At 41.6% G+C, this 201,739-nt stretch carries 186 protein-coding genes, 1 tRNA gene and 1 pseudogene (1 of these 188 running past the window's edge); 135 read left to right on the forward strand and 53 right to left on the reverse strand.

What is annotated here, in order from left to right:
- Positions 1-1,115, forward strand: the final stretch of a protein-coding gene (locus tag R2Q85_RS12185; RefSeq protein ID WP_316812064.1) for a DNA gyrase/topoisomerase IV subunit A. The gene continues 1,891 nt to the left of window position 1, outside the view; the window shows 1,115 of its 3,006 coding nt (coding positions 1,892-3,006); the start codon falls outside the window, past its left edge; its stop codon occupies positions 1,113-1,115.
- Positions 1,116-1,117: 2 nt separating this feature from the next.
- Here the strand turns inward: R2Q85_RS12185 and R2Q85_RS12190 are convergent, their stop codons facing one another.
- Positions 1,118-3,454 carry a M1 family metallopeptidase gene (locus R2Q85_RS12190; RefSeq protein WP_316812065.1) on the reverse strand — a complete coding sequence of 779 codons (2,337 nt, stop codon included), beginning with the start codon at positions 3,452-3,454 and terminating at the stop codon, positions 1,118-1,120.
- A gap of 23 nt (positions 3,455-3,477) precedes the next feature.
- Positions 3,478-4,065, reverse strand: a complete 588-nt coding sequence (locus R2Q85_RS12195) for a HupE/UreJ family protein (RefSeq protein WP_316812066.1) — start codon at positions 4,063-4,065, stop codon at positions 3,478-3,480.
- Positions 4,066-4,127: 62 nt separating this feature from the next.
- Here R2Q85_RS12195 and R2Q85_RS12200 point away from each other — a divergent pair, with 62 nt between their 5' ends.
- From R2Q85_RS12200 to R2Q85_RS12240, 9 genes are all read left to right on the forward strand, one after another.
- Entirely contained in the window at positions 4,128-4,604 is a 477-nt protein-coding gene (locus R2Q85_RS12200) for a DUF6702 family protein (RefSeq protein ID WP_316812067.1), read from the forward strand.
- Positions 4,605-4,878: 274 nt separating this feature from the next.
- Positions 4,879-5,211, forward strand: a complete 333-nt coding sequence (locus R2Q85_RS12205; protein WP_316812068.1) for a phage holin family protein — start codon at positions 4,879-4,881, stop codon at positions 5,209-5,211.
- A 42-nt stretch (positions 5,212-5,253) separates the two neighbouring features.
- A complete protein-coding gene (locus R2Q85_RS12210) occupies positions 5,254-6,027 on the forward strand; it encodes a zinc-dependent peptidase (protein WP_316812069.1) in 774 nt (257 codons plus the stop codon).
- 364 nt (positions 6,028-6,391) lie between these two features.
- A complete protein-coding gene (locus tag R2Q85_RS12215; protein WP_316812070.1) occupies positions 6,392-6,985 on the forward strand; it encodes an RNA polymerase sigma-70 factor in 594 nt (197 codons plus the stop codon).
- A 118-nt stretch (positions 6,986-7,103) separates the two neighbouring features.
- Positions 7,104-8,252: a FecR family protein gene (locus tag R2Q85_RS12220; protein WP_316812071.1), complete on the forward strand. Its 1,149-nt coding sequence runs from the start codon at positions 7,104-7,106 to the stop codon at positions 8,250-8,252.
- Positions 8,253-8,524: 272 nt separating this feature from the next.
- Positions 8,525-11,998: a TonB-dependent receptor gene (locus R2Q85_RS12225; RefSeq protein ID WP_316812072.1), complete on the forward strand. Its 3,474-nt coding sequence runs from the start codon at positions 8,525-8,527 to the stop codon at positions 11,996-11,998.
- 19 nt (positions 11,999-12,017) lie between these two features.
- Positions 12,018-13,892, forward strand: a complete 1,875-nt coding sequence (locus R2Q85_RS12230) for a RagB/SusD family nutrient uptake outer membrane protein (RefSeq protein WP_316812073.1) — start codon at positions 12,018-12,020, stop codon at positions 13,890-13,892.
- A 22-nt stretch (positions 13,893-13,914) separates the two neighbouring features.
- Entirely contained in the window at positions 13,915-14,313 is a 399-nt protein-coding gene (locus R2Q85_RS12235; RefSeq protein ID WP_316812074.1) for a DUF5017 domain-containing protein, read from the forward strand.
- A gap of 29 nt (positions 14,314-14,342) precedes the next feature.
- Positions 14,343-15,476 carry a hypothetical protein gene (locus tag R2Q85_RS12240; RefSeq protein ID WP_316812075.1) on the forward strand — a complete coding sequence of 378 codons (1,134 nt, stop codon included), beginning with the start codon at positions 14,343-14,345 and terminating at the stop codon, positions 15,474-15,476.
- Between the two features lie 60 nt (positions 15,477-15,536).
- Here R2Q85_RS12240 and R2Q85_RS12245 read toward each other — a convergent pair whose 3' ends face one another.
- The 4 genes from R2Q85_RS12245 to R2Q85_RS12260 all read right to left on the reverse strand — a co-directional run bounded on the left by R2Q85_RS12245 (position 15,537) and on the right by R2Q85_RS12260 (position 19,408).
- On the reverse strand, positions 15,537-16,586 hold the full coding sequence (locus R2Q85_RS12245; protein WP_316812076.1) for a hypothetical protein: 1,050 nt from the start codon (positions 16,584-16,586) through the stop codon (positions 15,537-15,539).
- 442 nt (positions 16,587-17,028) lie between these two features.
- The gene (locus R2Q85_RS12250) at positions 17,029-17,910 is read right to left on the reverse strand and encodes a class I SAM-dependent methyltransferase (protein WP_316812077.1); all 882 of its coding nucleotides are present in this window, start codon (positions 17,908-17,910) and stop codon (positions 17,029-17,031) included.
- A gap of 14 nt (positions 17,911-17,924) precedes the next feature.
- Complete coding sequence (locus R2Q85_RS12255; RefSeq protein WP_316812078.1) at positions 17,925-18,677, reverse strand: ABC transporter ATP-binding protein; 753 nt, start codon at positions 18,675-18,677, stop codon at positions 17,925-17,927.
- Positions 18,674-19,408, reverse strand: coding sequence for an ABC transporter permease (locus tag R2Q85_RS12260; RefSeq protein ID WP_316812079.1), 735 nt, complete (start codon positions 19,406-19,408; stop codon positions 18,674-18,676). The genes R2Q85_RS12255 and R2Q85_RS12260 overlap by 4 nt, the downstream gene beginning before the upstream one ends.
- A 162-nt stretch (positions 19,409-19,570) precedes the next feature.
- On the opposite strand from R2Q85_RS12260, the gene R2Q85_RS12265 reads away from it, so the two are divergent.
- Genes R2Q85_RS12265 through ispG form a run of 5 tightly spaced genes read left to right on the forward strand, consistent with a single transcriptional unit; the run spans position 19,571 to position 24,519 of the window.
- The gene (locus R2Q85_RS12265) at positions 19,571-20,260 is read left to right on the forward strand and encodes an SDR family oxidoreductase (RefSeq protein ID WP_316812080.1); all 690 of its coding nucleotides are present in this window, start codon (positions 19,571-19,573) and stop codon (positions 20,258-20,260) included.
- Positions 20,261-20,282: 22 nt separating this feature from the next.
- Positions 20,283-20,993, forward strand: coding sequence for a PspC domain-containing protein (locus R2Q85_RS12270; protein ID WP_316812081.1), 711 nt, complete (start codon positions 20,283-20,285; stop codon positions 20,991-20,993).
- A gap of 2 nt (positions 20,994-20,995) precedes the next feature.
- Complete coding sequence (locus R2Q85_RS12275) at positions 20,996-21,934, forward strand: LiaF transmembrane domain-containing protein (RefSeq protein WP_316812082.1); 939 nt, start codon at positions 20,996-20,998, stop codon at positions 21,932-21,934.
- The gene (locus tag R2Q85_RS12280; RefSeq protein ID WP_316812083.1) at positions 21,935-22,552 is read left to right on the forward strand and encodes an RDD family protein; all 618 of its coding nucleotides are present in this window, start codon (positions 21,935-21,937) and stop codon (positions 22,550-22,552) included. It begins immediately after the preceding gene.
- A gap of 35 nt (positions 22,553-22,587) precedes the next feature.
- Positions 22,588-24,519, forward strand: a complete 1,932-nt coding sequence (gene ispG / locus R2Q85_RS12285) for a (E)-4-hydroxy-3-methylbut-2-enyl-diphosphate synthase (protein ID WP_316812084.1) — start codon at positions 22,588-22,590, stop codon at positions 24,517-24,519.
- Between the two features lie 109 nt (positions 24,520-24,628).
- On the opposite strand, the gene R2Q85_RS12290 is transcribed toward ispG, so the two are convergent.
- Positions 24,629-25,045, reverse strand: a complete 417-nt coding sequence (locus R2Q85_RS12290; protein ID WP_316812085.1) for a VOC family protein — start codon at positions 25,043-25,045, stop codon at positions 24,629-24,631.
- Between the two features lie 76 nt (positions 25,046-25,121).
- Positions 25,122-25,691: a Crp/Fnr family transcriptional regulator gene (locus R2Q85_RS12295; RefSeq protein WP_316812086.1), complete on the reverse strand. Its 570-nt coding sequence runs from the start codon at positions 25,689-25,691 to the stop codon at positions 25,122-25,124.
- 131 nt (positions 25,692-25,822) lie between these two features.
- On the opposite strand from R2Q85_RS12295, the gene R2Q85_RS12300 reads away from it, so the two are divergent.
- From R2Q85_RS12300 to R2Q85_RS12310, 3 genes are read left to right on the forward strand one after another with little or no spacing between them, the layout of a single operon-like run.
- Positions 25,823-26,413: a TetR/AcrR family transcriptional regulator gene (locus tag R2Q85_RS12300; RefSeq protein ID WP_316812087.1), complete on the forward strand. Its 591-nt coding sequence runs from the start codon at positions 25,823-25,825 to the stop codon at positions 26,411-26,413.
- Positions 26,414-26,448: 35 nt separating this feature from the next.
- Positions 26,449-26,673: a hypothetical protein gene (locus tag R2Q85_RS12305; protein ID WP_316812088.1), complete on the forward strand. Its 225-nt coding sequence runs from the start codon at positions 26,449-26,451 to the stop codon at positions 26,671-26,673.
- Positions 26,674-26,720: 47 nt separating this feature from the next.
- Complete coding sequence (locus tag R2Q85_RS12310) at positions 26,721-27,971, forward strand: MFS transporter (RefSeq protein ID WP_316812089.1); 1,251 nt, start codon at positions 26,721-26,723, stop codon at positions 27,969-27,971.
- On the opposite strand, the gene R2Q85_RS12315 is transcribed toward R2Q85_RS12310, so the two are convergent.
- Positions 27,957-28,781, reverse strand: a complete 825-nt coding sequence (locus R2Q85_RS12315; protein WP_316812090.1) for an alpha/beta hydrolase — start codon at positions 28,779-28,781, stop codon at positions 27,957-27,959. The two genes, R2Q85_RS12310 and R2Q85_RS12315, sit on opposite strands and share 15 nt — an antisense overlap.
- A 172-nt stretch (positions 28,782-28,953) precedes the next feature.
- Between R2Q85_RS12315 and hemA the strand changes: the two genes are divergently transcribed.
- From hemA to R2Q85_RS12400, 17 genes are all read left to right on the forward strand, one after another.
- Complete coding sequence (gene hemA, locus R2Q85_RS12320; RefSeq protein ID WP_316812091.1) at positions 28,954-30,183, forward strand: glutamyl-tRNA reductase; 1,230 nt, start codon at positions 28,954-28,956, stop codon at positions 30,181-30,183.
- A gap of 24 nt (positions 30,184-30,207) precedes the next feature.
- The gene (hemC, locus tag R2Q85_RS12325; protein WP_316812092.1) at positions 30,208-31,788 is read left to right on the forward strand and encodes a hydroxymethylbilane synthase; all 1,581 of its coding nucleotides are present in this window, start codon (positions 30,208-30,210) and stop codon (positions 31,786-31,788) included.
- 7 nt (positions 31,789-31,795) lie between these two features.
- Positions 31,796-32,764: a porphobilinogen synthase gene (gene hemB, locus R2Q85_RS12330; protein WP_316812244.1), complete on the forward strand. Its 969-nt coding sequence runs from the start codon at positions 31,796-31,798 to the stop codon at positions 32,762-32,764.
- Positions 32,765-32,773: 9 nt separating this feature from the next.
- Positions 32,774-34,147, forward strand: a complete 1,374-nt coding sequence (hemL, locus tag R2Q85_RS12335) for a glutamate-1-semialdehyde 2,1-aminomutase (protein ID WP_316812093.1) — start codon at positions 32,774-32,776, stop codon at positions 34,145-34,147.
- Between the two features lie 36 nt (positions 34,148-34,183).
- The gene (locus R2Q85_RS12340) at positions 34,184-35,050 is read left to right on the forward strand and encodes a HAMP domain-containing sensor histidine kinase (protein ID WP_316812094.1); all 867 of its coding nucleotides are present in this window, start codon (positions 34,184-34,186) and stop codon (positions 35,048-35,050) included.
- 2 nt (positions 35,051-35,052) lie between these two features.
- A complete protein-coding gene (locus R2Q85_RS12345) occupies positions 35,053-35,757 on the forward strand; it encodes a response regulator transcription factor (RefSeq protein WP_015809248.1) in 705 nt (234 codons plus the stop codon).
- Entirely contained in the window at positions 35,757-36,272 is a 516-nt protein-coding gene (locus R2Q85_RS12350; RefSeq protein ID WP_316812095.1) for a hypothetical protein, read from the forward strand. The genes R2Q85_RS12345 and R2Q85_RS12350 overlap by 1 nt, the downstream gene beginning before the upstream one ends.
- A 24-nt stretch (positions 36,273-36,296) precedes the next feature.
- Positions 36,297-37,319: a uroporphyrinogen decarboxylase gene (hemE, locus tag R2Q85_RS12355; RefSeq protein ID WP_316812096.1), complete on the forward strand. Its 1,023-nt coding sequence runs from the start codon at positions 36,297-36,299 to the stop codon at positions 37,317-37,319.
- 4 nt (positions 37,320-37,323) lie between these two features.
- Complete coding sequence (hemJ, locus tag R2Q85_RS12360) at positions 37,324-37,872, forward strand: protoporphyrinogen oxidase HemJ (protein ID WP_316812097.1); 549 nt, start codon at positions 37,324-37,326, stop codon at positions 37,870-37,872.
- 76 nt (positions 37,873-37,948) lie between these two features.
- Complete coding sequence (locus R2Q85_RS12365; protein WP_410478887.1) at positions 37,949-38,518, forward strand: RNA polymerase sigma factor; 570 nt, start codon at positions 37,949-37,951, stop codon at positions 38,516-38,518.
- Positions 38,499-39,221 (forward strand): hypothetical protein, encoded by a 723-nt coding sequence (locus R2Q85_RS12370; protein WP_316812099.1) that lies wholly within the window; start codon positions 38,499-38,501, stop codon positions 39,219-39,221. Before R2Q85_RS12365 ends, R2Q85_RS12370 begins: the two co-directional genes overlap by 20 nt.
- Before the next feature lie 26 nt (positions 39,222-39,247).
- Positions 39,248-40,057, forward strand: a complete 810-nt coding sequence (locus R2Q85_RS12375) for an outer membrane beta-barrel protein (RefSeq protein ID WP_316812100.1) — start codon at positions 39,248-39,250, stop codon at positions 40,055-40,057.
- 20 nt (positions 40,058-40,077) lie between these two features.
- On the forward strand, positions 40,078-41,070 hold the full coding sequence (locus R2Q85_RS12380) for an ABC transporter ATP-binding protein (protein WP_316812101.1): 993 nt from the start codon (positions 40,078-40,080) through the stop codon (positions 41,068-41,070).
- A 159-nt stretch (positions 41,071-41,229) separates the two neighbouring features.
- On the forward strand, positions 41,230-43,791 hold the full coding sequence (locus R2Q85_RS12385) for a DUF5686 and carboxypeptidase-like regulatory domain-containing protein (protein WP_316812102.1): 2,562 nt from the start codon (positions 41,230-41,232) through the stop codon (positions 43,789-43,791).
- A gap of 94 nt (positions 43,792-43,885) precedes the next feature.
- Positions 43,886-44,194, forward strand: coding sequence for a GNAT family N-acetyltransferase (locus tag R2Q85_RS12390; protein WP_316812103.1), 309 nt, complete (start codon positions 43,886-43,888; stop codon positions 44,192-44,194).
- Positions 44,195-44,226: 32 nt separating this feature from the next.
- On the forward strand, positions 44,227-45,210 hold the full coding sequence (gene yiaK / locus R2Q85_RS12395; RefSeq protein WP_316812104.1) for a 3-dehydro-L-gulonate 2-dehydrogenase: 984 nt from the start codon (positions 44,227-44,229) through the stop codon (positions 45,208-45,210).
- A gap of 376 nt (positions 45,211-45,586) precedes the next feature.
- Positions 45,587-45,660 (forward strand) — tRNA-Arg (locus tag R2Q85_RS12400).
- A gap of 41 nt (positions 45,661-45,701) precedes the next feature.
- Here the strand turns inward: R2Q85_RS12400 and R2Q85_RS12405 are convergent.
- The gene (locus tag R2Q85_RS12405; protein ID WP_316812105.1) at positions 45,702-46,610 is read right to left on the reverse strand and encodes an SDR family oxidoreductase; all 909 of its coding nucleotides are present in this window, start codon (positions 46,608-46,610) and stop codon (positions 45,702-45,704) included.
- Positions 46,611-46,828: 218 nt separating this feature from the next.
- On the opposite strand from R2Q85_RS12405, the gene atpD reads away from it, so the two are divergent.
- The 17 genes from atpD to R2Q85_RS12490 all read left to right on the forward strand — a co-directional run bounded on the left by atpD (position 46,829) and on the right by R2Q85_RS12490 (position 65,631).
- Positions 46,829-48,331, forward strand: a complete 1,503-nt coding sequence (gene atpD / locus R2Q85_RS12410; protein ID WP_316812106.1) for a F0F1 ATP synthase subunit beta — start codon at positions 46,829-46,831, stop codon at positions 48,329-48,331.
- Positions 48,332-48,341: 10 nt separating this feature from the next.
- On the forward strand, positions 48,342-48,584 hold the full coding sequence (gene atpC / locus R2Q85_RS12415) for an ATP synthase F1 subunit epsilon (RefSeq protein WP_316812107.1): 243 nt from the start codon (positions 48,342-48,344) through the stop codon (positions 48,582-48,584).
- Positions 48,585-49,106: 522 nt separating this feature from the next.
- The gene (locus R2Q85_RS12420; protein WP_316812108.1) at positions 49,107-49,997 is read left to right on the forward strand and encodes a branched-chain amino acid transaminase; all 891 of its coding nucleotides are present in this window, start codon (positions 49,107-49,109) and stop codon (positions 49,995-49,997) included.
- 17 nt (positions 49,998-50,014) lie between these two features.
- Positions 50,015-51,712: a dihydroxy-acid dehydratase gene (gene ilvD / locus R2Q85_RS12425; protein WP_316812109.1), complete on the forward strand. Its 1,698-nt coding sequence runs from the start codon at positions 50,015-50,017 to the stop codon at positions 51,710-51,712.
- Between the two features lie 32 nt (positions 51,713-51,744).
- A complete protein-coding gene (ilvB, locus tag R2Q85_RS12430; RefSeq protein ID WP_316812110.1) occupies positions 51,745-53,484 on the forward strand; it encodes a biosynthetic-type acetolactate synthase large subunit in 1,740 nt (579 codons plus the stop codon).
- 7 nt (positions 53,485-53,491) lie between these two features.
- Positions 53,492-54,109 carry an acetolactate synthase small subunit gene (ilvN, locus tag R2Q85_RS12435; protein ID WP_316812111.1) on the forward strand — a complete coding sequence of 206 codons (618 nt, stop codon included), beginning with the start codon at positions 53,492-53,494 and terminating at the stop codon, positions 54,107-54,109.
- A 12-nt stretch (positions 54,110-54,121) separates the two neighbouring features.
- Positions 54,122-54,589, forward strand: coding sequence for a DinB family protein (locus R2Q85_RS12440; protein WP_316812112.1), 468 nt, complete (start codon positions 54,122-54,124; stop codon positions 54,587-54,589).
- A 37-nt stretch (positions 54,590-54,626) separates the two neighbouring features.
- A complete protein-coding gene (gene ilvC / locus R2Q85_RS12445) occupies positions 54,627-56,108 on the forward strand; it encodes a ketol-acid reductoisomerase (protein ID WP_316812113.1) in 1,482 nt (493 codons plus the stop codon).
- 4 nt (positions 56,109-56,112) lie between these two features.
- On the forward strand, positions 56,113-57,606 hold the full coding sequence (locus tag R2Q85_RS12450; RefSeq protein ID WP_316812114.1) for an ATP-binding cassette domain-containing protein: 1,494 nt from the start codon (positions 56,113-56,115) through the stop codon (positions 57,604-57,606).
- Positions 57,587-58,750, forward strand: a complete 1,164-nt coding sequence (locus tag R2Q85_RS12455) for a 2-isopropylmalate synthase (protein ID WP_316812115.1) — start codon at positions 57,587-57,589, stop codon at positions 58,748-58,750. The genes R2Q85_RS12450 and R2Q85_RS12455 overlap by 20 nt, the downstream gene beginning before the upstream one ends.
- A 37-nt stretch (positions 58,751-58,787) precedes the next feature.
- Complete coding sequence (gene leuC / locus R2Q85_RS12460) at positions 58,788-60,203, forward strand: 3-isopropylmalate dehydratase large subunit (protein ID WP_316812116.1); 1,416 nt, start codon at positions 58,788-58,790, stop codon at positions 60,201-60,203.
- A 17-nt stretch (positions 60,204-60,220) separates the two neighbouring features.
- Positions 60,221-60,817 carry a 3-isopropylmalate dehydratase small subunit gene (gene leuD, locus R2Q85_RS12465; protein ID WP_316812117.1) on the forward strand — a complete coding sequence of 199 codons (597 nt, stop codon included), beginning with the start codon at positions 60,221-60,223 and terminating at the stop codon, positions 60,815-60,817.
- Between the two features lie 17 nt (positions 60,818-60,834).
- Positions 60,835-62,352: an alpha-isopropylmalate synthase regulatory domain-containing protein gene (locus R2Q85_RS12470; RefSeq protein ID WP_316812118.1), complete on the forward strand. Its 1,518-nt coding sequence runs from the start codon at positions 60,835-60,837 to the stop codon at positions 62,350-62,352.
- A gap of 54 nt (positions 62,353-62,406) precedes the next feature.
- Positions 62,407-63,465: a 3-isopropylmalate dehydrogenase gene (leuB, locus tag R2Q85_RS12475; protein WP_316812119.1), complete on the forward strand. Its 1,059-nt coding sequence runs from the start codon at positions 62,407-62,409 to the stop codon at positions 63,463-63,465.
- Positions 63,466-63,540: 75 nt separating this feature from the next.
- A complete protein-coding gene (gene ilvA, locus R2Q85_RS12480; RefSeq protein ID WP_316812120.1) occupies positions 63,541-64,788 on the forward strand; it encodes a threonine ammonia-lyase IlvA in 1,248 nt (415 codons plus the stop codon).
- A gap of 112 nt (positions 64,789-64,900) precedes the next feature.
- Entirely contained in the window at positions 64,901-65,308 is a 408-nt protein-coding gene (locus R2Q85_RS12485; RefSeq protein WP_316812121.1) for a hypothetical protein, read from the forward strand.
- Between the two features lie 140 nt (positions 65,309-65,448).
- Positions 65,449-65,631 carry a hypothetical protein gene (locus tag R2Q85_RS12490; RefSeq protein WP_316812122.1) on the forward strand — a complete coding sequence of 61 codons (183 nt, stop codon included), beginning with the start codon at positions 65,449-65,451 and terminating at the stop codon, positions 65,629-65,631.
- 76 nt (positions 65,632-65,707) lie between these two features.
- On the opposite strand, the gene R2Q85_RS12495 is transcribed toward R2Q85_RS12490, so the two are convergent.
- The 4 genes from R2Q85_RS12495 to R2Q85_RS12510 all read right to left on the reverse strand — a co-directional run bounded on the left by R2Q85_RS12495 (position 65,708) and on the right by R2Q85_RS12510 (position 67,933).
- Entirely contained in the window at positions 65,708-66,115 is a 408-nt protein-coding gene (locus R2Q85_RS12495) for a RidA family protein (RefSeq protein ID WP_316812123.1), read from the reverse strand.
- A gap of 69 nt (positions 66,116-66,184) precedes the next feature.
- On the reverse strand, positions 66,185-66,769 hold the full coding sequence (locus R2Q85_RS12500; protein WP_316812124.1) for a Crp/Fnr family transcriptional regulator: 585 nt from the start codon (positions 66,767-66,769) through the stop codon (positions 66,185-66,187).
- 131 nt (positions 66,770-66,900) lie between these two features.
- Positions 66,901-67,053 carry a lmo0937 family membrane protein gene (locus R2Q85_RS12505; protein WP_152541993.1) on the reverse strand — a complete coding sequence of 51 codons (153 nt, stop codon included), beginning with the start codon at positions 67,051-67,053 and terminating at the stop codon, positions 66,901-66,903.
- A gap of 139 nt (positions 67,054-67,192) precedes the next feature.
- Positions 67,193-67,933, reverse strand: coding sequence for a DNA-formamidopyrimidine glycosylase family protein (locus R2Q85_RS12510; protein ID WP_316812125.1), 741 nt, complete (start codon positions 67,931-67,933; stop codon positions 67,193-67,195).
- A gap of 138 nt (positions 67,934-68,071) precedes the next feature.
- Between R2Q85_RS12510 and R2Q85_RS12515 the strand changes: the two genes are divergently transcribed.
- On the forward strand, positions 68,072-68,365 hold the full coding sequence (locus tag R2Q85_RS12515; RefSeq protein WP_316812126.1) for a hypothetical protein: 294 nt from the start codon (positions 68,072-68,074) through the stop codon (positions 68,363-68,365).
- Between the two features lie 21 nt (positions 68,366-68,386).
- On the opposite strand, the gene R2Q85_RS12520 is transcribed toward R2Q85_RS12515, so the two are convergent.
- Positions 68,387-69,226: a hypothetical protein gene (locus tag R2Q85_RS12520; protein WP_316812127.1), complete on the reverse strand. Its 840-nt coding sequence runs from the start codon at positions 69,224-69,226 to the stop codon at positions 68,387-68,389.
- A gap of 208 nt (positions 69,227-69,434) precedes the next feature.
- On the opposite strand from R2Q85_RS12520, the gene R2Q85_RS12525 reads away from it, so the two are divergent.
- On the forward strand, positions 69,435-70,415 hold the full coding sequence (locus R2Q85_RS12525) for an endonuclease/exonuclease/phosphatase family protein (protein WP_316812128.1): 981 nt from the start codon (positions 69,435-69,437) through the stop codon (positions 70,413-70,415).
- A gap of 432 nt (positions 70,416-70,847) precedes the next feature.
- A complete protein-coding gene (locus R2Q85_RS12530; protein WP_316812129.1) occupies positions 70,848-71,300 on the forward strand; it encodes a hypothetical protein in 453 nt (150 codons plus the stop codon).
- 70 nt (positions 71,301-71,370) lie between these two features.
- Here the strand turns inward: R2Q85_RS12530 and R2Q85_RS12535 are convergent, their stop codons facing one another.
- Complete coding sequence (locus R2Q85_RS12535) at positions 71,371-72,159, reverse strand: AraC family transcriptional regulator (RefSeq protein ID WP_316812130.1); 789 nt, start codon at positions 72,157-72,159, stop codon at positions 71,371-71,373.
- A 95-nt stretch (positions 72,160-72,254) separates the two neighbouring features.
- On the opposite strand from R2Q85_RS12535, the gene R2Q85_RS12540 reads away from it, so the two are divergent.
- Together R2Q85_RS12540 and R2Q85_RS12545 are read left to right on the forward strand one after the other, a co-directional pair.
- Positions 72,255-73,310: an SDR family oxidoreductase gene (locus R2Q85_RS12540; RefSeq protein ID WP_316812131.1), complete on the forward strand. Its 1,056-nt coding sequence runs from the start codon at positions 72,255-72,257 to the stop codon at positions 73,308-73,310.
- A gap of 76 nt (positions 73,311-73,386) precedes the next feature.
- On the forward strand, positions 73,387-73,941 hold the full coding sequence (locus R2Q85_RS12545; protein WP_316812132.1) for a hypothetical protein: 555 nt from the start codon (positions 73,387-73,389) through the stop codon (positions 73,939-73,941).
- On the opposite strand, the gene R2Q85_RS12550 is transcribed toward R2Q85_RS12545, so the two are convergent.
- Positions 73,938-74,294, reverse strand: coding sequence for a hypothetical protein (locus R2Q85_RS12550; RefSeq protein WP_316812133.1), 357 nt, complete (start codon positions 74,292-74,294; stop codon positions 73,938-73,940). The two genes, R2Q85_RS12545 and R2Q85_RS12550, sit on opposite strands and share 4 nt — an antisense overlap.
- 136 nt (positions 74,295-74,430) lie before the next feature.
- On the opposite strand from R2Q85_RS12550, the gene R2Q85_RS12555 reads away from it, so the two are divergent.
- Complete coding sequence (locus tag R2Q85_RS12555; RefSeq protein WP_316812134.1) at positions 74,431-74,898, forward strand: DUF4112 domain-containing protein; 468 nt, start codon at positions 74,431-74,433, stop codon at positions 74,896-74,898.
- Between the two features lie 97 nt (positions 74,899-74,995).
- Here R2Q85_RS12555 and R2Q85_RS12560 read toward each other — a convergent pair whose 3' ends face one another.
- The 5 genes from R2Q85_RS12560 to rhuM form a co-directional block, all read right to left on the reverse strand.
- Positions 74,996-75,655: an alpha/beta hydrolase gene (locus tag R2Q85_RS12560; protein WP_316812135.1), complete on the reverse strand. Its 660-nt coding sequence runs from the start codon at positions 75,653-75,655 to the stop codon at positions 74,996-74,998.
- A 21-nt stretch (positions 75,656-75,676) separates the two neighbouring features.
- On the reverse strand, positions 75,677-76,204 hold the full coding sequence (locus R2Q85_RS12565; RefSeq protein WP_316812136.1) for a protease: 528 nt from the start codon (positions 76,202-76,204) through the stop codon (positions 75,677-75,679).
- A gap of 101 nt (positions 76,205-76,305) precedes the next feature.
- On the reverse strand, positions 76,306-76,590 hold the full coding sequence (locus R2Q85_RS12570; protein WP_316812137.1) for a hypothetical protein: 285 nt from the start codon (positions 76,588-76,590) through the stop codon (positions 76,306-76,308).
- Positions 76,591-76,626: 36 nt separating this feature from the next.
- Entirely contained in the window at positions 76,627-77,061 is a 435-nt protein-coding gene (locus R2Q85_RS12575) for an SRPBCC domain-containing protein (protein ID WP_316812138.1), read from the reverse strand.
- Between the two features lie 186 nt (positions 77,062-77,247).
- Positions 77,248-77,616 (reverse strand): RhuM family protein, encoded by a 369-nt coding sequence (rhuM, locus tag R2Q85_RS12580; RefSeq protein WP_316812139.1) that lies wholly within the window; start codon positions 77,614-77,616, stop codon positions 77,248-77,250.
- 347 nt (positions 77,617-77,963) lie between these two features.
- On the opposite strand from rhuM, the gene R2Q85_RS12585 reads away from it, so the two are divergent.
- Together R2Q85_RS12585 and R2Q85_RS12590 are read left to right on the forward strand one after the other, a co-directional pair.
- Positions 77,964-80,669: a sensor histidine kinase gene (locus R2Q85_RS12585; protein WP_316812140.1), complete on the forward strand. Its 2,706-nt coding sequence runs from the start codon at positions 77,964-77,966 to the stop codon at positions 80,667-80,669.
- Entirely contained in the window at positions 80,669-81,430 is a 762-nt protein-coding gene (locus R2Q85_RS12590) for a LytTR family DNA-binding domain-containing protein (RefSeq protein WP_316812141.1), read from the forward strand. The genes R2Q85_RS12585 and R2Q85_RS12590 overlap by 1 nt, the downstream gene beginning before the upstream one ends.
- 30 nt (positions 81,431-81,460) lie before the next feature.
- On the opposite strand, the gene R2Q85_RS12595 is transcribed toward R2Q85_RS12590, so the two are convergent.
- The 4 genes from R2Q85_RS12595 to R2Q85_RS12610 all read right to left on the reverse strand — a co-directional run bounded on the left by R2Q85_RS12595 (position 81,461) and on the right by R2Q85_RS12610 (position 84,743).
- Positions 81,461-82,210, reverse strand: coding sequence for a TlpA disulfide reductase family protein (locus R2Q85_RS12595; RefSeq protein WP_316812142.1), 750 nt, complete (start codon positions 82,208-82,210; stop codon positions 81,461-81,463).
- 177 nt (positions 82,211-82,387) lie between these two features.
- Positions 82,388-82,636, reverse strand: coding sequence for a hypothetical protein (locus R2Q85_RS12600; protein ID WP_316812143.1), 249 nt, complete (start codon positions 82,634-82,636; stop codon positions 82,388-82,390).
- 253 nt (positions 82,637-82,889) lie between these two features.
- Complete coding sequence (locus R2Q85_RS12605; protein WP_316812144.1) at positions 82,890-83,273, reverse strand: DUF6717 family protein; 384 nt, start codon at positions 83,271-83,273, stop codon at positions 82,890-82,892.
- A gap of 492 nt (positions 83,274-83,765) precedes the next feature.
- Positions 83,766-84,743: a hypothetical protein gene (locus R2Q85_RS12610; RefSeq protein ID WP_316812145.1), complete on the reverse strand. Its 978-nt coding sequence runs from the start codon at positions 84,741-84,743 to the stop codon at positions 83,766-83,768.
- Positions 84,744-85,145: 402 nt separating this feature from the next.
- On the opposite strand from R2Q85_RS12610, the gene R2Q85_RS12615 reads away from it, so the two are divergent.
- From R2Q85_RS12615 to R2Q85_RS12630, 4 genes are all read left to right on the forward strand, one after another.
- Positions 85,146-85,346 (forward strand): hypothetical protein, encoded by a 201-nt coding sequence (locus tag R2Q85_RS12615; RefSeq protein ID WP_316812146.1) that lies wholly within the window; start codon positions 85,146-85,148, stop codon positions 85,344-85,346.
- Positions 85,346-85,759, forward strand: coding sequence for a hypothetical protein (locus R2Q85_RS12620; protein WP_316812147.1), 414 nt, complete (start codon positions 85,346-85,348; stop codon positions 85,757-85,759). The genes R2Q85_RS12615 and R2Q85_RS12620 overlap by 1 nt, the downstream gene beginning before the upstream one ends.
- Positions 85,760-85,891: 132 nt before the next feature.
- Positions 85,892-86,107 (forward strand): hypothetical protein, encoded by a 216-nt coding sequence (locus R2Q85_RS12625; RefSeq protein ID WP_316812148.1) that lies wholly within the window; start codon positions 85,892-85,894, stop codon positions 86,105-86,107.
- Positions 86,108-86,116: 9 nt separating this feature from the next.
- Positions 86,117-86,482 carry a hypothetical protein gene (locus tag R2Q85_RS12630; RefSeq protein ID WP_316812149.1) on the forward strand — a complete coding sequence of 122 codons (366 nt, stop codon included), beginning with the start codon at positions 86,117-86,119 and terminating at the stop codon, positions 86,480-86,482.
- A 24-nt stretch (positions 86,483-86,506) separates the two neighbouring features.
- Here the strand turns inward: R2Q85_RS12630 and R2Q85_RS12635 are convergent, their stop codons facing one another.
- Complete coding sequence (locus R2Q85_RS12635) at positions 86,507-86,842, reverse strand: cupin domain-containing protein (RefSeq protein ID WP_316812150.1); 336 nt, start codon at positions 86,840-86,842, stop codon at positions 86,507-86,509.
- Positions 86,843-87,077: 235 nt separating this feature from the next.
- Between R2Q85_RS12635 and R2Q85_RS12640 the strand changes: the two genes are divergently transcribed.
- Positions 87,078-87,761 carry a hypothetical protein gene (locus R2Q85_RS12640; protein WP_316812151.1) on the forward strand — a complete coding sequence of 228 codons (684 nt, stop codon included), beginning with the start codon at positions 87,078-87,080 and terminating at the stop codon, positions 87,759-87,761.
- A gap of 17 nt (positions 87,762-87,778) precedes the next feature.
- Here R2Q85_RS12640 and R2Q85_RS12645 read toward each other — a convergent pair whose 3' ends face one another.
- Positions 87,779-88,213, reverse strand: a complete 435-nt coding sequence (locus R2Q85_RS12645; protein ID WP_316812152.1) for a DUF6194 family protein — start codon at positions 88,211-88,213, stop codon at positions 87,779-87,781.
- 153 nt (positions 88,214-88,366) lie between these two features.
- On the opposite strand from R2Q85_RS12645, the gene R2Q85_RS12650 reads away from it, so the two are divergent.
- Positions 88,367-88,765: a heme-binding protein gene (locus R2Q85_RS12650; RefSeq protein ID WP_316812153.1), complete on the forward strand. Its 399-nt coding sequence runs from the start codon at positions 88,367-88,369 to the stop codon at positions 88,763-88,765.
- A 270-nt stretch (positions 88,766-89,035) separates the two neighbouring features.
- Here R2Q85_RS12650 and R2Q85_RS12655 read toward each other — a convergent pair whose 3' ends face one another.
- Positions 89,036-89,422 carry an XRE family transcriptional regulator gene (locus R2Q85_RS12655; RefSeq protein ID WP_316812154.1) on the reverse strand — a complete coding sequence of 129 codons (387 nt, stop codon included), beginning with the start codon at positions 89,420-89,422 and terminating at the stop codon, positions 89,036-89,038.
- Positions 89,423-89,596: 174 nt separating this feature from the next.
- The gene (locus R2Q85_RS12660) at positions 89,597-89,791 is read right to left on the reverse strand and encodes a PD-(D/E)XK nuclease family transposase (protein WP_316812155.1); all 195 of its coding nucleotides are present in this window, start codon (positions 89,789-89,791) and stop codon (positions 89,597-89,599) included.
- 420 nt (positions 89,792-90,211) lie between these two features.
- Between R2Q85_RS12660 and R2Q85_RS12665 the strand changes: the two genes are divergently transcribed.
- Both R2Q85_RS12665 and R2Q85_RS24585 read left to right on the forward strand, forming a co-directional pair.
- Positions 90,212-90,604, forward strand: a complete 393-nt coding sequence (locus R2Q85_RS12665) for a DUF805 domain-containing protein (RefSeq protein ID WP_316812156.1) — start codon at positions 90,212-90,214, stop codon at positions 90,602-90,604.
- A 43-nt stretch (positions 90,605-90,647) separates the two neighbouring features.
- Entirely contained in the window at positions 90,648-90,788 is a 141-nt protein-coding gene (locus R2Q85_RS24585; protein WP_410478888.1) for a PLDc N-terminal domain-containing protein, read from the forward strand.
- A gap of 272 nt (positions 90,789-91,060) precedes the next feature.
- Here the strand turns inward: R2Q85_RS24585 and R2Q85_RS12670 are convergent, their stop codons facing one another.
- Positions 91,061-91,432 carry an Rpn family recombination-promoting nuclease/putative transposase gene (locus R2Q85_RS12670; RefSeq protein ID WP_316812157.1) on the reverse strand — a complete coding sequence of 124 codons (372 nt, stop codon included), beginning with the start codon at positions 91,430-91,432 and terminating at the stop codon, positions 91,061-91,063.
- A 242-nt stretch (positions 91,433-91,674) separates the two neighbouring features.
- On the opposite strand from R2Q85_RS12670, the gene R2Q85_RS12675 reads away from it, so the two are divergent.
- The gene (locus tag R2Q85_RS12675) at positions 91,675-92,730 is read left to right on the forward strand and encodes an IS110 family transposase (RefSeq protein ID WP_316812158.1); all 1,056 of its coding nucleotides are present in this window, start codon (positions 91,675-91,677) and stop codon (positions 92,728-92,730) included.
- Here R2Q85_RS12675 and R2Q85_RS12680 read toward each other — a convergent pair.
- From R2Q85_RS12680 to R2Q85_RS12695, 4 genes are all read right to left on the reverse strand, one after another.
- Positions 92,678-93,031: a PD-(D/E)XK nuclease family transposase gene (locus tag R2Q85_RS12680; RefSeq protein ID WP_316812159.1), complete on the reverse strand. Its 354-nt coding sequence runs from the start codon at positions 93,029-93,031 to the stop codon at positions 92,678-92,680. The genes R2Q85_RS12675 and R2Q85_RS12680 overlap by 53 nt on opposite strands.
- Before the next feature lie 9 nt (positions 93,032-93,040).
- Entirely contained in the window at positions 93,041-93,322 is a 282-nt protein-coding gene (locus R2Q85_RS12685) for a PD-(D/E)XK nuclease family transposase (protein ID WP_316812160.1), read from the reverse strand.
- A 247-nt stretch (positions 93,323-93,569) separates the two neighbouring features.
- Complete coding sequence (locus R2Q85_RS12690) at positions 93,570-94,292, reverse strand: LytTR family DNA-binding domain-containing protein (protein WP_316812161.1); 723 nt, start codon at positions 94,290-94,292, stop codon at positions 93,570-93,572.
- A gap of 1 nt (position 94,293) precedes the next feature.
- Positions 94,294-95,316: a sensor histidine kinase gene (locus tag R2Q85_RS12695; protein WP_316812162.1), complete on the reverse strand. Its 1,023-nt coding sequence runs from the start codon at positions 95,314-95,316 to the stop codon at positions 94,294-94,296.
- A 243-nt stretch (positions 95,317-95,559) separates the two neighbouring features.
- On the opposite strand from R2Q85_RS12695, the gene R2Q85_RS12700 reads away from it, so the two are divergent.
- From R2Q85_RS12700 to R2Q85_RS12710, 3 genes are all read left to right on the forward strand, one after another.
- Positions 95,560-97,776 carry an outer membrane beta-barrel family protein gene (locus R2Q85_RS12700; protein ID WP_316812163.1) on the forward strand — a complete coding sequence of 739 codons (2,217 nt, stop codon included), beginning with the start codon at positions 95,560-95,562 and terminating at the stop codon, positions 97,774-97,776.
- Positions 97,777-97,902: 126 nt separating this feature from the next.
- On the forward strand, positions 97,903-98,421 hold the full coding sequence (locus R2Q85_RS12705; RefSeq protein ID WP_316812164.1) for an NADPH-dependent FMN reductase: 519 nt from the start codon (positions 97,903-97,905) through the stop codon (positions 98,419-98,421).
- A 164-nt stretch (positions 98,422-98,585) separates the two neighbouring features.
- Positions 98,586-99,452: a hypothetical protein gene (locus tag R2Q85_RS12710; RefSeq protein ID WP_316812165.1), complete on the forward strand. Its 867-nt coding sequence runs from the start codon at positions 98,586-98,588 to the stop codon at positions 99,450-99,452.
- Positions 99,453-99,783: 331 nt separating this feature from the next.
- On the opposite strand, the gene R2Q85_RS12715 is transcribed toward R2Q85_RS12710, so the two are convergent.
- Positions 99,784-100,578, reverse strand: coding sequence for a response regulator (locus R2Q85_RS12715; RefSeq protein WP_316812166.1), 795 nt, complete (start codon positions 100,576-100,578; stop codon positions 99,784-99,786).
- Between the two features lie 49 nt (positions 100,579-100,627).
- Positions 100,628-103,768 (reverse strand): two-component regulator propeller domain-containing protein, encoded by a 3,141-nt coding sequence (locus R2Q85_RS12720; protein WP_316812167.1) that lies wholly within the window; start codon positions 103,766-103,768, stop codon positions 100,628-100,630.
- Positions 103,769-104,022: 254 nt separating this feature from the next.
- On the opposite strand from R2Q85_RS12720, the gene R2Q85_RS12725 reads away from it, so the two are divergent.
- From R2Q85_RS12725 to R2Q85_RS12770, 10 genes are all read left to right on the forward strand, one after another.
- On the forward strand, positions 104,023-106,821 hold the full coding sequence (locus R2Q85_RS12725; RefSeq protein WP_316812168.1) for a SusC/RagA family TonB-linked outer membrane protein: 2,799 nt from the start codon (positions 104,023-104,025) through the stop codon (positions 106,819-106,821).
- A 4-nt stretch (positions 106,822-106,825) separates the two neighbouring features.
- On the forward strand, positions 106,826-108,541 hold the full coding sequence (locus tag R2Q85_RS12730; protein ID WP_316812169.1) for a RagB/SusD family nutrient uptake outer membrane protein: 1,716 nt from the start codon (positions 106,826-106,828) through the stop codon (positions 108,539-108,541).
- Positions 108,542-108,562: 21 nt separating this feature from the next.
- Positions 108,563-111,709 (forward strand): TonB-dependent receptor, encoded by a 3,147-nt coding sequence (locus R2Q85_RS12735; protein ID WP_316812170.1) that lies wholly within the window; start codon positions 108,563-108,565, stop codon positions 111,707-111,709.
- Positions 111,710-111,719: 10 nt separating this feature from the next.
- Positions 111,720-113,468 carry a RagB/SusD family nutrient uptake outer membrane protein gene (locus R2Q85_RS12740; protein WP_316812171.1) on the forward strand — a complete coding sequence of 583 codons (1,749 nt, stop codon included), beginning with the start codon at positions 111,720-111,722 and terminating at the stop codon, positions 113,466-113,468.
- A 31-nt stretch (positions 113,469-113,499) separates the two neighbouring features.
- A complete protein-coding gene (locus tag R2Q85_RS12745; protein ID WP_316812172.1) occupies positions 113,500-115,008 on the forward strand; it encodes a sulfatase in 1,509 nt (502 codons plus the stop codon).
- Between the two features lie 37 nt (positions 115,009-115,045).
- Positions 115,046-116,281, forward strand: coding sequence for a DUF2264 domain-containing protein (locus R2Q85_RS12750; RefSeq protein WP_316812173.1), 1,236 nt, complete (start codon positions 115,046-115,048; stop codon positions 116,279-116,281).
- A 63-nt stretch (positions 116,282-116,344) separates the two neighbouring features.
- On the forward strand, positions 116,345-117,550 hold the full coding sequence (locus R2Q85_RS12755; RefSeq protein ID WP_316812174.1) for a glycoside hydrolase family 88 protein: 1,206 nt from the start codon (positions 116,345-116,347) through the stop codon (positions 117,548-117,550).
- 1 nt (position 117,551) lies between these two features.
- Positions 117,552-118,634 carry a glycoside hydrolase family 43 protein gene (locus R2Q85_RS12760; RefSeq protein WP_316812175.1) on the forward strand — a complete coding sequence of 361 codons (1,083 nt, stop codon included), beginning with the start codon at positions 117,552-117,554 and terminating at the stop codon, positions 118,632-118,634.
- A 46-nt stretch (positions 118,635-118,680) separates the two neighbouring features.
- Entirely contained in the window at positions 118,681-119,772 is a 1,092-nt protein-coding gene (locus R2Q85_RS12765; protein WP_316812176.1) for a cellulase family glycosylhydrolase, read from the forward strand.
- A 62-nt stretch (positions 119,773-119,834) separates the two neighbouring features.
- Positions 119,835-120,629, forward strand: a complete 795-nt coding sequence (locus tag R2Q85_RS12770) for an SDR family oxidoreductase (protein ID WP_316812177.1) — start codon at positions 119,835-119,837, stop codon at positions 120,627-120,629.
- On the opposite strand, the gene R2Q85_RS12775 is transcribed toward R2Q85_RS12770, so the two are convergent.
- A complete protein-coding gene (locus R2Q85_RS12775; protein ID WP_316812178.1) occupies positions 120,622-121,860 on the reverse strand; it encodes a TCR/Tet family MFS transporter in 1,239 nt (412 codons plus the stop codon). The genes R2Q85_RS12770 and R2Q85_RS12775 overlap by 8 nt on opposite strands.
- Before the next feature lie 127 nt (positions 121,861-121,987).
- Between R2Q85_RS12775 and R2Q85_RS12780 the strand changes: the two genes are divergently transcribed.
- From R2Q85_RS12780 to R2Q85_RS12790, 3 genes are all read left to right on the forward strand, one after another.
- Positions 121,988-122,827: a helix-turn-helix domain-containing protein gene (locus R2Q85_RS12780; RefSeq protein WP_316812179.1), complete on the forward strand. Its 840-nt coding sequence runs from the start codon at positions 121,988-121,990 to the stop codon at positions 122,825-122,827.
- A gap of 85 nt (positions 122,828-122,912) precedes the next feature.
- The gene (locus R2Q85_RS12785; RefSeq protein WP_316812180.1) at positions 122,913-123,260 is read left to right on the forward strand and encodes a hypothetical protein; all 348 of its coding nucleotides are present in this window, start codon (positions 122,913-122,915) and stop codon (positions 123,258-123,260) included.
- A gap of 47 nt (positions 123,261-123,307) precedes the next feature.
- Entirely contained in the window at positions 123,308-123,904 is a 597-nt protein-coding gene (locus R2Q85_RS12790) for a YceI family protein (RefSeq protein ID WP_316812181.1), read from the forward strand.
- 17 nt (positions 123,905-123,921) lie between these two features.
- Here R2Q85_RS12790 and R2Q85_RS12795 read toward each other — a convergent pair whose 3' ends face one another.
- Both R2Q85_RS12795 and R2Q85_RS12800 read right to left on the reverse strand, forming a co-directional pair.
- Positions 123,922-125,175, reverse strand: a complete 1,254-nt coding sequence (locus R2Q85_RS12795; protein WP_316812182.1) for a FecR family protein — start codon at positions 125,173-125,175, stop codon at positions 123,922-123,924.
- Between the two features lie 150 nt (positions 125,176-125,325).
- Positions 125,326-125,742 carry a hypothetical protein gene (locus R2Q85_RS12800; protein ID WP_316812183.1) on the reverse strand — a complete coding sequence of 139 codons (417 nt, stop codon included), beginning with the start codon at positions 125,740-125,742 and terminating at the stop codon, positions 125,326-125,328.
- 126 nt (positions 125,743-125,868) lie between these two features.
- On the opposite strand from R2Q85_RS12800, the gene R2Q85_RS12805 reads away from it, so the two are divergent.
- The 16 genes from R2Q85_RS12805 (at position 125,869) to R2Q85_RS12880 (ending at position 151,127) form a co-directional block, all read left to right on the forward strand.
- Positions 125,869-126,951: an ionic transporter y4hA gene (locus R2Q85_RS12805; RefSeq protein WP_316812184.1), complete on the forward strand. Its 1,083-nt coding sequence runs from the start codon at positions 125,869-125,871 to the stop codon at positions 126,949-126,951.
- Positions 126,952-127,113: 162 nt separating this feature from the next.
- A complete protein-coding gene (locus tag R2Q85_RS12810) occupies positions 127,114-127,683 on the forward strand; it encodes an adenylate kinase (RefSeq protein ID WP_316812185.1) in 570 nt (189 codons plus the stop codon).
- An 8-nt stretch (positions 127,684-127,691) separates the two neighbouring features.
- Positions 127,692-128,699 carry a GTPase ObgE gene (gene obgE / locus R2Q85_RS12815; RefSeq protein WP_316812186.1) on the forward strand — a complete coding sequence of 336 codons (1,008 nt, stop codon included), beginning with the start codon at positions 127,692-127,694 and terminating at the stop codon, positions 128,697-128,699.
- A gap of 122 nt (positions 128,700-128,821) precedes the next feature.
- Positions 128,822-129,436: a competence protein gene (locus R2Q85_RS12820; protein WP_316812187.1), complete on the forward strand. Its 615-nt coding sequence runs from the start codon at positions 128,822-128,824 to the stop codon at positions 129,434-129,436.
- Positions 129,437-129,538: 102 nt separating this feature from the next.
- Entirely contained in the window at positions 129,539-130,099 is a 561-nt protein-coding gene (locus tag R2Q85_RS12825) for an RNA polymerase sigma-70 factor (RefSeq protein WP_316812188.1), read from the forward strand.
- 68 nt (positions 130,100-130,167) lie between these two features.
- Positions 130,168-131,292: a FecR family protein gene (locus tag R2Q85_RS12830; RefSeq protein ID WP_316812189.1), complete on the forward strand. Its 1,125-nt coding sequence runs from the start codon at positions 130,168-130,170 to the stop codon at positions 131,290-131,292.
- Positions 131,293-131,587: 295 nt separating this feature from the next.
- Positions 131,588-134,923 carry a TonB-dependent receptor gene (locus R2Q85_RS12835; protein ID WP_316812190.1) on the forward strand — a complete coding sequence of 1,112 codons (3,336 nt, stop codon included), beginning with the start codon at positions 131,588-131,590 and terminating at the stop codon, positions 134,921-134,923.
- A gap of 17 nt (positions 134,924-134,940) precedes the next feature.
- Positions 134,941-136,593, forward strand: a complete 1,653-nt coding sequence (locus R2Q85_RS12840; RefSeq protein ID WP_316812191.1) for a RagB/SusD family nutrient uptake outer membrane protein — start codon at positions 134,941-134,943, stop codon at positions 136,591-136,593.
- A gap of 103 nt (positions 136,594-136,696) precedes the next feature.
- Positions 136,697-137,770, forward strand: a complete 1,074-nt coding sequence (locus tag R2Q85_RS12845; RefSeq protein WP_316812192.1) for a DUF6528 family protein — start codon at positions 136,697-136,699, stop codon at positions 137,768-137,770.
- Positions 137,771-137,807: 37 nt separating this feature from the next.
- Positions 137,808-138,896 carry a DUF6528 family protein gene (locus R2Q85_RS12850; protein WP_316812193.1) on the forward strand — a complete coding sequence of 363 codons (1,089 nt, stop codon included), beginning with the start codon at positions 137,808-137,810 and terminating at the stop codon, positions 138,894-138,896.
- 14 nt (positions 138,897-138,910) lie between these two features.
- A complete protein-coding gene (locus tag R2Q85_RS12855) occupies positions 138,911-141,244 on the forward strand; it encodes a family 20 glycosylhydrolase (RefSeq protein ID WP_316812194.1) in 2,334 nt (777 codons plus the stop codon).
- 24 nt (positions 141,245-141,268) lie between these two features.
- Complete coding sequence (locus R2Q85_RS12860; RefSeq protein WP_316812195.1) at positions 141,269-144,403, forward strand: glycoside hydrolase family 2 TIM barrel-domain containing protein; 3,135 nt, start codon at positions 141,269-141,271, stop codon at positions 144,401-144,403.
- Positions 144,404-144,499: 96 nt separating this feature from the next.
- The gene (locus R2Q85_RS12865; RefSeq protein WP_316812196.1) at positions 144,500-147,235 is read left to right on the forward strand and encodes a DUF1553 domain-containing protein; all 2,736 of its coding nucleotides are present in this window, start codon (positions 144,500-144,502) and stop codon (positions 147,233-147,235) included.
- Between the two features lie 4 nt (positions 147,236-147,239).
- Positions 147,240-148,751: a DUF1501 domain-containing protein gene (locus R2Q85_RS12870; protein WP_316812197.1), complete on the forward strand. Its 1,512-nt coding sequence runs from the start codon at positions 147,240-147,242 to the stop codon at positions 148,749-148,751.
- A 10-nt stretch (positions 148,752-148,761) separates the two neighbouring features.
- Positions 148,762-149,703: a sugar phosphate isomerase/epimerase gene (locus tag R2Q85_RS12875; RefSeq protein ID WP_316812198.1), complete on the forward strand. Its 942-nt coding sequence runs from the start codon at positions 148,762-148,764 to the stop codon at positions 149,701-149,703.
- A 14-nt stretch (positions 149,704-149,717) separates the two neighbouring features.
- Entirely contained in the window at positions 149,718-151,127 is a 1,410-nt protein-coding gene (locus R2Q85_RS12880) for a c-type cytochrome domain-containing protein (protein ID WP_316812199.1), read from the forward strand.
- Between the two features lie 34 nt (positions 151,128-151,161).
- On the opposite strand, the gene R2Q85_RS12885 is transcribed toward R2Q85_RS12880, so the two are convergent.
- Complete coding sequence (locus tag R2Q85_RS12885) at positions 151,162-152,547, reverse strand: AcvB/VirJ family lysyl-phosphatidylglycerol hydrolase (protein ID WP_316812200.1); 1,386 nt, start codon at positions 152,545-152,547, stop codon at positions 151,162-151,164.
- A gap of 18 nt (positions 152,548-152,565) precedes the next feature.
- Positions 152,566-155,148, reverse strand: a complete 2,583-nt coding sequence (locus R2Q85_RS12890) for a phosphatidylglycerol lysyltransferase domain-containing protein (RefSeq protein ID WP_316812201.1) — start codon at positions 155,146-155,148, stop codon at positions 152,566-152,568.
- Between the two features lie 365 nt (positions 155,149-155,513).
- Between R2Q85_RS12890 and R2Q85_RS12895 the strand changes: the two genes are divergently transcribed.
- The 8 genes from R2Q85_RS12895 (at position 155,514) to R2Q85_RS12930 (ending at position 164,376) form a co-directional block, all read left to right on the forward strand.
- Positions 155,514-155,591, forward strand: a complete 78-nt coding sequence (locus R2Q85_RS12895) for a potassium-transporting ATPase subunit F (protein WP_316812245.1) — start codon at positions 155,514-155,516, stop codon at positions 155,589-155,591.
- A gap of 9 nt (positions 155,592-155,600) precedes the next feature.
- Positions 155,601-157,319 (forward strand): potassium-transporting ATPase subunit KdpA, encoded by a 1,719-nt coding sequence (gene kdpA / locus R2Q85_RS12900; RefSeq protein WP_316812202.1) that lies wholly within the window; start codon positions 155,601-155,603, stop codon positions 157,317-157,319.
- A gap of 7 nt (positions 157,320-157,326) precedes the next feature.
- Positions 157,327-159,357, forward strand: a complete 2,031-nt coding sequence (gene kdpB / locus R2Q85_RS12905; RefSeq protein ID WP_316812203.1) for a potassium-transporting ATPase subunit KdpB — start codon at positions 157,327-157,329, stop codon at positions 159,355-159,357.
- A gap of 20 nt (positions 159,358-159,377) precedes the next feature.
- Positions 159,378-159,944 carry a K(+)-transporting ATPase subunit C gene (locus R2Q85_RS12910; RefSeq protein ID WP_316812204.1) on the forward strand — a complete coding sequence of 189 codons (567 nt, stop codon included), beginning with the start codon at positions 159,378-159,380 and terminating at the stop codon, positions 159,942-159,944.
- A gap of 5 nt (positions 159,945-159,949) precedes the next feature.
- Entirely contained in the window at positions 159,950-161,020 is a 1,071-nt protein-coding gene (locus R2Q85_RS12915) for a porin (RefSeq protein ID WP_316812205.1), read from the forward strand.
- Positions 161,021-161,164: 144 nt separating this feature from the next.
- The gene (locus R2Q85_RS12920) at positions 161,165-162,295 is read left to right on the forward strand and encodes a sensor protein KdpD (RefSeq protein WP_316812206.1); all 1,131 of its coding nucleotides are present in this window, start codon (positions 161,165-161,167) and stop codon (positions 162,293-162,295) included.
- A gap of 25 nt (positions 162,296-162,320) precedes the next feature.
- The gene (locus R2Q85_RS12925; RefSeq protein WP_316812207.1) at positions 162,321-164,075 is read left to right on the forward strand and encodes an ATP-binding protein; all 1,755 of its coding nucleotides are present in this window, start codon (positions 162,321-162,323) and stop codon (positions 164,073-164,075) included.
- Positions 164,076-164,250: 175 nt separating this feature from the next.
- Positions 164,251-164,376: a DUF6496 domain-containing protein gene (locus R2Q85_RS12930; protein WP_316812208.1), complete on the forward strand. Its 126-nt coding sequence runs from the start codon at positions 164,251-164,253 to the stop codon at positions 164,374-164,376.
- A gap of 1 nt (position 164,377) precedes the next feature.
- Here the strand turns inward: R2Q85_RS12930 and R2Q85_RS12935 are convergent, their stop codons facing one another.
- Together R2Q85_RS12935 and R2Q85_RS12940 are read right to left on the reverse strand one after the other, a co-directional pair.
- The gene (locus tag R2Q85_RS12935; protein WP_316812209.1) at positions 164,378-165,637 is read right to left on the reverse strand and encodes a HAMP domain-containing sensor histidine kinase; all 1,260 of its coding nucleotides are present in this window, start codon (positions 165,635-165,637) and stop codon (positions 164,378-164,380) included.
- On the reverse strand, positions 165,637-166,311 hold the full coding sequence (locus R2Q85_RS12940) for a response regulator transcription factor (protein WP_316812210.1): 675 nt from the start codon (positions 166,309-166,311) through the stop codon (positions 165,637-165,639). Before R2Q85_RS12940 ends, R2Q85_RS12935 begins: the two co-directional genes overlap by 1 nt.
- 171 nt (positions 166,312-166,482) lie before the next feature.
- Here R2Q85_RS12940 and R2Q85_RS12945 point away from each other — a divergent pair, with 171 nt between their 5' ends.
- The 9 genes from R2Q85_RS12945 to R2Q85_RS12985 all read left to right on the forward strand — a co-directional run bounded on the left by R2Q85_RS12945 (position 166,483) and on the right by R2Q85_RS12985 (position 177,676).
- Positions 166,483-167,574 (forward strand): DUF4856 domain-containing protein, encoded by a 1,092-nt coding sequence (locus tag R2Q85_RS12945; RefSeq protein WP_316812211.1) that lies wholly within the window; start codon positions 166,483-166,485, stop codon positions 167,572-167,574.
- A 73-nt stretch (positions 167,575-167,647) separates the two neighbouring features.
- A complete protein-coding gene (locus R2Q85_RS12950; protein WP_316812212.1) occupies positions 167,648-168,766 on the forward strand; it encodes an imelysin family protein in 1,119 nt (372 codons plus the stop codon).
- A complete protein-coding gene (locus R2Q85_RS12955) occupies positions 168,753-170,111 on the forward strand; it encodes an HTTM domain-containing protein (RefSeq protein WP_316812213.1) in 1,359 nt (452 codons plus the stop codon). Before R2Q85_RS12950 ends, R2Q85_RS12955 begins: the two co-directional genes overlap by 14 nt.
- The gene (locus R2Q85_RS12960) at positions 170,108-172,504 is read left to right on the forward strand and encodes a TonB-dependent receptor (protein ID WP_316812214.1); all 2,397 of its coding nucleotides are present in this window, start codon (positions 170,108-170,110) and stop codon (positions 172,502-172,504) included. Before R2Q85_RS12955 ends, R2Q85_RS12960 begins: the two co-directional genes overlap by 4 nt.
- A gap of 30 nt (positions 172,505-172,534) precedes the next feature.
- Positions 172,535-172,861 (forward strand): hypothetical protein, encoded by a 327-nt coding sequence (locus R2Q85_RS12965; protein ID WP_316812215.1) that lies wholly within the window; start codon positions 172,535-172,537, stop codon positions 172,859-172,861.
- Positions 172,861-173,361, forward strand: coding sequence for a DUF2231 domain-containing protein (locus R2Q85_RS12970; RefSeq protein ID WP_316812216.1), 501 nt, complete (start codon positions 172,861-172,863; stop codon positions 173,359-173,361). The genes R2Q85_RS12965 and R2Q85_RS12970 overlap by 1 nt, the downstream gene beginning before the upstream one ends.
- A gap of 109 nt (positions 173,362-173,470) precedes the next feature.
- Positions 173,471-175,876 carry a TonB-dependent receptor domain-containing protein gene (locus R2Q85_RS12975; RefSeq protein ID WP_316812217.1) on the forward strand — a complete coding sequence of 802 codons (2,406 nt, stop codon included), beginning with the start codon at positions 173,471-173,473 and terminating at the stop codon, positions 175,874-175,876.
- 85 nt (positions 175,877-175,961) lie between these two features.
- Positions 175,962-176,636, forward strand: coding sequence for a response regulator transcription factor (locus tag R2Q85_RS12980; RefSeq protein WP_316812218.1), 675 nt, complete (start codon positions 175,962-175,964; stop codon positions 176,634-176,636).
- Positions 176,624-177,676, forward strand: coding sequence for a HAMP domain-containing sensor histidine kinase (locus R2Q85_RS12985; RefSeq protein WP_316812219.1), 1,053 nt, complete (start codon positions 176,624-176,626; stop codon positions 177,674-177,676). The genes R2Q85_RS12980 and R2Q85_RS12985 overlap by 13 nt, the downstream gene beginning before the upstream one ends.
- A gap of 85 nt (positions 177,677-177,761) precedes the next feature.
- Here R2Q85_RS12985 and R2Q85_RS12990 read toward each other — a convergent pair whose 3' ends face one another.
- Entirely contained in the window at positions 177,762-178,178 is a 417-nt protein-coding gene (locus R2Q85_RS12990) for an EamA family transporter (RefSeq protein ID WP_316812220.1), read from the reverse strand.
- A 161-nt stretch (positions 178,179-178,339) separates the two neighbouring features.
- Between R2Q85_RS12990 and R2Q85_RS12995 the strand changes: the two genes are divergently transcribed.
- Together R2Q85_RS12995 and R2Q85_RS13000 are read left to right on the forward strand one after the other, a co-directional pair.
- A complete protein-coding gene (locus tag R2Q85_RS12995) occupies positions 178,340-179,650 on the forward strand; it encodes a tetratricopeptide repeat-containing sensor histidine kinase (RefSeq protein WP_316812221.1) in 1,311 nt (436 codons plus the stop codon).
- Positions 179,651-179,734: 84 nt separating this feature from the next.
- Positions 179,735-180,985: a hypothetical protein gene (locus tag R2Q85_RS13000; protein WP_316812222.1), complete on the forward strand. Its 1,251-nt coding sequence runs from the start codon at positions 179,735-179,737 to the stop codon at positions 180,983-180,985.
- 242 nt (positions 180,986-181,227) lie between these two features.
- On the opposite strand, the gene R2Q85_RS13005 is transcribed toward R2Q85_RS13000, so the two are convergent.
- Positions 181,228-182,175, reverse strand: a complete 948-nt coding sequence (locus R2Q85_RS13005; RefSeq protein WP_316812223.1) for an Rpn family recombination-promoting nuclease/putative transposase — start codon at positions 182,173-182,175, stop codon at positions 181,228-181,230.
- A gap of 317 nt (positions 182,176-182,492) precedes the next feature.
- Between R2Q85_RS13005 and R2Q85_RS13010 the strand changes: the two genes are divergently transcribed.
- Positions 182,493-182,816 carry a hypothetical protein gene (locus R2Q85_RS13010; protein WP_316812224.1) on the forward strand — a complete coding sequence of 108 codons (324 nt, stop codon included), beginning with the start codon at positions 182,493-182,495 and terminating at the stop codon, positions 182,814-182,816.
- Positions 182,817-182,874: 58 nt separating this feature from the next.
- Here R2Q85_RS13010 and R2Q85_RS13015 read toward each other — a convergent pair whose 3' ends face one another.
- Entirely contained in the window at positions 182,875-183,123 is a 249-nt protein-coding gene (locus tag R2Q85_RS13015; protein WP_316812246.1) for a helix-turn-helix domain-containing protein, read from the reverse strand.
- A 4-nt stretch (positions 183,124-183,127) separates the two neighbouring features.
- Between R2Q85_RS13015 and R2Q85_RS13020 the strand changes: the two genes are divergently transcribed.
- Positions 183,128-183,295 carry a hypothetical protein gene (locus R2Q85_RS13020; protein WP_316812225.1) on the forward strand — a complete coding sequence of 56 codons (168 nt, stop codon included), beginning with the start codon at positions 183,128-183,130 and terminating at the stop codon, positions 183,293-183,295.
- Between the two features lie 153 nt (positions 183,296-183,448).
- A pseudogene (locus R2Q85_RS13025) lies at positions 183,449-183,649 on the forward strand (ABC transporter permease); the annotation flags it as partial.
- Positions 183,650-183,869: 220 nt separating this feature from the next.
- On the opposite strand, the gene R2Q85_RS13030 reads toward R2Q85_RS13025, so the two are convergent.
- The 3 genes from R2Q85_RS13030 to R2Q85_RS13040 all read right to left on the reverse strand — a co-directional run bounded on the left by R2Q85_RS13030 (position 183,870) and on the right by R2Q85_RS13040 (position 185,693).
- Entirely contained in the window at positions 183,870-184,499 is a 630-nt protein-coding gene (locus R2Q85_RS13030) for a DUF6266 family protein (RefSeq protein ID WP_316812226.1), read from the reverse strand.
- A 281-nt stretch (positions 184,500-184,780) separates the two neighbouring features.
- Positions 184,781-185,257 carry a PD-(D/E)XK nuclease family transposase gene (locus R2Q85_RS13035; protein ID WP_316812227.1) on the reverse strand — a complete coding sequence of 159 codons (477 nt, stop codon included), beginning with the start codon at positions 185,255-185,257 and terminating at the stop codon, positions 184,781-184,783.
- The gene (locus R2Q85_RS13040) at positions 185,163-185,693 is read right to left on the reverse strand and encodes a PD-(D/E)XK nuclease family transposase (RefSeq protein WP_316812228.1); all 531 of its coding nucleotides are present in this window, start codon (positions 185,691-185,693) and stop codon (positions 185,163-185,165) included. The genes R2Q85_RS13035 and R2Q85_RS13040 overlap by 95 nt, the downstream gene beginning before the upstream one ends.
- Positions 185,694-185,911: 218 nt before the next feature.
- On the opposite strand from R2Q85_RS13040, the gene R2Q85_RS13045 reads away from it, so the two are divergent.
- Both R2Q85_RS13045 and R2Q85_RS13050 read left to right on the forward strand, forming a co-directional pair.
- Positions 185,912-186,259, forward strand: coding sequence for an iron chaperone (locus R2Q85_RS13045; protein ID WP_316812229.1), 348 nt, complete (start codon positions 185,912-185,914; stop codon positions 186,257-186,259).
- A 244-nt stretch (positions 186,260-186,503) separates the two neighbouring features.
- Entirely contained in the window at positions 186,504-187,784 is a 1,281-nt protein-coding gene (locus R2Q85_RS13050; RefSeq protein WP_316812230.1) for a DUF6624 domain-containing protein, read from the forward strand.
- A 78-nt stretch (positions 187,785-187,862) separates the two neighbouring features.
- On the opposite strand, the gene R2Q85_RS13055 is transcribed toward R2Q85_RS13050, so the two are convergent.
- Entirely contained in the window at positions 187,863-188,489 is a 627-nt protein-coding gene (locus tag R2Q85_RS13055) for a hypothetical protein (RefSeq protein ID WP_316812231.1), read from the reverse strand.
- 235 nt (positions 188,490-188,724) lie between these two features.
- Entirely contained in the window at positions 188,725-189,075 is a 351-nt protein-coding gene (locus R2Q85_RS13060) for a hypothetical protein (RefSeq protein WP_316812232.1), read from the reverse strand.
- Positions 189,076-189,601: 526 nt separating this feature from the next.
- Here R2Q85_RS13060 and R2Q85_RS13065 point away from each other — a divergent pair.
- The 8 genes from R2Q85_RS13065 to R2Q85_RS13100 all read left to right on the forward strand — a co-directional run bounded on the left by R2Q85_RS13065 (position 189,602) and on the right by R2Q85_RS13100 (position 199,045).
- Positions 189,602-190,228, forward strand: coding sequence for an intradiol ring-cleavage dioxygenase (locus R2Q85_RS13065; protein ID WP_316812233.1), 627 nt, complete (start codon positions 189,602-189,604; stop codon positions 190,226-190,228).
- A gap of 679 nt (positions 190,229-190,907) precedes the next feature.
- On the forward strand, positions 190,908-192,059 hold the full coding sequence (locus R2Q85_RS13070; protein ID WP_316812234.1) for a helix-turn-helix domain-containing protein: 1,152 nt from the start codon (positions 190,908-190,910) through the stop codon (positions 192,057-192,059).
- 131 nt (positions 192,060-192,190) lie between these two features.
- Positions 192,191-192,823 (forward strand): porin family protein, encoded by a 633-nt coding sequence (locus R2Q85_RS13075; protein WP_316812235.1) that lies wholly within the window; start codon positions 192,191-192,193, stop codon positions 192,821-192,823.
- 32 nt (positions 192,824-192,855) lie between these two features.
- Positions 192,856-194,235 (forward strand): hypothetical protein, encoded by a 1,380-nt coding sequence (locus tag R2Q85_RS13080; RefSeq protein WP_316812236.1) that lies wholly within the window; start codon positions 192,856-192,858, stop codon positions 194,233-194,235.
- A gap of 1 nt (position 194,236) precedes the next feature.
- On the forward strand, positions 194,237-194,707 hold the full coding sequence (locus R2Q85_RS13085) for a hypothetical protein (RefSeq protein WP_316812237.1): 471 nt from the start codon (positions 194,237-194,239) through the stop codon (positions 194,705-194,707).
- A 19-nt stretch (positions 194,708-194,726) separates the two neighbouring features.
- Positions 194,727-196,457 (forward strand): SEL1-like repeat protein, encoded by a 1,731-nt coding sequence (locus R2Q85_RS13090; RefSeq protein ID WP_316812238.1) that lies wholly within the window; start codon positions 194,727-194,729, stop codon positions 196,455-196,457.
- Between the two features lie 11 nt (positions 196,458-196,468).
- Complete coding sequence (locus tag R2Q85_RS13095; protein ID WP_316812239.1) at positions 196,469-197,014, forward strand: STM3941 family protein; 546 nt, start codon at positions 196,469-196,471, stop codon at positions 197,012-197,014.
- A 57-nt stretch (positions 197,015-197,071) separates the two neighbouring features.
- The gene (locus R2Q85_RS13100; RefSeq protein ID WP_316812240.1) at positions 197,072-199,045 is read left to right on the forward strand and encodes an ATP-binding protein; all 1,974 of its coding nucleotides are present in this window, start codon (positions 197,072-197,074) and stop codon (positions 199,043-199,045) included.
- Positions 199,046-199,132: 87 nt separating this feature from the next.
- On the opposite strand, the gene R2Q85_RS13105 is transcribed toward R2Q85_RS13100, so the two are convergent.
- Positions 199,133-199,306: a hypothetical protein gene (locus R2Q85_RS13105; protein WP_316812241.1), complete on the reverse strand. Its 174-nt coding sequence runs from the start codon at positions 199,304-199,306 to the stop codon at positions 199,133-199,135.
- A gap of 437 nt (positions 199,307-199,743) precedes the next feature.
- Between R2Q85_RS13105 and R2Q85_RS13110 the strand changes: the two genes are divergently transcribed.
- Positions 199,744-200,340 carry an RNA polymerase sigma factor gene (locus tag R2Q85_RS13110; RefSeq protein WP_316812242.1) on the forward strand — a complete coding sequence of 199 codons (597 nt, stop codon included), beginning with the start codon at positions 199,744-199,746 and terminating at the stop codon, positions 200,338-200,340.
- Positions 200,341-200,439: 99 nt separating this feature from the next.
- Complete coding sequence (locus R2Q85_RS13115) at positions 200,440-201,717, forward strand: FecR family protein (protein WP_316812243.1); 1,278 nt, start codon at positions 200,440-200,442, stop codon at positions 201,715-201,717.
- The last annotated feature ends 22 nt before the right edge of the window (positions 201,718-201,739 follow it).

Raw genomic sequence — 201,739 nt, forward strand, 5'->3', positions numbered from 1 at the left:
ATTTCGCTGAAATCGCCATTAAAGGCCGGGGTTCACAAGGAAATATTGTATCTAAATATCCGGTTAAAAAAGTCCTGCTGAAAAGTAAAGGTGTGTCTACGCTTTCCGGATTAAAGATCTGGTACGACGAGCTGTTGAGGAGGCTCAACGTAGACGGAAGGGGCAAATACCTGGGTGAATTTGACGGTGAAGATAAAATCCTGCAGGTGCATAAGGATGGCTGGTACGAGCTGAGTACTTTTGAGCTGAGTAACCATTTTGATGCAGATTTGATCGTGATCCAGAAGTTTGATCCTGAAAAGCCTTTCGCAGTGGTACAGTATGAGGGTAAGGCGAAGAATTATTTTATCAAAAGGTTCTTCTTTGAACCAGTTGCAGTTGGTAAAAAAGTGAGTTTGATCAGCGAGGAAAGCGGGTCGAAGTTCCTTTACCTGACCAGTAACCCCGCAGCAGTGCTCACCGTCGACGTACTTAAAGGCAAGACCCAGGTTCCGGAAACACTGGAGATCGTGCTGGCCGAATTTATCGATGTGAAAGGAATTAAGGCTAACGGAAACCGGCTTACCGCCCATGATGTTAAAAATATAACTCTTTCTCATAGTGAAGAGATTGAACCTGCGGAAGAAGTTAAAGCTGTCCCTGTTAAAGCCGATGCTGATTCGGGAGATGAACCTGCACAGGATGAAGCAACAATTCAGGAGGTAGAAACCGGGGAGGATCTTGTTGATCCGGCATTGAGCAAAGATGCTGATGAAGAAGAGGTCCCTTTACCTGATGCAGATAGGCTGAACGAAAACCAGGAAACAGAAGTGCACGTACCTGATGCAGATGTACAGAAAATTAAGGCAGCCAAGCCTAAAAAGACTTTTGAAAACAAGCCTGAAGTGAAACCTGCTGCTTTGGAAAAAGCGGCCACTGAACCTGATGATACAGCCGCGGGCCCGGCTCCCGAAAAACCTGCTGCCGCTGAAAAGCCTAAAAAGGCATGGGGTAATACCGGGGCTGCTAAACCTGAACCAAAGCAGGAAGAAAAACCTGCTAAAAAAGTAGATTTTGAGATCACCAATCCTGATGACATCAAGATTGATGATAAAGGTCAGTTAGGCTTCTTTTAAGCCTACTGCCTTTGCCTGGATTGCTGCATTGGATTTGTCTGTTCAGTGGATGATCCGCGTGGCGCCTGTTGTTGTTTAAACAGTTCAAACCTGGAAGGCAGATTTTTCCTTGGCCATGAATTGTTGTTTTCATCAATATCTGCAGTTTCCCGGTAGGGATCTATTTGTACAGAGGTCACCTCTTTATCCTTTGCAAAAACTTTGGTTACCTTATTTTCATTTTTCCGCCAGATGTAAGCCGGAATGCGGTCTACTTCTTTGCTGCCATCTTTAAACGTCCATTCAATGATGATCGGCATCACCAGACCGCCTGCATTAGAAAAATCCAGTTCATAGAAGTTCTTTTTGCTTTCGTACAGCTTTCTTTCTGCTGCAGAAAGGTTGTTAAAGTACTGCTGAAATTCCTGATCAGCACTGTTGCTGACCTCAAAGCGGTTAAATTTATTGTAGAAATCCTGTAAACTGCTGTCTTGTTCTATGGCAAACTTCATACCTTCCTTGCGGTTGCGCTCCCTGCTGATGTTGTACAGTTCCCTGTCATATGATTTTTTAAGTTCCGTATTTTCAATCGCTGCGTTCATGCTGTTCATGCGGTAATAGCGGACATCATCCAGTGCAATGTCTACAGGGTCTGTACTAAAGAACCAGCCTCTCCAGAACCAGTCCAGGTCTACCGCCGATGCATCTTCCATCGTTCTGAAAAAATCTGCCGGAGTTGGGTGCTTAAATGCCCATCGCTTTGCATATGCTTTGAACGCATAATCAAAGAGTTCGCGCCCCATCACGGTCTCCCTTAAGATGTTCAGGGCTGTAGCCGGTTTGGCGTAAGCATTGGGGCCAAAGTTGATGATGTTTTCCGAATTGGTCATGATGGGTTCCAGCTGGTCTTTCGGCAACTTCATGTAATCTATGATCTTATGTGCAGGACCTCGCTGAGAAGGGTAATTGATGTCCCAGGCCTGTTGGGCCAGGTATTGGGTAAAGGTATTCAGGCCTTCGTCCATCCAGGTCCATTGCCGTTCATCAGAGTTCACGATCATCGGGAAAAAGTTATGCCCTACTTCATGGATAATCACGCCGATCATGCCGTATTTTATGGCTTCTGTATAGGTGCCGTCTTTTTCTGTACGTCCAAAATTGAAACAGATCATCGGATATTCCATTCCATTGGATGCCTCTACAGAAATGGCTACGGGATAAGGATAAGGAATGGTATGTTTGGAATAGATCTTTAAGGTATGCGCCACTACTTTGGTCGAATACCTGCTGTATAACGCGTAAGCTTCAGGGCAGTAATAAGACATGGCCATTACTTTTTTACCTTCAATATAGGTAGCCATAGCATCCCAAACCAATCGCCTTGAAGATACAAGCGCAAAATCCCTTACGTTTTCAGCAACATAGGTCCAGGTTTTTTTAGCAGCCGATTTTTTGCTGATGGCCGACTTCGCTTCAGCCAGGTTTACAATTTCAACCGGTGCCTTTGCTGTTTGTGCAGCATTCCACCTTTTCAGGCTGCTGGCATTCAATACCTGTGCATAATTCTGGCATTCGCCGGTAGCACCTACTACGTGATCTGCCGGTACCGTCATGTTTACCCTATAATTGCCAAAAACGAGTGCAAATTCGCCCCGGCCTTCAAACTGCTTGTTTTGCCAACCCTGGAAATCAGAGTAAACTGCCATGCGCGGAAACCACTGTGCAATGGTAAACAGGTAGTTGTCATCATCTGCAAAATATTCGTAACCACCTCTTCCGCCATCAACAACACGGTTAATGATTTTGTAATTCCAGGTTATTTTAAGCTTATATTTTTGTTTGGGCTGCAATACAGAGGGCAGGTCTATGCGCATCATGGTATTGTTGATCACATAGGGCAAAGCTGCCCCTTTTTCATCTGTAACAGTTAATATTTTAACACCCAGGTCATTTTCAGGATTGATGATATCTGATAAAGCTTTATAACCCATTTGATCGGTCATCTTGCTCTGTTCGGTTAATTTATTGTCACTGCTGGCTTTATGCTCGTTTTCATCCAGCTGCACCCATAAATAGCTTAGCGGATCAGGAGAGTTATTGTAGTAGGTAATGGTTTCGGCCCCGCTTAAACGCAGGTTCTTTTCATCGAGTTCCGCGTTAATTTCATAATCTGCCCGCTGTTGCCAATAGGCATGACCTGGTGCTCCCGAGGCGGTGCGGTAAGCGTTAGGGTCTGAAAGAATGGTACCCAGCTGTTCAAACTTGTTCCCATGATTAGCGCCAGGGTTATTGAGGATATGCTGACTGAACGCATTGGTGCTACATATAAGCCCTATAAAAAACAGCAGGTTCTTATTCATTATGGCGATAGTGTTTAAAGTTTTTACCCTAATAATGCCGGAAACCGTTCTGCAGCCATTACCAGGGATATTCCAAATATAGCAGATGAGAGAAAGAAATTCCAATCCCATCGCTTTATTTTTACCATCCAGATCAGGATAAAGGATAAGATGAGTGTTGCTGCAACAATTAAAAGCTGGCCAAATTCCAGTCCGATATTGAAGGCAAAGAGTTCAGCTGTAATGCTGCTGCTTTTGCCAAGCAGGCTTTTCAGGTAATTGGAGAAACCTAAGCCATGGATCAACCCAAAGAAAAGAGCCATGGTATACTTAAATTTCTGGCCTTTGGGTTTTTGCCTTTTACTCCAGATATTGCTTAGTGCTGTAATAAATATGGTTACAGGGATTAAAAATTCGATCAGCGGTGTGTTTACGGTAATCACTTCGAATACACTTAAAGCCAGGGTAACGCTATGTCCAAGGGTAAATGCGGTTACCAGGATCAGTACTTTTTTCCAGTCTGTAAGGGTATAGGTTCCACAAAGGACCATTATAAATAGAATGTGATCATATCCCTGCCAGTCTAAAATGTGTTGCCAGCCTAATTGAAAATAAAGGGGGAAGTCCTGCATGGAATAAATTTGTAACTTAGCTAATATATAGCAATATCCTCATTTGAATTAAGAAAAACAAAATGTTGCAGTGTGTATTATTTTTTTGGTTAAATATATTTCATCCTTTTTATGTAAGTGTAACGGAAATTGTGCACAATAAAAGCACAGGAACTGTACAGGTTAGTGTACGTATTTTTTTTGATGATTTTGAAAAGGCCCTGGAAAAAAAGCATAAAACAAAGGTGAATATTTTGAAACCGGCTGACCGTAAAGCGTTGGATGGGCTGATTGCTGCATACATCACGGAACATTTAAAAATTCTTGGGAATGGCAAGCCTTTGGGTTTAAAGTACCAGGGCTATGAAATTGAAGAGGATGCGGCCTGGTGCTATTTTGAAACGGAAAAAGTTGCGCCAATTAAACAGTTGAACATTAAGAATGACATACTTTTTGAGTGGCATGATTCACAAAGCAATATGATCCATGCCATAGAGAACGATGTGCGTAAAAGTACCAAGCTGGATAATCCAAAAAGTGAGGTTGTGTTTGTGTTTTAGGGATGAAAAGAAGGTAATTTTTCTCTGATAAATCAGAATGCTTAAAAGTCTGTTGCTTACACTCATGAGCTTAGCAAAAAAAGTGGTTTATATGGGCAATTTAATCAGTTATTATATGCACTCGGTATCTATGCATAATACCATTCATTGGGATACGAAAAACCATAATTTGAAATAGGATTAAGATTATAAAGTTATGATTTTTACTCAATCACACTTTATAAAGACGAAGAGCAATGATGGGACTATGAGTTAAATAACCTAAATTGCCATTATGAACTTAATACTATCCATACTCCTTAATGCAGCGATACTATTGGGAATGACCTATATTTTACCGACAGTAACCATTAAAAACTTTACTACGGCAGTTTTGGTAGCTCTTGTCATTGGCTTGCTGAATGCTACACTCGGCTGGCTGCTAAGGTTTCCGCTCAATGTAGTAACTTTCGGATTGTTATCTTTCATCGTGCATATGGTAGTTACCGCGGTCATGATAAAAGTAGCTGACAAGTTATTCTCCGATTTCTACATCAAAGGTTTTACACCTGCGCTGATTATTGCACTGGTTATGGCAATCGCAGGAACTGTAATCAGCTTTGTCTAACGTCCCGTTTAATGGCCACCTCTATTACTTCAATCTATATATATGTCCATTTTCATCAGTATCTTACTGCTTGCGGCAATTACTTATTTTATCCTCCGCAATAAGGGTACTAAAACAGTTTTGCCTGAAACGCTTCAGGGCAACTATATCAGTATCCTAACTACGAAAATAGCTTTCTATCAAAAGTTGGGCAAGGAAAAGCAAACCTTATTTGAGCAGCTCGTCCTTGAATTTCTGGGATATGTTAAGATTGAGGGCGTAGGTATCGAGATTTCCGATGTCGACCGGGTGCTGGTGGCTTCGAGTGCCATCATTCCAATCTTTGGCTTTCCAGACTGGAAGTATAAGAACCTGACCAACGTGATTCTCTATCCCGACACCTTTGATCAGAATTATCAGTTTGAAGGCGAAAACAGGAATATCATGGGCATGGTGGGTTCAGGCTATATGAATGGTCAAATGCTGTTGTCCCAGGCTGCGCTGCTGAAGGGATTCTCCAAAGCGTCGGGCAGGGAAAATACTGCCATCCACGAGTTTGTACATTTGCTGGACAAATCTGATGGGGCCACAGATGGTGTTCCGGAAAACTTGCTGGCACATGAATATACCCTTCCCTGGTTCAAAATGATGCACGAGGAAATGCGCCGTATCGAACAGGGAAACTCTGATATCAATCCCTATGCGCTAACCAATGAGGCTGAATTTCTGGCTGTTGCTTCTGAATATTTTTTTGAGAAACCAGAGAAGATGCAGGAAAGGCATCCGAAATTGTATGAGATGCTGACCAAAATATTTGGACAGGATCCGGGAGTCTGAGATTTTACATTACCAGTGCCCACTGCTTTATCATTTGCCCTGGCTGGCCCCCGTATCTGCTATGCCTGGTCTATGCTTCTGCTGTTAAGGCGTAGCTGGGCCAGGCTTGCGCTATACTTGACACACCTCCAATCGAAGCGAAGGTGAGCCAACTATGAGGTAACCATGTCTGAAGATTACCTCAACAGGCCAGGCATAGCAGAGGCAAGGGAGAAGGATAGGGGAGGAATATTTTGTTGTCGCATTGTTCATTTTCGCTTTTACACTTAATAAATTAATAATATAACCAGCAACTTGAATTAATGAATATTATACATATTTGCTGGGTAATTATTTGTAGCTTTAAGTAAGGGAACCAATATAAATGGCTGTTTATAACACTTATACAGATCAGGAACTAACTTCCTTGTTGAAAGCAGGAGATCATGGGGCATTTTCGGAAATTTACAACCGCTATGCTGTAATTATGTTTTATAAGGTGAATCAAATGCTTCGGGATGAAGAGACAGCAAAAGACATGATACAGGATTTGTTCATTCAGCTTTGGGCTAAGTCAGACCTGATCAAAAGCGACAATAACATCGCTGGTTACCTGTATGTTTCAGCCAGGCATAAGGTATTAAAGCATTTGAAAAAAAGTAAACTAAAAAACGAATATCTGTCTTCTCTTGCACTTTATGTGACAGAAGTCAATTTTGATATGCTACAAGATATTGACGAACGGGAATTAGCCCGTGTGTTGCAGCAAGAAATTGACCTGTTGCCATATAAAATGAAAGTTATTTTCGAATTGAGCAGAAGAGACGATCTTTCCCATGCCGAAATTGCTGCAAAACTAGGGATCTCAAACCAAACGGTTAAAAAGCAGATTTATAATGCGTTGAAAATACTACGCACTAAATTAACGGTTTATGCGCCTGTAGCACTTATTGTTTTGGAATTGACAAAAAAAGGTTAAATTTATTTTGTTGATATTCAGAGTGTTATTTATTTTTCTATTTTTTTTGTCCGAACATCTACCACTTTGACACATAGCAGGCCTATTACTTATTAATCAACAATACTGATTGACAAGTATGAATAAGGAACAGGCAACAATACTACTTGAAAAATATAATCAGGGAACCGCTACGCAGGAAGAAATCCGGCTCGTAGAAAACTGGTACATTAAGGAATCTGGATTTCAGCAAAGTGATGCTTTTGATGTTGATTACCTTGATATCAAACAGGAAATGTGGCTTACTGTTGAATGTGAAACCAAAACACCAAAAAGATTTAAATTTTGGCGCTACATTACTGTGGCAGCTTCCATTCTGTTAATTGTTGGAACGGGGTTTTTGTTTTACTTTGAGCACTTTCGTTTGGGTCCGGATGTACAGGGCAGAAGGGGTGAAAAAGCAACAACATATGAGAATGACATAGCTCCGGGAAAAAATACAGCTACGCTTACGCTTGCAGATGGCAGTATGATTACGCTTAGCGATTTGAAGAGTGGGGTAGTAATTGGTACAGCTAAGTTGACATACAACGACAGTACACAGATTACTTCAGAACACGTGCAACTGCATAATAACCGGATTGGTGCTGATATGGTAGTACGTACTCCAAACGGAGGTACCTATCAGGTCATATTGCCAGATGGTTCCAGAGTCTGGCTAAATGCAGCAAGTCACCTGAAATTTCCTTCTACATTTTCAGGGGCCGCAAGCAGGAAAGTCGAGCTGAGTGGCGAGGCTTATTTTGAAATAGCAAAAGATAAAAATCATCCATTTATAGTACAAACAGACAAACAGAAAATAGAAGTGTTAGGAACGCACTTTAACGTCAATGCTTATACCGATGAACCATCTTCCAAAACAACACTTATTGAAGGACGGGTTAAAGTGGTTAATAATGATTCGGGACGGGAAGATTTTTTAAAGCCTGGCGAGCAGTCCGTTGTACAGTCAAATTCCACAATGATAAACAAAGCTGATGAAGAGGAAGCCCTGGCATGGGTGAATGATAAGATCATTTTTAACGATGAGCCATTGGCAGATATCATGCGTAAGGTAGCCAGATGGTATAATGTAGAAGTGACCTTTCGTGACGGAACAGAAAAGATCACTTTTATGGGTGCCGTTTCGAGGAACAAAAAGATCTCCTCCGTACTCAATTATTTCAAAAGCACAGAAACCGTTGATTTTATATTAAAGGATAACCGAATTGTAGTGATAAAAAAGTAACAATCATAGTATTAACCAATAACAAAACAAGCTGTATGAAGGAAAATATACGAGAAAAAGATTAACCTGAAGATGGTCTTAAATAAGCGCACTCCAGCTTGAGCCCTGGAGTACGCATCAATTTGAGTCTACCACACCGAAATTCGGAAACTTACTACCAAAACATCAATGTAATTAACCTGTTCAAAAGTATGAAACCAATCTGAGATTACCATACACTGGAAATCTATATCTCCTACTGGTACATCGCTAATGAATACCATTTCTAAAGAATGAAGAAAAATGCTTTTACACCTGGCATGCCATGGCAATGGCGGCCGCAGAAATTTTTACGCATTATGAAAACTTATGCTTTTCTGTTTTTTATTTCTATACTGTCTGTGAGTGCTGCAACATTCGGGCAAAAAATTGTTTTAGCTGAAACAAATGTCCCGCTGGATGTAGTTCTTAAAAAAATCAGGATGCAGAGCGGCTATGATTTTGTCGGCAATACTGCACAGATTAAAAAAGCCAATAATGTATCGATACATGTCAACGGGGCAAGTTTGCAGGAGGCTTTGAGCATTTGCTTTAAGAACCAGCCGCTCAGTTATTCTATTCATGATCAAACCATAACCATTTCCCAGAGGCGCGATGTTGCACAGGCAATCTCTGGTGTGCCATTGCAGCAGCGGATCAATGGCACCGTGAAGACGGCAGGAGGGCAGCCTTTAGCGGGAGTGTCCATTAGGCTGAAGGGCAAATCTACCGCCACTACGACGGATGCCAATGGCAGTTTCAGCATCAATGCTGCTGAATCAGACGTCCTGGTATTTACTTTTATCGGATATGTGAATGAGGTGATTAAGGCAGGCAGCCGTCAGCAGATTAACCTGGTCATGAAAGAGATGTCGACTGATCTGGACGATGTGGTGGTGATTGGCTACGGTGAGGTTAAAAGAAGTGACCTTACCGGCGCTGTTGGAGAAGTAAATGTAGCCGATATGGCTAAAGCCCCTGTTCCCTCTTTTGCGGCGGCATTGGCCGGTCGTGTAGCGGGAGTGGTGGTTGCATCCAATGACGGGCAGCCGGGGGAAGAAGGATTTGATATCAGGATAAGAGGTACAGGCTCTATTACCCAGAGCTCGGCGCCTTTGTATGTGGTGGATGGATTTCCAATTGAAGACTTCAACATCCGCGCTCTGGATATGGGTGATATAGAAAGCATCAATGTGCTCAAAGACGCATCATCTACTGCCATTTATGGCTCAAGAGGTGCGAATGGCGTGATCATCATTGAAACCAGGAAAGGGAAGACCGGCCCGTCCGTCGTGACTTATAATGGTTCATTGGGATTCCAGGATATCAGAAAGCGTATGGAGATGATGGACCCTTATTCTTTTGTGAAGTATATTACCACGAGGGATAAGAATGATACCACTTATATCAACAATTCAACCGGAATAACTCTGGACGATTACAAGAATATGGAAGGTGTAGACATGCAGGATCTGCTATTCCGTACAGGTGTTACCAATATCCATAGTCTTTCCGTAAGAGGAGGCACAGCACAAACCAAATACGCTGTTTCGGGTTCCTACTATGGTGGTAATGGCGTAGTCATTAATACAGGGTACACCCGTTACCAGGGCCGGATTTCTTTGAACCAGACCATTTCCCCCAAAATAAAGCTGGATTTCAATGCGAACTACAGCCGTGAAACCTCCGATGGACAGAAGGTTGCTACATCTACGGGTTCAAGTGCCGCCCAGAGTGCCTATCTGCTCTATATGGCACTCGCATACAGGCCTGTAACCGGGAAGATTGATTTTAACCCTGACGATTTTGCAGATGATTTTACAGATGAGGGTATTATTAGCACGTCCGACTATAGGGTAAACCCTTTTATATCCGCCAAAAATATCTACAGGAAACGTTTTGCAAATAACCTGATCAGCAACGTTAGCCTGTCCTACAAAATACTAGATGGACTGACACTAAAGGTCTCCGGAGGGATGAATAGTTTGGACGACAACGGTGAATATTTTTATAATTCCATGACTGCCCAGGGAAATCCAAACAGCCCGGCCAATGGCAATGGGCAGTGGGGTGGTAAAACAACGTCCAATAACCTGGCTTTTTCTAGTGAGCATACGCTTATGTATACCAAAAAGCTCAGTTCCAAAAACAAGTTTGATGTATTGGTTGGTAACAGTATCCAGAAAAGAAATTCCAAGAATGATGGCTTTGTCTCCACTTTCGTGCCCAATGAGTCGCTTGGTATAGATGGTTTAGGGCAGGGAACACCTTACAGCACTACATCCGCAAGTTCCGTGTTTACCTTGCAGTCCTATCTAGGCAGAGTGAATTATGATTTTGATTCCAGAATATTAATTACGGCTTCTTTCCGTGCAGACGGTTCCTCCAAATTTGCCAAAGGCCATAAATGGGGCTATTTCCCTTCTGGTGCTGTAGCCTGGAGAATGATCAATGAACAGTTTATGAAAAGCATCAACTTTATATCTGATGCAAAGCTGAGGGTGAGTTATGGCTCTACGGGCAATAACCGTGTATCGGATTTTGCGTATCTCCCCGCGCTCAATCCTACCAATTCAGCCGGGTATGTCTTTGGCGACAATACGCCCATCCAGGGCGTATCCATTTCTAGTCTTGGAAATAGCGACCTGAAATGGGAAACCACAAGACAACTGAATATCGGCTATGATCTCGGCCTCTTTAAAGACAGGGTAAACCTGACTGTCGATGTATATGATAAAACAACCAGAGATCTTTTATTAAATGCGGCCCTTCCGGCTTCTACAGGGTTTAACACAGTATATAAAAACATAGGCGTTATCCAAAACAGGGGACTGGAGTTTATGATCAATACCATTAATATTAAGCGCAAGAATTTTTTATGGGAAAGTAACTTTAATATCAGCTTCAATGAAAATAAAGTGTTGGGGCTGACAGAGGGGCAGGATAATATTCAAAATGTGGTTAGCTGGTCACAGGATTTTAGTAACGTACCCGCCTTTATTACAAAAGTAGGGCAACCCATAGGGCAGATGCTGGGTTATATTTGGGAAGGAAACTACCAGTACAGCGATTTTGATGAGCCTACCCCTGGAAATTATGTTTTGAAACCGGGTTTACCGGTCAATAACCCAACCATTAGTTCTAAGATGCAACCGGGAAATATTAAGTACAAAGACTTGAACGGTGACGGTGTCATCACCGCAGATGACTTAACTGTAATCGGTAATGGCCTGCCTATTCATACCGGCGGTCTGACCAACAATTTTACTTATAAAGGATTCACGCTGGGCGTTTTCCTGCAATGGTCTTATGGCAATGATAAGCTGAATATCAATAAATTTATGTTTGAGGGAGGCCGTTCTACCGGTGGCCATATCAACCAGTTCGCCACTTATAACAATTATTGGACCCCGGATAATCAGAACAATATCTATCCAAGGGCAGGAGGAAGCACTTTAGATTATTCGTCCAGAATAGTGGAAGACGGCTCTTACCTGCGTTTGAAAACCCTGTCCTTTGCCTATAGCCTTCCGGCAAAGCTGCTGAAAACGGCCAGGATCAAAGACATCAGCATTACCGCTGCTGCACAGAATCTGGCCACATGGACAAAATATTCCGGCTTCGATCCGGAAGTGTCCACTAAAAATGCCGCGCTAACGCCGGGTGTAGATTATTCGGCTTATCCGCAGGCGGAAACATTTGTTTTTGGCATTAAAGCAACCTTTTAAAAATTTAAATGATAAAATCATGAAACGCAAATATTATCTATTAATTATCAGTACGCTGTTAATTTTGAGTTCCTGTACAAAATTTTTAGACACCACACCAACGTCTTTCCTGTCGCCGACAAACTATTATACTACGGAGACGCAGCTTAAAAGCGCACTGGCTGGTGTATATAATCTATTGGCAAAGATATGGCAAACCAATGCGCTCAATTGCGGCTGGGATGCAGATCATGCTTTTTCTTATCTGACAAGCGTTGGCAGTGACAACCCTTCCGGCTGGAACGTTTCAGCGAGCGATCCCTATGTTTCGGATATATGGGGATGGTTGTACAGTGGCATCAACCGGGCTAATTTTCTATTGGAAAGTATAGATAAGCCTGTAATGGATGAGAACGAGCGGAATGTCATTAAAGGAGAGGCTTTGTTTTTAAGGGCGTTTTACCATTTTTTGCTGGTGGAGAATTGGGGCGATGTACCATTAATGACCAAACATATAACTTCTCCTACTGAAACGAATGCGCCCCGCATACCAGCTAAGGAAGTGTATACGCAAATCATCAGAGATATGACCGAAGCAGAAGGTCTGGTAAAAACAGCAAGCCAGGTAGCCGGAAATCCCGAACGTGTAAGCAAATCGGTAGTAAGAGGCATACTGGCAAGAGTTTGTTTGCAAATGGCAGGCAATCCGGTCAAAGATGTAAGCAAATATGCAGAAGCAAGAAAATGGGCAAAAAAAGTGATCGACCCAGATGTAGACGGATTTCAACATGCGCTGAACCCTTCTTTTCAGGATGTGTTTATCAAAATGTGCAAAGATGAATATGATATAAAAGAATCTATCTGGGAAATCGGATTCCAGGATCCTATAGGCCCTTATTCCTTAGGAAGCAGGAATGGTTCCTATAATTCCTATCAGTATCGTAATGACGATCTTGCTAATGGGTATGCTTATAGCTATGGTTTTCATCGCGTACCGGCAAGGTATTTTTTTACATTCCCCAATCCCACTTCAGCCACTTCACCAGATGAACGCAGGGATTGGACGATCTGCCCTTACACCGTGGCAGGTATTCCCGCCGTGGAAACACCATTCGCAACGAATGCTTATTATACCCGCACAAGTGGAAAATGGAAAAGGGAATATTGGACCAAAACGCAGGACAAGAACTGGACAGGCATCAATTTCCCCCTGCTGCGGTTCTCTGATGTATTGCTGATGTTTGCGGAAGCGGACAACCAGGTAAACGGCAGTCCCAGCCAGGAAGCAGTAGATGCAGTGAATAAAGTTAGAAGAAGAGCTTTTGGGAAAGACTTGCCTTATGAAAGCGTAAAATGGATCAATATAACCAATGCAGGTAGCGGTTATACTTCTAAGCCTACGGTTACCGTTACAGGTGGCGGCGGTAACGGAGTAGAGGTTAAGGTTTTTGTGGCTACCACAGGGAGGCTTTCCAGAATCAAAGTTTGGAATGAAGGTGGCAGTTATACCTCCGCACCCATCGTTACCATTACAGGCGGGGGTGGAACCGGTGCTACAGCTGCTGCCGTCTTAAGTCAGAGGCAGGTCAGCAATGCAAACCTCACTGGGGCCCAAACGGCAAGTAAAGAGGCTTTTCAGACAATGATTGTAGAGGAAAGGGGAAGAGAATTAGGTTTTGAAGGCTTGAGAAAGGCAGACCTGGTGCGCTGGGGTTTACTGGTAACTTATATGCATCGTGTAGGTAATGATATTCCTAATGGCGATGCTATTACGGGTATTCCTAAAGCGGCATCCGGCCAGCAATATGCACTGAAATATTTCAACAATGTGTCTGACAGGGATGTATTGTGGCCGTTTTCTCCGGCAGAGATGGCTTTAAACAGTGCGCTAAGACCACAAAATCCAGGATGGTAAGTTTTAAATTAAATAAACGAAAATGAAATTAAAATATATCAGGCTTATTTTGCTGCTAAGTGTATCATTTGGTTGCAAAAAAGTAAACAATACCGAGGTTAATGACTTTGAAGTGAGCACAGCCGCATCAACGTTTAATGCAGGAGAAGAGGTTGTTTTTAAATTGTCGGGCAAACCCTTTCAGATCAGTTTTTATTCCGGAGAAACAGGAAAGGAATATTTGTACAAAGATACACCTAAGCCACCCGCCACAAAAGTAGATGTTGGCAGGCCAATTAAAGCATATGCCGATGCGGCAATAGCTGAATTTAAATACGTTTATGCTGTTCCCGGAACTTACAGGGTTACTTTTATCGCCAGGAGCGCCACAGTTTATACCGATAAGGAATCTGTAAAAAATGTTGATATTACCATTAAATGATTTTTTTAACCGAATAACGGATTCATCATATGAAAGAATTATTTAAAAAGAGTATACTCTTATGTGTGGCCATTGTCTTCAGTACACAGGCATGGGCTGGACTAATCTGCATTAGATTGATAAAGGAGCGCCCCTCCAAATGCACGGAGAAACCTACGCTTCAATTTTTGACTTCAACTACTGCATTTACCCCGGTAAATAAGACCTGGTATAATGGAGAAAGTGATTTGGAGATATTTTTTGAAGTGGAAACCAAGGTGGAGCCTTTTGTACAGGCTAAAATTGAAATTTACGCTCCGGGTGTCAAAATTGTTCGGGCAATCATCGGCCGTACAGATGTGGAATTTAAGAAGAACGGGGACAAGTACGGTTTCCAGATGGTCAACGATACCTCAGATGGAAGACATGTAACCAGTACCTACCAAAACCCTAAAGGCGGAGCGAAGATTTCATTTTATCACAATTGGCGATACCGCGTGGGCGGAAAGTATTTAGATATTCCTTATCCCGAAAAGGCACTCGCCGCATCGGCCAACTATGCAATGGCCTGCCAGGAAATGTTACGGATCATGGGCAGCATGAACGGTGAAAACCAGAAGTTTGTTGGAGAGTTTTTCCTGATCAACTGTGAATCGTCTGCTCCAAGGGCCCATCATGATTTTCCGCCCCATTGGCATCTGCAGCACTGGGAGCACGATTATGACCAAAACAATCAAAAAATTCACCGTAAAAAACAATACATCATCCCACATTATTATTTAGATTCCGCAGGGCAGATAGGGAGTAATAAACAGGGTATAACTCAAAACTATGTAAAACAAAAATTAGAGAAAAGCGTATTCAATCCAGGCGATACCTGCACCTGGAAAGACACCGGAGGTAACCTCATTTTTCATCAAGTGATTAAAGATGGTGGCCTCGAACTCATTAAACCGGATGGAGAAAAATGGAGCTTAAGGCCAGACAAAGAAAAGGGCGGCAACGAAGCGGTATGGATTTATAAATATGAAGAACCAATCGCCTGCGTTAGGGTTAAAGATGATGGAGCTAAGGGAATTACCACTATAGGGGTTGTTTACACTGGTAAAGATGTTTTGGCCAGCAGCTGGTCTGATACGTTTAAATATGATCCGTTTACAGGTGCCTATGACAGGTGGAAATAAAAAAAGCCTTTGCTGATTTTCAGCAAAGGCTTTTTATGAAAGCAAAATATACCTGTTTTGCTATTGATACTGTATATAAATCGGCACAGGCTTTAATTTCATCAATTCCTCAGGAGTCATTAACCGGTTTGGTGCTTTCTTCAAATCGTTCTTATAAAACAATTTAAACCCGGTGAACTGTACCGGCTCTGAATAGATAAAGTGACGGTAAGTACCTTTCTTCAGCTCCGGCTCTCCCCATCCATCCATGTGCATTACCACCTGAACTTCCGGACGTAATTTGATGTTCTGAGAATTGGTAACCATCTTTTTCGTAAAACGATGTACAACAAATACCTTTGGAGGAAGATTATATTTTTTGACGAGGTCTGCCAGGTATTGTGAAACATAATTGATATCTGCAGCATCATATGTACCTATTTTCCTGCCTGGAAGGGAACCATCCTTCATAGAAAATTCCGGATCAATACCCAGGTGTACCTGAGGCATCTGTAGATATTTTTCAATATGCGGCAATTCTGCTTTAATGTTACTCAGGGCAACCTGTAAATCTAAAAATACAATGGTGTTTGGTCGCATTTTAGCAATGGCCAATACAGAATCAATCTGAGAATTGGCCATACGGTTAATGTATTTTCCATCTCTGCCTGGAGTGCCACTGGCCACAGCCGCAATATAATGCAGACCTGCCTGTACCGGAGTAGAAGGATCTACCTTTTCCCAGTGTTTAATCTCCACGTTTAGTTTCCGCCACATTTCTTTAGGTGCATATTCACCCAGGGCACCCATTTTTTTTGAATGCAAGTTTCCATAATACACCACGATGCGTTTAAATGGAAGTATGGCACCTGCAAGAGGATACACCTCTTTTTTTACCGGCCATTTGCCTGTAGTATCCCCGTTCGCAAGTTTTGCCATCAGGGCTTTGTACTTAGCCGTATCTACGGGTACACGGGTCGTGTCTTCTTCATCTTCAACAGCTACAGTATCACCTGATGCGGTGATCTTGGTTTTTCCGCTCGCTTTTTTTGCGTCAGAGGCGCAACTGGTAAATAATCCCATTGTTGCTGTACTGATTAAAATAATCCCTGCCAGATGAGGTATTTTCATAGATATGGTATTTGTATATTAAAATTATACAAGTATAGTGTTCTTCGCAGGAATAAAAAAACAGCTTTAATGGTATTCTATAAAAATATTTTAATATTGTTTGGAATTATTCTAAATAAGTTACTATACTTGCAGTGTTATTTAAAATGATTCTAAACAATAAAAAGAAAAATTAAAAATAATAAGTTGAAAGGTAAAATAATGATCAGGGCTTACCTGATAAAAAAAATATAAAGATACTATTTGGTTTAGTTTAGTTGATGAGGATAAGCTTCCGGAGCCCTCCGGAAGCTCCTCTTTTTAAGTAACAAAAATCAGTAAAGAAGCTTGGTCAGTAAGGTGTTACTGGGTTCGAGTGTGTTTAAAGGAAAAGCGCCGGTTTGAGTATCCGGCGCTTTATTATTTAAATGGATTACAGGTAGTTTTACCGAACTGGACAGGGTTAAAAACTGTTGAATTTTCCAAAAACACCCAGTGGCAATTTAATCCCTGAAGTAGCCTGTAAATACAGTTCTCCGGTTTCCAGGTTTTTAACCTGCGGAAAAGAGGTTTTGATCAGGTTCTCTACAATCACGGAGGAGAAGCCCAATGAATAGGTGTTCAGGATTAAAAAGTGTTCCTGTTCATCCAATAGCTGCACTACTTCCATCATCATTTCCTGAATATGGTCTTCCAGTTTCCATTTTTCGCCATTAGGGCCATGGCCAAATGCCGGAGGGTCTAAAATAATCCCATTGTATTTTTTACCACGTTTGAGTTCTCTTTTTACAAATTTAAGGGCATCTTCAACCACCCATCTTACATCTCTAAGCTTGGATAGTTCCTGGTTTTCGTTGGCCCAGTTTACCACTTGTTTGATCGAATCTACGTGCGTAGTATCTGCCCCTGCAGCTTTAGCGATTAAAGAGGCTGCGCCCGTATAGGCAAATAAATTCAAAACCTTCGGGCTCGTTGTTTTAAACTTTTTAATTGAGGAAGAGATATAATCCCAGTTTACAGCCTGTTCAGGAAATACGCCCACATGTTTAAAAGAGGTTAGCCCTAAACGCAGGTTAATGGTGACGTCATTGTTGGTATATTCCACATTCCATCTGTCCGGGAGTTTTGCAGAATTTTTGATCCATTCACCGGAAGTTGCAGAGCGACCTTTAAAACGGATATGGGTCTGTTTTTTCCATTCCTGGTCAGATAAGGTCTTTTTCCAAACGGCCTGCGGCTCTGGTCTGGATAAAATCAAATTGCCAAAACGTTCTAATTTTTCAAAATCACCACAATCAATTAACTCATAATCTTTCCAGTGTGTGGGGGTTAGCAGGCTTATCATAAAATGGATATATATTAAAATTTTCCTTTGGCGGCCTTCATAAAGCGGCTGGCAAAAACAAAGTCGTTTAGTTCCTGAACATCGGTATGGGCGATTTCCTTATTGGAACCTTCCCAGAATTTCTTTCCTTCGTGAAGGAACAGGATGTAATCACCGATCCCCATTACCGAATTCATATCGTGGGTAACCACAATGGTGGTGGTGTTGTATTCTTCGGTCAACTCCTTGATCAGTTCATCAATTACGATGGATGTTTTAGGATCAAGACCTGAATTGGGTTCATCTACAAATAAATATTTCGGGTTCATGGCGATGGCGCGGGCAATACCCACACGCTTTTTCATCCCTCCGGAGAGCTCAGCAGGGAAAAGTTTATTCTTGCCCTCCAGGTTTACCCTTTCCAGGCAAAAGTTTACCCTTTCCAGTTTTTCTTTGCGGCTTTGTTCGGTGAACATATTTAAAGGGAACATGATGTTCTCCTCTACAGTCATGGAATCAAAAAGTGCAGAGCCCTGGAAAAGCATGCCGATCTCTTTCCTGATCTCGATCTTTTCTTCGAAGGTCATTGTCGTAAATTCCCTTTCGTCATATTCTACACTCCCTTTTTCAGGATGATGTAAGCCGATCATACATTTTAAGAGGGTTGTCTTACCCGAGCCAGAACCTCCAATGATCAGATTAGTTACCCCGGCTTCAAACTTACCCGATATGCCTTTGAGTACTTCGTTATCGCCGAATGATTTGTAGATGTCTTTAATTTCGATCATAGTAATAACTGGGTTACGATGTAGTCACAGGCAAGGATGGAGATACAGCTGACTACTACGGCTCTAGTACTGGCCTGTGCCACTTCTAAAGCACCTCCTTTTACATAAAAACCCTCATAAGCTGGTACGGAGGTAATGATGAAACCAAACACAAAGGCCTTAACTAACGCAACTACGATAGTATAAGGATTAAAGTCTGTAGTGATGCCCTGGATATATTCAGCCGGCGAAACAGCACCGGATAAAGTACCACCAATATAACCACCGGTAATGCTCAGAAACATAGACATGATCACCAGTAAAGGTACCATGGTAATGCCTGCGATGATTTTAGGCAGAATAAGATAACCAGGAGAGTTGATGCCCATGATCTCTAAAGCATCTATCTGCTCACTTACGCGCATTGTCCCGATCTCGGAAGAAATGGCCGAGCCGATTTTACCTGCAAGCACAATTGCACTGATGGTAGGGCTCAATTCCAGTATACTGGAGTCCCGGTTTACGGAACCAATTATGGTTTTAGGAATGAAATCACTTACCAGCTGGAAAGCGATTTGTAAGGTCATTACAGCGCCAATAAAGGTTGATATGATGGCGATCAGACCCAAAGAGCCAACGCCGATAAAGTCCATTTGTTTAAAAATAGCCTTCAGGTATATTTTAAATTTCTCAGGTCTTCTAAATACAGCCTTAAGTAAAAGGAGGTATCTGCCAAAATTGGTAAAATTCATTCAAGGAAATATTAACTATAGTATTTACGCAATGTTCATACAAAGAAACAATAAAAAGTTGAAACCTTTACAAGCCATCATTTTTCTAACAAATCTTTTGCGGCTAAGTTTTGGGGTATGTCATTTTTTGGTAATATTGCGGCTGATCAAACAGATACAACAATGAATGCAATCATAACCGGAGCCACCAGGGGTATTGGCAAAGCCATTGCGCTTAAGCTGGCAGAACATGGGTATAACCTTGCTATAGGAGCCAGAAACAGCCAGGAACTGGAAAGCTTTGCTGAAGAATTGAAATATACGGGTGCCCGTGTATTGGCACTTAAAGCTGATTTTAGTGTTAAAGAAGAAGCTTATGCCTTTTGTGAGGCGGTGCAGGAACAATTTGGTAATGCAGATGTTTTAGTAAACAATGCCGGGACGTATTTGCCAGGGCTTTTGCTGGATGAAACAGATGATAAGCTGGAACTGCAGTTGGATTTAAACCTTAAAGCAGCTTATTATTTAGCTAAGTACTTCGGCAAGATCATGCGTGAGCAGCAGTCAGGGCATATTTTTAACATCTGCTCTATTGCTTCAAAGGAGGTTGTAGAAAATGGGGGAAGCTATTCTGTAACTAAATCGGCCTTGCTCAGTCTTAATGATGTATTGAGACAGGAGTTATCAAAATACAACGTTAAAGTGACGGCCATATTACCGGGTTCAACATTAACTTCATCCTGGGAGGGAACAACCATTCCGGCTGAACGTTTTGTACAACCAGAAGATATTGCCAGTACTTTGTACACCATTTTAAATTTGAGTAAAGGTGTAAATGTTGATGAGATAATTTTAAAACCATTACAGTTTTAAAAATAACAGGAGGGAAATTATCATGGAAAAGAGATTATTTAGAAATGAGCATGACAAGGTAATTGCAGGTGTGTCATCTGGCGTTGCCGAGTATATGGAGGTGGATGTAACCATCATCAGATTGCTGTTTGTGCTTTCGACTATCTTTTTAGTGGGTACAGGGATTTTGGTTTATCTGATTATGTGGATTGTGGTACCGGTAAATAATGACCCGGCAGCCAGGTTCTCGAAATTTAATGATTTTTTTAATACACAGCAGAAGCCTTTTGAAGCATCAAATCCTTTTGAACCGAAAACGACAGAAAGTAAAGGTCCTTATCAGAACTGGACTTCTTCAACAGTAAACGATGCAGGTTTGGGTAACGAAAGTTTTGAGTCCTGGAAAAAAGCAGGTGATTTTAAACCTTATAAAAAAAGTAGCAATGAAACAGGACGCACCGTTGCAGGCTTGTTTCTGCTGGTGATTGGTATGTATTTCCTGATGGATGAATTTAACCTGATCCCTTTTGGATTTCAACTGACCAAATTATGGCCCCTGGTTTTTGTAGCAATAGGCGCCAGCTTTATCATCAAATCGAAAAATAAAAGTGCCTGGGAGCAGTGGAAGCAGCAAAATATGCAGGAGCCTGTAGAACCGGAAAATGCTCCGGCTGAACCAATTGTTCCGGAAAGTCCTGATGCGCCGGCTGGCCAGACAGGAAGTGGTATTGATTTCACAAAAAAGGAGATATAGTTATGAAGCTGGATAGAATAATGTGGGGTATCATTCTGCTTTTTATTGGCGGGGTACTTCTTTTGGAAAATTTTGGGGTGATTAACTTTTACTGGTGGAGTGTATGGCGTTTCTGGCCAATATTCCTGATCATCGCGGGTGTGAACATTCTGTTTAACAGGAATAAGTCCCAGGTTGGGAGCATTGTGTCCATTGCAATTCTGCTGGTTACCTTAGGACTGCTCTTTTTTAAAGGCCAGGAAGTACCCGCGCATAAAAAAAGCGCATCGGTAGAACAGCGCATAGATGGTGGTTATGATGGTGATGCAGAGAGGTTTGAGGAACAAACTTTCTCGCAGCCTTATGTTGATTCATTGCCTGTGCGGACCATCCTTAATATATCGGGTGGGGGAACATCTTTTGATCTTAAAGGGCATACAGATAGCCTGATCAGTGCAAGCGTCAGAAAAAGAGGTGGGACATTTTCTTTGAAAAATGAGACCATGGACAGCATCAGGACATTGAATTTTAAGATGAATGGAAAGGGCAGCTGGAATGTTGGTGACGGCGGAAACAGTGTAGATTTAATGTTAAATACTGCTCCGGTTTGGGAGATTCATGTGAATATGGGTGCTGGAGAAGTTGATTTTGACCTTTCGGCTTATAAAGTTCGGGAATTTAGTTTTGATGGTGGTGCTGCCGCACTGGATGTGAAATTAGGCAGTACACTACCCATTACTGATGTGAAGGTGAAAACAGGGATAGCCGATGTGAAAATAAATATCCCTGCAGGATCAGGATGTCGGATCCGCGCTAAAACAGGTCTTTCTTCTAAAGAATTTACAGGCTTTACCAAAAAAGCCGACGGAACTTTTGAAACGGCTAATTATGGTACTTCAACTCATAAGATATTTATAAATCTTGACGGCGGATTGAGTAGCTTTGAGGTGAAAAGATATTAAGTGGAGCAAAATCATACGGAATATACAGTTGTCATCAACGGAAAGCCTGAAGGGCCATATTTGTTAGAACAGTTAGAAAAGCTGCAGATCACATCCGGAACCTTTATCAGAAAACCGGGGATGGACGATTATAAAGAAGCGCACGAGTTCCCGGAACTGCGTGCGCTTCTGGGTTTTACATACCAGCAGACTGCCCCGCAATATTTTGCTGCTTTCGACCAGCGTTTACTGGCATGGGCTATAGATTATTTTTTTATTGTATTGGGTTTTGCTGTCTTTCTTTTTGTAGCTTTTTTATTTATGAATGACAAAGAAGGCATGATCTTTTTGGGAATGGTATCGGCTTTCTTTATTCCTGCTGTCAAATTGTTATATGGGAGTTTTGCAGAATCTTCTATTAACCAGGGAACAATCGGAAAGCGGTTGCTGAATATTAAAGTCACAGACCTGATGGGGAACAGGCTTTCATTTCCGGTTGCGCTACTTCGCAACATTTCTAAAGTGATTTCTACAGCCCCCTTCTTTTTCGGGTATTTGTACAGTTTCCTGAACAAGAAGCAACAATGTTTTCATGATGTCCTATCCAATACGCTGGTGATTAAGGACCGCTTGATATAATTTAATCTTTATCTTTGCTGCAGAATTTGTTAGTCATGGAAGATACATCATTATATTCAAGGTTTTTGACAAGGGAAGTTTCGATAGGAGATGTCCCAATGGGTGGTTTAAATCCCATCCGGATCCAATCCATGACCACTACAGATACGATGGATACCCTGGCTACGGTAGAACAAACCATCAGAATGGTGAATTCCGGATGCGAATATGTACGCATTACTGCCCCGAGTATGAAAGAGGCAGAAAACCTGGCGAATATTAAGAAGGAACTGAGGTTGAGAGGGTATGATGTACCTCTGGTTGCTGATATTCACTTTACGCCAAATGCAGCAGAAGCTGCGGCGCGGATCGTTGAGAAGGTAAGGGTAAACCCTGGCAACTATGCCGATAAAAAACGTTTTGAAAATATCGAGTATACCCAGCAGGCTTATCAGGCCGAACTGGAACGCATCTATAAGAAATTTGCGCCATTGGTTAAGATCTGTAAAGAATACGGAACGGCAATGCGCATCGGCACCAATCACGGTTCACTTTCAGACCGGATCATGAGCCACTACGGCGATACGCCAAGGGGAATGGTGGAATCGGCCATGGAATTTATCCGCATGTGCGAAGACCTGAACTATTATAACCTGGTGATCTCTATGAAAGCCAGCAATACCCAGGTGATGGTGCAGGCCTACCGTTTGCTGGTCGAAACAATGGTGAAGGAAGGCATGAACTATCCTTTGCACCTGGGGGTAACTGAGGCTGGTGATGGGGAAGATGGACGGATTAAATCGGCAGTAGGTATCGGTACCTTACTGGAAGATGGACTTGGTGATACCATAAGAGTCTCATTGACAGAAGATCCGGAATTTGAAGCCCCTGTCGCGAAGGCGCTGGCAGCGAGATACGAAAGGCGTGCCATTGATTTGCATGGGAAAACTTTGTTTACCGCATCAAAGACGATCGACGCAGAAAAACTTTCTTACAATCCTTTCGAATATCAGCGAAGAGCTACCATGCCGGTGCAACATATTGGCGGGCACCATCATCCAATAGTAATGCTGGATGTAAGTGCGGAAAACCTGAAAGATCCTTACTTTTTAAGTGCAGCCGGCTACAATTACAGTGCAGGATTAGACAAATACAATATGGCCGACCAGGCTTGCGATATGGTTTACCTGGCTGATCAGTTGCCCTCATTTTCATTTCCGGGAAATTTAAAGCAGGTTTATAATTACAAGACCTGGCTTTCGCTAAAAGACAAGAATAACTGCCATCCGCTACTTTCATTTGAGGAATACCAGGCTTCGGAGCCGAAGGATGAAACTTTAAATCTGGTTAAGATTAACGCGGAAGCGCTGGAAGGAAAAGACCTTTCTATACTGAAGAACGATGCTGTTTTGATACTGGAAACATCAGCCCTTCAGGGGGTAGCCCTGCAAAGAGCTTTCTTTGTTTCCTTAATGAAGCAAAACCTGCAATTGCCGGTAATCATAAGCAGAAGCTACCCGCAGTTAAATTCCGATGAGCTGATGTTATATGCGGCAACGGACCTGGGGGCATTACTAACGGACGGATTGGGTGATGGCGTCTGGATAAAAGCGGATGATTCGATTGGCCTTTCTTTAATCAATTCAACCAGTTTTGGCATTTTGCAGGCTACACGTGCCAGGATCTCCAAAACAGAATACATCTCTTGCCCAAGTTGCGGAAGAACCTTATTTGATTTGCAGGAAACCACACAGTTGATCCGTTCACGTACCGATCATTTGAAAGGGATTAAGATTGGCATTATGGGCTGTATTGTGAATGGCCCTGGTGAAATGGCAGATGCCGATTATGGTTATGTGGGTACCGGACCGGATAAAATAACATTGTACAGGGGCAAGGAAGTGGTGAAGAAGAATGTAAATGCTGCCCGGGCGCTGGATGATTTAATTGAGTTGATTAAAGAAGACGGGAATTGGGTGCAAAAATAACCGTTCTCTTCTGAGGCTGCACAATTGCGCTGAAAAAGCGCAAAGGCGCTATGCCTCTTCAGAGAAGGTAATTTTTGTGTAAAGCATGGCGCTTAATGCAAAAACGAAATTATTCTTCAGCGTGAAGCCCGATCCGGTTGCCTTCGCTGTCAGTAATTATTGCAATAAACCCTGCATTCATTGCCGTTTTGGGAACCAGAATTTTACCCCCGGCCTTTTCTACTTTATCAATAACGGTTTGGATGGTGGGGCTCGCATTGATGTATATCAGGGTACCCTTATCGGAAGGGCTGTTGGTATTTGACTTAGTCAGTACGCCAGTTATTCTTCCCGAGGTGGCCTGTATGATATTGGGGTTATAGGGGAAAAAGGTGAGCTCTTCTTTGGTTTCAGGGAATTCCCTGGTACTCATTTTAAGGTCCAAAATGGTTTCATAGAATTTTTTAGCTCTTTTTGTATCTGATACGGGAATTTCAAACCAGGTTAAAACATTGGATTCTGCATTAATTTTTTTCAGCTTTGTCATTTTTAAACTTTAATTGATGTATTACAAAGGTCATAAGAACTGACGGCTGATGACTGTGACCTTCGTCACAAAATGATTAAAGCAATCTTCGCTTTCTGATTCTGCTTAAGGTTTCTCTGGCTACACCCATAAATGAGGCCAACTGAACCAGTGGAACTCTTTGCAATAGCCGGGGATGCTTAGTTTCCAGGTATGCCAAGCGTTCCCCCGCAGTGTACAACTTAAATAACGTTGAAAATTCTTCTTGTTTTGAAGCAAATAACCGGATACAGTTACGGCCTAAAGTTTCTATTTCAGGAGCTTGTTCAGCAGCTTCAAATAATTTTTCTTTATCAAATACAACTACATCAAGGGCTTCACATGCTACGATATTGAATTCGGATTTTTGACCGCTGCCAAAACTGCTGATGTTTGTCGCGATATCATTTTCAAAAAAGAAGCCGGTATTCTTTACCACACCGTCAATCTCATAATAACTTTTGCAATAACCATCGTTGATGTAAAACAAGGAATTGCAAACCTTTCCTTCCTTTAATAAGAAATCATTTTTTTTAAACTTTTTTTCTGACAATGCAGGTTGCAGTAATTCCCAGCTTTGATCAGAAAATCCGGTAATTGAATGGATATATGTTAAGAGATTCTCCATCAGTATATTTTCTTTTTAATGGTTATGAAGTGCAAATAAACAACTACAAAAAGTCAAATCTGCAAATAGGTGAAAATATATTTTATAAATGAATGAATATTCATTTATATTTGTATCGCAATTATAACACTATGCGTGCAAGGGATATAAATAAAGTAGAACTGGTTAAACAAAAAGCGATAGAGCTATTGGTTGAGGTTGGTTTTGAGGGTTTTACGATGAGTAAGCTTGCTAAGGCCTGCAAAATATCAGTAGCAACCTTATACATTTATTATCAGGACAAGGACGACCTGATCTTAAAGGTTGGTATAGAGGAAGTAGAACGTATGAGTGCGATTATGCTGGAAAACTTTGACCCCGAGAGTTCATTTGAAGAAGGATTAAAACAGCAGTGGAAAAACAGGGCGAAATGTTTGTTTGAAAATCCATGGTCCGCACAGATGATAGAACAGCTGCGTACTTCTACCTACCAGTTAAAGGTTTTGGAAGTTTTTGGAAAGAACTTTAAAGAACCTCTTGGTAAGTTTATGCACAATTCCATTGAAAGGGGAGAAATTGACCAAATGCCTTTTGAAACTTATTGGAGTATAGCTTTTGCACCTTTGTATAACCTGATCAGGTTCCATAATGAGGGGCAGAGTTTAGGCGGCAAACCATTTGTGTTGACAGATGAAATCCTTTGGAAAACATTTGAGCTGGTAATTAAAGCATTAAAAAAATAAATGGCTGCAAAGGCCGGAAAACTAAAACTACAATTATGGACATCAATATTGAACATATCTTGCTTTTTAAAACGGATATACGTACGGAAGGAGATAAACGCTATATCGGTAAGGTCATGGAAGAATACCAGATTGATCAATGGACGGTCGATTTACAGGATATTGACTGCGTACTGCGCATCGTATCACCTACCCTTAAGCGCGAAGAAGTGATTAAACTGGTTGCACAAAATGGCTACCATTGTGAAGAACTTATTTAACGCTTTCTCTTCATTTTAAACAAAAACCGATTTAACCCTGATCAGCAATGCAACAACCTCAAAAAAATATAACCGAACCTTTTAGTCCTTACCAGCTGCTGGTTATTGCCTTGCTGGCTTTACTGCAGTTTACAATTGTACTGGACTTTATGGTACTTGCGCCACTTGGCGACTTTTTAATGAAATCGCTATCCATGAGCCCGAAAGGGTTCGGCCTAGTGGTTTCTTCCTATGCATTCAGTGCTGGTGCTTCGGGCATTCTGGCAGCTGGCTTTGCTGATAAATTTGACCGTAAAAAACTACTCCTATTTTTTTACAGCGGCTTTATTGTCGGTACACTGTGCTGTGCTTTAGCTACCAATTACGAAATGTTATTGGGCGCGAGGATTGTAACGGGTTTATTTGGCGGGGTGATCGGAGCCATTTCTATGACCATTGTTACCGATCTTTTTGAAGTTCATCAGCGGGGCAGGGTAATGGGGATTGTACAGATGGGCTTTGCCGCCAGCCAGGTGCTTGGTATTCCGATTGGCCTTTATTTTGCCAATATCTGGGGCTGGCACTCGTCTTTTTTAATGATTGTGATCCTTGCCGTTCTGATAGGAATTGCCATCCTGATCAAGGTAAAGCCTATCGATAAGCACCTGGCCATACAATCAGATAAAAGTCCTTTTTTGCATTTGTGGCATTCGATCACCAACCGCTCTTATCAGACAGGTTTTTTTGCTACGGCTTTTATGAGTGTAGGGGGCTTTATGTTAATGCCCTTCGGGAGCGCATTCCTGATTAATAATATTAATATCTCTGAAGCGCAGCTGCCATTGGTATTTATGTTTACCGGTCTCGCTTCCATAGTCATTATGCCCATGATTGGAAAACTGAGCGATAAGGTAGACAAATTTATGGTATTTACCGGTGGTTCTTTGCTGGCTGTTGTGCTGATACTGGTGTACACTAACCTAAGCCCGGTGCCCCTGTGGCAGGTAATTGTGATCAATATGATCCTGTTTATGGGAGTAATGAGCCGGATGATACCTGCAACTGCGCTTACCATGAGTGTGCCTGATTTAAAAGACAGAGGTGCCTTTATGAGTGTAAATGCCTCGGTACAACAGATGGCGGGCGGTATTGCTGCCTTAAGTGCAGGTTTAATCGTAACACAGAAAACCAAAAGTAGTCCGCTGGAGCATTATGATACCCTGGGGATTGTGGTCTCTGCATTAATTCTTTTATGTATATTTTTGGTTTACCGCGTAAGCGTAATGGTAAAAAAGAAAGAAGCCTCAATGCTGAAGTAAAAATACCAGTGTTTTTTCTACAACTTCCTGTAAATGTTCAGGAAGTTGTTTGCTAATGTAAGGATGGGAAGCCCCATAAACATGATTCGCCCCTGCTATCTTCTGTATTTTTGCCTTTAGCTGTTTTTGTGCCAGCTGCTGCGCCACACTAAATGGGACGTTGACATCATCGTCGCCATGAAGAATGAGCCAGGGAATGTGGATCTTTTTTGCTGCGCTTATAATATCTAATTTTTCTTTGTTTTGATTAAAATCATCCAGCAAAGTGCTGTTTAACGGCATTTTCTCCTTAGTACGGGCATTTTCTACAAATATTTTTCCTGTTGCTGTCCATTCTTTTTCCTGTTCTTTTTTCCACAGGCTCGAGAAATCGGAAATGGCAGACCAGGTGATGAGCTTATGAATGCGCTTATCTTTTGCAGCCTGTATAATGGCCAGTCCGCCACCCCTGCTATGCCCTATAAGGCTAATAGAAGCAGTTGGCCAGCGTGCTGTCACATCATCAATTACCGCATCAACATCGGTCAGTTCTTTACTGATCGTATTGGCTGCAAAAGTTTCCATGTCGGTTACATCATTGGTGTTTTTGACGGTAACCCCACTGTGCGACAGATTAAATTTGATATATCTGTAGCCGTTTGAGGCAAAAAAAGAGGCAACTAGGTTGTGCGCTCCCCAGTCTTTAAAGCCTTTAAAGCCGTGAATGAAAATTATGGTGTCTTGATTTGTGTTTTTATCGTCATAAGTACAATCTGCGGATATGGTTTTTCCGGAAGCTCCACTCCATAAAAAATGTGCTGTTGTGATCATATATGTCTACATGTATGGTGTTTAGCCAATATAACAAAATTAAAATGCGGATGTTTAGTGGTAGTTGTTTATTTAAAATCTTTCTAAATAGCTCTTAATTACAGCATAATGACAGTGGAACAACCTTGTCTTATTACTTTTGTTTCGCTAAAAACAAACAGGGTAATAAATTTTGGAATATTTAAAGATCATTGCTTTTACGCATAAACAGATTGACTTAAAATCCTTAGGTAAATTAGTGATATGTGAGCAGACGCTAGACGACAGGTTGAGGAACATTCAATCGGAGTTAGGTGTTAAAGAAATATTCTATGTAGGAACGTGTAATCGTGTCGAATTTGTATTCACTTCTTCAAGTATTTTAGATAAAGATTTTATCCTGCGGTTTTTAACCGTGCTGGACATGGGGCTGCCCGCACAATATATGGAGCAGTTTTTAGAAAATGTATCGGCATATGAACAGGTAGATGCATTTAACCACCTGCTGCGTACATCTTGTTCACTGGAAAGCCTGGTTGTAGGCGAGAAGGAGATCCTGGCGCAGATTCGTAAAGCTTATGAATCCTGTCGTGTGGCTGGTTTTACCGGTGATTACATGCGGATGATCATGAACAGGGTGGTAAAAACGGCCAAAGAGGTGTATACGCATACCAATATCTCTAAAAATCCCGTCTCCATTGTCTCGCTTGCTTACCGCAAACTGCGTGACCTTAAAATGTGTTCAAGTGAGGCTAGACTACTCATTATTGGTGCAGGAGAAACCAACAAATTGCTGGCACAATACCTTAAAAAACATAAATACTCCAATTTCTCTGTTTTTAACAGAACTTTAAAAAACGCCGAAGCACTGGCTAAAGAACTGAACGGCACAGCCTATCCACTTATAGCACTTGAAAATTATACACAGGGATTTGATGTGATCATTACCTGTACAGGAGCTACTGAACCGATCATCACAGAAGAAATTTATAAAAAACTGCTGAACGGCGATACCGGTAAAAAGGTAATTCTGGATCTGGCCATTCCCAATGATACCGCTGCTGAAGTGGTTAAAAACTTCCCCCTGCACTACATAGAGGTTGAATCTTTAAAAGAGATTGCCCGTAAAAATATTCAGGAACGCTATGATGAACTGGTGAATGCCGAACACATCATCGAAGAAAATATCAAAGATTTTGAGCTGGTATTGCGCCAGCGTAAAATTGAAATTGCCATGAGCTGTGTTCCGCAGAAAATTAAGGAAATTAAGCATACTGCTATCAATGGTATCTTTGCTGACGAGATTGATAAACTTGATGAAAACTCGAGATTATTATTGGAAAAGGTGATGAATTACATGGAAAAAAAATACATCAGCGTGCCAATGGTCATGGCAAAGGAGATATTGGTAAAGAATAGCTAAATTTGCGCAAAAATTAGCATCAACGTGAAAAGACTTATTATAGGTACAAGAGGTAGCGACCTGGCTTTATGGCAAGCCAATTTCATTAAGGATAAATTAGCAGCTATCGGTGTTGAAGCTGAACTGAAGATCATCAAAACCCAGGGCGACAAGATTTTAAACCTCAGGCTGGACAAGCTGGAGGGTAAAGGGTTTTTCACAAAAGAACTCGAAGAAGAACTTTTGGGTGGTACTATTGATATCGCTGTACACTCTCATAAAGATTTGCCAACTGTTCATCCGACAGGCTTAACCATTGCTGCGGTTACCGAGCGTGAAGATCCATCTGAATTGTTATTGATCCTTAAAGACTGTGTAAACATCAGTCATAAGCTTTCCCTGAAAACAGGGGCGATGGTTGGCACCTCATCCAACAGGCGTAAAGCCCAGTTACTGGCGCTTCGTCCTGATTTAAATATTGAAGATTTACGGGGTAATGTACCCACCCGCATCCAGAAATTAAGGGATGAAGATTATGACGCTATTCTGCTGGCAAAAGCAGGGGTAAACCGTTTGAATATTGACCTTTCTGAATTCCATGTAGAGGTTGTAGATACTACTGAACTAGTTCCGGCTCCTGCACAGGGGGCACTTGCCATTCAGATCAGGGAAAATGATCAGGAGTTATTTGATGTACTGCAGCAAATAAACCATCCCGAAACTGCCGAAGAAATAGCCATTGAGCGCAAGGTGCTGAACCTGTTTGAAGGCGGTTGTCATATGCCCTTGGGTTGTTATTGTAAAAAAGAGGAAGGATTATATGAAGTATGGACCTCCAAGGCAGAAACGGATGAAGATTTTCCTGATCGTTTGTTCTACAGGGTAGATAAACTGGATGGACTGGCAGAAAAGATTGTCGCTAAATTTAGTCCGGACAGGAAGTTTCCGGCCAAAGTATTTATCTCCCGTGAAGTGGGGGAACACAATTATTTTAGAAAAGCTCTTCAAAAGCACCATATAGAAATAGATGACAGATCGTTGATCCGTACTTTCCCTATTGTAACAGTATTGGATCCTTTTTATTTAAAACACATAGACTGGATATTTTTCAGCAGCAGGAACAGTGTTGACTATTTCTTTAACCTGAAGCCTATGTTGCCCAAACATGTGAAATTTGGTGTAGCGGGTAAAGGGTCTGAGGATTCTTTAAGGAGAGCCGGGCATCTGGCCGATTATGTTGGCGAGGGTGGGGATATAGATGAGGTGGCAGAGTTGTTTGCAGAAGAAGTATCCGGAAAAACTGTATTGTTCCCGAGGGCCCAGGATTCTTTATTGAGTATCCAGAAAGCTTTAAAGCCGGACACCAAAGTAGTGGACCTGCCCATTTACGAGACCGTTATCGAAGAAGATATAGACCAGACCTATGCTGAGGTGCTGATATTTACCAGCCCGTCTAATGTAGATGCTTATTTTGTTGACAATTTACTCGAGCCCGGACAGCGGGTGATCGCTATCGGTAATTCTACAGCCAAAAAGTTTGAAGAGATGGGGGTAGCTTGTATTTTACCTTATGCCCCGGATGAGATCGGTTTAGCTGAAGCCGTTTTCGGGATAGATATTAAATAATATAATGATGGTACAACGTCCGCGTAGATTAAGAAAGAATCCAGTTGTGAGAGAGATGATAGCCGAAACCCGGTTGTCTAAAGACATGTTCATTTACCCCTATTTTGTTGTGCCAGGTAAAGGTATTGTACATCCACTGGATGCGATGCCAGGTATCAGTCATTTTTCTGAGGATACCTTGATCGCTGATGTAGAGAAAGGCTTAAAGCTGGGCGTAAACAAGATCATGCTTTTTGGTGTTGGGGAGGAGAAAAGTGAAAATGCGGCAGCGGCTTATCACGACCACTCTTTAGTGCCTTCTGCTGTGCGCTTATTGAAAAAGAACTTTGGTGATGACCTGTATATCGTAACTGATGTTTGCGTATGTTCTTATACAACACATGGCCATTGCGGTATTTTAAAGGATGATTATGTGCAGAATGATGAAACCGTTGAAGTCATTGCCAAAATGGGACTTACCCATGCCCAGGCTGGCGCTGATATGCTGGCCCCATCGGATATGATGGATGGCCGTGTTGCTGCAATGAGAACAGTGCTGGACGGAGCGGGTTATGTAAATACTGCCATTATGTCGCATGCTACTAAATTTGCCTCGGCTTATTATGGGCCTTTCAGAGAAGCGGCAGATTGCGCGCCCGGCAAGGGAGACAGGAAAGCTTACCAGATGGATTTTAGAAATGGCAATGAAGCCCTTCGGGAAGCCTTACTGGACGAAAGCGAAGGTGCAGATGTATTGATGGTAAAGCCTGCCCTGGCTTATATGGATGTGATACATAACCTGAAACAACATACGGATTTACCAATTGCCTGCTACAATGTATCAGGAGAATATTCGATGGTTAAGGCCGCTGCACAAAAGGGCTGGATAGATGAGCAAAAGGTAGTTATGGAAACCATGCATGCTTTTGCACGTGCAGGGGCGAGTATCATTACCACCTATCACATCAGGGATATGGTTGAAAAGAACTGGATATAGATTATAGAAATGTTAGAATCTTTAAAAAAAATGTTTTCAGGAAATGAAGGCGAGGTACCTGTAAACACAGGCAGTAAACCGGATATTTCCAGGGAGAAATCGGCAGAATTGTATGAAAAAGCAAAAAACTATTTTCCGGGTGGGGTAAACTCTCCGGTAAGGGCTTTTAAGTCGGTTCATGGCACGCCTCTTTTTATTCAAAAAGGAGATGGCTGTTTTGTATGGGATGCAGATGGGAATCAGTTTATAGATTTTTGTGGCAGCTGGGGGCCATTGATATTAGGTCATAATCACCCAAAAGTCAGAGAAAAAGTTACTGAGGTGATGCAAAATGGCATGAGCTTCGGTGCGCCGACTGCATTGGAAAATGAGCTGGCCGAGCTGATCATCAAAAACAATAAATTTGTTGAAAAGATCCGTTTCACCAGTTCGGGCACTGAAGCTGTGATGTCGGCCATCAGGCTGGCACGTGGGTTCACCGGCAGGGATAAGATCATTAAGTTTGACGGTTGTTACCATGGCCACAGCGATTCCTTACTGGTAAAGGCGGGTTCTGGTTTGGTCACCTTTGGAGAAACCTCTTCCGCAGGTGTGCCTAAGGCATTTGCACAGGAAACCATTGTATTGCCTTTAAATGATACGGAGGCTTTGACCCAGGCTTTTGCCCAGTTTAAAGAGGAGATAGCAGCAGTAATTATTGAGGGTATACCTGCAAACAACGGTTTGCTGATGCAGGATACGGCATACCTCGAATTTCTGCAAAACATATGTAAAGAAAATAAATCCTTATTGATATTTGATGAGGTGATCACTGGTTTCAGATTGGGCTTTGAAGGCGCTGCAGCGTATTATGGGCTTAAACCTGATATTGTTACCTATGGTAAGATCATTGGCGGTGGATTGCCAGTTGGCATGTACGGTGCATCAGCCGAAATTATGGGCCATATCTCACCAGATGGAGGTGTTTACCAGGCGGGTACACTTTCCGGAAATCCGATAGCTATGGCCGCAGGAATCGCCCAGCTCAGCGAACTGTTAAGGTCTGGTTTTTATAAAGAGCTAAACAATAAGGCCACTGAATTTGCCGAGAGCCTGCAACGTTTTGCCACCGCAAGGAATTATAAAGTAAAGGTGTTTCATGTAGGTTCTATTTTCTGGATCGCCTTTACAGACAAAGATAAGATCCGGCGTGCGGATGACATTGAGCATAGCAGCATGGAGAAATTTAAAATAATGCACAGGGAACTCTTAAACAGGGGGATTTATTTAGGTCCTTCAGGCTACGAAGTAGGTTTTGTTTCTGCTGCGCACACAAAAATAGAGCTGGAGAAGGCAAAAAGGGCAATATTCGAAAGCCTTGATGTTGTTTTTAGGAACAAGTAAATAATGGTATCTTTATAAGCTAAAATACTGGTAATCTTGAAGAAATCGATCATAATATTTTATTTCATGCTGTTGTACGCTTTAGTACAATTGATTTCCTGGGGAACCCTGGTTGTAAGGCTGGAACCTGCCAGAATGGCAATGGTAATGGGAGAGGGATCAGTGTTTTTATTTCTGTTGTGTATCGGGGCCTATTTTTTACACCAGTCTATCAAAAAAGAAGAGCGCCTGCGCGAGCAGCAGCAAAATTTTTTACTGTCTGTAACCCATGAATTGAAATCGCCTCTGGCGGCCATTAAACTCTCCATCCAGACCATTATCAAACGTGACCTGGACAAGGCCAGACAGACCTCTTTACTGGGAAATTCCTTAAAAGATATTGAACGTTTAGACGACCTGGTAGAGAACATGTTGCTGGCTACCAAGATAGAAAATCGCTCTTATTCCTTCCCTAAGGAGGAATTTGACCTGTCTGAACTGGTTACAAAGATCACTGACAGGTTGCAGGTACATTCCTGCGGATGTGAGCAGCTGATCAGTCCGGTGATCAAACCAGGGATCAAAGTAATGGGCGACCAGTTTGCACTTTCTTCAGTAGTTACCAATCTGGTAGAAAATGCAGTAAAATATTCCGGGCCATGTGCTGATGTGGCGGTTGAACTGACAGAAAAAGACGGGCATCCTTTTTTAAGGGTGTCTGACAAAGGGCCAGGTATCCCAGACAGTGAAAAGATGCTGATTTTTGATAAATTTTACCGGGTTGGTGATGAGAATGTCAGAAAATCAAAAGGAACGGGTTTAGGCCTGTTTATTGTTAAGGAAGTATTACAAAGCCACGACGCTGATATCAGCGTTAGAGATAACGTACCGCAAGGTGCTATTTTTGAAATAACATTTAGTTGATTATGCAACAGAAATTAAGAATACTGCTGGTTGAAGATGAAGACCATTTATTGGATGCCATAAAATTGAACCTTGAGCTTGAAGGTTATAAAGTACATGCCGTAAAAGACGGGAAAACTGCATTAAAAGTTTTTAAAGAAGAACGCTTTAACCTGATTATCCTGGATGTAATGCTGCCCGAAATGGACGGGTTCCAGGTATGTGAAACCATCAGACTGGAAAATACAGAAGTACCTATCCTCTTCTTAACGGCTAAAAATACCAGTGAAGACAGGGTGATGGGACTGAAAAAAGGTGCCGATGATTACCTGGTAAAACCTTTTAACCTGGAAGAACTGATCCTTAGGGTGGGTATCCTGGTAAAACGCAGCATGAAAGCGGATGACTTAAAAGAAATCAACTCGTATAAAATCGGTGACAAAACCATTTATTTCAATTCATTTGAACTGAAACAGGATGATGGTGTGATCGTACCTTTAACCAAAAAGGAGACCATGCTGTTAAAATTGCTGATCGAGCGTAAAAATGAAGCCGTTTCGCGTGAGCAGATCTTAGAAACGGTATGGAATTACGATGTTTACCCGTCTACAAGAACCATTGACAACTTTATTTTAACGTTCCGTAAGTATTTCGAACCGGATCAGAAGAACCCGGTTTATTTTCATTCCATCAGAGGTGTAGGATATAAGTTCACAGATATTCACTAATGTATAATTCAAAAGGCAGGTATGCCCTGATGGCGCTTTTTGCCATCTCCGCTGTGGTATGCCTTTTTTATGTTCAATATCAGCTGGCAACACTTGCCGGCTTTTTGTTTGCCTTTGTGATATGGAGCCATTTTAAGCACAGCTCCATTTTACTGGCCTCAAAGCATTTTAAAAACGGGGATTATGAACGCACCGAAAAGGTGCTGGCTGAGGTGCATAACCCAGACAGGCTGGCCAGGAACAGACGCGGCTATTATGAATTTATGCGGGCCAACATCGCCTTAAAAAAGGAAGCATACGATATTGCAGAACATCACTTTCAGATTGCCAGCCGCTTTCCGCTGGGCGGCAAGAATGATAAGGCCTTTGTGCTGATCCATCTGGCTAATCTGGCCTTAAGGAAAAAAGATAAAGAACGTTGTACCGCCTATTTAAATAAAGCTAAAGAGTTGGCTGTAACTGCCAAAACACAGGATATCATCAGTAAAATAGAAAAAGAAGCGAACAGCTTATAACATATAGAAGACAAATCAGAAGACATGAATACGTTATTTTTAGATGCAGCATTTTCAAAACAAACAGCACGCCCACCAGTATGGATGATGCGCCAGGCAGGTAGGTTTATGCCAGAGTATTGGGAGATTAAAAACAAATACTCGTTTTTAGAAATGTGCAAAACACCTGAAATTGCTGCTGATGTAACCATGTTGCCGGTAAACCTGTTGGGGATTGATGCCGCTATTCTGTTTTCAGATATTCTGGTAACCGGCGAAGCGATGGGCGGGGAGTTGAGCTTTACGCAGGGCGTAGGCCCTAAATTTGCCAACCCGGTGCGTACACTTAAAGACGTAGATGCTTTGGAAGTGGATGTGCTGGACAGGCTGCAATACGTAGCAGATGCCATCAAAGTGATCCAGCAACGTTTAAATGGCAGTATTCCCTTAATCGGCTTTGCCGGTGCGCCATTTACGGTAATGAGTTACCTGGTTGAAGGTGGTTCTTCTAAAGATTTTAAACTGACCAAACTGCTGATGCACAACCAGCCTGAAGTAGCACACAAACTGCTGGCTAAAATTGCAAAGGTAACGGCAGCTTACCTGAACCTGCAGATCGCAGCAGGGGTAAATGCCATCCAGATTTTTGACAGCTGGGCATTGGCCTTGTCCTGGAACGATTACCAGGAGTTTTCGCACCGTTATATCCAGGAAATTATTGCCAACCTGAACAGAAAAGACATTCCTGTAATTTCTTTTTGTAAAGGAAGCTCGGTGTTTGCACCGGTTATGGCTGAGGCAAAACCTGATGTGATTTCGGTAGACTGGAATGCAGATCTTTTAAACATTAAAAACAGTTTACCTGCCGGCATTGCCGTGCAAGGTAACCTCGATCCGCATATTTTGTATGCTGACAAACCTGTAATTAAAAGAGAGATCCTCAGGCTGTTTGAACGCATGCGCGGACAAAACGGATTTATCTTTAACTTAGGTCATGGCATTATGCCGGATATTCCATTTGATCACGTAAAATACGCAATAGAGGTCATCAAGGAATTTAAGTACTGATCTTATGGATAAATACTATTATTACATCCTCTCTGTTCACATCGTCTTTATGGTAAGCTGGATGGCGGGGTTGTTTTATAGTGTACGTTTATTCATTTATCATACCGAGGCAAAAGACCGCCCCGAGCTGGAAAAAAATATTCTCCAAAAAGAATATGAAAAGATTGAGCGCAAGCTCTGGCACATCATCACCACACCGGCAATGGTACTGACCGTATTGGCGGGCATTACCATGCTGTGCATCAGGCCGGCATTGTTGCAAATGCCCTGGATGCATGTAAAACTGGGCTTTGTCGTTTTGCTGCTCATTTATCATTTCATCTGTCAGCGCATCATGAAACAGCTGAAGCTGGGTACCTGTAAAATGAGTTCCTTTAAGCTTCGTTTGTGGAATGAAGTAGCTACCATTTTACTGGTAGCCATTGTATTTACCGTGATTTTAAAAAGTGCCATAGATTGGGTTTACGGTTTAACCGGCCTGATCATTTTTGCCCTGGTCATTATGATGGCTGTAAAATGGTATAAATCCTACCGGAAAAAACACGATTCCTGAGATTAAATCTTAAAAACATTTTTTAATACCGTTGCAACCTTTACTTTAGTTGTAGCATCTTCTATATACCAAACACATAAATGATTTGACGCAATATAGAATTGAAGAATTATTGGAAGGATGCCGGGCAGGCAACCGGAAAATGCAGGAAGCCCTGTACAGGCAAACCTCAGCAGTGATGCTGGCAGTTTGCATGCGCTACGTAAAAGACAGGGCAACGGCAGAAGACGTATTGCAAACAGGGTATATTAAAGTTTTTCAGAAATTACAGGAATATCGCGGAGATGGGTCTTTAGAAGGGTGGATAAGGAGAATAATGGTGAATACAGCAATTGAAAATTACCGGAAAAACCTTCGCAGCATAAATATGGTACCTATTGATGATGCTTTTGATCAGCCTGCTACCGGATTTGATTTTAGCCGGCTAGGGATGCAGGATTTGCTGACAATCATACAAAAACTGGCCGATGGCTACAGATTGGTGTTTAATATGTATGCAATTGAAGGGTATTCCCATAAAGAGATTGGCGCAGCACTTGGCATTTCGGAAGGTGCAAGTAAATCGCAACTGTCTAGGGCGAGGGCAATATTAAGAGAAGAAATTATAAAAATGGAGGGCATGGATTATGCAAAACATACAGGATAAGGCATTTGACCAGTTATTTAAAGATCAGTTCGAAAAGGCAGAAATACAACCATCTACAGATTTATGGAACAACATCGCGGCCGAATTGAAGCCTGCCACTAAACTTAGGTTCCCGGTATATTGGGTGGCGGCGGCTTTAGTTCTGGCAGTTTTTGGACTTGGATTGCTTATGCCCGCGACAGAAAAGGTCAGGTTACAAGCTCCGGTAAAATTGGTAGCACTTATAGATACCGCCACGCTTTCCAGTCCATTTAATATTAGTCAGGTTGATGATACGGCACAGGTGACTACATATAAGAGCATCCCGTTGGTGATAGCCCCACGTTTAGATCCAGATCTTGAAAATAGTATAGCTTTAAAAACAATGCAACCAAAACAGTCCAGTGATCGTCTTATTCATAAGCAGGACAAACTTATAAAGGAAGCAGATGAACTGCATAAAGCCTCAACCGCTATTGCTGATGAGCCGATGATAGCCGATGCACATGTACAGGAAAATGACATAGTGGATATATTGGGATCTAAAACGGAGGAAATACCTCATAAAGGAATAAGAAATGTAGGTGATCTGATTAATTTTGTAGTAAATAAGGTAGATAAACGTGAAAAGAAAGTCATACAATTTGATACTGATGAAGACAATTCATCTATTGTTGCCCTCAATATTGGATTTATAAAATTTAACAGGAAATCAGATAAATAATATTTAAACACACAAACCAGTACATCATGAAATATCTATTTTTAACGGCACTTTTGGTCAGCGGATTTGCAGGTGCTATGGCTCAAAATACAACTACACGGCAGGATACAACAGTAACCAAATCGGGTAAAACGAAGAAGTTTGATATGAGCCATGGTGTAGGCGTCATGATTGGCAAAAAGGATTCAACAGGAACAACCAATGCCTCAAAAGGACGTTTTATAGGCGGAATTACACTAACCAGGCTGGATATTGGTTTTGCTAAGCTGATAGATAACGGAAGTTTTTCTTTAGCTCCGGAAAACGAATTTCTGGATTATAAAGCAGGTAAAACCAGTACTGTTTCTTTAGACGTGGTCCAGATGGGCTACCGCTTCAATTCGAACTTTAAGATCTATGTAGCTGGTGGCTTCGATTGGACACACATTCGTTTAAAAAAGAACATTACCATGAAAAAGAATAGTCCTGTGCTGGATTACGATACAGAAAGCATCACATTTTCTAAAAATAGGTTTTCAAGCTTTTATGTACATATTCCTTTGAACTTTGAATTGCGTACCAAGGAGAATGATAATGGAAAACGTTTTTACTTTGTGTTTGGCCCGGAGATAGCTTTCCTGACCAATGCTAAAGTGAAACAGGTAAGTAAAGAAAAAGGTAAGGAGAAGTTTAATGACGACTATAATTTTCAGCCTTTTCGTTATGGAGGTACACTGAGACTCGGTTATGGGGGGCTAGGAATCTTTACCAAATATTATTTTAATGACATGTTCGACAGCACCCCGCATAAAGGGTTAAAGAATATGTCCTTCGGCTTAACACTGGGCTTAAATTAATTTTTCAATATCTTTACCCTGTGGAAGAACAGATCATCAGTGTTAAGAACCTTACCAAACAGTACCAGACCGAACAATCCGCAGGGATAACTAATATCAGTTTCGACATTAAAAAAGGAAATGTGGTAGCCATTCTGGGCGAAAGCGGCAGTGGCAAATCCACTTTACTGAAGTGTATCTACGGTTTATTGAAAGTAGATGAAGGCGAAGTTTCTTTTAAAGGAAAGCGTATTCTCGGACCTGATGAGCAGCTGATTCCGGGGCATAAGGAAATGAAAATGGTCACCCAGGATTTTTCCCTGAACATTTATGCCAAGGTTTACGACAATATCGCCTCCATGCTTTCCAATACCGATGTGCAGGCCAAACAGGCAAAAACTACAGAAATGATGCAGCACCTGCACATTGAACACCTGAAAGATAAGAAAATCACCCAGTTGAGCGGCGGAGAGCAGCAAAGGGTAGCCATAGCCAGGGCCATGGTAAGCGATACTTCTGTATTGTTGCTGGATGAACCTTTTAGCCAGGTGGATGCTTTACTGAAAAATCAATTGCGTGCAGATATCAAAAGAATAGCTGCAGAAACGGGTGTTACCGTAATTCTGGTATCACACGACCCTGCCGACGGCTTATTTCTTGCGGATGAACTGCTCATTTTAAAAGACGGCACTTTGCTGCAGTCGGGCAGCCCGGCCCAGGTATATAACCACCCGGACCACATTTATACAGCCCGTCTTTTAGGGAATGCCGTTGTGCTCGATGCTGCCGATGCCAATATATTGGGCATAGATATTTCTGCGGGACATGCCGTTTTTTATCCCGAATGGGTAGAATTAAAAAGTTCCTGGAGCAGCAGAAGATTTGAAGTGAAAGATGTTTATTACAAAGGCTTTTATGAAGAATTGCTGCTGGAAAGAAATAAGGTAAAGATCAGGGCCATTCAATTGAACAGGGGCGAACACAAAAAGAACGATCATGTGCAGGCCAATATCAGTCACTTTTTAGCCCTGTAAATCCGTAAAAATCAATCTGCTAAATCTAGTTTTTTCATTTTCGTGTCATAACATCTGTTTCCTAACTTTATCCTGACTTTTTTACAAGAATATTCAAAAGTTGAGTATTAACTTTGCTGTGCTTAATGGTTTTTAAGCCAGACAATATAATTTGTAAACATGTTTCGTTATTCAATTACCGTAAGATCTTTCCTTTTGTTAGCCATGGTTCTGCTTGGCTTTACATCTTATGCACAGCAAACTGCTGTTAGCGGAACTGTCACCGATGTTGCAACCAAAGAAACGATACCTTATGCTTCTTTTATCATTACCGGAAGCGGAAAAGGAGGACGGACAGATGCAGATGGTAAGTACAATATCAGTATTTCAGGCAATTATACCCAGTTAAAATTCAGCTATATAGGTTATAAAACACAGGTTAAAACCATTAAGCCCGGCCTGGCCCAGACCATTAATGTACAACTGCAAAGTGAGGCCATGCAGATGAATGAAGTAGTAATAAAAGGAGGGAAGAAGCCCCCTTATCGCAATAAAGAGAATCCTGCAGTAGAACTGATCCGCAAGGTTATTGCCAATAAACCAAAAAACCGGATGGAAAGCTATGATTATGTGGCCTACCAGAAGTACGAAAGGATGCTGTTCTCTATGAGCAATCTCTCCGAAAAATTTAAGAACAAAAAGATATTCCGCAATTACCAGTTTCTTTTCCAGGAACAGGATTCTACAAAAATTGGCGGTAAAAACATGCTTCCGGTTTTTCAGCAGGAAAAGCTTTCTGATAATTATTTCCGTAAAAATCCGGAGAAGCTGAAAACAGTAGTAATAGCCGACAAACAGGTTAACTTTGATGAGCGCTTTGTGGATAACCAGGGATTAAGTTCTTATTTCGACAGGATGTACCAGGATATTGATATTTACGATAACAACATCTCGGTAGTGAGTAACCTGCTGTTGAGCCCCATTGCAGACGGAGCACCAGGTTTCTACAAATTCTTTATTACAGATACCATAAGAACACAACAGCCCCAACTGATAGAGCTTTCCTTTACACCAAGAAACAAGATGGACCTTTTGTTTGAAGGCAGGCTTTATGTAACCATGGATGGAAACTATGCGGTTCAAAATGCATTTCTATCAGTAAATAAAAACATCAACCTGAATTTTGTTCGGGCGCTTGAAGCCAGGCTGGAATTTGAACAAAATACCGATAGCCGCTATCACCTCAGTAAAAGTAACCTGGTCGTAGATTTTGGGATCACTAAAAAAAGCGGTGCAGGGTTTACTGGTGAAAGAACGGTAACGTATAAGGATTATAAAATAAATGAACCGATTGCCGATAGCGTTTACAAAGGTGCCGCTGCCCTGGTCATTGTACCGGATGCCAAAAAGAAATCGGAGCAGTTCTGGGTAAGCAACCGCCCTGAAGCCCTGAGCGCAGCCAATGCAAACGTATACCGTAACCTGGATACCCTGCAAAGTATTCCTTCTTTCAAGAGGACGATGGATATTGTAACCCTGTTTTTTGCGGGCTATAAAGACTTCGGACCTTTTGAGATGGGGCCGGTAAATACATTTTATAGTTTTAACAGTGTTGAGGGATTTCGACTGCGTTTGGGTGGCCGCACCACAACTGCATTAAGCAAACGCTACTATTTTGAAACCTATGCTGCTTATGGCTTTGAAGACATGAAGTGGAAGTATTTCCTGAGCGGAACATATTCCTTAAACAATAAATCAATTTATGCCTTTCCGCAAAATTACCTGCGTGCAAGTTTTCAGCGCGATACTAAAATCCCAGGGCAGGAACTTCAGTTTGTACAGGAAGATAACTTTTTACTCTCTTTTAAAAGGGGGGAGAACAACATGATGCTGTACAATGATTTTTATAGACTGGACTACGTTCATGAATTTGAAAATCATTTCTCCTACAGTTTGGGCCTGCGCAAATGGAGCCAGACACCAGGTGGTTCTTTGTATTTTAACAATTCCGCACAATCGCTTTTTTCCAGGACCAACCAGATCAATACCTCAGAAATCAGTGTAAATTTAAGGTATGCCCCGCATGAGAAATTTTACCAGGGCAAAGTATACCGCACTCCATTGGTTGATAAATACCCGGTATTTAACCTGCGCTATACCGCTGGGATCAAGGGTGTTTTGGGCGGAGACTACAGCTATCATAACTTTTTGGGCAGTATAGACAAACGCTTTTATTTATCCCAGCTGGGTTATGCCGACGTCACACTAGAGGGCGGCTACAATGCAGGCAAACTTCCTTTTCCATTGTTGTCTATTCACAGGGCCAATCAAACCTATGCTTATCAGCTGCAATCCTATAACCTGATGAATTTTTTAGAGTTTGTGAGTGATCACTACGCAAGTATCAATATAGACCAGAATTTTAACGGTTTTTTCTTTAACAAGATCCCATTGCTGCAAAAATTAAAACTTAGGGAAGTAATGTCTTTTAAAGCTTTATATGGCGGCCTGCGTGACGAGAATAATCCCGCAAAAAATACAGATGCCATGCAGTTTGTGCGCAATACTGATGGCATGCAGATTACCCAGGCCCTCGATAACGGGCCCTATATGGAAGGAAGTGTAGGTGTAGGGAACATCTTTAAAGTATTGAGGGTAGATGCAGTAAAACGTTTCAGTTACCTGGACCATCCAAACGTGTCCTCCTGGGGAATACGTGCGCGGGTTAAATTTGATTTTTAGCAGATTTGCGTAAATAAAAACATTACATTATTGTAATTCTGTGTAAATATTCAGGTAAATTAGGATGCAATATCACCATCTTAAATAATTTGCCATGAATGAAGAATATATCAACCTCCCCCTGGTAAAAAATGCAGTAGAAAAACGCTTTGAACTAAAAGTTGGAGACTATACTACATTTATAGATTATAAGGAACATGGTCAAAAAATCTGGCTGATCCATACCGAATCTCCACCCGAATTGCAGGGTAAGGGCGCAGCTACTGCAGTGATAGAAAAAACGCTGTTGTACATTGAGGCAAACCATTACAAATTGATCCCACTTTGCCCTCTTGTGGCAGCTTATCTGAAAAGACATCCGGAATGGGAGCGGATCCTGGATGACAGTGCCAGACCTTTCTAAAACCAGCATTTCCATTTACTATAAAATTACTGATGCGTATTTCATTTCAAGAGCTTAAACAAGAATTCAAAAGGATACTGTTAAAATTGTCATTTCCGGAAGAAACGGCGGATAGCTGTGCTACCATATTTGCAGAAAACAGCCGGGACGGGGTTTATTCACATGGATTAAACAGGTTCCCTGTTTTTGTAAAATATGCAAAAAAAGGATTTATAAAGCCTGATGCGTTACCCAGCTTACTGGAAGCCTATGGTGTAATGGAACGCTGGGACGGAAACTTTGCGCCTGGCATGTCCAACGCTGCTCATTGCATGAAACGTGCAGTTGAACTGGCAAAGGTAAATGGCATGGGCTGCGTGGCCCTTAAAAATACCAACCATTGGATGCGGGGTGGAACATATGGCTGGCAGGCTGCAGAGGCCGGGTGTATAGGCATTTGTTTTACCAATGCAACCGTTAGTATGCCCGCCTGGGGAGGCAAAGATCCGGTTTTAGGCAATAACCCGCTGGTGATCGCGATTCCGCGTAAGGAAGGGCATGTGGTGCTGGATATGGCCATGTCGCAATTTTCTTACGGAAAAATGCAGGAGTATGAATTAAAGAATGAAGTGCTGCCTTTTCCGGGCGGCTATAATGAAGCAGGGGAGATGATCAATGATCCTGTAGAGATCCGGAAAACAAGACGTGCCTTACCAATTGGTTTGTGGAAGGGATCCGGACTTGCGCTGGTACTGGATTTATTGGTGGTTGCGTTGAGTGGCGGAAACTCAACAGGTAAAATCAGTGAGCATGCTGATGAAACCGGTGTGTCTCAATGTTTCATTGCCATACACCGACCTGATATGCATGATGCGCTGATCGAAGAGGTAATTGCTTATACCAAAAATGGCGGAACGGTTAAACCTGGTGAACAGGTGAGTTATCCAGGTGAACGCACTTTGCAAACCAGACGTGAAAATGAAGAAAAAGGCATACCGGTAAATGAAGAGATGTGGATGAAGGTGAAAGGTATGTAGGTAGTACCGCTACCGCTTTCCTGCTCCTTTACTATCAGTAGTCTCCAACCATGGGTTACAGTCATGTCAACTACGGCATACGCTCGCCTACAGCCGAACCAACACCGGCCCTGAACCGAACTTGAACCGAGCATGAACTGAACTTGCAGGTCGATAGCAGGAATACAACAGCAACGTAGCAGGCTTACAGCTTATACATATCTGGTTTTTATATCGGGTGCAGGAATTGTTGATATATGCCTGATTGTGACAGGTTTAAAAACTGGCTATAGCATAATCATCTTTCAGGGGATGTCCTTTGAGGAATAATTTGATAAAAAAATTGCTAAATTCAATTCCAAGCATTACTTTTGCAGTCCGTTAACGAAACGGAAATGCATTTGTAGCTCAATTGGATAGAGCATCTCACTACGGATGAGAAGGTTTGGGGTTCGAATCCCTACAAGTGCACAGAGAAAAGCCTTAGAGAAATCCAAGGCTTTTTGCATGAATTAACCTTTTTCTTTTAACTGTCGGTCTACTATTACCAATCCTTCTTCAAAGCTACGTGGCTTATAGCCCAGCTCTGCAATGGTCTTATCTAAGATAAAGCCTGTTTTAACGGGCCTTCTCGCTATCTGGTTCAAACTTTCCGAGCTAACTTCGTTGATGAAGCTTTTATCCAAAACCCAATAGTCAGCTACCTTGCCCACCAGTTCTGAAATACTCATCATATCTTTACCCGAAGCATTATAAACGCCGCGGGCATCCTTTTCTACAGCAAGCAGGCAGCAATCTGCCAGGTCTTCAACCAGTGTAGGCGTCCGCCATTGGTCATTTACCACATTAATGGGCATCTTTTTTTCTAATGCGCCTTTTGCCCAAAGCACGATATTGGTCCTGCTCATATCACTTACAATACCATATACCAGGATGGTACGAAGAATGGCCCAGCGACAGGTAGAATTCTTGATTACTTCTTCAGCTTCCAGTTTGGTGATGCCGTAATAACTTAGAGGATTAGGTGCTGCCAGTTCATCATAAGGGCCATGGGCACCATCAAATATAAAATCAGTAGACAGATGGACCAATTGTATGTTGTGCTGTTCGCACAGGGAAACCAATGTTTTAACGGCAGCTACATTGAGCTGATAGGCAAAATCTTTTTGCGCCTCGCAGGTATCCACATTTGTCATTGCAGCAGTATGGACGATGGAATCCGGCTGATACTTTTCCACAACGGCTTTTACATTTTCAGGATCAAGAATGTCCATTTCTGCATAGGTATACCCTTCGGTAACAGGAAAACGATTGGCCCCTTTAGCTGTTGCAATTAATCCAAATTGCTGAGTAGCCAGCAGGCGTTCTGTAATTTTCTGGCCTAAAAGCCCGTTGCTTCCCGTAACTAAAACTGTTCTCATGTTGATCTAATTTCTTAATTTACAGACATTCCAGCCTTTAAAAACGAAGATTTTATGCTGCTTTTACACTTGCTAAAATACCATTTTAAAAACTGTTGAAAAACTTTTTATTTATATATGCAATTCTTGTATAAAAATTTTAACTTTGCAAACCAAATTGTAGGCTTATAAAAGGGCCTTTAACAAATTGATATTTATAATTTTACCCAAAACAATATATGCCTAACATTGGAAAAATAGCGCAGATTATAGGACCGGTAGTTGACGTGAGTTTTGCTGACGATGCTCATTTACCTCAAATTTTCTCTGCATTAGAGATTGAAAAAGAAAACGGACAGAAAGTCGTTTTAGAAGTTCAACAACATCTTGGTGAAGACCGCGTACGTGCAATCGCAATGGACTCGACCGATGGTTTAGTTCGTGGAATGAAAGCACTGGATACTGGTTCTCCTATCAAAATGCCGGTTGGCGATCAGATTAAAGGTCGTTTATTCAATGTTGTCGGTGAAGCCATCGACGGTATCAGTGCAGTTGATAAAACTGGTGGTCGTCCGATCCACAATGCTCCTCCAAGATTTGAAGATCTGTCTACTGAAACTGAAGTACTGTTTACAGGTATTAAAGTAATCGATTTACTGGAGCCTTATGCTAAAGGTGGTAAAATCGGTTTGTTTGGTGGTGCAGGTGTAGGTAAAACAGTATTGATCATGGAGCTGGTAAACAACATTGCGAAAGCTTATGCTGGTTTATCGGTATTTGCCGGTGTAGGTGAGCGTACACGTGAAGGTAATGACCTTTTGCGTGAGTTTATCGAATCAGGTGTAATCAACTATGGCGACGAGTTCCTTCATTCTATGGAAAAAGGCGGATGGGACCTGAAAACAGTGGATACTGAAAAATTAAAAGAATCTAAAGCAACATTGGTATTTGGTCAGATGAACGAGCCTCCTGGTGCACGTGCACGTGTGGCTTTGTCCGGACTAACAGTTGCTGAATATTTCCGTGATGGTGATGGTGAAGGCGCAGGAAAAGATATCCTTTTCTTTGTTGACAACATCTTCCGTTTCACCCAGGCAGGTTCTGAGGTATCGGCACTATTGGGTCGTATGCCTTCTGCGGTAGGTTATCAGCCAACGCTGGCAACAGAGATGGGTTTAATGCAGGAGCGTATTACTTCAACCAAACGTGGTTCAATTACATCTGTACAGGCGGTTTATGTACCTGCGGATGATTTAACTGACCCGGCTCCGGCTACTACTTTTGCCCACCTGGATGCAACTACTGTATTGTCCCGTAAAATTGCCGAGCTAGGTATTTACCCTGCGGTGGATCCATTGGATTCTACTTCAAGGATCCTTTCTCCTACGATCTTAGGTGATGAGCATTACAATACTGCCCAACGCGTAAAAGAAACTTTACAACGTTATAAAGAATTGCAGGATATCATTGCCATCCTTGGTATGGATGAATTATCTGAAGAAGATAAACTGGTTGTATCCCGTGCACGTCGTGTTCAGCGTTTCTTGTCTCAGCCATTCCATGTTGCTGAGCAGTTCACCGGATTAAAAGGTGTACTGGTTGACATCAAAGATACCATCAAAGGATTTAACATGATCATGGATGGTGAAGTTGATGAGTATCCTGAGGCAGCGTTTAACCTTGTAGGTAGCATTGAAGAAGCTATTGAAAAAGGTAAAAAATTATTAGCTGAAGCGAACTAGTATTAGCACTATGACATTAGAAATATTAACACCAGACAAAAAAGTTTTTGAAGGCGAAGTAACTGCAGTTACTGTACCTGGAACAATGGGCTCTTTCCAGATTTTGAGAGACCATGCTCCTATTATTTCAACTTTAGAAGATGGACCGGTAATTATTAAAAGCAAAACCGGCGAAGAGACCTTTATTATTAAAGGTGGTGTCGTTGAGGTTTTAAAAAACAAAATTATTGTTTTGGCCGAAGGGGTTGCTTAATATTTAACCATATCATAATTGAAAGCCCTTTGTTAATTCAAAGGGCTTTTTTTATGCTGCAGTAACCAGTGATTTTGATCAGTTTTTTCGGGAGTCAGGCAGTTTTAGGAAGAAAATGAGGAAAATTATAATGCTGGCATAACATGCATACCGAATACCGAAATCATAATTGGTATACTATCATCCAATTAAGATATCAAAAACAATGAAATAAACAAACATAATACTGATTAATTTTAAAATTAAAGAATTATATTTTTTTTCATTTATTTTCATTCAGCTATTGATAGTTTAAACAGCAACGCCTAAATTGGATTTATAAAGTAACGAGAGAAAAATAAGAAAATGAACCGTTCAATTACAACCTTATTTAGTGTCATTATTAATGGTATTCTCCTGCTGATTATTCAGAAGGATAAGGCGCTGTAAATGAATTTTTAATAAAAAATATACGCAAGCGCCCCCCAAAAGTGGCGCTTTTTTAATGAACCATTTAATAGCATAAACATACCTATAACCAGAATGCAATATTTCAATTCAAATACAGTGCTTTATTTAAACGGAAAGTTTGAGAAAGCAGCTGATACGACTGCCGATATATACGGTCAGTCATTACATTATGGCTATGCTGTATTTGAGGGAATCAGAGCATACAGCACTCATAATGGCACCCGGATATTTAAAGTGAGGGAACATTTTGAACGCCTGAAACGTTCGGCCGAACTGGTGCATATGCCTTTTCACTGGAACATTAATGACCTGATCAAACAGACTTACAAATTGCTCGAAATGAACAATTTAAAGGATGCCTACATCAGACCTTTGATATACTGCGCCCCAAATATGTCGCTGGTAGCCGGTACAAAAACATCGATTATGATCTGTGCCTGGGAATGGGGTGCTTACCTGGGGCATGAACAACTGAAAGTTTGCATTTCCAGCTATGAAAGGCCTAATCCTAAATCTACGCCTATAGAAGCTAAAGTAAGTGGAAATTATGTAAACTCCATATTGGCTACTACTGAAGCAAAGAACAAAGGTTTTGATGAAGCCTTATTGCTGGACATGAACCAGCACATTGCCGAAGGCCCCGGAGCAAACATATTTATTGAAAAGAACGGCAGGTTGTATACCCCGCCACTAGGCCATATTTTGCCAGGCATTACCCGTGCCACCATTATTGAGCTATGCCATATCCTTGATATAGAACTCATTGAAAAGCATTTAACAGTAAAGGATATCAAACATGCCGACAGTGCATTTTTCTGCGGTACGGCATCGGAAATTGCCGGAATAGGGTCTGTGGACGAGTACGTCTTTCCCGTCAAATGGGTGGATAGCCTTGGCGCTACCCTGCAGCGCACTTACAAGTGCCTTGTATTAGAGAAACAAAACTATGAAGTAATTATATAAATAGAGCAAATCAACATATGTCACAAACACCTGAAATTAACAGATACAGCAAAACATTTACACAAGATCCTACTCAGCCGGCTGCACAAGCCATGTTGTATGGGATTGGACTGACCAAAGAAGATATGGACAAGGCCCAGGTGGGTATTGCCAGCATGGGCTATGATGGAAACACCTGCAACATGCACCTGAATGATCTGGCCAAAATTGTGAAAGAGGGTGTCTGGAAAAATGATATGGTGGGGTTAACCTTCAGCACCATCGGTGTAAGCGACGGAATGTCTAACGGAACGGATGGGATGCGTTATTCCTTAGTTTCGAGGGATGTCATTGCAGATTCGATAGAGACTATTTGTGGCGGCCAGTATTATGATGGTCTGATCACCATTCCTGGCTGCGATAAAAACATGCCCGGTTCGATCATGGCTATGGGCCGTTTAAACCGTCCGTCTATTATGGTATATGGCGGCAGTATCCATTCCGGAAAGTGGAATGGGCAATCGTTAAATATTGTATCTGCTTTCGAAGCGCTTGGTCAAAAATTGGCAGGCAATTTAGAAGAAGAAGATTTCCAGGGTGTGATCAGGAATGCCTGTCCTGGTGCAGGTGCCTGCGGGGGTATGTATACTGCAAATACCATGGCTTCGGCCATCGAGGCTTTGGGCATGAGTTTGCCTTACAGCTCCTCCTATCCTGCGATAAGTGAAGAAAAAAAGAACGAATGTATAGCAGCCGGAAAATATATCCGTATCCTGCTGGAAAGAAATATCCTGCCTTCGGATATCATGACCGAGAAAGCATTCCGCAATGCGATTGTAATTGTAATGGTACTGGGCGGATCTACAAATGCCGTATTGCACCTGATTGCCATTGCCAAATCTGTAGGGATCAACCTGAATCTGGATGATTTCCAGAACATCAGCGACAGTACTCCGGTACTGGGCGATTTAAAACCTAGCGGAACTTACCTGATGGAAGATCTGCATGAAATAGGTGGCGTGCCTGCGGTAATGAAATATTTGCTAAAAGTGGGTTTAATTGATGGCCGCTGTATCACGGTAACCGGAAAAACCATTGCGGAAAATGTTGCAGATGCGGCAGATCTCAATTTTGAAACCCAAAAGATCATTTTCCCGATAGAAAACCCGATTAAAGAAACCGGCCACTTACAGATGCTGTATGGCAACCTGGCTACTAAAGGAGCTGTTGCAAAGATCAGTGGCAAGGAAGGGGAGAAATTTACCGGTCCGGCCCGTGTATTTGACGGAGAGAAATCTCTGATGGCCGGTATCCAGAGTGGACGCCTGAAAAGTGGAGATGTGGTAGTGATCAGGCAGGTAGGCCCTAAAGGTGCCCCCGGTATGCCGGAAATGCTGAAACCTACTTCATTGATTATTGGCGCAGGTTTGGGTAAATCGGTTGCCTTGATTACTGATGGCCGTTTTTCTGGTGGTACACATGGTTTTGTGGTAGGCCACATCACTCCTGAAGCCTGGGATGGCGGAAACATTGCCCTGGTACACGACGATGACATCATTACAATAGACGCAGTAAACAATTCTATAGATGTACACCTGACTGATGAACAGCTGGCTACCCGCCGTGCGGTATGGAAACAACTTCCACCACCCGTCACCAAAGGTGTGCTTTACAAATATTTGAAACAAGTAAGCAATGCCAGTGAGGGCTGCGTTACTGATGCCTATACAGATTAAGAAATTAAAACCCATTACCTAAAAATAAAACAATGGATACAGCACAAGAGGTAACAACCACCTTAACTGAACCCAAAAAGACAACTAACGTTTCTGGTTCGGTAGCTTTATTGGAAGGATTAATAGCCGAAGGTACGGATACCATTTTTGGCTACCCTGGTGGTGCAATCATGCCGATTTATGACGCCTTATACGATTATAACGAAAAATTAAAACATATACTGGTACGCCATGAGCAGGGGGCAACCCATGCCGCTCAGGGTTATGCCAGAACATCGGGTAAAGTTGGCGTTGCATTTGCAACCAGCGGCCCGGGAGCAACCAACCTGGTTACAGGTTTGGCCGATGCGCAGATTGACAGCACGCCTATGGTATGTATCACCGGACAGGTATTTGCGCATTTGCTGGGTACAGATGCATTCCAGGAAACAGATGTGATCAACATTACCACACCGGTTACCAAATGGAACTACCAGGTAACTGATGCCTCGGAAATACCTGCTGTGCTGGCAAAAGCATTTTACATTGCCCGCAGTGGCAGGCCAGGTCCGGTACTGATCGACATCACTAAAAATGCGCAGCTGCAAATGTTTGATTACGAAGGTTATACTCCTTGCGAACACATCCGCAGTTACCGTCCTAAACCGGTAGTGAGAAAAGAATACATCGAACAGGCTGCAGCAATGATCAACAGTGCAAAAAAACCTTTTGTCTTGTTTGGCCAGGGTGTTTTACTGGGTAGTGCAGAACAGGAATTTAAAGCTTTTGTAGAAAAAAGTGGTATTCCATCGGCGTGGACCATTATGGGTGCCGGAGCAATTTCTACCGATCATCCTTTAAATGTAGGGATGCTGGGCATGCACGGGAACTATGGCCCCAACGTACAAACCAATGCCTGCGATGTTTTGATTGCCATTGGAATGCGTTTTGATGACCGGGTTACCGGCCGTTTAGACAAGTATGCGAAACAGGCAAAAGTAATCCACCTGGATATCGATCCGGCCGAAATTGACAAGAACGTTAAAGCTGATGTGCCGGTTTGGGGTGATTGTAAAGAGACTTTACCCTTGCTTACTGCATTGGTTGAAGAAAAACAGCATACCGAATGGCTGGCTGAATTCAGGGCATATGATAAAATTGAACAGGATACCTTAATCGAAAAGGAACTGAACCCTGCGGAAGGTGAAATGACCATGGGCGAGGTGATCCATCAATTGAACGTGCTGACTAAAGGAGAAGCTGTAATTGTAACGGATGTAGGCCAGCACCAGATGGTGGCTTGCCGTTACGCCAAGTTTAACAACACCAGGAGCAACATTACCAGTGGCGGCCTGGGTACGATGGGTTTTGGCTTACCGGCAGCAATAGGCGCCAAATTTGGCACACCAGACAAAACTGTAGTTGCCGTAATTGGCGATGGTGGTTTCCAGATGACTTTACAGGAATTGGGTACCATTATGCAGAGCGAGGTGAATGTAAAGATCCTGATCCTAAACAACAGGTTCCTGGGCATGGTTCGCCAATGGCAGCAATTGTTCCACGAAAAGCGGTATTCCTTTGTGAACATTACCAGTCCGGATTTTGTAAAGCTTGCGGATTCTTACTATATCGCCGGCAAAAGAATTGATGAGCGTGCGCAATTGACCGGCGCACTGGAGGAAATGCTGAACCATCCGGGATCCTTCCTTTTGGAAGTAATGGTAGCACAGGAACATAATGTGTTCCCAATGGTACCGCAAGGGATGAGTGTAGCCGAAATCAGACTTAAATAATTAGATCATGAGCAATTCCAACGAAATAGAATTAAACGGAAAACAGGAGTTTACGATCACTGCATATACTGAAAACAGAATCGGTATACTGAACCGTATCGCCATCATCTTTTCCAGAAGAAAGATAAACATTGAGAGTTTAAATACCTCACCTTCGGAGATTGAACACATTCACCGCTTCAATATCCTGATCCACGAAACAGAAGAGGTGGTGCGCAAGCTTTGCCGTCAGATTGAAAAACAGGTAGAAGTATTGAAAGTATATTACAATACGAACGAGGACATTATCTGGCAGGAACTGGCCTTGTATAAGGTACCTACAGATACCATTGCAGAAAAAGTATCGGTTGAGCGCCTGCTGCGCGAATTCGGTGCCCGTGCCGTAGTGATCCGCAAAGATTATACGGTATTTGAAACTACCGGCCACCGGGAAGAAACCGATAAACTGATTGAAGTGCTGCAGCCTTACGGCCTGATTGAATTTGTCAGGAGCGCAAGGGTAGCCATCATTAAAGACAGTGAAGGTTTTAACCGCAAACTGAGAGAATTTGAGCGCAGGGAACCAGGAGAAGAAGTGATCGAGAACGAGTTCCTGGATCAGCCAAAAAATGTATTTAGCATGTAATTTATCCGCAAAATGGAATACCTTTTAACTGTAATCAGGCAAACGCGCGAAAATTTCATCAGGTTGATCGAAAGCTCAACTCTGGAGGAATTGAATGCGATACCTGCAGGCTTTAACAACAACATCATCTGGAATTTCGGGCACATCATTGCCAGCGAGCAGGTACTGTGTTACCTGAGTGCCAATGTGGATCCGATAATGGATATGGAGTTTATCAATGCTTACAGAAAGGGTACAAAACCTTCGGGGTTTATTGGGCAGGCGCAGATTGACACCATGAAAGAACTGATGCGAAGCAGTATAATAAAGCTGGAAGAAGACCTGAAACAGCATCTATTTACCAGCTATAATGCTTTTAAAACACATTACGGTGTGGAGTTGAAAACTACAGCCGATGCGGTACAGTTCTTTTCCTCACACGATGCTTTCCATTACGGCTACGCCTCGGCAATTAAAAGAATCATAAATAACAACAAATAAAAATTAAAAGAACCTTAATTCTAAAACAATAAAAAAGATGTCAAATTATTTTAACACATTACCTCTTAGAGAACAATTAAACCAGCTGGGCGTTTGCGATTTTATGGACAGTGCCGAGTTTCTGGACGGTGTAAATGTACTTAAAGGAAAAAAACTGGTAATTGTAGGCTGTGGTGCCCAAGGTTTAAACCAGGGTTTAAACTTAAGAGATAGTGGTTTAGATGTTTCTTACGCATTGCGTAAGGAGGCTATTGAAGGCAAGAGAGATTCCTGGAAAAATGCTACAGAGAACAACTTTACTGTAGGTACTTATGAAGAATTGATCCCAACTGCTGATGTAGTGATTAACCTTACTCCGGATAAACAGCACACTTCGGTAGTGAATGCAGTAATGCCTTTGATGAAACAAGGTGCTACTTTGTTGTACTCGCACGGCTTTAATATTGTAGAAGAAGGCATGCAGATCCGTAAAGACATTACGGTGATCATGGTGGCGCCTAAATGTCCTGGAAGTGAAGTAAGAGCAGAATATGTAAGAGGTTTTGGTGTACCTACCTTAATTGCAGTGCACCCTGAAAATGATCCGGAAGGAAAAGGTCTGGCGCAGGCAAAAGCTTATTGCGTTGGAACTGGTGGTCACAGGGCTGGTGTATTGAGGTCTTCTTTTGTTGCAGAAGTAAAATCTGACTTAATGGGCGAGCAAACCATTCTTTGCGGTTTATTGCAAACTGGTTCTATCCTTTCTTTTGATAAAATGATTGAAAAAGGAATTGATGCAGGTTATGCTTCCAAACTGGTTCAATATGGGGTGGAGGTAATTACTGAAGCCTTGAAACATGGTGGTGTAAGCGGCATGCTGGACAGGTTAAGCAACCCGGCTAAAATTAAAGCTTTTGAGATTTCTGAAGAATTGAAAAACATCATGCGTCCTTTGTTCCAGAAACATCAGGATGACATCATGAGTGGTGAATTTAGCCGCATCATGATGGAAGACTGGGCCAATGGTGATAAAAACTTATTGGCATGGCGTGCAGAAACCGGCGAAACTGCTTTTGAAAAAACACCTGCCGGTGATGTGAAAATTGCAGAGCAGGAGTATTTTGACAACTATACTTTAATGGTTGCTTTTGTAAGGGCTGGTGTGGAGCTTGCTTTTGAAACGATGGTTCAGGCTGGTATCAAACCAGAGTCTGCTTATTATGAGTCGTTACATGAAACGCCATTGATCGCCAATACCATTGCCCGTAAAAAATTATTTGAAATGAACCGCGTGATCTCTGATACTGCAGAGTATGGCTGTTATTTGTTTGATCAGGCTTGTAAACCATTATTGGCTGATTTCATGAAGAAAGTAGATACTGACCTTGTGGGCAAAAACTTTAATGAAGGTAAAGATGCTGGTGTAGACAACAGGGCATTGATCGCTGTAAATGAGGCTTTACGCACGCATGAAGTTGAAATCATAGGTGCAGAGTTGAGAAAAGCAATGACTGCCATGAAAACTATAAAAACCGCTTAATACAATGTCACAGCCCGTCGTCGTCCATATCAGCAAACTCAATTTAAAATACCGGCACCAGGCGGTATTAAAGGATTTGTGCTGGACCATCAGACGCCATGAAAATTGGTTGCTTTGCGGAGCGAGCGGGACTGGAAAAACATCATTAGCAAAAGCCATTGCCGGCTTAACGCATAGCTACGGGAATATTGAAATCCTTTTTAATCCTGAAAGCAGTTTACCGGCAATGGTTTATTATGTGGCCAACTGGTACCAGTTTAAAGACCTGGAAGGCCAGTCTAACTTTTACTACCAGCAGCGTTACAACAAACAGTCGGTAGAAACTACCGCTACAGTGAAGGCTGAACTGGAAAGTTTCGGGAAACAGCATGGGCTAAAACTGGCTGATGCTGATCCCATTTTAAACGCCCTGGGTTTTGCGGCACTGAAACCTGCCACGCTGATCCAGCTATCCAGCGGCGAGCATAAAAAATTGCAACTGGTCAAAGCCTTGTGGTTAAGGCCACAGTTGCTGATCCTTGACCTCCCCTACAATGGCCTGGATGCGGCTTCACGCCAAAACCTGAACAGCTTACTGGAAGAAATTACGGAAACCGGAACACAGCTGATCCTGATCAGCAATGAAACGGAATTGCCGGCTTGTATAGATCGTCTTGCGGAGATCAGAAATGGACAGCTGACCGAAATTTCGGCTGCCGAACGCAGCTGGAATACGTTCGAAACAGAAGAACTGCCGGTTCCTGAATTTTTGCACCAGTATGTGGATGCGGCCCCTGCTTCGGAGATCATCAAAATGCTTGGTGTAAATATCAGCTACGGTGATAAGCAGGTATTAAAAAACATCAACTGGACGGTTAAGTCCGGAGAAAAGTGGTTGTTACAAGGACCTAATGGTTCTGGTAAGTCGACCTTGCTGAGTCTGATCTGCGGAGATCATCCCCAGGCCTATGCCAATAATTTTCATTTGTTTGGGAACAAAAGAGGAACCGGGGAAAGTATCTGGGAGATCAAGGAGCGCATTGGCCTGATATCCCCTGAACTGCACTGGTATTTCGATCCATCGGCCACGGTATGGCAAAGTATTGTTTCCGGATTTTATGACAGTTCGGGTTTGTTTTGTGATCCCGGCTATAGTAAAAAAGCCCAGGCAGATGAACTGATCCGTTATTTTGGCCTGGAGGAATATAAAAATACCCTGATGAATGAACTGCCCCTGGGTAAACAAAGGCTTGCACTGCTGGGCAGAACCATCATCAAAAACCCGGAACTGCTGATATTGGATGAGCCCTGCCAGGGCTTAGACCAGCAGCAGACCAAACATTTTAACAGGATGGTAGATGAACTGTGCGGAAACGGGACAACTTTAATTTATGTTGGCCATTTTGAATCGCAGCTGCCTGACTGTCTGGAAAAGAGAATTTTATTAGAAAACGGTGCAGTAAAATCCGTAGAAACCATATTAGAAAACACTTACGATTATGTTACACGATCCGAATAGAGTTTATGTGTTTGACACCACGTTACGTGATGGTGAACAAGTACCGGGATGCCAATTGACAACCCCGGAAAAAATAGAAATTGCGAAGGAGCTGGAAGCGCTTGGTGTGGATATTATTGAAGCAGGGTTTCCGATTTCGAGTCCAGGCGATTTTCAAAGTGTTGTAGAGCTTTCCAAAGCAGTATCTGAACCCATTATCTGTGCACTTACGCGTGCCAATAAAGGTGATATTGACTCAGCAGTTGCGGCTTTGAAATATGCCAAACGCCCGCGTATCCATACTGGTATCGGTTCATCGGACATGCACATTAAACACAAATTTAACAGCACCCGTGAGGATATCCTGGGAAGGGCTGTTGAAGCGGTTAAGTATGCCAAACAATTTGTAGAAGATATTGAGTTTTATGCGGAAGATGCCGGGCGTGCGGATATTCATTTTCTGGCACAAATGGTAGAAGCTGTAATTGCTGCAGGTGCTACAGTGGTGAACATACCAGATACGAATGGCTATTGCCTGCCGGACCAGTATGGAAGTAAGATCAAATTTTTGAAAGAAAACGTTAAAAATATTGACCAGGCCATTATCTCTGTGCATTGCCACAATGATTTGGGTTTAGCTACGGCAAATTCGATAGCCGGTCTGCAAAATGGTGCCCGCCAGATTGAAGGGACGATCAATGGCATAGGTGAGCGTGCAGGCAATACTTCTATTGAAGAAGTCGTCATGATCCTGAAAACACACCAGGTATTGGGATTGCATACCCACATCAACACCAAAAACTTTTATGAACTGAGCCGTATGGTAAGTTCACAGATGCGCATGCCGGTACAACCGAATAAGGCGATAGTAGGCAGCAATGCTTTTGCACACAGCTCGGGCATTCATCAGGATGGTTTCTTAAAGAACCGCGAGAATTACGAGATCATCCGTCCGGAAGATGTGGGTTTCCCTGATGCGAGCATTGTATTGACCGCCCGCAGCGGCAGACATGCCCTGAAATTCCATTTGGAGCGTTTGGGCTTTAATTTAAGCAAGGAGGAACTGGGTGAAGCTTATCACCGCTTCCTTACCGTAGCGGATAGTAAGTTAGACATTAACGACCAGGATCTTTTATCGATGATGGGTAAAAGCCAATTGGCATAATTAATTTTGTATTAAGAAGATAATAAAATATAAAAAAATGAGCAAGACATTATTTGATAAGGTGTGGGACACTCACGTAGTACGTAAGATTGAAGGTGGCCCCGATGTGCTTTTTATTGATCGCCATCTTATTCACGAAGTGACCAGCCCCGTTGCCTTTTTAGGTTTAAAAAGCAGGGGAATAAAAGTGTTGTATCCGGAGCGTACTTTTGCTACGGCTGACCACAATACACCAACCATTAACCAGCATTTACCGGTTGCAGATCCGCTTTCTGCCAACCAGTTAAAAGCACTGGAGTCAAACTCCAATGAATACGGCATCAGCCACTGGGGATTGGGCCATCAGAAAAATGGCATTGTACATGTTGTAGGGCCTGAATATGGCATTACACAACCAGGTGCTACGATTGTGTGCGGCGATTCGCATACCTCTACGCATGGTGCTTTCGGTGCAATTGCTTTTGGTATTGGTACCTCTGAAGTAGAGATGGTGCTTTCTACGCAGTGTATCATGCAACCAAAGCCTAAAAAAATGCGCATTAACGTAAATGGCAAACTTGGATTAGGTGTTACGCCTAAGGATGTGGCGCTGTTCATCATCTCGAAACTGTCTACTTCTGGTGCTACAGGATATTTTGTAGAGTATGCCGGTGATGTTTTTGAGCAGATGACCATGGAAGGCCGTATGACGGTTTGTAATCTAAGTATTGAAATGGGTGCGCGTGGCGGTATGATCGCCCCTGACGAAACCACGATCAATTATGTGAAAGGCCGTGAGTTTAGCCCTAAAGGTGAAGCATGGGATAAAGCCTTGGCTTATTACAAAACCTTAAAAACGGATGCTGACGCGGTATTTGATAAAGAATTAACCTTCGATGGTGCTTCCATTGAGCCAATGATCACTTACGGTACCAACCCTGGAATGGGTATGGGGATTTCTCAGGACATTCCTGATGCTGCCCATGCAGAAGGTGGTGCTGAAACTTATGCGAAATCATTGAATTATATGGGCTTCTCTGAAGGTGACCATATGATTGGTAAAAAAGTTGATTTTGTATTTGTAGGTAGCTGTACCAATGGCCGTATTGAAGATTTCAGGGCGTTTACATCGATCGTTAAAGGCAAACATAAAGCTGATGATGTTACCGTATGGCTGGTTCCTGGTTCTCATATTGTGGAGGCCCAGATTAAAGAAGAAGGCTTACTGGACATTTTAACTGAAGCTGGTTTTACTTTGCGCCAGCCTGGTTGCTCTGCTTGTTTAGCGATGAATGATGACAAGATCCCTGCGGGAAAATACGCAGTGAGTACTTCAAACAGGAACTTTGAAGGCAGACAGGGCCCTGGTTCAAGAACCATGCTGGCCAGCCCGCTGGTTGCTGCTGCTGCTGCCGTTACCGGTGTGGTTACAGACCCGAGAACCCTGATTGAGAACGTTGAAGAACTTGTTTAACACAAAAAAAGATTAAAATGGCTTACGATAAATTTAATGTATTAAGAAGCACTGCTGTTCCGCTTCCTATTGAAAATGTAGATACCGACCAATTGATCCCTGCACGCTTTTTAAAAGCAACAGAACGTGTAGGATTTGGTGATAACCTTTTCCGCGACTGGAGATACAATGGCGACAATACCCCAAAGGCAGATTTCGTATTGAACAACCCTGTTTATAAGGGCAAAATACTGGTTGGCGGTAAAAACTTCGGTTCTGGCTCATCCAGAGAGCATGCAGCATGGGCTGTATATGATTATGGATTCAGATGTGTTGTATCCAGCTTCTTTGCCGATATTTTCAGAAACAACTGTCTGAACATTGGTGTGTTACCTGTTCAGGTTAGCCCTGAGTTTGCTGAAAAGATTTTTACAGCAATTTTTGCCAACCCGGATACAGAACTGGAAGTAAACTTACCGGAACAAACCATTACCCTATTGGCGACCGGTGAAAAAGAGACTTTCGAGATCAGCCCTTACAAAAAAGACAACATGATCAATGGTTTTGATGACATCGATTACCTGCAGAGCATCAAGCCGGAAATAGAGGAATTTGCCTTACATCTTCCACTTTAACCAGCAGGATCAGTTACATGGAAAGAAGGAAAATAGAGATTATGGATACTACACTCCGCGATGGAGAACAAACATCGGGGGTGTCTTTTTCCATTTCAGAAAAGTTGACCATTACCCAGTTGTTATTGGAAGAACTCCAGGTAGACCGGGTTGAGATTGCCTCTGCACGTGTATCTGATGGAGAATTCCAGGCGGTGAAGTCCATTTTAAACTGGGCGGAAACAAACGGATATGCAGATCGTATAGAAGTATTGTCTTTCGTAGACAATGGGGTATCTATCGACTGGATGTTAAATGCCGGTGTTAAAGTACAAAACCTGCTGACCAAAGGTTCCCTGAACCATTTGACGCATCAGCTTAAAAAAACGCCTGAACAGCATTTTTCTGAAATCAAACAGGTGATTGACCTGGCTGCAAAGCATGACATTGCCACGAATGTATACCTGGAAGACTGGAGTAACGGGATGCGCAACTCTCCGGAGTACGTTTATCAGTATTTAGACTTCTTGTCTGGACAGAACATCAAAAGGATTCTGTTACCAGATACCCTGGGGATTTTAACGCCGGGAGAAACGGCAAAATTTATTACCGCACTTTTGACCAGGTATCCGGCTATCCATTTTGATTTCCATGCCCATAACGATTATGACCTGGGTACTGCCAACGTACTGGAGGCGGTAAAAGCAGGGATTGCCGGCTTGCACTTAACCGTAAACGGCATGGGTGAAAGGGCCGGAAATGCAGCAATGGCCAGCGCTGTTGCGGTAATTAAGGATTTTGCGCCTGAAGTAGAGATAAAAATCAAAGAGTCTTCCATTTATAAAGTAAGTAAACTGGTGGAGACCTTTTCGGGTGTTAGAATTCCTTCCAACAAACCGATTGTGGGTGATAATGTATTTACCCAGACAGCGGGCATTCATGCAGACGGGGACAATAAAAACAATTTGTATTTCAACGATCTGCTGCCGGAACGGTTTGGCAGAAAACGCCAGTATGCACTGGGAAAAACATCAGGCAAAGCAAACATCGAAAAGAACCTGCAGGAACTGGGTTTAAAATTAAACGATGCGGACCTGAAAAAGGTTACCCAGCGTGTGATTGAACTGGGCGACAAGAAAGAAACAGTAACCAAGGAAGATCTGCCTTACATCATTTCGGATGTACTGGACAGCAGTTTGTATGAAGAAAAGGTTGCGGTGCAATCTTATGTATTGACAAATGCGATGGGCCTGCGCCCTTCTGCAACCATTTCTGTGGTGATTGAAGGGGAAAAATTTGAAGAAAATGCGCAAGGTGACGGACAGTTTGATGCTTTTATGAATGCGCTGACCATTGTGTACAACAAGAAAAAGAGGACCTTGCCAAAGCTGATCGACTATGCGGTACGGATTGCGCCGGGCAGTAATTCGGATGCCCTCTGCGAAACCATCATTACCTGGGAAACAGAGGCAAAGATATTCATCACCAGGGGCCTGGATTCTGACCAGACGGTTTGTGCCATTAAAGCCACGCAGAAAATGCTGAACATCATTTAATTAAACAGGAGAATTCAACAACATAAAACATTATTTAAAAACACAAAAAGATATATGAAACTTAATATTGCTCTTTTAGCAGGAGATGGAATCGGACCAGAGGTAATAGACCAGGCTGTTAAAGTATCAAATGCTGTAGCAAAGAAATTTAACCACGAAATTGTATGGACTTCCGGGATTACAGGAGCTGCTGCAATTGATGCTGTTGGCGAACCTTATCCGGATGCTACCCATGAGATCTGCATGGCCGCTGATGCTGTACTGTTTGGAGCTATCGGACACCCACGCTTTGACAATGACCCTAAAGCTACCGTTCGCCCGGAGCAGGGTTTGCTTAAAATGCGTCAGAAACTGGGTTTATTTGCCAACGTACGCCCTACTTTTACTTTCCCTTCCCTGATTGACAATTCACCGCTAAAAAGAGAGCGTATTGAAGGTACAGACCTGATCATTCTGCGCGAATTAACCGGTGGTATTTATTTTGGCGAAAGAGGCCGGAAAGATGATGGCAATACGGCTTTTGATACCTGTACCTATACCAGGGCAGAGATTCAGCGTTTGGCTAAACTGGGCTTTGAAATGGCCATGACCCGCAGCAAAAAATTATGTTGCGTGGATAAAGCAAACGTATTGGAAACTTCACGTTTGTGGAGAGAAACGGTACAGGATATGGAAAAAGACTATCCTGAAGTTACGGTAAGCTACGAATTTGTGGATGCAGTTGCGATGCGTTTGGTACAATGGCCTAATTCTTATGATGTAATGATCACCGAAAACCTGTTTGGAGATATCTTAACCGATGAGGCTTCTGTGATTTCTGGTTCAATGGGTTTAATGCCTTCGGCTTCTATCGGTATCTATACTTCTTTGTTTGAGCCTATCCATGGTTCTTATCCTCAGGCTGCAGGTAAAGATATTGCCAATCCTTTGGCTACTGTATTGTCTGCTGCAATGATGTTTGAAGATGCTTTCGGCTTAAAAGAAGAAGCAGAACTGATCAGGGCAGTAGTGAACAAATCTTTGGCAGAAGGTGTTGTTACCGAAGATCTGTCCGGAACAAATAAAGCTTACAAAACAAGTGAGGTTGGCGACTGGCTGGCAAAAAATATATAAAATCTTTGTATCCCCATTGGGGTTACAAACTAACCGTCATCTGTTCTTCGGGTGACGGTTCTTATTTTTCATTAAATGACTGACTTCCATCTTAACTTAGATTCTAAAGCCGCGTCGCAACGCCTGGCTCCTGTTATAAAACATACACCCCTCATTTATAACTCCAAATTATCTGAAGCCTACGGTTGCGAAATTTACCTGAAACGTGAAGACTTGCAGGTGGTGCGTTCGTACAAATTGCGTGGTGCTTATAATATGATCAGTCAGTTAACACCCGATGAACTGAGCAGGGGAATTGTTTGCGCCAGTGCGGGCAACCATGCACAGGGTGTTGCCTTCTCCTGCGACAAACTGGGTACCAAAGGGGTGATCTTTATGCCTGAGATCACGCCAAGGCAAAAGGTGAAACAAACAGAGATGTTTGGTAATGGCAGTGTCGAGCTGGTTCTGGTTGGGGATACTTTTGACGATTGCTTAAAGGAAGCTTTAGCCTATACCCGGGAGCACAACATGACCTTTATCCCTCCTTTCGATAATTATAGCATCATTGAAGGCCAGGGAACGGTTGGCGTAGAGATATTAGCGGATCTGCCTGGCGTTGAAGTGGTGATTATGCCCGTTGGTGGTGGCGGGCTCTCTGCTGGTGCAGGCTATTATTTAAAGCAACAGAAGCCGGATATTTTGCTGGCAGGTGTGGAACCTGAAGGTGCCCCTTCGATGTTAAAAGCTTTTGAACATGGCGGCCCTGTTACTTTACCGGAAATCAACCGTTTTGTTGATGGTGCTGCTGTAAAATGTGTTGGGAAGTTAACTTATGAGATCTGTACCAAAGTGCTGGACGAGGTATTGCTGGTTGCCGAGGGTAAAGTTTGTACTACGATCTTAAAGCTATACAACGAAGACGCGATTGTTGTTGAACCGGCAGGGGCCTTATCTGTTGCCGTTCTTGATGCTTATAAGGATAAGATAAAAGGCAAAAAAGTGGTCTGTGTGATCAGTGGTGGCAACAATGACATCGAGCGCATGCAGGAGATCAAAGAGAAATCTTTATTGTATGAAGGACTGAAACATTATTTCATTGTCCGTTTTCCGCAAAGACCAGGAGCACTGAAATTATTTGTGAACAATGTGCTCGGGCCTCATGATGACATCACCCGCTTTGAGTTCATCAAAAAAACGAACAGGGAAAACGGGCCGGCACTGGTAGGCATTGAGCTGGCCGATAAAGCTGATTATGACGCCCTGGTGCAAAGAATGAAAGCTTTTAAGTTCGAAATTATTGAACTGAACAATGACCAGACCTTGTTTGAGTATTTGGTTTAAGTGCTTTTTTAGGTTTAGCCTGCGATAACATTTTGATTACACGATGGTGTTTGGAACCAGGCTGCAGGATTGTGGCAATAAATTTGCTATAGGTAATAAAACACACAAACACATGAAAAAGCTTATACTCTTACTGTTATGCACCGCCACGCTGGGCCTGGTATCGTGCAAGAAGGATACTATTGTAAATAATATTCTTCCAAGAACCATTTCATATGATATTCCGACCAGCGCATGGAAAACATCGGATGGTGGAAGAAGTTATTTTACGGAGGTTAATGTTCCTGAAAACAACGACGATTTTAATCAATCTGGAGGTGTAATTGTTTCTATGGCATTTGATGCGAATAAGAGCATATTTGATGGATTACCAAATGTGTACCAGGGCTTATCTTACCAGTTTAGTTCTGAGCCCAATTATGTAGTGATATATGTGGATGGGATAGACGGACAGGTTATATCCCCACCCAGCGCTGCCCGGGTTAAGATTGTGCTGGTTGATTCAGAGCTCATAGATTAAAGGTTAATACCAAAAATATCAAAAAAGCAGGTGTTCCATGGAATACCTGCTTTTTTATTGACATTGCCTTTAATTGGGTTACCTTCTGCAATTTTCAGTATTAATACATGTACTCAATTTATAACAAAAATAAAATTATTATGAAGAACGCATTTAAATTTGGCTTTTTAGCCCTGGCATTATCTTTAGGAGTTGCAGCTTGTAATTCCGAGCAAAAAGCAGATTCAGCAGATACTACACTTACAGATACCACGATAGTGGATACTACAGTTGTAGATACAACTATCGTAGATACTGCAGTAACTGATACTACTAAATTGTAATTTAGATACATAGTTAATTTTTAAAAAAGCCTGTTCATATTAATGAACGGGCTTTTTTATTATACGCACAGGATGGTTATATTTTCCAATCAGCGGCCTCATCTGCTACTGCAATGGCTTCAATTTCGATAAGTGCATCTGGAGAGAACAGTGAGGATACTTCAAAAATGGTATCTGCGGGATAAGGGACGGTAAAATATTTGCCTCTCCATTTAACAATCTTCGCAAAGTTCGCCATATCGCGGAGCATGATAGTGACCTTGACCACGTTTTTTAGACTGGAGCCTCCGGCTCTTAATACCTTATCTAAATTTTCAAAAGCCTTTTGTGCCTGGGCATCAAAGTCGCCTATCCCTATCAGGTTTCCATCATCGCCAATAGCTGTCTGTCCCGAAATAAATAATAAATCGCCTACACGATGACCTTGTGCCAGCCGGAAAGGTTCGTAAGCATCCGGCGTAATTTTAATCTGTGAAATTTCCATTTTTTCTTATTGCTACTAATTATATGAAGCAAAATTCTTGTTTGTTGACCTAAGAAAAATTGATGTAGGTCAAGATGGCTTGTTTTTTTTTCGAATACGGCTAATAAATTCTGCCGACACCCCCAGATAGGATGCTATTAAATATTGGGGGACTTTAGTGGCTATATTTGGATACGTTTCTAAAAAGTCATAGTATCTGCTTTCGGCATCGTACACATTGTTGTAGATAATCCTCTTTTGCAGTGCGCCTAAATAACTTTCTAATATTATCCGGAAATACCTTTCCAAACAAGGAAGGTCAGTTAATAGTTTTTGAAAAGAATGATAGTTGATTTGTAAAACTGTTGTTTTTTCTATGGCCTGTATATTGTAAATAGATGGTTTTTGTTTCGAAAAACTATCTAAATCAGAAGCCCACCAATCGTCAACAGCAAAAAATAAAATTTCCTCATTGCCATTATTAGCATTGATATAGAACGCTTTTAGTGCTCCCGATACGATATAACTATCATAACGGCAAATATCGCCGTTATGCAAGAGATAATCGCCCTTTTCCAACGTTTTCTTCTTCCAAAAACGCTCAAAAGTTATAATCTCTTCCTGGGTTAGATTTACATGTTTGGAAATGTTTTTTAATAAAGCGTTTTCGACCATAAGATTATATTCAATTCATTCGCATTTGGCAAATTTATAAAATCAATGACTTTATCAAATAGAATCCAGGTCTATACACAGCAGTAGATATTCAAGACCAGGCCTTAACTTAAAGACCTGGTCTTTGCACACTAGGCTGCTCGTCTGATGACACCCAGAACGATAGCTATGATGGCGATAACGATCAGGATGTGGATGATACCGCCGGTATAAAAACCGCCGAAGAAGCTGATGGCCCAGATGATGACCAGAATGACTGCAATGGTGTAAAGTAGATTTCCCATGATGTTGTTTTTTAAGGTTAATGAGTCTACAACCATTTGCGGGTTCCTTTTGTTTTGCTTATAGGAGTAATTCAGCATTTCCCAGGTATGACCAGGATAAATATAGCAGTAGTCCTCCTGGCGCTTAGTATGCAATTCGTCATATGGGAGGATATCGCTTTTGGCATATAGGACAAAAAAATGTTCTCCTTTTGGTCTTTCCCAGGTATGCTTTTTCTAAGGGATGTCCTGCAGCGCAAATTTTCCTGGTATTTACCAGCCAGTGTTTTTTCAGTACATAAGCTTTTTTCCATTTTAGGAAATCGAAACTGTATTGTCTGGCTGCTGTGATCAGTAGTTTAAGTTTAGCTACTGGAATTTTCTCTACTACGCTAAGCGGATGAATGCCCACCCGGTATAACACTTCGTTTTTTATGATATTACCTACACCCGAAAAAATTTGCTGGTCCAGTAAGATGTCACAGATCAGTTCTGCCGGCTTGGTTTTGATTTTTTTTAGGGCTTTTTTAGGATCCCATTGTTCAGCCATGACGTCGGCATGCCAGTCATAGCTTGCATTTATATCGCCCTCTATATATTTTAAGGAGCAGGTATAAAAGTTAAGTTCCGCATTTTCAAAAGATAAACCCAGTCTGACGGCCGACTCTTTACGGTCGTTGATCCTGTAGCTCCCGAACATCATGAAATGTATACGAAGGGTAAACTCTTCGAAGCAGATCAAAAAATGTTTTCCCCAACTTTTAAATGCGATTAACGGCTGATGCAGCATTCTTTCTTTATCGATCTTGGTATTTCCGCTAACGGCTATAACCCGGTGTCCTTCCAAAGCAAGCGCCTGGACGAGTTCTTTTAAAATTACTATAGATGGTCCCTCTGGCATATAAGTCCTTATGTCTGGTATTGAACATAATTTTGGTATAATAAGTTTGAAACTATTCTATTGGAAGTATGTTTAAATGATGGCAGTATTTGATAGGCCTGTAAAAAATCAGCTTAAAGTTTAACTAAAACAATTGTTATGGATCCATTTAACATTATCATCAGGGCCGGTGGGGAACAAATTGATCTCAACATTCATCCCCAGGAAGCGGGAAGTTATAAAATCGTATTTCATGGCGCATTGCTCGGCGAAATTTTTATGGGTAGCGGGGGCGAAAACTGGGAGGCTATTACAGCAGATGAGCTGGAACCCGGAGGATTTCCTGTGTATGAGTATGACGAGAATTCCGGGCATGAGGATATATTATTGGATCATGATACGGTACAGGAAATAGGCAGGCAAATTACCAAAGTAGAGCAGGGGATAGCTTAAGGCCATACAATTTTCTTAGCGTCATCTATAATTAAATCTATACGTAACTCCATCAAAGGCCATCAATGAGATCCGGTTTTGTGCATTTTTTTCGTAGGTATAGTCGGTACTTCTGGGTGCACCTACTGCGTCATTGTTTTTTGCAAAAGCCTGGATGGTTACTTTAGCAGGCAATTGCGTCCCTGCAAAAAATGGTCCATACAACATTCCTCCATTTCCTCCTCCTTCTATCATGGCGGGGTAGCCTTGCGGACCAAATATATCCATACCGATATTTACGGCTTTTAGTGTATTCAGATAGGTGGCTGAATAACCTTCAAAGTTATAAACCCAGTAACCAATGCCACCGGTATTGGCATCACCTGTATAAGTTCGCCGCATAGATGTGATGTTTGATTCGTTGTTCCAGGTGAAATCGTAGGTGTCAGACAATTTATAATTGGTATTGGGCGAACCAGTTTTGCTGTTCACATATTGTTCTTCAATGGTTATTTTAGTGATTCTCTTCTGATCATCATAAGTAAACTTGCGCTTGTAATTTGATCCTAAGGATTGAGACGTTGCTTCAACGGCCAGGCCATCGTTGTTTAGAATATATTGATAGAGGAAATTTGTAATCCTGATTTTATTTGGATCGGGATATTCCCGGGAGACGGTCAGTCCTTCAAATTTCCATTCCGCATTTCTGTTCTGGCCATCATAAGAAATGGTTTGAGTAGCGGGGGACGAGTTGGTGGTGGAAGTAATAATTTGATTAATTTTCGCATTTGCCAGGTATTCAGGGCCCGACTTATCTTTTTTGCAGGCATTTAAAATGATGATCAGGGGCAATGTGGTCAATATAAATCTGAACTTTTTCATAATGTTGTTTTTTATAGGTTGATTCATGTTATTACCAGGGTAATAGATGACAATATTAATACCTATCCCAACATCATTTTGTCCAAATGATTGAAATGCCATTTTCAATAAGTGTATCGCGGGTTTAAATGAGGGAAGAAATCCGGCTGGACTATTCGTTTGGATATATTTTTATATTTTTAAGCAATGACACAAATAGAAGAATGATATGCTGATGAAATTTATGCTATTGGCCCTGCTTGCTACAGGCCTTATATACAACAGTGCCGCAATGGAGACCACTCCTGTGCAAAGAACAGTGGAAGCTGTAAAACCTCCTGAAGAGGAAAAGGCACTGAAAACCGGAACACCGGCCAGTAAAGCCAGTAAAAGCATCAATGTAATGACGTTCAATATTTTGTGGGACAAGGTGACCAAAGGGCCAACACAATGGACCTTTCGCAAGCAGGGTATGGTGAACTTGATAAAAAGACATCACCCGGACATCGTGGGCATCCAGGAAGGCTTCATCGGCCAGATGGAGTATATCAGCTCGGAAGTTAAATATGCCTATTTTGGCTGGGGTACAGACGATGGCAAATCAGATCTGGACAGTCCGGGGAAGCGCCAGAGCCTGAACCCGATTATGTATGATCAAAAGCGGCTGAAGGTATTGGAAAAAGGTGTTTTCTGGTATGCCGACCAGGCGGAGGTACCGGGTATATTTGCCGGAGCAGATAAGCACTTCAGGAATTGTGTGTGGGGCAAGTTTAAGGAGCTGGGCAGCAAAGGCAAAACTTTCTATGTATTTAATACCCATTTTTCGTTGAAAGACGATATGCGGCAAAAGCAGGTGATGATGCTGAAGTCAAAGATCAGGGAAATTGCCGGAGAAAGCATCGAGGTGATCGTAACAGGCGACTTCAATTCTGATGCCCTACGGGATACTTCCTATAACCTGCTGATTGACCCCCATAAGGAAATGACACTGGTGGATAGCAAAAAGATCTGTTCCAGTCCAGCATCTGGACCGTCTTTTTCAGGCTCTGGTTTAAGGGTGAACTCCAGGACAAAAGGTACAGAGATTGACCATATTTTTGTCCGAAACATCAAGTCCTCTACCGCATATAAGGTGATTGAAGATTATGAAGGTGATGTTTATCCCTCAGATCATTTTCCTGTACTTGCGGTTTTAAAGTTTGATCGTTGATCAGTAGGAAGGTAAATCCAGGATGATGCAAAACCTAATTGTCCATATAGGTAAGCAGGCCGTTATCCTGGTAACTGTAATATCCTTCCGGATAGGTTACAATATGGTCCAGCAAACAATGCTGATGTTATGGCGGCTGCTATTAAATCAAAAGGATCTGCGACCGGTGGACCAATTGTACAAAGTTATTATCAACTTGATAACCGCAATTACTTTTTTCTCGTGGGTGCCAGACAAAGTAGTAATAATAGAACTTTAGGAGTTCAGATCGAGACATTAGGCATTGAGCTGCATTATTCAAATGTTTAATATTTACAGTTTCATTTACAGTGTCAATTACAGTATCATTGGGCACTAGTGTGCTTACTTAATTTGGTTTCTGTTACGAATATAAAAATAATCACTAATTTGGATGAGTGTTTATTGTATGATATGATGACCAGAGATACCCGTCAATTAACCACAGTGCAATTTAAAAAACATAAAGCAGCCTATACCGTTGCAGGAGTTACATGCTTTGTATTGGCGGTTATGTTTTATTTTGTTTATAGAAGTGAAGGCACAACAGTGGGCTGGGCCATCCTTTTGGCAGGCCTACTCTTATCTGTTTATTGTTTCTGGAACGGCTATAGTGATACTGTGGTATTGGAGCTTAGTACTGAAGGAATTAAGTACAAACAACGTTGTTACCCTTGGGATACCTTGCAGAGCTATGCGATAAATGTTCAGGATGATGGTGAAGGTTCTTTTACTTATCTGGTGCTAAATTTCAAAAACGCTAAAGTGCCACTGACGATTCAGCTGGACTGGATTGATGATGAAGCGTCCATAAAGCAACATATGGCTATTTTCGCGAAAGCCTACGAAATTGAATTTGATTGTTAAATATTTATTTTTCCTGATTTTTATGGAACAAGTGTTAGCTGTTTCCTCATGCTAAGATAACATCCAGTTTTTAATTTTTCTGCAGCACCTTTTTTACATGACTTTCGTCAGTTAAACCAAATTCTGCGGCGATCTCTTTTAGTGTGTAATTTCTGCTTTCTAACCTCCGCCTGATCAGTTCTTTTCGGTACTGATTGATATATGTCCTTAAAGTTATTCCCGTATTCCGCTTAAAATAGGAACCGATATAATCGGGAGTGGTATTGAATGTTCCGGCCATTGCTGCGGACCTTAAATTGGCAGGCTGATAAACATGCTTATGAATATAACAGAATAAGGCTTGCATATCCCTTGTCCTTTCAGCAGCAATTTTCATTTCAGGCATGTTTCGTTGTAAAAGTACTGCCAGGGTCAGCATCTGCAGCCAGATGGTCCGCTCATTGGAAAAAAAATCCTTTCCAAGCGAAAGGATAACTTCCACAACCGCGGCAGCACTATGTTGGTCTGCATCGGTTAAATGAAAACCATTAAGATGTGTTTCTTTGCTTTTGATCAGGTATTCGAGTTGCTGCAGGCCATATGAAGTACCGGCATTTACCTGATGAATGTAAGAGTCCGTAAACTTCATTAATATCAGTCGCGCGGGTGAGTCGATTTTAAAATAATGATCTTCGTCAGGTCCGAGCAGGAAAAAGTCTCCCTGGCCAAATGGAATATTATTGCCATTGATCTGGTGGGTACCGGAACCTTTATATACATAAATCAGCTCGTAATGGTTATGCCGGTGTACCGGATAAGGCCATGCATCCGTTTCTATGTCCGAAATGACCAATGCCTGGAATTGTTTGAATCGCTTCATAACAGAAATGTACTAAATTATATCAAAATTATACATAAATCCATCGTCATCCAATGGTGATATTTGTTGGATATAGATCTTAAATAAAGTAAAAAATGATGATGAAGAAAACAGCTTTAGTAGTTGGAGCGAATGGCGTAATCGCCACTAACCTGATTCAATACCTTAAAGAACTTGGCGACTGGAACATCGTTGGATTATCCAGACGCGGTGGTGCCGATCTTGGAAATTTAAAATATATTTCTGTAGACCTTCTCGATCCTGTCCAATGCAAGGAAAAACTTGTTCATCTTACTGAGGTAACACATATTTTCTATGCCGCGTTTCAGGACAGACCGACCTGGGCAGAACTGGTAAAACCTAATGTAAGCATGCTGGTCAATGTGGTAAATGCCATTGAGCCAGTAGCCAAAAATCTTCAGCATATCAGTTTGATGCAGGGTTACAAGGTGTATGGTGCCCATCTCGGACCATTTAAAACGCCTGCAAAAGAGACCGATGACCGTCATATGCCACCGGAATTCAACATCGATCAGCAGCAATTTCTGGAGGAGCGTCAACAGGGTAAATCCTGGACATGGTCTGCCTTACGCCCATCGGTTGTTGCGGGCACTGCATTAGGCAACCCCATGAACCTGATACTTGTTATTGGAATTTATGCTGCGATGTCTGCCGAACTGGGCCTGCCGCTACGTTTCCCGGGTAAACCAGGTGCTTACGATAAACTCATGGAAATGACGGATGCCGGTTTGTTGGCGAAAGCCACTGTCTGGGCAGCTACGCAGCAGCAATGTGCAAACCAGGCTTTCAATATTACCAACGGCGACTTATTTCGCTGGAACGATCTCTGGCCAAAATTAGCGAAATACTTCCACCTGGAAGTAGGTGCGCCCTTGCAGATGTCCCTGCAAAGTGTCATGTCTGACAAAGAGGAGCTGTGGAAGAAGATGCAAGTTAAATATCAGCTGAAGGCGGTTGATTATCAGGATGTTTCCTCCTGGGCATTTGGTGATGCAGTTTTTAGCTGGGATTATGACTTTTTCGGTGATGGGACAAAAGCCCGCCGGTTCGGCTTTCATGAATTTATTGATACGGAACTGATGTTTTATCAAATGTTCGATACATTAAAGGCAGAGAAAGTCATTCCTTAAGGCAGCAACAAGGTCCAGAACTAAGATGTTGTGTGGTATGCTGATTTTTTTAATATCTTCATCAAAACATTTAAATATGAGATTATTATTTTCCTTTTTGCTCTTATCAGCTCTTACGTCGAGCGCGCAGGATAAGTACAACCTTGTTCATTTTAATAAGCTTACTGAAATAGCGGGGAGTAATTATGTTATCGCAACTATGGAAAATGTGGGGAAAATGGCGACTGCTAACAGCAAATACCTTTTATTCATCAATACTGCAGATGGCAAAACTGTACAGGTCGATTTTCCAAAGGATGCAGATATTGAGAAAATTGATCAAATTAAACTGGATAGCCTTGGTATCCACCGCATCATTGTATGCGCTCAAACTGTTGATTTGGATGGAAAACAAGGTATAGACTGGAATGATCCTGCGCAGATTTTTGTGCTATCTGTTGATGGACAGGAGCGTAAACAGCTAACAGAGGATGGCTTTTTTGTAAGAACCTGGCTAGTCAATAAACAAACTGGCAGAATGGTGATTACTGGTCATTACGATTCGAATAGGAATGGTAAAAAAGACACCATGGATAGAAATCAGATATTGATCTATGATCTTAAAACATTGAAACTGGTTAATAAAATTTAATCATACATCGAGGTATTCTGATCCTGGATATTCACAGGTTTCTTCTTTGTCAATAGCGCAATGCCGCCGCCAATGAGCCCCATTATACTGGCAATTATAATCATTGAAAAAACCATCATTACAAAAAAGTTAACTGAATAGGGCTGAATGTTAATGTCACCGGTATTCGCTTCCAAAAGAATGGATACCAGCCAGCCAATTGTGGCAAGGAAGCTAATTGTGCAATATATAAGAAACGATAGGGGAGTAAGGTATTGATAGTTAAAGCCAATCCATCGCGAAGAAAGTGAGCCTATAATATCAAATATTAATATCGACAATATGCCGATTTGTAAGAGGTTGAGTTTTATCATCGAGCGTTGGTTTCGAGTGGATTAACAAATTGAGCTAAATATAATATAATTCTGAAAAATCTTTAGGTGAAAGCATACGATTCGATTGAAGCAAAACAATACCTGGTAATGGATGTTGTCGTTAAAAACCGGTAAAATGAATAACGACAATAATAACAAGTTCCCTTTACTCAGCAGGATTTCTTATTTAATGGATGAGCAATTCAGGTTTCCGGGTACAAAATTTCGTTTTGGGCTGGATCCTATCCTCAATTTAATTCCTGTTGCCGGTGATATGGCAGGCTTGGTGGTTTCAGCTGGATTGCTTATTGCCATGGCAAAAAAGGGAGCGAGTAATAAGCTTGTCGTATTAATGTCGCTAAATATTTTACTCGATGCAACTATAGGTGCCATACCGATCATTGGTCAGCTATTCGACTTCTTTTTTAAAGCCAATTCGCGGAATATTGGATTAATGAAAGCGCATTACCTGGAGGGCAAACACCAGGGGAGTGGCAAAAACGTCGTAATCATTATAATAGTTGTGCTTGTCCTAGTACTGGCTTTGTTATGTTATGGTTTATACCATCTGGCAGCCTGGCTGTGGACATCAGTGCAGGTATAATTATCAAATCGAATTTCTTAATTGACAATATTTATGGGCCGGCCCAGAAACCGGGTTATAGCCTGTCTATATATCCGTGTACGATTGGAATTTTCATTTAATCAGCGTTATTTATCTTTTGGACAATATAGTTACTTATCTCTTCTGCATTGGTGTACACCATGAAATGTCCACCATCGGATATGATAACATCTGGTTTATAATACTTGACTGGTAAGATGAGATCTGCAGTACCATGTATATGCGTAAGATTAGCCGGGCGATCTTTATTTCTCCAGGTTAAAATACAGGTTAATGCCCATTTCATAAAGGCGGGGTCACTATCAACCACAAGTTGTTTCAGTAACATGCGTTCGTCATGGGTTTTGGCACCTAACATCTTCATTACAATTCCATTGCTCTTTTTTAATAATCGGATTGGTATCAGTTTTTGTGAACTTAACCTGCCCGGCATGCGGTAATACCAGGGCAATTGTTTATAAACAGGTGAACTGGAGATCAGAAAAGTGTGTACAGATTTCAGCTTTTTGGCTATTTCGGTAGCCAGCATCCCTCCAAAGGATAATCCGATCAAATAAAATGGGGTAGAGGTATCTATGTTGAGCGCCAGCCTCGCTGCATAATCCTCCAATGACTCATTTTTTTGGGGAGAGATCCAATCCAGGTAAACCAAGTCAAAATCCTGCGGGAAAGTCAGCTTCCTGAAAGCACGCCTGTCGGCACCCAGGCCACTTATTAAATAGATTCTTTTGGTCATTTGCCGTTGTTAATAAACATTCTATTTAGCGTAAACAAAAGAAATACTGTCTTTGACCATAAGTCCGCTCATATTTTGGCCCACGTAAGTAATGGTGTACCTGTTGGGTTTGCTGATGTCGTATCCCTTTGAAAGATCAATGGTAACAGAAACACTGTCTTTAGCATCAACAGCAATATAACTGCTGGCCGGTGGTGGCATCACCCGTTTCGCCATAGCACCTTTGTAGCTCACCTCTTCACCTGAGGTGGATTTTACATCCAGATATTTGCTGATGAATGGTTCAAAGGGCGTGTGCCATTTGCAAAAATGTTGTGTGGTATCGGCATTGTTGTACACTGTGAATTTCATTGCTATTAATTCGCCAGCCCTAACTGTATCTTTTATTGACATCTTCGCAAATAGCTTATTTTCAGCTGCACTGTCTACAGCTACAGTAGCCGAAGAATCCGATGTGTCGGGACTGTTTTGTGTAGCATTGTTGTTGATCCCGCAAGATGACATTGCCAGCATAAGGGCAGTAAATAATAATCTATTTAGATTTTTCATGAAACAAAAATATCTAATTTGTTTGGCTTCTACATTAATGCCCATCAAACAGCTCTTTGTTGACCTAGTTCACAGTCTTACTACTTTCAGGATATCTAGCTCTATTTCCAGGGTTCGAAAACAAACTTAACCGCTGACTTTTTAACTTTCCTTTTTTCCCTGTTTACGTAAATAATCAGGTAGTCTTTATCGGTGTTCACTTTTTCAGCATCAAAATCAAAGGCCGCGAAATCGTATTGTGGCGCTACCTGGCGCGCGATCACTTTTTTCGGCATGTTGAGCGTAAAATAGGTTAGGTGTTTATTGACGGTGGCATTATTCTGAGGGTTATTGCAGCCAAGGAGTAGGACAGTAAATAGTGCCAAGCCAATTATGATCTGTTTCATAATGCTAAGATAGCATCCGGTTTTTAATATTTAGTTTTACCTATGACGGCTTTCAGTTTGTTGTTTGATGAGGTCAAGGGTTGGTCCCCAGTGCAATTCCAGGTGTTTACGGATCACATAGTCGGGGAAATTGCTGATGAAAAGATCAAGTCTGGTCTGTTTGTTCTCATATGCCAGATAAAATTCCAACAAGCAATGATTTTCATCGGTATCGGGTAAGTTGGAGAGTGAACTTAGGAAACTATAGCTGAGTTTAACATTAGGGTCAAAGGACAGGATGGTACCTGAATTCCGGAAGGGAATTCCGTGCAGGTCTCCGCTGGTGACGATTGCACTGCCGACTTTCCAATCCGTTTGTATTTGAATAGGGATATCGTAAGTCCATTCTTGAACGTAGGGGATGAGCGTTAATGTATCCCAAACTACAGGGGCAGGAACGTTTATAAGAATAGTTTTTTGCAACATATCCATTTGACTAAATTATTAATACTTTTTAATTGCCACAACCTCAAGCTCAGGATGCATCCAGGAATGACCAGGCCTTAGTTGAACGCAGCAGGAGCGGAGCTCCTAATTATTGGAATTAATGAGGTTTACAATAACTTTTATCATGATATCATCAGAGATACTTTTGTCATCCAGAACGAAGTGAAGGATCTAGATCTCAATAATTTCTTCATTTAAGAACTTACGATCTCTGTTCTCAGTGCGGAATTGCGTGCCTCGTTGGGATTTTACACGATAGCCAGTAGAGATGATAACATCTAAATTATAATATTCGATTTTCCTTTTAACAACACGTTTGCCTTCTTCCTGAACTGTCAAGGATTCCTTGACAGTTAATAATTTGTCTAATTCTCCTTCTTCATAGATATTACGAATATGTAAGCTTACATTTTGCTTCGTCTGATTGAAAAGTACTTGCAGCTGACTTTGGCTAAGCCATACCGTCTCATTTTCGAGTTTAACATCAATGGCAGTTTGCCCATCGGCAGTTTGGTACATGATAATTTGTTCTGTTTGCATATGTTTTTTTATGAATAAATTTTACGTGCAAACCTATATTTATTCCAGGATATGTTGGATGTAAAATCGGGAATTTAATTTTATAATAAACTGATATTCAAATATTTGTAGATTAAATCAAGATGTTTTGAATTATAATAATATTTTGAGTTTATAGCTTTAGGTGATTCCTGGCTGTACCTCAATGCGCTTAAAAGGAAGGAAGCCTCTAAACTAAAAGTAGGACGCTGGCTTAATCAACCAGATGAAATGATAATATTGCAGAATAATAAGTCATACATGTAATTTACTCAGTAAGGCCAAACGCAATGGAAAGCTTTAAGTTCTTTTGTTTAAATCTTAAAAACATGAAATACAAAAAACTTATAAGTCCTGGAATAATTTTGCTGCTTGCACTTTCGCAACTCTTTGCTCAGAAACAGCGTCCTCCGTTAACCTTTAAATCGGGAGATTGGCTGGAAACCGGTATTCGAGTTCGCAACTTTTCACGTAATTCTGACTATAACCTAAGCGTTAGATATGAGGTATCCAATAAACTGCCCGATGGGAATTTAGCTTTTAAAGTCACAATTGAACGAATGCGATTAAAATATGCTGATGCAGAAAATAATTGGTGGGGTTATGATTCATACTATCCCAAATACATGGAGAACCGTAAAAAGAATCTCAGCAAGCAGATTTATGAAATAACCACGAATCGTAATGGGAAAATATCAAAGGTAACAGTATTATCTGCGGCTCAAAAATTTAATTTCTCTTTAATTAGTGTCAAAACCAATGCTTCTTTTCAAAAAGAAGCGTTCTCTTCTGAAAGCATTTTTCCTGCTGTACAAGTAAAAAAAGTTTCTGAAACTATTATAGGTTGTTTGATTAGTGGTAAGGCAATGCCTAAAACGCTACACTTATCCGCATCCAATGACATTGTTAATGCAATTTATAAGTCGGCCTCTTTTACATTACCGACAAATGCGGTAATTAAGGGACATATCACCAATATCACTCCTATAGATACCATTTATGAATTTGGTAGAAAAATTTTCAAGTTCAACAAGGATGGCTCATTTAAAGCTGATGTTTTAATTGATTTAACTGCTAGTCAAATGTGGGTTATGGGCCAATTTGATGAATATAAAACCTTTAATGTCTATTTAGAACCATTTGATACGCTTATCGTTACAGCAGATAGGTTAGATTTTGATAACACTGTTTCCTTTTCGGGAAATGCAGCAGCTAAAGCCGGATTGGCCAAAGAGTTGAGGCCTATTTTTAATAACCAATGGGTTAATGAAAGCAAGTACCGAGATAAAACATTAGCTGAATTTTTAACATTCCAGCAACAAGGGTTAAAACAGTTCAACGAAGTTCTTCACAAATATGCTAACCGTGTTTCAACAGAGCTAATAAACGATTATAAAGCTAATTTTAGGATTACACAAGCAGGCACTAAACTAGAATTCTTTACGCATAACCGCAAAGGAATAAAACCGAAAATGACTTTAAATGATTTCCCTATAAATTATTTTGTGAGTATTGATACCCTGCCTGTATCCATGAATAATTCGGAGGGTGGCCTACATTACATTTGGTACATGGACTGGTTACTTTCTTATAAAAAAACTAAATTAGGTATGATGAGGAACAATCAGCAGGGTTTCTATACAGATTTCGCGACCGCTATGGCCTCTTTTGACGGACATCCTTTATATTTTACTTTGTATAATTCTTTTAGAGAGGAACTTCATAAAAGCGATTTGGATAACACAGAAAGGCTCAAAAATTATTACGAAGATTTTATCAATAACTGTGGGGATACTACCCTTACAAATCGCATCAAAGCCCTTTGGGCACAAGCAAGGCTATGGGCACCCGGAAATCCAAGCCCTATTAAAAAATTCTTTTTAAAAGATGGAAGCACTCTTGATCTTGCCAAATTCAAAGGAAAACCTTTGGTGTTAATCGTTAACAATAATCATCCTGATATTTTAAAAGGCTATTTCGACCTTATAGAAAAACAAAAAGCTAGTCAGATTCATTTTGTTATCGTCCAAGGATTCGCTTCGAATTGGGACATTGATCAACAACTAAAGGAACTGCCCAATGTTACTTTTGTCGAATTAAGTGATGACAGAAACAATCAAAAGAATTTTGACCTTTATTACCAGCAGACCAAGGTATTCACATTTAATTCAGACTTTCGGGTCATCTCTGGTTACTTGATTGATGAGTATGGCGGTCAAGTAGCCGATAAGGCCGAAGCTCATCAGGCAATGCAGGAACTGATTAAAAAGGCAATAGATTCTAGTGAAATGACCAAGGAGCAAAAGGCGTCATTGATCAATACTATAGGGTGGAGCGTTGGCTCCGCCCTGCTTGCTTCAATTGGCATTTTTTTGATATATAGGGTAAGGCTTACCAATTTAAGGAAGAAAACATTATTAAATAATAAAATCAAAGGTCTGGAGATCAAGGCTATCCGCTCACAAATGAATCCGCATTTTATGTTCAATGCGTTGAACTCCATACAATCCCTGATTAATAATCATCAGTATAAAGAAGCGAATGTTTATCTGGAGAAATTCGCTTTGCTGATGCGCAGGGTACTGAATAATTCGGAAAAAAGCTTCGTAACACTGTCGGATGAGCTAGATGCAATCACACTCTATTGTGAGCTGGAACAATTGCGCTTTAACTTTAAATTTGATATTGAAGTTTCTCCTGAAGTAAATACCCAATTAATGGAAATTCCAGGTATGATTATCCAGCCGCTTGTAGAAAATTCAATTCTACATGGTTTGGCTCAAAAGGGAGATGCAGGACGCCTTACTATACATATTAGTTGTGATCAGAGATACCTTAAAATCGTAATCAAGGATAATGGAACTGGCTTAAAAGAGAATATAACCGACGGCAATAAAAGCTTTGGATTGAAGCTGTTAAAAGAACGACTAATCTTGCTCAGTACTGATGGAAATGTAGGAAACTTAGATTTAAATAGTAATTTAGGAGGAAATGAAAGCGGCGTTACTGCTGTGTTAACTATTCCGATAGATTGATGGAAATCTTGAAAGCAATATTAATTGACGATGAATTGAAAAGCAGGGATAACTTGGGTCAATTGTTGTTAACATATTGCCCAAATGTAGCCATCATTGCCGAAGCAGGCTCTGCTGTTGAAGCACTTCAATTAATTAGGGAATTAAATCCAGATTTAGTGTTTCTGGACATAGAAATGGGAGAAGTTTCTGGATTCGACTTGTTAAAATTATTAAATGGGCAGCAAAATTTTGAAGTTATTTTTGTCACCGCCTTTGACAAGTATGGCATACAGGCAGTTAAGGCATGTGCTATAGATTATCTGCTTAAGCCGATCAATATTTTGGAATTGAGCAATGCAGTCGAAAAAGCAACTATCCAAATAAATCCTAAAAAAGAAAATGAAAGATTAAAGGAGCTAGTTGCTAATATAGACAGAGGAGATGATGAGCAGAAGATCGCCATCCCTTTATCTGATAAAATAGAGTTTTTAGCTATCAATAAAATCATCAGGCTCGAGGCTGAAGGTAATTACACGCATATTTATTTAGACAATAAAAAACAATACCTGGTCTGTAAAACATTAAAGGAATATCAGGAATTGCTCGAAAATCATAATTTTATCAGGACGCACCAGTCTCACCTGATCAACTTCCGAAAAATCGCCGCTTATGTAAAAACCGATGGTGGATATATTGCCATGGAAGATGGAAGTCAGGTGCCGATATCCAGACAAAAGAAAGATGAAGTTTTATCCAGAATTATGAAAGTGAAATTGTAAACTTTGAACCCAAAAAGATAGTACAAGCTTTTACTTACCCTTCTCAATAAGTTCGTCAATAATTTTAATAAAGAAATTGTCTTTGTCTTCGACGGCCATTGCTGCTGTACCTGTAATTGGATAATTACTCTGTATGTACCTCAATACACCGTTTTTGTCAATAAAAAGGTTTCTGGGCAAGGCCGCAATTTTCAATTCATCTTTATAAGCCTGACCACGATCCAATACCTGAAAATTAAAATCTTTATTCTTCAGAAAGTCAGCCAGGTGATCCTCTTTTGTACTGTTTTCAGTAATGGAGATAAAGTTCATTTTGTCTTTATACCGCTCTTTAAGCCTACTCAACTGGGGCATTTCTGCTATACAGGGACCACAGTAGGTAGCCCAGAAGTTAATGAGTGTTGGTTTACCCAAAAGCCCGGCAGAGGATATTTCTTTCCCGTCCATATCCTTCAATTTGAACGCAGGAAGCTTCTGATTTAACAACAGAAAGGTAGAATCTTGTATATATTCAAATTTAAACGCTGCAGATTCCTTATTTGACTCTTTCTTTGTGACAGATAAACTGATATAATTGATAACCGTGTCCTTCTTCATTATTTTATGATAAATCACTGGGGTCATCTCATAAGTTGATGGGAGTGTTTTCTTTGCTGTATCAAAGTATAACTTTATTTGAGCTTCCGCTACAAAGTCACCTCTGTTAAAAGTATATAAATTGTGTTGGGCGTAGCTTTTGAACACTAAAAGCAGCAGAATGAGCAGCGCAGGTATTTTCATGAGTTAATTTTGATTAACCACTAAGATAACATATTTATAGAAATAAGAGATATAACACCTCCGCTACCGAACCCCGTTTTTTATAGCTTTTTCCAAGCCTTAAAAATAATGGGGGTAAAACATTTAAGTGCACACATCCAGGTGCTGGCAATCAGGGATAGGCTTATTTAATGTTGATTACTTTTTAGCTTCCAGTTCTTTGCGGACTTGTTTTACGAAAGCTACAGAGACTTCTGCAACATCGGCAGCCTGCTCATCGGAAAGACCCAATTTTGTAATCAGGTTTTCTACAACGGAGTGGCTCTTGTTAGCCTCGCCTTGCTTAACACCTTCTTGTTTCCTTCTCTCCAATAAGATTTCTTTAACGCCCATAGGTGTAGTTGTTCCTGTTAGTTGTTGAACTTCTTTTTCAAAAATACGAATCATATCCTGGTTTTCAAAATTTACATAATAGGCCAGAAAGGCCACATTTCTTCTGGCATTTTACTGGTTAGCTTCAGCAAAGCTACACTGAAGAAAATACGTTGCCAACGATTCCTGGAAGATCAGCTGGAAACACTAAATTTCTATGGGTTTGCAAAATTTAGTTTGGATTGAGGATGTTTTTTAGGCACAAAATGATCAGAAATACGGCTTGGAATTTGGCAATAATGGCAAATACCATTAGTTATGTCCGTAGCTAATCACTCTTGGTATTTTCGAAATCTAAATGTTGTTGAGGATAACTCATATAAATAACCGTTGGTAAGGTATGAAATACTTCTACTGTCACTTGACATAACCACATCGTATGGTTAATCGGTTCACCTTTATAGGTTTCCATAACGTAGTTGCCACCACCAACTGAGTTTGTTAAATCTTCTACCAGTGTAATCCTGTCGGCATTATCAAATGGTTCGTCGCTCATTTCGAGATAGCATTCATTGGTATAACAACTGACACGATCTAACATGGTATCGGCACCTTCTACCATTTGCAAATCATCAATTGACCCGCCCCATTCCGGCAGATCAATAAACCACCTGCCATCTGCTGTCTTGTAAAATCTAAATGTGTCCTTCATGTTATGTAAGGTGAAGATATAAAAAAGAGCCACCCACTATTAACTTTTTTATTCTTTATTTTGTTAATACCATCCACTATCATTTGGATGATCACTTTGATTTGTGGAAAGCCAATGGTAGCTGAGAAATGAAAAATAGAAATGTTTTGTGGATGTGCCCCACCTTATTTGCGCTATCCTACGTTCATGTACAGAAATGACAGAATAACACCTAAATTCAGTGATGTTAAACCGGATCTAAGATACATTTCCTGGAAACAACTTTCAGACTCACTACATAAGTACGGAAATAACTTTCCTGACCGTTTTAAGTTGGTAGTAGTTGAAAAATTACCAACTGGAAAATACAAAACCATAGATCAGTTACGTTATGTTCGCCAGAATAATGAAAAGGTTCAATAACAAAGGCATTTACCACCCGGCTACGCCACCCCATCCTTGCCAGAAGTGAGTTTGCGACTGGTCATCAAGGATAGGCTTAGTTAATTTTGATTACTTTTTAGCTTCTAGTTCTTTGCGGACTTGTTTTACGAAAGCTACAGGAACTTCTGCAACATCGGCAGCCTGCTCATCGGAAAGACCCAATTTTGTAATCAGGTTTTCTACAACAGCATGACGTGCAATTGCATCACCTTGCTTAATACCTTCTTGTTTCCTTCTCTCCAATAAGATTTCTTTAACGCCCATAGGTGTAGTTGTTCCTGTTAGTTGTTGAACTTCTTTTTCAAAAATACGCATCATATCCTGGTTTTCAAAATTTACATAATAGGCCAGAAAGGCCATAATTTTATCGTGTTTTACTTTATCGAGGTTTCTTTTAATCAATTCACGGGTTAAATCCATTTTTATATGTTTTAAACCTTCGTCTTTAATATTTTTGTTTTTTAATGCCATTAAAACAGTTAATGCGACAACTGCAAAGGGATTAGGATTTGCTCTTAATGTTGCTTCTTCCTGGTTTAAAAGCTTGTAGCTATTAAATTCGTAGCTGAGTTTGGTGCCTAAGTATTCCTCTTTGTATACCTTTGGATGATAGCTTTTAACATCATCTACCAGAACTGCAAATGCAGTTATAGATACATTGTGTTTATCTTTTGCCCTGTAAAAGTACCTGAACATCCTGGAGCTGAGTTCTTCATGTCCTTTATTTCCCTGTACCTCCACATGAACCAGAATGAATTTAGCATCTCCGTTTTTTAAATGAACTTTTACCAGCTTGTCTACAAACCGTACTCCGGCGCTATTCACTTCAACAGGAAATAGTCTGTTGAATTCCTTATCCAGAAATACAAACTTCTTTTTAAAGTCAAAGAGTTCATCGGCATTGGGGAAAAAGAAGCGCAGAAAATCTTCAAAGACATCGTCCAGGATCCCTTTCCATAGTTCATCGTCCCGCCTGGGTGGTTTTTTCTCTTGAGTATCTTTTTCGTGCTTAATATTAGGCACAATGATGTCCATTTCTTCTGGCATTTTATTGGTTAGCTTCAGCAAAGCTACACTGAAGAAAATACGTTGCCAACGATTCCTGGAAGATCAGCTGGAAACACTAAATTTCTATGGGTTTGCAAAATTTAGTTTGGATTGAGGATGTTTTTTTAGGTATAAAATGATCAGAAATACGGTTTGGAATTTGGCGATAATGGCAAATACCATTAGTTATGTCCGTAGCTAATCACTCTTGGTATTTTTCACTCACCATTTTTCTTCAAACCCCTTTTATTTTTATGGCTTTTCCAAGCCTTAAAAATAAGAGGGGTAAAACATTTAACTGGAAACAATCAGGTGTTGATACCGAGCGGGATAATTTGCATTGATAAAAACAATAAAATTTTATAGCTGTTGCTTTTATAATCAATTCCTAAATTATCTGTTATGAAAAATGAAGTTTCAAATCTTATCAATCACATCAGGAAGATAAAACAGATGCGACAGGTCACCCATTCTTCTGTAGGTTTTCAAGGGGTAGAAAAGGGTACGAGTGCTCAACCTAAAAGTTCGGCTAAGGATTTTATGCAGGAGCTGAAAGATGCGATCAGTTCTGGAGACGATTCCATCTGGCGGATGTGGCGGTAATGGCTAAAAAGCAAAAGAAAATAGAATCAGGGTTATACCTGCAGGGAAGAGCCTTTGAAGGGGAGAAATCCTATGCGGAGGCAGCGAGGCAGTATGAAAAAATTTTAAAAGCCAATCCGCTACATATTGAAGCCAGTAACCGGTTAATGATCGTTTACCGGAAGCTCAAACTGCACCGAAAGGAATCCGCGCTGATCAGCAAAGCGATTGCTGCTCATGAAAAGGATATAGAGGTGAAACAGCAACAATGGATTAAAGAACACAGCAAAATGGCCGAGTTATCCAGGCCGCTTGCCCGAAGCCTGGGTTTGTTAACCAGCAAAGGCCTGCCAGTGCAGGAGAATGAGCTGTTAATCAAATGGAAGCTGCGCAAAGCAGTTGTGGATAAAAAGCTTAAGCAGGATAAAAAATGATACCGTGGAATCTATGAAGATGGCTGAGCGTCAGAGGAGATCGACGCTGGATTAAATGCCAAACAATTTGCATTTCGGCTTTAGAACACTAAAAATATTAGTATTTTTGTTGCCGGGATTAAATTGGGAAATATGACATCAGCTGAACTGTTAAATGCTGCTTCTGTTGACTGGGTTGACAGGAGCAAGGTATCAGGAATTGTAAAAGATAAAACAAGGTTTATTGTTTACCTGGATAAGGGTAAGATAGATGTCAATATCGGGCAGCTTCCTGATGCGTATGTATACAAGTTTGTTACCAATGATGCAGAATTTCGTCTCAAATTGCAGGGAGGGGATTTGAATTAAAATGATGTTATGAAATTGAATGAAGAGCAGATAGATTCGTTTAACCGACTGATGCAGGGCTGGGTGCTGAACAACAAATATATCCAGAAGGCAGCAGTGCAAAGCCATGGTCTGATTGTTTTAGAAGAGCGGAACACTGTACAATTTTATCTGGATTGTTTTTCAACAGCTTACCAGCAAAAGTTTATGTTGAAGAATTTTCAACTGTATTGTACGCAATTGTTTTTGGCCATTAAACCACAGATTATAGTTTTCTTAAAAAACGAGGGACTTGAATATTACACTTTCCGGCTGCTCTTTTTAGCCGGTGATCATGTTTACGATAAAATGGAAACGGTAACTACCTGGAAGCGCGTAGATTTATACCACGTATGATCTTTGATCAATCAAGGCTGATTGCTATGCTTTTTGTAACGTTTGCATAGCTTCCCGTTCAAAGCTCAGGTTAACCGAACGCGCACCATTGGGTCTGGTGCGGTGAAGTACATTGGCCGGTACGGTGTAAAGTTGTCCGGGCCCTAGTTCAATAATTTCGTTTTCCAGTTCAATGGTTAGCAGGCCCTCCAGTACAAGAAAAGTTTCATCAGAATCGGGGTGGTAATGCCAAAAGTAAGGCTGCGTCATTACACTGAGCCGGATCACGTGATCGTTTACCAGGCTTAAAGGAATGTTAGCATAGGCGCCGGTTATACTTTCGCTGAATTGATGCAGATCGATTTTTGTTAGTGGTTCCATGGATGATGAACAGTTTTTAATTTGATATGTTTTCTACAACTTGTAGGAATTGACCCTGTTTTTTGTATTAAATTATCAACGCCGATGTTTAGCCGAAAGCGTTGATGACTAACTATAGATCAGATATGTTGTATAGTTATTCAATATATTGAGATTTTGGTAAGGTGTGGAGTAAATATCAGCTGGATTTTATGGAAACTTATTGATTTAAACATCCATAATAAAAACGACGGTTATGGATCAAAAAATCAACAACGCAAACTTAAGCTTTACCTGTACACAAGACTGGAACAGCATGCAGCCAGTAGCTGGGGGGCGCTTCTGCGATACCTGTCAGAAGAAAGTATACGATCTGACTGATAAAAATGTTGCCTTCTTTGTAAAGATCATGCAGGAGAACAACAATAAAGTTTGCGGTAGGTTTACCAGCGATCAATTGATTGTACCTGATCAGAAACCCGGCAGGCCTTACTGGAAAAGATGGATCATCGCAGCAATGGTATTTATAGGCTTTAATACTGCAGCCCAGAAAGTGAAAGCACAGGCGCAGTTAATGGGTAAAGTAGCACCAAAACCCCTGGAATCTGACTGCGAAATACCTACATTATTAGGCGAAGTTGCAATTGTATCAACACCGGTCCAGTTAAAAATGCTGCATGCTTATGTGGTTAAAAAATGCAGGGTTCCGGCTTCAGTGAATGGCAGGGTAATGGCGTCCTTTACCGTGGGCAAAAATGGGGCTCTTCAAAATCTTGCCGTAAGTAATCATTTGGGCCAAAAGGTGAGAGAAGAAGTGTTGAATGTTTTAAAAACTGCAGCAAAATGGAAAAATGCAGATGAACTTTATGCCCATCCTTATTCTTTGTATATTGATTTTAAAAATGGAAAGATCAGGCCTTACCCTCAATTAACTAAGTAATGTTCAGTAAACCTGGTTTACTTCAATTTCTGCCTTTTGGCTGCAATATGGTAGGCAACCTCGAGATAGGGCTTTAATATCGGGAAACTGTTCCTTCCGGGATTAACCATACACATCCAGTACATCGCACCATACACCGGATGAGGCATTATTACGTTCTCCTTAGTGAAATCTATGTCTGATTCCTGGTAAGAACCAAGACCTTTCTTGAGTTTCATACCTTCGAATGTGTGTATGAAAGTAGCTTTATCAACGCCGATGTTTAGCCGAAAGAAACCTGCTCTGCTTAGTTGAGACGCATGATCATAATCGTTGTCGCTGGTAACTATAGTCGCGAACGGCATCATTTTATCCTTGTCATACATAAAGAAAAGGTCGCCATTTGCTTCGGTAACACTAACATCTTTAAAACAGGATAAGATTTCTTTAGTAATTTCATCAATAGTCATCATAGTTGTAAATATCTGCCTGTTACTTTAAATTTCCAAATAGTTACAGTCCTGACCAATTCTATTTTTGAGTTTTTTGAAAGGTATTTGGCAAGTGTTCTATCTACCCTAAACCATTTGCAGTTAAAACTGTTATACCAGATATAATCAGATATCATGAGTGTAACATTAGAACAAGCTGAAAAAATCTCAGCAGCAGCCAAAGCAAAAGCTCAGCAAATCGGAGTGCCTATGAATATCGCTATCGTAGATGAGGGTGCTAATTTAGTGTCATTTCACAGAATGGATAATGCCTGGCTCGGCTCGGTTGATATTTCCATCAAAAAAGCGAAGACAGCGCGATTTTTTGATATGAATACCGGCGAGATAGGGAAGTTATCACAGCCGGGTGGACCATTATATGGAATAGAGCACTCAAATGGCGGTTTGATTTCTTTCCCGGGAGGGGTGCTGCTAAAAGATACTCATGGTAAAGTTATAGGTGCAATTGGAGTATCTGGTGGTTCCGTAGAACAGGATCATGAAGTTGCATCTGCCGGTCTAATCCGACTTTAAGTATTGATACGTGGATTTGAATAGTTCAAGAGTTTTAATTCGAAGCATTTATTGTTTTTTTGTCTCATTGAGCCCTTCGGGGTTCTCGTCGCTTCGATTCCCTCGAAATGGCGTGAAATAATTACAGGTTGTGAGCGGATCAATGTAACGGCTGTTTTTCTCTGTCATAAATTATAAGATTAGTTTAGGTGAATCTAGACAGATTTGAATTTAGTGACCACAGAAAAAGCAACATTTCTTTATGCCCATCCTTATTCTTTGTATAAAATGCTAATTAATACCTTTTAAATCATATTCTTTTATTAAAGCTTCTGCAGGGATATGCAACAGTTTGCTGAATTTTCGGATCATATTTAAGGAAAGCATTTGTTTATAATTAAGCATTTTGCTGACAGTTCCTTTATCGCCATATATTTCCGCAAGATCGGCAGACTTGTATCCAAATTCAGCCATTCTTACCTTAATCAATTCTACGGGATCAACTTCGGGTAAAGTTGTACTGGCTTTTTCATATTCGGAGATAAGGTGGACGATAAGCAGTTTCTCTTTGTGCTCTTCAGAGCCCTTCTTTGCAAGTTTAATCCGCTTATAGCGTTCTACTGCCAATTTATATTCCTCTTCCGATTCTATTAAGAACCATTGCGACTTCAAACTCATTCGTATATCTTTTTAAGTGGTTAAATATTATATGGTTACTGCATTAATTTTATCATATTCTGAATGAGTACCGATAAACCTAAGCTCTCTGTTACAGTTCTCCATACACGCAAGCTTTTACCAGAATCAGCGTGTTTTTTGCAAACTCATCCAGTTTGCGTGAAAAAATAATTCTCATGCTGTAATACAAAGATAAATGAAAGTTGTTAAGTTGCCAACTTTTGAATGAAATTTGATTTGGCGGTTTTCGCCTTCAAACAGGGCATTTAAAAATTCGATCATGATGTCTTTGTCTGGCTCACTACCAAACAAGCGTTTGAATCCGTAGTCCGTAAGCGGATCAATGTAACGGCTGTTTTTCTCTGTCATAAATTATAAATTAGTCAGGTGAATCTAGACAGATTTGAATTTAGTAACCACATAAAATGCGATATTTATTTTTGTAAGTTATTGATATATAGTAATATGTTGTGGATAAAATCAATATTTTGAGATGAGTGATAACTGACGAATAATTTTTGATGACGCTGAAGCAGAAAGATATTCCATCATAAATGAAGATCACGGAAAAGAGTAGGTTGGTACAATAATATGATTTGAAATATTAAATTTGAATATGATTGATGCAAGTGATTTCAAACAGTCTATAATTAACAGGCAATTACCATAAAGCGATTAGAAAATCGTCTTTGGTTTAATGGAATAAATTATTAAACTTTGAATTAACCAAACTATTAAACGCTACTCATCATGACCAGGCTAATTTTCACGTTATCAATCTCATCTTTTATGTTTAAAAATCCTTTTTCCTTCAATGGTAGGATCAGAAGGCTAGAGTATGGACTAAGTAATCTCATCTACATATTTTCTATATTTCTGGTGGTGCTTGTCTTCGAAGCTCGCAACTCACTTGAAAGTAGTACGGGTAGTTTTATTATTGTCTTATGGTATATTCCTTGTATTTGGTTTATGTTGGCTCAGGGAACAAAGAGGTGTCAGGATAGGGGAAATAGTGGCTGGTGGCAGTTGATTCCTTTTTATGGTTTCTGGATGATGTTTGCTCCTGGTGATATAGGCGACAATGAATACGGTCCAAATCCTAAAGGCCTATACTATGATTTTGAGGAAGGTAATGAGACGGCACCGATCGATGATGTTGATGAAGATGGGATTATAAAATAATAGGATGTGGTATGCCATTTTCACCGTAATATTAGTTGGTTACATGATCTATGGGATTGTTCAGGTGACAAATAATAAGTCATTAAATCGTGTGCAGAAAGTGATGTGGATCATTGTGATCGTGATGCTACCTGTGCTTGGTGTTGCGGGTTATTTGAGGTCTACCTTTGAATCACGGAATTAAAAAAGGATATCATCATCTTTTATACGGACGCTCACTGATCCAATGAAAACCTCTTTCCGTAAGTTCAAATGTTTTTCTTTTCAGAATCAGTGTAGCTGGCAAGCCAAAAACTTAGCGTGAGAGCGCTAATAAATTCCTTTATTTGTAAATGCCAGTTATCCGCTTAGAAACTTTCATAAAGGCCGATCAGAAAATCGTCTTTGATCTAGCCAGAAGCATAGAAAAGGAGCAGGCCATGGGGTGATCCAAAGCCTGCACATTTGTTGTAAAATTTATAATTTTTCTATTTCGTCAATAGAAAGACCAGTTAATTCAGCAATATCTTCCTTAGCAGTGCCTTTCGCTTTCATTTTTAGGGCAATTTCCAGTTTTCCTTTTTCTACTCCCTTTTTTTCTGCGTAACGAATACCCGCATTCCAGTCAGATTTTGCTTTCACATCTGAGTGGTACAATTCACGTTCTTCTTTGGTCATTTTACTCATCTCCGCAATTTTAAAGATCTTCTGGAACACCCTTTTGTCCAGAAAATCAGGAATTTTATCAAGGTGGCTCAGGTTTTTTAACAAATAGAACCATTTGTCCAGCTCTGTTACCAAGTCGCCTTCCTTTTTATCAAAGTTCCTATGTTTGAAATCTACTTGCAAACGTAAGAATATTTTTATATTAAGTTAATTAACCTATTCAACAATTGAGAACAGATGAGAGTGAGTATCAAAATAAGCACCGTCTTTTGGATGCTGATGCCTAAACATAGCCTCATCTGTTTCTTATCTTTTCGAGTTTGAACAGAATCTAAGGAATAAAGCAGGCTTTATATCCAGAATAAAAACCAGGAAATAAAACGACGAAAGAGATTTCAATTGTTTATTATTTAATCAATTAACCGATGGAAAAAGTAATCAAACAGACAGTAGGAATTGATGTTGCTAAAGAGGAATTAGTAGTTTGCTTGGGTTATATGTTCGAAGATCTCCGGCCAGATTTAAGAGCATATAGTACATTTGAAAACACAAAAAAAGGCTTCAGGCTACAACTACAATGGGTAAAAAAAATAGCAGATAAAAATGCTCCTTTATTCTATGTGATGGAAGCTACAGGTGTGTACCACGAGTCTTTGGCTTATTTTTTAAAAGACCAGGAACAAACTGTTTGTATTGTATTACCAAATAAAATCAACAATTACGCTAAAAGTCTTTCTGTAAAAACAGTAACTGATAAAACTGCGTGTGAAGCCATCACTAAATTTGGCTTGAGCCATTACCTTGAAGGCTGGGAAAAACCCTCATCAATTTTAAAAAGAATAAAGCAATTAACCAGGGAACGGGATCAGATCATCAAGGAGCGAACGCGGCTAAAAAACCAGTTGCATGCTGAAAAATCTGAAGCTGAACCTAATAAGTCAACTATCTCCAGAATTAACAAAAGAATTACCCTTCTGACTAAACAAGCAGAAGAAATAGTAGAAGAGGTAACTCAATTAGTTAATAAAGATCAAAAAGCTAGTCAAACGGTCCAGATTCTTGATTCAATACCGGGAATAGGAATTCTAACAGCTGCTACTATAATAGCAGAAACCAATTGTTTTGATCTGATCAGAAGCAAAAGGCAATTAACAAGTTATGCAGGTCTTGATGTTCAGGAAAAAACATCAGGTACATCTGTTAAAGGAAAGCCAAGAATATCTAAAAAGGGGAATAAGTATTTAAGAAAGGTCATGAACATGTCAGCACTAACAGCCGTTAGAATAGATGGTGAGTTTAAGTCAATATATACCAGAATCCATAAAAGACATGGTATCAAAATGAAAGCAATGGTTGCCATACAAAGAAAACTTCTTGAGATGACTTATACGCTTTATAAGAACCAACAACCTTATGATAAAGAGCATTTTAAAAATAGTCATATGATAACGGAGGTAGAACCTCAAGCACTTGAAAATTAGAAGGCGTCCCAAGAAGACGCCCTAAGCAGGCTGGTATGTAACCGCCTTTTAATATAAAGATAAAGAAATGAAATATCATTTGGAAATCAACACAGAATTTAGGCAATTCGAGAAACTTATAACCCATTCCTTTGTAAAAAACCTTACCCGTGTCTTTGTTCATCAGGTCAATGCTGTGCAGGTAATTGCTGTTGATGTTGTTAAACTGAAACTCCATAATACCAATTAAATAAACTTCCTTAAGCGGAACGTCCCAGTTAGCAGTTCCCCTGGGTAATTGGGCACTGATGAGCCGCGACATGTAAAACACTCACCTGTCTCTGAAAAATTCCTGATCTGCCCGCTGCATCTCGATGATGAAAGTCTCGCCGTCGACACCGGTACAGGTCAGGTCAAAGAGCACCTTTTTTTCTTTAGTATCTTCTCCGGCATGTTCGGTAGGGCTGTATCTGATGTCGACTACAATTTTCTCGCCTTCAAACAGGGCATTTAAAAATTCGATCATGATGTCTTTGTCTGGTTCGCTTCCAAACAAGCGTTTGAATCCGTAGTCCGTAAGCGGATCAATGTAACGGCTGTTTTTCTCTGTCATAAATTATAAGATTAGTTTAAGTGAATCTATACAGATTTGAATTGTCGAACCACAGAAAATGCGATATTTATTTTTTTAAGGTATTGATATATAGCAATATGTTGTGGAGAAAATCAATATTTTGAGAGAGTGATAACTGACGAATTCGGAAGATATACGGCTGGATTTACATGGCATTTAATCAATAGCCAATGTTTAAATATAGATATATGTTACCTGGTATATTGAAAAAACTTCATGTCAACCATTATAAACCAAGTTCCTTCAACATTGCCTCTTTGTAGATGCTCCCTATAGGAATCTCGGTCTGATTGATAAAAATGCGGTTACCCTCGATGTGGCTAATCATAGATTTATTAACCAGAAATGACCGATGTACCCGTAGAAAAAGGAAGGCTGGCAACAACTCTTCTAAACCTGAAAAAGGCATTTTTGGACCAAAAGTACCCTTTGTAGTCACGATTTTAGTATAATTTCCCTGAGCCTCAGCGTACAAAAGTTCTGCATGCATTATTTTGAATACTTTACCGTTGGTTTTTAGAAAGATATAATCCTCTGCTGGCTTGCTCTCGCCGAGGCCCGTTGCAGATTGCGGCTTCAGGGGTTTAGTTTGCAGCCGTTCTACAGCCTTGTCAATCGCAATGATAAAGCGGTCAAAAGAAAATGGCTTCAGCAGATAGTCGCAGGCATTCAGGTCAAATGCATCCGTAGCAAATTCTTTGTAGGCTGTTGTAAAGATAAGTTCTGTTTTCCCTTTTAAGGTTCTGGCAAAAGAAATGCCATCAATCACCGGCATATTAATGTCAAGCAATAAGATGTCGATCTGTTGTGACTGCAAAACAGACCGTGCCTCCAAAGCATTTCCGCAAGAGCTGACGATGTGCAAGTGTTCCATGTGACTGCAATATCTTTCCACAATATCGCGCGCAATGGGTTCGTCATCTACAATGAGGCACTGATATTTGCTCATCTTACCTTATTTTAAGTCGTAAATCTACACAATGAAATTTTTCATCCCGATACATGCGCAGTGCATGCGCGTCCGGATAAAGCAGCTGTAGGCGTTTTTGTACGTTAGGCAGGCCCATGCCACTGCTTTTATTTAATGAATTTTGTTGCTGATCTTCAAGTCCATAAGTATTCCGCACAGAAAACAGGATGGAATCTGTCCATAATTTTATTTGAATATCTATAGAAATGTCTGCGGCAGCGCTGTTTTTAGAATGCTTAAATGCGTTCTCTATAAATACGATCAGCAACACAGGCGCCAGGCGGATGTTCGGATCATTAATTTCATCAATGGCTGCGTTAAAGCTGAGGCGTGTTCCTAACCGTAATTTCTCGAAATCAATATAATTTTTGATGTAAGCAATTTCATCTTTCAAGGGTACGTAAAGCTCATTGATGTCATATACTGAATAGCGCAGTAATTCGGATAGCTTAAGCAATAGCGCAGGTATTTTTTCATGGTCACTGATCGATAAGCCGTATAAATTATTCAGTGTGTTGAAAAGAAAATGCGGGCTCAATTGCGATTGTAGCACATGCAGTTCGCTTTTGCTGTGGGCAGCTTCACTCTGGGCGTCTTTCAATTGCTTTTGGCTGATCGAATGAACCGCTTTAATCATCACCCCCAGTGTAAAGCTGATGATCATCATTGGAACCCAGAACATCACCAGGTGGATTCCCCTGTTGCCTGACAGGTGGTCAAAACGGAACACCAGCCACATCAAACAGACGAATACAATGAGTCCAAGCGCTGTTAAGGCTGGTTTAGGATAAGTAGTTAAGGTTGATACCCAGATCTGTGAAAAATATCTGCCGGAAAATACACACAAAATCATAGTCACTGTTGCCGCAAAAGCTACCGCTTCATTATCGTGAACGCCTATTGAACTTGTATAGCTGTTCATCGCAATAAAACTGGGCAGGAAAAGCGCAAGCGTCAAGATAAAATAGAGCCTGTTGCCAAAAAATCCATAAATGGAATTCATATGTCTGTTGTTCGTTTACGCTGCCTCATGAATAATCAGGGATAAATCTGCATCATATCCTCTCCATAACTAAATAATGTGGATGAACAAGCAGCAACCGGTGACCAACTGGTTGTACGGGTACACCAACGTGTTGAACACCTGATTTTCGCTTTATATACACCTTAAGCCAAGGTACAACATTTTTCTTTTCCGGGCCTTCAGCTGAATTGAATATTTGTGGCGTAATCAAAAATTATCGCCATGAAATATCCATTACTTGTGTTTTTAATATTCTTTTGTTTGCCAGGCTTTTCGCAAAGCGATGATAAAGGGCCAGCGCAGCCCAGGGATACCAGTAAGAACAATTTAAAAAATATTAAGCTGAAGGAAGTAATTATTAAAGCAAAGCAGCCGCTGATGGAGATGGGGATCGATAAAACAACGGTAAACGTATCCGCTATGATCAGCAGTGCAGGCAGTAATACCCTTGAAGTACTTGAAAAGACACCCGGAATAGTGGTTGATGCACAGGGCAATATCAGCCTGAACGGTCGGAGCGGCGTGATGGTGCTCATTGACGGCAGGCAAACTTATATGTCGGGGCTGGATCTGGCCAGTTATCTAAAATCCCTGCCGGGAGCAAATTTAGATAAGATAGAGCTGATGGACAATCCGCCAGCCAGATACGATGCTGCCGGAAACGGGGTGATCAACATCCGTCTTAAAAAGAACCGGACAGCCGGTTTTACAGGTCTGGTCAGTTCAGGTTATACAAAAGGCAGACTGCCAAAATCAAATCAGTCACTTAACCTCAATTACAATTACAAAAAAGTCAATGTATTCACTAACCTGAGTTACAGTGATGACCAAAATTATACCGAAGACTATTATAACCGTAGTTATTACAACAGCATGGCGGAACTAAGCTCTACCGTGCTGTTAAACACAGCAGAAGAATCCCGTTCAGGGGCAATAAATGTAAATCTAGGCATGGACTATACCATTTCAGAACAGACTTCATTATCCATGCAGGTTGGTACTACCGGAACAAACAGAGCAGGGATATTGGGCTCTAACAGTAAAAATTACGGGATAGATGGTCTGGATAGTATTGGGAATGGACACATCGATTTTGGAAACGACAAGCGGAACCTGACGGCTAACCTGAGCATGGTACGAAAGTTCGTTAAATCCAAAAGTGAACTGTCAGCAGAAGCCGGATACCTCCGTTATGTTAATGATGGCGATGCATCGTTACAAAATAATGTATTACGGCCCGATGAACTTTTACTCCGTACTGATCAGATCGCATATGAAATGCCCAATACCATGAGTATTTATACCCTCAGGTCAGATTATATACACCCCTTAAAAAAGAATGGAAATCTGGAGGCAGGACTGAAGTGGAGCAGGGCAGAAAATGACAATCAATATGACTCCTATCAATTGATCAATCAGGGATGGATCATAGACAATTCAAGATCAAATCATTTTGTCTATAGCGAAGATAACCTGGCAGCTTATATGAGTGGACAAAGGAACTGGAAGCGCTGGGGATTGAAAATGGGCCTTAGGGCAGAGTACACCGGTGCCAGGGGCGTTCAGCTTGGTAATGCCGAAGTGAGCAGCAGTAGTTTTGATAAAAACTATATAAAGTTATTTCCAAGCCTGTTTATCAACTATAAACTGGATACAACAGCAACACATAGCTTCAGTTTTAGTTTAACCAGAAGAATAAACCGGCCTAACTATTATCAGCTTAATCCATTTGTGTATTATGTAGACCAATATTCCTACAATTCAGGCAATCCTGCGCTGAACCCGCAATATCAATATCGGTATGAACTGAAATATCAATATAAACAATTACTTAGGGTTGGTTTGAGCTATAATCATTTTACAAATGGAATTTTCAATACCACCAATGTGGTTGATGGGATATATTTTAACAAGCCAGGAAATATAAGCGAGGGCTATATGCTGCTGTTAAATACAGGAGTTTCTTTTGATCCGATTAAATGGTGGAACCTGAGCAGTGACATTTTACTATCCAGAATAGGACTAAAAGGTGAGGCATATGGAAAACAGCTAAACCCCGAGACTTACGTTGCCCGGCTGAATTTAATGAACCGGCTTGATTTTGGAAAGGGCTGGAATGCAGAATTTGGAGGGTATTATGCCAGCAGGGACCTAAACGGACAAGCCTTTACTGCAGGAATGATCAGAGCCAATGCCGGTATACAGAAAAAGCTTTTTAAGGACAAATGCAGCATCAGGATGAACATGGAAGATATTTTCCATAGCTGGAAATACGTGAACAGGTCGATCGCGCTAAATCAGGCATATTACTTCCAAACCCACACATCGGATACCCAAAGGGTTGGAATCGCATTTACTTACCGGTTTGGCAACGAGATCTTTGCCCGGAAACGTAAAAACCGGGAAGATGCTTTGGACGCCGAAAAGAGCCGGCTGTAAAACAGAAGAAAAAGTTGGGGTCCATTATCGCCGATAACATATGTAGATAGTTTTCGTAATCTTGTACCATGAGTTTTTTAACGGCTGAATGGAGAAAACTGGCGATTGCATAAATAATTTTAAGGTATGAAAAACATTCTTGCTATATCAGGCAGTACTAAAAAGGGAGCATCTAATGAAAAGATTATCGGATTTATTGCCAATACATTAAGTGGTAAAGCACATATAGATATTTATAAAGGATTAAAAGAATTACCCTATTTTGAACCAGGTTTGACTGATGAGCAGCTACCTGCAGAGGTGAAGGATTTTCTCGATAAGATCAATAATGCCGATGCGATATTGATTTCTACACCTGAATATGTATTCAGCATTCCGGGAGTATTGAAAAATGCGCTGGAATGGACGGTTGCAACTACCGTTTTAAGCGACAAACCTATAGATTTTATTGTTGCTGCGGCTTCTGGCGAAAAAGCTTTTGAATCATTAGACCTTATTTTGAGTACTTTGGTTCAGTACCCAATTGTGTTAAAGAACAAATTACTGATTAAAGGAGTGGGACAGTATTTTGATGCTCATGGAATGCTTACTAATGAAAGTGTTAAAGCGCAACTTACCTCATTAGGAGAAAATCTTATTTCTTGATTGTTTTGTATTATGGTACGATGATATTGTAGACTGTTCGTGTCGTGTTCATGCCTATCTGCACCGAAAGGAGGGTGACATCTGGAATGCAAGACGGGAATATAAAATAACGGGTGCCTTTATGGAATTTCGTAAATTAACGCATCCTCTCAAAAAGATATACTTTGAAAAAGCTACAATTGATATTGACCAATCCCTGTACCAAGCATTGGGATGACATGCAGCCGGCCGGGCCCGGTCGTTATTGTGACCGTTGTGACAAACACATCGTAGACCTTACGGGCAAATCTGATTCGGAGCTCATCCGGTTCTTTAAAAAGAAAAAAGACAATGTCTGCGGACGCTTGCTGGCAGATCAGCTGAACCGTGATCTCGTTCAGCCGCCGTCAAAAGTATCCTGGCAATGGTTGCTGCCGCTTGCAGTGGGCACCATTCTGTATACGCCTGTACAGGCCAAAGCGCTACGGCCAGTGATGGAACAAGGCGATCAGGCAGGTGCTTTCGTACCCGTTTCGGCCAGGTCAGCCGGTAAACCAGCTCCAGCCGATTCAATTAGCGGGAGAACAGTTGATGGGCTAACCGGAAAACCTTTGCAAGGGGTTAAGATCAGGCAGAAAGGTTTCGAAAACGTACTGGCAGTGACAGATGCCCTGGGCAAATTTAAACTGCTGATAACGGATCTGGCAACGCTCTTTACCTTTAGCCTGACTGGTTACCCCATGGCAGAACTGCCTTTAAAAGATGGTATGGAAGTTAAACTATCGACCGAGGAGCGCAGGATCATGCTTGGGGGGATATCGTCAGTATCCCTAAACCAGGAACCGATGTACCTGATCTATTCGGGCAAGAAGAGCTGCACCGTAGACGCCTCAAAAATGAAGGAAATCCAACCTGATTGGATCGAAAAGCTGGAAGTATTGAAAGACGCAAAGGCGACTGCGCTGTATGGTGCTAAAGCGGCCAATGGGGTTATACTTATAGAGATCAAGAAGGAATACGCAAAGAAGATAGATTTTTCGAAGAAAAAGTAGTGGTTTTAAATAGGACAAAGCAGGAATATAAAATAACGGGGTAAATTTATAATTTTTCTATTTCGTCAATAGAAAGGCCATCCCAAATCTGCCTCCTGACACAGAGCTCAGCTCAGGTTGTATCGGCGAGCCTAAGGGCTTAAAAACGCCTAAAATCGCAAACTGATTTTCAAGAAAGATGATGGTAAAAACGCGGCTCTGGCTATCAAAATGGTCACTTTGCCCCGGAATGAGGGGGTCAATATGGTGCGGAATAGGGTGTCAGTTTAAATGCGGAATCCGGGCTCATTTTCCCCGGAATACCCAGTTGGGTAGGATTTCTTTAGTTATGCTATATGATTTTTTTATTTTTTCTTTCTTCGCGTTTAGCGGTGATGTACTCGGAAGGAGATAGGCCAAACTGTTTAAAGAAGTTACGCCCAAATTGCCGGTAAGAATTGAAACCTACTCTTTCCGAAACTTCGTATACTTTATATTCCTCATCAGCCAGAAGTTTGGCTGCAATTTTCAAACGGGCTACATTAATCAGTTCATTGGGAGAAAGATTGGAGATTTCTTTGATTTTTCGGTATAAGGTAGCCCTGCTCATGTTCATGACGGTGGCCAGCTGATCAACATTTAACTCCGGATCTTCGATGTTCTTGTATATGACATGATTCAATTTTTCCAGAAAATGTTCATCGGCCTTGGAATAGGCCATTGTTTTAATATGCACCATTGGCGAACTGGCAAAATATTCTTTTATTTTACTCCTGTTCAATAAAAGGCTGGCTATCTGTACCTGCAAATATTCAGGCGAAAAAGGCTTCTCAATATAAGCATCGGCTCCAAGTTCAATGCCCTCTATTTTAGATTGTAAGGTGTTTTTTGCCGTTAACATGATCACTGGAATATGACTGTACTCAAAATTCGATTTAATAGCCTGACACAATTCAAAACCATTCATCACCGGCATCATGACATCAGTAATGACCAGCTGAACTGATGCCTCTTTCAAAACTTGTATGGCGTCCTGACCGTTTAAAGCTGTGATCACCGTATACTTTTCACTTAAATCACCTGAAATGAAATCAAGTATTTCCTCATTATCATCCACTAATAAGATTACTGGTTTTATTAAGTCCATTTTCTTTATTTATTATTCATCAATGAGCCAATGTTTCTATTAAAGTTTGTTAAGATCCTTTTTTGGGGTTTACCGGTAATTTAAGAACAAAAACGTTCAGTTCATGTGCTGGTTTTTCCAGTTCAAGTGTTCCTTTATGCAATTCTGCCAGAGAACGGGCAATGGCCAGACCAATGCCGGTGCCGATCTGTTTTTCTGTTTCTTTCAGCCGGAAAAATGTTTCAAAGATCCTTTCTTTCATTTCATCAGGGATAAGGTAGCCATCGTTTTTCACTTTAATGGTAAATGATTTGCCTTCCTTATCCAATAGAAGGTCGATGAAAACCTTGGTTTTTGCATATTTGATGGCATTATTTAATACATTACTCAATATTTTGTTGAAAGTTTCCTGATCAACATAAGCGAAGAAAGGAGAGAAGTCCGGTAGCTCAAACTGCAGTTTTCGCTGGTCTGCTGTCGGTTTAAACCGCGCATAATTGTCTTTCAAAATTTCGCTGATGTCAGTTTTTACCAGGTTGAAACTGAATCCGTTAACCTCGGTTTTTCTGAAATCGAGCAATTGGTTGGTGAGGTCGATCAAACGGTCGGTATTTCTTTCCATAATGACCAGGTTGTTTTTTATAGCCGGGATCTCCTCCGCGCTTTTTAATGCTTTCTCCATCGGCCCTTTTATTAAAGTTAAGGGGGTTCGTATTTCATGTGCTACATTGGTGAAAAAATCAATTTTTGCCTGGTAAATTTCTTTTTCTTTCTCAAATTCCAATGCTTTTAATTTTCTCCTGTTTTTTTCTTCATTACGCAGGTGATAGCTGCGTAAGGTAAAATATATGCCGGCTACGATTAAAATCAGATAGCCCGCATATGCCCAGTTACTTTTCCAAAAAGGCGGTAAAATTTTTATGGTAAGCGTTGCAGGTTTACCATTCCACATATCCCCTCCCACAGAACCTTTTACCTTAAAAACATAGGTTCCGGCTGCCAGTTCAGTAAAAAAAACCTTTCTGTTGGTTTTAAGAAAAGTCCAGTCTTTATCCAGTCCCTCTAATTTATAAGCATATTCTGTCATTTCAGGAGCCGTGTAACTTAATGCAGCAAAATCGATACTAAATGAGGATTGGTCATATTTTAATGTGATCGTATCTGTATTGGTGATCGATTTTTTTAAAGGTGAACCTTTCTTGTTGATCTCCAGTTCTTTATTGTATACCTGAAAACTCGTAATGTAAACCGGCGGAAGAAAAGTGTTTTTTATAAATTCGGCGGGATGAAAACTGATCATCCCCTTCACACTACCAAAATAGAGGCGTCCGGTAGCATCTTTATAGGCCGAATCATAATTGAACTGATCGTTTAGCAGGCCATTAATTTTGGTGTAGGTAATGATCTTTTTTGATACCGGCGAAAAGCAGGCCAATCCTTTGGAAGTGCTGATCCAGAAATTGTTCGTTGCATCTTCCAGTGCCGTATAAATGATATTGCTGGGCAGGCCATCCTTAGTGGTGTAATTGGTGAATTTGCCTTTCTGTTTATCTAACCTGCACAACCCGCCCTCAGTGGTAATCCATAAAGCATTATTGCTGTCTTCAAATATCCAGTTGATCCGGTTGCCGCCTAAACTACTTTTATCGGCAGGATTGTATTTAAAACTCCCTTTGCTTTTTGTTCTAGGATTGAAATAATACAGGCCTTCACTATATGTTCCTGCCCAGATGGTGCCCTCCTTATCTTCATAAATTCTGGTATAAAAGTTATGGGGTACAGCAGCTATGGCCTCGAAGTTATTTTTTTGTGCATTGAAATAACAAAGCCCACGGTCTGTGGCAATGATAATTTTGCCCGATTGGGTCTTTAAAATGTCGCAGACAAAATCGCTGCTTAAAAAGTGTTTGGCGGCAGTATAATGTGCAGTTACTTTACCGGTGTTGATGTTCAGCACGTCCAGACCTTTATGAAATGTACCCACCCATAACTCGTTTCCATTAATTAATAATCCATGGATGTTGGTATGGGAAATTTTATTTTTTGTGCTGCCATAATTGAAATGTGTAAAAATCCCCGTGGCGGGATTCAGTTTATTTAACCCCGCATCTTCAGTACCGATCCATAAATTTCCGTTCGCATCCCCACAAATTTCGCGAATGGCATTGCCGCTTATGGAGTTGGAGCCATACTTTGGAAAGTATTTTTTAAAGTTGGTGTTTTGCTTTGGATAATAATTGATCCCGCCGAAATAGGTGCCTGTCCAGATACCACCTTCTTTATCACGGCAAAATGTATAGATGGCGTTGTCTGATATCGAATAAGGATTGTTGTAGTCTTTTTTTAGATTGACCAGTTTGTTGTTTTTGATGTTGTAGATAAAAATACCTGATTCTGTCCCGATCCAGTATTCGTTTGCAGCATGCTGAACGAAATCTCTTACAAATACACCTGTATTGTCGCTGCTGTATAAAGGGATATCCCGGTAAGCCAATGTCTGGATGTCAAAGATTTTCATGCCATGACTGGCGGTTCCTATCAAAAGGGTCCCTTTTCCGGTATCGTACAGTTTTTGGATCCATCTGGATTCCATCGGTTCTGACTTTGGGAACACGTCACAAACAGCAGTGGTGTTGCTAACTGTATTCAGTTTGATGACCAGGCCCGAATAAGTGGATAGCCATAAATTCCCGTCTGATGCCATGCAAATAGAAGTGATGCCATAGGAGGAAAGTTTTTCGTAATGTTTTGAATCGCCTTTTTTAGGATCGTGTTTGTAAAGTTGATTTTTTACAATGAACCATAAACAATCGTTGTTATCCATTTGAATGCCCCGGATTTCATTGGCAGGGGCTGCATTTACCGGGCTAAAGCTTTCTGTAGCTGTATTGTATTTAAATAAGCCCCTATCGGTTCCCACCCATAATACGCCATATTTATCTTCGTATAGGCTAATGATAAAATTACTCCCGATGCTGGTTGGGTCATCCCGGTCATTTTGGAATGTTTTAAATGTATAGCCATTAAACCTGTTTAACCCGTCTTTTGTACCAAACCACAAAAATCCCTGCTGATCCTGTAAAGAACATCCAATGGTATTGTTAGACAGTCCATTTTCTACCTGGTAATGGCGGAAGTAATACGACTGACTGCGCAGCGTGTTGGTCACAAGAAAAAAAACAACAAGAAAAAGGCATGCTTTTAATTTCATGAGCTGGGTTTGTTACCTGCAATAGTTAATTTATAGTGTAAACCTAACAAATATTGATATTAAAAAGAGATAAAAAGCGCCAATAGCTAGTGTAGAATTATTGTTTAACAGGTAATGGGAAAGATTGAGACAAAATGGAACAAGATTGATACAAATATGTTCAAAGTTCACAGATTATGTATACACATTTGTAAGCTGGTCCTTTGTGCGCAGGTACCAAAGCCAGCATTAAACCAAACAATAGCTTAAACAGTATGAAAAAAAGGTTACCCGAAGGAAGGCGCATGCTCTTTTTTCTATTTGCAGGACTTTTCATTTCTTCTTTGGGAGTAAATGCGCAGGCACCGGCAAAAATAGCAAAACAGCGTGCAGGCACATCCGGAGCTGAAAGCAGAGATAGTCTCCCGCTTACGGAAATTCCATTGCTTTTTAACATTAAGACCAAGGCCAGCTTAAACATTGCATCAGTACAAAGTATCAGTGGCCAGGATCTGGCAAAAACACCCGGTAATTTACTGAAGGGTATACTGGCAGGACGACTTGCCGGTTTGTATATCAACCAGTCTAACGGGAAACCCGGAACGGATGGTTATTCCATCTCTTTACGCGGACAAAATCCCATGACAGTAATTGACGGTGTCCCGCAAAACATGTCTTTCTTAAGTTTTAACGAAATTGATTCGGTTACGGTATTAAAAGATGCATTGGCGACGGCAATGTATGGCCCGCAAGCTTCAAATGGAGTCTTATTGATCACAACCCGTAAAGGTGAGCCTGGCAAACAGAAAATTAGTGTTACCGCACAAAGCAGTTTGCAAAGGCCGCTGAAGTTTTTGAAAGGCCTGGGCGCTTATGATTATGCAAGGTTATACAACGAAGCTTTGGTAAATGACAATATTGCACCTGCATATACACAGGGAGATCTTGATGCCTATAGAAACCATACTGATCCTTACGGGCATCCCGATGTAAACTGGCAGGATGAAGCTTTTGACAAATCGACCCGGATTGACCAGCTATCTGTTAATTTAAGCGGCGGAAACCAGATGGCCAGATATTTTGTAGCGGCCGAACATTTAAGCCAGGGTGGCATTTTCAATACAGATCCAGACAAAAATAGTTATCAGACAAATACCGGGTTCAGCAGCTACACGGTCCGGTCTAATGTAGATATAAACCTGGATGCCAGAACAAACGTTGGTTTAAATGTGATGGGCAGAACCTTTGAAACCAACGAGCCTGGAACAACTGCCAATACCATCATCAGCAATGCTTTCAATACGCCTAACAATGCTTACCCTATATTTAACCCGGATGGGTCGCTGGGAGGCAACCAACAATTTCAGAATAACATTTATGGACAAATGAACCAGTCCGGTTATAGAAAAGGTTATGAAAGAAATATGCTGGCTGACCTTTATCTGAAAAGGAATTTCGATGATGTTTTAGCGGGTTTATGGGCAAAGGCCCTGATTTCATTTAGTGGAACATTAACGCAGAATATCTTGCGCAATAAGAGCTTTGCTACCTACCTGATGAATGCTGCAGGTACAGGTTATACCAAATATTCGAATGATGGCACCCAGAACAATTCGTCTTCTGTAGACAATCAATGGCGCCAGGGCTATGCGGAGTTTGATCTGGGTTATTCCCGGAATTTTGGGAAAAACAAAGTAGACGCACTGGTCTTGTACAGTCAGAACAACAACAGGATGAATTCAGATCTGCCCCTCATTTATAAAGGGCTATCCGGACGTTTAGCCTATAATTATGATGAAAGGTATCTTGCTGAACTTACTTTTGGCTACAATGGGGCCAACCGGTATCCGGAAGGGTTCCGTTACAGGTTATTTCCTGCTGCAGGGCTGGGATGGAATATCCATGAAGAAGAGTTTATGAAGCCGCTAACCTGGTTAAACCGGTTAAAACTATTTGGCTCTTATGGTAAGACCGGAAACAACAGAAACGGTTATTATTCCTTTAATCAGTACTTTTTTGATGGAGATAAAGTATTTTTTGGAACCACGCCAACTTCTTTTATTACCATGGACGAATTGGTATTGTCTAATCCGGACCTCGACTATGAAAAAGCCAACAAGCTTAATGTCGGTATTGAAGGTGCTTTGTTAAAAGACAGGCTATCTTTCAGGCTGGAGTACTATAAAAATGGCTATTACGATCTGTTAAGAACCCGCGGAAAGAGCTCTACCTTAATCGGAAATTCTTATCCTGAAGAAAACATTGGAAAGAGCAGGTATACAGGTTTGGAAATGAACCTGGGCTGGAAACAAGATATAGGTTCGTTTTCCTATGCGATTTCCAACAACCTGACTATTGCGAAAAGCAAATATGTGGATATCGATGAAGTGTATCAGCGTTATGACTGGATGAAAAGAACAGGGGGGATGGTAGGTCAGGCTTTTGGCTATACCGCCACAGGCTTTTTTCAAACTGCCAGCGACCTGCAAACTGGTGCTGCCATTGAAGGGTATACACCCCAGTTAGGCGATATCATGTATAAGGACTTTGATGGAGACGGCGTCATCACCAAGTTTGATGAAGCGCCAATAGGAAATACTAAACCGCTGCTGTTTTTTGGAACAACGCTGACGGCTTCCTATAAAGGCTTTGATTTAAGTGCCCTGGTGCAGGGGGCATTTAACCGGAACATCGTTTTAACAGGGGATACAGAATGGGAATTCCAGAATGGTGGTTTTGGGCAGGCCTACCAGCAGCATTTAGACCGCTGGATTCCGGGGGCAACCAATGCATCTTATCCGCGCTTAACTGCGGGCACAAATCCCAATAATCATGTGGCGAGTTCTTCTTTCTGGTATCACAATGGCAATTACGGACGGCTAAAGTATACAGAACTGGGCTATACTTTCGCTTCTGGCTGGATAAAAAAACTACACCTGCAGTCCGTCCGCCTATTTGTTAGCGGTACAAATTTAATCACGATCTCTGCCTATGACCGGGTTGATCCCGAAGTTAATGGTGGGGTTTATCCTATACAGCGCGCATTTAGCGGTGGGTTAACTATTAATTTATAATCTTATGTATAAAAATATTACATTCTTTCTCCTTGCAGTATGCTTTATCGGTACCATTACTGCCTGCAAAAAAGACGTAGAAGATCGCAAAGCGGATGCAATCATGGAAGACCTGGTTTGGGACCAGGCTGACAGCCTGGGCACGGTTGCCCAATATTTTGTAGATAATTTATACAACTATCTTCCAAATGGGTTTAACCGGATTGATGGTGATTACCTGGATGCAGCTACCGATGATGCGGTTCCATCCAGAAATGGTACGCTTGTATCGTATTTCACCAATGGAAGGGTAAGTGCACTGAACAACCCCGATCCCTATTTTTCCAATGCTTATGCTGGCATCAGGCGGGTAAATATGCTATTGAAAAATTTGCCTAAGGTATCGTTGAAAAAAGATCCTGCATATGCCAATACCAAACAGTACTGGAAAGCCGAGGGCAGGTTTATCCGTGCCATGTGTTACTGGGAATTGATCAAACGGTATGGAGGGATGCCCCTGATCGGAGATGCTGTATTTACTTTGGAAGACGATCTGGAAATACCCCGTAATAATTTTGAAGACTGTGTGGAGTATATTGTTAGCGAGTGTGATGCCATTAAAGATTCTTTACGCACTGACCTGATCAGTACCAATGATTGGGGCAGGATCGGTAAAGGGGCCGCACTTGCCTTAAAGAGCCGTGTTTTATTGTATGCCGCAAGTCCGCTATATAACGGAGGTGGTCTGGAAAGTTCAGCAATCCTCAAAAAGCTAAACGGATATCCGGATTATAAGCAGGACAGGTGGCTGCGGGCTGCAAATGCAGCGAAAGATGTGCTGGATATCACTGACTTTAAACTGGAGGCAGAATTTAGAAATGTGTTCACTACACTCAGGTCTGCCGAGATTATCCTGGCTACCCAACGGGCAAAGACTACGGATGTAGAGAATAACAATGCCCCAATAGGGTTCAACTCTGCTACTTTGACCAGCAAAGGTTATACCAGTCCTACTCAGGAATTGGTTAATGCCTTCCCGATGAATACAGGTAAAGCCATCAATGAGACCGGTTCGCTGTATAATGATAAAGCACCATATGCAAACAGAGACAGCAGGTTACAATTTACGGTATTTTCTGATGGGAACCGGTGGGTTAGCAGAAACGTTGAAACCTTTAATGGCGGAAGGGACAGGCCAGGAGGAACGGCCATCCAAACGAAAACGGGATACTATGCCAGGAAGTTTATGGGGTATTTTGACAACCCAAGTTCCAGTTTTACTGCATATTCTGCCCAATCGCACAACTTCATCCTGTTTCGTCGTGCAGAGCTGTTGCTGAACTATGCAGAGGCATTAAATGAGCTGGGAAAAACCAGCGAAGCCTACGCCCCTTTGATTGAGCTCAGAAAAAGGGCAAAGATCACCCCAGGTGCCGGTAATTTATATGGACTGAAGAGCGCCATGACAGCGGATGAAATGAGGACAATCATTCAGAATGAAAGAAGAATAGAACTTGCTTTTGAAGAACACCGCTTTTGGGATGTAAGAAGATGGAAGCTTGCAAGTGCACTGTTTAATGGAAAACTGCACGGCATGAGAATCGTGAAAACCGGAACAGTACTGAACTATACCATTGAGGAAGTAGCAGATATCAAATTCGCAGACCGCCTGTACAGGATGCCCATCCCATATAGTGAAATTTCAAAAAACAAAAACCTTCTGCAAAACGAAGGCTGGTAAATAATTATAAGAATTTAAAACATGAAAAAATATTTATGCTGCCTTTTATTCCTTTTCCTTCTCGGGAAATCAATGGCTTATGGCCAGGGCAGGCAAATAACAGGTGAAGTGCGTGATAAAGATGGGGCACTGCCATCCGCTTCCGTTTTTGAAAAGGGCATAGCCGGCAATGGCACTGCTACAGATACCCAGGGGAAATTTAAATTAACCTTAAAGGGAAAAGAAAATACAATTGTGATTAGCCTGGTTGGTTATGCCAGCCGCGAGATCAACGTGGGCAATCAGACAACTGTAAACGTTACACTTGCCCCTGATGACAATGTGTTGAACGATGTGGTGGTAGTGGGGTATGGTACACAGAAAAAAGCAACTTTAACCGGGGCTATCGCAACAGTTAAAGGTGAGGATATCCAAAGGGTTCCAACAGCAAGTATACAAAATGCCCTTACAGGAAAACTGCCTGGTTTTACCTCTCAGCAGCGTACCGGAATTCCGGGTCAGGATGGCGCCGCATTTTTTATACGCGGCCAAAGTTCTTTTACCGGCAACAACCAGCCCTTGATCCTGGTTGATGACATCGAATATTCCTATGACCAGTTTTCCCGTCTGGATGCAAATGAGATCGCGAGCGTCAGCATCCTGAAAGATGCTTCAAGTACGGCCATCTTTGGTATTAAAGGTGCAAACGGGGTGGTACTGGTTACCACCAGAAGAGGTAAAATCGGAACGCCGAGGATTACACTAAAGAGCGAATTGAGTTTGTCCCAGCCTACCATATTCCCGAAATTTCTGGATTCCTACGAAACAGCAGTGCTTTACAACCAGGCGCAGATCAATGACAATAGTTTTTTGCCTAGTCCGGTGCCCGGTTTTAAACCAAGATTTTCGGAAGAAGACCTGCGTTTATTTAAAAGCGGAGAAGATCCATGGGGACATCCAAATGTAGATTGGCAGGACGTTTTGTTCAGAAAGTTTACGACACAGTCGCGCAGCAGCCTTGACATAAACGGCGGAACAGAACGGGTAAAATATTTTGTGTCTGCGGGCTTTTTACAGCAAAACGGAATGTTGAAAGACTTTGGCTCTGGAAATGGGTTGAATACTGATTATTACTATAAAAGGTATAATTACCGTTCCAATCTGGATATCAAGGCCACGAAAACCCTTGACATTCGTTTGGATCTGTACGGAAACGTAGGGGAAAGGAATGAACCGAGGCCTCAGGGCGGTGGTGCCAATACCGATATCTTTTACGATTACAACAATTTTAAAGTCCTGGCTCCATTTTCCTATAATATATATAATCCCAATGGCAGTTACAGTTATGCGAACCTTTATCCTGAAATGTATTCCACAATAAATAACGTTGTTGGCAGGTTAACAAACAATGGGTACTACAGAAATTTTGAAAACAATACCTACCTGGCTGTAAATGCCAATCAGAAGCTTGATTTTATTACCAAAGGATTGTCATTTAAAGGGGTAGTATCTTATGCAAGTATGCATTCGTACAACAGGGATATGGGCTTTCCTGATGATGCAACTGTAGATTTTCCTTCGTATTATTACAATAAGAACACGAATGTTTATATCCCCTTTGATGTGAATACCTATAAGACCAGGAGAAGCTTTTTAAGTTATAGTGGTGGTAATCCAGACCGCAGGTTAAATTTGCAGGCCTTTTTAAATTACGACAGACACTTTCAGGACCACCATCTTTTCGGGCTCCTTTTGACCAATCAGCAAACCAGGGTAGCTTTCGTCTCTTCAAATGCGGCAGATGTCAATAAGAACTACATTCCTGCAAATACGCGGGGATATGCGGCAAGGGTTGGATACGATTACAAACAAAAGTACTTGCTGGAATTCAATGGCGCTTATAATGGAACTGATGCTTTTTCTTCTGGTAATGCTTATGGTTTTTTCCCGGCAGTGTCGGCCGGATGGAATATTGCAGCTGAGCCCTTCTTTAAATCGTTTAAACCTTTAGAATGGATCAATAACTTTAAGATAAGAAGTTCATACGGTATTGTTGGTAGTGATGATATTGGAAACGCACAAACCACCTACCTGCATGAGTTTAAGCCAGGGGGATCGGCGTCATTCGGCGAAACGCATGCCAATTATACGGGGATTCAGGAAGGCAACCTTGGGAATGATGATGTAACCTGGGAAAAGGAAAGAAAGTTTAGTATTGGTACAGACATTACCGCCTTTAAGGACCGGCTTTCTTTAACTCTGGATTATTTTGATCATTTAAGGTATGATATCATTACCGCCAGGGGAACCATGTCGTCTATGTTTGGTGCCACTATTCCAATGGTAAATCTCGGCGAAGTAAATAACAAGGGTTATGAAATTGAGATCGCTTATAAAGACAGGATCGGGAAAGACTTCGGTTATTTTGTAAACGGGAATATTGCTTATGTAAAAAACACCATTGTCAATCGTGATGAGCCGGTATTGCCCAATCCATGGCAACAGGCTACCGGCAATAGCATCGGACAATTGCTGGTTTATAAGTGGATTGGCTTTTACACAGCTGAGGAAATTGCAGACCCCAATGTAGCCAAGCCAACATCTGATGTGGTTAGACCCGGAGACTTGAAACTGCTGGATTACAACAACGATGGACTGATTGATGACAATGACAGGGGTTACTTTGGTTTACCGAACTATCCTACAACTTCGTATGCCCTTACACTTGGCTTCAATTATAAAGGATTTAGTGTAAGTGCCATGTTCCAGGGGGCAAAGGATTTTTACCTGAGGGGGATTGCAGGCGCCATTCAGAGTTTCTCTTCTAATATGCAGCCCATACACCGGGAAACTTGGACGCCCGCACTTGGTAATAATGCCAAATACCCGGTATTGTCACAGAAGGTGACCGGTGTAAGCGCACCAGCCGATTTCCCATCTACATTCTGGTTTATTCCGGGTGATTTTATCAGGCTTAAAACTTTTGAATTGGGTTATCAGCTTCCTAAAAATTGGTTTAATGTGCTAAAATTACAGGATGCCAGAATCTATGCTACCGGTTATAACCTGGTTACCTGGTCTAAACTGACCAAGTTGTATCAATTTGATCCGGAGGCGTCATCAGGTAATGACCGGGTGTCTTATCCTCCGCAAAGAACTTTTAACCTTGGTGTTTCCTTAACTTTTTAAAAAAGATATTATGAAAAAATATATTTTCATCTGTTTAGCCACCTGCGCCACACTTTTGGCTTGTAAAAAAAATGATTTTTTGGATAAAACCGTTGACCTCACCAATCTGAATGAAGCAGAAATATTTAGTGACAGTACAAAAACCTTTCAGTTTTTGACCGGGATCTATTCAGACGCCAAGTTTAGCTTTAACAAACGGCGATGGGACAATCAGGGAAATCTTGAAATGACAACAGACGATATGGAATACCGTTTTTATGGTGGGACGCAGCGGATTGTGATTTTGTACTCCGGTGCGGTATCTCCTGGTAATTTTCCGATAAAAGATCAGTGGACAACTCCTTATACCAATATCAGAAGGGTAAACCTGTTCTTAAAAAATCTGCCAAATACACCTTTATCTGCGCCGCTTAAAAAGAGGATGGAAGGGGAAGCCCGGTTTTTAAGGACATGGTATTATGAAAACCTCATTAAAAGTTTTGGTGGCGTGCCACTGCTGGCTGATACGGTGTTTTCAGATATCAACACCAATATAGATGTTCCCAGAAACAGCTATGAAGACTGCGTGAATTATCTGGTAAGCGAGCTGGATGCCTGTGAAAAATTGCTTCCGGCACCCGACCAGTATGAAGAAAGGGATTATGGGCGCGTAACAAAAGGGGCATGCCTTGCCTTAAAATCCCGTGTACTTTTATACGCTGCCAGCCCATTATTTAACGGCGGCATGGCTACGCTGCAATACCGGAACCAGGAGAACCTGCAAGAGCGGATCAAAGCGGCAGGTTATCCAACTGCCGATAATACACGCTGGCAAAGGGCTGCAGATGCTGCAAAAGCAGTGATGAATTCGGGGTATTATCAGTTGGTTCTGGACAATACCAAACCAGGAAATGGTTTTTATTCAATGTTCCTGACCAGGAAAAATTCTGAATACATCTTTTTTGCCAATCAGCCTCCGAATATTGATATTGAACAGTATTACAATCCTCCATCCCGGTCTGGAGGTTATTACGGATACCCTACACAAAATTTTGTGAACTGCTTTCCAATGAAAAATGGAAAGTCCATTTCTGATCAAGGCTCAGGTTATAACAAAGACAATCCTTATGTGAACAGGGATCCGCGCTTTGCTTACACGATCATGTACAATGGCAGCAAATATTCCAATAAAACTGCTGCGCTGGAAGATGTATGGACTTATGATGGTGCGCCGCAGGATGGTTATAATGTAATGACCGTTACCGGTTATTACTGCAGAAAGATGTGCGATGAGAAAACCTCAAATGCAAACAAAGTGAATACACCAAGGGGTTTGCCCTTGTTAAGATATGGCGAGATCGTATTGAATTATGCAGAGGCCATTAATGAAGCAGGTAATCCTTCTGAAGCATATACCGCATTAAAAGAAATCCGGGAACGTGCCGGAATAGATGCGGGAACGGACGGGATGTACGGATTAAAAAGCGGAATGATCAAGGAAGAATTGCGCGAAGTGATCAGAAATGAACGTAGAATTGAATTGAGCTTTGAAGACCATCGTTTCTTTGACGTACGCCGCTGGATGATCGGCATGACTGTTCTTAATGGTTTCAACAAGGCCATGAAGATCACCAAAACAGGTTCTACCTATAAATACAATGAAATAGATGTGGAAGCTGCCGGCCGTCTTCGTAACTTCAGACCCGAAATGTATTTGCTTCCTATTTACAGGGAAGAAATTACCAAATCACCAAAAATGGTACAAAACCCGGGTTGGTAAGCCTGTATAAATTTAGAAAGGAGCGCATAAAATGAAAAGATTAACCGGTATAAGCATAGCCGTATTTTTGATGTTCGTTACGTATCATGTGAATGGACAGGCCAAAACTAAGCCTGCTTATAATGTATTGTTTATTTTTGTTGATGACCTCCGCCCTGAACTTGGCTGTTATGGCAACAATTATATGCATACCCCAAATATTGACCAGCTTGCAGCTACAGCTGTTGTATTTAAAAAGCAGTTTGTAACGGTGCCTACCTGTGGTGCCTCCAGGGCAAGTATACTTACCGGTATGCTGCCAAGAAGTTTAAATGACCTGAGCAACGAAGTGCTGGAACACAAAAAGGCAGCAGGTACGGAAAAAAAAGAGGTTCCTGAGTCTTTTGTTCATGCCTTACGGAACAATGGATACTATACTGTTGGTATTGGAAAAATAAGTCATTCTCCGGATGGTTACATCTATAAATATTTGAGTCCGAAAGGAACGGAGATGGAATTGCCGCATAGCTGGGATGAAATGTTACTGAATGCCGGAAAATGGGGCACAGGATGGAATGCCTTTTTTGGATATGCCGATGGGAGCAACCGTAACCAGCTTAAAGGTGAGGTGAAGCCTTACGAAAGTGCTGATGTGGCTGATGAACTTTACCCCGATGGTTTAACCGCAAACCTGGCGGTAAGCAAATTGCAGGAACTGGCAGGCAAAAAGCAACCTTTTTTTATGGGGGTAGGTTTTTTTAAACCACATCTTCCTTTTAATGCACCAAAAAAATACTGGGACTTATATGACGAATCTAAAATAGCACTGACCTCATCACCTCAAGTTCCACTGAACGTAAATCCGGCAAGTTTTCACCAGAGCGGAGAATTTAATGGTTATAAGCTGGGTGAGGAAAAAGCTGCTTTGTCAAACCCGGTTTCTGATGCCTATGCACGGAAATTAAGGCATGCCTATTATGCTGGTGTAAGTTATGTGGATGCACAGATAGGTAAAGTGCTTGCCGAACTCAAAAAATCAAACCTGGAAAAGAATACGATAATCGTATTATGGGGCGATCATGGATGGCATTTGGGAGATGACAGGGTATGGGGTAAACATACCATTTCTGAATATGCGTTAAGAAGTCCCTTGATTATTAAGGTTCCCGGCACTGGAGGAGCTTCCTGTGATAAGGTTGTCAGTTCAGTTGATGTTTATCCTACTTTAATGGAGCTGTGCAAGGTGAATTCTGTAGCTAAAACAGATGGGAGAAGTTTATTGCCCCTGTTAAAGAACCCGGCAGACCGGAACTGGAATAATATAGCCTATAGCTATTTCAAAAAAGGAATAACCGTCCGCACAGATCAATACCGCTTTACCCGTTATTTTAGAAAAGAACAACCGGTTGATGAATTGTATGACCACAGGACTGATCCCTATGAAAACATAAATATTGCCCTGGCCAATCCAGATGTCATCGGGCAGTTGATGCCCCTCTGGACAAAAGGAAATACCGGTTTATACCAGGCTAAGACTACGGAGAAAATGAATGAGGATTAGGTTAGAAATGATACGAATAGCACACAATTGATTAAAAATGAATAAAATTAAAACACTGGTTATTGCCCTTTTAATTCTGCAGCTGAACTTAAATGTTACAGCTGTCCATGCCCGCACAAATAAACCTGACGATGGCCAGCGTGAACGGAGCTATCTGGTGCAGTCTTTAATACGCATTGCAGACCCGGTTCTGGTTGCGCTAAGTAAAAATGAACTTAGGATAAAAATGCCTTTAGAGTCTAAAATCGACAGGAAACAGCATACTTACCTGGAAGCTTTTGGCAGGCTGATGGCTGGTTTGGCTCCCTGGCTGGAACTGGGGCCGGATGATACCGCTGAAGGAAAGCTGAGGAAAAAATACATCGATCTGGCGGTATTGTCTTTTAAGAACGCTACAGATCCGAAAGCTCCTGATTTTATGAATTTCGATAAAGGAGGACAAGCATTGGTTGATGCTGCATTTTTAGCCCAGGGCTTGCTGCGCGCACCAACCCAGATCTGGGGCCGGCTGGATGCCGAAACTAAAGCGAATGTTATTGCTGCACTGAAATCTTCCCGGATCATCACGCCATCTTACAGCAACTGGCTGATGTTTAGTGCCGAAGTGGAAGCTGCTTTGTTAAAATTTGATGGCAAATGTGACAGGATGCGGGTTGATTATGCGATGAAATCACATATGAACTGGTATAAGGGCGATGGTGCATATGGAGACGGGCCAAATTTTCATTGGGATTATTACAACAGTTTTGTCATTCAGCCTATGTTGCTGGATGTTAGCCAAACGCTGCTGGCTGCAGATAAAAGTGCTCCGGCCAAAAGAACCTATGACCTGATATTGAAACGCTCAATAAGATACGCAACGGTGCTGGAACGCCTTATTTCTCCTGAAGGTACCTATCCCCCGATTGGCCGCTCGCTGGCCTATCGCTTTGGTGCATTTCAGTCGCTTTCACAAATCGCTTTGATGAAAGCCTTGCCCGCAGAAATCGAAGCACAGCAGGTAAGGGCTGCATTGTATACGATGATTAAAAGACAGCTGGAAGCTCCTGGTACATTTGATAAAAATGGCTGGCTGCAAATCGGTTTATATGGACATCAGCCTGGCTTAGGAGAGATTTACATTTCTACAGGGAGTCTTTATTTATGTTCTGAAGCTTTTTTAATACTGGGATTAAGTCCTTCCGATCCATTTTGGACTGGCGGGGATAAAGACTGGACTGCTAAAAAAATATGGAAAGGCCAGGATATGCCGGCTGATCATTCGGCAGACTAAATATCGAATTTAAGATACTCATAATAACCACACACATATATTTAACACATAAAACAATACTTCATGAAAGGTAGATTTTTCGCAGGGTTAATCATTTCAATTTTTATCCTGGGTACGGGGTGCAATGTTCAAAAACAACCGCATTTAACAGCTAAAAAGGATCTGGTTAAGGAAATCGATAACAGTATAGCGCAGGCCGGAAAACAGTATAAATATTTTATGCAGCAGATTCCGGCAGATAAATTTCCGAGATCCCTGGATAAGGATGGCAAACTGGTAACCAGTGGCTCAGGTTGGTGGTGCAGTGGCTTTTACCCCGGAACACTTTTATACCTGGTTGAAGCTACAAACGACCAGGGTTTAAAAACCGAGGCTTTAAACAGGTTAAAGTTGCTGGAAAAAGAGCAGTTTAATAAAAGTACGCACGATCTGGGCTTTATGATGTTTTGCAGTTTTGGCAACGCCAATCGCCTGGCTCCTAAGCCGGAATATAAGCAGATTTTAATTAATAGTGCACGTTCTCTGGCCAGCCGTTTTGATGAAAAAGTTGGCTGTATCCGCTCATGGAATTCTAAACCTTCCGACTTTCTGGTGATTATTGACAACATGATGAACCTGGAGCTTTTATTCTGGGCTACAAAAGAAACAGGAGATTCCTCTTTTTATAAGATTGCAGTTACCCATGCCAATACAACCATTAAGAACCATTTCAGGCCAGATTACAGCACTTACCATATGGTCAATTACAATGCAAAAACCGGACTGCCCCAAAAGAAACACACGGTACAGGGTGCGGCAGATGAATCTGCATGGGCCAGGGGCCAGGGCTGGGGCTTATATGGTTATACAGTGATGTACAGGGAGACCAGGGATAAAAAGTACCTGGAACTGGCCAACCATATTGCCGATTACATTTTGAAACATCCAAACCTTCCAGCTGATAAAATTCCATACTGGGACTTCAATGCACCTGGTATCCCCAATGCTTTACGTGATGCTTCTGCGGGTTCCCTGATTGCTTCTGCATTGATAGAACTGTCCGGTTACAACCAGGGCAAAGCCAGTAAAACTTATCTGGACGCAGCAGAAGTTATGCTTCATTCCTTATGTTCGGATGTTTATACTGCGCCTTATGGAACTAGTCAGGGCTTTTTATTGAACCACGGTGTGGGCAACCTTCCCGGTAAATCGGAGGTAGATGTGCCGCTTACTTATGCGGATTATTATTTTGTAGAGGCAATGCTCAGGTATAAAAACTTAAAGAGATAGTATGAAAGTTCTTTTATGTTCAACACTCTTGTTTTTTACAGTTGTTTTAACCTGTGCTGCTCAGCGGGTTAAGCAGGGTAAATCTGCTGAATTCAAAGATGAGAAACCCGGATTTTTTGTAAACCCTATAGGCAACGGGGCCGATCCATGGGTAATTAAACACGAGAACTTTTATTATGTATGCCAGGCCAGCGGGGGTGCTGATGGTATGCGGATTGTGGTGCGTAAATCCGATCGGTTATCCCGCTTAGGCAAAGCGGTTACGGTATGGAAGGCTCCGGCTGAAGGCTGGAACAGGACCCAGATCTGGGCCCCGGAGCTGCATCATTTCCATAACAAATGGTACATTTATTATGCAGCCGGCAAAGCAGGGCCTCCATATATCCATCAAAGATCAGGAGTGCTTGAATCTGTTACCAGCGACCCTCAGGGAGCTTATATTGACAAGGGAGTTTTAAGTACCGGTAAGGATATTAAGGATGAAACAGGAGCCATCTGGGCAATTGATGTTAATGTGGGCCGGATCAACGGAAAACTTTACGCGGTATGGTCTGGATGGGAACAGAATTCCAATACCGATAAGACATCCCAGCACCTTTATATGGCAGAGATGAGTAATCCCTGGACCATCCGTTCAGAACGGGTAAAAATATCAAGCCCTGATCAGCCCTGGGAAAGAGGAGGGCCCCTTGATCTGAATGAAGGGCCGCAGTTTTTAACAAATGCCGGGCAAACATTTATCATTTATTCAACACGGGAATCCTGGACCCCCGAATATCGCTTAGGTCAGCTGAGACTGAAGGATCCCCGAAAAACACCACTTGATGCAGCAAACTGGGAAAAAACAGGGCCTGTTTTTCAGGGCACTCCGGCAGTGTTTGGTACCGGACACGCAAGTTTCACCAGTTCTCCGGATGGAAAGGAAAACTGGATCCTTTATCACGCAAAAAAAACAACTGCTCCTGGCTGGGCCAGAGACTGGCGTTTGCAAAAGTTTACCTGGAAGGCAGATGGAAGTCCTGATTTCGGTGTGCCTGTTCCTGCAGGAACTCCTGTAAAAGTTCCATCCGGCGAATTACAATAAGAGCTGACACCATTGTTATAGGAAAGATTCAACATAATTAACATAGATGAAACAAATGAACTTTAAAAAATACCTTTTCCTGTTCTTATTGCTGACAGCTGGAACAGTGAATACTTATGCGCAAAAAGAGGAACTCAGTACCGTTCCCGGGAAAAAATGGACTATAGCACAAGCCAATAACTGGTACGGACAGCAGCCATGGATGGTTGGCGCTAATTTTCTTCCAAGTACAGCTATTAACCAATTGGAAATGTGGCAGGCTGCATCATTTGATCCCCAAACTATCGACAAAGAGTTGGGCTGGGCCGCAAAGATAGGTTTAAATACCATGCGGGTATACCTGCACAGCATTGCATGGAAGGAAGATCCCCGGGGCTTTAAAAATCGGGTAAGGCAGTATCTGGAAATTGCTGATAAACATCACATTAAAACGATTTTTGTATTTTTTGATGATTGCTGGAATAAAGAAGGGAAAGCAGGTAAACAGCCTGAGCCTAAATTGGGCATACACAATTCTGGCTGGGTACAAGATCCCGGGCAACCGATGTCAGCAGACTCCACCATTTTTCCTGGCTTGGAGAAATACGTAAAAGACGTCATGTCCTTTTTTGCCAAAGACAAGCGTATCCTGCTTTGGGATCTTTACAATGAGCCCGGTAATTCCGGAAAAGGAAATGCCTCACTTCCGCTATTAAAGAAAGTATTCGCCTGGGCCAGAGCGGTAGGCCCTCAGCAACCTGTCAGTTCAGGGATCTGGAAATGGGATCTGGAAGATTTGAATGCTTTTCAGATCCAGAATTCAGATGTGATTACTTACCACGATTATGAAGAGCCACAATGGCATCTTAGGGTGATACAAATGTTAAAAACACATGGACGTCCGTTGATCTGTACCGAATACATGGCAAGAACCCGGAACAGCAGGTTTTCAAATATTTTACCGATGCTGAAAAAGGAAAATATCGGAGCAGTGAACTGGGGCCTGGTTGCCGGGAAATCAAATACCATCTATGCCTGGGATACCCCGCTGTCAGATGGAAGTCAGCCAATGGAATGGTTCCATGATATTTTTAAAAAAGATGGGATTCCGTATCGACAGGATGAGGTAGACCTGATCAAAAAGATGGTCTCACCCTAAAATAGCTATACAGGAGGATATAAAGCGGGAAAAAACGTAACTTCATCATATAATTTTGAGCTATGGATTTAAAAATTCAAAACAAAACTGCTTTTGTTAGCGGTTCTACCGCAGGAATCGGTTTTGCTATTGCCCATCAGTTATTGCTTGAAGGGGTTAAGGTCATCATCAACGGACGAACAGACAAAAGTATTACTGCTGCAGTTAAAGAATTGAAACTGCTTGTAAAAGGCGCAGATGTATCGGGAATTGCCGCTGATTTTGGAAAAGTGGAAGAGGTAAATGCTTTAATTGAAAAACTGCCGGAAATTGACATCCTGATCAATAATGCAGGGATTTTTGAGCCAAAACCATTTGAAGAAATACCTGATGAAGACTGGCTCAGGTTTTTCGAAATCAACGTGATGAGTGGCATCAGGCTTTCCCGACATATCTTCCCTAAAATGTTACAGAAAAATTGGGGCAGGATCATTTTTATCTCCAGTGAATCAGCAGTTTTTATTCCGGAAGAGATGATCCATTATGGAATGACCAAGACTGCGCAATTGGCCATTAGCAGAGGGCTTGCAGAACTGAGTAAAGGAACAGGCGTAACTGTGAACAGCATCCTGCCGGGCCCAACAAAATCTAAAGGTGTGGGCGGTTTTATAGAAGATCTGGCAAAAGCCGGGAATCTCACCGTTGCTGAAGTGGAGGTTGATTTCTTTAAAAATATGCGTCCGAGCTCTTTGCTGCAAAGGTTTCTTGCTGTGGAAGAAATTGCTGCTACAGTAACTTATTATTCCAGTCCGCTCGCATCAGGAACAAATGGTGCTGCAATTCGGGTAGATGGTGGATTGGTGAGGTCTGTTATTTGATGTTTTTTACCTCTGCTTTTCTCTCTCTGCTCAGTACTTTGTAAGTGATGAAAATACTGATGAGCATGCAAATCGCTCCGATAAAAAAGTGTATACCAGGAAAGTAAAATGGTGCTTTACTGCTGGTAAAATAAGCAAATGAATTGTTCATGATTAAGGGGCCTATAATTGCCGTAAGGCTCATTAAGCCGGTTAACGCACCTTGCAGTTCTCCCTGCTGGTTGGCAGGGGCATGACCCGAGATGGCCGATTGCAGCGAAGGCCCGCATATTCCGCCCAGGCAATAAGGAACCAGGAAGGCGAACATCATCCAGCCCTGACTTGCAAAAGCAAAAAGCGCCAGACCCAGCGTGTAAAGGGACAAGCCTACATATATGCTTTTTTCGTTCCCGATTTTAGGAACAACAATTCTGGTAAGCCCCCCTTGAACGGCACCAACCATAACCCCTACAACGGCGAGCGAAATACCCACCATTTTTTCGCTCCAGTTGAAGCGGTAAATGGTGAAGAAATTCCAGTTGCTCTGTACTGCCTGGCTACCCAGGTAGATCAGGAAAAAGCCCAGAGCCAGACGCCCGATCTTTGGGTTGCTGGTTAAAAATTTCAATGAGCCAAATGGATTGGCACGTTTCCAGTCAAATTCCCTGCGGTTTTCTTTACTCAGGGATTCGGGTAAGAAAAAATAACCATAAATGCAATTGACTAAACACAGCACTGCGGCAGCATAAAAAGGAGCCCGGATGCCCCAGGTGGCCAAAAGCGCACCCAATGCAGGGCCAAGTACAAAGCCCAGACCAAAGGCAGCACCGATCAGTCCGAAATTTTTGGCTTTCGAGGTCTCATCTGTACTGACATCGGCAATGTAGGCTGTAGCAGTAGTAAAACTAGCCCCAGTAATACCAGCAATAATGCGTCCTAAAAATAACCAGCCATAAGTTGGGGCCAGGGCCAGTATAATATAATCGATCCCAAAACCCAGCAAAGAAAATAGCAGGACCGGACGGCGGCCATATTTATCACTCAGGTTGCCGATTACAGGTGAGAATACAAATTGCGTGATGGCAAAAACAGATAACAAAAGTGCACCATATGTACTGGCCTGGTTAATGGAAATGCCTTTTAACTGCGCAATCAGATCTGCCATTACAGGGATAATCAGGCCCCATCCCATGACATCTATCAATAGGGTAATGAAAATAAAGCCAATAGCGGTTTTCTTGGAAGTGTGCATGTGGTAAAATTTTGGCTGGCTAAATTAAGGAATTATTTCTTGCATATGTCAGGTTTTGATGTCGCATTTGTACAAATGGAATTGCAGGTCTATCTTTACTTTTGTTAAAAAATTGATTTTTAGCACCATGAAAGCAGACCTTTACCCGCCAAGTCAGCGATTGAGTAAGTATATTGACAACTATATGCTGGTCGACATCAACTGGCGTAAAGCAGACCAGGAGTTCTCTACCTGGAGACTGATCCCTTTTGGACAGGTTTCTATGCTTTTTCTATTTGGAGATTCCCATCGATATACCTTGGAAGGACCACAGAGCAGTATGCTGAAAACAAGAAATGCTTTTATGGTGGGACAGTTGACCAAACCGATATGGCTTAAGTTTTCGGGGCATACCCGGCTGATTAAAATCCAGTTTAAATCGGCTGGTATACAACAGCTGCTGCCTTTTAACATGCAGGAATTTACAAATGTACCGAGCCTGGACCTGGAGGCAGTATGGGGAAGCGCAGTAAACCATTTACTGGAAATGCTGCATGGGGCGGATTCAGATCAGGAACGGGTTGCAGCAGTGAACCAATTTTTGGAAGAGCGGATTTTACCGCCATCGGAGCTGATTGATTATGTAGACTATACCATTCATCAGTTAAAGGCGAGCAAAGGCAATTTATCTATCGGCAAAATGGAGCGTCAGCTGGGCATTAGCAGCCGGCATCTGGAACGTTTGTTTTTGCAAAAGGTTGGTCTGAGCCCTAAAGAACTGAGTAAGATTATCCGGTTAAACTGCGCCTTGACGCGGCTAAAATCAGAAAGTGGGATCTCACTTTCGGCATTATCTCATGCGATAGGGTATTATGACCAGTCTCATTTTTCCAGAGACTTTAAATCCCTTGCGGGGGTAGCTCCATCCAGGCTCCTGACCGAAAGTTCAGCTGAGCTTTTTGTAACTAACGGGAAGTGTTTTGCCTGATAAAACATCTTGCAGGTCGGTTTTGTACAAGTTTTAAAATGATATTCCCTGCACCTTTGTATTGTTAATTTAATGATACAAAAAATTGGTAAGGTATACACACATTACTTCAAGCGTTTCTTTTCTGGAAGATCACCGGCGACAGCTGGTATGGGTAAGCATTAATCAATATCTGCTGAAGCTAAGTACAGAGGCGGCAGAGGTTTTAATCGGATACCTGAAGATTATTAAAGCTTACTATAGCCCTTTTAAGCAATTCCAGGCTTTAACTAACCAATTTTATGAAGAAATAGGTACTCAGCTTAATGGTTATGTGAGCGTGATTGGCTTAAGAGAAATATCGGCATTGATCAGCGTGCTTGGCTGTATAAGCGATTGGGAAAGGCGTGGTTTTAAGGCGGCAGTTACATTTTTTCGTTTGCAAAACAAATAAACAACAATATACATATGATGATGAAAACAACAATTAAAACAGTACTTATGGCTACTCTGGTATTTCTGCTGGGCTGTAAGGATTCGGACACTGCGCTAAAAGGCAATTATGCCCTGGATGACAATTCAGTAGTGGAATGGAAAGGCACCATGGAAAATGGCTTTAACAACGGATCATTTGACATTGCAGAAAACCATATCGAAGTAGAAAAAGGACAGATCAAGGCAGGTGAATTTGTGATACGCATTGCTTCTATAAAAAATTTCAACCAGCAGGAGCCGGCTGTTCGGGAGCAACTGCTTACTCATTTAAAAAGCGATGCATTTTTTAACCTGGCACGCTATCCTGAAGCTTCATTTAAAATTACCAGCGTGAATAAATATGCGGGCAATATGCCGGATGCTATTGCCAATGCTAACTTTGTGATCACCGGAGATTTTAGCATGTTGGGGAAAACGAACCAGATCAGTTTTGCAGCGGCTATTAAACTTAATGGCAATAAACTGGAGGTTGAAGCTGATTTTATGATTGACCGCACCAGGTGGGGAATGGACTATGCTTCAGATCCGGCTGCTGAAATGTTTATACACCACAATGTAGGTTTGCATTTTAAATTGATGGGGTACAGGCAAGCAGGCGGATAACTTTTTGGGTGGGCAGGTTATTTTACGATAACCTGTCTGCCTTCAGTTTTAAAGTGAAGGTTTGAGGCCAGAGAGAGTGCAGAAAGCACATCGGCTAATTTATCTGAGCGTTGGATTGAGCCTCCTAAAAGTACGGCTTTGGTGGTTTTGTCCTGATAATGTATATCCACGTTGTACCAGTCTGCTATTACGTTCATGACCGTTTCCAGTGGCATGTTCCGGAAAGTAAAATCCTTTTTTGTCCAGGCAATGGCATATTGCGGGTCTACAGGTTTAACGCTGATGTGCTGAGCTGTTAAAACGGCCTGTTGATTGGGTTTAAGCAGTACTGATTCACCTTTTGCAACAGCCATCATCCGGATCGGATCTGTCATGGCAGGATCTGCAGCGGCCAGACTTGTGTTGTTTAGCAGGGGGCTGATACGCACTATGCCTTCGATTAAGGTAGTTTTTACATTTGCTTCTCCGGGATAGGCATCAACGTTAAAATGAGTGCCCAAAACTTCTATTTCCTGATCGTCGCTGATGACAAAGAAAGGAATATCCGCGGTTTTATGCTGCATTTTTGCTACTTCGAAATAAGCTTCCCCGGTTAAGCGGACTGCACGCCCGATCCTGTCATTGAAGCCGGAAGTAAATTTGAGTTGAGTTGCAGCATTAAGCCATACACTGGTGCCGTCGGGAAGGGTAACCTGGTACCTGCCGTTATTTGGGGTGCTGACGATCATTACTCCATTGGCAGAGACATTCTGCATACTTTCTACATCCAATTTCGAGCCGTCATTGTAAGTTATTTCTGTCGGATTAATGATAATACCATTCTTATCTCTTTCTAATGACAATATTTTACCACTTGCCAAAGTCAAAGTGATGTTGTTGGAATCAGGGAGTGCCGTTTCTTCCTGATCTGAGTAGGAGGAGTTAATCGGTTCAAAAAGCAACCAGGCAAAGCCAAAGAGCACGACCAGGATTACAGCTACAGAACCTAATCTGGCGGTCCATTTTCTGATGGCGGCTTCATTTTGAATTTTTTGATGCTGTTTGAGCTGGATGGCCTTGATAGAAGGCAAAGCAGCGCCTAAGTCGAAATGAAGTTTAAAGGCAGATATGCTGCCTGGATTTTCATCATGACTTACAAAAGCCCTCAATTCAGCATAGGTGATTTTGCCAATCACTGTCTCCTGATCATATACGGGCAGGCAATCCTCATCTTCATTATTCAGGACGGTGAGTGCCTCTGCAACAGATTGATGAGCGTGTAACTTTAACATTGTGCTGATTTTTAATACAAGTTAACAAATCCTGTGCCTGTTTCTTATCCGAAATTATGCAATTTTAATTGCATCGGCGAAACTATCGTGAATTTATTTCAACAGGTATTAAAAATAGCGGAAAATTAATTGTGCTGCCCGGGAATTGTTTTAATCAAAGGCAAGCTTTTCGGGGCCTGAAAGTTTCTGGACATGGCAGGCGCATTTTCCTCCGGAGACTTTCAGTATTGCTGATTTGGTTTGCGCCGTGGCTTCGCTGGTAGCGCTCACCTTGATGTCGTCACCTTCAGCAGATAGTTTTTCCAGGTAGGCGTCATCTACTACGATAAAGGAGCCCTGAACCATGTTCATATAAGCTGCACTGGCACTTTTAATGGAATCGCCTGTGCGCTGGTTTATGGCACTGTAGTTTTTTACTGCTGCCGGGTTTCCGTCTTTATCTGTAAAACTAAAGGAGATCATCGCAAAATTTTCTGTACATATTTTGGCTTCGCAATCAGCGGGTTCTTTTTTATCGCAGCTGGTTAATACTGCTGCGCAAATCAGGATCAAAGCAATTTTATACATGTTCGTTGGTTTATTTTATACTAAAACGTGTAATATTTTTAAAACGCTACAAGTTGTTTGTTGATTGCAGCACAATAATTGTAGTATTTTGCTTATTGTTCCATATTTTTACGTAATCCGAATTTAATGAAGAAAAAACTACCACTGCCTTTATGGACAATTATAGCACCGGCATTGGCCTGGCTGGCTTACTTTGGGGTATCATTCGACCTGGGGATCGGCTATACATTTTTTTTGGCAGCTGTACTGATTGCTGCAGTACTTGCCGCTGTACACCATGCAGAAGTGGTAGCGCACAGGGTTGGTGAACCCTTTGGTACGCTATTGCTGGCCCTGGCCATTACCATTATTGAAGTAGCCCTTATTGTTTCATTAATGCTTACGGGAGGGCCCGATACGGCTGCCCTGGCCCGGGATACTGTGCTGGCCGCTGTAATGATCATTTTAACCGGGATCATTGGCTTATGCCTGCTGGTAGGCGGGGCCAGGTTTAAGGAACAGGTGTTTAGTTTGCCAGGTGTAAGCGCAGCCGTAGTTACGCTTACCGCCATATTGGTGCTTACACTGATCCTGCCGAATTATACCACCAGTAAGGAAGGACCTGAATATACGCCTGTCCAGCTCATTTTTGTAGCAGTAGTATGCCTGGTTTTGTACGGCGCTTTTGTGATGGTGCAGACCATCAGGCACCGTGACTTCTTTTTGCCTCCTGATGCAGATGGTAACGAAGAAGTTCATGCAGAACCGCCAACAGTAAAAATTGCCTTATTGAGCACTTTTTTATTGTTGCTTTGTTTGGGTATTGTGGTGCTGCTGGCTAAAGCTTTGGCTCCTGATATAGAAAATGCGGTCATCAACTTTGGGGCACCAAAGTCGCTGGTTGGGGTCATCATTGCAGCTGTAGTGCTGTTGCCCGAAGGGCTGGCGGCTTACCGTGCGGCAAAAAAGAACCGCTTACAAACCAGCCTGAACCTGGCTTTGGGCTCTGCTCTGGCCAGCATTGGCTTAACCATTCCTGCAGTGGCCATTGTGTCGATGGTAACGGGAATGACCATCACTTTAGGGATTGACATGAAAGCAACTGTATTGCTGCTGCTGGCACAGTTTACCATTATGCTTTCCCTGGCAACAGGGCGTACCAATATTCTGCAGGGGATAGTGTTGCTGGTGATATTTATGGTTTATCTCTTTACGATTGTAGCTCCTTAATTCCTAAAAAAGCTAAAAAAATAAATATAGTAAATTAATAATTATATATTTGCAACCTCAAAACCAACCTCTGTTTTTTTCTTTTTTTGTTAAAAATAGATGTTATAATGGCCTGCCTTACTGCATGCAGCAGAAGGCATTTTAACTTTAAAGACAACCCAAATGCTGAATTTTGTTCTCTTTGGCCCACCGGGTGCAGGCAAAGGCACCCAATCTGAAAAATTGATCGAAAAATATCAATTGATCCACATCTCAACAGGCGACCTTTTCAGGGCACACATTAAAAACCAAAGTCCGCTTGGACAGCGGGTGAGCGCTTTAATTGCTGAAGGACAATTGGTTCCCGATGAAATTACCATTGCAATGCTGGAAGAAGAAGTGGATAAAAATCCCGGAGCCAAAGGTTTTATATTTGATGGTTTCCCACGTACAGTTCCTCAGGCACAGGCTTTGGATGAGTTTTTAGAAAGCAAAGGCGGTTCAATTGCAGGAGTAATTGCTTTGGATGTAGACCAGGAAGAGCTAACCAAACGCATTGCACAGCGCCAGTTGGAAACAGGCAGGGTGGATGACCAGGCTGATAAACTGCAAAAGCGCATTGAGGAATATTTTAGCAAAACCATTCATGTTTTGCCTTATTATGAAGCGCAGCAAAAGTTGAGCAAGGTGAACGGAATCGGTAAGATCGACGACATTTTTGCAGATTTAAGTGCGGTAATAGATCAATACTAACCCCCCATATGTCACAAGGCTCAAATTTTGTAGATTATGTTAAAATATGCTGCCGCTCTGGTAAAGGAGGGGCTGGTTCTGCACATTTGCACCGTGACATACGTACAGCGACAGGTGGTCCGGATGGAGGAGATGGTGGTCGGGGTGGACATATTATTTTGCGGGGAAATTCCCAGTTCTGGACCTTACTCCATTTAAAATACCGCAAGCATATCATTGCTCCCGATGGTTTACCAGGTTCAAGTGGTACTTCTACCGGTAAATCGGGTAAAGATGAAATTCTGGATGTGCCTTTGGGTACCATCGCCAAAGATGCAGAAACAGGTGAAGTGCTTTTCGAGGTGACAGAAGAGGGTGAAACCAAGATTTTAACTGCGGGTGGTCGTGGTGGCCTGGGTAACTGGCATTTTAAAACACCTACTTTACAAACTCCACGTTTTGCCCAACCAGGAGAGGCGGGAAAGGAAGAATGGGTTGTACTGGAACTTAAGGTACTCGCTGATGTGGGGCTGGTGGGCTTCCCTAATGCAGGTAAATCAACGTTACTGTCTGTAGTTTCAGCGGCTAAGCCAGAAATTGCTGATTACCCTTTTACCACACTGGTACCAAATCTGGGTATCGTATCTTATCGTGACAGCAAGTCATTCGTAATGGCCGATATTCCTGGTATTATCGAAGGCGCTTCTAAAGGTAAAGGGCTTGGTTACCGTTTTTTACGCCATATTGAAAGAAACTCAGTATTGCTGTTCATGGTTCCTGCAGATACGCACAGAAGTATCACTGAAGAATACGGGATTTTAAAATCAGAGCTTAAAGACTACAACGCTGAGCTGATGCAGAAGCCACATTTGCTGGCCATCACCAAATCAGATATGCTGGATGATGAGTTGATGGAAGAGCTGAAAAAGGAGCTGCCTGCAAACATTCCGGCGATATTTATTTCCTCTGTGGCGCAAAAAGGCCTGATCCAGTTGAAGGACATGCTTTGGGAAAGCATTAATGCCGGGCAGGATTAATGAGATAACATTACCTGTTGAGATTGTTATTTTTTCCAAAACTTTGAAATTTTATAAAATATTTTGACTGCTAAAAGGATTAGTATAATTTTGCTTTCTGCTAAAATTATCAGCATCCCGATATGGATTTCATTGCCTCTTTAAGATCTTATGGAGAAACACCCTGGCACCGCGACTGGAAAAAAGCTTTTCCGCCGGCCTTTCGCGAAATAGGTTTTGCGGATGTAGTACAGGGGGAACTTCATCGTGCAGATATACATACGGCATGCGGTACCACTATTGAATTTCAGAATTCACCCATTTGTATCGAGGAACTACAAAGCAGGGAGGCCTATTATACCAAACTGATCTGGGTGCTTAACGGGAAAAAATTTAAGGGTTTCAGGATCCTGAAACATTTGCCCGATGTGGATGATCCCAGGCTTGCTGCTTATGAATTTTGTCATACCGATCACCTGTCTATGATCCGTAAGGCTGACCTATTGCAGGGCAGGGGGCGTCCTCAAATTCTTAACTTCCTTCATCCCGAACTGCGTACGGTTCCTTTAACCTCACATTATTACTCTTTTTGCTGGAAAAATCCACACCGGGTATGGTACCAGGCAAAATGCCCTATTATTGTAGATCTGGGCGGGCATTTTTTATACCAGCTTAAACAAAGGAAGCAATTGTCTGGTGATTATGCCTATTTACACATGATACCCAGGAAGGATTTTATTGCAGACTATGTAAAATGAGGATACGACCGTTTTCCATTTCTCTTTGACATATTTGAGAATTTCGAAAATTATATACAGCTTTGGCGGCAGCAATTGCGTATATTAAGTTGGCAAAACTAAATGGATAACTACAAGGGATTTACAGATGAACAATTGATTTCTTTACTAAAGGAACAAGATCATGCTGCCTTTGCAGAAATCCACAGGCGTTATTTCAAAGAGCTTTACCGTTCCGCATCGAATGTATTGAATGATACCGATGCCTGCATGGATATCATACAGGATGTTTTTACCTGGTTTTGGGAACACCGTGCCCAGCACAGTATGCAGAGTATTAAAGGTTATTTGTTAATGGCCATTAAATACCAGGCTGCCAATTATATCCGTAAAGGTAAAATCCGGGAAAATTTTATGCTCAATCAAAGTGAGCAGCTTGCTATTAATGAAGAAAGCCTGGAACTTCAGGAACTGCAGGCCATTGTAGATGCCTTTGCAAAAGAACTGCCCGATAAAAGCCGTCTGATTTTTAAGATGAGCAAGGAACAGCATTTAAGTAATAAAGAAATTGCTGCCAGGTTGGGCATAACAGAAAAAACGGTATCTGGTATGCTTGCCAGAGCGCTTAAAAAGTTAAAAGGCGAACTTGGTAAAATGAATTTCTGGATACATTTCTTCATCTGAAAAAAATATTTTTATTTCTTGCACGTATCAGGCCCCGTTAAGTTACTTAACTATATAAAGGGATAAAAATGAGTAAGGAAGAATTCATAGCATTGGCTGGAAAAGTTGCAGATGGCAAAGCGAGCGCTGCTGAGCTGGTATTGTACAATGCTGGTTATGATAGTTTTCAGCTACAAGAGATTGCCCGGGCGCTACCTGTAAATATTGATGAACTTGAAAGCAAGTCACTTTATGATTTACGTAGCAACTTTGGCATTGAACCTAAGAAAATAAAATTATGGCTGCGCATTGCCGTTGCTGCCGCTGCGATAGCAGCACTGACACTTAGCGTTTGGCTATATACCTCAGACCATCGTGAATCCATTTCAGGGTCTCCTTACGCAAACGACATAGCCCCCGGTAAAATAGGCGCTACGCTTATCCTTGACAATGGCAAAAAGATCAGGCTAAATAACGCTGCAAACGGTGAACTGGCTAAAGAAGCTGGAGTAGAGATTACCAAATCAGCTGATGGACAATTGATTTACGAAATTAAGAGTAGTAACGCTGAAAATAACAAAATGAATACCCTTTCAACAGCAAAAGGAGAAACCTATATCGTAACCTTACCAGATAAAAGTAAAGTCTGGCTTAATGCAGCTTCAAGTTTAACTTACGCTGCTACCTTAATTCAGCATGGGGTACGCAGCGTAAAACTTGAGGGCGAAGGTTATTTCGAAATTTCAAAAGATAAAGCACACCCTTTTGTGGTGGAAAGCAGGGGCCAGGAAGTAGAAGTTTTAGGAACACATTTTAATGTTAATGCCTATGCGGATGAACCCATGATTGCCACTACTTTGCTGGAAGGCTCTGTTAAAGTTTCTGCTGACAATAAAAACCAAATTATAAAACCTGGTGAGCAGGCCATCAATAATGGAAACTCCATTCAGGTTAGCAAAGCAAATATAGAAAACATCACCGACTGGAAAGCTGGTGATTTCTCCATGAACCGTGTGAACTTTAAAACGGTTATGCGGAAAATTTCGCGGTGGTATGATGTTGAAGTAATTTATGATCCATCGTTTCCTGAGGATATTGAATCTGGCGGATGGATTTCAAGAAATAATAAATTGTCTGTGGTACTTAAACTTATTGAATCAAGCGGACAGGTGCATTTTAAGGTGGAAGGTAAAAAGATATACGTACACAATTAACAGAACTATTCAAATTTAAAATCTGCAAAGATGAATAAACAACTACGACAGGAAAGCTAGGGCTATGAAACAAACCAGGAATGCTTGTGACATCCCTGGTAATGTTTGGAACAATCAAAAATATCAACCGTTTAACCGCAGATTGCCGTAACCTTCGAAAGCATAGGCATTTCTGCTTAACCAAACTCAACAAATGTATAAAAATTATACTAGGAAACTTGGTGTACCTAGATCCTTACACCGTAAAATACTGCTAATTATGCGACTAACCACCGTAATATTAATAGCATCCCTAATGCAAGTCAGTGCAGCAACTTTTGGTCAGCGTGTTACGCTGAACCAGCGGAATATACTGCTTGAATCTGCATTGAAAGAAATAAGGGAACAAAGTGGATTTGACTTTTATTATGACAGTAAAACCATTCCGAAAACCCAGAAAGTAGATGTTTCCGTTACTAACGTAACTGTAGATGAAGCCTTGAAGCGCATTTTAAACGGATTAAAACTGAACTATCAGATTGATGGTAAAACGGTTGTCATAAGGACTAATGAGCCTTCTTTTATGGATGATGTCGTCAATCGTTTTAATGCTGTTGATGTCAGCGGAATTGTGAAAGACGAGAAAGGAAACCGGATCCCCGGAGTAGTGGTCAGCGTTAAGGGAACAACTATACGTACTGTTACAGACAGTGAGGGTAGATTTAAGTTAACAGCGAATAGCGGCAGTGATATCCTGATCTTTTCTTACATAGGTATGCAAACGCGCGAAGTTAACATAGGGGGCAAAGCGCAACTGGAGATCATAATGAAAGAAAATATCCAGAATCTGAACGAAACTGTTGTAGTGGGATATGGAACTCAGAAAAGGCAAAACCTGACAGGTGCCATCTCCGTGATCGATAGTAAAATGCTGACGAACCGTCCGGTTACCAATGCAATAGCCGCCCTGCAAGGTGCAGCGCCCGGTTTAACTGTTACCCGGAGCAGTGGCCAACCCGGAAAAGAAGGATATGGGATCCAGATCCGCGGCCTTTCTTCAGTAAATGGCAACAGCCCGCTTTACATTATAGACGGGGCTCCGGGGAATTTAGCCAACATCAATCCGGATGATATTGAATCTATTTCGGTACTTAAAGATGCGGCGGCTGCATCGATTTATGGTGCGCGGGCAGCGGCAGGGGTTATCCTGATCACGACAAAGGCTGGTGTCAGCGGTAAAACGAAGGTCCAGTATGGGGCCATCGTTGGTCTGCAACAGCCTACCCGGCTGCCCGAACGTTTGCATTCCTGGGAAGAAGCTGAAATGGCCAACCTGGCGCAAGCCAATGCAGGTCTTACGTTGGTCTGGACAGATGAGCAGATACAATGGATGCGCGATCCGGATATCAATTATAAGATCAATCCAAGTAATCCTTCTGTATGGGATTTATATTATGACATAGACCCAATTAAAGAAGAGTTGAAAGAGATCTCACCTTCCCAGCAACATAATCTGTCTTTCTCGGGAGGAACAGATAAAACACGCTATTTAATTTCTCTGGCCTATTTTAATCAGCAGGGGATTTTTCGGCATAGTTCTACCGATAATACCAATCGCCTGAACGCACGTTTAAATTATTCTACTAAGTTCAGCAACAAACTAAGCGCAGATATACGCCTATCCTATACTAAAACCCGGATTCTCACACCAAATCGCGGAACTGATGGCAACAATTCTTTGTTATATGATATATATCGGTTACGCACCCTATATCCAACTTATCTGCCAGAAAGTGATAACACCAAATATGCTACCATCAGTGGAGATAACGTAGGGGCATTGCTTAGGGAGGGAGGAAACAATATTGCCACTAATCATTTTTTTGAACCTGTTTTCACACTTAAAGCGGATAGCCTGGTAAAAGGTTTGACGCTTCGCGCCATTTATGCACCCGGCTTGCAAACCAACAACAATACAGCCATCAGCCGAACCATTCCCCTGTACAACCGCCTGGCGATCAACAATTATATGAATAATCCCAATGCCTATACCGATGCTTATTTGATGCAGTCAACCAATAATGCTCAGTTGCTGGCTGATTATGACCTCAAACTTGGCGAACGACATACTTTTCACTTGCTGGGCGGTACGGCATTTGAGGATTATAATTATAGGCGGACTACAGCTAATGCCCGTTCATTGGTGTCTAACGACTTGTTTACCCTGGGTCTCGGCGACCCTGCACAGGCTACCAATACGCAGGAAATCCAGACCTGGGCGCTGATGTCTTATTTTGGGCGCTTTAATTACAATTTTGACGAGCGTTTCCTTTTTGAGTTCAACATGCGTTATGATGGCAGCTCAAAGCTGGCCCCAGCAAACCGGTGGCAGCTCTTTCCTTCGGTATCGGCGGCCTGGCGCTTGAACAATGAAGCCTGGTTCAATAATGCTCTGCCATTTTTTGAAGAGTTCAAGATACGTGGATCCTGGGGGCAGCTGGGTAACTCAGACGGGGTAATTGGTAATTACGATTATATCGGGTTGATCGATATTTATAGGGGTCCTGCCGCTATCGCTACCTATCCTTTTAATAACCAGATCAACAATTCTTTATATCAGAATAACCTGGCCTCGCCCGTAAAAACCTGGGAGACCGTAGAAAGCAGCAATATCGGGCTTAATATAGCTATGTTTAAAAATCGCTTAACGTTCTCGGGCGATTATTACACCAAACTGAACAAAAATATGCTGGCGCCTTTACAGGTTTCGTCAACCATAGGGGTAAACCCCTCTACCTATAACATTGCCAAACTTAAAACCTGGGGTTGGGAGCTGAGCCTTGGCTGGCAGGAAAGCATTGGTTCAAACCTGCGCTACTGGGTTAACGGTAACCTGGCCGACGACCAGAACAAAATACTTGAATATAATGGTCAAAGCACTATAGCGAGCGGAATCAATTCCATTATAGAAGGCATGCCTTATAATTCAATTTACGGGTATAGAGCAGACGGTTATTTCAATACTGCCCAGGAAGTAGCTGCTTCTGCCTTCCAGAATTCCAGAACAGGTCCCGGAGACATCCGTTATATCGACATTAACGGGGACAATGTCATCTCAGCCGGGCTCGGCCGTATGAGTGATCATGGTGACCTGGAGTACCTGGGAAGTACACAGCCTCGCCTGGTATTCGGGCTTAACGGCGGATTGGAGTGGAAAGGACTGGATTTTTCCTTTTTCTTTCAGGGAGTGGGAAAACGCAATGTACTGCTGAACTCTCTTGTCCTAGTTCCTTTCACGGCTAGCTACCGTCAACCATGGAAGATCCATCAGGATTACTGGACACCGGAGAACACTGACGCGCGTTTCCCGAGGCTGTATGCAAACGATACGCAGAACATTTCCAATTCTACCCATTGGCTGGCTAACAGCGCATACATCCGGCTTAAAAATCTCCAGGTGGGATATACACTGCCTTCATCCTGGACAAAAAAGTTAAAACTGGAAAAAGTGAGGGTATATTTTACCGGGCAGGACCTGTGGGAGAGCACCAAAATGTGGTACCCGTATTACGACCCGGAAAGCCCTTATGCGGCAGATTATGTCTATCCTTTTTATCGTACCTACAGTTTTGGTCTGAATGTTAATTTTTAACTCCTAATCCGGAAAAAATGAAATCACTAAACAAATATATACTTTCCTGCTTTCTGGCTTTAGCAGGAATGATTTGTCTCAACTCCTGTGAAAAGGAACTGGATAAAACCCCGGAATCCCAGTTGTCGGATGCCGATTTCTGGAACAATACCGAAGACCTTAAGATGGCAGCGAATTATTTTTATTCCTATATTCCCACGATACAGGATAACATCAACGCGAACTGGTCCGATGACGGCTTTGCCAACGCCGGGCCAAATACCATCAGCGATGGTTCCCGCACGGTACCTGCTACTTCGCTCGACTGGTCGGATAACTATAAACTAATTTATAACTGCAATAACCTGCTGGAAAAATCCGTGCGGGTAAAGGGCGACCAGAAGCTTATCGACCGTTACAAGGCAGAAGCGAGTTTCTTCAGGGCATTTGCCTACTCCAACCTGGTTAAGCGCTTTGGGGATGTCCCGCTCATACTTCGAACGTTTGATGTAACCGACACCTTGAACCAGGTACATCGGACCGCTCGTCAGACTGTAGTAGATGCGATTTATACGGACCTGGATTTTGCTGTAGCGAATCTGCCGGCTTCTTCTGCTTTGCCAGTGGCCGAATATGGTCGCATCACCTCTGGAGCCGCACTCTCATTAAAAGCACGAATCGCTTTACATGAGGGGACACTAAAAAAGTTTCATGGAAAAGGTGACCCGGCAAAAGACCTTGGGATCGCAGTTACGGCCGCTGAAACTGTAATGAAATCGGGTTTATATAGCATTTTCCGCTACACAGCCAAGCCCGACAGTAGCTTTTATTACCTGTTCCAGCCCGCAAACGAAGCCCCGGTAAACAAAGAAGCGATACTGGTACGTCTGTACGGAGAAAGTCTTGCCAATCCCATTGCTTATCACAATTTTCCGGCTGAGTTGGGTGCAGGTAGCAACACTACGCCGACCAAAGCCCTTATGGACGCTTATCTATATACAGACGGGCTACCCCAGGGTAAATCGCCTTTACAGAAAACCGAGACCACCACACTTACCCAGTTCGAGAACCGCGATCCGCGTATGGGCATGACGGTATTCAATAAAACACATTATTATGTGACCAGCTTTTACCTGCCTACACTTACTTTTGCGCCTACCGGTTACAAGGTCCGTAAGTATTTTAACACCATCGATTTTATTGCCAAACGATCTTTTGTAGACAATATGACCATCCGCTACGCAGAGGTACTGTTAATTTATGCAGAAGCTAAGTTTGAGCTGGGCGGAAGTATTTCAGATGATGACCTGAACAAGAGCATCAACCTGATCCGCAGCCGTGCAAAGATGCCTGCACTCACGAATGCCTTTGTAACTACTAATGGTCTGGACATGCGGAACGAGATTCGCCGGGAGCGGAGGATTGAGCTTGCAGTGGAAGGCCAGCACCGGTACTGGGACCTGATCCGCTGGAAGACGGCCGAGACCGAACTTCCTAAATTGATCCTCGGGGCCCGTTTTTTTGCAAACGAGTTTGAAAAGGCAACACCCAAGCTGGATGCCCAGGGCTATATCATTGTACAGGAAGCAGCCAAACGTAAATTTAACCCGGAGCGGGATTATTTATGGCCCCTGCCAACGCGTGATCTTGGTTTGAACCTGAACCTGACACAGAATCCACGCTGGCAGTAAAAGAATTTTTATACAGTTTTTCAGTAATAGCAAAAAAGAATTTTTCGGATATCCCATAGAGATAGACGAAGAAGAAAAGTATAACCTATTAAAACCAAAAAACATGAAACAGAACCAAAAAATTACTATTGGCTTGTCGCTTATCGCGCTGATCGGTCTGGTTACTTCCTGCAGCCGCTACGAATCGACAGAGGACACGCAGCGCGAAGCGCCCCAAAAGAAAACTTCTACTGCATCCGGAATTGAGGCGGTATCTCCTTACATTTCTGTTGGGAACATTACCAGTGAAAAGCTGGAAGTATATGCCTACTCCTGGCCAGACTGGAATGTAGCCGGAGCAAAAGTATGGTCTTTTGAGCCTACTACTGCGCTTGGTTTTTCCAGTGCTGGTGCGGCTTATTTCGTAGGAGGACCAACAGATGCAAAAGTGCATTATAACAGTGCGTTTTCTGGTGCCACTTCGGTAGTGGCAATCACGGATAACAGCTGGGCCGGTCTGGTAACCTGGGAAGGATCTACTGCGCGAGGCACAAAATTATGGGGTAAATACTGGACGGGAGCTAGTCCTGGTATCCATTCAGGTGAGCTGCTTCCCAATGGGAATATGGCTTTGGCAGCAGCAAATGAAGGTTGGGTACGTGTATATAATACCAGTGTAACTTCCGGTTCTAATTATTTCGGATTTCCTATGAGGTCAGCCCATGCAGTATTATGGGATCCGGCATATAATGTTTTATGGACATGTGGCGATACAGAAGAGGGGTCAAATGGGAAGGGTATATTAACGGCATTGATCGTTGGGGGTACACGTACCGCACCTACCTTAGCACAGGATGATGCGAAAAGGGACACTATACCTGGCGGACGCTATCCCCATGATATTGCGCCTTACTATGGAGACGTAAATAAGCTATGGGTATCTACCAATAGTACTGTATTTATCTACGATAAAATTAGCAAAACCTTTACTCCCGCTCCGGGAGCCAGCAACAGAACCTATGTGAAGGGTATAAGTAATCAGACCGAGGGTGGAGTGATCGTTGAAACCAAAGGCCTGGATACCTACGCAAACAGTGTAGACTTTTTCAACCCTACAACAGGTGCAGCAACAGGTTCACGCACAGTGACAGGGGCGCAGTTTTATAAAGGCAAAGTATTTACACGGGCATATCAATAATAATATATAATTGCTTTAATTATTAAAAATAGATAATATGAAAAAGTATATAAGCTATTTTCTGATGGCTGTTCTTTGTATTTTATCCTGCAAAACCGAACCGCTCAATTCACCAGGCGAGGCGAAAGAATCAATTGCCTCGAAAGAAAGTATAATGGCGCTGGAGAGTACAATTAATCCGTTCATCGCCATAGGCAATGCCGAAAACAAAACCCTTGAGGTATATCACTGGTGGAATACAAACTGGACACCCAGTACGGCTTACTGGGTTTGGACACCTACTACCGCGCAGGGCTTTTCCAGCACGGGGATCGCTAACTTTGATGGACCTTACGATCATAAAGTGCGTTACGTGGATGGTTTTCCCGGTAAAGCCACTTCAGCAGTAGGTATTGTAGGACATCGCTGGCTGGGTATCGTGGCCTATGACGGAACCTATGCCCGTGGCCAGAAATTGTGGGGCACCTATTGGTCTGCTGCTCAAGATCCGAGTGTGCATGGTTGCGAACTTCTGCCTAACGGAAATCTGGCAGTGGCTTCTCCTGGCAATACTGACACAGGGTATGGTGCCTGGGTGCGTATCTATGACACTTCAGATGTCAATGTAGGCAATGATTTTGTCAGTATCAGTCTTCCTTCCGCCCGTGCGGTAAGTTGGGACCCGGTTAATAGTCTTTTGTGGACCGCCGGGCGGGATGACAGCGATGGTAAATATTATATTATGGCCTTTACAACTGGTACCCGCACCAATCCGCAGCTAATTGAACAAACCAGCCGCAGAATGGAAGCTCCCGGACAATATCCACATGATATTTCTCCATATTATGGTGACACAAATAAACTATGGTATGCCGATCATAGTGGTCTGTATATCTATAACAAAACGACAAAACAGTTTTTACCCGCGACAGGAGCGTCCAACAGGGCACAGCTAAAGGCAGCCGGGAACCAGGACGGGGACGGAGGGTATCTCGTGGAAACTAAGGCTGATCCCACTGGCTGCGGTACTTATTGTACTAAGAAAGTTGAATTTTATAATCCGGGTACCGGTGTATTGGAGTTTACCCGTACAGCCAGTCATGCACGGATTTATCGGGCACGGGTATTTACACGACCGTATAACTAATTAATAATTAAAAGATGCATTTTACTACAAAAGCCTGTACCCTTTTATTGCTTATCCTCAGCGGAATTGCTAATTATAGTTATTCCCAGTCTGCTGTTGCCATTGTGCCAACACCATTGAATATGATGCCTGGGAAAGGAAACTTTACCTTCAGCGCTTTGACAGTGATCCGGACTGATCGTCTTGAAGATCCTGCTGTACGATTTCTGCAGAACTACTTACTGGAACAATGGGGCTTCCGTAACCCGGTGAAAAGCAAAGCTACTGGTACCTCACTGGAGATTACCGGAGAAGGAACAGAAGGATTTGAGGCAGAAGAATATGAGTTGGTGGTGTCTCCTGCAAAGATCACATTGAAAGGGAAAGGGGCTGGCGTATTTTATGGCATCCAAAGTCTGATCCAGCTGTTTCCGAATGCGCGTTCGGGAACAGCTTTATTGCCCTGTATAAAAATTAAAGACCGGCCTCGTTTTGGTTACCGGGGCCTGATGCTGGATGTGTCCCGCCATTTTTTTACAGTGCGGCAGGTAAAAGACCTGCTCGATCTGATGGCGCAGTATAAATTAAACCGGTTTCACTGGCACCTGACAGATGATCAGGGCTGGCGGATTGAGATCAAGAGCTACCCCAAACTTACAGAAGTTGGGGCCTGGCGGGTACCTCGTCTGGGAGACTTCAACCAAATGATCGATCCGCCGAAACCTGGTGAAAAAGCAACTGATGGGGGCTATTACACCCAGGAGGAGATTAAAGAGGTGGTACGCTATGCTTCCGAGCGGCACATAGAAGTGATTCCTGAGATCGATGTTCCCGGGCATTGCATGGCAGCTATAGCTGCCTATCCGGAATTGTCGGTTACCAAAAATCCAGAGACGAAAGTAAACCCCGGCAGCAGTTTTGCCAGGTGGTTTCCGGGAGGTGGGTTTGAAATGTATGTGGATAATGCACTAAACCCTACAGACGAGAAGGTATACCAGTTCCTGGACCAGGTAATTGGCGAAGTAGCGCTGCTATTCCCCTATAAATATCTCCATATAGGTGGTGATGAATGTTACAAGGGTTTCTGGGAGAAAGATGCGGGGGTGCAGGCATTTATGAAAAGAATGAACATTAAAGATATGCATGCCCTGCAAAGTTATTTCATTGGCAGGGTGAACGGTATCGTAAGTGCTAAACATAAACAACTGATCGGCTGGGATGAGATCCTGGAAGGAGGGGCAAACAAAGGGGTAGCAGTGATGAACAGATTCGGGGCAAAAAGTGCAGGAGAGCATGCCAGGCAGCAGATCCCACTGGTCATGGCCCCGGGCAATCAGGGTTTGTATTTCGATTATGCCCAGAGTGCTTCTGATATGGAGCCCATCAACCATGGGGGCTACTCACCGTTGTGGAAGTCGTATAATTACGATCCGGTACCCCCTGGTTTAAGCAAAACCGAAGAGCAGTATATCCTTGGTGTGGAAGGCTGTATCTGGACAGAACACATCGGTACGGTATCAAAGCTTAAGTATATGATATTGCCCCGGATGCTTGGGCTGGCTGAAACCGGCTGGTCTGAAGTTCAGCGCAAAAACTATGAACATTTTTCAAAAAATGTGTTGCCGGTGCATTTGGAACGTTTTGAGCATTCAGGGGCTAATTATCGTGTGCCAGATGCTTTTAACTATACGGATTCTGTGGTTGTTGGCAACTCGTTTAATTTTGACCTTTTGCCATCCGTTCCGGGAAGCAAAATTTATTATACATTGAACAATAAGATTCCAGGGGATTTTGATCATGAGTATAAACAGCCCATGAATTTTGTAATACCAGAAAATGCAAGCAGGGTATTAAAGACGATCGTAATTACCCCTTCCGGCAGAAGAAGCGTAGTTACCCGGACAGTGATGTACCATCCGAAACTACTACCGGCATTTTCGTCTCCAAACTTAAGGAAAGGTTTGAAATACAAGCTCTATAAGAATAACCTTAACGCTTTAAAGCAACCCATTATGGTAAAGGAGGTTGATTCTGGTATAACTAAAACCATAACGCTGCCCGAGCAATATGCCGGTAAATCCAAAGGTCTGATTGCTTTTGAAGGTTTCCTATCAATGCCAAAGGATGATGTGTATCATTTTTCTTCGGCAAACAAGTCCGTTCAAATCTATATAGACGGAAAACTTGCTTTTGATTCAGAAACTCCTTATCCTAAATTTGACAAGCCTTTACCTTTATTTCTTCAAAAAGGCCAGCATAAAATACAAGTTAATTATTTGTTTACGGCTGAAACCCCCAAATTAACTTTGTTTTTTAGCAGTCATTCTGTGAGGGAGATCGCCATATCTGAAAGCATGTTAGCACATTAAAAATTTACCAAGCATTATTTTAGCATGAAGAATCTCAAAACCTACGTTGCATTTTTATTCTTGTGGCTATTTAGCTTTGCCCAGGTTGCTGTTGCCCAGAAAGCACCCTGGCTTGATGAAAAAAACAGTGAAGAAAACAGGCTGCCTATGCATGCCTCTTACTTTGTTTATGAGAATGAAGCATTAGCCAAATTGGGTGATTGGAAAAAATCAAAAAATTACATTAATTTAAATGGTGCCTGGAAATTTAAGTTTGTTGATTATCCCGCCGCCTTACCAGCAAATTATTATGCGCTTGATTTTAAAGACCAGGATTGGGATGTATTTAAAATTCCGGCCACCTGGGAAGTAAATGGTTATGGATATCCAATTTTTGTAAACTACCCGAATGAGTTCCGGGACCGGATGAAAGCCAATCCGCCGCAAGTACCAATGGATTTTAACCCCACGGGCGTTTACCGCAGGCGAATTGAAATAGGTAAAAACTTCGCCGGAAAGCAAGTCATTTTGCACATTGGCGCGGCAAAATCGAACATCCAAATTTGGGTAAACGGAAAATATTCCGGTTACGGCGAAGATGGAAAATTACCTTCAGAGTTTGACATCACCAGGTTGGTAAAACAGGGCCAGAACTTAATTGTGCTAAAAGTAATGCGCTGGAGTGATGGTACTTACTTAGAAGATCAGGACATGTGGCGGGTAAGTGGTATTGTTCGCGATTGTTATCTGATGGCCAGAAATACCATCCATTTAGCGGACATTGAAATCATGCCAGATTTAGATGCGGCCTATCAGAACGGATTGCTGCATGTCAAAGTTTCACTCAATACATCAGCACAGGCGACCGCACTTTTCGAATTGCGTGATGGTGAAAAACTAGTTGTCAAAAAAAATATTGCTTTTGGTGGTAAGCGTAATATGGCAGTTGATGTTAACGTAGATCATCCCACATTATGGAATGCAGAAAATCCACATTTATACCAGGCGACCTTCAAATTATTGAACCAGTCAGGTAAAGTTGCCGAAATTATTTCACAGAAAGTAGGCTTTAGAAAGGTAGAGATGAAGAACGGTTTATTATTGGTAAATGGAAAGCCAATTCTAATCAAAGGGGTAAACCGGCACGAAATAGATCCAATTTCCGGACAAACGATTTCGAAAGAAATTATGTTGCAGGACATCAGGTTGATGAAAAAATTTAATATCAATGCGGTAAGAACAAGCCATTACCCAAATGATCCGTATTGGTACGAACTCTGTGATGAATATGGTATTTACATGGTGGCAGAAGCCAACATCGAGTCACATGGCGTAGGCCCGCTGGTATACCATGAATTTAACCTAACAAAAGGTCTGGGTAATGTCCCATCATGGCGGGATGCCCATTTGCTTCGCTTAAAAAGAGCTGTTGAGCGTGATAAAAACCATCCTTCCATTGTCATATGGAGCCTGGGCAATGAAGCAGGGGCAGGCTATAATTTTTATGAGACCAGACAGTGGCTGAAAAAACGGGACACTACCCGATTGGTGCAATATGAAGGCGCCATTATTGATTATACCAAATACATTACCGATTGGAATACCGACATCATTAACCCCATGTACCCGGAGCCAAACAACATGCTGGCCTATGCTAAAAATACACCTCAGCCTGCAAAACCTTTCATTATGTGCGAATATGCCCATTCTATGGGGAATTCGCTGGGTAATTTTAAAGATTATTGGGATTTGATCAGAGGCAACCGTCATGCTTTTCAAGGAGGTTTTATCTGGGATTTTGTAGATCAGGGCTTACTTAAAATTACAGCACAGGGTGATACGATTTACACCTATGGCGGAGATTACGGACCGCAAACAGCACCTAGCGATAACAATTCAATGAGCGATGGTGTGTTCCAATCTAACAGAAAACCTGATCCAGAGGCCTGGGAAATGAAAAAAGTTTATCAGGACATTCACAGTACCTGGTTAGGCAACAACCAGGTTGAAATTTATAACGAACGCTTTTTTACTGATTTAGCCGATGTAACCTTAAAATGGGAGTTAATGGTGGATGGGAAAATCGTTCAAAATGGAGAAGTTGCAACGCTTAATGTGCTGCCACAAAAAAAAGACACCATTACCCTGCCGCTGCAAGTGCAAACAGGAGAAGTTTTTTTAAATATAACTTATCAAACAAAGCGCGCTAAAAACCTTATTCCGGTTGCCCATATCCTGGCCTGGGAACAATTGCCAATTTCGGGCGGGCAACAGCAGGCATTGCAGTTACGTGGAACCGAAAAATTAACATATACAAAAGAAGTGGACGCTATATTGGTTTCTTCTGCAAATGCGGAACTTAGGTTTAATAAAAAAACAGGTTTGCTGAGCCAGTATAACGTAAAAGGAGTAAATTACCTGGCAGCAGCAACAGCTCTTGAACCAAATTTTTGGCGTGCGCCAACCGATAATGACATGGGCGCTAATTTGCAGATAGCGCTTAAAGATTGGAAAATCGCCATGAAAAATAAACAGTTAACAGCTTTTAATATCAACGAAAACCACCAGGTAGTTGTCGTAAAAGCCAGCTACAACCTGGCCGAGGTTATGGCTAAACTGACCATCAGCTATGAAATTAATGCCGCCGGAGAAATACTGGTAAGTCAGGACTTGACTGCCGATACCACCCAAAAAGCAGGCCCGATGCTGTTTAAATTTGGCATGAAAATGATTTTTCCCCCTGGCTTTGAGAATTTAAATTATTATGGAAGAGGGCCGTTTGAAAATTATCAGGATCGTTATACCGGCGCAATGATTGGTATTTATAACCAAACCGTAAAAGCACAATTTAATGCCTACACCAGGCCGCAGGAAACCGGAACCAAAACCGGTGTCAGGTGGCTTGAACTGAAAAATGAGCAAGGAAAAGGGATCAGGATTGAAGCAGCAGTACCTTTAACGACAAGCGCTTTGCATTTTTATACTGAAGATCTTGATGATGGAGACGAAAAGCACCAGCGCCATTCAGGAGAGCTCAAACCAAGAAAAGAAACACAGTTGAACATTGATTTTAAACAAATGGGCGTGGGCAGTGTAAACAGTTGGGGCGAATTGCCACTAAGAAAATATTTGTTGCCATACCAGAACTATAGTTATCAATATAAGATCATTCCATTCTAAAAATTTCAATGAACCGTAAGATAGTCCATCTTTTGCGGCATATTGTGCATTTATATTACCTGCCATCATAGTTAGATTTAAATTACAAAGCCCTATATGCTATCAAGAAAGAAAATATTTATTGCGTTAACCTTCATTTTAGTTTCAGGTATTATCTTCTTTTCTTTATTTACTGCTGAAAAACAGGTAGATTTTAATGCAGATGTAAAGCCAATTCTCAATAAGAAATGTATTTCCTGTCATGGCGGGGTAAAGCAGCAGGGTGGTTTTAGTGTTTTGTTCAGAGCGGAGGCCCTTGGTGTTACAAAAAGTGGGAAGCCTGCAATTATTCCTGGCCATCCTGAAGAAAGCGAGTTTATCAGACGCATAAAGTCTGATGATCCGGAAGAAAGAATGCCTTATAAGCATCCGGCACTTGATGACAAGGAGATAACTATTTTAAGTACCTGGGTTAAGCAGGGTGCAAAATGGGGCAATCATTGGGCTTACCTGCCTGTAAAGGCTACAGATCTGCCAGATATAGACAATGAATGGATCCGTAACGGTCTGGACAAATTTATTTATGCCAAACTGGAAGAAAACGACCTTAAGCCTTCCCCTCAGGCAGACAGGGGCACATTATTAAGGCGTGTCAGCTTGGACCTTATCGGGATGTACCCATCAGAAAAACTAGCACAATATTACTTAAACAGTAAGGATGAAACGAAGGCATACAATGTACTGGTCGATTCCTTGCTGGCCTCTCCGCATTACGGTGAACGCTGGGCCTCGATGTGGCTGGATATTGCCAGATACGCCGATACCAAAGGCTATGAATCAGATCCCAATAGAAATATCTGGGCCTATCGGGATTGGGTAATAAAGGCCTTTAATAAAGATATGGCCTATAATCAATTTATAACGGATCAGATTGCAGGAGATTTGATGCCGAATCCTACTGATGCCCAATATATTGCCACTGCTTTTAGCCGGAACACGCCAACCAATGATGAAGGTGGTACCAATAACGAAGAATTTAGAACGGCCGCGGTGTTAGACCGGGTAAATGCAACCTGGGAGGGATTAATGAGTACCACGTTTTCCTGCGTGCAATGCCATAGTCATCCTTATGACCCTTTTAAGCACGATGAATATTATAAGTTCATGTCGTATTTTAACAATACCAGGGATGAGGATGTACAGGCAGAGTATCCATTGTTAAAGCAGTTTAATGATTCGCTGACTACCGAGCTCAATAAGCTGACCAGCTGGGTGAAAGCAGTTTCCTCTGAAAAGGCTGCAAATGAAGTCAAACTGTTTTTGAAAACCGGACAGCCTGCTATCAACTCTACTACTGCCGATGACCTGCAGCGTGCAGTGATCGGTAACAACAACATTGCCCTGTACTTCAGGAATAATGCTGTAGCCAGATTGAAGCATGTCGACCTTGAGGATGCAGATCAGCTGATCTTCAGATACAAATCTAATAAGCCGGGAGGCCGGATGAGCCTGCATATTGATGCACCTGATGGTCCGGTTCTGGCTTCATTGCCATTGGATACGGCTGCTGGTTATCAAAATGCCTATGCCGGTTTTAAAAAGCAGAAGGGCATACATGATGTGTACATCAGGTATGCCAACCCTACATTGAACAATCCCGAAGAACTGGTCTTGTTTTTTGACTGGTTCCATTTTTCGCAGCAATTGCCGGGCAAAGGTAAACCTGGATATGAAGCCAGTAAAAAAACTTTTAACGACTTGTTAAATGCCCGCGTACCCACCACACCTGTGATGATCGAAAATCCTGCGGCCATGCAAAGGAAAAACTACGTGTTTGAACGTGGTGCCTGGACGGCAAAAGGAAAAGAGGTACAAGTGGGCGTACCCGGTTCATTGAATTATGCAATGCCAAAAAATGCCCCGGCAAACCGTACCGGACTGGCCATGTGGCTAACAGACAAGCGGAACCCCCTGGTGTCAAGAACAATGGTAAACAGGCTTTGGGAACAATTGTATGGTGCCGGCCTGGTAGAAACGTTGGAGGATATGGGGACGCAGGGAATGGCCCCGACCCACCAGGAACTGCTGGATTATATGGCCTGGCAATTGATGTACAAGTACAATTGGAGCATAAAAAAGATGTTAAAGGAATTGGTAATGGCTGCCACCTATCGCCAGGATTCTAAAGTATCTGATGAATTAAAAGAAAAAGACTTGTTTAATAAGTTTTATGCAAGAGGCTCGCGGGTAAGATTGAGTGCTGAACAGATCAGGGACCAGTGCCTGACAATAAGCGGCGTGTTGAGCCAAAAAATGTACGGCCCGCCTGTTATGCCCTGGCAGCCTGAAGGAATCTGGTTTTCGCCGTACAACCGTGCAAAATGGAAAAAAAGTAATGGTGAGGACCAATACCGCAGAGGAATTTATACCTACTGGAAAAGAACGGCCCCATATCCATCGGCGATAGCCTTTGATGGCGCATCGCGTGTGGCCTGTAGCCCGCGGCGGATAAGGACCAACACACCTTTACAGGCGTTGGTAACTTTAAACGACTCTGCATATGTAGATATGGCCAGGCATTTTGTTGTCCGGATGCAGCAAACTGGTGAAAAAAGCGCTTCCCTCAAAATTGCAAAAGGCTATTCTATGATGCTTTACAAGCCCATTCCGCAAAACAGACTGAAAATTTTTGAAGCCTTGTACGATAAAGCTTTGCTGGCCTTTAAAAAAGATGCGGTCAGCGCATCCGCATTTATGGGAAACAAACAGAAACCGGTAAAGCCCGAAGATGCAGCCCTGGTATTGGTGGCCAATGCGATGTTGAATTTGGATGAGGTAGTTACCAAAAATTAAAGACATGACCAGAGATGAATTAAATGCGTACAGGTTGGTTAAGGAAGCACAGGAAGCGCAGTTGAGTGGCTTGACCAGGCGACATTTTTTAAAAGAAAGTGCCATGGGACTTGGAGCGCTGGCCATGGGGTCATTATTGGGGAGCTGTGGCAATTTGTTTTCAGGTCCTCAAACAAAGATTGCCTATGATCCTGCACATCCTTTACTGCCCAAATCGCCCCCCTTTGCAGGAAAGGCCAAAAGTGTGATTTATCTTCACATGGCAGGAGCGCCTTCACAATTGGAACTGTTTGATTATAAACCTGAGCTGATGAAAATGGACGGACAGGATTGTCCGCCTTCTTTACTGGCCGGGAAGAAGTTTGCCTTTATTACCGGGGTACCTAAAATGCTGGGCCCGCAGGCCAGCTTTGCAAAGTATGGGCAAAGTGGTGCATTGGTTAGTGAAAACCTGCCTCATTTTTCTACACTGGTAGACGAAGTGAGCTTTCTAAAAGCGGTGAAAACAGATCAGTTTAACCATGCTCCGGCGCAATTGCTGGTACATACCGGAAGCCCGCGTTTGGGGAGGCCAAGTATCGGCAGTTGGGTAACTTATGGATTAGGTACCGAAAACCAGAATTTACCGGGCTATGTGGTATTGACCAGTGGTGGCAGTTTTCCGGATGCAGGCAAAAGTGTTTGGGGCAGTGGCTTTCTGCCTTCGGTATACCAGGGGGTGCAGTGTCGCAGTGAGGGAGATCCCGTTTTGTTTATTAAAGATCCCGATGGGCTGAGCAGAGATTTGCGCCAGGCCTCTATCCAGGCCATAAATGAAGCAAACGAGCAACAATATCAGGAATATAACGACCCGGAGATTTTGTCGCGTATAGCACAATATGAAATGGCCTACCGGATGCAGATCTCGGCGCCGGAAGTGATGAATATCAATGATGAACCTGCGTATATCCATGAGATGTATGGTACTCAGCCAGGTAAAGCTTGTTTTGCCAATAATGTTTTGCTGGCCAGGAAACTGGTAGAAAAGGGTGTCCGTTATGTACAGCTTTTTGATTGGGGATGGGATGCCCATGGCGATAGCCCCAACAACTCATTAAATATTGGGCTAAAGAACAAATGCAGAAGCATTGATAAGCCGATAACCGCTTTATTGTTAGATTTGAAACAAAGGGGCCTGCTGGAAGAAACACTAGTGGTTTGGGGAGGCGAATTTGGGCGTACCCCGATGATGGAAAACAGGAACGGTGCGCAAAACCCCTTCAAAGGCAGGGATCACCATACGGAAGCATTTACCATATGGATGGCCGGTGGTGGTATTAAAAAGGGCTTTAGTCATGGGGAAACAGATGAAATCGGCTACAGCGCCATTAGCGGAAAAGTAGACGCTTTTGATATTCAGGCAACAATTCTGAACCAGCTGGGCTTTAACCACGAACAGTTTACCTATCCTTTTCAGGGGCGACCCTTTAGGCTAACCGATGTAGGCGGAAAAGTAATCCATGAAATCATTGCATAAAATCTGATTTATGTCTCCAACAAGAAGGAATTTTATTAGAAAAACTGCGGGCTTAACCACTGCAGCACTGTTAAAGCCATTGGAAGAATTTGCTGCCGGTGGAATGCCAAAAATCGCGGCCAGGAAAGGGTTTGAACTCTTATTTATGCAAACAGACTGGGGCTTTGCAGGCAGCCGGGAAGCATTTTGTGCTGCAGCCAAAAAAGAAGGTTACGATGGCATTGAAGTATGGTGGCCCGGAGATAAGGTGGAAAGTCAAAAAGAACTATTTGAGGCAGTTAAAAAACATGACCTGCAGATCGGCTTTTTATGCGGAGGGGGAAACCAGCCAGTTGCAGCCGATCATTTTGAACTCTTCAGGAAAAACCTGGATGCCATTTGTGCAAATCCTTATCAAAAGCCGGTTTATGTAAACTGCCATTCGGGAAAGGATTATTTTACTTATGCGCAAAATAAACCCTTCATAGATTACACAACTGCAAAAACAAAAGCAACCGGCATCCCTGTTTACCATGAAACCCATCGGGGAAGAATGCTGTTTGCAGCTACTGTTGCTAAAAATTTTGCAGAGAAAAACCCGGAACTTCGCCTGACGCTGGACATCTCCCATTGGTGCAATGTACATGAAAGCCTGTTGGCCGATCAGAAAGAAACAGTAGATTTTTTACTGGAAAGGGTAGCGCATATCCACTCCAGGATCGGACACCCTGAAGGGCCACAGGTAAATGATCCACGGGCACCTGAATGGGAAAATGCAGTTAAAGCACATTTGGCCTGGTGGGATAAAGTTGTGGAGCGGAAAAAGAGGAACGGGGAGCGCATGACGATCTTAACAGAGTTTGGTCCGGCAGATTATATGCCGACCTTACCTTATACACGCCAGCCTGTGGCAGACCAGTGGGCCATTAACGTGTACATGATGAATTTACTAAGAAAGCGGTACCAATCTTAATCCCTGTAGCGATCATGTTAGAATTTTTTGGCCGTTTTCATCCTGTATTGGTTCATTTACCCATTGGAATCCTGCTCGTTACCTGTGTTTTTCTGGTGCTTAGCCTTAGCCCAAAATTTGCAAACCTGCGGCCTGCTATCGCCATATTGTTATTTTTAGGCGCAATCAGTGCAGTTTTTTCCTGCATTACGGGTTATTTTTTGGCTGGTAGCGGCGACTACGATGGTAAGCTGGTTGGTTACCACCAGTGGATGGGGATAGGGGTTGCAGCCCTTTCTGTTGTGTTGCTACTGGTCCATAAATATGCAAAGACTGATGCCAGGGCATCTACCGGAATTGCCGTTTTGCTGATGGTGTTGATTTCTGCTACCGGACATTTGGGCGGCTCATTGACACATGGCTCAGATTATTTAACCGCTCCGCTGAAAGAAGATGGCGCTAAGGCCAGGGCAGCCATTCCGGCCATTCCAAATATTCAGCAAGCGCTTGTTTACCAGGATGCCATCCAGCCTTTGCTCAAAAACAGGTGTTACAGTTGTCACGGAACGGAGAAACAAAAGGGAAAACTCCGGTTAGACCTGGAGGCTTATATTTTAAAAGGCGGAGAAGAAGGCAATACCATCATTAAAGGTAAAGCCGACGAAAGTGAGCTGATCAGGCGCCTGCTGCTGCCGGGCAGTAACGATAAGCATATGCCACCAAAAGAAAAGCCACAGCTTAGCCAGCATGAAATTGCCTTGTTGCATTGGTGGATAAATAACGGTGCCCGGTTTGATAAAAAAGTGAAAGATCTTCATCAGCCCGATCACATTAAGGCCGTTTTAGCTGCGCTGGAAAAAGGTACAGCCGGAATTGCCCTGAACAAACTGGCAGATATTCCGGCAAAGGAAATTGACGCTGCCAGTGACAAAGATATCATGCGCTTAAATAATGCAGGTGTAATGATCGTTCCTGTTGGGCAGAACAGCAATTACTTAACGGCAAACTTTATCAATGCCCATTCCACTGCTGATAGTGTTATGGATGCCTTAAAAGCTGTAAAAGATCAGCTGGTCTGGTTAAAACTAGAACATAAATCGGTAAATGATGCTACACTAAAAGCCATAAAAAACTGCAAAAACCTAATACGCCTGAGCTTAAATGATACCCGAATAACCGATAAGGGCCTCGAAAGTCTAAAAAATATGGACCAGCTCCAATCGCTAAGTCTGGTCGGGACAAAAGTAACTGCAAACGGACTGGCCCAATTGAGCAAGTTAAAAAGTATCCGGGTGATTTATCTTTATCGGACCAATGTTCAAAGATCAGATTGGACTGCCTTAAAAAAGTTGTTTCCCAAAGTGAATATAGATTCGGGTAATTATCAGGTACCAACTTTACCAAAAGATACAACGGAAGTAAAGCCAATAATGGAAGCAAAATAATACTAAAATGGTACTGTTGCGGAGAACACCTGGCTTAATATTGGTTGTTGATCAAGTTTAGCATTTCTTTTACTATCCCTGAAAAGTCATCATTGAAATGATGGTTTCCAGGGATAGTTTTCACTTTTATACCTGCTTTACTAAACCGGACTATATTTTCAGTATCCTCTGCAGCGCCAAAAAGGCAGACAACAGGTATTTCTCTGATTTTTTTGTATTCGGCAATCACGTTGTAGGGATGGTTGCTACCAAAATTCAGCATGTCGGCAATGTGGATTTCAAAATCGGCAGATTCGTCCGGGGAGAGGGAAACAACTGCTTTCAGTTTTGACTTCAAGGCCGCCGAAAGCCTGCTGGCAACAAAAGGCACAATTGAGGCACCGAAAGAGTATCCTGCTAAAATGAATTTGTCTCTGCTCCAAAGGCTACTGTATTGTTGGATTGCCTTAGCAATGTCTGCTGTAGCACCATTTGGTGTTTTTTCTTTCCAAAAATATTTCTGGGCGTCCAGCCCAACTACAGGTAAACCCCTGGCCGCAAGAGCCTCGGCAAGTGCCTGGTCAAAACTGGTCCAGCCTCCATCGCCGGAGATCATAAAAACCATCGGCAGATTGTTTTTATCCATCGATGTGACAACATTCAACGGCAGGTTATCCTGAGTAGTATTGACAAAAACCGCTGCCTTTTCTACCTTTTGATAAGCCTGGGTCAAGGCAGCCTTCCAGTTAGCAGTAACTGAAAACCCATGCCCTACTTGTAAGGGCAGCAGTTCCGCATTAGGCATGCCTTTTAGGAAATCTTGGGTAGCAGCAAAAGGACAGGTCTGGTCTTTCAGCCCATTGAGTACAATAAAGGGGGCAGTTAGTTTAGCCGTTTTTTCAATATAAAACGAGACACCTGGCTTTAAAACATGCTGTGTAAGCCCAGTTCCTTTGCATAAAGGTCGCTTAAGGTTGATATCCGGACAAAACCCTAAGGCAATTGCACCTCTAAATGTATTTGCCGGGGCCTGTGCCAAAATGCCGTATATCAGCACTGCACCGTAGGAATAGCCTGCCAGTATGGGTTTGTAGTAATTGCCAAACTTATACTTCTTTTGCACAGAAAGACTCAGTTCCTCAAAGTCAGCAGCAGGATACAAACAATCGGCAGTTTGTTTGGAAAGGTAATAGCTATAATGTCTTGCATCAATTCCCAATACCATCGAGCCCTGGGCTACTAATGTTCTTGCCATGTCAATAACCCCGTTCTTCCAGCCACCATCTCCGGAAACAAATAAGGTTACTGAAGTTGGCGTACCCTTGGGATGGTATACCAAAATCTTACCAAACTTGCCATAGGTTACCGAACTGGTATCGGTTTGGGCCGAAGTTTTACTATTAAAGCATAGCAATAGTATGGGCAGCAGGATATATTTCATGGCGGTTATCTATAATTTTCAGGGTTTGATGACATGGTTCAAAGCCTTGGGCACCTGCAGCAGGTCATAATCCTGGCTATATATTAAATACTTATTGTGCCATACCGGCGAAAACTTCTCTTTGGCATCCCGTAACCCTTTGTACCTGGAGAAAGAACGAATCTTTTCATATGCAAATTTCATGGAGCGCTCAGGAATATTGTGCGCCTGACTGATACCGGACATTGGCGCAAATCCAATATTTACCGTTTTGAAACCCTGCAGCTTTAAATGCTCAAACATGGCCACCATGATGAAATCAATGATGCCATTTGGAGCATCGGCCGTTTTTCTGATCAGATCATAGGTAGCTTCACCCTCAGCATAGTCTGGTATCAGGTTTAAAAAAGCAACAATCTTTTCCTCCGTATTTTCTACGGTTACGATGGTTTGCGATTTAAGTTCATCCCAGTCGAACATCCCTTGCGAAAATACGATCTCTTCCCTTTCGGTTTCTTTCAGCCACTCATCAGAAACTGACCTCAGCCTTTGCAAAATACCGTCTTTTACGGGAGCAGCATAGATTTTGCTGATATAACCATTTTCTGAGACTTTCCTGATCGCATTGCGGATCGACTTGCGGTTTCCCCCATCCAGGCTGAAAGATTGCAGGTCAACAATACCTTCCTGTCCAAGAAACAGCTTCTTTTTGTTCAGCATATCAAAATCTGCCAGGCTTTCTTCAGGAACGCGGTAATAGAGATTCTTTAAACCCTTGTCCGCACAATAGGCGTCAAAAGACCGGATGAACTGCATTCTCTTTTCCGGCGCACATACCGGGCATTCCAGTACTACCGCAAAATTTCCGGAAAGGCGGTAGGCCAAAAAACCATCCGCTTCCCGGTAAATGAGCTTATCACCGTAGGTTTTGAAATAGTCCAGTGCAGTGTTTCCATATTTCTCCAATTGCAGCTTTGCCCATTCCAGGTCATCATCTTCAGTACCAGGTTTATGGATATACGGCCGGATCAGGGCATAGACAAGGAAGGCAACAGAAAGGAAGCCACTGATATTAATGGACAACAAAAAGTTGCGTGCAAACCGGTCATTGGGTATCAAATCGCTGTTCCCGATCAGGATAAAATTCTCTAAGGTATACCTGACAGATTGCAGCCAGCTAAAATCTATATTGAAGTGTTTTTTATCCAAAAAATAGAATCCAATGGTCCCATATAGCAGTACAGCTGCAATGCTCAGTAAAGTAGTTTGGATACCAAGTGAACGTGTTTTTGGATTTGTTTTAATGTAGTATTCTCTTCTTGAAGCAAACAGGATGACAATCACAAAGAGTGCAAAACTTGCCTCCTCATAATCTATCGCCTTGGTCATATGGCCAACAAGTGATACCATAGATAGTGCGAGTGCAAAGTACCAGGCGATCCGCAATCCCTTCAGCATGAACGCAGCCGTAACCAGTAGGAATAACCCTGCAGCGAATACAAAATAATTGGAAACCCTGATCGCTTCGATCGGAAGAAAATCCTCCAGAAAATCAAGTCTGGAATGAATGGCTGGGGTAAGTACCGAGATCAGGTTCACGATGCCCATCATCAGCAGTAATAAAGCCGGCAGTATGCGCATCAGGAGCCTGTTGATCTTTAAAAGAAAACTGAATGCACCCAGCAATATCGGAATCCAGAATTCCATAAATCTGTATACAAAGGTTACGGATACTGCTTCAGCACTCGAATATCCCAATCGCATCAGCATAAAAGTCATTGATGCTTCTACGGCACCAAGTCCTCTTAAAAATGGAGATATGATCAGGAATACCACACCGACGATGTAGGCAACCAGCGCATCAACTAAAGAAGGATGGATAGCTAAGGCCAGCATGGCGATATAAATGTGCGCAACACCTATTATTTCTATCAATACGCTATAACCTAATGTTTTCAGAAAGCTGTTTCGTTCTATTGCATTGCTACGGAAATCTGCGGCATAAACCTCTATTACCGGAATGTATTTAATGAGGAGCAGATATATTGTTCCTTTGCTGATCACAGACCTGTACAACACATATATACCTGCGATCAGTCCAAGTACAGCAACCAACCCAAACCATTCACCATACCCAATGCTACCTTCAAAAATTGCATAAATGAACACTGGTATGGCCACGACCACTACAGATAGGATACCGACAAAACCATATATAGAAGAGGCGAAATTGATCTGGGATTGAGATACTCCCTTTTTTTCAATGTTCCCGCTGAAGAAAGCAAGAGAAGAAACCCCTCCGGCAGGTAAAAATACACTTACGAAATTTCTTTTGAGGTATAGCAATGTGCCATCTCCTGAAGAAATATGGCTTCCAATAGCCGAAAAAGCAGACTTATACATCATCCCATGTACAAATAGATAACCTATACTTATGACAATGCCCAATGAAATCCAGATCCAGTTGGCGGTAAGCAATAGCTGCTTTACCTGCTTCAGTTCGCTTTGCTCATGCTTGATGAACCAGATGGAAAGGGCCAGAAAGAAAACTGTAAATATAAAACTGGCGATGATCTTTCCATTCTCGCGAACAAATGGAGGAATGAACCGGAGGGCTTTCATAAGCAGTATTTTAACTCAATTTACAAAATTTGTTTATCCTGTCTGCATTTTGCTGGAAAACTCCAGCAGATTCATGAATAACATCAGTAAAAATCAATAATGTTCACAACTCCAAAATGGCAAAGAACCCTTCCATTTTGGAAGGGTTCTTTTATTTGACGAAAAAGATTTTAAATTGATTTTTTTTGTTTTTGGCTGTTGTTCAGTGTTTTATGTATTGGTGGCTGATGGTGGTATGCCAATTGGCTATAAGCTTTCAAAAAACAAAAGAAATTATGTTAACAATCCTACTTCTTCTTGCCTTGCTCCTGATCTGCTGGGTATGTTACAAATCAATCGACTGGTTCGAGAAAATCTAAAAAATCATGACTGCATTATTCCTAATCGCCATCGCCGTCTTCATCTACATGATCTACGTGCTGATCAAACCTGAAAAATTTTAATCAAACACCATGAACACTGAATTACTTGGAATCATAGCCACCTACGGGCTCACGCTGGTAATAGCTATTCCGCTGGGCAAGTACCTGGCTAAGGTATTTGCCGGAGAAAAAGTCTGGACAGACTTTTTAAAACCTATTGAATCCGGAATTTATAAACTCTCCGGCATTAATCCTAAAGAAGAGATGAACTGGAAGCAACACATGAAAGCGCTGCTGACAATCAACCTGGTCTGGTTAGTTTACGGATTTTTTGTCCTGATGTACCAGGATAAACTGCCGCTAAACCCTGATGGTAACCCAGGCATGACGCCAGATCTTTCCTTTAACACCATTATCAGTTTCGTAGTGAACTGTAACTTGCAGCACTACTCAGGAGAATCTGGCGTGACTTATCTTACCCAGCATTTTGTGTTGATGTTCCTCCAGTTTGTAAGTGCCGCAACTGGCATTGCGGCAGCGGTAGTCTTCTTTAAAGCATTCCGGGACAAAACAAGTGTTAAACTGGGCAACTTTTGGGAATTTTTCGTTAAATCTATCACTCGTCTGCTGCTTCCTTTATCACTGGTTATGGCAATCATTCTTGCTTTTAACGGCACACCAAGCAGCTATGAGGGCAAAGATCAGTTCATTTCACTTCAGGGAGATACCGTGAATGTATCCAGAGGTCCGGCAGCTGGTTTTATTGCCATCAAACACTTAGGGACAAATGGTGGCGGCTGGTTTGGTGTAAACTCTTCACATCCGCTGGAAAACCCCAATTACATCACCAATACCGTTGAACTTATTGCGCAGGTAATTATTCCTATTGCTATGGTGATCGCATTTGGTATTTTTATCAGGCGCAAGAAACTGGCCTGGGTTATCTTCAGTGTAATGACGATTGGTATGCTATTACTGCTGATTCCGACGGTAAGTTCTGAACTTGGAGGAAACCCGGCAATCGCTAAAATGGGTATATCCCAGGCTACCGGGGCCATGGAAGGTAAGGAAGTCCGGTTTGGGCCAGCGATATCGGGCTACTGGAGTACTGTTACTACCATCATTTCTACAGGTTCGGTAAATAACATGCATGACAGTACGATGCCGCTGACCGGCTTATGGCAGCTGCTGGGTATGATGATCAACTCCTTTTACGGGGGCTGCGGTGTCGGGGTGCTGAATTATTTCATCTATCTCATCATTGCTGTGTTTATTTCCGGGTTGATGGTGGGAAGAACGCCAGAGTTCCTGGGTCATAAGGTGGAGGCAAGAGAAGTAAAAATTGCTGCGCTGATTACCCTGCTTAGTCCTTTTTTGATCTTAACAGGAACAGCATTGGCCAGCTATGTAATTACCTATCATGGTGATGCCGCCTGGTCTGTGCTGCCAAAGAACTGGCTAAATAACCCAGGTTTTCATGGCTTCTCAGAAATGCTCTACGAGATGACTTCATCTAATGCCAACAATGGTTCCGGTTTTGAAGGTCTGGGCGATAACAACGTATTCTGGAATGTAGCAACGGGCTTTGTTTTGCTGCTTGGCCGCTTCCTGCCCATCATTGGCCCTGTTGCCATCGCAGGTTTGCTGGGATCTAAAAAATATATTCCGGAATCGGCTGGTACGCTGAAAACAGATACCCTGACTTTTGCGCTGATGACCTTTGCAGTTATCATCGTGCTGAACGCCCTTTCTTATTTCCCTGCTCTGGCCCTGGGCCCGCTGGCAGAATATTTTACTATGCTTAAATAGATTATAAATGAAAACCTCATCAAATAAATTATTTGAACCTGCTTTGGTGCAAACCGCATTAAAACAGTCCTTCATCAAACTTGATCCCAGGGTAATGATCAAAAACCCGGTCATGTTTACCGTAGAGATTGGGACACTGATCATGGCTTACGTTACGATATACTCAATGAGCAATGCCGGTCAGGGTTCACCTGCTTACAATTTTATCATTTTCCTTATTCTTTTGCTGACCGTATTGTTTGCCAATTTCGCGGAGGCAATTGCCGAAGCAAGGGGAAAAGCACAAGCTGATTCTTTAAGGAAAACTAGAGAGGAGACTCCTGCCAAGGTTGTTCTGGCAAATGGAAAAACTGAAATACGTTCCTCAAGCCTGCTTAAAAAAGGTGACGTGTTTATCTGCGAAGCAGGCGATACTATCCCGACAGACGGAGAGATCATTGAAGGTATTGCAACGATTGATGAATCGGCAATCACCGGAGAATCTGCGCCGGTGATCCGGGAGTCGGGAGGTGATAAGTCATCGGTTACAGGTGGTACTAAAGTACTTTCAGATCAGATCAAAGTACAGGTAAATACCCAGCCGGGTGAAAGTTTCCTGGATAAAATGATCGCGCTGGTAGAAGGGGCGTCACGCCAGAAAACGCCAAACGAGATTGCATTAACCATCCTATTGGCCAGTTTTACGCTTGTGTTTATCATTGTGTGTGTAACTTTAAAACCATTTGCAGATTACGCGAATACCCCAATCACGATTGCTGCGCTGATCTCACTGTTCGTGTGTTTGATCCCTACCACTATCGGTGGCCTGCTCTCGGCCATCGGTATTGCGGGTATGGACAGGGCGTTAAGGGCCAATGTGATCACCAAGTCGGGTAAGGCGGTTGAAACAGCAGGTGATATCGATGTACTGTTACTCGATAAAACAGGCACCATTACCATAGGTAACCGTAAGGCTACCAGTTTCTATCCAGCACCCGGAGTTGAAATGAATGCTTTCATCGAGGCCTGCGTAATGAGCTCGCTTGCAGATGATACCCCGGAAGGAAAATCTATACTTGAGCTGGCCATAGCACAAGATTATAAGGTAATGCCTGCCCCGGCAGGATCTACATTCATCAAATTCACTGCTGAGACACGTTCAAGTGGTTTGGATACCACAGATGGCAAAAGAACACGTAAAGGTGCATTCGATGCTATCAGAAATATTGTCCTTACCGCCGGAAATCCATTTCCTATGGAAACGGAAGATCAGGTTAAGGTAATTTCCAGCAATGGTGGTACGCCACTGGTGGTCTCGGTCAATGAAAAAACAATGGGCGTTATTGAATTGCAGGACATCATAAAACCCGGAATCAGTGAGCGATTTGAGCGTTTGCGGAAAATGGGGGTGAAAACGGTAATGGTGACCGGTGACAATCCCCTTACAGCAAAATTCATAGCCGAAAAAGCCGGTGTAGATGATTTTATTGCTGAGGCAAAACCTGAAGATAAAATGAACTACATCAAAGAAGAGCAGGCCTTAGGTAAGCTGGTAGCCATGATGGGCGACGGAACAAATGATGCCCCAGCTCTTGCCCAGGCAGATGTGGGCGTGGCCATGAACAGCGGAACTCAGGCAGCTAAAGAGGCTGGTAATATGGTAGATCTGGACAATGACCCGACCAAGCTGATCGAGATCGTGGAGATCGGTAAGCAATTGCTGATCACCCGTGGTACATTGACTACTTTCTCCATTGCCAATGATGTGGCCAAATACTTCGCCATTGTACCTGCGCTATTCATTGCTTCCATTCCTGCATTGCAAAGCCTGAACATTATGGGACTGCATAGTCCTGAAAGTGCTATCCTGTCTGCGGTAATCTTCAATGCGATCATTATCCCGATCCTGATCCCATTGGCACTGAAAGGTGTGGAATACAAGCCAATCGGCGCCAGTGCTTTATTGCGCAGGAACCTGCTGATCTATGGTCTGGGAGGGGTAATTGCACCCTTCATGGGGATTAAAATAATTGATTTACTGGTAGGCTTATTTGTATAGGCCCTTAATAATTAAAGATCATGAAAAAGTACATATTACAATCTATACGCTTAACCGCAGTCTTAATGGTACTGCTTTGCGTCATCTATCCACTTGTCGTTGCTTTTGCCGGAGGTTTCTCTGAAGGCAGGGGCAGCGGCGAAAAGATCAAAAAGAACGGAAAAGTAGTGGGCTATACCCTGCTTGGCCAATCTTTCACCAAGCCTGAATATTTCTGGGGCAGGCCATCTGCTACCGGCTACAATGCTGCCGGATCTGGTGGTTCCAACAAAGGGCCTTCGAATCCGGATTATTTGCAACAGGTGTCTGACCGGATCGATACCCTGCTGAAATACAATCCGACCATTAAGAAAGCAGATATTCCTGCAGATATGGTTACCGCCTCAGGAAGCGGACTTGATCCGAATATCTCCGAGCAAGGTGCTATTATTCAAATTAAAAGAATTGCTGCTTTGCGCAAACTGGACGAAAAAACAGTAGCAGAACTGGTGGTTAAAAATACGCAAGGGCCACTATTGGGAATGTTTGGCCCTACATCAGTAAATGTGCTGAAGCTTAACCTTGCTTTGGACGGATTAAAGAGGTAGAAATAATGAAAAGAATACTAATATTAGCTGCAGCATTAACGTCAGGCTCTATTGCCTACGGACAGGAGGAGCCAAGGATCAAGGTAAGTGTTTACCTGGAAACTTATTTTGGCTATGATTTCAATAAGCCTACGGATAACATCAGGCCAGGATTTATTTATTCCCATAATCGTCACAATGAAATGAACCTGAACCTGGGTTTTATCAAGGGCAGTTATGAGAATGGAATGATCCGCGCAAACCTTGCCGTGATGGCCGGAACTTATGCCAATGCAAACCTTGCTGCAGAGCCGGGTGTATTGAAAAACATCTTTGAAGCCAATGCGGGAGTGAAACTCTCCAAATCAGCCAATCTTTGGCTGGATGCAGGTATCTTTTCTTCTCACATCGGCTTTGAAAGCGCGGTTTCTAAAGACTGCTGGGTGCTGACCAGGAATATATCTTCAGAAAATACGCCTTATTATGAGTCTGGCGCGAAAATTACCTACGGTACAAATGATGGTAAATTCACAGCGACTGCACTATATCTAAACGGATGGCAAAGGATAGCACGCCAAAACGGGAACAGCCAGCCTGCGGGTGGATTACAGCTGACCTGGAAACCAACATCAAAAATTACTGTGAACTATAGTAATTACCTGGGTACTGAGGGCGTGGATTCTGTTCGCGTAAGACGTTTTTACCATAACGTGTATGGCATATTCCAGGTAACTGACCAGCTTGGCCTTACGCTGGGCTTTGATTACGGAACCCAGCAGAAAGCGAAAGGAAATGAGGATAAAAATGAGGTGCTGTCGCCTGTAGCCATTGCCCAATATAAAATCAACAGCAAATGGGCGGTTGCTGGAAGGGCAGAGTATTATCAGGATAAAAATGGAGTTTTTATTGCTACAGGAACAGCTAATGGCTTCAAAACAACTGGTTATTCGCTAAATATAGACTACGCGCCAATCAGCAATGCAGTAGTGCGGCTGGAAGGTAAAATGTACACCAGCAAGGATAAAATATTTATAAGATCAGAAGACCCGGTGGGTAATAATGCTGCCCTGACTGCAAGTATTGCGGTTTCCTTTTAGAAAATGTAAGCAATGGCCCCTGAATTTTCAAAAAATCCTTTACTAAGATTAATCCTGTGCACTGTTGCAGGATTAATCCTTGTGGTTATCTGGTACCTGGTAGAAAAAGGATATGTTATTTTAGAGTGGTAAATTTAACAAATAATGGAGCAAGACGATAAAGCAGGATCTGTAAAGAAATTCCTCGACCTGGTCAAAAAATCCAGGCGGGGAAAATTTAAAGTGTACATTGGAATGAGTGCAGGTGTGGGTAAGACCTACCGCATGCTGCAGGAAGCCCATGCGCTCTTGAAAAATGGTATTGACATTCAGATCGGCTATATTGAAACCCATAACCGGGAGGAAACTCATGCGCTTTTGCACGGAATCCCGCTGATTCAACGCAGGAAAATCTTTTATAAAGGTAAGGAACTGGAAGAGATGGACGTAAATGCGATCATTAACCTGCACCCGGAAGTGGTTATTGTGGACGAGCTGGCCCATACCAATGTGGAAGGTAGTAAGAATGGTAAAAGATGGCAGGATGTTGTGGATATCCTGGAAGCGGGCATCAGCGTGATCTCGGCAGTGAATATCCAGCATCTGGAGAGCATGAATGAGGAAATTGAAAAGATAATAGGAATACCCATTACAGAAAGGATACCCGACAGGATACTGGAACTCGCAGACGAGATTGTGAATATCGACTTAACCGCTGATGAACTGATTGACCGGTTAAAAGCGGGAAAGATTTATGATAAAACTAAAATTGAGCGGGCATTAGGGAATTTTTTTCAGTCTGAACGTATTTTGCAGCTGCGAGAACTAGCTTTAAAGGAGGTTGCACATCATCTGGAAAGAAAGATCAGTATCGAGATCCCTAAACAGATCAAACTCCGACCGGAACGTTTTTTAGCTTGTATATCTACCAATAATACCACAGCTAAAATAGTGATCAGAAAAACTGCAAGACTGGCCTCTTATTATCGTTCGCCATGGATTGTGCTGTACGTACAAAACAGCCATGAAAGCGGGGACCGGGTGAAACTTGACTTACAGCGACATCTGATCAATAATTTTAAGCTGGCTACAGAACTTGGGGCTGAGGTGATCAAGGTGAAGAGCAACCATATCACACAAACGATACTGAAGGTTGCAGAAGAAAAGGAGATCACTACCATTTGTATAGGGAAGCCACATTTAAATTTATTCCAGATTATCATGAGAACTGCAATTTTTAATCAACTTTTGCGCAGCATTTCGGCTACAGAAACAGACCTCGTCATATTGTCATAAATGTTAAACTAAAATATATAAAACCATGAAAATAAAAACTAAGCTACGCCTCGGATTCGGGTTCTTATTCGTGGTCGTGATTTTTTTTGGAGCAATTTCGCTCTATTACATGAACAAAATCTCTGTCAGCTCTAAAGTTATTCTGAAAGACAATTATGAAAGCATGAAGTATGCCCGGGTAATGAGGACAATACTAGACGATAATGAATTACCTCTTGCTAAAGCGGCTAAAGATAAGCTGGCCGCTCAGTTGCATCTGGAAGAAAAAAACATCACTGAAAAGGGAGAAGGGGAAGCTGTGGCGGAACTTGCAAGGGCTTTCGGGGAATTAACCACACCAGGTCTGGACCTGACTGCTCAAAGGGCAGCAGTTCGTAGGCTGCACCTGCAGCTTAGGGTGATTGACGATGTGAACATGAAAGCCATTGTCAGGAAAAATGATGCCGCACAAAAAAGTGTGGAAAATGCAGCTACCTATTTAATTTTTGCCGCTTCGATCTGTTTTTTAATCCTGTTTTCATTTGTGGTAAATTTCCCTGGTTTTGTGGCTAATCCATTAAGGGAGTTCTCGGAGGCCATTAAGGAGATCAGCCGTAAAAATTATAAACAACGTCTGGAGTTTAATGGGACTGATGAGTTTTCGGAACTCGCCATTGAATTTAACACTATGGCTGCCCAGCTCAACAAATGGGAGAACAGTAATCTTGCTAAACTTCAGTCGGAGAAACTAAGGATTGAAGCCATCATCGAACAGATGCAGGATGCAATTATTGGCCTGAATGAAAAAAAAGAAATTTTGTTTTTGAATAAAGTAGCAGGACAGCTGTTAAATCTGAACGAAAAGGATATTGTGGGCTCGGATGCAATGGAGCTGATGAAAAGAAATGATCTTTTAAACAGAATTTTACAGATTGGCAATACTGAAAAAACCATGAAGATTTATGCCGACAACAAAGAATCGTATTTCCAGTTAGAACGTAGGGAGATCATGGTACCTGCTTATGAAGAGCAAGATGAACAGGCTTTATCCGAAACCAGAAAAACTGCCGGTGAAGTCTATATTCTAAAAAACATCACAAAATATAAGGAACTGGACGAAGCCAAAACAAATTTTATTGCTACGGTTTCCCATGAGTTAAAAACGCCGATATCTTCCATTAAAATGAGTTTAAAATTAATGGATGATGAACGTGTGGGACCGCTAAATAAAGAACAGCAAGAACTGGTGCAGCACATTAAGGAAGATTGTGGGCGTTTGTTAAAAATTACTACTGAACTGCTCGACTTGTCTCAGGCAGAGACCGGAAACCTGCAACTGAATTTTGTGAAATCTGACCCGCGTAAAATTGCGATTTATGCGATGGACGCTGTAAGGTTCCAGGCAGAACAAAAGCATATAGAACTGGAACTGATCAGCAAAAACAACCTGCCAAAAGTAAATGTAGATACCGAAAAAACAGCCTGGGTGCTTGTTAATTTTCTGTCCAATGCAATGAGATACAGTTCCGAGAAATCGAAGGTGGTTATACAGATCATAGAAAAGGAAGGAAATATAGAATTTTCTGTCAGGGATTTTGGGAAAGGGATTGATGAGCAATACCAAAAAAGATTATTTGACCGCTATTTCCAGGTGCCAACAGATGGGAATAATAAATCAGGATCTGGACTAGGCCTGGCTATATCTAAAGATTTTATTGAAGCTGAAAGTGGAAAGATCTGGGTAGAAAGTGCTATTGGTGAAGGAAGCCTGTTTTGTTTTCTGCTACCAATAGCCATATGAAAGTAAGTATCTGACTAAATTTTTTCATAAGGCTAAACCATTGAGCTTCAGACTTGTTTTAAGGTATTATACACCTATTCATCTAAATGCTATGAAAAAAATGATGATCAGATGCTTCAAGAATAGTTCCACCGGTATTTTAAGGCATATTATTCGTTAATTAAATATAATAGTTATGGCAAAATATTCAGAAAAAGCTGGCGAGAAAGTGGAAAAGGCCATGCATGAGAAAAAAGAAGGCACTTTAAAAACCGGGACGGGCAAAAAGCGAAGTAATAAACAGGATAGTGAGGACTATTAATTTAACTAAAGTTCTTATTTGAAACAAAGTAAATGCTAAAAACATGTAAATTGGTTTGATAATCATAAGTCACAAGCCAATTTTTGGTGATACAAATTTGCTTAACAATAGAAAGTCCCAATCCTGTACCTTTATATCCAGGTGCACCTTTGCCGAAGCGGGTAAATAACTTATCCGGAGGAAAAGTAAGTTCAGGTCCTTCATTCGATATTTGAAGATATGCTTCGTTCAATACAATACTGACCTTTGCACCAGCTGATGAATGGTAAAGGGCGTTGGTTAGTAAGTTTGAAATCAATATTTCTACAAGCGATAGACTTGCAGTAACCAATGTGGCATTTATATTTTGAACTACCTTTATTTTTTTCTGCATGAAAAGATCCTGCATAAGATCTAGGTTATGTTGTAAAATTTCATCTAAAGCTACCTGTTGCCGGTCGGTAAACGCATTGTTTTCCAGTTTTGCAAGTAATAGCAGTCCCCTGTTTACCTTGCTTAACCGGGTTATTGCCTGTTTAGCATCATTTAACGGCGCGATCAAAGCACTATCGATGGACAGCTGACTTATGCTTTCCAGGCGGGCTTTTAAAATACTTAGCGGGGTTTGGATCTCATGAGAAGCATTTTCGGTGAATTCCTTCAAAGCCATATATTCTCGTTTTCCTCTCTCAGCCAGATCGGTAAGAACAATATTCATTTCCTGGAATTCTTTCACATCTGTTACAGTAAGCTGTAATGCTTCTTTTGAACTCACCGAGTAGCCTTTCATGCGCCGCAAGTTGATCAGAAATGGTGCCCATAAATTACGGCTGATAAAATAGTTAACTAGTGTACCCAATATTACTAATGCGGCTGCAATAGTTATGAAGATGTAGGCAATTGTTTTGGAATAATTTTCCCAGCCTATAAATGTCGTCATTACTCTAATCCGATAGGGGATACCGTTGATCCGCTTACTTTCTTCAAAATAATAATAACCCTCACTTTTATTTTGTAGCCTGTCGTATACCAGCGTATCCTTAAATACCTTAGGCATATGCATCAGGTTTTCATCATTGGCACTAATCCGTATGAGCGGGAAATTAACATGCCTGTTTGCTTGCAGTTCTTCTGCTACCATATCTGTTTGCAGTTCGAGTTGTTCTTCAATCTCTGCTAAGATTTCATAACGTAGAAATAGGAACAAGAAAAAGCCAGTAATACCGAGTACAAATACACTGAGCCAGAAGTAATAATAACTTATTTTAGAAAGCAGTCTCATTAAAGTGTAAACTTATAGCCCATTCCATATACCGTTTTAATGTAATCTTTGCCAGATGCATTGCTGAGTTTTTTTCTCAGATTCTTCATGTGCACATACACAGTATCAAAATTATCGCTTTGGTCAACATGGTCGCCCCAAAGATGTTCGGCTATAGAAGCTTTGCTTAGAATCCGGTACTTATTAACCACAAAATAAGTCAGCATATCGTATTCGGTGCGGGTCAGTGTAATCTCTTTGTCTTTGAAAAAAAATGACTTGGATAAAGGTTCAATAGTGAAACGGTCAAAAGAAATGCGTTCTACACCCTTTAATGCTTTCCTTCTGTAAAGTGCATTTATCCTGGCGCTAAGTTCTTCCAGGTAAAAGGGCTTTGTAAGATAATCGTCTGCTCCCAGGTTTAAGCCTGTAAGTTTATCCTGAAGTGAGTCTCTGGCAGAAAGTATCAGTATTCCTGTTTCGGCATTTCCATTTCTGATTCCTTTAATCAGATCAATGCCTGTGCCATCGGGTAATGTAATGTCGAGTACCACAATATCATAAATGTAATCCCGAAGCTTTTGTTCAGCGATGCAGAAAGTGGCCGCCTGTTCACAAATAAAATCCAATGCCTTAAAATAGGTTTCCATCTCTTCTAAAAGTACAGGTTCATCTTCAATAAATAATATTTTCATATAATAAATTACTGATTTTAAATGCTTTAATTAATGTATACCTGATTATTTTTAACTTTTTTCCTGCTCTTCAGAAAGTCTTTAGAATTGACTTTAATCTTTGCAGCAAGAATAAGACTTATTTAGACTTAATACAAACAATTTTATAAAATTAACACAATCCAACATAAAATGAAAAATAAATACTTTAAAAGTTCAGTTTTGGTTGCCCTTGTAGTTTTGGGCCTTGCCGCTTGTAAGAAAGATAAAAGCACCATACCTCAGTATGATGTACCTACTACTTATAACTTTAGCGATGCTAATTATGCAACATCTACCAGCAGAGTGAGAATGTGGTTAGAACAAAATACTTATGCAGGAACCGGTAACACCGGTGCTGCAGCTTTAAGCGCCACAAAAGCAAACGATTTTTGGAACAACACTAACAATCCTTTTACAGATGCTGCGCTAAACACTTCAGGTGTAAATATAGCCGGAAAAATTACCGATGGCCCTACTTATAAAGCTTATTTTGATGGATTAGTTGCCGTTAGCCAGTCTTTGGGAGCTACCGCCGCCAGTAACGGAACTGCAGGCTTTGTTAGCCGCACTGCAACTGGTAAAATAGCTGTTGATGCGAAAGGTGTAGAATATACTCAGGCTATTGCAAAAGGTTTAATGGGAAGTTTATTGTTTAAACAAGCTGTTGATTTGTTAACAGCTGTGAAAACAGATGCTACTGTAGCGTTGCAAAAACAACATTTTGATGAAGCATTTGGTTATTTAGGGGTTCCTGTAAATTATGATCCTAATGTTACTTATGCCAATACACTGCCAGTAGCCGAAAGACCTTTAGCCTGGGGCGGATATTTGGCCGAACGTGGTAAAGATATTAAAGCTGGCGAAGTAATTTTTAACGCATTTTTAAAAGGAAGAGCTGCAATTGGTGCTAACGATGTCAAATTACGTGACGAGCAAATCCAGATTATATTAGAGAAATGGGAACAATTGGCCGCCGCTGCCGCATTAGCGTATGTTACTTCTCCTACCATTGGAGATATTGGTTTAGGTGCATTGCCAGGTGTTAAGTTACATGCCTTATCTGAAGGTTGGGGCTTTATCGCTACTTTTAAATACAGACCGGCAACCAGTAAACTTACGGCAGCAAATTTCATAAAACTGAATGATATCATTAACACCAGCTTTTATACCTTGTTAAACGAGCCTGGCTATCCAAAATTGGTTGAAGCTCAGGGAATATTAAAAGCAACATACGGTCTTTAATATTTAGATAAAATAATTTATATGAAACTCTCTGTACGATAAAGTACGGAGAGTTTTTGAATTTAAAAAAAATATGATGGGAAGAATAAATAAACTGGGAATTGTCGCTTTATCAATGTCACTGATGCTTTTTTACATTTCGTGTTCTAAAAAAAGTAATCCTGCCGATGATAAAACCGCAAATGGTTTTGATAAAACAGCAATGTTAACCAATTATGCTAACAATTTAATTATACCAGCGTATGAGCAGACGCAGCAGAAATTAACACTGCTGCAAACCGCAGTAAATGTTTTTCTGGCTACACCAAACTTAGCTACTCAGGCTGCATTAAAAACTGTTTTTAAGGATACTTATTTACAGGTAGAGCGTATTTCTGTACTGGAATTCGGTCCTTCTCGGGACAATTCTTTGGTAGGATTTATCAATACATTGCCTGCCAACACCATGAAAAAAGTTGGTGAAAAAACTGATCTGGCCATAATGGAAGAGAATATTGCCAGTGGCAATTGGAATTTGGTACAAAACTCGGCCATACATCAACAAGGTTTCCCGGCGTTAGATTATTTGTTTTTCGCTAATGATGCTGTTGCAAAATTTACAGATCCTGGCAGTACCAACCGCAAAAAATATGTACAAGACATACTAACCAGGATAAAATCTCTTTCAGATCAAACTTTATCAACCTGGAAAAATACTTACCGTGCTCAATTTATATCAAACACACAAAGCAACTCGGGCAGTCCGATTAGTTACCTGCTAAACCAGTTTGCCTACGAAATGGATATGCTTAAAGGGCCACGCATTGGCTGGCCTTTTGGTACGCAATCCGGTGGTGTTCAATTTCCAGAGCTTTGCGAAGCTTATTATTCTGGCCTGTCCCTTGATTTGGCCATTGAGAACATGAACAGCCTTAAAAATATGTTTACTGGTGGCAATAGTGGTAAAGGAATTTCCGATTTGCTGGCTGCTCTTGGCAACACGCAGCTAAAAGATGAAATATTAGGCCAATTTAATGTAGTTGATGCAAAATTAAAAGCCATTCCTGCTCCTTTATCAGCTGCATTGGCAAACAATAAGCCAGCCATTGAAGATGCAAACAAAGAAATACAGCTTTTATTGAGGCTTATTAAAACAGATGCGGTATCTAAATTAGGTGTTCAGATTTCTTATGTAGATAATGACGGCGATTAACAAAGCCATAAAATGGATACAATTACCTACATCTATAGCTCCTCTGGTTACTTTCAGGGTGCTGTTTGGTATAATGATGTTGTTAAGTACCATTCGTTTTTCGATAAAGGGATGGATTACTACACAATATGTTGATCCGGTATTTCATTTTACATTCATGGGGTTTGATTGGATCCGTCCTTTGGGCAGTATTGGGATGCACCTGGTATTCTTGTCAATTGCAGTTTCATCATTATTCATTGCGCTGGGCTTTTGTTATAGGTTTGCTATAGTTATTTTCTTTCTGCTTTTTACCTATGTAGAGCTAATTGATGTGACCTATTATCTTAACCATTATTACTTTATAAGTGTAGTCAGTTTTTTAATGATCTGGCTTCCGGCGGGCCGTTTTTTTTCACTGGATGTAAAATTTAATCCTGCACTAAGGGTTACTGAGGTTCCAAGATGGGCAGTTGGATCTATCCGCCTGCAACTTGGGCTGGTCTATTTTTTTGCCGGATTGGCAAAGTTAAACTCAGACTGGTTACTGGCCGCGCAGCCTATGAAAATATGGCTGCCAACAAAGAGCCACCTGCCGTTAATTGGTTCATTGATGTACGAGGAATGGATGGCTTATTTTTTTAGTTGGTTCGGAGCTGTTTACGACCTCTTTATAGTTTTATTTCTATTGATCCGTCGCACACGTTTTATCGGGTACCTGGTAGTATTGATATTTCACATTGCTACAGCTATATTTTTCCCCGCTATCGGCATGTTTCCTTATATCATGATGGTATGTACGCTGGTATTTTTTAGTGGAGATTTCCATTTAAAACTGATCCGTTTTTTTAACCATCCCATTTCTGGTGTTGAAAATAAACCTGCTTCCTTTAAGCCGGTTTACCAGCATAGACGCTTATGGATGTTTGGATTGTTTTTCCTTATACAGCTAATTTTGCCCATTCGGTACCTTGCTTACCCGGGCCCTTTGTTCTGGACGGAAGAAGGCTATAGGTTTTCCTGGCGGGTGATGCTGATGGAAAAGGTCGGGACAACGATCTTTTCCATTCGTGATAGCCAGACAGGAAATAGTTACGAAGTTAATAACTCAGAATTCCTGACCACGCAACAGGAAAAAATGATGAGTACCCAGCCCGATCTGATCCTAAAGTATGCACATTATCTTGCAGATGTTTATGTCCGGCGAGGAATCAAGGAACCTCAGGTTTACGGAGAAGTTTATGTAACACTGAATGGCAGGAGATCTGCCCCTTTTATTGATAGCAAGGTTAACCTTGCCGATCAGCAGCTTAGTTTTAAACATTACAAATGGATTTTGCCATTTAATATAAATCACGACTTATGAGAATAGCCGGCATCCTGTTTTTTTGCCTGATTTCTGTTTTTGCCAAAGCCCAGCAATTTGAAATAGCTGGCAAAATAACCTTATTAACAAAACCGGTTAAAGGCGCAGCAATTATTTTAGATAACCAAACCAAAACCACAAAAAGCAATGCATTTGGCGAATTTGTGTTTAAAGATTTATCAGCGGGAAAATATACTGTTGTCATCTCTTTTATTGGTACTAAGGAGGTTAAAAAGACAGTAGAGATAATTGATGGCAATGCTCAAATAGCTATTAAATTAGAAACAGACAAATCCATTCAGCTTGATGCTGTAGACATTACCAAAATAAACGACAAAGTTGCTGATAAACTGAACCAGGTAGAAGGAACCGCCATATATGCCGGTAAAAAAACCGAGGTGATTAACTTAAAAAATATAAATGCCAATTTAGCTACCAACAATGCCCGGCAGGTATATGCCCGTGTAGCAGGCCTGAACATTTGGGAGTATGATGGCGGTGGGCTACAGTTGGGCATTGGTGGCCGTGGCCTGAACCCGAGCAGAGTCTCAAACTTTAATATGAGGCAAAACGGATATGACATTAGTGCCGATGCATTGGGCTATCCGGAAAGCTATTATACCCCACCAACTGAAGCTTTAGATAGAATTGAAATTGTACGGGGAGCTGCAAGCCTGCAATACGGTACACAATTTGGCGGTATGATTAATTTTAAGATGAAAAAAGGCCCTACAGATAAGCAACTTGAATTTACAAGCAGGCAAACCCTCGGCTCGTTTGGTTTTTTTAACTCTTTTAACAGTATTGGGGGGCAAGTAAAAAAACTAAATTATTATGCTTTTTATCAATATAAAAAAGGTGATAGCTGGCGACCAAACGGGCACTTTGACCAGAATACCGCTTATGCCCATGTAGATTATGCCTTTACCAACAAGCTAAAGCTAACTGCCGAGTATACCCATATGGACTACCTGGCACAACAACCAGGAGGTTTAACCGATGAGCAGTTTGAAGCAGACCCTTCAGTATCCGTGAGGGCCAGAAACTGGTTTAAGGTAAAATGGAATTTATTTAACTTAAGCCTTGATTACCAGCTCAGCGAGCATACCAAACTAAATTGGATAAACTATCATTTAGATGCTGGCAGAGAAGCATTGGGAGTTTTAAGCTACATCAACCGTCCTGATCCGGGCGAAGGTACGCCAAGGGATTTAATGGCTGATAAATATGACAATTATGGTTCAGAGCTTAGGGTGTTGCACCAATACAATCTATTTAACACCCAGACCAGCAGTTTACTTGTAGGGGCAAGGGCATATAAGGGGCTAACTTTTAAAAAACAAGGGGATGCTGATACCGGTTTAGGACCCGATTTTAACTTTTTAAACAGTCAGCCCAATAAGTCCGATTTCCGGTTCCCAGGCACAAATTTAGCAGTCTTTGCCGAAAATATTTTTCAAATAACCACCAATTGGAGTATTACTCCAGGTGCCAGACTCGAGTATATCTATACCGGCGCTAAAGGGAATTACACACAATTTCAATTTGGTGTTCCCGATTTGACAAAAGCCGACAATAAAAGCAATCCACGGTCATTTGTACTCTTTGGCATAGGTACTTCCTATAAGCCCCATCCAGGCATTGAGCTTTATGCCAATATTTCTCAAAACTACAGGTCTATCAACTTTACTGATTTAAGGGTACAGAACCAAAATGCAAGGGTAGATTCTTTATTGAAAGATGAAAGAGGCTACACTGCTGATGGTGGAGTAAGAGGGAATTTAAAAGATTGGCTGTATTATGATTTAAGCGTATTTTATCTCAAATATAACGATAGGATCGGCTCGGTTTTTACTACCGACGCTAACAATATGATCTACCGCTTAAGAACAAACGTAGCCGATAGTCGAAATATTGGTTTCGAAAGTTTGATAGAAGCTGATTTATTAAGTGCACTCACTCAAGGCACAAGTAAATATAAACTGGTGGCTTATACCAATTTTTCGTTAATAAATGCCCGATATATCAATACAGATAATACAGCAATAAAAGATAAAGAAGTAGAATTTGTGCCACCACTATTGTTTCGTACCGGACTATCGTTCGGTAATAAAACATTTAATACCAGTTTGCAATATGCGCACGTAGCACAACACTTTTCTGATGCTACCAATGCCGAAAGTACGCCAACTGCGGTGGACGGTATTGTGCCTGCCTACCAAATTGTCGATTTTTCGGCCAGTTACAACTGGAAATGGTTTACGCTATCCGGAAGTATCAATAACCTTTTGGATGAAAAATATTTTACACGTCGTGCCGACGGGTACCCCGGGCCAGGTATACTTCCTTCCGATCCTCGTACCTATTATATGACTTTACAATTTAAATTATAAATTTATACCATAACCTTAAATCAAATTATCATGAAAAAAGTATTAATCGCATGTGCCGTCGCAATTTCAGGCATTGTTACCTTACAGTCTTGCGGCGAGAACGAAAAAACAGACGTTGTTGAATCGGGTACCTATCAGGGCAAAGCAGAAAAAGTAGATGCGGATGAAAAGGAGATCTACGTAAGAACCGCGGATAACAAATTACTGGAGCTTTACCTTACAGACAGCACCGCACTTACTAAAGGCGGCGTGACCGTGCCATTTGATTCTGTAAAGAAAGATGGTAATGTGGAAGTGCAGGTAGAAAAGAAAGGTAATAAACTTGCTCCGATAGCAGTAACACTATTGGAAAACTAATGAACCAGGTTCCTTCAATATGGAGAACTGAGCTTTGGCATCCCATGCTTGTTCATTTTCCTGTTGCAACCCTGCTATTGACCACAATAGCAGGGTTTATTATGCTGTTTTTAAAGAAAGGAGATGCTAAAACGTTTCTTTCCAATATGACCTCGCTGTTGTTGTTTATCGGCGTGCTGACAGGCTGGCTTGGAATTTATACCGGTCTTTTGTCCTATAACATTGTGGTCAGGCAAATATGCGATCCGGAAGTTCTCCAGGACCATCAAAATTGGGGATATATCGCTGTAATTCTGTATAGCTGTGCATTGGCTTGCCTTGCTGTTATAAGATTTTGGAAAAAGGCGCCCCAGATGCTGTTTACTTATACTGTGCTATCGTTACTACTTGCAGGTGGTACTGCATTGGGTTACTGCGGGCATTTGGGTGCAGCGGTAGTGTACCAGCAAGGTGGCGGCACTTATACTCCCTCAGCAAATTGCACAGAATTTGTCAGGTAATTCCGTCACATATAGGAATAGAATGGTTCTTCAACCATAGAGAACCGATATTAAAATTCAATTCTAAATTTCTTCCAATTTGCATTGCAGCTTTGGAAAAACTTAGCTTATGTACAAATTCCTTTTCCTCCTGATTTTAACTGTACCCATTTTTACCCATGCCCAGACCAATTCTTCTGTCACCATTTCAGGAGTAGTGAAAGATACTAAAAAAGTACCGTTGCCCTATACCAATGTAGTTTTTAAGGCCGCAAAAGATAGTGCTTTTGTAACTGGTACCATAAGTGGAAACGATGGCCGTTTTACCTTTACTAATGTAAAAAGCGGCAGTTACATTCTCGAGATTTCGATGGTTGGGTTTGTCGCACATAAACAAACAGTTACTGTAGGTGCATTGAGTGCTTTTTTAGATCTGGGTACCTACGAGCTTAGGGATGATGCACGGATGCTCAATGAGATAAAGATTAGCGGAGTACCAGCAGACGGTGTTTCTGCAAAAATGGATAAAAAGACCTTTACGCTTGCAAACAATGCGACCCAAACAGGAGGTTCGGTATTGCAGGCCATGCAAAATCTTCCGGGAGTTACTGTTCAGGACGGCAAAGTTCAGCTCCGGGGCAATGATAAGGTTGCGGTACTGATCGACGGGAAACAAAATGCAGTAACCGGATTCGGCAGCCAGACCGGATTAGATAACATCCCGGCATCAGCCATAGAAAGCATAGAGATCATCAATAACCCATCTGCCCGTTATGATGCCAACGGAAATGCGGGGATCATTAACATCATCTATAAAAAAAATAAGCAGGAAGGTTTTAACCGAAAAATAGGCTTGACTACAGGCTTGGGCGCTTTGTGGATCAGGAAAGAAAACCTACCGTCCATCAGGCCCCAGTACCAGGCCACACCAAAGCTCAACCCTTCCGTGTCAGTTAATTACCGTAAAAACAACCTGAATACATTTTTACAGGGAGACTGGCTGTATACCCAGACGCTGAACCGGAACGACTTTGCACAGCGTATTTACGATGATGGCACCGTGATCAATCAGCAAGTAAAAAGGAACCGGACAACTACGTTTTCCACAATCAAAACCGGGATAGACTGGAATCCGGACGACAACAATACCCTGACGGTTTCTGCTTACCTGAACAGGGAGAAGATCCTGGACAGGGGGGATATTCCTTACTTTAATGGTGATTTGAGTATACGCAACAGGCTTTGGCAATTCCTGGAGGACGAGGTCAAATATACAGCTACCGGTTCGGCCTTGTATCAGCACAAGTTTACACAGCCCGGCCATTTGCTCAATGCCGGCTTCAACTATACTTTTCACAGGGAAGATGAAAAATACTTTTTTACCAATATCATGCCTGGCTTCACAGGAGAGGATTCCTTTAAATTGCTTTCTGATGAACATGTTGCAGACTTTAATTTTGACTATAGCAAACCATTGAAACACGGTAGGCTGGAGGGGGGCATAAAATTCAGAAGAAGAACAATACCAACAGACATGCAGTTCTTTCCGGGATTGAATTCTCCGCTGGATGTGAATGCTGGTGGCTGGGCAGATTATAAAGAGACCATTCCGGCAGTTTATGGCAATTACGTATTTGAAAGCAATCATTTTGAACTGGAAGCGGGAATCAGATTGGAGTATGTTAAGGTGAATTATGATGTAAACCCTGATCACAACACCTATAAGAGTGATGGATATGACTATACCAGGCCTTTCCCTAACCTACGTCTTGGATATAAACTTAATGATAAAAATAAGATCTCCTTATTTTACAATGAGCGGGTAGACCGTCCTAATGAGGTAGACATTCGTATATTTCCAAAATATGATGAGCCGGAAGTGATTAAGGTAGGGAACCCAACATTAAGGCCCCAGTTTACAAAAAGTATAGAGCTGGGCCACAAGCTGACATGGGCTAAGGGAAGCCTGCACTCAGCTGTTTATCATAAAATGGTGAATGCGACCATTACCCGGATTGCAACCGTAGTGCCGGGAAATACACTGATCTATAACATTTTTCAGAACGCAGGCAAAAGCCGGAATACCGGTGGCGAAGTTACCTGGCAGCAGGAACTAGCCAATTGGTTTTCATTTAATACCAGTGCCGCGCTATACCATAATACCATCGATGCCTTCACCGTTAGCAATAAGTACCCGGTACCCACTGTATATACAATGAACCAGGAAAGCATTACCTCGTGGAATACAAAGCTGAACGGGATGTTTAAGCTACCTCAAAAAACTGAACTGCAGTTCTCTGCGATTTATCTTGCCCCTGATATTATTCCCCAGGGAAAAATAGGCTCCAGGTTTTCTGTAGATATGGGTGCAAAAAAGCAAATTCAAAAGGGCCGGGGGGAGTTGTTTTTAAATGGTACCGACCTGTTCAATACGCTGAGTCCAAAAAAGGAAGTGAGGGGCAATGGTTTCAGTCTGATCAGTACTGACTATTTGGAAACCCAGGTGTTCAGATTGGGTTACAGTTATAAGTTTTAATTCTGGATAAATGATCAATATCTAGTTTTATACTTACATTAAACAAAAGTGGTTATGAATTTAACCTCATCAAAAGATTTTAAAAATGAAAGTATTGATCATTGAGGACGAGCATGAACTGGCAAATAGCATGGTCAGCTATCTTTCTGGCCAGGATTACGTTTGTGAACTGGCAGCAGATTTTCAACAGGCGATGAATAAGATCGCAGCCTATAACTATGACTGTATCCTTCTTGACCTGATGCTTCCAGGAGGAAGTGGCATGAAAATTTTGGATGAACTTAAGCTTCAGCACAAAGAAGACGGGGTAATCATTATTTCTGCCAAAAATTCTCTGGAAGATCGGATAATGGGGTTAAAACTTGGGGCTGATGATTATCTGCCGAAACCTTTTCATTTGTCAGAGCTGTCAGCCCGCATATTTTCAATCATCAGAAGACGGAATTTTGCCAATTCAAATGTCATTCAACAAGGCGATTTAAAGGTTGATCTGCTTGCTAAAGCAGTTAATGTGGGAGGGCTGCCTGTAGCACTCACAAAAAAGGAATTCGAGCTGCTGATATTTTTTATAGGGAATAAGAACAAAGTCATTTCTAAAAGTGCGTTGGCAGAACATTTATCAGGTGATTTAGCAGATATGCTGGACAACCATGATTTCATTTATGCGCATATTAAAAACCTGAAGAAAAAGTTGTTTGAGGCGGGTTGTGAAAATTATTTGAAAACGCTTTATGGCAACGGTTACCGATGGGAAGAATAATTAAGTTACTGGATAAATCACTAAAACGGTTCACCGTGTACGCCGGGATTGTACTCGCTTGCAGCATTCCTGTTTATTATTTTGCAATTAGCGAACTATGGCAGTACGAATTAGATGAACATAATATTATGTTAACACCCGAAGCTGGCCGGGAAGACAGCTTTCTCATTATCGGTGCTGTTACGCTTTTAACTGTATTCTTTTTCGCGCTTATATTAGGTGGATTTGTATGGCTTAATCGTAAAATATCCCGTCGGCTTTGGAGCCCCTTTTATCAAACACTGGAGCAAATTAAAGCTTTCGATTTAAACGATCAGAAAACAATTGAATTTGTAAAAAGTAACATCTTGGAATTTGAAGAGCTTAATTCCAGCATCAACAAACTGGTAAATAGCAATGTTGCCGTATTTCGCCAGCAGAAGGAATTTACCGAAAATGCCTCGCATGAATTGCAAACCCCTTTGGCCATTGTGCAGTCTAAACTTGATTTATTGCTTCAAGATCCATCAATTACCTTATCGCAGTCCAGTATCATCGAAGACACCAATAATGCGCTGTCGAGGGTTTCCAGAATTAATAAAAACCTTTTAGTACTTGCCAAAATAGAGAACCAGCAATTTTTGGATCAGCAGGTTATAGATATATCAGAGATCCTTCAGGAAATGCTGGACTTACTTTCCGGGCTTTTTGAAGAAAAAGTAATCAAGTGTACTATCCATCCCAAAATCGTTGTTAATGGCAATAAGATCCTGGTAGAAATTATGCTAACTAACTTGTTGATGAATGCATTGCGCCATGCTGCGGTTAACGAAGAAATTGAAATCTTACTTTCCGATAAAGAACTGATCATATCAAACAGCGGCACTTATGCACTTGATCCGGAAAAATTGTTCAGCAGGTTCAGTACTGCATCCATACACACGCCTGGCAGTGGCCTGGGGCTTGCCATTGTAAAGGAAATCTGTAATCGTTATGGTTGGACTGTCAGATACGATTTTAAAGAAACGAAGCACATCTTTACTGTTACATTCATTCGGTAAGATTATTATTTTCTGGAAGATTTGAAGGACCATACAATAATCAAATTTCAAGTATGATCCAGGATAAAGCATCCAAATCACAGTCTTACTGAAAAATCAGTATGGTTGTTCCACCTATAATCATCAACACTGCTATTACTGTCTTATACGTAAGCGGCTCTCCAAGAAAAATAACAGATAATAATAAAGCAATAGCTACACTAGCTTTATCTACTGGTGCTACCTGTGAAACCTTGCCAATCTGTAGGGCTTTAAAATAAAATACCCAGGATAATCCAGTGGCTAGTCCTGAAAGTATCAGGAAGATCCAGTTTTGTCTGGTTAATCCGGAAATATTTGGCTGCTCACTTCTAAAAAGAACAATTGCCCAGGCTAAAAGTAATATAACTACAGTTCTTATCGCGGTAGCAAGATTTGAATCGATGCCCTTTATCCCAATTTTAGCCAGGACAGCAGTCAATGCTGCAAAAAATGCGGAAAGTAACGCGTAGATCCACCACATATTTTATACTTTATTGTTAAATATAGTGATAAAGTAGCTGGAATTTATAGGCTGTAAGTAAACTATAGAAATCGGTTTATGACTTATCTTGAACTTTAAAAGGTCATTATTTATGAATTGCCTATATTTATTTTATCGCTACATCTTAACAAAATGATTAAATGATGCTCAGGATCTGTACTTTTTTATTTTTCTGGATTGGGATTTGCCTTATTGCTACAGGCTGTAACGGGCAGGTTCCCGTTGTTGAGGCAGATAGCCCGCAGGTTCATCACGTAAAGGTACTAATTAGTGCGGCACGTAAAGCTGAGGCAAAGGGAGACCATAAATCAGCGTTGCACTATCACAAACAGGTTTTGCACAGATCAAGAAATCTGGGCCTGCCAGAACAGGAAGCAAAAGCTTTACTGGGAATTGGCAGGTTACTGAAAAATGAGGATACGGATAAAAGTATGGCACACCTGCGTAGTGCCCTTACTATTGCTGAGCTATTGAAAAATCATGAATTAAGGGCGGATATCTATCTTGCCATCGCAAGCGTTTATAAACAGCAGCAGGATTACCGGGAAGCGCTGGCTGCATTGGAATCGCATCAAAAACTGTTGAATACTATTTTTGCAAAAAGTAAGCAGCTGGCTATTGCTCATGTAAAAGTTGAGGAAAAAAGGAAGCTGGAACGTTCTGTTTTTATCACTGTTATCATTTTTGTGATCCTTTTGGGCATTATAGGGCTCTTTTATTTCTTAAAGAAAAATGCGTTGAATAAAAAACTGGCATCTTCTAACCAGACTAAGGATAAGCTGTTTTCTATTATTGGCCATGATCTCCGCAATCCGATTGGAGGGATTACCCAACTGCTGGCAATCATGGATGAGGGGCAGTTGGATCCAAAGGAATACCAGGCCATGGTCTCTGAAATGAGAAAGCAGGGTGATATATCACTTGAAATACTTAATGCCTTATTGAATTGGGGTGAGGCGCAGCTAAAGGGAATCCACATTAAACCTTCAAATTTTAATGCTGAAGGTGTCATTGCCAGGAATATAACTGCTTTAGGTAGCCAGGCCAGTGCTAAATCTATTCTGATCACTAATAGCGTTGGCCCTGATATCACTGTTTACGGGGATACGAATCATTTTGATTTTGTGGTACGGAACCTGCTATCCAACGCGATCAAGTTCAGTCTTCCTTCGGGAAAGATTGAAATTAGGACAGATGCTCATTCTAAACCTGATTTGATTATTTTCTCAGTAATGGATTATGGAAAAGGAATTAGCAAGGCGCAGCAGGAACTCTTTTTAAAAGATAATCTGGATATATCTTTTGGAACTGCTGGCGAAAAAGGTACAGGTATTGGTTTAATGTTAAGCAAGGAGTTTATCAAGGCCAATCACGGAAGGATCTGGGTTGAAAGTGAGGAGGGAAAAGGAAGCACTTTTTATTTCAGTTTTCCGAAAGGGAGCCTCGATTGAGTATGATTTTATCCTTCAGCAATATGACAATAAATTGCTATATGATGCTAAGAGAAGTAAAATTACTTTAGTGAAAAAAAGATCATGAAACGTTTTTACTTTTTTTTAATGGTAATTGTTTTTAGTATAGCGTGTCGAAAAGATAAGAACGCTAAGGAATCAGAACAAAAAGGCCCCCAACAGATTGTTAAGTTTTTCAAATCAAATTCACGTGGCGTAGTTGCCAGTTATTCTGTTGATCCATCTCTGGCATTCGAGTATTATGGAAAATTTGATGCTTCGGGCAATACATTGAACATAAGCTCATTCAATGTGCAGTCAAATGAGGTCCTTGCCACTTATGTACTTGATGAAGATTATAGGTTGAGACAACTAATTTATTCAAAGAATGGTGTTAAAGAAAATCTATTTTACAGCTTTGGTTACAACGGAGATACGCTCCTTGTTTCATTAGTTCAACACACCTGGGGCAAAAGTAATGATGCGGTATTATTGAGGACGGTTAAGTTTGCTTTTCAAAATAGCAAGCCAATAAAAGCTAATGTATTACAAAGCACTAAGTCGGTACCTTCTACTTCTTTAGTAAAAACAAGTCAAACACAGAATGATTTCAATTTAGACGATTTCGATGAACTGAAAAATGGGATTGCTCCTTTGCTTCAAAGCCCCGGCGATTACTTTTCCAGTATCGTAAATAAGGAAAAGAAAAAGTTTATAGAAAAATCACAAAGCCTGGCAATTAAAGCGCTTAAATTAACAGAATATGTGAGTTGCTCCGGAACGCTAGCAGGTTTGATTACAGTCAACCTGCCTGCTGTTATTATTGCTGCACCTATCTGCATATTCAGTAAGGAGATTAATAATAGAATAGAAAAGAAAATTGTTGAACCTAATATCGAAATGACCACAAATAATGACTGGCAACAAGATATTACAGAACCACCTCTGGTTATTACTCCACCAGCTGTTGCTACAAATAATCCACCAAAGGAATCCGAAATAGAAGATAATGTCCAGGATATTAGAAAATCATATGATTTTAGAACAATTTTACTTTCTAAAAAATGGCTAAGAATGAGACCAGGAAGAACTGATACTGGGTATCCATATATATTTTCTTCAAATGGCACTTTAATCGTAAGGGATATTTTAAGGATCACGCAATGGAACGGAACCTGGGCTATTTCCGGCGGTGCCACCTCAACTTCCAAAACTTATTTGCATGTATTCCTTCCTTATGAATATTCCTATTCAACTTGGAATGAAATTAGTGTTGTTACGGCGGTGAGTTTTGAAGAAATACAATTACAAAATGGCACATTAATAGCGTATTAGTATCCGATCAAAGCGGTTTTGCCTCAATAAGGCCAATAACAGGAGGAAGTAATGACGAAGCGACCTTAAAATGGGTATATTTTGCGGCCCTACGCCATGCAATTGTCGAAATTCCTTTTCAGTATAGGCGGCGACCTTTTCCAAAGTATCATACCGTAATGCAATAAGGCGCATTGAGCTGGTGCAGTTAGTACAAAGAGTGGATTTTCCGGATCTTTTATTGGCTTTACCAAGGGAAGGGATTAGAGGGCTTGGATTTCTGCTAAAGACAGTTTAGTGTATTTGATGATCTTTTCAATAGGCTCGTTATCGGCCAGCATTTCACGAGCAATTTCTCTCTTTTCTTCCAATGCTTTGGCACGTTCTTCTACACGAGCTTTCTGCTCGCCTTCTTGCTTAGCAGTTTTAATGGCATAATCCATCACATTTTCATTATCCCACTTGTACTTTAAACTATCGTTATACATATTTCTTTCCTCTTCGTTTAAATTGGCATAGTTTGCCAGGTCAAATAATGGATCAAATTCTGAGCCATTTAGATATGGAGGACGTTCCTTAAATTCGGTTAAGTGCTTTAAAGCGTATAACCATTTGTCAAGATCAGTCTCCAGCTCAATGGGGCTCTTTACAAAGCTAAGCATCTCTATGAATATAAGTCCCATTTTATCGTAGAATATTTTGCCGGTATACCTGTTTGTCAGACAGATATCATGGACATATGCTGATGGAAGAGTATTGGGTAATCTAAAATTTTCCAAAAAGGACACCACATAAACTTCCTTGAGTTTATAGTTCCACTTTTTACCTTTAACCTTTACGGCCTGCTCAGTAATTGCCTTGGAAGCATAGTACAGTGCCCGGTCTATGAAAAATTCCTGAGAAGCCCGCTGAACTTCTATGATAAAATTGCTTCCATCAGCATCTGTGCAGGTTACGTCAAATACTACGCCTCGTTCTTTAAAATTTTCTCCTGGGTGCTCATTTTTGCCATAATTAATGGCAGTAATATATTTTCTTCCTTTAAATATTTGATTTAACAAACCTATTAAAATTGGCTTGCTTTCATTGGAAGCAAACAGCCGCTTGAAAGCAAAATCCACAAATGGATCAATAAAAGTGGTTGGTTTAGGTTTTGCTTTAGCCCTCCTCTTTTGTTTTGGCTGCACTGCAGTGCTGGTTTGTTCTTGCATTTTACCGGTTTAGATTCAGCAAAGCTACATTGCAGAATAAGGGTTGTCAACGAATTAGGAAAGATCAGCTGGGAAAACTAAAGTTTCTGCGATTTACAGAATTTAGTTTGGAATGAGAGGGAAATCCGGGTGCGAAACCGATCAAAAGGTAACGGGTTTTGTTCATGATATGATGTTAATGATAACATGATCTTGCCGCTGAGTTAAAATTATATTTCTTCTTTTGTGCTAAAGGACGATTGTAATTGAAGTGGTAACAATTTTATGCTGAGGTTGATATATAGGCAGCTAAACAGTACACCTTAAAAGAAGAGATCATGAAAACTTATACTTATATTAATTATGACGTTTTTGATATTGCGGTTAGAAAAATGAGACCTATTGTTTATATGGATGGTGATGTATTCTGTTGCTTATCTGGCCTTGATGCTGAAACTGGTGTGTTTGGTTGCGGATCAACACCAGAGGACGCGATTGACGATTGGCGGTCTGCTTTGCTGGTCCAGTTAAATGTCATACGTAGAGGAGGTAATGTTACTGCAGTGGTTGGGGAAGAACTGAGCTCGGGTACGAGGATAAAAAGTGCTGAAGTGCAGGCTTTTTATGATGAGTTTTATTCCAGGATGGCTACGTTGGGCTGATCAAAGGCGACTTGCTGGTAGGGAGATGGTGCGGACAGCACTGCACTTTATTGACACTTTACAGCGTATTTAAAACATGAATCTTTCCCCATGACGACATGGCATAAAATACTGGAGTTAGGCTTTTGCCAAGTTCGGTAAGAGAGTATTCGACCCGGGGAGGGATTTCATTATACTGCTTTCGTAATATGAGCCCGTCACGTTCCATTTCTTTCAATTGTTGGGTCAAAACTTTTCTGGAAATGGTAGGGATTCTGGCGCCTATTTCGCCAAAACGTCTGGTACCTGTTGTGAGATAAAATAGAATGACGGTGCTTGTTTTCCATCAGGGCGAAATGCTGACGGGACGAACCGTATTGGAGCCCGCTCCCAAAGGCAAAGCATACGCCAAGTTTCGCACCATGGCCGAAATAAAAGCCAAAGGTGCAGATCTCAAAGCTGTTATCAGGGAATGGATTGAGTTAATGGACAAAAAATGAGACTTTGGTGCTTCCTTAGTCCATTGAGTCAATTCATTGCCGTGCGGTTACTGTCTCCTGAATTTTTTACCAATACGCGAAAATATGCTGTTAGCACTCATGGGATATGTGAAGAAAAGAAAATTTCGCAACCTTAACCTTGGCATGTATACAAGTGCTATTATAGCCTTTTTGCTGTATTCAGCTTATCTTATATTGCGCAACTCAATTGATGAAGAACAAAAATCTGCTAAAATATCCTCGATTTATAACGTATTTGCCTTTCCTTTAATGATTGTATTATTGATTATTTTACCTCGAATAACTGATTCTTTACATCCGGGAAACGGTGGTAATCCAGCAATTGGTAAATATTTTGTGTGGAATGTCAACTCCTTTTACCGCTACTACCCGTCTTTTTTCAAATATTTTTAAAATAAATACCCCCTTGTGGCGTGAGTATTCAACAGACGAGCTCAATAACAGATTGAGAACACATATTATTTATCAGGCCATTAATGGAATTGATAATTCATATGTAATTGCAATTAATGGGAAAAACCATGGGGCTTTTACATATAAAAACGGTGTAATATTAAATTAATCCAACCCACACACTATCACTCACACTTTTCCCGTCACCAGCCTTAAAAGCAATATAAACCTGCAACTCCTTGCCAACATAATTTAAAGGCAGGTCTATTTCATCTTTGCCGGTGCTCCTTCTAGCACCGCTCCATACATAAACTGCCTTATCCAGTTCAGGGCAGTAGATGAACAGCATAGCCCGGTCGTTTTTAATGCCCCAGTCCATATCAGCAGGCACCTGCCAGGTAAGTTCCAGTAGTGTGCCTGTAAGTGTAGCTGCAGGAGCAATTGCCGGTTCCAGCAATCCTTTACTGAGCAAAACCTTGCTGTAATCCAGGCTTATATCTGGATAACTACCCTGTATGGCATTTTTAACATTGTAGGATACCGCCGCATTGTGTGGATTTTTATCGGTTCCCAGCACCTCCAGCTCAAAACCTACATTTACAAAAGGCAGTGCCGGGCGCAGGAATTTAATTACCGCTGCCATTTTTTGCCTTGTAGCCAGTTGTGCTGCAGTTGGTTTTTTATTGGATTTACCGATGTGCCGAATTACTGTTTTGCCTTTCAGGTTATAGCTTACCAGGTTGCCTAGCTTGCCTTTAAATTCTCCGAATGCCCCGTTTGATGTTGCCATAGTTCTTTATGATGCATGTTAGTTATTAAAACATCAATAACCCCTGGCGTTGTGGTTTTGTTTGGTATCCCGGGCATATCCTAGGCAAGTATTGCGCATGCCTTGATTAAGCCTGAGGGTATGGCAAGGGTTAACCAACCCTTGTTCAATGGATACTCAGGGCATATTCAAAATTGACGGGAGTTCCATTACAGAGACGTTGAGCATATCTATAATTAGTTATCTGTTTAGATAGATTAAAGGTCCTGGAAAAACCAAGGCCTAAAATTTTCATATAAAATTTATAGCTTTTCTATTTCTTGAATGGCAAGGCCTGTTAATTCAGCAATATCTTCATTAGATGTGCCTTTCATTTTCATCTTAAGTGCAATTTCAATAGCCTTAATGTGTTCACCTTCTTCAATCCCCTCTTCCTTAGCCTTTTTTTCTGCGTAACGAATACCGGCATTCCAATCAGATTTTGCTTTCACATCTGAGTGGTACAATTCACGTTCTTCTTTAGTCATTTTACTCATCTCCGCAATTTTAAAGATCTTCTGGAACACTCTTTTGTCCAGAAAATCAGGAATTTTATCAAGGTGGCTCAGGTTTTTTAACAAATAGAACCACTTATCCAGCTCTGTTACCAGTTCGCTTTCCTTTTTGTCAAAATTAGGTAATTTATCAGTTTTTATATATTGTTTTTTTGCCTGATAGCTGCCTTCGGCGGTCCAAGAACTTATAGCCCATTCCTTTGTAAAAAACCTTGCCGGTGTCACTGTTCATCAAGGCAATGTTGTGCAGGTAATTGCTGTTGATGTTGTTAAACTGGAACTCCATAATTCCAATCAGGTAAACCTCTTTGAGGGGGACATCCCAGTTGGCAGTTCCCCTGGGCAATTGCGCACTGATGAGCCGTGACATATAAAACACGCATCTGTCTCTAAAAAACTCCTGATCTGTACGCTGCATTTCGATGATAAAAGTTTCGCCGTCGGCGCCGGTACAGGTTAAATCAAAGAGTACCTTTTTTTCTTTGGCGTCTTCTCCGGCATGTTCGGTTGGGCTGTATCTGATGTCGATCACAATTTTCTCGCCTTCGAACAGGGCATTTAGAAATTCGATCATGATGTCTTTGTCTGGTTCGCTTCCAAACAAGCGTTTGAATCCGTAGTCCGTAAGCGGATCAATGTAGCGGCTGTTTTTTTCTGTCATAAATTTTAAATTAGTTAGGTGAATCTAGACAGATTTGAATTTAGTAACCCCAGAAAATGCAGTATTTATTTTTTTAAGTAGTTGGTATATAGAAATATATTGCAGAAATGTTCAATATTTTAAGATGAGTTGCAAAGATTTAATTTATGTCTTGTATAAGACAAAACATCAAATCAGATAAAAAATCATAATTTCATAACCAATAAAAAAACTATACAATGGCCAACCCCAGCACTATTGATGAATATATTGCCGGATTTCCCAAAGAGATTCAGCAAATTTTAACAGAAATACGTGCCACTGTACATGCGGCCGTTCCAGGGCCAACAGAAACCATCAGTTATGCCATCCCTACTTTTAAGTTTAAAGGAAAGAACCTGGTTCATTTTGCAGCCTTTAAAAATCATATTGGGTTTTATGCTACTCCTGACGGGCATGAAGCTTTTGCAGCAGATTTCGCCAGGTATAAAACCGGGAAGGGTTCTGTGCAATTCCCTATTAGCGAGCCAATGCCTTTAAAGCTGATTGCAAAAGTTGTGAAATTCAGGGTGACTGAAATGCAATAGCAGCGCTTCGGGAAATCCTATTTATTCTTTTATACGGAAGGAAGTAGAGAATAACTATGGTGCGATGAGAGTTCATCCCAATAAATTTTTCAAATCTTCTTTAGCCCTATCTAATAATCCAATGGCTTCTGGATCATTAACATTTGCTTTTTTCAAGTCATCCCTACCTCTTAAGGCGTTATCTATATTTTGCCTTTATTTTATTAAGTTTGATAGTGGTGAAAAAGAAATTTGATATAATTATATGAAGTTTATTAAGGTAATTTTCTTTCTCCTTTTATTAACGCTCACAGGATTTGCGCAAAGTGTCCCGGAATACGAGACCCTTATTTCTAAGGCTAGCCTTTACCATTTACAACACAGACCTAAAGAAGGTATTGCATGCTACGAAAAAGCCTTTAAATTACAATCGCCTGATGCATTAAATGCCTACAAGGCCGCCGGTATGTATGCTTTAGACAAAAACATAAAAAAGTCTTATGTGTACCTAAACCTGGCACTGGATAAAGGTTGGACCGAGGCAGACTGGTTAACAGCCGATCCTTATTTTAAATATTTGAAGAATACAGATTCCATATCATGGAAAGCTATATTACACAGAGCTTATGATAAGGAACGAGAATATGAAAAGAATTTAAAATTACCAGAACTGCGTAAGAGAATAAACTTACTTATAATTAAAGATCAGCAATTACGGTATTTGCAGATCAATAATAAAAATAGTGCTAATGTAGATTCTATTAGAAAAGCGATAGCGCAATCTGACAATTACAATAGAAAGGAGGCTAAACAAATCATACAAAAATTTGGCTGGCCCAAAATGTCAGCTATCGGGAAAGACGGAGCTAATAATTTATGGCTAATTGTGCAGCACTCAGATGAGGATATCATATTCCAAAAGCAGGTTCTTACTTTAATGGCCGCATTGCAGAACACAAAGGAAGTTAACATGGAAAATTACGCGTACTTATATGATCGGGTCCAATGTGGTTTAAATTACCGACAGCTTTATGGTACGCAGGTGGTGTGGTCAACACAAGGAACAGCCAAAGGTTTCCGTCCGATTATTTATGAGCATACCATCGACCAACGTAGGAAAAGTTGTGGTATGGCAACTTTAAAGTCATATGCTTTAACCTATGGATTTAATTATTTTCCAATATCAAAGTCAGAAGCAGCAAAAAATGAGCTAATAGATAAAGAAAAAGTACGTCACCTCATGGACAGTGCAATCTATTACTATGAAAATCAGCTTTTTCAGAAAGTATATGAAGTTTATAATGCCGCTGCAGAGATACAAGGGGGTATGAGCAATAAAGACAATTATAAAGCGGCTTTACAATGTGCCAGGGTAGCGAGGATTACTGGAAACAAGACTTTCACTGACATTGCATTGGATTTTTTGATGCTGCTTCACAAAAGAGGTATACTTAGCCCCAATGCCTTGCTGAAGGAAAAGAATTTTAACCCGCTCCATAAAGAAAAGAGGTGGCTAACTATCATTCATGCCGTCTCCATTATATGATTAATGGAGATTAAACTGGTGATAATTCTTATACAGTGCAATTACCCTGTTAATTATAAGAGCAAAGCTTATATATTCCTACTGGTCTTTTACTTTAAAGTCCATTACCTTTTCTAAAACCTCATCTTTTTTAAACTGCTTATTGATTTCGCGGCGCACCTTTTCAACATCTGCGTTAATGGCTGCTTTTACTGCAGGTGCTACTGATTTTTCGATTACGGCTTCAATGGCTATCGAATCAGGTTCATTCAAAACGATCAGATCGAATGTAACATCGTCGCCAAAGTTCATATTGAACTTCATTTGCTGAATGTCCCTTTCAGCAAAATTTAGAAATTCGTAACTGCCACTCAGGGAGTAGAAATAATCCCTTATGGCATGAAATATCAGCTCTGCCTCTATGTTTAGACCATTGATAACGAAATTGGTAATCGATAAAGCCGCCTTGAGGCCGGCATGGTAATTTGCCCCCTCCTGGATTTTGTAGATTGTCTCCAGCAATTCTTCGCTATACAGAATCTCCCTTTCGTCCCTTATCAGAATTGCTGCGGTACTGCCATTGCTTTCAAAGTGCTGTTGGATGGTTATTGATGCATTGCCGTCAATGATGGCGGATTCATCGGGTCTTATTTGTTTAACTTTAGAGCCAATGATGGCCTTTTGCAATACATCTACAACATACTCCAGTACTGCGTATTGTTTCATTTCAGACATTATATAAAAATTTTCTCAAAGATACATGTTCAATAAGTAACGATGCTAAGAACTTGTAAATACATTGTATTGGATATTTGTGAGCAAACGCTGTCTTTAAACTTCTGCATTATACATAGCTGGCTCTTCTTGTGTTAGATTGTCTTTTTGCAGGAGGGAGATGAAATTAAAATAAAAGAGCCACAAAAAATGCGGCTTTTGTTGTTCAAATTGGATTGTAGTAGTTCTACTTATTTTTTGATTTTTCGCGTACTTGTTTAACAAATTCCACTGTAACTTCTGCGATTCGCGCTATTTGCTCGTTGGATAAATTCAGTTCTGATATCAGATTCTCTACAACATCATGGCTTTTCCTAGCTTCGCCAATTTCAATGCCTTCTTCTCTATCCAGCATTTTTAAAGTTTCCGTAATTCCCATTGTTACTGTTCCTCCTGTTAAGTTTCTGACTTGTTGATCAAATATAATGTTATACTTTGAATTTTTAACTATGATTATTCTGTTCAAAAATTGTACAAATTCCTTGATTTGTACTGGATTAAATTTTCCGCTGGCATCTAGTGCATCAATAATCTTCATCCGTGTAGTATGGCGGTCAGTATCTTTTAGTTTTTTAGATAATGCCTCTTGTGTAAATCCGGATGCAAAACCGGTAAAAAAGTAACGGGCTCTTATTGATCAAAAAAATATAACGCTCGCTATCCGTATCCCGTTTTTTTTGTATGGCTTTTTCAGCCTTACAAAAAGGAGGGTAAAATTTAAAAGGGAATAAAAAATGGCTCAACCAGTTCTCTGTAAGGCTTGATTAATTATCGATCTATAGGTTTTTTATTTGAAAATGCTAAAATCTTTGATAAATGTTAAATCATTTATATGATTTTATCCAGCTAACTATAGCATATACCCATTCTTTATATGGCTTATAGATGAAACCATGTCCGTTACCTCATATTTATGCCTATACCAATAACGTTCTTTAAAGATAATAAAAGTTACTCCTGGAAGCTCCGTTTATCTAAAATACAGGTCGTATCTCTATTATCTTTCATTTTATAGGTATATTGTTATTGCTTTGTGCATCAATCAGGATTTAAAGCCAAAGACAATGAAGAAGCTAATAATTATATGGTTTGTTTTTACGGGTATGCTGTTTAATGAAACCTTTGCACAAACCAAAAGAGTGGGTGGCCCTTGCGAAGGCTGTGAAGCCATATATGAAAGCCCTATTCCTTTTGACCAGATCAAATCATTTGTTAAACTGCCCGATGTAAGCTGGGATGGTAAAAAACCAATGGGCATAAATGGTACGGTTTATAAAGCAGACGGAAAGACGCCTGCTGCAGGTGTAGTTTTGTATTTATACCATACTGATGCCACAGGGCACTATCCTATGAAGGGAAATGAGAAAGGCTGGGCAAAAAGACATGGTTATCTGCGGGGCTGGGTAGGTACAGATGCCAAAGGCTTTTATAAGTTTGGTTGTTTGCGGCCAGCGCCTTATCCAGGCGGTACCGAACCGGCACACATTCATGTGATTGTTAAAGAACCCGGCATCAACGAATATGATATTGATGAATTCCTTTTTTCTGATGATCCGCTGCTTACAGCGGCAAAGAAAGCCAAGCTGGAAAACCGGGGCGGTAGTGGTATTGTGAAAATAATTGATGTGGGGAATATGTACAAAGGGGAACGAAACATTTATCTTGGTAAGAATATTCCAGGTTACAGGTAATAAATACATTTAATAGAAATCGGCTTGAGTCTTCGCTGCAGTTTTTATCGGCTATTTAGCCCTATCAATGGCAACGCTATTAGAAGTCCATTCGATATTGTCATTAACTTTATTTGTTTGGGTCCAGGCAACTAACTTAGGATATAGTTTAGATACATATCTAACCATCACACCATTTTCAATATCCGTTGTACTATCTACAACAAAACCATAGCTTTTGGATTTTAGCTGATTTAATAGCGCTATGTACTGTGGTGCAGATACCGTGCGAAAAGTGGTTCCTATAGTACGATTTGGGCTGGTTTATTGATTTCCTTGCAATAAGCGTTAATATCTGCTAATGTTAATAATGAACGAATCATCTCATGAGCGCAGCGATGAATCCACATCTGGACCCCCCAGCGTTACTGCCTGGTTTAATGTGCGGATAAAGCCTGTGGTAAAAGCCGAGCAGCCGGAAAACTACAGGATGTTCAATTGTTAGCTTACCTTACTGAATCGGCAAAAGAACTGGACCTGGTGATCAGAGCTATCACTAATAGTGCGAAGGGGCTGTAGAGATCAAGGGTAAGCCTTTTAGTAGAAGCGTAATGAAAATTATCCGGAAGTATAATGTTTCAGCTATCATATTTTGTTTACTTTAGCTGTAGTTAAATTTTTGGGGATTAGTTAATAAAATATGTTTGCTTTAAACATTTGTCTTGCGCTTAATTTAATAATTTTATTTGTTGCTTTCTTTTTCAGGAATAATAATACGCTTCCCAATAGGATACTGGCACTTATTTTACTGGATACAGCCATCTCTTTTCTGGGCAACGCAAGTATCGTTGGTGGTTATTTTACGGCGTTCCCCTATTTGTTTTTTCTTTCCTGGTGTACCTCTTCTTATTTTGGCCCCTTATTTTTTACCTACACTTGTTTACTCACTGGCTCTCATTTAAAATTGAAGCACCCGATCTGGATCAGTGGCTTCCTGGTCTCTGCTTTTGGGCTTTCTTTTCCGCTGAATTATTTCCTGCTCCCGGTAATAGAACGTCCGGGCTTTGTGGCATCCTTGCTGGCCGAGCCTTTGCCATGGCAAATGACCGTAATTAATATCGTTGGTATGTTGACGATATTAATTAGTGTGTTTGCTGCTGCGAGAAAAATCGTTCAATACAAAAAAAGGCTGATCAGTACGCTATCTAACCTGGAAAAGACCAAGCTGATTTTTATCACGCAGTTTGTTATCCTTGGATTTATTTTGACAACGACCACCATTGTCCTCTACCTCGTTTTGCCGCAATACCTGGTAGAGTATTTGTACCTACCCTGCCTGATTACCTGCATTTATTTTTTCATCTTATTTTACACTTTCCGGCACCATGCCATTTTTACTCCTGAAACCTATGGGCAGTTCCTGAAGGATACGCTGCCGGCCAGTGAGGAAATGAGAATTGATGAAATAAAGCTGTCCAGTGTTCCCAGGTCTGAACTACAACTTTTGGCCGAGCGTATTGAAACATACCTTATCGAGTCTGGTATTTATACCAATCCCGATCTTACGCTTGGCATTTTAGCTAAGGGCATGAATCTGTCGAGTGATAAGATCTCTGTGGCGATCAATAAACAAATGAATAAAACCTTCTTTGATCTAGTCAATGAAAAACGGGTAGAAAAGGCCAAAGAACTTTTGGCGGGTAAAATAAATATCCTTACGATTGAGGCCATCGCAGCAGAGGCCGGGTTTAACAGTCGGGCGTCTTTTTACCGGGCTTTTAAAAAATGTACTGCACTTACACCTTCTGAGTATTTAAACAAGTCAGAACCTGTCTTTCTGGCTGCGAAGTAGCCTAAACAGGCTAAATCTGTTTGGTGAGACAAATTTTCGGTAAGATGAGACATGTATCTGAACTGTTTTGTGTGCCTGCTTTTTAGAATAAGATACTTTTACAATCTAAATCTCTTATTCTAAATTAAAGCATGAAACCACTCATTTTAACACTAGCTCTTTTTGGACTTTCATTGGGCGCATTTGCCCAAATTGGCTTAACCGCAGGTATGAACCTGGCCAAATACACCTATCCGGAAACTCAGTTCGATGTACACCGAAAATCTATACTGGCCTATAATTTCGGTATCCAGTATAAAAAAGAATTAACAGAAAAACTGTTTTTACTGCCTGAGTTAAGTTACTCAGGGAAAGGTTCGAGGATATATTATGATTATCCTGAAGGCTATACCGGCCCAATGAAAAATGTCAATAAGTTTCAATATTTACAGCTCAATTTACCTGCTATTGTAGCCATACCGCTGAGCGATGAGCTTGACTATGAAATAGGCGGAGGCTTGTTTGCTGCTTATCTACTTAAGGCCACTCAGAAAACCGTAGAGTTTGACGATAGCTACGTTACTGAAAAGTTTGCCTCGGGTGATTTAAAGAAGATGGATGCGGGTTTGCATTTAACCACTGGTTTCAGGATGAGCAAAATGCTTGGATTTCATTTCCGTTACGACCTGGGATTGATGAATATCGAAGGTGTTAACGGATCGCCTGTAGTCAAAACCCGGAACTTTTCGATCAACGTAAGTTGTTTGTTTGCTAAAAATGATTAATTAATATCCCTTCAGATCTAATATTTATAAAGATGAACAAACTAATATATCTCTTTTTTGCCTTGTTGTTATTTATCAGCTCCTGTAAAAAAGATAAAAAACCCGATGATATTAACAACACTGAAAACCTGCTTACCGACCCTGCTACGGGTTGGAAGCGGGTGGCCGTCATCCCATTTGATGAGTTGAAGACAGCAAGGGGTACTTCTCCTTATAACAGGATGAAAGGCTTTGATTTGCAGAAAGTCGGCGGTCAGTTTGCGGTATTGTATGCGCAGCATAGCCTGGACCTGAATAACCGGCTGGCGTCCGATTGGTTTTTTAAAGCACTGGTAACGGAAAATGCAACTGTCCAACCCGAGAAAATCAATTTCGGGGCCTTTTCTTCTTCCGGCAGCGGAAATCCGGGCCCTTACGGGAAGTATACTTTTTATGCCCAGTTTTTGCCAGGCAATTCAACTCCGGTTTTTACCGGGGTTGAGTATACAAATAACCATACCGTACTGGTGGATCAAACCAGCAAAGTGATTGCGGGTACACCTTCAAGAATTTCTACGTTTGGCTACCTGCCCGATGGTGAATTTTTGGCTGGTACGACTCCATTGAACGGTAGCGAAACTCATCTTTGGCATTATAAAAATCCGCCCAATCCCCTTGGTGATTTTAATTACACTTATCGCCCGAGCACAATAGACGGTAATAAAAGGCTATTTACCATCCCGATTAAAGGGGCAGATGGCAATTATTACGAATTCGCTTTATGCAGCAAAAACGGGGCGAATACTTTTATGGTTATTCGCTGCAGGGAAGACAGGCCCTATGGTGCCACACCACCAAACTACGAAGTAGTAGATTCCGGCCCCCTTTCGGGTATGCCGCAAAGTGGTTTATCGGCTGACAGCCTGATCCCACTTACTTATGAATATAACAGTACTACCGGCGAACTCACTTTTGTTTTTGAAGATTATTTAAGGATTCCGACAGAAGTAGACAACCGCTACAAAAACATATATGCCTACCGATGGAAACAAGGTTTGCTTACTAAACTCTGGCAAACTTCTGCTATAGAGAGCGATGGGGTCTTACAGGCAGCCTTAACTACCTATAGTAATGTAAACAGGCTGAATGACTGGCGACTAAAGGCCGATGGTACTTTGTATCTGATGGATGTCGTTCAGTCAAATTCGCCTCAAAATGGCGACGCCGCGCTGAAATTGTGGGAGGTAAATGGTTCTGGCATTAAAGTCATATCTTCTGTGACCCACGGTCAGACCGTTCAAAAAGAATATACCATTTCTACCTGCAGGTATATAGATGGGGCTTACTATGCTTTGGCTTTCCCTACCGGGGATAGCAAGTACAGCATTGGAGATCCGCATTACCACATGGAATTGATTAAACTTAATCCGTAATATGAAAATTATACTATTCAGCATTTTACTGGTCATTTCATTTGGGAATGTACATGCACAGCAGGATTACAAAGCCGTACTTGATTCGTTTTATCAGCACTCCAGAAGTGATTTTAAGGAGATTATGGCTAAGCAAATTGATACCGGGTCAGTTTTCTATCCTTCTAAAGCCACGCCAGACGTAGGGAATGTGAAAATCGGGAAATACCCAAATGCGGTTACCCTGAACTGGATCGTTCCTTTAACGCAATCTGCAAAAGTGCAGGCCGCTACGCAGGATTTTATAAAAACTACTTATTCCGATGCCAAACTGTATAAAACGGTAAGCGAGGGAACGGAAGAAGAGGGCGACATGACGACTAACGTATATGTCCTGGGCGGTGCGAAGCCTTTGCTCATTTTTCAAACCATCTATTATAGAAATGAAGATGCGGATAAAAGTAATTTCACTATTATTATGTACGGAAAATAAAAGCGATATGATCAAATCGATGCTAACACTACTTCTGGCTGTATTTAGCTCATCGCTAATGGCACAAGACTTAAGAGCGATATGGAACAAGGACTGTGATTGTTACGGTTATAAAGACAGTAAGGGCAATTTGGTAATTCCCTATAAATATTCCTTTGCACTTGATTTTTCGGAGGGAATGGGTGCAGTTAGTGCAAATGGAAAAAGTGGATTTATTAATAAGGATGATAAAGCCGTAATTCCATTAATGTATGAATGGGCAGAAGCATTTGGTGAAGGCCTGGCGGCGGTTCAGTTGGATGGGAAATGGGGATTTATCAATAAAAACGGGAAGCAGGTTATTCCGTTTACTTACGAAGAAGCAAAGGTGTTTCACGAAGGTTTGGTTAAGGTGAGGCTCAATAAAAAATGGGGCTTTATCAATCATGTTGGTAAGGTAGTGGTGCAGCCTGTTTATGAAAGAGTGGATGATTTTAGTGAGGGTATGGCCTCGGTTGCTCCCGTATGGGGTGCAGGATATGGTTACATCAACAAAGATGGAAAAATGGTGATCCCGGTGCAGTATAAATTTGTTTATTCGTTTTCTGATGGCGTTGCAATAGTAAGTACTGATAAGGGGTATTATCATATTGATAAAACTGGTAAAGTATTGGATCCTTTGGATAGTAAGCATGCACCGATACCTGCCGGGAAAACCGGTGCTGCTGTGGTTCAAAATACGGTTGCAGCACAGGAGCAGGGTATAAAAACAGATAATTTATGGGGTCGTAACCAGGAGGTTAAAAAGACAGCTGCAAATGATGTGGTGCTCGTGGAACGTAAAAAAACAGCGCAGCACAGCAAGTATTTTGAAAAAGGGCTGAAAGCCTGGAAAGACATTGATTTTAAAAAGTCGCATCCGCAGTTTTTGAAAGCAGCAGCGGAAGGTGATGCTGATGCCTGGTACTATATCGGCTGGCAATGGCTTGATAATTATCATGATGTTGTTGCCAGAGTGGATATTGATACGGCAAAATATTATTTTCAAAAGGGGATAGATGCTGGCAGCGGTCTTGCCATGTATGGGATGGGGGAATCCTATTACAAGCAGGCCAATGCGGCTAATGATATCTATCACAGTGGAGCGAGACTGATCAAAGTGCAAGACAGTTTATCCAATATAAAATGGGCTTATTACAAAATGGCGGCAAATGCGGGATGTGGCAGGGCTATGAATGTTTTTTTTAATGCGGAAAGTCCTTATAAAGTAGCGCTGTATTGTGCGACCAAATCAGCTGAAGTGGGTGATGCCAGGGGAATGATTCATATGGGGATGTTGTATCAATATGGATGGGGACTTCCTGTTGATAAAGCAGCAGCAAAAAAATGGTACGCACTTGCCCTGGACAACTGGCTGTTATATGACGACAGGGACCTTGCACTGGGGCAGCTGAAAAGGATAGATGATACACAGCCAAGACGGATTACATTGCAGGATTATGGTTTTCCTGATGCGGATTATAAGGAGCAGAGGTTAGAGAAACAGGAAGCCCGGGATTATACGGCTGAAAATGCGGCATATAACGAGTGGTGGGAGAAAACTTATGGCAGAGGTGGTACGCAGAACAGCAGGCCGATGCCGAATAATAACATTCCCCAGGCAGGTTACAGACCGGCTGCGCAATCCGAAGCGGACAGGCACCAGAGTATCATGGATCAGATTTACCGGGATGCCCAGAAGCAAATGAACCGGAGTTTTAAGAGTTACTGATACAGGCAGCCATGATGACTATAAATCCTGTTGTAATTCCTTTTAGTAAAAGCAAAATCTTTTTATTGCTGATTGGGGCTAATGTTTTTGTAGGAATTGGTGGCTGGCTGCTGTTTGGGAATCCAACGTTTGACAATACTTTGCTGGACAACCCCTGGTTTACAAAAACAACAGGTCTGGCCTCACTTGTTTTTTTTGGCATCGCCGTCTATTTCCTTATTGGTAAGCTAATAGCTAAAAGCCCGGGGTTGGTTATTGATGATGTGGGCATCGAGGATTATTCTTCAGCCGTAACTGTACCAAAAATTTACTGGAAAGATGTTGAAGCTATTGAAGTGCTTACGATAAAATCACAGCCGCTGATCCTGTTTAAGGTAAGCAATCCACAAATTTATATTGATGGGGCAAAAGGCTTTAAACGAAAGATGATGGCACTGAATTACAAGTGGTATGGCACGCCTTTATGTATTTCAGCAAATGGATTGCGCGTTTCTTTTGAGGAATTGCTGCAATTGGTATCGGAGAGGTTTGAGGTGTATGCGAACATAAATGATTAAACATTCATAAAATAAATTGCTTTAATTTTTTTAAGTTTGGTTACCTATTGTTTAATAATGAACGAATCATCTCCTGAGCGCAGCGATGAACTCCAGAACCTGGCGGCTCATTTACAATCACTCATTACCTCGCTGGAGGATATTGTTTTTGAGATTGACGGGAACCACATTTTTAAGAATGTCTGGGTGTCTGATGAAAGGATGCTTTTTATGCCTAAAGCAGCTTTTTTGGGCAAAACCATAGCTGAAGTGATGGGGCCGCAGGCGCCAACATTTACCGGCCCGGTGAACACGGCCATCCAAACAGGGGAGGTGCAGGAAGTGGTATATCCACATCTGGACCCCGGCATTACTGCCTGGTTTAAAGCGCGGATAAAGCCTGTGGTAAGAGCTGAGCAGCCTGAAAACTATATCCTGGTATTGAGTATCCAGGACATCACCACGCAAAAACTGGCTGATCTGGCTTTGGAAAATGCGAAGGAGCAACTGGAAATGAGAAATGACCTGCTGGATGTAAGCCAGAAGCTGAGCCATACCGCGGGCTGGGAACTGGACATTCAAACCGGGGCTGTTTTCTGGACCAGGCAGGCCTATCTTTTATTTGAGGTGGAGGAGGATTTCGCCTTTTCGCTGGAAAATGTGCAGCCGTTTTTTGCCAGCGAAGACTGGCGGCTTTTGGATGCCTGTACTGAGGCAGCCATTAAGCAAGGGAAACCTTATGACCTGGAACTCAGGTTTATTACCGGAAAGGGAACTCATAAATGGGTACGTGCCATTGGAATTCCGGTTACAAAGCTGGGCAGGGTGGTGATGATGAGGGGTGCATTGATGGACATTACACCCAAGAAAGAAAACGAATTCGCATTGATTGATGCCAGGAACGCCGCAGAAAAGGCTTCGAAAACCAAGTCTGATTTTTTATCTGTTATGAGCCATGAGATCCGTACGCCATTGAACGGGATCATAGGTATAGCCAATTTGCTAAAGCTGAACCATACGATGGACCAGAAGGAATATATTGGCAACCTGATCTTTTCTGCTGATCATTTGATGGAGCTGATCAATAATATCCTTGATCTGACTAAAATGGAAAATGAAAAGCTGGAATTGGTACTTGCTGAAATTGATTTGCTCAGATTGGTCAAAAATATCAAAAATCAGTTTAAATCGCTGGCCGAGGCCAAAGGGATTGAGCTGAAAAGCTTAATTGATGATGAGGTACCCCAGCGGATCATTGCTGATCCGATCCGGATCAGTCAGATGCTGAATAACCTGATCAGTAATGCCATTAAGTTTACAGATAAGGGTAATGTGACCTTGATTATTAAACTGGTATCCATCCTGGCCAACCGGGCAAGCATTCATTTTGCGGTACGTGATACAGGGATGGGCATTCCGCCCGAACTGCAGGAAAGTGTTTTTGAGAGTTTTAAGCAGGTACAGCAATCTCCGCACCGTGAACATGGTGGTACAGGATTGGGCTTAACCATCACGCAAAAGCTGGCTGAACTTCATGGAAGCAGGGTCGTATTAACAAGCAAAGCCGGTAAAGGATCTGAATTCCATTTTGACCTGAGTTTTGATATTCCGGAAAATCAAAGTCCGGATGCTCCGGTAACAACATCTTCTGTATTTGCTGCGCATGAGCACAGGCTAAATGGGTTAAAGGTATTACTGGTAGAGGATAACCAGATCAATGTGATGGTGGCGTTAAAACAGCTGGAGTATTTTGGAGTAAATGCGGATTGTGCTTATGACGGGCGGGAAGCCTTAAAGTTAATGGAGGTAAACCCTTATGATGTGGCATTGATTGACCTGCACATGCCTGGAATTGACGGTTATGCACTTGCAGAGATTGTCCGGCGTAAATATCCTGATATTCATCCTGTAATATTTACTGCGGATATTATGAACGAGGTGAAACAGCGCTTTGCACAGATACATGTATATGATATTTTAAACAAGCCTTTTGCACCTGAAAAAATGTTTGAGGTGCTGTTGAAGGTAGCGCAGGACAGGGGAATAGTATGATATGAAAAGCGGGTGTTGTTCGTAAAGATGAGGGTAATAATAAAGCATGTCAACAGACACACTCATGGTTCTACGAAACTTAACAGGTTAACGTTTATAAATAGATCCGGTTTTTAATAGCTGATCAGACATCTTTTTTAAAATGCGCAGTTTTTCCATTACGATGTTGTTTTTCTTTTTTAGTGCTGCCGATTTTTTAAAAAGTTCGGTAAAGCGCTGCTTATTGAGCTTTAAATCTTCGTTTTCATTTGAATTTTCCATATGGGATGGTTTAAAAGAATGAATGCCAGGACTATAGCCTTAAAGATAAGTACATTAACAGTAAAAAGCAATCAAATGGTGGTCAAATTTGTGCTTTTGTACAGTGTGAAGAAGACGGGTGATCGGTTTGAATGTTTTTGTAACCTATGTTTAATCTCTGCTTAATAAAGCTTAGCTACATTCGTATCAGTCGGTATTTTGTATTGATAATTGAAGATCCCAAAAACCTGGAATGGATGTTCTGGTTTTTAAACTTTTAAGAAAAAATATTTTCATAAAATATTTGGCCCTGGCATTGTTTGTAAGGGGATTTTGGGCTTAATACGCTCAGTGTCAATTGTACACTACCTGTTTTTTGTGTGGTTATTACCTAAATTATATAGAACTTTGTTGGTATAATTTCGTAACTTAAAGATGGGATTTAAAACAATAGGGAAATGAGTGCTTACAGCCCATATACCGATCAGGAACTAACGGCTTTGCTAAAGGCCGGAGACGAATTTGCGTTTACCGAGGTGTACAATAAATATTGGGATAAACTCTTTTTTGTTGCCGCTAAGAAATTGAATGACGAAGCAGAAGCCGAAGAGGCTGTTCAGGATATTTTTTTAGCGTTATGGAAAAACCGGGAACATTTTGTGCTTAAAGAAAGCTTTGAACACTATTTTGCTGTAGCTGTAAAGTTCCAGGTGATTAAAAGACGTGACAAGCGTTCAAGACACGCCGCCATAGAGCAAATTATTTCTACACAAACAGAAGCGGAATTTTTACAGAGCCAGGCACGCGATTGGACACAGGAACATCTTGAAAAACTGCAGACACGTCTTGATCTGGCTATTGATACTTTGCCTAAAAAATGCAGGCTTGTTTTTAAAATGAGCAGAGATGAAGATTATACCAATAAAAAAATTGCCACTGAATTGGGTATCACAGAAAAGGCAGTTGAAAAGCACGTAACTACGGCATTAAAAGTACTGAAGAACAAACTTGGCCCTAATGCAATGTTACTGGCGATCATTAATGAACTGCTGTAGTATCAAAAAACACCGATGTTAAATTTTTATTAAAAAAATATTAAAAAAAGGTAGGGTTTGGCACCCGATGATTGGACTATGTATTAAAATGCCCTGATAATGGACGAACAACGAATAGATCTTCTTTCACGAAAAATTGTCGACGGTTCGATCACAGCTGATGAACTTAAGGAATATAATCAATGGTTCGGGACATACGATAAGGAGGAATACCACATGAAATCTGAGATTACTGCGGCAGAACTCAGCACACGTATCTATATGAATATCGCTAAAGAAGCAAATTTCGAATCGTTGAAGATGAAGCCAAAAAAACTTTGGCCACGTATCATCGGCGTAGCTGCTGCGGTAGCAGCAATTGTATTTGGCATCTGGTTTTATACATCACGTCATCCCGAGGAAAGCGTAGTGACGAGGGATCTCTTGGCCAACGATATTGCTCCGGGTAAAAACACTGCAACCATAAAAATTGGTGATGGCGAAGCCATTACCTTAAGTGATAAACAAACAGGGGTAATTGTAGCGGCAAATAACCTGACCTATAATGACGGTAGTACAATTTTGTCATCCAGAGCGAACGCGAAGGATCTTTTGAATAGCATAAACAAGAGGTCTCTCCCATACGGTCGAGATGACGGCAGGGCGCGATTGCTAACCGTAACAACACCTCGGGGCGGTACCTACCAGGTTACCTTACCAGACGGAACAAAGGTATGGCTAAACGCCGCTTCAGTTTTAACTTACACGATGTCGCTAAATGAGCGTGGCGGTGTACGGTTAGTTGAACTAAGCGGCGAAGCCTACTTTGAAGTTTTTAGGAATAAAAATCAACCGTTTGTAGTAACTGCCAAAAATTTGACAACAACGGTGCTGGGCACACATTTTAACATTAGTGCGTATGATGATGAAGGGAGTACGAAGGCGACGTTATTGGAGGGTAGTATACGCGTCACGTCATTTCGAGGGAAGCGTAGCGACGAGAAACCTCTTGGCCATGCTAATTCAAGAGATCTCTCCTATCGTCGAGATGACGGGGGGGCTGAGCGGGATGCCGAAGGCGGGGTAATATTAAAACCCAACCAACAAGCTCTTGTCACGGGTAGCTCGGGGATAAATGTAAAAGAAGTAGACGCTACAGAAGCCATAACCTGGAAAAATGGCAAGTTTAGTTTTGAACGTGAAGAGATGGGCAGCATTATGCGCAAGGTAGCGCGATGGTACAACGTAGATGTTGTTTTCCAGGAACCGTTACAGGAGGTAAAGCTAACAGGAAGCATATCCAGGTTTGAAAAAGTGTCTAAACTGTTGGAGATGCTGGAAAATACAAAAGAAGTGCGTTTTAAAATAGAAGGGCGTAAAGTGTACGTAACTAAATAAAGAACGCCGAAGGCAGCTAATG

This window comes from Pedobacter heparinus, from assembly GCF_032678725.1.
In the GTDB taxonomy this organism is placed as follows: domain Bacteria; phylum Bacteroidota; class Bacteroidia; order Sphingobacteriales; family Sphingobacteriaceae; genus Pedobacter; species Pedobacter heparinus_A.

Excerpts from the sequence above, each read along its gene's own strand:
- R2Q85_RS12190 (WP_316812065.1), bottom strand. The coding sequence starts at position 3,454 with ATGAATAAGAACCTGCTGTTTTTTATAGGGCTTATATGTAGCACCAAT.
- R2Q85_RS12195 (WP_316812066.1), bottom strand. The coding sequence starts at position 4,065 with ATGCAGGACTTCCCCCTTTATTTTCAATTAGGCTGGCAACACATTTTA.
- R2Q85_RS12200 (WP_316812067.1), top strand. The coding sequence starts at position 4,128 with ATGTTGCAGTGTGTATTATTTTTTTGGTTAAATATATTTCATCCTTTT.
- R2Q85_RS12205 (WP_316812068.1), top strand. The coding sequence starts at position 4,879 with ATGAACTTAATACTATCCATACTCCTTAATGCAGCGATACTATTGGGA.
- R2Q85_RS12210 (WP_316812069.1), top strand. The coding sequence starts at position 5,254 with ATGTCCATTTTCATCAGTATCTTACTGCTTGCGGCAATTACTTATTTT.
- R2Q85_RS12215 (WP_316812070.1), top strand. The coding sequence starts at position 6,392 with ATGGCTGTTTATAACACTTATACAGATCAGGAACTAACTTCCTTGTTG.
- R2Q85_RS12220 (WP_316812071.1), top strand. The coding sequence starts at position 7,104 with ATGAATAAGGAACAGGCAACAATACTACTTGAAAAATATAATCAGGGA.
- R2Q85_RS12225 (WP_316812072.1), top strand. The coding sequence starts at position 8,525 with ATGAAGAAAAATGCTTTTACACCTGGCATGCCATGGCAATGGCGGCCG.
- R2Q85_RS12230 (WP_316812073.1), top strand. The coding sequence starts at position 12,018 with ATGAAACGCAAATATTATCTATTAATTATCAGTACGCTGTTAATTTTG.
- R2Q85_RS12235 (WP_316812074.1), top strand. The coding sequence starts at position 13,915 with ATGAAATTAAAATATATCAGGCTTATTTTGCTGCTAAGTGTATCATTT.
- R2Q85_RS12240 (WP_316812075.1), top strand. The coding sequence starts at position 14,343 with ATGAAAGAATTATTTAAAAAGAGTATACTCTTATGTGTGGCCATTGTC.
- R2Q85_RS12245 (WP_316812076.1), bottom strand. The coding sequence starts at position 16,586 with ATGAAAATACCTCATCTGGCAGGGATTATTTTAATCAGTACAGCAACA.
- R2Q85_RS12250 (WP_316812077.1), bottom strand. The coding sequence starts at position 17,910 with ATGATAAGCCTGCTAACCCCCACACACTGGAAAGATTATGAGTTAATT.
- R2Q85_RS12255 (WP_316812078.1), bottom strand. The coding sequence starts at position 18,677 with ATGATCGAAATTAAAGACATCTACAAATCATTCGGCGATAACGAAGTA.
- R2Q85_RS12260 (WP_316812079.1), bottom strand. The coding sequence starts at position 19,408 with ATGAATTTTACCAATTTTGGCAGATACCTCCTTTTACTTAAGGCTGTA.
- R2Q85_RS12265 (WP_316812080.1), top strand. The coding sequence starts at position 19,571 with ATGAATGCAATCATAACCGGAGCCACCAGGGGTATTGGCAAAGCCATT.
- R2Q85_RS12270 (WP_316812081.1), top strand. The coding sequence starts at position 20,283 with ATGGAAAAGAGATTATTTAGAAATGAGCATGACAAGGTAATTGCAGGT.
- R2Q85_RS12275 (WP_316812082.1), top strand. The coding sequence starts at position 20,996 with ATGAAGCTGGATAGAATAATGTGGGGTATCATTCTGCTTTTTATTGGC.
- ispG (WP_316812084.1), top strand. The coding sequence starts at position 22,588 with ATGGAAGATACATCATTATATTCAAGGTTTTTGACAAGGGAAGTTTCG.
- R2Q85_RS12290 (WP_316812085.1), bottom strand. The coding sequence starts at position 25,045 with ATGACAAAGCTGAAAAAAATTAATGCAGAATCCAATGTTTTAACCTGG.
- R2Q85_RS12295 (WP_316812086.1), bottom strand. The coding sequence starts at position 25,691 with ATGGAGAATCTCTTAACATATATCCATTCAATTACCGGATTTTCTGAT.
- R2Q85_RS12300 (WP_316812087.1), top strand. The coding sequence starts at position 25,823 with ATGCGTGCAAGGGATATAAATAAAGTAGAACTGGTTAAACAAAAAGCG.
- R2Q85_RS12305 (WP_316812088.1), top strand. The coding sequence starts at position 26,449 with ATGGACATCAATATTGAACATATCTTGCTTTTTAAAACGGATATACGT.
- R2Q85_RS12310 (WP_316812089.1), top strand. The coding sequence starts at position 26,721 with ATGCAACAACCTCAAAAAAATATAACCGAACCTTTTAGTCCTTACCAG.
- R2Q85_RS12315 (WP_316812090.1), bottom strand. The coding sequence starts at position 28,781 with ATGATCACAACAGCACATTTTTTATGGAGTGGAGCTTCCGGAAAAACC.
- hemB (WP_316812244.1), top strand. The coding sequence starts at position 31,796 with ATGGTACAACGTCCGCGTAGATTAAGAAAGAATCCAGTTGTGAGAGAG.
- hemL (WP_316812093.1), top strand. The coding sequence starts at position 32,774 with ATGTTAGAATCTTTAAAAAAAATGTTTTCAGGAAATGAAGGCGAGGTA.
- R2Q85_RS12345 (WP_015809248.1), top strand. The coding sequence starts at position 35,053 with ATGCAACAGAAATTAAGAATACTGCTGGTTGAAGATGAAGACCATTTA.
- R2Q85_RS12350 (WP_316812095.1), top strand. The coding sequence starts at position 35,757 with ATGTATAATTCAAAAGGCAGGTATGCCCTGATGGCGCTTTTTGCCATC.
- hemE (WP_316812096.1), top strand. The coding sequence starts at position 36,297 with ATGAATACGTTATTTTTAGATGCAGCATTTTCAAAACAAACAGCACGC.
- hemJ (WP_316812097.1), top strand. The coding sequence starts at position 37,324 with ATGGATAAATACTATTATTACATCCTCTCTGTTCACATCGTCTTTATG.
- R2Q85_RS12370 (WP_316812099.1), top strand. The coding sequence starts at position 38,499 with ATGCAAAACATACAGGATAAGGCATTTGACCAGTTATTTAAAGATCAG.
- R2Q85_RS12375 (WP_316812100.1), top strand. The coding sequence starts at position 39,248 with ATGAAATATCTATTTTTAACGGCACTTTTGGTCAGCGGATTTGCAGGT.
- R2Q85_RS12385 (WP_316812102.1), top strand. The coding sequence starts at position 41,230 with ATGTTTCGTTATTCAATTACCGTAAGATCTTTCCTTTTGTTAGCCATG.
- R2Q85_RS12390 (WP_316812103.1), top strand. The coding sequence starts at position 43,886 with ATGAATGAAGAATATATCAACCTCCCCCTGGTAAAAAATGCAGTAGAA.
- yiaK (WP_316812104.1), top strand. The coding sequence starts at position 44,227 with ATGCGTATTTCATTTCAAGAGCTTAAACAAGAATTCAAAAGGATACTG.
- R2Q85_RS12405 (WP_316812105.1), bottom strand. The coding sequence starts at position 46,610 with ATGAGAACAGTTTTAGTTACGGGAAGCAACGGGCTTTTAGGCCAGAAA.
- atpD (WP_316812106.1), top strand. The coding sequence starts at position 46,829 with ATGCCTAACATTGGAAAAATAGCGCAGATTATAGGACCGGTAGTTGAC.
- atpC (WP_316812107.1), top strand. The coding sequence starts at position 48,342 with ATGACATTAGAAATATTAACACCAGACAAAAAAGTTTTTGAAGGCGAA.
- R2Q85_RS12420 (WP_316812108.1), top strand. The coding sequence starts at position 49,107 with ATGCAATATTTCAATTCAAATACAGTGCTTTATTTAAACGGAAAGTTT.
- ilvD (WP_316812109.1), top strand. The coding sequence starts at position 50,015 with ATGTCACAAACACCTGAAATTAACAGATACAGCAAAACATTTACACAA.
- ilvB (WP_316812110.1), top strand. The coding sequence starts at position 51,745 with ATGGATACAGCACAAGAGGTAACAACCACCTTAACTGAACCCAAAAAG.
- ilvN (WP_316812111.1), top strand. The coding sequence starts at position 53,492 with ATGAGCAATTCCAACGAAATAGAATTAAACGGAAAACAGGAGTTTACG.
- R2Q85_RS12440 (WP_316812112.1), top strand. The coding sequence starts at position 54,122 with ATGGAATACCTTTTAACTGTAATCAGGCAAACGCGCGAAAATTTCATC.
- ilvC (WP_316812113.1), top strand. The coding sequence starts at position 54,627 with ATGTCAAATTATTTTAACACATTACCTCTTAGAGAACAATTAAACCAG.
- R2Q85_RS12450 (WP_316812114.1), top strand. The coding sequence starts at position 56,113 with ATGTCACAGCCCGTCGTCGTCCATATCAGCAAACTCAATTTAAAATAC.
- R2Q85_RS12455 (WP_316812115.1), top strand. The coding sequence starts at position 57,587 with ATGTTACACGATCCGAATAGAGTTTATGTGTTTGACACCACGTTACGT.
- leuC (WP_316812116.1), top strand. The coding sequence starts at position 58,788 with ATGAGCAAGACATTATTTGATAAGGTGTGGGACACTCACGTAGTACGT.
- leuD (WP_316812117.1), top strand. The coding sequence starts at position 60,221 with ATGGCTTACGATAAATTTAATGTATTAAGAAGCACTGCTGTTCCGCTT.
- R2Q85_RS12470 (WP_316812118.1), top strand. The coding sequence starts at position 60,835 with ATGGAAAGAAGGAAAATAGAGATTATGGATACTACACTCCGCGATGGA.
- leuB (WP_316812119.1), top strand. The coding sequence starts at position 62,407 with ATGAAACTTAATATTGCTCTTTTAGCAGGAGATGGAATCGGACCAGAG.
- ilvA (WP_316812120.1), top strand. The coding sequence starts at position 63,541 with ATGACTGACTTCCATCTTAACTTAGATTCTAAAGCCGCGTCGCAACGC.
- R2Q85_RS12485 (WP_316812121.1), top strand. The coding sequence starts at position 64,901 with ATGAAAAAGCTTATACTCTTACTGTTATGCACCGCCACGCTGGGCCTG.
- R2Q85_RS12490 (WP_316812122.1), top strand. The coding sequence starts at position 65,449 with ATGAAGAACGCATTTAAATTTGGCTTTTTAGCCCTGGCATTATCTTTA.
- R2Q85_RS12495 (WP_316812123.1), bottom strand. The coding sequence starts at position 66,115 with ATGGAAATTTCACAGATTAAAATTACGCCGGATGCTTACGAACCTTTC.
- R2Q85_RS12500 (WP_316812124.1), bottom strand. The coding sequence starts at position 66,769 with ATGGTCGAAAACGCTTTATTAAAAAACATTTCCAAACATGTAAATCTA.
- R2Q85_RS12505 (WP_152541993.1), bottom strand. The coding sequence starts at position 67,053 with ATGGGAAATCTACTTTACACCATTGCAGTCATTCTGGTCATCATCTGG.
- R2Q85_RS12510 (WP_316812125.1), bottom strand. The coding sequence starts at position 67,933 with ATGCCAGAGGGACCATCTATAGTAATTTTAAAAGAACTCGTCCAGGCG.
- R2Q85_RS12515 (WP_316812126.1), top strand. The coding sequence starts at position 68,072 with ATGGATCCATTTAACATTATCATCAGGGCCGGTGGGGAACAAATTGAT.
- R2Q85_RS12520 (WP_316812127.1), bottom strand. The coding sequence starts at position 69,226 with ATGAAAAAGTTCAGATTTATATTGACCACATTGCCCCTGATCATCATT.
- R2Q85_RS12525 (WP_316812128.1), top strand. The coding sequence starts at position 69,435 with ATGCTGATGAAATTTATGCTATTGGCCCTGCTTGCTACAGGCCTTATA.
- R2Q85_RS12530 (WP_316812129.1), top strand. The coding sequence starts at position 70,848 with ATGATGACCAGAGATACCCGTCAATTAACCACAGTGCAATTTAAAAAA.
- R2Q85_RS12535 (WP_316812130.1), bottom strand. The coding sequence starts at position 72,159 with ATGAAGCGATTCAAACAATTCCAGGCATTGGTCATTTCGGACATAGAA.
- R2Q85_RS12540 (WP_316812131.1), top strand. The coding sequence starts at position 72,255 with ATGATGATGAAGAAAACAGCTTTAGTAGTTGGAGCGAATGGCGTAATC.
- R2Q85_RS12545 (WP_316812132.1), top strand. The coding sequence starts at position 73,387 with ATGAGATTATTATTTTCCTTTTTGCTCTTATCAGCTCTTACGTCGAGC.
- R2Q85_RS12550 (WP_316812133.1), bottom strand. The coding sequence starts at position 74,294 with ATGATAAAACTCAACCTCTTACAAATCGGCATATTGTCGATATTAATA.
- R2Q85_RS12555 (WP_316812134.1), top strand. The coding sequence starts at position 74,431 with ATGAATAACGACAATAATAACAAGTTCCCTTTACTCAGCAGGATTTCT.
- R2Q85_RS12560 (WP_316812135.1), bottom strand. The coding sequence starts at position 75,655 with ATGACCAAAAGAATCTATTTAATAAGTGGCCTGGGTGCCGACAGGCGT.
- R2Q85_RS12565 (WP_316812136.1), bottom strand. The coding sequence starts at position 76,204 with ATGAAAAATCTAAATAGATTATTATTTACTGCCCTTATGCTGGCAATG.
- R2Q85_RS12570 (WP_316812137.1), bottom strand. The coding sequence starts at position 76,590 with ATGAAACAGATCATAATTGGCTTGGCACTATTTACTGTCCTACTCCTT.
- R2Q85_RS12575 (WP_316812138.1), bottom strand. The coding sequence starts at position 77,061 with ATGGATATGTTGCAAAAAACTATTCTTATAAACGTTCCTGCCCCTGTA.
- rhuM (WP_316812139.1), bottom strand. The coding sequence starts at position 77,616 with ATGCAAACAGAACAAATTATCATGTACCAAACTGCCGATGGGCAAACT.
- R2Q85_RS12585 (WP_316812140.1), top strand. The coding sequence starts at position 77,964 with ATGAAATACAAAAAACTTATAAGTCCTGGAATAATTTTGCTGCTTGCA.
- R2Q85_RS12590 (WP_316812141.1), top strand. The coding sequence starts at position 80,669 with ATGGAAATCTTGAAAGCAATATTAATTGACGATGAATTGAAAAGCAGG.
- R2Q85_RS12595 (WP_316812142.1), bottom strand. The coding sequence starts at position 82,210 with ATGAAAATACCTGCGCTGCTCATTCTGCTGCTTTTAGTGTTCAAAAGC.
- R2Q85_RS12600 (WP_316812143.1), bottom strand. The coding sequence starts at position 82,636 with ATGATTCGTATTTTTGAAAAAGAAGTTCAACAACTAACAGGAACAACT.
- R2Q85_RS12605 (WP_316812144.1), bottom strand. The coding sequence starts at position 83,273 with ATGAAGGACACATTTAGATTTTACAAGACAGCAGATGGCAGGTGGTTT.
- R2Q85_RS12610 (WP_316812145.1), bottom strand. The coding sequence starts at position 84,743 with ATGCCAGAAGAAATGGACATCATTGTGCCTAATATTAAGCACGAAAAA.
- R2Q85_RS12615 (WP_316812146.1), top strand. The coding sequence starts at position 85,146 with ATGAAAAATGAAGTTTCAAATCTTATCAATCACATCAGGAAGATAAAA.
- R2Q85_RS12620 (WP_316812147.1), top strand. The coding sequence starts at position 85,346 with ATGGCTAAAAAGCAAAAGAAAATAGAATCAGGGTTATACCTGCAGGGA.
- R2Q85_RS12625 (WP_316812148.1), top strand. The coding sequence starts at position 85,892 with ATGACATCAGCTGAACTGTTAAATGCTGCTTCTGTTGACTGGGTTGAC.
- R2Q85_RS12630 (WP_316812149.1), top strand. The coding sequence starts at position 86,117 with ATGAAATTGAATGAAGAGCAGATAGATTCGTTTAACCGACTGATGCAG.
- R2Q85_RS12635 (WP_316812150.1), bottom strand. The coding sequence starts at position 86,842 with ATGGAACCACTAACAAAAATCGATCTGCATCAATTCAGCGAAAGTATA.
- R2Q85_RS12640 (WP_316812151.1), top strand. The coding sequence starts at position 87,078 with ATGGATCAAAAAATCAACAACGCAAACTTAAGCTTTACCTGTACACAA.
- R2Q85_RS12645 (WP_316812152.1), bottom strand. The coding sequence starts at position 88,213 with ATGATGACTATTGATGAAATTACTAAAGAAATCTTATCCTGTTTTAAA.
- R2Q85_RS12650 (WP_316812153.1), top strand. The coding sequence starts at position 88,367 with ATGAGTGTAACATTAGAACAAGCTGAAAAAATCTCAGCAGCAGCCAAA.
- R2Q85_RS12655 (WP_316812154.1), bottom strand. The coding sequence starts at position 89,422 with ATGAGTTTGAAGTCGCAATGGTTCTTAATAGAATCGGAAGAGGAATAT.
- R2Q85_RS12660 (WP_316812155.1), bottom strand. The coding sequence starts at position 89,791 with ATGACAGAGAAAAACAGCCGTTACATTGATCCGCTTACGGACTACGGA.
- R2Q85_RS12665 (WP_316812156.1), top strand. The coding sequence starts at position 90,212 with ATGTTTAAAAATCCTTTTTCCTTCAATGGTAGGATCAGAAGGCTAGAG.
- R2Q85_RS24585 (WP_410478888.1), top strand. The coding sequence starts at position 90,648 with ATGATCTATGGGATTGTTCAGGTGACAAATAATAAGTCATTAAATCGT.
- R2Q85_RS12675 (WP_316812158.1), top strand. The coding sequence starts at position 91,675 with ATGGAAAAAGTAATCAAACAGACAGTAGGAATTGATGTTGCTAAAGAG.
- R2Q85_RS12680 (WP_316812159.1), bottom strand. The coding sequence starts at position 93,031 with ATGTCGCGGCTCATCAGTGCCCAATTACCCAGGGGAACTGCTAACTGG.
- R2Q85_RS12685 (WP_316812160.1), bottom strand. The coding sequence starts at position 93,322 with ATGACAGAGAAAAACAGCCGTTACATTGATCCGCTTACGGACTACGGA.
- R2Q85_RS12690 (WP_316812161.1), bottom strand. The coding sequence starts at position 94,292 with ATGAGCAAATATCAGTGCCTCATTGTAGATGACGAACCCATTGCGCGC.
- R2Q85_RS12695 (WP_316812162.1), bottom strand. The coding sequence starts at position 95,316 with ATGAATTCCATTTATGGATTTTTTGGCAACAGGCTCTATTTTATCTTG.
- R2Q85_RS12700 (WP_316812163.1), top strand. The coding sequence starts at position 95,560 with ATGAAATATCCATTACTTGTGTTTTTAATATTCTTTTGTTTGCCAGGC.
- R2Q85_RS12705 (WP_316812164.1), top strand. The coding sequence starts at position 97,903 with ATGAAAAACATTCTTGCTATATCAGGCAGTACTAAAAAGGGAGCATCT.
- R2Q85_RS12715 (WP_316812166.1), bottom strand. The coding sequence starts at position 100,578 with ATGGACTTAATAAAACCAGTAATCTTATTAGTGGATGATAATGAGGAA.
- R2Q85_RS12720 (WP_316812167.1), bottom strand. The coding sequence starts at position 103,768 with ATGAAATTAAAAGCATGCCTTTTTCTTGTTGTTTTTTTTCTTGTGACC.
- R2Q85_RS12725 (WP_316812168.1), top strand. The coding sequence starts at position 104,023 with ATGAAAAAAAGGTTACCCGAAGGAAGGCGCATGCTCTTTTTTCTATTT.
- R2Q85_RS12730 (WP_316812169.1), top strand. The coding sequence starts at position 106,826 with ATGTATAAAAATATTACATTCTTTCTCCTTGCAGTATGCTTTATCGGT.
- R2Q85_RS12735 (WP_316812170.1), top strand. The coding sequence starts at position 108,563 with ATGAAAAAATATTTATGCTGCCTTTTATTCCTTTTCCTTCTCGGGAAA.
- R2Q85_RS12740 (WP_316812171.1), top strand. The coding sequence starts at position 111,720 with ATGAAAAAATATATTTTCATCTGTTTAGCCACCTGCGCCACACTTTTG.
- R2Q85_RS12745 (WP_316812172.1), top strand. The coding sequence starts at position 113,500 with ATGAAAAGATTAACCGGTATAAGCATAGCCGTATTTTTGATGTTCGTT.
- R2Q85_RS12750 (WP_316812173.1), top strand. The coding sequence starts at position 115,046 with ATGAATAAAATTAAAACACTGGTTATTGCCCTTTTAATTCTGCAGCTG.
- R2Q85_RS12755 (WP_316812174.1), top strand. The coding sequence starts at position 116,345 with ATGAAAGGTAGATTTTTCGCAGGGTTAATCATTTCAATTTTTATCCTG.
- R2Q85_RS12760 (WP_316812175.1), top strand. The coding sequence starts at position 117,552 with ATGAAAGTTCTTTTATGTTCAACACTCTTGTTTTTTACAGTTGTTTTA.
- R2Q85_RS12765 (WP_316812176.1), top strand. The coding sequence starts at position 118,681 with ATGAAACAAATGAACTTTAAAAAATACCTTTTCCTGTTCTTATTGCTG.
- R2Q85_RS12770 (WP_316812177.1), top strand. The coding sequence starts at position 119,835 with ATGGATTTAAAAATTCAAAACAAAACTGCTTTTGTTAGCGGTTCTACC.
- R2Q85_RS12775 (WP_316812178.1), bottom strand. The coding sequence starts at position 121,860 with ATGCACACTTCCAAGAAAACCGCTATTGGCTTTATTTTCATTACCCTA.
- R2Q85_RS12780 (WP_316812179.1), top strand. The coding sequence starts at position 121,988 with ATGAAAGCAGACCTTTACCCGCCAAGTCAGCGATTGAGTAAGTATATT.
- R2Q85_RS12790 (WP_316812181.1), top strand. The coding sequence starts at position 123,308 with ATGGCTACTCTGGTATTTCTGCTGGGCTGTAAGGATTCGGACACTGCG.
- R2Q85_RS12795 (WP_316812182.1), bottom strand. The coding sequence starts at position 125,175 with ATGTTAAAGTTACACGCTCATCAATCTGTTGCAGAGGCACTCACCGTC.
- R2Q85_RS12800 (WP_316812183.1), bottom strand. The coding sequence starts at position 125,742 with ATGTATAAAATTGCTTTGATCCTGATTTGCGCAGCAGTATTAACCAGC.
- R2Q85_RS12805 (WP_316812184.1), top strand. The coding sequence starts at position 125,869 with ATGAAGAAAAAACTACCACTGCCTTTATGGACAATTATAGCACCGGCA.
- R2Q85_RS12810 (WP_316812185.1), top strand. The coding sequence starts at position 127,114 with ATGCTGAATTTTGTTCTCTTTGGCCCACCGGGTGCAGGCAAAGGCACC.
- obgE (WP_316812186.1), top strand. The coding sequence starts at position 127,692 with ATGTCACAAGGCTCAAATTTTGTAGATTATGTTAAAATATGCTGCCGC.
- R2Q85_RS12820 (WP_316812187.1), top strand. The coding sequence starts at position 128,822 with ATGGATTTCATTGCCTCTTTAAGATCTTATGGAGAAACACCCTGGCAC.
- R2Q85_RS12825 (WP_316812188.1), top strand. The coding sequence starts at position 129,539 with ATGGATAACTACAAGGGATTTACAGATGAACAATTGATTTCTTTACTA.
- R2Q85_RS12830 (WP_316812189.1), top strand. The coding sequence starts at position 130,168 with ATGAGTAAGGAAGAATTCATAGCATTGGCTGGAAAAGTTGCAGATGGC.
- R2Q85_RS12835 (WP_316812190.1), top strand. The coding sequence starts at position 131,588 with ATGCAAGTCAGTGCAGCAACTTTTGGTCAGCGTGTTACGCTGAACCAG.
- R2Q85_RS12840 (WP_316812191.1), top strand. The coding sequence starts at position 134,941 with ATGAAATCACTAAACAAATATATACTTTCCTGCTTTCTGGCTTTAGCA.
- R2Q85_RS12845 (WP_316812192.1), top strand. The coding sequence starts at position 136,697 with ATGAAACAGAACCAAAAAATTACTATTGGCTTGTCGCTTATCGCGCTG.
- R2Q85_RS12850 (WP_316812193.1), top strand. The coding sequence starts at position 137,808 with ATGAAAAAGTATATAAGCTATTTTCTGATGGCTGTTCTTTGTATTTTA.
- R2Q85_RS12855 (WP_316812194.1), top strand. The coding sequence starts at position 138,911 with ATGCATTTTACTACAAAAGCCTGTACCCTTTTATTGCTTATCCTCAGC.
- R2Q85_RS12860 (WP_316812195.1), top strand. The coding sequence starts at position 141,269 with ATGAAGAATCTCAAAACCTACGTTGCATTTTTATTCTTGTGGCTATTT.
- R2Q85_RS12865 (WP_316812196.1), top strand. The coding sequence starts at position 144,500 with ATGCTATCAAGAAAGAAAATATTTATTGCGTTAACCTTCATTTTAGTT.
- R2Q85_RS12870 (WP_316812197.1), top strand. The coding sequence starts at position 147,240 with ATGACCAGAGATGAATTAAATGCGTACAGGTTGGTTAAGGAAGCACAG.
- R2Q85_RS12875 (WP_316812198.1), top strand. The coding sequence starts at position 148,762 with ATGTCTCCAACAAGAAGGAATTTTATTAGAAAAACTGCGGGCTTAACC.
- R2Q85_RS12880 (WP_316812199.1), top strand. The coding sequence starts at position 149,718 with ATGTTAGAATTTTTTGGCCGTTTTCATCCTGTATTGGTTCATTTACCC.
- R2Q85_RS12885 (WP_316812200.1), bottom strand. The coding sequence starts at position 152,547 with ATGAAATATATCCTGCTGCCCATACTATTGCTATGCTTTAATAGTAAA.
- R2Q85_RS12890 (WP_316812201.1), bottom strand. The coding sequence starts at position 155,148 with ATGAAAGCCCTCCGGTTCATTCCTCCATTTGTTCGCGAGAATGGAAAG.
- R2Q85_RS12895 (WP_316812245.1), top strand. The coding sequence starts at position 155,514 with ATGACTGCATTATTCCTAATCGCCATCGCCGTCTTCATCTACATGATC.
- kdpA (WP_316812202.1), top strand. The coding sequence starts at position 155,601 with ATGAACACTGAATTACTTGGAATCATAGCCACCTACGGGCTCACGCTG.
- kdpB (WP_316812203.1), top strand. The coding sequence starts at position 157,327 with ATGAAAACCTCATCAAATAAATTATTTGAACCTGCTTTGGTGCAAACC.
- R2Q85_RS12910 (WP_316812204.1), top strand. The coding sequence starts at position 159,378 with ATGAAAAAGTACATATTACAATCTATACGCTTAACCGCAGTCTTAATG.
- R2Q85_RS12915 (WP_316812205.1), top strand. The coding sequence starts at position 159,950 with ATGAAAAGAATACTAATATTAGCTGCAGCATTAACGTCAGGCTCTATT.
- R2Q85_RS12920 (WP_316812206.1), top strand. The coding sequence starts at position 161,165 with ATGGAGCAAGACGATAAAGCAGGATCTGTAAAGAAATTCCTCGACCTG.
- R2Q85_RS12925 (WP_316812207.1), top strand. The coding sequence starts at position 162,321 with ATGAAAATAAAAACTAAGCTACGCCTCGGATTCGGGTTCTTATTCGTG.
- R2Q85_RS12930 (WP_316812208.1), top strand. The coding sequence starts at position 164,251 with ATGGCAAAATATTCAGAAAAAGCTGGCGAGAAAGTGGAAAAGGCCATG.
- R2Q85_RS12935 (WP_316812209.1), bottom strand. The coding sequence starts at position 165,637 with ATGAGACTGCTTTCTAAAATAAGTTATTATTACTTCTGGCTCAGTGTA.
- R2Q85_RS12940 (WP_316812210.1), bottom strand. The coding sequence starts at position 166,311 with ATGAAAATATTATTTATTGAAGATGAACCTGTACTTTTAGAAGAGATG.
- R2Q85_RS12945 (WP_316812211.1), top strand. The coding sequence starts at position 166,483 with ATGAAAAATAAATACTTTAAAAGTTCAGTTTTGGTTGCCCTTGTAGTT.
- R2Q85_RS12950 (WP_316812212.1), top strand. The coding sequence starts at position 167,648 with ATGATGGGAAGAATAAATAAACTGGGAATTGTCGCTTTATCAATGTCA.
- R2Q85_RS12955 (WP_316812213.1), top strand. The coding sequence starts at position 168,753 with ATGACGGCGATTAACAAAGCCATAAAATGGATACAATTACCTACATCT.
- R2Q85_RS12960 (WP_316812214.1), top strand. The coding sequence starts at position 170,108 with ATGAGAATAGCCGGCATCCTGTTTTTTTGCCTGATTTCTGTTTTTGCC.
- R2Q85_RS12965 (WP_316812215.1), top strand. The coding sequence starts at position 172,535 with ATGAAAAAAGTATTAATCGCATGTGCCGTCGCAATTTCAGGCATTGTT.
- R2Q85_RS12970 (WP_316812216.1), top strand. The coding sequence starts at position 172,861 with ATGAACCAGGTTCCTTCAATATGGAGAACTGAGCTTTGGCATCCCATG.
- R2Q85_RS12975 (WP_316812217.1), top strand. The coding sequence starts at position 173,471 with ATGTACAAATTCCTTTTCCTCCTGATTTTAACTGTACCCATTTTTACC.
- R2Q85_RS12980 (WP_316812218.1), top strand. The coding sequence starts at position 175,962 with ATGAAAGTATTGATCATTGAGGACGAGCATGAACTGGCAAATAGCATG.
- R2Q85_RS12985 (WP_316812219.1), top strand. The coding sequence starts at position 176,624 with ATGGGAAGAATAATTAAGTTACTGGATAAATCACTAAAACGGTTCACC.
- R2Q85_RS12990 (WP_316812220.1), bottom strand. The coding sequence starts at position 178,178 with ATGTGGTGGATCTACGCGTTACTTTCCGCATTTTTTGCAGCATTGACT.
- R2Q85_RS12995 (WP_316812221.1), top strand. The coding sequence starts at position 178,340 with ATGATGCTCAGGATCTGTACTTTTTTATTTTTCTGGATTGGGATTTGC.
- R2Q85_RS13000 (WP_316812222.1), top strand. The coding sequence starts at position 179,735 with ATGAAACGTTTTTACTTTTTTTTAATGGTAATTGTTTTTAGTATAGCG.
- R2Q85_RS13005 (WP_316812223.1), bottom strand. The coding sequence starts at position 182,175 with ATGCAAGAACAAACCAGCACTGCAGTGCAGCCAAAACAAAAGAGGAGG.
- R2Q85_RS13010 (WP_316812224.1), top strand. The coding sequence starts at position 182,493 with ATGAAAACTTATACTTATATTAATTATGACGTTTTTGATATTGCGGTT.
- R2Q85_RS13030 (WP_316812226.1), bottom strand. The coding sequence starts at position 184,499 with ATGGCAACATCAAACGGGGCATTCGGAGAATTTAAAGGCAAGCTAGGC.
- R2Q85_RS13040 (WP_316812228.1), bottom strand. The coding sequence starts at position 185,693 with ATGACAGAAAAAAACAGCCGCTACATTGATCCGCTTACGGACTACGGA.
- R2Q85_RS13045 (WP_316812229.1), top strand. The coding sequence starts at position 185,912 with ATGGCCAACCCCAGCACTATTGATGAATATATTGCCGGATTTCCCAAA.
- R2Q85_RS13050 (WP_316812230.1), top strand. The coding sequence starts at position 186,504 with ATGAAGTTTATTAAGGTAATTTTCTTTCTCCTTTTATTAACGCTCACA.
- R2Q85_RS13055 (WP_316812231.1), bottom strand. The coding sequence starts at position 188,489 with ATGAAACAATACGCAGTACTGGAGTATGTTGTAGATGTATTGCAAAAG.
- R2Q85_RS13060 (WP_316812232.1), bottom strand. The coding sequence starts at position 189,075 with ATGAAGATTATTGATGCACTAGATGCCAGCGGAAAATTTAATCCAGTA.
- R2Q85_RS13065 (WP_316812233.1), top strand. The coding sequence starts at position 189,602 with ATGAAGAAGCTAATAATTATATGGTTTGTTTTTACGGGTATGCTGTTT.
- R2Q85_RS13070 (WP_316812234.1), top strand. The coding sequence starts at position 190,908 with ATGTTTGCTTTAAACATTTGTCTTGCGCTTAATTTAATAATTTTATTT.
- R2Q85_RS13075 (WP_316812235.1), top strand. The coding sequence starts at position 192,191 with ATGAAACCACTCATTTTAACACTAGCTCTTTTTGGACTTTCATTGGGC.
- R2Q85_RS13080 (WP_316812236.1), top strand. The coding sequence starts at position 192,856 with ATGAACAAACTAATATATCTCTTTTTTGCCTTGTTGTTATTTATCAGC.
- R2Q85_RS13085 (WP_316812237.1), top strand. The coding sequence starts at position 194,237 with ATGAAAATTATACTATTCAGCATTTTACTGGTCATTTCATTTGGGAAT.
- R2Q85_RS13090 (WP_316812238.1), top strand. The coding sequence starts at position 194,727 with ATGCTAACACTACTTCTGGCTGTATTTAGCTCATCGCTAATGGCACAA.
- R2Q85_RS13095 (WP_316812239.1), top strand. The coding sequence starts at position 196,469 with ATGATGACTATAAATCCTGTTGTAATTCCTTTTAGTAAAAGCAAAATC.
- R2Q85_RS13100 (WP_316812240.1), top strand. The coding sequence starts at position 197,072 with ATGAACGAATCATCTCCTGAGCGCAGCGATGAACTCCAGAACCTGGCG.
- R2Q85_RS13105 (WP_316812241.1), bottom strand. The coding sequence starts at position 199,306 with ATGGAAAATTCAAATGAAAACGAAGATTTAAAGCTCAATAAGCAGCGC.
- R2Q85_RS13110 (WP_316812242.1), top strand. The coding sequence starts at position 199,744 with ATGAGTGCTTACAGCCCATATACCGATCAGGAACTAACGGCTTTGCTA.
- R2Q85_RS13115 (WP_316812243.1), top strand. The coding sequence starts at position 200,440 with ATGGACGAACAACGAATAGATCTTCTTTCACGAAAAATTGTCGACGGT.